This window comes from Herbidospora sakaeratensis (assembly GCF_001570525.1).
Taxonomy (GTDB): domain Bacteria; phylum Actinomycetota; class Actinomycetes; order Streptosporangiales; family Streptosporangiaceae; genus Herbidospora; species Herbidospora sakaeratensis.
Map to the genome: position 1 here is coordinate 112,463 of NZ_BBXC01000010.1, position 226,812 is coordinate 339,274.

Here is a 226,812-nt window from a genome sequence, read left to right on the forward strand (position 1 = left end):
CGCCCAGCCCGCGAACGCCGTCAGGGAGGCGGCCCGGTGGCCGCGACAGGCCAGCGCGGCGGCGGCCAGGCCGAGCGCCGTCGTCAGCGCGTGGTCGCCCAACCGGCCGGGCCCGCCGACGCGGGCCCGCCAGCCGGGGCCGTGGATCCGGCGCATCAGCGCGTCGTCGGCGTTGCCGCGCTGCCGTCGCAGGCTCGCCCAGAACCCCTCGTCCCTGACGGGGTGGACGGTGGTCCGCCGGCCGGTCACCAGCCGGTGGCCGGCCGAGGTCAGCCGCAGGGCCAGGTCGGCGTCCTCGCGGTAGGCGCGGGGGAAACGTTCGTCGAAGCCGCCCACGGCGGCCAGCGCGCTGCGCCGGAACGCCATGTCGGCGGTGATCCACCGGGCCGTGGTCAGGCCCAGGGTGTTACGTTCGGCGTCGGTCGGCGGCCGGCCCTTGTCGAGCGGCACCACGATCCGGGCCTGCGAGCCCGCCACCTCCGGCGGCAGGCCGCGCAGGTCGTCGCCGATCTTGTCGGCCCAGCCGGGCCCCGGCAGCACGTCGTCGTCGAGGAAGACGACCCATTCCGTCGAGGCCGCACGCCACCCCTGGTTCCGGGCCGCCGCCGGGCCGCGTCCGCCCGAGGGCAGGATGACCAGCGTCGCCGACGGCTCCCCGACGGGCAGCCGGTCGGTGCGCCGCCACGGCCGGTCGTCGACCACGACGAGCGGGAACCCCTCCGGCACCGCCTCGGCGACCGCGCGCAGCGTGTCGCGGCCGACGGTCGGGATCACCACGGTGATCTCCGGGTCGCTCATACCGACCTCCGCACCAGGAACGGCCCGATGGCCAGCACGTCGACCGGCGCCGACCCGAAACACTCCAGGGCGTCGCGCGGATCGTCGACCATGGGCCGCCCGGCCGTGTTCAGCGAGGTGTTGACCACCACGGGCAGCCCGGTCAGCGACTCGAAGGCGTTCAGCACGGCCGCCATGAGCGGGTCGCGCCCCGCCGACACCGTCTGGATGCGGGCCGTCCCGTCGACGTGCACCACGGCCGGGATCCGGTCGCGCCACACGGGGGCGACGTCGTGCACGAACAGCATGTACGGGCTGGGCACCGGCCCCCGCGAGAAGATCTCGGCGGCCCGGCCCTCCAGCACCATGGGCGCGACCGGCCGGAACTGCTCCCGGCCCTTCACGTCGTTGAGCCGTTCGGTGTTGCGCGGATTGCCGGGGTGGGCCAGCAGCGAACGGCGGCCCAGCGCGCGGGGGCCGTATTCGCTGCGGCCCTGGAACCAGGCCACGATCCGGTCCTGGGCGAGGGCGTCGGCCACCGCCACCGCGATGTCGGGCGGGCGGGAATAGGGGATCTGGGCGACGTCGAGCCAGGCCGCCAGCTCGGCGTCGGTGAAGCCGCGGCCCAGGTCGGCCCCCGGCATCGGGGCGACCGGGTCGCCGTAGGTCTTGGCCAGGTGGAGGGCGCCGCCCAGGGCGGTGCCCGAGTCGCCGGCCGCCGGCTGGGCCCACACCTCGCGGAACGGGCTCCGCTCGAACAGGCGGGTGTTGGCCACGCAGTTCAGCGCCACCCCGCCGGCCAGGGCGAGCCGGTCGAGGCCGGTGCGGTCGTGCAACCACGCGGCCAGGTCGAGCAGCACCTCCTCCAGCCGGGCCTGGACGCTGGCCGCCAGGTCGGCGTGCTCGCCGTTCCAGGCGCCGCCGCGCGGCACCTGCTTGGCGAAGACGTTCCAGTCGATCGGGCCGACGTGGAAGCCGCCGTCGCCGGTCGCGCCGATCAGGTCGCGGAGCGCGGGCAGGTGCTTCGGCGTGCCGTAGGAGGCCATCGCCATGACCTTGTACTCGTCGCTGGAGCGCAGGAAGCCGAGGTGGTCGGTGACGTCCTCGTACATGAGCCCGAGGGAATGGGGCAACGCCTGGCTCGCCAGCACGGTCAGCTCGCCGTCGCGGTAGGCGCCCGCCAGGTGGGAGACCGCCTCGCCGCGGCCGTCGCAGACCAGCACGGCGCAGTCGCCGAACGGCGCGGCCAGCCCGGCCGAGGCGGCATGGGCGATGTGGTGGGGGACGAACTTCACCTGCGCGGGGTCGAGCCCCGGCAACGCGGTCGCCAAGAAGGCGGGGGCCCGCACGGCGTAGGCGGTGCGCAGCATCTCCCAGGCCCCGTCCTGGCCGGGCCCGCCGTCCACCACCAGGGCCGGATCGTAGGAATAGGCCACCCCGTCGAGGTCCTCCGGCCGCAGCCCGGCCTTCTCCAGGCACCAGGCGGCCGCCGTCTCCGGCAACTCCCAGGCCGAGAACGCCAGTGGACGTTTGCCGTGTTTCCTCCTGCTGAATCGCTCCTCTTCCGCGGCGGCGACGGTACGCCCGTCCACCACCAGCGCGGCCGAAGGGTCATGGAAGATCGCGTTGATTCCCAGAAATCTCATGGGACCCGCTTTCGCGTGGAGAACACCACTCGAGAAGCGCTCCTCCGAGTAGCGCTTCACCGGCGTCGGAAACGACCGCACCTGGTTTGGCGGCGTTGACATCCCCGGCCGGCGTCATGGGTAGCGCGAGATCATGCGCGCGATTCTGTTCGACCGGGATGGGACCCTGATTGTCGACCTCCCCTACAACAACGACGCCAAACGTGTGCTCCCGATGCCCGGCGCGCGGGCCGCCCTCGATCGCCTGCGGGCGGCGGGCGTGCCGATCGGAGTGATCACCAACCAGTCGGGGGTGGCCCGGGGCCTCATCACTCTCCGTGAACTCCGGGAAGTCAACGATCGGGTGGAGGAACTCCTCGGCCCGTTCGACGTGTGGGAGGTCTGCGTCCACGGCGAGGGCGACGGTTGCCCCTGCCGGAAACCGGCGCCGGGCATGGTCCTGTCGGCCGCGCGGCGGCTGGGGGTGCCGCCCGCCGAGTGCGTGGTGATCGGCGACATCGGCCGTGACATGGAGGCGGCGCGGGCCGCCGGGGCGCGGGGCATCCTGGTGCCCACGGCCGTCACGAAGATCGGCGAGATCCGGGCGGCCGAGCGGGTCGCCGCCGATCTCCCGGCGGCGGTCGAGGCGGCGCTCGCTTTTCAACCGCCGTCAGAGGGGCAGCGGGGCCCTGACGGAAGGAGAGGCCATGACCACCGCACGTGAGATCATGACCCCGAACGCGGAGTGTGTGAACTCCGACCAGACCATCGCCGAGGCGGCCGAGAAGATGCTCAGCCTCGACGTGGGCTCGCTGCCGATCTGCGGCGAGGACAACCGGCTCCAGGGCATGCTGACCGACCGCGACATCGTGGTGAAGGTCATCGCCCAGGGCCGCGACCCGAAGTCGTGCCTGGCCGGTGAGCTGGGCGGCGCCGAGGTCGTCACCATCGGCGCCGACGACGACGCCCGCGAGGTCCTGCGGACGATGGGCTCCCACAAGGTCCGCCGGCTGCCCGTGATCGACGGGCACACCCTGGTGGGCATGGTCGCCCTGGCCGACGTCGCCCGGGCCGTGCCCGACGCCACGGTCGGCGACCTGATGGACGCCCTCACCACCGACTGACCCTCTTCGCACTCTGGAGACGAGATGAGCCAGACCGTCATCGACCTGATCTTGGCCGACCACCGCGACGTCGAGCAGCTCTTCGCGAAGCTCAAGGCCGAGCGGGAGAACCGCCCCGCGCTGGTGGCCGAACTGGCCGCCAAGTTCGTCGCGCACGCCCGCGCCGAGGAGGCCCACGTCTACGCCGCGCTGGCCCAGGCCGCGCCGAGCGAACGGGGCGAGGTGCACCACGGCACCGAGGAGCATCACGAGGCCGAGGAACTGCTGGCCGCGCTGATGGCGGCCGATCCCGACAAGGCGGAGTTCGCCTCGGTTCTGGAGCAGATGGAGAAGGCCGTCAAGCACCACGTCGAGGAGGAGGAGAGCGACATCCTCCCCGTCCTCGCCAAGGCCGTGCCGGGCGACAAGCTGGTCCGGCTGGGCCGCGTGTTCAGCGAGGCCAAGGCGGCGGACCTGGCCAGGCCGCCGAAGCCGCGCGGCCGCACCAAGGAGGAACTGCTCGAACAGGCCAAGGAGAAGAACATCGAGGGCTACAGCTCGATGACCAAAGACCAGCTCCTGGCCGCGCTGGGCGAGTGACTCAGCCGGCCGGCTTCTCCCAGGTCAGGAGATAACGCCAGAAGACGAGCCGCCGCACCCGCACACCGGGCAGCACAACGGCGGCTTCGCGGGCGACCTCGCGGGTGGTCAGCGGCGGGTTCAGCACCATGGGCATGGCGTCGTGCGCCGGCTCCTTGGCGAAGAACCCGCCGCCGCCGTTCAACCGCCGTCTCGTCAGGTACGCCGCCCCGAGGGCCCGGTGCCCGGCCGCCGCCGCGAGTTCGACGTGCGACTCCCTGAACAGGTCGAGCCGGGGCAGCGCGATGGCCGCGAGCACCCCGCCGGGCCGCAGGGCCGCCGACAGGATCGGCAGCACCTCGCGCAGCGGCATGTGGTGCAGGGCGCAGATCGAGAAGATCCCGTCGTAGTCGCGGCCCGGCAGCGGGTCGGTCAGCACGTCGCCGAGAACCCAGGAGACGTTGCCGAGGTCGCGTTTGGCGGCCTGCTCGATCATCTCGGGGGAGCGGTCGAGGGCGTCCACGTGGGCGGCGCGGGCGGCCAGTTCGGCGGCGAAGCCCCCGGTGCCGCAGCCGACGTCCAGCACCCTTGAGGGGTCCGGCGGCAGGTGGCCGAGCAGCAGCCGGTGGTAGTAGGCGTTGTGATCCCAGTCGAGCACAACGAGAGGCTAGTTGAGTAAAGGCGTACTCAAGCGGCCGGCAAGGACACCGGCGCACGCTCGGCCCATGAGAAGTCTCGTCCTCCTCGGTGTGCTGGCCGCGCTGGCCGTCCCCGCCTCGCCCGCGCTGGCGAACACCGCCGCCCCCTGCGCCGACGCCGACCTCGTCTACCGCGAGAAGTCCGCCTTCCCCGACACCGCCCGGGGCCGCTACGACCACCTGATGCAGACCAGCAAGATCGAGAAGTCGGTGCTCTGCCTGGTCAACGCCGAGCGCACCGCCCGGGGCCTCCAGCCGGTGAAGCGGTACATCGGCCTGGGCGGCAGGCAGGTGCCGCTGCGCGCCGCCGCCTCCAAGGAGGCCGCCGCCGCCGTGCGCATCCGCTGGTGGGGCACGGTCGCCCAGGTCGGCGACTGCACGCCGCTCAAGTCGGACCCGTCGCGCTGCGACGTCCACATCAACCCGGAGACCGGCACCGACCCGGCGGCCCGCGCGAAGGCGGCCGGCTACTGCCGGAACGGCACCTCGTGGGCGGTGGCCGAGAACGCCTACCTGGGCTGGGGCCGCGCCTCCGTCACCCCCCGCGCCGCCGTGACCTGGTGGATGGGCAGCCCCCCGCACCGCGCGACCATCCTCACACCGGGCTACACCGAGATGTACACCCGGGCCGCCTACGGCAGCGCCGACCCGTCGGTGTCGGCGACCCCGGCGATGACCTACGTGCAGATGTTCGGCCGCTGCTCCTAAGGACGCAGCACGCAGAACTCGTGCCCCTCGGGATCGACCAGGCACGACCACGCGACCTCGCCCTGACCGAGGTCGAGGTCGCCGGCCCCCAGCTCACGCAGTCGCGCCGCCTCCCCGTCGTGATCGGGCAGCAGATCGAGGTGGACCCGGTCGGGCCCGGTCTTCGGCTCGGACGTCCGGGAGAAGTCGAGGAACGGACCCGTGCCCGCGGCCGAGCGGAACACGGCGTGGTCGTCGCTCACCCGGAGGAGGGTCCAGTCGATCGCCTCGCCCCAGAACCGGGCCATGGCCCGCGGATCGGCGCAGTCGACGACGATCGCCGCGATGGGCCCGGTGTCCCGGTAGATTTCCCTCGGCTCCAAGACGCAGAACTCGTTGCCTTCGGGGTCGGCGAGCACCGTCCACGGCACCTCGCCCTGCCCGACGTCCACGGGCGTCGCGCCGAGATCCAGCAGCCGCGCGACGGAGGTGGGGTTGAGATCGAGATGCATCCGGTTCTTCGCCGCCGACTTGCCCTCGGGCACCGGCACGACGTCGACCCCGACGAACACGGGGTCGGGCCAGACCAGGCCACCCGGCGGCCCGGCGTAGGTGGTCACGCCGGGACTGTAGGCACTCCAGCCCAGGGCCTCGGCCCAGAACCGGCCGACCGCCGAGGCGTCGAGCGCCTTGATGTTCACCTGCACGGGTCGCAACGCCATGCCGAAATCATAGGCGCGTCCGTTGATTTATAACTAATGTCGGTTAAATCATATTTTGCGGTCGTATCAAGAAGTCGATTCGGTATCGATTGCAAATCGCGCCACGCTGTCGCGCTATTTCTGCCTAACGTGCCTTGTCCTACTACGAAGGGTGGAAACCGTGAGCGAGCAGGTGGCGTCCATCGATCTCCCGGCGGCGTCGGCGAAAAAGGCTCCGGCGGTGCGGGCGACCCCGAAATGGGAGACGGAAGCACGCGATCGTGTCCGTACGGCCATACGGCGCTTCTCCAAGACACCCGTCTCCTGATCACGGATTTCCTGTGTGAGGGGCTCGGTTACGACAAGTACGAAGACCTGACCACGGAATATCAGGTCAAGGGCGAGTTCGCCGACTACGGCATCCGCATCGACAAGCAGCTCATCGCCTTCATCGAGGTGAAACGCTGCAGCCAGAAGCTCAACATCAAGCACCTGCGCCAAGTGCAGATGTACGCCGTCAACGAAGGCGTCGAATGGATGATCCTGTCGAACGGGCAGGTCTGGCAGGTCTATCACATGACCGCCGGCCTGCCGGTGATCATCGATCTGGCCCTGGAGGTGGATCTCCTGGGAGACGCCGGTCTGGCGGCCAAGACCGATTCGCTTTTCTACCTCACGAAGGAAGCCTTCAAGCGCCGGCTCATCGACGACCTCTGGAAGGCGCGGGCGGCGACTTCTCCACGGGTGCTGGCCCAGGTCATTTCCTCCGACGTGGTCGTCGACGCCGTGCGAAAGGAACTCCGCCGTCAGACGGGCTACAACGCCGATTCATCGGAAATCCAGCGGGTGTTGCGCGAGGAAGTGCTCCGGCCGGAAACCGTGTCCTGATCTGAACGGCGATCAGCCGTTCGCCGGTCCCGCTCCGGTGAACAGGTCGCGGTTGGTCCTTACGTACTGTTCGACCGTTTGGGGTTTCCGGCCGGTGATCTGTTCGATGAGGTCGTCGGTGCCGGCGAAGACGCCGTTCCGGTAGTCGAGGGCCACCTCTGACAGGTGCTGGATCAGGTGTTCCGGGCTGCCGGCCTTGCGCAGCGTCTCGGCGAAGGCGTCGATCTCGATCGGGTCGTAGCGGACCGGGACGCCCAGTTCCTTCGACATCGCCGCGGCGATCTCGTGGTGGTTGAGCTCCACCGGGCCGTAGAGCGGATAGGTGTGGCCGACGTGGTCGTCGGGGGACACGAGGATGGCGGCGATCACGCGGGCCTGGTCGGCGGCGGCGATCGGGGCGTGCCGGCCTTCGCCGAAGGGCAGGGGGAGCACGCCGGAGCCGTCGATGAAGCGCCAGTTCACCGGCAGCCACTCGGCGAAGAACGTCGGGCGCAGGTGGACGGCGCCCGCCGGCGCCCAGTCGAAGACGCGCTCGGAGAGCCAGTGCTGGCGGGCGGCGTCGCTCTTCGCGGTGCGGCGGGCCGAGATCTGGGACATGTTGACGACCAGTTCCAGGCCCGACTCGGCGCCGGCCTGGGCGAAGGTCGTGGTGGCCTCGACGAGGCCGGGGCGGATCGGGTAGACGAAATAGGCCCGGCGGACGTCGGCCAGGGCGTGGGCGACGGCGTCGATGTCGAGCAGGTCGCCGGTGACGATCTCGGCGCCCTGTTTCGCCAGCCAGGCCGAGCGGTCGTCGTCGCGGTGGACCAGGGCGCGGACGCGCCGGCCCCTGTCGAGCAGGTCTCCGACCACCTGGGCGCCCGTCTTTCCGGTCGCGCCGGTGACCAGGATCGGGTTGTCGTTCATCACCGCCTCCAGTTCTCACCCTAAGCGCTATGCGGGACGACCCATGGTCGCCGTTTGGTCACTCAGGGTCGAGACTGGACGGCGTGACCGATGAACAGCGGATGGCCGACCACTGGTGGTGGCGGCCCGGCTGGCGGGTGGGGCGGCGGGGGTACGCCTGGCATCTCACCTTCCGCGACGCCGCCGACGTACATCGCCTCGCCGCCGTCTACCGGCAGGGGCTCGCGGGGCTGACGGAGCTCGACCCGGTGCCCGACGCGTCGCTGCACCTGACCATGCAGCAGGTCGGGTTCGTCGACGAGGTCACCGACGAGCAGGTGAAGCTGATGGTCGAGGCGGCCACCCGGCGGCTGGCGGCGCTGCCCGCCTTCGACCTCGAACTGGACCGGCCGGTGATCACCCGGGAGGCGGTGCGGTGGGACCCGGTCCCGGCCGCGCCGGTCGTCGCGGTGCGGCTGGCGATCCGGCAGGCGATGGCCGAGGTGTGGCCGGAGGCGCCGGGGCGCGAGGGAGGGTTCGTCCCGCACGTCTCGATCGCCTACAGCAACGCGGCCGTGCCCTACTCCGCCGTCGCCACCGCGCTCGCGCTGATCGACGCGCCCCCGGCGCGGGTCCGCGTCGAGAAGGCCGACCTGATCGTCATCCACCGCGACCGGCGCATGTACGAATGGACCGATCACACCGCGGTGTGAGAAGACCTTCTTCCGGGGTAGCGGGCATCCGGTTGCCCCACGAGAAGGATCACGCCCATGGGAATGTCGGCGGCTGAACAGCGCATCCTGACGGAGATCGAACACTCGTTGCGCACGAACGACCGCGCCTTCGCGACGCGGATCGACCGCATGAACGCCGCCTGCGCCCACCGCGCCGAGAGCCGGCCCGGCTGGCCGGGCACGGCGAAGAAGGCGACGCTGCTGGTACTGGCGGGGGTCATGACGGGGATCATCGTGGCGGTGCTCGTGTTGGCCGTGCTGAACACCTAGTCGAGGCCGGTACGGCCCTCGGCCCAGTACGCCTTGCCGAACACCTTGCCCGGGGCGGGCGTCCAGTCGCGGGCGTCGCGCCTGACCGGGCCGACGGTCGCGGCGTCGCCGGTGACGACCAGGTCGTAGGCGTCGGGCCGGGCGGCGGCGAGCAGGTCGCGCCGGTCGGCGGTCTTCGGCACGACCGTCGCGGTCACCCCGAGCGCGGCCAGCACCTCGGTGTACTCGGCCGGGTCGGCGGCCTCCAGCACGAAGGTGACGCCCGGGGTCTGCCCGAGCACGGCGGCCAGACCGACGCTGGTCTCGTCGCCCAGGAAGAGCACCCGTGACCCGACGCCGGTCAGGTCGATGGAGCGGCGTGGGCCGAGCAGTTCGCACGGGTCGCCGGGCTTCACCCGGTCGAACCAGCGGGCGGCCGGGCCGGTGCCGTGCAGGTAGGCGACCAGTGAGACGGCGCCCTCGGCGGGGTCCCACGCGAACGGGGTGTAGGTGCGCATCGTCATCTGGCCGCGGTCGGTGCGCAGCTGGACCTTGCAGCCGGGCGTCCACGACGCCGACCGGAACCGGTCGGACCGGAGGTCGACCCGCACGAAGTGCGCCGACAGCGCCGTCTTCGCGGTGACGACCGCCTGCGTGAGGAAGGCGCCGCTGGCGAGGTCGGCGAGCCGTTCGGTGATCCGTGCCATGGCGCCCGACTCTAGCGTCACCGCGCCACGGGTTGGCGCCCCCGGTTCCACCACATCGACAGGCCCACTCCGGCGAACGTCAGCAGGGTGCCGGCCAGGACGAACCAGACCGTCGTCTCGCGCTCGGCCTCGTGCAGGCCGATCTCGCTGGGCAGGTCGGTCAGGACGTCGGTGAGCTGGCCGGCGTCCTCGGCGCGGAAGTACTTGCCGCCGGTGGTGTCGGCGACCTGGGTGAGGGTCGCCTCGTCGATCTGCATGACGCGGCGGCGCAGGCCGCTGTCGTCGCCCCAGCGGCCGAAGCCCCCGCCGCCGCCCCGCCAGTTGTCGCCGCTCACCTGGTCGGCGGTGCACACCATCGCGGCCGGTTCGGTCGTGCCGAAGCCGATCGTGAAGACCCGCAGGCGGCGGGCGGCGGCCTGTTCGGCGGCGGTGACCGGGTCGACGCCGGTGGTGTTGGAGCCGTCGGTGAGCACCACGATCGTGTCGGGCTCGAAGCCGTTCTGACCGGCCGCCGGGGCGCTCAGGTCGACGCCGGTCTCGGCGACGTCGGCGTTGTACTCGGCGATCGTGTCGATCGAGGTGAGGATCGCCTGGCCGATCGCGGTGCCCCGGGAGGTGCGCAGGCCGTCGATGGCGTCGAGCAGCTGGTCTTTGTCGGTGGTCGGCGGGACGAGCAGGCCGGCGATGCCGGCGAAGGCGACCAGGCCGATCCGGGTGCCGTCGTCGCTCTGCTCGACGAACGCGCGGGCGGCCTCGATGGCCGCCGTCAGGCGGTTGGGCTCGACGTCGGTCGAGCACATCGAGCCCGAGGCGTCCATGGCCAGGATGATCGAGGTGTTGTCGGCCGGCACCGACACCGTGGCCTGCGGCCGGGTGAGGCTGAAGCCGATCAGCAGCAGGCCGACGAGGAACAGCGCGACCGGCGCCCGCCGCCGCCACGCGCTGCGGCCGGGGATCGCCGCGCGGATCAGCCCGACGCTGGAGACGACGATCGCGGAGCGCTTGCGGCGGCGGTTGAAGAACCAGCGCGCCAGCAGCAGTAACGGCACGACCAGCAGCGCGAGCAGGGCCAGCGGCCAGCTGAGCGACATCAGACGATCCTCCCGTGCCAGCGGGTGCCGAGCAGGCCGCCCAGGGTGAGCAGCAGCAGCCCGGCCCCGGCGAACGGTGCGGTCAGCTCCAGGGGCTCTTTCTTCATGGTGAGCCGCAGGTCGATCGCGTTGGTCGAGGCGGCCAGCGCCTGCGCGTCGGCGGCCTCGTGGTACTTCCCGCCGGTGAGCTGCGCGACGGACGACAGCAGCTCCGCGTCGAGGGCGGTGGCCAGCCGGAAGCCGTCGACCTCGACGGTCGAGCCCCGGGCCGTGCCCACGCCGACGGTCTGGACGCGCACTCCCGAGGCCGCCGCGAGTTCGGCCGCCGCCGCGACGTCGGGACCGCCCGTCTCCTGGCCGTCGGAGAAGACGACGATCGTCGCCTCGGGGAAGTAGCCGAGGCTCGGCGGCTGCTGCCCCTCTTCCGGCAGGGCGACCGGCGTGCCGGTGATGGCGCCGAGGCCGACGAGGATGGCCCGGCCGAGCGAGGTGCCGCCGCTCGCGCCCGCCCGGCCGATCGCGGCCAGCACCGCGCCGCGGTCGTCGGTCGGGGGCTGGGTGAGCAGCGCCTGGTCGCCGAAGAGGATGACGCCGACGTCCACCGAGGAGGGCTGCTTGTCCACGAAGCCCTTGGCGGCGGCCTGCGCGGCGGCCAGCCGGGAGGGCCGCACGTCGTCGGCCTTCATGCTGTTGGAGACGTCGAAGGCCAGCAGCACGGTGCCGGAGATGCGCGGCACGCTCACCTCGGCCTGCGGGCGGGCCAGCCCGGTCAGCAATATCGGCAGGGCGGCGAGGAGGAGGGCGGAGGGGAGGTGCCGGCGCAGGCCGCCGCCGGCCAGACCGGCGAAACCGGCCGCCGCGAGGGCGGCGGTGCGCCGTTTCTGGATCGCGACGTACGCCGCCACCGCGCCGATCGTGAGCAGCACGGCGAGCGCCAGCACGAGGGGTTGGTCGAAGGTCACCGGGCCCTCCGTCCGTTGACGAGGCCGAGGAGGGTGGCCACCAGGTCATGGTCCGTCGTGACGCGGTGGGCGTCGACCCCCGCCCTGCGCATGGCGGCGGCCAGCTCGGCCTCCCGGGTCGCGACCTGCTCGGCCAGCCGCCCGCGCAGCAGCGGATCGCTGGAGTCGACGAGCAGTTGCTCGCCGGTCTCGGCGTCCTCGACCACGATGAGGCCGAGGTCGGGCAGTTCGAGCTCCGACGGGTCGACGATGCGGACCACCACGACCTCGTGCCGGTGGGTCAGCATGCCCAGCGGCTTCTCCCAGCCGGGGTCGCCGATGAAGTCGGACATGACGACGACCAGGCTGCGCTGCCGGATCGTCGCGGCGGCCAGCCGCAACATGCCGGCCAGGTCGGTGGACGCCTTCGCGAACGCGGTCTCCCGCATCAGGTCCTTGGCCAGGCGCAACACCTGGTCCCGGCCGCCGCGCGGGGGGATCAGGCGGTGCTCGGTGTTGTCGTACAGGATGGCCCCGACCTTGTTGCCGCCACGGGAGACGACGCGGGCGATGCTGACCGCCAGGTCGGTGGCGGCCTCGGTCTTCCCGGCCCGCATCGAGGCCGACCGGTCGACGACCAGCCAGGCGGTCATCTCGCGGTCTTCGGTGTAGAGGCGCACGAAGGGCTCGTCGAGCCGCGCGGTGACGTTCCAGTCGATGTGCCGCACGTCGTCTTCGGGCAGGTAGCCGCGCAGGTCGGTGAAGTCGATGCCGGCTCCGCGCCACACCGTGCGGTAGGCGCCCTGCAACCGGCCGTCGAGCCGTCTGTTCAGCCGCCACTCCAGGCGGCGCAGCAGCCGGTCGGGCGGGGTGGCCATCGGTCAGCGTCCCCGGCCGGCGGGCCTGGGCACCGGCAGGTTGGCCAGGATCTTCGACAGGACCAGGTCGGCCGTCACGTCGTCGGAGAGGGCCTCGTACGACAACACCAGCCGGTGCCGGAAGACGTCGAGGGCCAGGTCGAGGAGGTCCTCCGGTACGACGTACTCCCGTCCCCGGATGTAGGCCAGCGCGCGGCCCGCGAGCACCAGGTTGATCGACGCGCGGGGGCTCGCGCCGTAGGTGACGTACCGGGCCAGGTCGCCCTGGCCGACGCGGGCGGGGTCGCGGCTGGCGTGGGCGAGCTGGACGGAGTACTCGATCAGCGACGGGTCGACGTAGACCTGGTCGGCTTCTTCCTGGAGGTCCTTCAGGTGCTCGGGCTCGATGATCTTCTGGATGGCGGCCGTGCGGGTGAGGGCCCGCTCGACGACCACGAACTCCTCGGTCGCGCTCGGGTAGCCGACCACGACCTTCATCATGAACCGGTCGACCTGCGCCTCCGGCAGCGGATAGACGCCCTCGTTCTCGATCGGGTTCTGGGTCGCCATGACCAGGAACGGGTTCGGCACCCGGTGGGTCTCGCGGCCGATGGTGACCTGGCGTTCCTGCATGACCTCCAGCAGGGCGCTCTGCACCTTCGCGGGGGCCCGGTTGATCTCGTCGGCGAGCAGCAGGTTGGTGAACACCGGCCCGAGCTGCACCTGGAACTCGCCGCTGGGCTGGTGGTAGACGCGGGTGCCGACGATGTCGGCGGGCACCAGGTCGGGGGTGAACTGCACCCGCCGGAAGTCGCCGCCCATCGCCTCGGCCAGCGACTTCACGGCCAGCGTCTTGGCCAGGCCCGGCACGCCCTCGACGAGGACGTGCCCGCGCGCCAGCAGCGCCACCAGCAAACGCTCCAGGAGGGCGTCCTGGCCGACGATGGTCTTCTTGACCTCGTACAGGAGCTTCTCGATCGGGCCCGACGGGACGGTCTCGGGGTCGTTCCAACTCACGGGGGAGGGTCCTTCCTCACAGGGGCGGGGCCGGGCCGTCGCCGATCGCGGAGCCGATGGGCATGGCGAAGCCGATCCCGATGAACGTGCCGGCGTCGGTGGGGTTCGCGAGGGAGACGACGATGCCGATCACCTGGCCTCGGTCGTTGACGAGCGGGCCGCCGGAGCTGCCCGGGTTGACCGTCGCGTCGAACTGGATGTGGCCTTCGGTGCCCGCGACCTCGCGGTCCAGGCCGGAGACCACGCCGGCGCTGGTGCTGAAGGTGAGCCCGAGCGGGTTGCCGATCGCGACGACGCCGTCGCCGACCTGGGCGCCGCCGCCGAGCGTGGCGGGCACGAGCGTGCCGGGGAGTTTCTCCGGTTGGAGGGTCGCGATGTCCTTCTCCGCATCGCTGGCCGCGACCTTGGCGGCGGTCCGGCTGCCGTCGGTGTAGGCGACCTCGATGGACGAGGCCCCGGCCACCACGTGGGCGGCGGTGAGGATGGTGCCGTCGGCGTTGGCGATGACGCCGGTGCCGATGGCCGAGGTGGTCATGCTGGCGTGGTCGGAGCCGTCACGCTTGGTCTCGATGCGGACGACCGACGGGAGGAGCGTCTGGTAGACCTCGGCGGCGGACAACGGGGTGTCGGAGGGGGACGGCGACGGGCTGGGAGCGGCGGCCTCGGGCACGTCGCCGCCGCGGAGGAGGACCATCGCGGTGATCGCCACGGCCCAGACCACGGCGGCCGCGACGAGCAACCATGACTTCGGCCCTTTGGTCATGGAAACGACGGTACGTCCGAGTCCTGAAAACTTCCTTAACGTGTTTTCACGGCATTCCGGCGCCGTCGGCGATGGCCTTCAGCGCGGCCAGGTGGCGGGTGAACGCGGCGCGGCCCTCGGGGGTCAGCTTGAGCCAGGTGCGCGGACGTTTGCCCAGGTAGCCCTTGACGACCTCGACGTAGCCGGCCTTCTCGAGCGTGGTGACCTGCTTCGACAGGGTGGGGTCGGTGACCTCGACGGCGTCGCGCACGAACGCGAACTCGACCTCGTCGGCCGCCGCCAGCACGGCGACGATGGACATCCGCACCGGCGAGTGGATGACGTCGTCGAGATCGTGGCGGGGATGGTTCACGCGGCTCGGCTCTCCACATACGCACCGATGAGGAACGGGGTCGCCACCGCCGCCGCACCGACGAGCGCGGCCACCGGGTCGCCGCGCCAGCCGGCCTGCGTGAGGACGATCACGAAGACGACGTGCAGCATCATCCCAGCTCCCAGCGAGACGGAGTAGCGGCGGACGTAGCCGCGCGGCTTGACGCTCTGCCGGTGGGCGTACCAGGCCACCCACAACGAGCTTGTCAGCAGGTATGCAGCATGACGCGCAGGGCCGCCTTCTCCCTCGGGGTGACCGACAGGTCGTAGTGGCGCTTCACGGTGATCCAGTCGCGGGCGTACGCGCACCAGTACCCGCGCACCGGCGGACGCCAGTTGGCCGGGCTGCGGCCGCCCTTGTCGAGGTTGACCTCCTCGCTCACCACGACCAGCTCGGGCCGGGTGAGGTCGTGGGCGAAGGCGTGGCGGCGGGCCGGGCTCCACCGCCAGGCCCCGGAGATCCAGGCGTTGGCGAGCGGCACGACGTGGTCGACGTCGATCTCGGCGGAGTTCGTCAGGGTGCGGCCGTCGTAGGGGCTGTGCCACAGGCCAGTCGGGCCGCCGCAGCCGCCCGAGCCGGGCGACCGGTCGTCGCGCATCAAGACGGTCTGGCGGGTGTCGCAACCGCCGGTCCCCGCCCGCCGCCAGCCGGTCATGAACTTCGCACGGTCGTAGCGGGCCAGGATCCGGGCGCTGGCGGGGTGGACGGTGAGCTGTTCCAGCGCCGAGCGGGCGGAGGCTCCGGCGGCCGGGGCGGGCCAGGTCGTCAGCAGGGCCGTCACCAGGGCCGCGCGCGGCCAGAGGGCAGTCATGACCGGAGCGATACCCGGCGACTACTCAGGGTAGTCGGCCTGCCTTTTATGGTGCCCTCACAAGCTATCTTCTACATTGGGTAAAAGTTCAGTGAAGGGAGCGGGCCATGGGGAGTGTCCGTACCAAAGTCGCGGCGATGCGGGAGAAGGACCGGCAGGCCGCGGCCCGGCGCAGGGCGCGGCTGGTCTCCGTGGGAGTCGTGGGTCTGTTCGCCGTGGTCATCGCCGCGTTCCTGGTGTTCGACCGGACCCAGACCGCCTCCGCCGACGGCAGCTACGTCCGGGAGGACAGCCACGTGTTGTCGAAGGCGGCCGACGGGAAGGTCACGCTGGTCGAGTTCCTCGACTTCGAGTGCGAGGCGTGCCGCGCCTACTTCCCGGTGGTGGAGGAGCTGCGGAAGAAGTTCGAGGGCCGGGTGACCTTCGTGGCGCGCTACTTCCCGATCCCCAGCCACTTCAACGCCGAGCGCGCCGCCCGCGCGGTCGAGGCCGCAGCCCAGCAGGGGCGGTTCGAGGACATGTACAAGCGCATGTTCGAGACCCAGCAGCAGTGGGGCGAGCAGCGGGTGCCCGCCGACCCGCTGTTCCGGACCTTCGCCGAGGAGCTCAAGCTCGACCTGGCCGCCTGGGACAAGGCCTACGCCGACCCGGCCACGCTGGAGCGCATCCGCAAGGACCAGGCCGACGGCGAGGCCCTGGGCGTGAGCGGCACGCCGACCTTCTTCCTCAACGAGAAGAAGATCCAGCCGGAGTCGGCCGAGGCGTTCGAGGCGGCGCTCGATGCGGCCCTGGCCGGCTGACCGGGCCACCGCGAGGTGGCTGCTGGGCGGCGGCCTGATCGGGTTGATCGCCGCGTTCGTCCTGACGGTCGAGAAGATCGCGCTGCTCAAGGACCCGTCCTACGTGCCGACGTGCAGCATCAACCCGCTGTTGTCGTGCGGGTCGATCATGAAGACGGCCCAGGCCGAGGTGTTCGGCTTCCCGAACCCGCTGCTCGGCATCGCCGGGTTCGCCGTCGTGGCCTGCGTCGGCATGGTGCTGCTGACCGGCGCGGAGCTGCCGCCGTGGTTCGGCTGGGCGGTGCGCGGCGGCCTGCTGCTCGGGGTGCTGTTCGTGCACTGGCTCATCTACCAGAGCCTGTACGTCATCGGCGCGCTCTGCCCCTACTGCATGGTGGTCTGGGCGGTCATGATCCCGATGTTCGTGTACGGCTGGTCGCGCAGCCCCTACCGGATCCTGATGGTGACCGGGTGGTACCTGCTGATCGTCGCCCTGATCCTGATCAGGTTCTGGAGTCTGGTACGCATGTGAGCAGGTCGGCCGACGGATGGCAGTCCCACACCAGCCACGGCGCGACCAGCACGGCCACCGGCCCGCTCAGCACCAGCACCGCCGACGAGTAGGCCAGCACCGACACCCACCACACCGCCTGCCGGCCCCGGGCCAGCAGGCGGCGGACCCGCTCGACCACCCCGGCGTCGGCGAGGCCCAGCCCCCCGGCGGGGGCCGGGGCCGTCATCGCGACCAGAGCGTGGGCCAGCGGGATCGGGTCGCGGGCGTGGTCGTCGGCGATCATCTCCAGGAGCACCGCCACGGCCTGCCGGGCCGTGCGCGCGAACGGCAACCAGGCGAACGCCTTCGCCAGCGCCACGAACGGCAGCAGCACCAGGTCGTGGCGGCCGTTCGCGTGGGCGCGTTCGTGCTTCAGCACGGCCTGGAGCTCGGCCGCCGACAACACGTCGAGGGCCCCCTGGCTGAGCACCACCCGGCCGCCCGCCCCCGGCACGCAGTAGGCGAGGCGGCGGGCGCTCGGGAGGACGTACACGTCGACGTCGGGCAGGTGCTCGGCCGCCACGTCGACCAGCAGCCGCTGGCGGCGACGTTCGGCCAGCGCGACCACGGCCGCCCTGACCGTGTGGGCCGCCAGCCACAGCAGCACCCCGGCCGACCAGGCCAGCGCGGCGAACTCGGGCCAGCCCAGGCCGTGGAGGCCGTGCCCCCACGCCAGCTGGCGGACGAAGGTGTGCATGCCGTGGGGGAAGACGGCGTCGAGCGGGGCGACCGCCGCGACCAGCCCGGCGGTGATCGCCCCCAACCCGGCCGACAGGGCGACCGCCTGCCAGAGCGCGAGCGCCGCCCGGGGGTGCCGCCAGGTCCAGGCGGCGGTCGCGAGCCGGGAGGCGAAGCTCATCGGCAGCAGGGCGACCAGGGCCGACAGTAACCAGGGCGTCATCGGGAGTCTCTCGCGTCGAGGGCTTCGCGGAGGGCGGCGGCGACCTCGGGGGAGACCGTGCCGACGAACCGCTGCACGGCCCCTTCGAGGTCGCCCGCCTCGTCGAGAGCGGCCCGCATCGCCTCGGCGACGACGGCGTCCTTCTCGACGGCGGCCCGGTAGAGGTGGGCCCGGCCGACCCGCTCGCGGGAGACCAGGCCCTTGTGGGTCAGCCGCACCAGCACGGTCAGGACCGTGGTGGTGGCCGGTCGCGACGGCAACTTCGCCGCCAGGTCGTGGGCGAACACCCCGTCGGGGTGGTCCCACAGGGCGTCCATGATCGAGCGCTCGAGAGTGCCCAGCCGTGCCATGCCCTCCAGGCTAACGCCGGACGCGGTAACGCAGGTGGGTGACGCCGACGCCCTGGACCACTTTGACCGGTCCGTCGAACTGGACCGGCGCGACGCCGAGGTCGGCGAACAGCGGGGTGCCACCGCCGAGCAGCACCGGGACCAGTTCCACGCCGACCTCGTCGATCAGGCCGGCCTCCAGCGCCTGGCGGGCCATCTGGCCGCCGTTGACCACGACGTCCTTGTCGCCCGCGATCTCCCTGGCCTTCGCCACGGCCGCCTCGATGCCCTCGCTGACGAACACGAAGTTCGGCCGCTCCTCGGGCACGCGGTGCGTCAGCACGACCACCGGGACGCCCATCGGGTGGACGCCGCCCCACGCGTTTGTCATGTCGTAGAGGTGGCGGCCGACGACCAGCGCGCCGGCGTTGCCCCAGTCGTCCTTCAGCAGGTCGGCGCTGACCTGCGACAGCCGCAGCGGCGGCACGTCGGGGCTGGCGCCGGGGATCTCGACGTCGCCGTTGCCGTACCACTGGAACAGCAGGTCGAAGCCGCTCTCGCCGGGGCCGGCGATGAAGCCGTCGAGGGACATCGTGCCGCCGGTGATGACCTTGCCCATCTTTGGTGTCTCCTTCGGATTCTTGGTCTTCCGTCAACGCGTCGTCCGGGTTGCCGTGGTTTCGACATCGGGTCGCCAAAAAACTTTTATCCGGGCATATCGAGCCCCCGGCTGTGGGTTGCCACAGAGTGCGAGCGATTGGGGGATCGGGAGCATGTGTGGAATCACCGGCTGGGTGGACTACGAGCGCGACCTGACGGGAGCCAGGGAGGTCGCGCAGGCCATGACCGACACGATGAGCTGCCGGGGGCCCGACGACGAAGGACTCTGGCTCTCTCCGCACGCGGCGATCGGGCATCGCCGCCTCGCCATCATCGACCTCGCCGGAGGACGGCAGCCGATGATCGCCGAGGCCGACGGGCGGGAGCTGGCGGTGCTCACCTACAGCGGTGAGGTCTACAACTTCCAGGAGCTCCGCGACGAACTGGTCTCCCGGGGGCACGCCTTCCGGACGTACAGCGACACCGAAGTCCTGCTGCACGCCTACCTGGAGTGGGGCGAGGACCTCGCCGACCACCTGAACGGCATGTTCGCCTTCGCCGTCTGGGACACCCGCGACGAGCAGCTGATCCTGGTCCGCGACCGGATGGGCATCAAGCCGCTCTACTACTACCCGACCCACGACGGGGTGCTGTTCGGCTCGGAGCCGAAGGCGATCCTGGCCAACCCGATGGCCGAGCGGGTCGTGGACGCCGACGGGCTGCGCGAGATGCTCGCGTTCGTGAAGACGCCCGAGGTGGCGATCTTCAAGGGCATGTACGAGGTCCGCCCCGGCCAGATCGTCAAGATCCGGCGCGAGGGCATCACGAAGCGGCGCTACTGGCAGCTGACCGCCTACGAGCACCCCGACGACGTCGCGGCCACGGTCCTGAACGTGCGGGGGCTGCTCGACGACATCATCGCCCGCCAGCTGATCAGCGACGTGCCGCTGTGCACGCTGCTGTCGGGCGGGCTCGACTCCAGCGCCGTGACCGCGCTGGCCGCGCACGACCTGAAGGCGCAGGGCCTGGGCAAGGTGCGGTCGTTCTCGGTCGACTTCCTCGGCTACACCGAGAACTTCAAGCCCGACGCCGCCCGGGCGACGCCCGACGGCCCCTACGCGCACGACCTGGTCAGGCACGTCGGCTCCGACCACACCGACATCGTGCTCGACTCGGCCGACCTGATCGACCCGGCCGTCAGGGCGGCGGTGCTGCGCGCCCGCGACCTGCCGGTCGGCATGGGCGACATGGACACCTCGCTCTACCTGCTGTTCCGTGCGATCCGCAGCCACTCGACGGTGGCCCTGTCGGGCGAGTCGGCCGACGAGGTGTTCGGCGGCTACCAGTGGTTCCACGACCCGGTGGCCGTGCACGCCGACACCTTCCCGTGGCTGGCCGTCGGCGACATCGTGGGCCACATGAACCTGGACCTGCTCGACCAGGACCTGCTGCGGCTGCTCGACATCCCCGGCTACCAGGCCGACAGCTACCACGACTCGATGGCCGAGGTGCCGCGCCTCCCCGGCGAGAACGGGCTGCAGGCGCGCATGCGCGAGATCAGCTACTTCAACCTGACCCGGTTCGTGCAGATGCTGCTCGACCGCAAGGACCGCATGAGCATGGCCGTCGGGCTGGAGGTCCGCGTGCCCTTCTGCGACCACCGTCTCGTCAACTACGTGTTCAACGCGCCGTGGGCGATGAAGACGTTCGACGGCCGGGAGAAGAGCCTGCTCCGCGCGGCCTGCGCGGACATCCTGCCCGACTCGATCCTGCGCCGGGTCAAGTCGCCCTACCCGTCGACCCAGGACCCGTCGTACGGCGTCGCGCTCCGCGACGCCGCGCGCGAGCTCCTGTCCGGCGACTACCTGCCGAGCCAGGAGGTCATGGACCTCGTCGACGCCCGCAAGATGGTCAGCCGGGCCGACGGCGAGCCGCTGCCGAGGCCGCCGCTGGAGCGGCTGCTCCAGCTCGACGCCTGGCTGAAGGACTACGAGGTCAAGGTGAGCGTCTGAACCGGCGACGGGTCAGCACGATCAGCGCGACGCCCTCCAGCGACGCGACCGCGCCCGCGAGCGCGAGCACGAGGAGGGCGTCGCCGTTCATTCCGGTGAAGGGCAACTCCTCGGGTTTCGCATGAGTGACACCGGAATCGTGCTGGACGCCGGAATCGCGGTCCGCCGCCGAATCTCCGTGAACGCCGGAATCGCGGTTAACTGCTGAATCGCGATTAATGCCCGAGTTGTCTGAGTCGCCCTCGAAGTTCAGTCCGTCGACATTGCCGTGAATGCCGTCGATGCCGCCCTTATGGCCGTCGTCGACGTGATGGGTCACCGGTTTTCCATGGTGGCGGTCCGGCTCCTCGGCTGACGGGTCGACGGGGTCCACGGGGTCGGGGTCGACCGGGTCGACCGGGTCCACCGGGTCGACCGTTCCCTCCGGGGGAAGCACCCGGATCGAGACCCCCATGCCGCCCGGATCCTCCGCCGCCAGCGCGGCTGCCGGTGTCATGGCGGCGAACATCAGTCCCGCCAGCGCGGCGATGCTTTTTCTCATTTCTCCCCCGTATATCCCTGCCCTCCGGCCCATATACCCAATTGGCGGAAGTAAGGCGCATCGGGGGAAGCTTTACGGAATATGACCCGCTGAAAACCATGGGTGGAGACTAGGAATCCACGGACGATCTTGAGCAGTCCTCTTGGCGGTCGATTGACTACCTTCTCGAATTGATCGCTATGGGGGGCATTGCGGATGGTCAATTCGGTTCGGGGTGGCACGGCGGGATTCCTCGTCGTGTTGTGTCTTTTCTTGACCCAAGGCACACCGGTTCGGGCGGCCGAACCGGAGCCCGCCTTCTCGATGCAGGTCACGCCGACCCGGTTGGTCGTGCCGGCCGGGACGTCCGAGCACCGGTTCGAGGTGAGCAACAAGGGCCGGGAGGCGTTCCAGGTCACCGTCGAGAGGTCCGACTTCGTCGCCGGTGAGTCGGGGGCGATGCGCTTCCAGCCCGGCGCGCCCTACGCGGCGGCGGCCTGGGCCTCGGTCGATCCGATCCAGCTGACGGTGCCGCCGGGGGAGACCCGTCCGGTGACGCTGCGCGTGGTCGTGCCGCAGACCCCCGAACCCGGCGACCACCAGTTCGCGGTCATCTTCAAGGTCCCGGCGGCCAAGACCAGCGCGAACATCCGGATCAACCGGGGGATCGCCGCGCCGGTGTTCGTCACCGTGCCCGGCGCGATCGACCGGTCGGCGGAGATCGCCGACCTGCGGGCGCCCGGGTTCGTGCTCGGCGGGCCGGTGCCGATCACCGCGAAGGTCCGCAGCACCGGCACGGTGCACCGGGACTTCCGGGGGCCCGAGCGCCTCAAGGCGCGGGCCGGCGGGTCGGAGCTGCTGTTCCCCGACTTCACCGTCGTGCGCGGGGCCACCCGCGAGGTCGCGGCCACCTGGGACGCCCCGCTCGTCTGCTTCTGCGACGTGACCGTGGCGGTGCCCGGCGGCAACACCCGGACGGTGCAGGTGGTCGTCTTCCCGCTGCACCTGCTCGTCGTCCTGGTCGCCGTCGTGATGGGCGGCGCGCTGGTCTGGGTGCTCGTCCGGCACCGGTACCGGCGCCGGGTCGAGTCGGCCGCGCGTGAGCTGGCGGGGAGTGGCAGCCGTGTTTAAGCGGGTTCTCGCCGTCGTCCTCGCCGCCTCGGCCGTGCACGTGCCCGCGTCGGTCTCGCACGCCGCCGGGTCGACGCTCTTCGTGCAGACGTTCAAGAACAACACCATCGACCCCGCCTATCCGGTGACGATCCCGGCGCTGCCGGTCGGCTCGACCGGCGCCAACGCCGCCTGCCTGTCGGCCGCCGGGAACCTGACCGGGACCGGCCTGAAGAGCTGCCTCACCTCGACCGACGCCAACGGCTCGGGCGTGCTGCGGCTGACCAGCGCGGTCACCAGCCAGCAGGGCGGCATCTTCGGCGCGACGGCGGTGCCGACCTCGCAGGGCCTCGACGTGACGTTCAACATGTACCAGTACGGCGGCGGCGGGGCCGACGGCGTGGCGTTCGTCGCCGCGGCCGTCGATCCGGCCAACCCGGTGCCGCCCGCCAACATCGGGCGGCCCGGCGGTTCGCTGGGCTATTCGCCGTTCTCGTCCGGGGTCGGGCTGGCCAACGCCTACCTGGGGTTCGGCTTCGACGCGTACGGCAACTTCAGCAACTCCTCCTACCAGGGCAGCGGGTGCACGAACCCGGCCTACATCTCCACCAGCGGGATCGTCCCGGGCCAGGTCGTGGTGCGCGGGCCCGGCGCCGGCACCGTCGGCTACTGCGCGATCAACAGCACGGCCACCTCGACGAGCTCGGCGGCGCTGCGGCTGCGCGGCACCACGCGGGCGGCCTCGGTGGTCCCGGTCGCCATCGCGATCAACCCGACGTCGAGCGCGCTGACCACCGCCGCCGGCTTGTCGGTCGCGGCGGGCAGCTACACGGTCCAGTTCACCCCGGTCGGCGGTTCGCCCCGCACGCTGTCGGGCCCGCTGCCGACCGTGTCGTCGAGCCTCTACCCGTCGTCGACGTGGACGACGGCCACCGGCATCCCCCGGCAGCTCGCGTTCGGCTGGGTCGCCTCGACGGGCGGCGTCACCGACTTCCACGAGATCGACAACGTCGTGGTCAACAGCCTCAACCCGGTGCCCGACCTGACCGTGACGCAGACGAGCTACAACGGGACCGCGCCGAAGCCGGGCGACCCGGTGACCTACACGGTCCGGCCGGTGGTGTCGGCCACGGGCGCCAACGAGACGCTGCCGATCTCGGTGACCGAGACGCTGCCGGCCGGCGTGGTGCCCGTGGGCGCGTTCGGCGCCGGCTGGGTCTGCGGCGCGCCGTCCGGGCAGAAGATCACCTGTACGAACTCCAACACCCCCTTCGCCAGCGGCACCACCCTGCCGACGATCACCGTCGTCGGCATCGTCACCGGGAGTTCGGTGACGCCGTCGACCGTGCAGACCGGTTCGACCGTGACGGTCTCCTCCAACGACGGCAACCCGGGCATCGCGACGACCACCACGGCGGGCACCATCCCGGCGGCCCCGTCGGGGATCACGTTGTCGACCACCAGCGGCACCATCGCGGGCGGCGGGAGCGTGACCGTCAGCGGCTCGAACCTGACCGGCGCGACCGCCATCGAGATCGGCACCACGGCCGAACAACAAGCGGGCACGCCGGTCGTGCTGCTGCCGTGCTCCAGCGTGATCACCACGAACTGCTTCGTCGCCAACGCCAACGGCACGCTGACGATCCCGTCGATGCCGTCGCGTTCGACGGCCGCCGCCGTGACCGTGACGGTGGTGACCCAGGGCGTGGCGGGATCGGCCGCCTACACCTACACCTCGGCCCCGGCCACGCCCGCCGCGCCCACCGCGACGGCAGGCGCGACCAGCGCGACCGTGACCTGGACGGCACCGGCCGCGAACGGCAGCCCGATCACGGGCTACGTCGTCACGCCCTACCTGAACGGCGTCGCGCAGACGCCGGTCTCCTACCCCTCGACGGCGACGACCCAGACGCTCACCGGGCTGACTGCCGGGGCCTCCTACACCTTCACCGTCGCGGCGGTGAACGCCATCGGGACCGGCACGGCCGGTCCGCAGTCGAACACGGTGGTGCCCTACACCGTGCCGGGGCGGCCGACGATCACCTCGGCGACCGCCGGAGACCTGTCGGCCACGCTGACCTGGTCGCCACCGGCCTCGAACGGCGGCAGCGCGATCACCGGCTACGTCGTGACGCCCTATCTCAACGGGGTGGCGCAGACGCCGGTCTCCTACTCGTCCACGGCGACGACGCAGACGGTCACCGGGCTGACGGCGGGGGCGGCGTACACCTTCACGGTGACGGCCGTGAACGCGGCCGGTCCCGGCCTGCCCTCGACGCCGTCGGCGACCGTGACGCCGAACGCCAACCCGCAGCTCACCTTCGGGCCGCCGCCGGGCGGGCAGGTGAACGTGGCCTACAACGTGCCGCTGACGATGACGGGCGGCACCGCGCCGATCACCTGGTCGATCAGCGCCGGGTCGTTGCCGCCGGGGGTGACGCTCAACCCGTCGACCGGCCTGCTGTCGGGCACCCCGACGACGGCCGGCACCTACAACTTCACGGTCAGGATCCTCGACGCGAGCGGGCAGAGCGACACCCGCGCGGCGACGGTGACGATCGCGGCGGCCCCCGTGCTGACCGTTCCGCCGCCCCCGGCCGCGCAGGTCGCCGTGGCCTACAACCTGCCGCTGTCGGTCTCGGGCGGCACCGCGCCCTACACCTATTCGCTCGCCTCGGGGGCACTGCCGCCGGGGCTGACGCTGAACAGCACGACCGGCCTCATCTCGGGCACCCCGACCACACAGGGTGCCTACGCCTTCGCGGTCAAGGTCACCGACACGAACGGGCAGAGCGACACCAAGTCGGCGACGATCAACGTCGGGGCGGGGCCGCTCGTCATCACCAAGACGGCCAACCAGTCGGCGGCGACGCCGGGGTCGACGCTCTCGTACACGATCACGGTGGCGAACACCGGCCCGTCGGCCTTCAGCGGGGTCACCCTGAGCGACCCGCTGGCCGACGTGCTCGACGACGCCACCTACAACGGCGACCTGGCCGCCTCGCTGGGCAGCGCCTCGCTGAGCGGGCAGAACGTGACCTGGACCGGCAACCTGGCCGCCGGGGCGACCGCGACGATCACCTATTCGGTGACCGTGCGGACCGGCGGGAACGGCATCCTGACCGACACGGTCGTCTCGCCGACCTCGGGCACCAACTGCCCGGCGTCGAGCGCCGACAGCCGGTGCCGGTCGACGGTCACGCTGCAGGCGCTCTCCATCGGCAAGACCGCCGACACGGCCAACCCCACGCCGGGGGCGACCGTGACCTACACGGTCACGGTCACCAACACCGGGAAGACGGCGTACTCCCCGGCCACGTTCTCCGACGCGCTCGCCGGAGTGCTCGACGACGCGACGTACAACAACGACGCGACGGCGACCTCGGGCACCGTGACCTACGGTGCTCCGACGTTGTCGTGGTCGGGCAACCTGTCCGCGGGCGCGTCGGCCACCATCACCTACTCGGTGACGGTCCGCGACCCCGACCCCGGCGACCGCGCGCTGACCAACACGGTGACCTCGGCCAGCCCCGGGAACAACTGCCCGTGCACGGTCACCGTCACGACGCTGGTGCCGAGGCTGACCGTCACCACCGCCACCGACGTGTCGAGCACGACGCCCACCGGGGTGGTGCGCTACACGGTGACCGCCACCAACACCGGGCAGACGACCTACCCGGCGGCCGACTTCACGCTGGCGCTGGCGGGCGACGCGACCTACGACAACGACGCCACCGCCACCTCCGGCAACCTGACGCTGAACCCGAACGGGACGATCACCTGGACCGGCCCGCTCGCGCCCGGCCAGTCGGTGACCGCGACCGCGTCGGTCACCGTCAACAACCCCGCCTCGGGCACCCTGACCAGCAACGTCACCTCGACGACGGCCGGCCTGAACTGCGTGTCGTGTACGACCTCCGTGCCGATCCGGCAACCCAGGCTCACCCTGACGAAGACGGCCGGTTCGCCGACCACCACGCCCGGCGGCACGGTCACCTACACGATCACCGCCGCCAACACCGGCCAGACCGCCTACCAGGGGGCCACCTTCACCGACTCGCTGGCGGGCGTGCTCCCCGACGCCGTCTACAACGGCGACGCCTCGGCCACCTCCGGCGCGGTCGCCTACAACACGCCGGTGTTGTCGTGGACGGGCGACCTCGCGGTGGGGGCCTCGGTGACGGTGACGTACACGGTGACCGTGAAGAACCCCGACCCGGGCGACCGGCTCATGTACAACACGGTCGTGTCGCCGGCCTTGGGCAGCACCTGCCCGCAGGGGTCGTCGAACCCGAGCTGCACCGCCGTGGTGAACGTGCTGCTCCCGGGCCTGACGATCACCCGGCAGGCCGACCGGGCCAGCGCCGCCCAGGGCGAGGTGATCAACTACACGATCACCGCCCAGAACACCGGCCAGACGCCCTACACCGGCGCGAGCCTGACCGACCAGCTGGCCCAGCTGCTCGACGACGCCGTCTACAACGGCGACGCCGCCGCGAGCTCCGGCACGGTGACCTACACCGCGCCGAACCTGACCTGGACGGGCGACCTCGCCGTCGGCGCGACCGCGACGATCACCTATTCGGCGACCGTCCGCAACCCCGACCCCGGCGACGGGCTGATCACCGGCACGGTCGTGTCGACGGTCCCCGGATCGACCTGCGCGAGCGGGTGCTCGTCGACGGTCCGGTTGTCACGGCTCGCCCTGAGCCAGGCGTTCACCGAGACGAGCACCACCCCGGGTTCGGTCATCCACCTCAGCGCGACGTTCGCCAACACCGGCCAGACGCCCTACACGGGCCTCACCGTGTCGGCGTCCAGCGCCGACGTGATCGACGACGCCACCCCGAACGGCGACCAGGTCGCCACCTCGGGCAACCTGGTCCTGGGCCCGACCGGCATCAACTGGACGGGCGACATCCCCGTCGGCGGCACGGTGACCGTCACCGGCACGCTGACCGTGAAGAACCCCGACACCGGCAACAAGATCATCCGCGGCACGCTCGTCGCCGACGCGCCGGGCAGCTCCTGCCCGACCGGCGGGAGCGACCCGGCCTGCACCGCGCGGATCGACGTGCTGATCCCGGCCCTGACGATCACCACCGTGCCCGACACCACCACGCAGGAGCCGGGAGGCGTCGTCCACTACACGACGACGATCACCAACAGCGGCCAGACGCCCTACACGGGGATCAGCGTGACCGACGACCTGAGCGGTCTGCTCGACGACGCCGTCTACAACGCCGACGCGTCGGCCACCGCGGGCACGGCCGTCTTCGCCACGCCGCAGCTGACCTGGACGGGCGACCTGGCCGTGGGCGCGTCGGCGGTCGTCACCTACAGCGTGACCGTGCGCGACCCCGACCCGGGCGACAAGCAGCTCATCAACGCGGTCACCTCGGCCGCGCCGGGCAGCACGTGCGTCTCGGCCTGCGTGTCGCGGGTGGTCGTGCTGACTCCGGCGCTGACCATGGCGACCTCGGCCGACCGGCAGACCGCTATCCCGGGCGACACCGTCACCTTCACCACGACGATCACCAACACCGGCCAGACGCCCTACACGGGCGCCACGGCGCTCACCAGCCTGTCGGCCCTGCTCGACGACGCCGTGTACGGCGCCGACGCCGTCGCCACGTCGGGGTCGGTGGCCTACACCGCGCCGAACCTGACCTGGACGGGCGACCTCGCCGTCGGCGCCAGTACGACGATCACCTTCACGGCCGTGGTGAACAACCCCGACCTGGGCGACAAACGGCTGACCGCGGTGACCACCTCGGCCGCCAGGGGCGCCAACTGCCCGGCCGGATCGGCCGACACGCCGTGCGCGGTCACGGTGGTGGTCACCGACGTGACCGACCTGACCTTCACCAAGACGGCCGACCCGTCGTCGGTGGTCCGGGGCGGGGTCGTGACGTACACGGTCACCGTGGCCAACTCCGCCGCCACGACCTACGTGGGCGCGGCCTTCACCGATCCGCTGGCGGGGGTGCTGGACGACGCCTCGTACAACGGCGACCTGGCCGCGACGTCGGGCACGGCCGCCTTCACCTCGCCGAACGTGACCTGGTCGGGCAACGTGCCCGCCGGGGGCATGGTGACCGTCACCTACTCGGTGACGGTGAACCCGGCGCGCGGCTCCGGCGACGACCTGCTCACCGGCACGCTCGTCTCGCCCTCGCCCGGCGGCAACTGCCCGGCGGGCGGGACCGACCCACGCTGCTCGGCCACGGTCACCGTGTCGGAGCTGGAGATCGCCGTGTCGTCCAGCGCCACCAGCGTCAAGCCGGGGCAGACGGTCCAGCTGACCGCCGTGTTCACGAACACCGGGCAGACGCCCTACCACGGGATCCGCGTCGCGATCCCGGCCGGCGACCTCGTCGACGACGCCACGCCGACCGGCGACACGACGCTCACCTCGGGCACGTTGTCGGTCGAGGGGCTCGACCTCATCTGGACGGGCGACCTCCCCGTCGGCGGCAGCGTCACGGTGGCGTCGCCGTTCACGGCCAACGCGCCGCCGACCGGCAACCGGCGGATCGCGACCCGGCTGACGTCGGCCGCGCCCGGCTCGAACTGCCCGGCGGGCGGGACCGATCCGGCCTGCGCGCTCGACGTGCCCGTGCTGGTGCCGCAGCTGACCATCGCCAAGACCGCCGACCGCGCGACGGCCGAGCCGGGCGACACGGTGGCGTACACGATCACGATCGCGAACACCGGCGAGACGCCCTACACGGGGATCGGCGTCACCGACCCGCTGGCGGGCGCGCTCGACGACGCCGTCTACAACGCGGACGCCGCCGCCACGACCGGCTCGGTGGTCTTCGCCGACCCGGCGCTGACCTGGACCGGCGACCTGGCGGTCGGGGCCACGGCGACGGTGACCTACACGATGACCGTGCGGTCGCCCGACCCGGGCGACAAGATCATGGCCAACGCGGTGACGTCGGACGCCGAAGGGTTGTCGTGCGGGGCGTGCACCAGCAACGTCCAGGTGCTCACCCCGGCGCTGACCATCGTGAAGTCGGCGAGCCCGGCCTCGACGGTCCCGGGCGGGACGGTGACCTACACGGTCACGGTCACCAACTCCGGCCAGACGAACCACCCGGCGGCCACCTTCACCGACGCGCTGGCCGGCGTGCTCGACGACGCCGTCTACAACGGCGACGGCAGCGCCACCAGGGGGAGCGTCGGCTTCGCGGCCGGCGCGCTCACCTGGACGGGCGCGCTGACCCCCGGCCAGTCGGCGACGGTCACCTACTCGGTCACCGTGCGGAACCCCGACCCGGGCGACCGCATGTTGTCGAGCCGGATCACCTCCCCGACGACCGGCGGCAACTGCGGGACCGACCCGCGGTGCGAGACCGACGTGCCGGTGGCGGTGTTCACCGTCGTCACCGCCACCGACCGCACGGTCGCGATGCCGGGAGACGTCGTGCGCTACACGCTGACGGCGACCAACAACGGGCAGACCACCTTCTCGCCGGCCGACTTCACCCTGTCGCTGGCCGGCGCGCTGGCGAACGCCGAGTACAACAACGACGCCATGGTCAGCAGCGGCACCCTGACCTTCAACCTCGACGGCTCGGTCACCTGGAACGGCCGCCTGGCCCCCGGTGAGTCGGTCACCGCGACCGCCTCGATCACGGTGATCGACCCCGGCGGCGACGGGGGCACGCTGACCAGCGACGTCACTTCCACGACCCCGGGCCTCGACTGCCAGGCGTGCACGACCACAGTCACCGTGCTCATCCCCGAGCTGACCCTGACCACGGTCGCCGACCGGCAGACCGCGACCCCGGGCGACGTCGTGACCTACACGATCACCGCCGCGAACACCGGCGAGGCGCCCTACCAGGGCGCGACCTGGAGCACGTCGCTGGTCGGCCTGCTCGGCGACGCGGTCTACGACGGCGACGCCACGGCGACCTCGGGCACGGTGACCTACACCGAGCCGCAGTTGTCGTGGACGGGCGACCTGGCCGTCGGCGCGGTCGCCGTGGTCACCTTCTCGGTGCGGATCAAGGACCCCGATCCGGGCGACGGCCACCTGGTCCAGCAGGTGGTGTCGCCGACGCGCGGCGCGACCTGCCCGGGCGGCCCGGCGTGCTCGACGACCGTGTGGGTGCTGACGCCCCGGCTCACGATCACCAAGCAGGCCGACGTGGCGAGCATCGTGGCCGGCGGCATCGTGAACTACACGGTGACGGTGGCCAACACGGGCCAGACGCCGTACACGGGCGCGACCTACACCGACCCCGTCGGCACGGCGATCTACGGCGGCGACGCCTGGGCCTCCGCGGGCTTCGTGGCTCCCATCAACAACGAGCTGATCTGGACGGGCGACCTGGCGGAGGGCGCCAGCGCGACCGTGACCTACTCGGTGCGCGTCGACCCGGCCGCCGGGCACGGCACCCTGGCCACCACGATCACCTCACCCACCCGAGGTTCCAACTGCGCCGTGGGATCGGCCGACCAGCGCTGCTCGACGAGCATCGCCGTGATCGCCCAGAGCATCGCCGTGGCCGACCTGACCAGGAGCTTCACCCTGACAGGCCCGCCTGACACCACCCAGCGCGGCGACGGCGTCGTGACGCTGAACGTCATCACCAACAGCCCGACCGGCTACACGGTGACCGTACGCTCGTCGGCGCCCGCGCTGACCTCGCCGGTGACCGGCGCCTCGATCCCGATCTCCGCGCTGAGGGTGCGGTCGCCGGAGACCGCCGGCTTCCAGCCGCTGTCGACGACGACGCCGATCGTGGTGCACCGGCAGCCGGGGCCGTCGGCGCAAATCGGGGATTCGCTCGCGAATGATTATGAGGTCGATATTCCTTTTGTCCCGACCGGCAACTATTCAGTGACCCTCGACTACATTGCCAGCACATCGTGAGTTTAACTACGGGAAATCGCGGTGATCATGGCGTCGAGGTTAATTGAAAGGGATGGCACAAATGCCTGACATCAGAATCGCGTGCGCGGCTCTCGCCTGCCTGGCGGGCGTGCTGCACGCCGCGCCCGCGGCCGCCGACAGCGCCACCGGCAACACCGAGGCGATCGTCGTGGTCACCGACCAGATCACGCTCACCGAGCTGACCCCGTCGTTCACGCTGACCGGCGCGCCGGGCGCGGTCGTGACCACCGCTTCGCCGGTGACCATGCGCGTGACCACGAACAACTTCGCCGGTTACACCGTCACGGTGCAGCCGACGACGCCCAACCTGCTGCCCTCGATCGCCGGCAGCACCGACGTCATCCCGGCGTCGCTGCTCCAGGTCAGCGGCCCGGCCCAGGCGGGCACCTTCACCTCGCTGAGTGCCGGGACGCCGGTCGTGGTCGACACCAAGGCGTCGGCCTCGGCGCCCACGGGAGACATCATCGCGAACAACTACCGCATCACCATTCCGTTCGTCCGCCCCGACACCTACCGGGGCACGCTGAATTACATCGCCACCACGCTGTAAATGCCGGAGAATGGCCGGCGGAATATTCGTCCGCCGGCCTCTGGGGGGACCATGGCGTTTTGGAGAAAAGTCGCGGCGATAATCGCCGTGTCGTTGGCGGTGGCGCCGGCCGCGCACGCGAAACCGAAGACCCAGCTGACCATCGCGGTCGAGGGGGGCGGCGACGCGGTCAGGCAGGGACAGCGGCTGACGTACACGACGACGGTGACCAACACCGGCGCCGCCGACGCCAGGTCCCTCGACATCAGCCAGACCGTCGACCCCGGCCTGACGCTGGTCTCGTCGTCGCCGCCGGGGAAGGCGGCCGACGGCCGGGTGCGCTGGACGCACCCGCTGCGGGCCGGCGAGACCGTGACGTTCAGCGTGACCATGGACGTGAAGCGGCTGGCCCCCGGGCTGAAGCGCCTCGCGGTGGTGTCGTGCGCGGCCCGCGCGGACGAGGCGCGGCCGCTGGTGTGCGCGACCGACTCGGCCCCCGTGACCGCCCCGGCTCCGGTGGCGATGAAGACCCAGGGGTCGTCGGTGCCGGTGGCGTGGGGGGCGGGCGCGGCCCTGCTGCTCGTGCTGCTCGGGCTCGTGTGGCGGCGCCGGACGGACGCGACTAGCCGCTGAGCGAGGTCAGATATCCCCCCAGCACTCTCTTGAGCTCGGCGATCTCGGCCGGGCGCTCCTCTTCGGCCGCCGCCGTCACCAGCGGCGTCATGGCCTGGAAGATCCGCACCAGCACCCGCGCGCTGCGCGCCCGGTCGGCCGGGGCCAGCCCCGGCGTCCGGGCACCGAGGATCGCCTCGACCTGCCCGAGCATCGCCGCCTGGATCGGCTGCGACGACTCGGCCAGCGCCGAGGGCATGTCGGGCCGGGCGAACAGCGCCTTGAACCCCGGGTTGGCGAGGTTGAACGCCACCAGCGGGTCGACCACCCGGTCGAGCAGCTCGCCGAGGTCCATCTCCGCGACGTCGGCCCCGCCGAACGCCGACGCGTGGGCGGTCGTCATGTCGGCCACGAACCGGTCGGCCAGCGCGCGGGCCACCGCCTCCTTGCTCGGGAAGAACTGGTAGAGCGAGCCGGGCGAGATCCCGGCCCGCGCGGCGATGGCGTTCGTCGACGCCTTCTCGTAGCCGAGCTCGGCGAAGGCGTCGGCCGCCGCGTCGAGGATCTCGGCCATCCGCCGCTCACCGCGCGCCTGCCGGCGTCGCTCCATCACGATCTCCCTTGAAAATGCGAGCGACCGCTCGTATTGTTCAAACGCGAGCGATTGCTCGCAAAAATCCTACCAAGGGGATCGATTCGTCGTGCGCGGAGCCAGCTGGGTGCTCGTCGTGGGCCTCCTGATCACGCTCGCCGCCGGGGCCGTGGCCGCCGGAACGCTCAACGCCCTGTCCCTCAACCGCTTCGAGGCCCCCGGTTCGCAGTCGATGCTGGCCAAGGAGGTGCTCGCCGACCGGTTCGGCACCGGCAGCCCCAACCTCGCCCTCCTCGTCACCGCCAAGCAGGGCACCGTCGACGATCCCGCCGTCGCCTCGGCCGGCCGGGAGCTCACCCGGGAACTCGCCGCGCGGACCGGCGACGCCTGGTCGTACTGGACCCGCGGTTCGGCGACCCTGCGCAGCCAGGACGCCCGGCAGGCGCTCGTGCTGGCCTGGATCCCCGGCGACGCCGACGCGGTCAGGCGGACCGTGCTGCCGGCGCTCACGCCCGAGTTCACCCGCGACGGCCCGCTGGTCAGGGTCGAGGTCGGCGGCGGCGACGAGGTGTTCCGGCAGGTCATGGAGCAGGCCAGGGCCGACTTCCTGCGCGCCGAACTGGTCGTGCTGCCGATGGTCCTGCTGCTGCTCTGGCTGGTCTACCGCCGGTTCGCCGCCGCCCTGGTCACCCTCGCCGTCGGCGTCGCCGCCGTGGTGGGCTCGCTGGCGCTGATCCGCGGGGTGACCCTGTTCACCGACGTCTCCACGTTCGCGGCCAACCTCGCGCTCGTCATGGGGGTCGGGCTCGGCGTCGACTACGGCCTGTTCGTCGTCTTCCGGTTCCGCGAGGAGCTCGGCCGGGGCGCGGAGGTCGCCGAGGCGGTCGCCCGGACCGTCCGGACCGCCGGGCGGACCGTCGTGTTCAGCGGCGTCACCGTCGCCGCCGCGCTCGCGGTGCTGCTCGCCTTCCCGTTCCCGTTCCTGCGTTCGTTCGGGTACGCCGGCCTCGCGGTCGTCGCCGCCGCCGTGCCCAGCGCGACGGTGCTGCTGCCCTCGGCCCTGCGGCTGCTGGGCCACCGGGTCGCCCGGCGGCGGCCGGCCCCGGCCCCGGTCTTCTGGGGAGAGGTGGCCACCCGGGTCATGCGCCGCCCGCTGCTGCTGGGCGGGGCCGCGCTGGCGCTCGTGCTGCTGCTCGGCTCGCCGTTCCTCGGCATCAGGTTCGGCCTCCCCGACGACCGCGTGCTGCCCGACTCGGCCCCCGCCCGCGTTCTGTACGACCAGGTGCGGGCCGGTTTCCCGGTCGAGGAGGCGGACGCCGTCCAGGTCGTGGCCCCGGCCGGGAGCCTGCCGGCCGCCTACGCGGCGGAGCTCTCCCGGATCGCGGGCGTCGCGCGGGTCGACTCGGCCGCCGGGTCGTTCACCGGCGGCCGGCCGGTCGAGGCACCGGCGGACATCCGCTTCACCGCCGGAGGCGCGAGCCGGCTCGTGGTCCTGGCCGCCGACGCCCGGCTCGACCTGGTCGCCGACGTCCGGGCGCATCCCGCGCCGGTCGCGGTCGTCGTCGGCGGCTACCCGGCCGAGCTGGCCGACTACCGCGACGGCGTCGTCGGCCGCCTGCCGCTGGTCGCCGGGCTGATCGTGCTGGTCACGTGCGTTGTGTTGTTCGTGATGAGCGGCAGCGTGGTCGCCCCGCTGAAGGCGGCGGTGCTCAACCTGCTCAGCCTGTCGGTCATGTTCGGCGCGCTGGTCTTCCTCTTCCAGGACAGAACGGGCAGCATCGAGCCCAGCATCCCGATCCTGATGTTCTGCGTCGCCTACGCCCTGTCCATGGACTACGAGGTCTTCCTGCTCTCCCGCATCAAGGAGGAGTACGACCGCACCGGTGACGTCGTGAGCTCCGTACCGAACGGAATCGCGCGGAGCGCGCCGCTCGTCACCGCGGCGGCCGCGATCCTGGCGGCCTCCTTCGCCGTGTACGCCACCTCCGGCGTCGTCTTCCTCCAGATGCTCGGCGTGGGCATGGCCCTCGCGGTGGTGGTCGACGCGACGATCATCAGAGGGGTGCTGCTGCCCGCCGCGATGGCGCTGGCCGGGCAGGCGAACTGGTGGGCCCCGCGACCACTGACAAGGAGGCGTCACTGATCCGCATCGGGATCTTCCTGGTCGGCGCGTTGTTCCCCGGCCAGACCTCCGGCGAGGTGCTGCGGAACACCGTCGAGACCGTCGTCGCCGCCGAGCGGGCCGGCTTCGACGACGCCTGGCTGGCCGAACACCACTTCATGTCCTACGGCGTGATCCCCTCGCCCGTCACGCTGGCCGGGGTCGCCCTGGGCCGCACCTCGCGCATCCACGTCGGCACCGCCGTCAGCGTGTTGTCGGCCCGCCACCCGGTCGCCCTCGCCGAGGAGGCCGCGATCCTGCACCACACGTCGGGCGGCCGCTTCGAACTCGGCGTGGGACGCGGCGGACCGTGGGTCGACCTGGAGGTCTTCGGCACCGGCCTGCCCCGGTACGAACGCGGCTTCGCAGAGTCACTAGACCTGCTCTGCTCGGCCCTGACCAGCGAGAACGTCTCGGCCGACGGGGAGTTCTTCCGGTTCCGCGAGGTGCCCATGACGCCCGAGCCGCCGGGCCTGCGCCCGGTCGTCGCCTGCACCTCGGCCGAGACCGCCGACCTGGCCGCCGCGCGCGGGCTGCCGATGTTGCTGGGCCTGCACGTCGGCGACGCGGAGAAGGCCGCGATGCTGGCCCGGTATCAGGACCGGGCGGCGCCCGGGTGTTCGTCGCCGCGCGCGGAGACGGTCCCGGCCGACCACGTCGGGGCCGCCGTCGGTTTTGTCGCTGACACCACCGAGGATGCGGTCGCCGAGCTCAAGAGGGCCATGCCCCGATGGTTGCGCCCCGGCCTGGCCGGATACGTCCCGGTCGACGGCCGCCCGCGCCCCGCCCGCGACGTCGACGCCTACGTCGACCTGCTCTGCCGCATCCACCCGGTCGGCTCGCCGGAGCACTGCGTGCGGGTCCTGCGCGAGACGATCCGGACGACCGGCCTCGACCGCGTGATCCTCCTGGTGGAGGGCGCCGGCGACCACCGGAGGACGCTGGAGAACGTGGCCCGGCTGGGACGTGACGTGCTGCCGCCGCTACGTGAACACGAGATTGCCTATAAAAGAGGTAGGTAAAGTTGCCTATCCTGAGGGCATGACTCCCGTCATCGTGGTCGTGGGCGGTGGGGCCAGTGGCACCCTGGCCGCCGTTCACCTGCTGCACAACGCACGCGCCCGCCGGCTCCCGCTGCACGTCGTGCTGATCGACCGGTACGCCCGCCACGGCCTCGGTCAGGCCTACTCCACCACCGATCCCGCCCATCTCCTCAACGCCGCCGCCGTGAAGATGAGCGCGCTCCAGCACGACCCCCACGACTTCGTCCGCTGGGCCAAGGCCCCCGACTGCGCCTTCCTGCCCCGGCAGACCTACGGCCACTACCTGCGGGACGTCCTGGAGCGTGCCCAGGACGGGCCCGAGCGCACCGTCCAGCGGGTCACCGGCGAGGTGGCGGCGGTCTCGCGGCGGCCCTACCGGGTGGCGCTCGCCGACGGGAGGCGCTACGACGCCGACGCGATCGTGCTGGCCACCGGCAACGCCGCGCCCGGGCTGCGGCTGCCCGGCGAACGATGTACCAACGACCCGTGGGCGGTGGGCGCGCTCGGCGAGGTCGCCGACGGCGACGTCCTCGTCGTCGGGACCGGGCTGACCATGGTCGACATGGCCGTCACGCTCAGCCGTACGCCCGGCCGGACCGTCTACGCGGTGTCGCGGCACGGGCTGCTGCCCCGCGTGCACAAGGAGGGGCCGGTGGTGCCCCGGCCGGTCGTGCTGCCCGACGGGTCGCTGACCCTGCGGGTGCTGTTCCGCGCGGTGCGCGAGGCGGCGTCCCACGGCGACTGGCGAGAGGTGGTCGACGGGCTGCGGCCCCGGGTGCCGGAGTTGTGGTCGCGGCTCCCGCTGCGGGAGCAGCGCCGTTTCCTGGCGCTGGCGGCGCGCCACTGGGAGATCCACCGGCACCGGATCCCGCCCGTCACCGCCGCGAAGATCGAGAGCCTGCGGGCCGTCGGCCGGTTGAGGCTGCTGAGCGGCTGCGTCGACGGGGTCACGGCCCGCGCCGACGGGGTGACGGTGCACCTGAAGGACCGCGACCTGCCCGTCTCCTGGGTGGTCAACGCGACCGGGCCCGGCTCGGTCTGCGCCCGCGACCCGCTGCTGACCCGGCTCATGGGCGAGGGCCTGGTGCGGGCCGACCGGCTCGGGCTGGGCGTCGACGCCGACGCGCGCGGCCGCCTCGTCGACGCCACCGGCCGCCCCGACGACCGGCTGGTCACCCTCGGGCCGGTGCTGCGGGGCAGCCGCTACGAGACCACGGCCGTGCCGGAGATCCGGGAGCAGGCCGCGACGCTCGCCCCCCACGTCATCGACGAGATAGCGCGGTGGCCAAGTGTGATCTAGATCACATAAGCGAATTGTGTGTTCACCGCGTCTTAATAACGGGGAAATCACACATTTCAAAGGGGAAAATGTTGCCCATTTCGGGAGCTTCACGACGGGCGGTCATCCGATTCCTGGAGAAACGCGATCAGCGACGGGCCAGAAAAGCTCCACCACCCGACACGCGCGAGATCCGTATTCTCCTGCTCCACGCCTATGGTTTGGGCGGCACCATCAGAACGGTCTTCAACCTGGCCGCCCACCTGGCCGAACGGCATGACGTCGAGATCGTCAGCGTCGTCCGCGAGCTCCCCGATTTCTTCTTCGAACCGCCGCCCGGAGTGCGGATCACGTATCTCGACGATCGGGTGAACGGCAGAAAAGGACTGCTCAACCGTTTCCGCAGCCGCCTGACCCCGCCCGACGAGGCCGCCGCCCACTGGTACACCCTGAAGACCGACCTCGCCCTGGCCCGCTACATCCGCAGCCGGCGCGGCGGCGTCCTGATCGGCACCCGCCCGGCCCTCAACCTGCTGATCGCCCGGTTCGCCGGACCCGAGGTGATCACGATCGGCCAGGAGCACGCGAACCTCCCGTCGCACGGCGAGGAGACCCGGAAGCAGATCGCCCGCCGCTACGGCCGCCTGACCGCCGTGGCGACGCTCACCGAGACCGACCTGCGGTCGTACCGGAAGGCCCTGAAGAAGCGCCCGGCCCATCTGGTGCGGATCCCGAACGCGGTGCCGAAGCTGACCGGCGCGTCGGCGCACCGCACCGCGCCGGTCGCGGTGGCCATCGGGCGGCTCGCCCACGTCAAGGGCTACGACCTGCTGATCCGCGCCTGGGCCCACGTCCACCGCGCCCACCCCGACTGGGAACTGCGCATCTACGGCTCGGGGGCCCGCCACGACAAGCTCCAGGAGTCGATCGAGAAGAAGGAGCTGACCGGCTGCGTGCGCCTCATGGGCCCGGCCACCGACGTGGGCGCGGTGCTGGCCGAGGCGTCGATCAACGTGCTCAGCAGCCGCCGCGAGGGCATGCCGATGACCATCCTGGAGGCCATGAGCGTCGGCGTCCCGGTCGTCGCCTACGACTGCCCGACGGGCCCGGCCGAGATCATCACCGACGGCCACAACGGCCTGCTCGTGCCGGCCGGCAAGATCCACGCCCTGGCCGACGCCATCGGCCGCCTCATCGTCGACCCGGGCCTGCGCACCCACCTGGCCGAGAACGGCCTGGCCACCGCCAAGGAGTACGACATGACGACGATCGGGCCGCAGTGGGAGGACCTGCTCAGCGTGTGCTCAGCGGCGTCTCCTCGGTCAGGCGGGACAACTTCTCCGGGTTCCTGACGTAGTAGACCTCGGTGATCAGGCCGTCCTCGACGCGCATGGACATCAGGCCGTCGAGGACGCCGTCGAGGTAGGCGAGGAAGGCCGGGCAGCCGTTGGCCTCGGTCGGCTCCAGGGTCATGACCGTGCCGAACGAGCGGAGGATGCCCGCGTAGAAGCGGATCATCTTCTCCGCGCCCACCAGCGGCCGGTGCATGGCCTGGATCTTGCCGCCGCCGTCGGCCAGCAGCACCACGTCGGGGGCCAGCAGGTCGAGCAGCCCCTGCGGGTTCCCGGTCTCGATCGCCTGCCGGAAGGCGGCCATCGCGTCTCTGGTCTCCTGCTGGGAGGGGGCGCCCCGGGGGCGGCGGGCGGCGACGTGCTCCCGGGCGCGGTGGGCGATCTGCCGGACCGCCGCCTGGGACTTGCCGACGGCTTCGGCGACCTCGGCGTACTCGAAGGCGAAGACCTCGCGCAGCACGAAGACGGCCCGCTCGGTCGGGGTCAGCGTCTCCAGGACCAGCAACATCGCCGTCGACAGGCTGTCGGCCAGCTCGACGTCGTCGGCGACGTCAGGGGCGGTCAGCAGGGGCTCGGGCAACCACGGGCCGAAGTAGGTCTCCTTGCGCCGGCCCAGCACCCGCAGCCGCCCGAGCGCCTGCCGGGTGGCGATGGTGACCAGGTAGGCGCGCTGGTCGCGGACCGCCGAGAGGTCCACGCCGGTCCACTTCAGCCACGTCTCCTGGACGACGTCCTCGGCGTCGGCGGCCGAGCCGAGCAGCTCGTAGGCGACGGTGAAGAGCAGGGTGCGGTGGGCGACGAAGGTCTCCGTCGCGGGATCGGTCATGTCCATCAGATGCCGGAACTCGTCTTTTCGTGACATGTCACAGGGAGGTCGTCAGAAGCATCTCCATGTCCGAGGCGACCAGACAAGGAGACGGCGATGCACATCGTGGTGATCGGAGCCGGATACGCGGGCACCTACGCGGCCAACCGGCTCGCCAGGAAGACCGAAGCACAGATCACGGTGGTCAACCCGCGCGGCCACTTCGTGGAGCGGCCCCGGCTGCACCAGACGTTGTCGGGCACCGGCCGCGACGTCACCCCGCTCACGTCGATGATGCGGGCGGGCGTCACGGTCCGGGTCGCGGCCGTCGACAAGATCGGCGACGGGGTGGTCAGGCTCGACGACGGCGACTCGCTCGGCTTCGACCACGCCGTGCTGGCCGTCGGCAGCACGGTCCGGCCGATGCCGGGCACCGTCGCGGTGGGCACCTGGGAGGGGGCCCAGGAGGGCCGGGCCCGCCTCGCCGCGCTCGGCCCGGGGGCCTGGGTCACCGTCGTCGGCGGCGGCCCGACCGGGCTGGAGACGGCCTCGGAGGTCGCGGCGGCCCGGCCCGACCTGCGGGTCAGGCTGGTCGGCGCGCGGATCGGGGAGGCGTTCAACCCCAAGGCGCGGCGGCGGCTGTTCGCCGCGCTGGCCGGGCTGAAGGTGGAGGTCGTCGAGGACACCCTCACGGAGGCGGGCGAGGGCTTCGTCCGGGTCGGCTCGGGCCGGGAACTGGAGTCGGGCCTGACCCTCTGGGCGATCGTGTCGGGCGTCGGCGACCTCGCGGCACGCAGCGGCTTCACCGTGAACGAGGAGGGCCGGATCGCCGTCGACGACTATCTGCGCAGCGTCGACGACCCCCGCGTCTTCGCCGCCGGCGACTGCGCGGCCGTGCCGGGGGCGCGGTTCGCCTGCCAGACCGCCATCCCGCAGGGCGCCCGCGCGGCCGACAACCTCATCCGCCTGATCGAGGGCCGCCCGCTCCGGCCGCACGAGTTCCGCTACCAGGGCATCTGCATCAGCCTCGGCCGCAAGGACGCGCTGCTCCAGGTGTCGCACGCCGACGACAGCCCGGCCCGGGCGTTCTTCGGCAGTGGCCCGGCCGTGCTGGCCAAGGAGACGGTGCTGCGGGGCATCAAGGTCGGCGTACGGATGGGCGTGGGGATGTGAGGCCATCCCAACTACTCGAAATACATCCGACCTGTTGATCGTATTGTTGCGGGGATGAAGGGTTTTGGGGGGTTGTCGGCACGGAAACATCGGATGCCAGCCCTTGTTTCACGGTTATTTCGGTGCTATTTCCTTGACTACCCCCCTCACCCTGACCGGAGGACCCCCCGTGCGCCGAAGATTGTGCATCGCCGGATTGGCGGTGTTCGCCATGGTGGCCGGTATGACCGCGATCACCCAGACGCAGGCGTCCGCGCTGGCCCTGCCGCCCACCGACGACCTGACCCTCTGGTACAACTCCCCGGCCACCAACTGGGAGACCCAGGCCCTCCCGATCGGCAACGGCCCCCTGGGCGCCAAGTTGTTCGGCGGCGTCGCCTCCGAGCAGATCCAGTTCAACGAGAAGACCCTGTGGACCGGCGGGCCCGGCGCGCAGGGCGGCTACAACCACGGCAACTGGACGTCCCCGCGTCCGGGGGCCATCGACAACATCCAGGCGCAGATCGACCAGCAGGGCCGGATCACTCCGCAGACCGTGGCCAACGCTCTCGGCCAGGGCAAGACGAACTTCGGCTCCTACCAGACCTTCGGCGACCTGTTCCTCGACTTCGCCAACCCGCCCACCAGCACCAGCGAATACCGCCGCGAGCTGAGCCTGCGCGAGGCCATCGCCCGGGTGGGCTACACGGCCGGCGGCGTCGAGTACACCCGCGAGTACTTCGCCAGCAACCCGGGCAACGTCATCGTGGCCCGCATCTCGGCCAACCAGACCGGCCGGGTGTCGTTCACGCTGCGGCACACCTCGCCGCGCACCGACAAGACGGTCACCGCTTCGAACGGGCGGCTCACCATCAAGGGCGCGCTGGCCAACAACGGGCTGAAGTTCGAGGCCCAGGTCCAGGTCGTCAACCAGGGCGGCACCCGCACCGACGCCGGCGACCGGGTCACCGTCACCGGCGCGAACAGCGTGCTGCTGGTGCTCTCGGCCGGCACCAGCTACTCCGACGTCTACCCGACCTACCGGGGGACCGACCCGGCCGCCGGGGTCACCTCGCGGGTGACCACCGCCGCCGCCAAGAGCTGGGACGACCTGAAGGCCGCCCACCTGGCCGACTACAAGAACCTGTTCGACCGGGTGAAACTGAACATCGGCCAGAGCAACCCGACCGTGCCGACCAACACGCTGCGCGCCAACTACACCGGCGGCTCCTCGACACAGGACCGGGCGCTGGAGGCGATGTTCTTCGCGTACGGCCGCTACCTGCTCATCTCCTCGTCGAGAGAGAACGACATCCTCCCGGCCAACCTGCAGGGCGTGTGGAACAACGTGGTGAACCCGCCATGGGACGCCGACTACCACGTCAACATCAACCTGCAGATGAACTACTGGCCGGCCGAGCAGACCAACCTCCGCGAGACCACCCGGCCCTACGACCGCTACGTCAACTCGATGGTCGCCCCCGGCCGGGTCACCGCCCAGAACATGTACGGCGCCCGGGGCTGGGTCGTCAACAACGAGACCAACCCCTACGGCTTCACCGGCGTGCACAACTACCCGCAGTCGTTCTGGTTCCCCGAGGCCGCCGCCTGGACGACCCAGCACCTCTACGACAGCTACCGCTTCAACGGCGACGTCAACTACCTCCGGAACACCGCCTACCCGGCGATCAAGGGCGCGGCCGAGTTCTGGCTCGACTTCCTGCACGTCGACCCGCGTGACAACCGTCTGGTGGTCTCGCCGTCGTACTCCCCGGAGAACGGCGACTTCTCGGCGGGCGCGTCGATGTCGCAGCAGATCGTGCGCGAGGTCTTCACCAACGCCCTGGCCGCCGCCCGCACCCTGGGCGTCGACACCTCACTGCAGAACGAGCTGACCACCGCGTTGTCGCGGCTCGACCCGGGCCTGCGCATCGGCCGCTGGGGCCAGCTCCAGGAGTGGAAGACCGACTGGGACTCCCAGACCGACACCCACCGCCACGTGTCCCACCTGTTCGCCCTCCACCCGGGCAACCAGATCCTGCCGGGCACGGCCGAGGCCACCGCCGCCCGTGTCTCGCTGAACGCGCGCGGCGACGGCGGCACCGGCTGGTCGAAGGCGTGGAAGATCAACTTCTGGGCCCGCCTGCTCGACGGCAACCGCGCCCACAAGCTGCTGTCGGAGCAGCTGAAGTCGTCCACCCTCGACAACCTGTGGGACACCCACCCGCCGTTCCAGATCGACGGCAACTTCGGCGCGACCTCCGGCGTCGCCGAGATGCTCGTGCAGAGCCAGCACGACACCGTGCACGTGCTGCCCGCCCTGCCCTCGACCTGGGCCAACGGCTCGGTGACCGGCCTCAAGGCACGCGGCGACGTCACCGTCGACACGACCTGGAAGTCGGGCGCGGCCGAGACGATCACGCTGAAGACCACCCGCACCGCCCCGATCAAGGTCCGCACCGCGGCCGCCACGGGCACCTACTCGGTCAAGGACGAAACCGGCGCGACCGTCGCCGCCACCCGGACCGGCGACACGCTGAGCTGGAACACGACCGCCGGGAAGACGTACACGATCAGCTTCACCACCACCGGCGGCGGCACCAGCCAGACCGTCGAGGGCGAGGCGTTCACGTCGCAGTCGGGCGTGCAGCCCGCCGGGCACGCCACCGCCAGCGGCGGCCAGACCGTCGGCTACATCGACAACGGCGACTGGGCGGCCTACTCCCAGGTCAGCACCGCGGGGCTGCGCACCTTCAGCGCCCGGGTCTCCTCGGGCGGCCCCGGCGGCACGATCACGATCAGGGCCGGGTCGCAGACCGGGACCGTGCTCGGGACGGTGGCGGTCGCCCCGACCGGCAGCTGGGACACCTTCACCACGGTGACCACCACGCTGACCGGCTCGGGCTCCGGCCCGCTCTACCTGACCTTCTCCGGCGGGTCGGGCAGCCTGCTCGACGTCGACACCATCACCGTGTCGACCCAGGGCGGCACCGGGCCGCAGCCGCAGACCGTGCAGGGTGAGGCCTGGACGTCGATGAGCGGCGTGCAGCAGGCCGACCACCCGAGCGCCCAGGGCGGCTACTCGGTCGGTTACATCGACAACGGCGACTGGGCGGCCTACTCGGGGGTCAACACCTCGGGCCTGCGCAACTTCAGCGCCCGGGTCTCGTCGGCCGGCGCGGGCGGCACCATCCAGGTCAGGTCGGGATCGCAGACCGGGACGCTGCTCGGCTCGGTCGCCGTCGCGCCGACCGGGGGCTGGGACACTCACGTGACCGTTTCCACGACGCTGACCGGATCGGCTTCCGGGCCGCTCTACCTGGTCTTCACGGGAGGCGCGGGCTCCCTGTTCGACGTGGACTCGTTCACCGTGTCCGGCTAGGAATCGGCGAGCGAGCGATCCTCACCTGATCGACGCCGAAACGCGAAAGGGCGTCCTTCCTCGCACGGGAAGGACGCCCTCTTCTGTTACTTCCTTCTGTTACTTCCCGGGGCGGACCAGCTCCGGCCGGAAGGCGATGATCAGGCCGAGCGTCGCGTAGCCGACGAGCAGGTGGGTCGCGCCGACGACGTTTCCGACCTCCGGGCCGAGGATGCCCATGGCCGGGATCGTCACCACGGCCCAGCTTTCGGCGACCACTGGCCAGACGCGGGCCAGGCCGCGCCACCGCCCGGCGAAGGTGACCTTGATCCCGATCACGAACATGCCGAGCATCGACAACGGCCAGAAGAGGTCGAGGACCGCCAGCCAATCGGCGTCGCGCTGGGCGGGCAGCAGGGCGTGCAGCAGGCTCCAGACCATGGCCGGCACGAGCAGCACCCGCTCGACCTGGAGCATGGCGCGGGCGACCTTGGAGGTGCCGGTCGCCTGGGTGCGGATCATGAGGGCCAGCAGGCACATCAGGCCGAACTGGAAGACCAGGCCGCCCAGGTCGGTGAGCATCCAGCCCAGGTCGGTAGTCGGTTGGAAGCCGTAGAAGAAGCTGGAGGCGGCCCAGACCAGGGCGCCGGTCGACAGGCCGAGCGCCAGGTTGCGGGTGGTCGTGTCGGTCGCGGTGGGCGTGGCGGTGAGGGTCATCGTCGGGTCCTTCTGTGAAGCGGATCGTGGCGCGAGCCACGGCCTTCCGCGTCTCGCTTTCGGGAACGACGACGATCCTCCGGAGTGGGCGGCCCGGGCCGTCAGGGCGCGGCGTCCCGTCTTGGTGCTCGGAACAATTGGGACACGAGTCCTAGGGACTTCGCTGACCTGCTGAGGCATGCTTCTCGGGTGCGGAAGGTGCTCTTCGCGGTCGCGGTGGCCGCCCTGCCCGCCGCGGCCCTCATCGACGTACGGGTCCCGGCGGCCCATCGGGCCGGGCTGGTCCTCCAGCCGGGCGCGTTCGACGCGCTGGCCGGGATCGCGCTGGCGGCGGCCGGGATGGTCGTGCTGGGCCGGTTCCCGCGGCACGCGCTCGGCCGGCTGATGTCGGTGTTCGGCGCCTGGTGGGCGCTCGACGGGCTGGCGTCGTCGTGGCTGGCCTATTCGACGTTCGAACGACTGCCGGGCGACTCGGCGGCCTTCCTGGTCTACCAGCGCCTCGGCGCGGGCCTCCTGCTGCTGTTGCCGCTGCTCCTGCTGCTGTTCCCCGACGGGAGGCTGCCGACGGGCCGGTGGCGGGTGGTCTCGCTCGTCAGCCTGGGCCTGACGAGCCTGCTGCCGCTGGCGCTGATCGCGGCGCCGTCGGGGATCGCCCAGGCCACCTCCGAACCGGGTCCCCTCCCGGCGGCCCTGCAGAGCGTCAACCTCGACCTGCTCTACCTGCCGCTGCCCGACGAGGTCTGGACCGTCGTGCTGCGGGTGGCCCAGTTGTGCGTGCCGCTGAGCCTGGTCGCGCCGTTCGCCGTGGTCGTCCGGCGTTATCGCGGCTCGGCGGGGCTCGACCGGACGCGGCTGCGCTGGCTGGTCTGGGCGGGCGTCGTCGACCTCATGGTCATGCTGACGTTCCGGCTGCTGCCCGGCTCGTGGACGGCGATCGGCCTCCTGATCGGCGTCGTCCTCACCGCCGCGGCGGTCGCGGTCGGCGTCGTCCGGCCCGAACTGGTCGACGTCGACCGTCTGCTCGGCGGCACCGTCGTGTACGCCCTGCTGCTCGCCCTGACCTTCGTGCTCGACCTGGTCGTGCTGGGCAGCGTCGGGCAGTTCCTCGGCTCCCGCCTGAACGACGGCGAACGCCTGGTCATCGCGGTGTTCGCGGTCGCCATCGCGTACGCGCAACTGCGCCACCGGCTCTGGCGGCTGGTCCGCCGCTGGGTCGTGGGCGACCGCGACGACCCCTACCACGTGGTCTCGGGCCTGGCCGAGCGGCTGGAGGCGACCGACGACACGGAGGCGCAGCTCCTCACGCTGGCCCGCACGGTCAGGCGGGCGTTCCGGTCGTCGTACGTCGGCGTCGAGATCACCGACGCGCTCCTGGTCGAAGACGGCGAACGCCCGGCCGAGACCCGGGCGCTGCCCATCGCCTACCGGGGAGAACGCATCGGCCGGCTGGTGTTGCCCGCCCGGGTCACCCGCCCGTCGTCGGCCGACGAGCGCCTGCTCGCCGACGTGATCAGGCAGGCCGCGGCGGCGGCGAGAGCCGTCCACCTGGCGGAAGAGCTGCAACGCGGCCGCGAGAGGATCGTGTCGGCCGTCGAGGACGAACGCCGCCGTCTGCGCCGCGAACTGCACGACGGCCTCGGCCCCACCCTGGCGGCCGTGGCCGCCCGCATCGACATGGCCAGGATCACCGCCCGCCGCTCGGGCGACGACGCCGACCAGATCCTCGGCCAGGCCCGCCAGGAGCTCACCGGCCTGCTCGCCGAGGTCAGACGCCTGGTCCACGGCCTGCGCCCCCCGGCGCTCGACGACGTCGGCCTGGTCGGCGCCATCCGCCAGCTCGCCCCCGACCTGACCATGACCGTCGAGGAGCACGGCGACCTGACCGGCCTGCCCGCCGCTGTGGAGGTGGCCGCCTACCGCATCGCCGCCGAGGCGATCACGAACGTCCGCCGCCACGCCCACGCGACCACCTGCACCGTGACCCTGACCCGCGCCGACGGCGCGCTGTCCGTCGAGATCACCGACGACGGCGTCGGCCTGCCCCCCGCCGCGGCCACGGGGGTCGGCCTGCTGTCGATGCGCGAACGCGCCGCCGAACTGGGCGGCACCTGCCAGGTCGGCCCACACGAACCCAGGGGAACCCGGGTGTGGACGACCCTCCCCGCCCGCGACGAGGTGACGGTATGACGATCAGCGTCCTGGTCGTGGACGACCACCCGGTCTTCCGCGAGGGCTTCGCCGCCCTGCTCGGCAGCATCGACGAGATCGACGTGCTCGGCACCGCCGCGAACGGCGCCGAAGCGGTGGCTCAGGCCCGCCGGGAGACCCCCGACGTGATCGTCATGGACGTCTCCATGCCGGAGATGGACGGCATCGAGGCCACCCGCCGAATCTTGGCCGACCGCCCGGAGACCGGCGTGGTGGTCCTGACCATGTCGGAGGAGGACGGCACCATCTTCGACGCCCTGCGCGCCGGCGCCCGCGGCTACCTGCTGAAGGGCGCCGAACCCGACGAGGTCGTGCGCGCCATCACGACGGTGGCCGGAGGAGGCGTGGTCTTCGGCGCCGTCCTCGCCGCCCGCATCGCCGACTTCCTCGCCCCGCGCGGCCCTGCGACCTCGGGCGAGACCTTCCCGACCCTGACGGCCCGGGAACGGGAGGTGCTCGACCTGGTCGCGGCGGGCCTGTCGAACGCCCAGATCGCCGCCCGCCTGTTCCTCTCGCAGAAGACCGTCCGCAACCACGTGTACGCGGTCATGGGCAAACTCCAGGCGGCCGACCGGGCCGAGGCCATCATCCGCGCAAGGGACGCCGGCCTCGGCCGCTAGCCGACGGCCAAGGCCCTCCGCCATTCGGCGAACTGCTCCCTGATCCGCCGGATGTCGGTCTCGGGGAGGCCGTAAGCCAGGAACTCGCTGTCAGGGTAGAGATCCAGCGCGGACAACATCTGTCCGAAGACGGCTCGGTCGAAGCCGAGATCACGGGACGCGGCGAGCTCCAGCAGTCGTTCCCTGGTGAATCTGCCGGTTGACAGAAACGCGTCGACGTCGATGAAGTCACGGACCTCGGCCCGGCTGAACAGTGCCTCGACCTTGCCGCCCGCGACGTCGTCGAGGTGGACGACCGGGCCGATTTCCATGGTCACCGGCGGGTGCGCACGCAGGTCGGAGGCCAGTTCGACCTTGCTGGTCTGATCGGTGGCGGGGTCGGCGACCGTGAGCCGGACGAACTGAGGGCTGTCGATCTCGACTGTTACGGCCAGACGGTGATTCGTGTACGCGTCGCGGATCTTGCCGACGCCTTCGGCGAAGTCCCTGCGGGCACTTGACGTGAAGAGGTCGAGATCCTCACTCGGACGCTGGAGTAAACCGTGAGCCTGCACGGCGTAGCCGCCGGCCAGGGCGAACCCGTGGTCGGCGGCCGCCTGCAGCGCCACGCGCGCCAGCCGCTCATGGAAGTCGTCCATCAAGCCGCTCGGCGTTGAAGCTCAGGGAACCGTTCGTGCCACAGCGACCGGACCCGGGGCGGCAGCACCAGTTCGTGCCACACCTTGCGCAGGATCGTGGCGTTCAGGAACTGCCTCAGATCATCGGGCGTGGCGCTCTCTCGGATCACCCGCATGTAGAGCAGTCGTATGTCGGTGATCTGATCGAGCAGGTAGGCCCGCTCCGGCCCCCAGTCGATATGCCTGGGGAGCTTGACGGCGCCGGTCACCGGACCGCTGAGCTCTTCCAACGTCGCGGGAACGACGTATGGCCGGAGTGCTCCGTACCCCTTCGGATCCATGTCTCTCAGTGTGACCGAGTCACCAGCGATCGGCGACCTGGGGGGCGATCAGGTCGTCGTAGATCTCGTTGACCGCGGCCAGCGTCTCGCCGGTCAGCGGCGCGAGGTCGGCGGCGGCGCTGTTCGAGCGGGCCTGGCCCGGGTTGCTGGCGCCCGGGATGATAGCGCTCACACCCGGCTGGTCGATGATCCAGCGCAGCGCGAACTGGGCCATCGTCGCGCCCTCGGGCACGAGCGGCGCGAGGCGGCGGACCGCTTCGAGGCCCGTCTCGAAGTCGACGCCCGAGAAGGTCTCGCCGACGTCGAAGGCCGCGCCGTGGCGGTTGTAGTTGCGGTGGTCGTTCTCCGGGAAGGTCGTGCGGGTGTCGTATCGGCCGGAGAGCAGGCCGCTGGCCAGCGGGACCCGGGCGATGATGCCGACCCCCGCCTTCTGCGCGGCGGGGAGGACCTCCGCGAGCGGGCCGAGGCGGAGCATGTTCAGGATGATCTGCACGCTGGCCACGCCCGGGCGGGCGATCGCCTTGAGCGCCTCCTCGCGGGTCTCCACGCTGACCGCGTAGTTCTTCATGCGGCCCTCGGCGACCATGGTGTCGAGGGCGTCGAAGACCTCGTCGCTCGAGTAGACCGGGGTGGGCGGGCAGTGGAGCTGGACCAGGTCGAGGGTGTCGACGCCCAGGTTCTGCCGCGACCGGTCGTTCCAGGCGCGGAAATTGTCGAGGTTGTAGTTCTCGGGGGTCTGCTCGACCCGGCGGCCCATCTTGGTCGCCACCAGGATGTCGGGGTGGTCCTTGACGAAGCGGCCGATGAACTGCTCGCTGCGGCCGTCGCCGTAGACGTCGGCGGTGTCGAAGAAGTCGACGCCCGTCTCGACGGCGGTCTCCAGGACGGCGAAGGCGGTCTCCTCGCTGACGTCGCCCCAGTCGGCGCCGAGCTGCCAGGTGCCGAGGCCGACCACGGACACGTCGCGGCCGGTCCGGCCAAGTCTGCGGTGTTCCACGTCTTTCCTTCCATAGTGGAATCTGCAGGTCCGAGACTAGTCACCCGAGATCAGGGCTTCTGACTCCAGGACGTCGGCGACGACGTGGTCGGCCCGGGAACCGTGCGGTTCGCGGGTGATCCAGATCGTGCGCAGCCCGGCCGCCCGGCCGCCCTCGATGTCGGCGGCGTGGTTGTCGCCCACCATCCAGCCGCCGCCCGCCAGCGGCAGGCCGCACCGCTTGGCGGCGATCTCGAAGAGGGCCACGTCGGGTTTCCTGATCCCCTCGACCCCGGCCACGGCGAACCCGTCGACCGCGTCGGCCAGCCCGGTGGCGCGGAGCTTGCCGAGCTGGTTGTCGGCCATGCCGTTGGCCACGATCCCGACCTTCCACCCGGCGGCCCGCAGCCGGGCCAGCATGGCCAGCACCTCAGGCCGGCACTCGACCAACTCCGGCATCCGGGCCCGGTAGGCGGCCCACAGTTCGTCTGCGGACGGGGCGAGGTCGAAGTGATACTTGATCCACCGGAACATCAGGTCTCGGTGGGGGATGTCCAGATCGAGGAGCCACCGCACCCCGTCGTCGCCCAGGCCGTGGGCGCCGGCGAACTCGGCGGCCCAGGCGTCGAACGCCCCGTCGAGATCGATGAGCGTGTTGTCCATGTCGAACAGGACCAGCCGTTGCACGCGGCCGACTCTATAGAGGTGACGTGAATGAAGCGGGTGCTGGCGGCCCTGACCCTGCTGGCGACCTCCCAGTGCGCGGCCGATCCTGAGGCGGTCTACCTGGTCGAGAACCACGACCAGTCGGTGACCGTCCACAACATGATCGGGCTCGCGGTCGGCGACGACCTGAGACTGCCCGAGGTCGAGCACGTCCAGCGCATCACCGCCGCCGACGACGGTTTCCACGTGCTCGGCATGACCGGCGACTTCGAGCCGCGCTACTTCCGGCTGCGTGCGCCCTCCTACACGCCCGAGCCCGTCGAGGCCATGAAGGGCGTCGGCACCGCCAAGCTGGCCTGGGCGATGACCCGCGACGGGTCCAAGGTCGCCTTCGAGACGGTCGGCGGGCCGTCTGTCGTGGTCCGGGATGTCGCCACGGGCCGCCAGACGGCCACGAAGGTGACCGGCCTGAGCCGGCTGGCCTGGTCGCCCGACGGGGAACGGCTGCTTCTCACGGTCTCGCTGCCCTGCACGCCGCCGCCCCCGTCGGAGTCGAGCACCGCCATGTGCCTTCCCGAGCAGCAACTCCGGTTCCTGGACGCCGACCGCCCCCTGCGGACGTTCAAGGAGATCACCGCAGATCCGGTGGTCACCGGCGACGGCATCCTCGTCGGCGTGCCCGGCGAGATCCTCCGCCTCGCCCACGACGGCACGATCCTCGACCGGTTCAAGGGCGCCGGCCGGCTCTCCCCGCGGGGCGACCAGCTCATGATCCAGGGTGCTGGACGACTCTCCGTCGGCCCGCTGAGCGGCGGAAACCGGCGCGACTTGCCGTGGGACGACAAGATCATGGAAACCGCGACCTGGTGACGTCATGATCACGTTCGCCGGACCACGGGGGCCCGGCGGAAACGTGAGGAATGACCGATGAGTTGGGTTCTGGCCGCCTTTCTGCTGGCCGAGGTGCCGGGGGTGCCGACCGTCGCCGAGGCGCTCAACCAAGTGGAGACGCTGGAGGTCGCCGAGGAGCGGAACGCGTCCACCTACGACCGGGTGCTGTTCCCGCACTGGTCGACCGTGTCCGGCACCTGCAACACCCGCGAGACCGTGCTCCGGCGCGACGGCTTCGACGTCGTCACCGACGCCGCCTGCCGGCCGGTCTCCGGCACCTGGCACAGCCCTTACGACGGCGGGATCTGGACCAGCCACTCCGACGTGGACATCGACCACATGGTCCCGCTCAAGGAGGCGTGGCGGTCGGGGGCCTGGGCGTGGACGACCGAGAAGCGCCGCCGGTTCGCCAACGACCTCGACGGGCCGCAGTTGTGGGCGGTGACCGACAACGTGAACCAGGCCAAGGGCGACAAGGACCCGGCCGCCTGGAAGCCGCCGCTGCGGGACTTCCAGTGCGTCTACGCGAAGTCGTGGATCGCCGTGAAGCACGCGTACACGCTGACTCTGCAGGCCGCGGAGAAGGAGGCGCTCCTGGACATGCTGCTCACCTGCTGAGGCAAGGTCTCGGGAAAATGCCTTCAAACCGCCACGAATCGGTTGTTAGCTTCGGCGGTAGGGGGTGGTTGCATTGGCCAGCGCGAGGGAGATCAAAACGGTCTGCGTCGAGGCCTACAACCGGCACGACGTCAAGGCGATGGTGTGCCTGTTCGCACCCGCCGGCGTCCTGGTCACACCGGCGGGCATCCAGGAGGGCCGGGAGGAGGTCGCCTGGTACTACACCCACTGGTTCGACGCGTTCTCGGACCTGAAGGTCACCGCGTGGACGATGCCGACGACCGACGACCCCGCCGTCACCGAGTTCACGATCACCGGCACCCAGGACGGGCCGTTCCTGCTCTCCGAGGGAGTGGAACTGCCCGCCACGGGGCGGCGGATCGCGCTGCGCGGGGTGTCGGTCTGCACGATCGAGGACGACCTGGTCGTCACCGACCGCGACTACTACGACCAGCTGGAGCTCTACAGCCAGCTCGGCCTGCCGGTGGGGGTGGGGGTCTAGATCGCGGGGGCGGGTTTGCGCGCCTCGACGACCAGCGGGAACGGCCGGGGATAGGGGGCGCCCACGCCGAACTGGCCCGACAGCGTGTCGGCGAACGCCGCCGCGATGCGGAGTTCGCCCTGGCCGTTGGGGTGGGTGCCGTCCCAGGTGTGGGCCGAGGCGACGAACTCGGCGTGGGTCGCGGCGATGACGATCGGGGAGCGCGCGGTCGTCATGTCGCCCGCCGTGAGGATCAGCCGGCGGTTGAACTCCGACACGCGGGCGTTGAAATCGGGATCGACCGAGGCCCGGTGGGTGTCGAGCACGGTGCCCAGGATGATCTTCACGTCGTGGTTGCCGGTTCTGGCGTTGGAGATGAAGGCCCGCAGATTGGCCTCGTTCTGGTCGGCGGAGTGGCCGTACCAGAAGAGGTCGTTGATCCCGAGCAGGACCAGCAGGTACTGCGGCCGGTGGGCGGCCACCTTCCGGGCGATCTCGGCCATCTCGACGCAGTAGGGGCGGCCCCACTGGGCGTTGTGGTCGGGGTCGAAGTCGGGGTCGGCGTAGCTGTCGTCGCCGTCGCCCTGCTCGGGGGTGGCGATGGCGTCGAGGTCGTTGCGGGGGCCGACGAAGTCGGGGGTGACGTCGTGCTGCCTGAGGTGCTTGAACAGCCGGTAGCGCCAGGTCCAGTCGCCGCTGCTGCCGTGGCTGATGGAGTCGCCGACGATCATCAAGGTGACAACGCTCATAATCACTGAATGTAGCTGTATGAACACGGTTCGTCATTCAGGAGTTGTCATGCTGCCGTTGCACATGCGCCGCCAGGAGTTCGACCCGCACCCCGACCTCGCCGGGCTGCTCGACCAGGAAGGGCTCGTCCGGGTCCCGACCCTCTACGGCGGGCCGGAGGCGTGGCTGGTCACCCGCTACGACGAGGTCCGCGACGTGCTGCGCGACCCGGAGACGTTCAGCAACGCGCTGAGCCTGAACCTGCGCTTCCCCGATCTGCCGCAGCCCACCCCGGAGGAGGAGGTCCAGATGCGCGCGGGCGCGATGCTGATGATGGACCCGCCCGAGCACACCCGGCTGCGGCGCATGCTGACGCCCGAGTTCACCATGCGGCGCATCCGCCGCCTGGAGCCGAGGGTCACCGAGATCGTGCACGACCACCTCGACACCATGGAGGCCAAGGGCTCGCCCGCCGACCTGGTGACCGACTTCGCCATGCCGGTCCCGTCGCTGGTCATCTGCGAGCTGCTGGGCGTGCCCTACCAGGACCGGGCGGCGTTCCAGGAGCGTACCGCCACGATGATGGACCTCGCCTGCCCGCCGGAGAAGCGGCTGAGCGCGCAGCGGGAGGCCCGCGACTACATGGCCGACCTGGTCGCCCGGCACACCGCGACCCCCGGCGACGACCTGCTCGGCATGCTCATCAGGGAGCACGACCTGGAGATCGACGAGCTGATCGGCATCGGCGGGCTGCTGCTGATCGCGGGGCACGAGACGACCGCGAACATGCTCGGCCTGGGCACTCTCGCCCTGCTGCGCAACCCCGCCCAGCTGGCCGGGCTGACCGACGACGTCGACGGCGTGGTCGAGGAGCTGCTGCGCTACCTCACCATCCTGCACGCCGGGGTCTCCAAGGTCGCCACCCGCGATGTCGAGCTCTCGGGCACGAAGATCCGCGAGGGCGACGTCGTGATCGTCTCCCTCCCGGCCGCCAACCGCGACCCGGCGTTCGCCGCCGACCCCGACCGGCTCGACGTCGGCCGGGAGAACCGGGCGCACGTCGCCTTCGGCTACGGCGCGCACCACTGCCTCGGCGCGCCGCTCGCGCGCATGGAGCTGCGCATCGCCTTCCCCGCGCTGTTCGCCCGGTTCCCGGGCCTGCGCGAGACCGAACCGGCCGCGGAGTTCCGGGCCCATCACTTCGTGTACGGGCTCTCGACGCTTCCCGTCGCCTGGTAGGCGGCGCCGAGAGCCCGAAACTTTCAGCCCACCCGGCAGGAGACCGTGGGCCAGGTGCTGTTGCCGTTGCGCATGATCGTCACGCCCCAGTTGTTGCCGCTGCCGTTCGGGCGCGCGGTCAGGGTCTGGGCGTTGGGGTAGCTCGCGCTGATGTTCCACGTCGAGCTGATCTTGGCGGGTGACGGCACGTTCATCGTCACCGTCCAGTTGTTCGAGCCGGTGACCGAGACGTTCAGGTTGTAGCGGTCACTCCACGACTGGCCCGCCGAGAGGCTGGCCGTGCACGAGCCCCCGCCGCCGGTGGGCGTGGGCGTCGGCGTGGGGTTCGGGCTGGGGTTTCCGCCGGTCGGGGCCACCGCGCGGCCCGTGGAGGTGGAGATCATGCCGGCGCAGAGGTTGCGGCTCGCCAGGTTCTGGGCGATCTGCGGGATGGCGTTCACGGTGGTGGCGTAGCCGTCGTGCATGAGGATGACCTGGCCGTTCTGCAGGCGGCCGGCCGCCTGGACGATGGCCGAGGTGCTGGCGCCGTTCCAGTCCTGGGAGTCGACGTCCCACAACACCTCGGTCAGGCCGAGGCCCTGCGCGATCGAGCGCACGGTCCCGTTGGTCTCGCCGTAGGGCGGGCGGAACAGGCGCGGGGCGGTGCCGGTGGCCGACTGGATGGCGGTCTGGGTGCGCGACAGTTCCGACTGGATCGCCGAGCTGCTCATCTGGGTCAGGTGCGGATGAGTGTAGCTGTGGTTGGCGACCCACATCCCGGCGCTGGCCTGGGCGCGGACCAGCGAGGGGTTGGCGGCGGCGTTCTGCCCGGTGTTGAACATGGTGGCCCTCAGGCCGGCGTTGCGCAGGGCGTTCAGGAGGGTGTTGGTGTTCCCTCCCGGGCCGTCGTCGTACGTCAGGCCGACGTAGCCGGCGCTGCAGTCGGCGGCCTGCGCCGGGACGGAGACGAGGGCTCCGGCCAGGGCGACTGCCGCGGTGAGCACGATGGTTCTCAGACGCATCGGGAAACCTCCGGGTGGCGAGCGGTTACCGACGCATTCTGGGAACGTGTTCCGAAAATTGTCAATAAGTAACAGAAAGTTTCGGGGGTTGACGGGAGAGGGCCGTCCGGCGCACGATCATCGTGCCTTCTGGTCAGGAGGAGGCTTCCCGTTCACCGCTCCCGAGCCAGGTGTTTGCGATGCCGAAAATCCTCCTGCGGGCCGCGTCAGTGCTGTTGCTGGCCCCGCTCCTCACTCCGACCGCCGCCCATGCCGACCCGCCCGCCCCCGTTCCGGTGACCGTCAACGCCCGGGCCGGGCTCGCCGTCGTGCCCGACACCGGAATCGGCGCCAACCACGCCATCTGGGACACCACGTTGGGCGCCAACGAGACCGCCGACCTGCTGAAGGACGCCGGAGTGCAGCTCGTGCGCTACCCCGGCGGGTCCTACTCGGACATCTACCACTGGGAGACCCACACCGCCCCCGGCGGCTACGTCGCCCCCAACACCGACTTCGACACGTTCATGGCGGGAGCACGGCGTACCGGCGCGGTGCCGATGATCACCGCCAACTACGGCACCGGCACGGCCGAGGAGGCCGCCGGCTGGGTCGAGTACGCCAACGTCACCAAGGGCTACGGCGTCAAGTACTGGGAGATCGGCAACGAGAACTACGGCAACGGCCGCTACGGCACGCCGTGGGAGGCCGACAACCGCGAGGACAAGAGCCCGGCCGAGTACGCCCGCCAGGTGGTCGCCTACGCCGACGCGATGAAGGCCGTCGACCCGACCATCAAGATCGGCGCCGTGCTGACCACGCCGGGCGAGTGGCCCGACGCCATCACGGCCTCCGGCGACGCCGGGCCGTGGAACCAGGTCGTTCTCACCAACGCCGCCACGAAGATCGACTTCGTCATCCTGCACTGGTACCCGGGCGCGACCAACCGGACCGACCGCATCGCCGACATGGTCCAGCTCGCCAAGGAGCAGGTCGCCAAATACACCGGCCGCTCCGACATCGGCATCGCGATGACCGAGTTCAACACCGGCAGCAGCGCCAACGGCGCGACCACCCAGCCGGGCGCGGTCGCCGCCGCCGACTCCTACGCCCAGCTGCTCGCGGGCGGGGTGTTCTCGGTCGACTGGTGGAACGTCCACAACGGCATCGGCGCGATCAGCCAGGTCGCCGGCCACACCGACTACGGCGACTTCGGCCTGCTGTCGAGCGCCGGCTGCACCAGCGACGGCACGGTCTGCGAACCGGCGTTCAACACCCCCTTCGCGCCCTACTTCGCGCTGCAGATGATGAGCAGGTTCGTGCGCCCCGGCGACCAGTTCGTGAAGGCCACGACCGGCAACCCGTCGGTGGTCGCGCACGCCGCCCGCCGCCCCAACGGCGACCTGGCGGTGCTGCTGCTGAACACCTCGCACGACACCACCCACACGGTCAGCCTCGGCTACCAGGGCTTCACCCCGTCGGCCGCCGCCCCCACCGGCTGGTCGCACACCAACGGCGCGACCGCGTTGTCCACCACGCCCTCGACCACCCTCGCGCCGCTGTCGATGACGACGTTCGTGGTCAAGACCGCGTCGAACCCGGCGGGCCTCCCCGGCCGCCCCGGCCAGCCCGTCGTCTCCGCCGTCACGGGCACCACCGCCACGGTGACGTGGCCCGCCGCCACCGCAGGCGCACGCCCGATCAGCAAGTACGAACTCCACAACCAGGCCGGCGGCCAGCTCGGCGAGACCCCCGGCACCACCCTGACCCTCAACAACCTGATCCCGAACACCCGCTACGTCGTCAACGTGATCACCCGTGACGCCGGCGGCGGCACCTCCCGCCCGTCGGTCCCGCTGGTCTTCACCACGGGGAACCCGGCACCGGGCGGCTGCAAGGTGACCGTCACCGACGCCTCGAACTGGGGCAACGGCTACGTCGGCTCCCTCGACGTCACCAACCTCGGCGACCCGATCGACGGCTGGACCTTGACGTTCACCTGGCCCCGCGCCTGGCAGAGCCTCGGCAGCGGCTGGAACGGGACCTGGACCCAGACGGGCCAGACGGTGACGGTGACCAACGCCGACTTCAACAAGACCGTGGCGACCGACGCGACGTTCAACATCGGGTACGTCGGCAACTACTCCGGCCCCAACGTCTACCCGACCGGCTTCAAGCTGAACGGCCGCGTCTGCGGCTAACCGCTGATGTGCCGGGCCGCCCGGTATCCGAAGACCACGGCCGGGCCGATGGTCGAACCGGGTCCCGGGTAGGTCCGGCCCATCACCGACGCGGTGGTGTTGCCGGCCGCGTACAGGCCCTCGATGACCGACCCGTCGTCGCGCAGCACCCGGGCGTCGGCGTCGGTCAGCAGGCCGCCCTTGGTGCCGAGGTCCCCCGGGACCAGCCGCAACGCCCGGAACGGGCCCTTCTCGACCGGGCCCAGGTTGGGGTTGGGCTTGACCCGGGGGTCGCCGTAGTAGTTGTCGTAGACCGTGCGGCCCCGGCCGAAGTCCTTGTCGACGCCGTCGCGGGCGAAGCCGTTGAAGCGCTCGACGGTCGCGGCCAGCCTCTCCGGCGGTACGCCGATCTTCCAGGCCAGGGCGTCGAGGGTGTCGGCCTCGACGAGTTCGCCGTTCCGCAGGAAGGCCTTCTTGCGGCCCAGGATGGCGGTCGACAGGTAGCGCCGCGCCTGACGGACGTCGGAGACCAGCCAGCAGGGCCCGGGGTTGGCCAGCATGGCGTGCCCGAAGTCGATGTACGACACCGACTCGTTCACGAACCGCTCCCCGTCGCCGTTGACGACCAGCGAGAACGGGAACGACCGCTCCGACAACACGAACCCGTTCCCGCCGCCGGGGTTGACTGTTCCGGCGCCCCACCAGGCGTCGTCCATCAGCTCCAGCCGGGCGCCGAGCCGCGCGCCGAGGTCGATCGCCTGGCCGAGGTCGCCCTCCGGGGCGGCGGAGTAGCCCGGTATGCCGTGGTGCCGCTGCCGCCACTCGGTGTGGTGGGCGAAGCCGCCGGCGGCCAGGACCACCCCTCGGGAGGCTCTGATCTCCTTCTCGCCCACCCGGGCGCCCACGACTCTGCCGTTCTCGACCAGGAGGTCGTCGACCGGGGACGACAACCACACCGGCGTGCCCTGCCTCAGCACGATGTGCATCAGCGAGCAGGCCAGCGCGCCGCCCATGCCGACGAGCCGCTTCCCGGTCGCGATGCCGCCGAGGGTGCGGAACACGAACCGGGCTCCCCGCACGAACCCGCGCGGCGTCGACCAGGCCCGGGTCAGCAACCAGACGTCGTTCGTCATCACGGGGGCGGGCAGGCCGTCGCGGGCGCGGGAGGTGGCGTACCAGGGACCGAGCTTCCTGCTGTCGAACGGCGCGACCTCGATGGCGCGGCCGGTCTTCCCGCCGGGCCGGTCGGGATAGTAGTCGGGGTAGTCGGGCGAGCGCCGCCACCGCACGCCGAGCCGGCCCAGCAGGCGCACCGCGTCGGGCCCGCTGTCGAGGAAGGCGGCCCGCCGCTCGGGCGAGGAGGCGGGCCCGGCGTCGCCGATGGCCTCCTGCAGGTATTCGAGGGCCTCCGCGCGGGAGTCCCGCACGCCGTCGCGCACCATCAGCGGGTTCACCGGCATCCACAGGCCGCCGCCGGAGATGGACGTGGTCCCGCCCCACTTGCCGGTGCTCTCCACGACCAGCACCTTGAGCCCGGCCTCGGCGGCGGTGATCGCGGCGGTCAGCCCCGCCGCGCCCGACCCCGCGACCAGGACGTCCACCTGGATGTCGCCCCTGGTCATGCCGCCGCCCACCCTCCGTCGACCGGCACCAGCGCGCCGTTGACGAACGCGGCCTCGTCGGAGGCCAGGAACACCGCCACGTCGGCCATGTTCTCCGGCTGCGCCATCAGCTCCCCGAGCGCGATGACCGGCCCCAGGCGACCGGCCCCCGTGGCGTCGAAGGCCCCGGCCGACCCGGCGATCCCGGTCATGGTCGGCCCCGGCAGGATCGCGTTGCAGCGGATGCCCTGCTTGGCGTAGGCCCAGGCGACGTTCCTGGTGAGCCCGATGACCCCGTGCTTCGAGGCCGTGTACGCCACTCCCGCCGCCCCACCCCTGATCCCCGCCTCCGAGGCGGTGTTGACGATCGCGCCCTTGCCCTGGCGCAGCATGTGGGGGAGCACGGCGTGGGTGACCAGGAAGGTGCCGGTCAGGTTGACGCCGAGCACCCGGTGCCACATCTCGACCGACATGTCGGCCGGAAGGGCCATGTTGTCCATGATCCCGGCGTTGTTGCAGAGCACGTCGATCCGCTGGTGCGCGCCGACGACGGTCTCGACCAGCGCCGCGACCGAACTCTCGTCGGAGATGTCGGCGGCGACCGCGAGCCCGTCCACGGCCTGCGCGGTCTCCTCGGCGGCGTCCTTGTTGACGTCGCAGGCGACCACGGAGGCCCCGGCCGCCGCGAACCTGTGGGCCATGGCGCGGCCGATGCCTGACCCGGCGCCGGTGATGAGAGCAACCCTGGACATGACGTGCCTTTCGGAGGGGGAACCGGACAACCTTGTCCGGTTGTTAACGTACTCCCATGGCTCACGCGCGTCGAGGGGAGAACCGCGGCCCCGGAGCGGCGGCCGAGAACCGGGCGGCGCTGATCGCGGCGGCCCGCGAGGTGTTCGCCGCCGACGGCTACCGCGCCCCGCTGGCCTCCATCACCAAGGCGGCCCGCGTCGGCCAGGGCAGCCTCTACCGGCACTTCCCCGACCGGGTGTCCCTGGCCCTGGCGGTCTTCGCCGACAACATGACCGAACTGGAGGCCCTCGCCGCCCGTCCGGGGGTGACCCTCGACGAGGTCCTCGCCCTGATCACCCGGCACACCATCGCCTCGACGGCCTTCGTCGACATGGTCGCCGACGCGGACGTCGACGAACGGGCGGTGGCCATCCGCGACCGCGTGACGGAGCTGCTCGAAGCGCCGCTGGCCCGCGCGCAGGCCGACGGCCTGGTCCGGGCCGAGGTCGGGGCGGGCGACCTGATGCTCGCGATCGAGATGCTGGCCGGCGCGTTGCGGCACACCCCCGCGGACGACCGGGTGCGGGCGGCCGACCGGGCCTGGCGGCTGATGCGCGACGGGTTCGCCACCACCTGACGCCGGCCGTATCCGTCATCCGATGGAATGTCCGCCGATGATCCACGACTCGATGAGACGTCTGCTGGTAGTGCTGGCCCTGATGGCGACCGCGGGGAGCTCGGTCGAATGGAGGGCCGTCTTCCTGGTGCAGAACCGGGACCACACGGTCCGGGTCTACGACACCGGCGGCGACGCCGTCACCGGTGTCATCAGGTTGCCGGGGGTCAGCAGGGTGCTGCGCGTCGCCGCCGCCGACGACGGCTTCCACGTGGTGGCCGAGGCGGTGGAGTGGGGGCCGGACACCTACTTCCGATTACGGCCACCCGGGTACGAACCCGAACCGACCGGCATTCTGGCCGCACACGGTCTGGCGATCACCCGTGACGGGACCAGGGCCGCCTACGTGACCGGCACCCCCGAAGACGCGACCCTCGTCGTCCGCGATCTGCGAACGGGGCGCGAGACGACCGCGAAGTCCGAACCCGTCTACCGGATGACCTGGACCCCCGACGGGGCACGGCTGCTCCTGTCGACCCATCCGATCTGCGACGACACGAGCGACTGCCTGTCGCCGGAGACGCTCCGCTTCCACGGCGCCGACCGGCCCGTGAAGACGTTCAGGACCGTCACCGCCGCGCCCGTGGTCGCCGGCGACCGGATCCTCGTGCCCAAGCGGGGCGGCATCATCGAGCACTACTCACCCGGCGGCAGGCTCCTGCGCCGCGTGCGCACACCGGGCGAGATCGTTCAGATCTCCGTCAGGGGCGACCGGCTGCTGGTCGTCGTGAACGACGGCGAGACCCGCCTGGTCACCGGCCCGCTGACCGGTGGCGAGTGGCATGACCTGCCGTGGGACGCCGCGACCATGGAGACCGCCGCCTGGTGATCAGAGCTCCCTCGCCGGGGTCGAGCCGCGGAGGATGATCTCCGTCGACAGGATGACCTTGCGGGGGGCCGGGCCGCCGCTGATCATGGCGAACAACATCTGGGCCGCCGTCCGGCCGATCTCGTCGAGGGGCATGCGGACCGTGGTCAGCGTCGGCGTGGTGCGGGCGGCGAAGGAGCGGTCGTCGAAGCCCGTCACCGCCACGTCGTCGGGAACGCGCAGGCCCAGGCTGTGGGCGGCGTCCATGACCCCGGCGGCGATCGTGTCGGAGCCGCAGACCACACCCGTCGGTCTCGACGGGCCGCTCAGGATCTTGAGCGCTTCCGCGGTGGCGGCGTCGGTGTCGAACGGCACGCGGACCTCCCGCGCCGAGGTCACGGCGTCGCCCGCCGCCTTGACGCACTTCCAGAAGCCCGCCGAACGGAGCTTGCACGCCGACACGTGGGCCGGGCCGTTGAGCAGCACGAGTTCACGGCGGCCCGTGTCGAGCATCAGCCGGGTCAGGTCGTGGGCGGCCGAATCGTGGTCGGAGTCGACCCAGCCGACGCCCTCGCGGTTGGTGCGGTGGCCGATCAGCACGGTCGGGGCGCCGATGCCGGTGAGCTCCTTGATCAGGGGGTCTCTCGGGCCGGCGGCCGGGAGGACCACTCCGTCGACCCGCCGCCGGACGACCGTGTCGACCACGTGGGCGGCCTTCTCGGCCGACTGGGTGAGCAGCAGGATGTCGTAGCCGGCCCGTTCGGCGGCGTCGCCCAGGGCGCCGAGCAACGCCGGATAGATCGGGTGCATGACGACCTCGGAGGCGTGCAGCGGGAAGACCACGGCGAGGGTCTGGCTGCGGCCGGTCGAGAGCATGCGGGCGGTCGGGTCGACCTGGAACCGGTGCTCTTCGATGATCTGCTGGATGCGCAGCCGGGTCTCCTGGCCGACCCCGGCCTGACCGTTCATCGTGCGGGAGACGGTTCCGGCGGAGACGCCCGCCAGAGCCGCTATGTCCCTGATTGTCAGCTTTCCTTCCTTTTTGACGTTGATCATCCCCTTGTCAGAAACGTGGACGTAACCTCTTGTGCTCCCCCTCGGCAAGGTTCACTATACAACGCAACCGGTTGCGTAAACCGGTTGCGTAACCCGAGGAAGGATCCTGCCTTGACTGATCTGGGGATCGGCATCGTCGGACTGCACAACCACTACCACGCGTATCCGTTCGCGGACTATCTGAAGCGAGGCGTCGACGGGCTCCGTCTGGTCGGGGTGGCCGACGAGCGCGCCGACCTGGCGAAGGAGTTCGCCGCCCAGTACTGCGACGGCGACTGGACGACCGACTACGAGCAGCTCATCCGCCGTGACGACGTCGACGCCGTGATCGTCACGTCGTACACGTCGGCGCACGCCGACCACGTGGAACTCGCGGCCGCGGCGGGCAAGCACGTGCTGCTCGACAAGCCCATCGCCACCACCATGGCCGACGCCCGGCGGATCGTCGCCGCGAGCGGACAGGTCAAGGTGATGATGGCCTACCTGCTGCGGTATCTGCCGGCCTACCGGAAGGTGCTCGACCAGGTCCGGCAGGGGGCGGTCGGCGACCTGGTGTCGGGCTTCTACTCGATCCGGTTCCCGGTCGGCGCGATCACCGACAGCCCGAACACCGACACCCAGGGCTGGTACGCCGACCCGGTGCGCGGCGGTGGCGGCGGCTTCCTCGACCACGGCGTGCACTTCACCGACTTCTTCCGCTGGTTCTTCGGCCAGGACGCCGTCTCGGTCACCGCGCACATCGGCTCGCTCACCTACCAGGACCTGGGCGTCGAGGACTACGGCATCGCGACGTACACGATGGACGGCGGCGCGATCGTGACGGTGGAGAGCACCTGGCACGCGCCCGACTACTTCGGCCCCCTGTCGAGCCCCGACCACGCCTCGCTGAGCGGCACCCGGGGCGAGATCGAACTCCACTACCAGAAGAGCCCGCAGGTCGAGGTGCAGGGCGTCGACGACCCGTGGAAGGGCCGGCACTACTTCGACCTGGTCGGCGAGGAACGCTACGAGGCCTGCTACCGCGACCTGCTGATCGCCTTCCGCGACTGGGTGAACGGCGCAGACCTCGACGGCGTGCCCACGGCCGAGGACGGGCTGAAGGCCCTGGAAATGATCATCGGCGCCTACGAGTCCCACGAGACCGGACGCCGCGTCTCCCTGCCGCTCGGAGAGGACGCCAAGTGATGATCACCACGCCCGCGACCACCGCCGGAGGTGCTCGATGACCGTCAACGTCGCCCTCGTCGGTGCGGGGCGGATCGCCCGGGTCCACGCCAACGCCTACCAGGGCGTTTCGGGCGGCCGGCTGGTCGCCTGCACCGATCCCGTCGAGGCCGCCGCGCAGAGCCTCGCGAAGGACTTCGACCTCGACGTCGCCCCGAGCATGGAGGCGATCCTCGGAAACCCCGACATCGACGCCGTGCTGATCGCCTCGCCGAACGCGCTGCACCCCGACCAGACCCTCGCCGCCCTCAGGGCGGGCAAGCACGTCTTCTGCCAGAAGCCCATCGCCCTCACCCTGGAAGAGGCCGATCGGGTGGTCGCCGAGGCCGCCACGATCGACCGGATCCTCCAGTACGGCTTCATGCTGCGCTTCACGCCGCCGATGCCGCAGCTCAGGCAGCGCGTCACCGGCGGCGAGCTGGGCACCGTGATCGCCTCGCGGGCGGCAGTGTTCGGCTGGGAGCCCACCGGCGACTGGTTCTACGACCCGGCCCAGGGCGGCGGGGTCATCCTCGACACCCTCGTCCACTTCGCCGACCTGGTGCTCTGGTTGTTCGGCCCGGCCGAGAAGGTCTACACCGACGGCGGCGCCTACGTGCTCGACGGCGCGAAGCGGTTCGGCAGCCCCGACAACGCCACCGTCCAGGTGCGCCACTCGACCGGCGTGGTCACCTCCATGTACGTCACCTGGACCGCCGGCCACGGCAACTTCACCATCGAGACCTACGGCTCCACGGGCAGCGCCGCGGTCGACCTGGTCAGTTCGCAGATCACCCGCACCTTCGACCGGGACAACGGCTTCGGCTTCCCCGACCTGGTGTGGGACTACGGCTACCGGGGCGAGCAGCAGCACTTCGTCGACCGGATCGCCGGGACGTCGACCGAGGTGATCGGCGGCGGCGTCGTCGAGGCCCGCGACGCGCTGGCCCTCTGCCTGGCCGCCCAGCGTTCCCTCGACGAGGCGAGGGTGGTGACCTTCTGATGACCATTGGAGTCGTGGTGGTCGGCGCGGGGTTCTGGGCCACCCAGATGCACCTGCCGGCCCTGGCCCGGATCCCGGGCGTGCGGATCACCGGCGTGGTGGCGACCAGCCTGGCGTCGGCCGAGAAGGCCGCCGCCCCCTACGGCGCCCGCGCCTACACCGACCTCGACGAGGCGGTCCGGGACGCCGACGTCGTCGACGTCGTGGCCCCGCCGGACGTCCACCTGCCCGCGGTGAAGACCGCCGCCCGCCACGGCAGGCACGCGATCTGCATCAAGCCGCTGGCCCGCTCGCTGGCCGAGGCCGACGAGATGCTCGCGGCGGTCGAAGCGGCCGGGACCCGGCTCTTCTACGCCGAGAACGTGCCCTTCATCCCGGCCGTGCGGGAGGCGAAGAAGGCCGTCGACGCCGGGCGGATCGGCGAGGTCTTCCGGGTGAAGGCGTGCGAGGGCATCGGGAGGCCCCACTCCGACTGGTTCTTCGACCCGGTGCGCAGCGGCGGCGGGGCGATGCTCGACATGGCCGTACACAGCCTGGAATTTTGCCGATTCTTCGCGGACGCCCCGATCGCCAGTGTCTACGCGGACGCGGACACCTATGTATGGGGCGACCGGACCTCCGCAGAGGACACCGCCATCCTCACCGTTCGCTTCGGCAACGGGGTTCTCGGCCAGTGCGAGGACAGCTGGAGCCTGGCGGGCGCGATGGATTCCCGCTTTGAGGTTTTCGGCACCGAGGGTCGTATCCTCATCGACAACCTGCACAGACAGCCGTTGCAGGTCGTCGGCGCGACGGGGTGGTCGTTCCCCCTGCCGATTCCGGGGCTGCTCGCCGACGGGCACCTCGACATGCTGACCCATTTCACCGACTGCATCCGGACCGGCGAACGCTCGGTCTCCGAGGGCCTGGTCGGCCGGGACGTCCTGGCGGTCGTCGACGCGGCGACCCGCTCCCTGGCCAATGGGCGCCGGGAGAACGTACACCACCAATCTGAAGGGCAGTCGTCATGATCCGGGTCGGGATGATCAGTTGGGCCCACGTCCACGCCGAGTTCCGGGCCAAGGCGCTGAGCGAGATCCCCGGCGTCGAGGTGGTCGCGATCTCCGACGACGACCCCGCACGGGGCAGGGCGGCGGCCGAGCGGTGGAACGCCGAGTTCGTCGACGACTGGCGGGAGCTCGTCAGGAGAGACCTCGACATCGTCATGGTCCACTCGGAGAACTCCCGGCACCGCGACCAGGTGATCGCGGCGGCCGAGGCCGGCAAGCACGTCTTCTGCGAGAAGCCGGTCGCCACCAGCGTCGAGGACGCCAGAGCCATGGCCGAGGCCGTGCGGAGAGCGGGAGTGGACGGCACCGCCGCCTTCGTCAGCCGCTTCAGCAAGGAGGCCGACCGGGCCAAGAAGATCGTCGAGTCGGGTGTGCTCGGGAAGGTCCTGCTGACCCGCAGCTTCATCGGCCTGGCCGGGATCGCCGAGATCGGCTGCCCGCCCGACATGGTCGAGTGGATGAACGACCCCGCGCTCGGCGGCGGCGGCGCCTGGATCGACGAGGGATCGCACGGCGTCGACCTGCTGCGCTGGCTCGTCGGCGACCTCACCGAGGTCACCGCGATGACCGCCAACCGGAACAAGCCCGGCCTCGACGGCGAGGACATCGCGGTCGCGCTGGCCCGCTACGCCGACGGCGGCCTCGCCGAGATCGGCACGGTCTGGAGCCTGTCGGCCGACATCGGCATGCGGAACTCCCTGGAGATCTACGGGACCGAGGGCACGCTCGTCATGCGCGCCACCGACCCGTTCCCCCGGGTGGAGGTCTACCGGTCGGGCGACGACCCCCTCTACCGGGGCTGGACCACACCCCACATCGAACCCGACGTCAGCGAGCCGCACGACTACGGCTCGTGGCCGCCGCACGTGCACCACTACAAGCGGGAGGTCGCCTCCTACGTCAACCGCGTCCAGCAGGGCCTGCGGCCCTTCGGTCCCACGCTCGACGACGGCCTGGCGTGCCTGGCCGTCATCGAGGCGGGCTACGCCTCCGCCGCCTCGGGGGGCACGGCGGTGCCAGTGAAACCCCTCTAAGTAAGGAGATGCCCCGATGTCTCGACGATCCCCCCGGTGGCCGATAGCCCTCTTCACCGCACTGACCCTGACCGCCTGTGGTTCCACCGGCGGCTCGTCCGCCACCGGCGACCCGAACGCCGCGCCCGCCCAGCCCGGCGGCCCCATGGGGAAGTTCGCCGGTGCCAAGCTCGTGCTCTCGCGATGGGCGGGCGACCCCTGGACCAGCGGCCAGAAGGAGGCCGCGGCCGAATGGTCGGCCGCCACCGGCGGCACCCTCGACCTCGACGCGGTCCCCTATGAGAACCTGCACGACAAGCAGGCCCTGACCCTGTCGGGCGCCGGCGGCTACGACATCCTCTACGTCCACCCGAGCTGGTTCGGCGAGTTCGCCAAGGCGGGACACCTGGCCCCGATCGACGGCTACCTCTCCGACGCCAAACGCAACCCGAGCGGCTTCTCCGCCGACTCCTACCTGCCCAACGTCCTGGCGCAGGGGAAGTACGACGGCAAGCAGTACTGCGTGCCCGACTTCGTGTCGACGACGCTGCTGGCCTACCGGAAGGACGTCTTCGAGGCGGCCGGCATCCCCGCGCCGAAGACCCTCGACGACGTCGCCGCCGCGGCGGCCCAGCTGAACGGCAAGGACGGCATGGCCGGCATCGCCATCCCCGGCAAACGCGCCGGGGCGGTCGCCGACATCATGGGTTCCCTCCTCACGGCGCAGGACAACTGGTGGTACGGCGCCGACCAGAAGACCACCCTCGACCGCGCGAAGGCGGCCAAGGCGGTCGACTTCTACGTCAAGGCCGCCAAGGCGGCCCCCAGCGGCGTGCTCAACTTCCACGTGGACGAGGCCGCGACGGCCGCCGCCCAGGGCAAGGCCGCGATGATCATCTCGACCACCCCCTCGCTCCAGGCCCTGGAGGACCCGGCGAAGTCGGCCACCTCCGGCAAGTGGGGCTACGCGCCGATGCAGTTCACCGACGGCCACCCCGCCGGCGAGCTCATCTACTGGAACTGGTGCGTCGCGGCGAACTCGCCGCACAAGGACGCGGCCTACTCGTTCCTCCAGTGGTACACCAGTGGCGCGCAGCAGGCGAAGGTGGCGCTGGCCGCCGCCACCGCCGGCGCGACCAAGGACTTCTACACCAACGCCGACGTGCAGGCGAAGCTGCCGTTCCTGACCGCCATGAACGACGCGCTGACCACGTCGAACCCGCAGCCCAGCCTGCCCTCGTGGCCGAAGGCGCAGGACAGGATCGAGCTCGCCGTCCAGGACGCCATCCAGGGCAAACTCACGCCCGACCAGGCGGCCGACGCGATGGTCCAGGCCGTCCAGACGACGCTGGGCGGTTGACCGAGCAGCGGGCCCGGAGGTCGGCCGGGCCCGCTCACCACGGGAGAAGGCATGCGAAACAAGGGACTGGGGCACTGGATGCTGGCCCCGGCGCTGCTCCTGCTGCTCGCGCTGATAATCGGGCCGCTGTTCTATTCGGCCGGGTTGTCGGCGTACAGCTGGAATCTGACCGACATCGACCTGCCCAAGCAGTTCACCGGGCTGGCCAACTACACGAAGCTGTTCGGCGATCCGACCGTGGGGACGGCGGTCCTCAACACGGTGATCTATGTGGTGTTCGCGGTGGGGATCGAGCTCGTGCTCGGCTTCCTCGTCGCGGCGGCGCTGTTCGAGATGACCAAGGGGCGCAGGCTCGCCAACGCGTTCATCCTGCTGCCCATGATCATCGCGCCGGTGATCACGGCGCTGCTCTGGCGGTATCTGCTCGACCCGCAGTTCGGGCTGGTCGCGCAGCTCACCGGCACGTCGATCGGCTGGTTCGGGGACGCGCAGCTCGCGCTGCCCGCACTGATCGCGGTCGACGTCTGGCAGTGGACGCCGTTCGTCATCCTGATCCTGCACGCCGGGATGTTGTCGATCGGGACCGAGCAGTTCGAGGCCGCCTCCATCGACGGCGCGGGGCGGCCGACGATCTACCGGCGGATCGTGATCCCGGCGATCGTGCCGCAGGTCATGATCGTGCTGCTGTTCCGCACGATGGACACCTACCGGATCTTCGACACGGTGTTCGTGCTGACCAAAGGTGGTCCGGGTCTCTCGACCGAGACGATCGGGCTCTACACGTACCGGACCGGCTTCTCTTATTTCGACATGGGCTACGCCATGGCGCTGAGCATCTTCATCCTCGTCACAGTCGTGATCATTTCGAGCGTCTACATCAGGTTGTTGCGCCGCCGGGAGGTGCTCACGTGAAACGACGGGACTGGTGGGTGATCGGGAGCTACGTCGTCGTCGGCGTGTTCCTGCTGTGGGTGCTGGTGCCGATCGTCACGGTGGCGCTCAACTCGCTCAAGTCGCCGCAGGACATCTTCTCCTCGACGCCCCAGCTGGTGTTCACCCCGACCGGCGACAACTACGGGAAGGTGCTCGGGGAGCTCAGCTTCCAGACCTTCCTGGTCAACAGCACGATCGTGGCCCTCGGAAGCACGTTGTTGTCGATCGTCGTCGGGGTGCCGGCCGCCTACGCGCTGGCCCGGCTGCCGGTGCGCGGGCGGGAGTGGTGGGCCTGGCTGATCCTGTTCACCCGCATGGTGCCCGCCGTCGCGCTCGTGGTGCCGATGTTCGTGATCTTCCAGCGGCTCCAGCTGCTCGGCACGTATACGGCGCTCGTCGCCGCGCACACCACGTTCAACCTGCCGATCGTCATCTGGATGATGCGGTCGTTCTTCGAGGAGCTGCCGCGCGACCTCGAGGAGGCGGCGCAGGTCGACGGGACCGGGCGGTTCGGCGCGTTCCTTCGGGTCGCGCTGCCGCTGACCTCTCCCGGGCTGGCCGCAACCGGGGTGCTCTGCCTGCTGTTCTCGTGGAACGAGTTCCTGTTCGCGCTGGTGTTGTCGGGCCGGGAGACGCAGACGGTGCCCATCGGCGTGGCCTCGTTCATCGGGACCGTGTCGGTCGACTGGGGCGGCAGTTCGGCCGCCGCGGTGCTCGCCATGATCCCCGTCTTCGTGCTGGGGCTGGCGGCCCAGCGGTTCCTCGTACGCGGCCTGACCTTCGGAGCAGTGAAAGGGTGACCATGATCATCGGCGCGCAGTACTACCGGCCGCCCAACCCGCCGCGCGCAGACTGGGACCGCGACCTCGGCCGGATGCGCGCGGCCGGGCTCGACACGGTGAAGTTCTGGGCCTGCTGGAGCTGGCTGAACCCCGCGCCGGGGGAGTTCGACTTCGCCGACCTCGACGAGTTGATGGACCTGGCGGCCGGGCACCGGCTGGGCGTGGTGATCAACACGATCCTGGAGAACGCGCCCTACTGGCTGGAGGAACGGTTCCCGCACGCCCGCTACGTCGACCACGAGGGCCGCGCGATCCAGCTCACCGCCGCGATGAACACCCCCGGCGGCGGCTGGCCGGGCCTGTGCTTCGACAACGAGGAGGTGTGGACGGCGGCGTCGGCCTTCCTGGAGGCGCTGGTGAGCCGTTACCGGAACCACCCGGCCCTGCGGTTCTGGGACGTCTGGAACGAGCCCCACCTGGAGCCGGCCTCCTACTTTCCCGACCGGATCTACTGCTACTGCCCGGCCTCCCTCGACCGGTTCGCGGCCCGGCTGCGCGACCGCCACTCGCTGGCGGAGCTGAACACGGCCTGGTCGCGGCGGTATTCGTCGTGGGCGCAAGTGGCCCCGCCCCGGGTGTTCGAGGCGGTGCCCGACATGATCGACTGGCGGGAGCACTGGTTCGCCAACCTGGCGGGCTGGCTCGACCGGCGTTGCGAGATCGTACGCGGGGCCGATCCCGGGACGCCGGTCATGACCCACGTGGCGCTCAGCGGCTTCACCGGCCAGCTCGCCACCCACACGCTCGACGAGTTCGACCTGACGGGTCCGGTCGATCTCTTCGGCACGTCGAGCTTCCCCACCTGGCTGATGGGCGACGACCCGGTCGAGCACCTGTTCAACCTCGACGCGGCCCGGGGCGCCGCCGCCGGGAAGCCCTTCTGGCAGGCCGAACTCCAGGGCGGCCGGGGACGGCGCGACGGCTACCGGAGCACCGGCCACCCGAGCGCCGACACGGTCGGGTTGTGGATGTGGAACTCGATCGCCTCCGGGGCCACGGGCGTCGTCTTCTGGCAGTGGCGGCCCGAACTGCTCGGCCCGGAGAGCCCCGGGTACGGTCTCTGCGCCCCCGACGGGTCGCCGACCGACCGGGTGAGGGCGGTCACCGACTTCGCCTCGGCGGTGCGGGACCTCGGCGAGGTCGTGCCGGAACCCGGCCGGACCGGGCTGCTGGTCTCCCGGCGGTCGGCGCTGCACGCCTTCGCCACCGACCGGGGCATGGACCTCTACCGGGACGCGGTCATGGGGGCCTACCGGCTGCTCTGCGACGCCGACGTGCCGGTCGAGATCCTGCACGACACCCGGGAGATCCCCGGTCACATCGAGGCGATCTACTGGCCGATGCCGTCGGTCGCCTCGCCCGGCCTGGTGCGGGCCCTCGAGGCGTTCGTCGCCCGGGGCGGGGTGCTCGTGGCCGAGGCCGCGCCCGGCGAATACGCCCCGAACGGCGCGCGGTCGCCGCGCATCCCGCTGGAGGGCCTGTTCGGCGTCCGTCATCTGGACGCCGACCTGGCGCAGGGAGAGATCGACTTCGCCGGTGTCGCGCTGCCCACGTGCTGGCAGCGCGACCACCTGGAACCGGCCGGCGCGCAGGTGCTGGCGTCGTTCGCCGACGGCTCCCCGGCGATCACCCGCCACGGGACGGCCGTGCTGGCCGGGACCTACTTCTCACTCGCCTACGGACGCGAGCCCGACCCGGCGCTGCGGTCGGCGGTCACCGGCCTGCTCGGCGCGACCGAGGGCACGCCCGGCCTCTACACCCGTCCGGTGACGATCAAGGGCCGGCCGGCCGTCATCGTGGTCAACTGGACCCACGAGGAGCAGACGACACGTGTGGGGGAGGTGACGGTCGCCGTCCCGCCCCGGCGTGGTCAGATCAGTTTCGTCAGGTGAGCGAGCATGCGCCCCACATCCGGTTCCACCCCCGTGAACAGCCGGAACGACCCGGCCGCCTGGAAGACGACCATCCCGCTCCCGTCGAGGGTGCGGCAGCCGAGCCGCCGCGCGTGCCGCAGCAACTCGGTCTCCAGCGGCCGGTAGACCACGTCGGCCACCCACAGGTCTCGGCGCAGCAGCCCGGGATCGAGGGGGAGGCCGGGGTGGGCGGCCATGCCGACCGGGGTGACGTTGACCAGGCCGTCGGCGTCGGCGAGGAGCGCGGGCAACTCCGCGGGAGGCGCCGCGCGCAGCCGGCCGGGTGTGTTCAGCCGGGTGGTCAGTTCCGTCGCCCGGGTCGAGTCGACGTCCACCACCGTCACGCGCTCGGCCCCGAGCGTCAGCAGGGCGTGGGCGACGGCCGCGCCGGCGCCGCCCGCGCCGAGTTGCACCACGTGCCGGGTGGCCGCCCCCGGGAGGCCGCGCCGGAACGACTCGGCGAAGCCGGTCCAGTCGGTGTTGTGGCCGATCGCGCGGCCGTCGCGGAAGAGCACGGTGTTCACCGCGCCGAGCTTCGCGGCGTCGGGTGACAGGTCGTCGAGGTGGTCGATCACGGTCTGCTTGACCGGGTGGGTGACGTTGAGGCCGTCGTACCGGGCGAGGCGGGTGGCCCGGATCAGGTCGCCGATGGGGTCGGTGAACTCGATGCGGCGGTAGAGGTAGCGGAGGGCGTGGTGGTCGGCTTCGTGCTCGTGGAGGGCGGGGCTGAGGGAGGGGCCGATGCCTGCGCCGATCAGCCCGATCAGGTAGGACGTCATCACGGTCCTCCTATGTACGAACTAGTGAGTTAACTTATACCCCAGCACCCTTCAGGTAGGCCACGACCATCTCGCCGACCATGGTGCGCAGGCGTTCGCGGTGTTCGGGCGCGGTCATGTCGCGTCCGAAGAGGGCGCCGAAGGTGTGCTGGTTGGCGACCCGGAAGAAGCAGAACGAACTGATCATCATGTGGACGTCGATCGCGTCGGCCCCGGTCGTGAAGTCGCCGGTGGCGTGGCCCGCGTCGAGGATGCGCGAGATCAGGTCGAGCACCGGCGCGCCCAGGTTGGCCAGCACCTCGGACTTGCGGATGTGCTCGGCCCGGTGGACGTTCTCGATCGCCACCAGCGCGATGAAGTCGCGGTGGGCGTCGTGGTGGTCGAAGGTGAGCTGGGCGAGGGTGCGGATCGCCTCGACCGGGTCGAGGTGGTCGACGTCGACCGTCTTCTCGACCGCCCTGACCTCGGCGTAGGCCTTCTCCAGCGCGGCGATGTAGAGCTGTTCCTTGCCGCCGAAGTAGTAGTAGATCATGCGCTTGGTGGTGCTGGTCAGGTCGGCGATCTCGTCGACCCGGGCGCCGGCGTAGCCGCTGCGGGCGAACTCGGCCATCGCCACGTCGAGGATCTCGGCGCGGGTGCGGTCGGCGTCGCGCTGGCGGTCCCCGGGGGTGGACATTCGGCTCCATGAGGTGGACGGGATCTACTCGCGCCTCATTTTATGGCCGTGCTGCGCCGCCAGCCTGACGGGCGTATTGGCCGCGCCGTAACCGGAATATCCGCCGATGCGCTGCACCACCTCGAAGAAGACCCGCCCGATCGTGGCCGTGTAGAGGTGCAGGAACTCGCCGTCGCCCGCGCGGTCGTACAGGACGTCGGTGCCGCGCAGGTCGGGGGCGCCGGGGAAGCGGGCGTCGAGGTCGTCGTAGTAGTTGGCGGGGATGCGCAGCGGCGGCTCCCCGGCCGCCGTGAGCCGCCGCGCCATGCCGACGACGTCGTCACAGACGACCGCGACGTGCTGCCACGGGACGTTCGACGCGGTGTCGGCCATGTTGAGCGCCAGCATCACCTTGCCGTTCACGCTGGTCATGGCCCGGCTGCGGACCAGCCCGTAGGGATCGGGCAACTCCAGGCTCTCGTGGGGACGCAACCCCAGCACACACCGGCACCAGAGCGACGCCTCGGCGAAGGGAGCGGTCAGCGCCACGTGGTCGATGGCCGACTCGCCCGGTCGGGGCGCGCAGAAGACGACGCGGGTGCCGTCGGGGGCGTGGTCGGGGGCCGACAGGGCCGCCACGTGGGCGTCGGCCGCCGCCGGATCGGGGGTGCCGATGCCGACCGCGCGCAACTCCGCCGCGTCGCCGCCGTCGACGAGCCGGACCCGGTCGACGCCGAGCACCTCGACCAGCCGGCGCAGCCGCTCGCCGTCGGGCCCGGTGGCGAGCTCGACGTAGCCGAAGTCCGTGAGGTCGGGCGGCGCGCCGCCCCCCGGATCGCGCTCCAGGAAACGCAGGGACAACATCGCGTCGGCGGCCGTCCGCACCGGGTCGGCACGCCGGAAGACGTCGTTGAACACCTCCAGCGACAGTGGCCCCCGGTATCCGGCCGCCAGGACGTGGCGGGTGAAGCCCGCCAGGTCGAAGTCGCCCTGGCCGGGGAAGCAGCGGTAGTGCCGTGACCACTGGAGGGTGTCCATGGTCAGCCGGGGCGCGTCCGCGAGCTGGAGGAAGAAGATCTTCTCGCCGGGGATGGCCTCGATGCCGACCGGGTCGGTGCCCTTCGACAGGATGTGGAAGCTGTCGAGGCACACCCCGAGCGCCGGATGGCCGGCCATCCGGACGATGCGCCACGACCGCAGGTAGTCGTCGACGTGCCGGCCCCAGGCCAGCGCCTCGTAGGCGATCCGCACCCCGTGCGCGGCGGCCCGTTCGGCCAGCGTGTGCAGCTGCTCGGCCGCCAGGGCGTCGTCGTCGATCGCCTGGGGTGACACGTTCGAGCAGACCAGCAGCAGGTCGGCCCCCAGCCGGGTCATCAGCCGGAACTTGTGCTCGGCCCGCCGCAGGGCGTCGGCGAAGCGCTCGGGCGGCAGCGCCTCGGCGTCGCGGAACGGCTGGTAGAGCTCGACGCGTAAGCCCAGGTCGGCGGCCATGAGGCGGACGTCCTCGGGGGAGAGCGGGCAGGCCACCAGGTCGTTCTCGAACAGCTCGAAGCCGTCGAACCCGGCCGCCGCGACGGCGTGCAGTTTCTCCGGCAGCGTCCCGCTCAGGGAGACGGTCGCGATCGACTTCCGCACAGGGCCTCACCACTAATGTACGAACTAGTGAGTTATTTGACTCCATCATCTTGACACGCTGAGGGCGTGAACGCAGCATTGCGGCCACACGTTATGAACTATCCAGTTAGGACAAGCTTCATGACCCAGGCCACCCCCCGCCGCGCCGCCCTCGCCGCCTGGATCGGCAGCGCCCTGGAGTACTACGACTTCTTCATCTACGGCAGCGCCGCCGCGCTGATCTTCTCCAAGGTCTTCTTCGACGACTCCGACCCCGCGACCGCGACCCTCCAGTCGCTCGCGTCCTTCGGCGTCGCCTACGCCGCCCGCCCCGTCGGCGCCCTCATCCTCGGCCACATCGGCGACCGGTTCGGCCGCCGCCGCATCATGGTCTTCACGCTGGTGCTGATGGGGGTGGCGACGTTCCTGATCGGCTGTCTGCCGACCCGGGAGCAGATCGGCGGCCTCGCGCCCGTGCTGCTGGTCCTGCTGCGCGTCCTGCAGGGGCTCTCGGCGGCGGGCGAGCAGGCCAGCGCCAACTCCATGACGCTGGAACACGCCCCCGAGAACCGGCGCGGCTACTTCACCAGCTTCACCCTGAACGGCACCCAGTTCGGCCAGATCCTCGCCACGCTCGTCTTCATCCCGGTCGCGGCGTTGCCCGAGGAGCAGCTGCTGTCGTGGGGCTGGCGGGTGCCGTTCTGGTGCAGCGTCGTCGTGGCGGTCGTCGGCTACCTCATCCGCCGTCACCTCGACGAGACCCCGGCCTTCCAGGCGCAGGTCGACGACGGCTCGGTGCCGCGCATGCCGCTGGCCGAACTGTTCCGCACCCACTGGATCGACGTGCTGCGCGTCGTCGGCGCCGCCCTGATCGCGACGGTCAGCACCATCTTCACCGTGTGGGCGCTCAACTACGCGACGAGCGACGCCGTCGGCCTCGACCGCGCGGTCATGTTGTGGGTGGGGGTGCTCGCCAACGTGGTCGCGCTCGGCGCGATCCCGCTGTGGGCCCGGTTGTCCGACCGCATCGGCCGCCGGCCCGTCTTCCTGGTCGGCGCGATCGGCAGCCCGATCATGATCTTCGCCTACCTGGCCGCGATCAACTCGGGCAATTACGTCCTCATCTTCCTGGCCGGCTGCGTCTGCTTCGGCGTCGTCTACTCGGCGTCCAACGGCATCTGGCCCGCCCTCTACGGCGAGATGTTCACCACCCGCGTCCGCCTGTCGGGCATGGCGATCGGCACCCAGATCGGGTTCGCGGTGGCCGGCTTCGCGGTCGCGTCGGCGGCCGGCATCATGACCGACGACGGCTGGCTCGGCCTGCAGGGATGGGTCGGCGTGGGCATCTTCACCGCAGTCCTCTGCGCGGTCAGCGCGATCTCCGTGCTGACCGCGAGGGAGACGTACCGGGTGCCGACGGCCGAGCTCGGCCGCCGCGAGACCGCCGGCGTCTGAGGGGTCACCCCTGGGGCAACCACACCCGCATCGTCGCGGGGCCGTGGTTGCCCCACTGGTAGTAGGGGCGCAGCCGCAGCCTGACCGCCTCGGTCTCGGTGCGGGCACGCGGGCCGTACGGCCACGGCCGGTCGTCGGCCGAGGTCAGGTGGGCGTCCACCTCGATCTCCTCGTCGACGACCTCGGGGGCGCGCGAGGTGTCGACCGTGATCCGGGTCAGCGGCGGCTGGTCGCCGGGAGACTCGGCGCAGTAGACGAGCGGGCCGCGTTCGACCGCGACGCAGCCGCGCAGCGCGTCGATCCGGGGGTCGGGTTCGACCCAGCGCGGGGTCATCCGCAGGTCGACCGACACCTCCTCGCCCGCCGCCCAGACGCGCGACCACTCGGCCGTGCCGCCGCCCGCCCACATCGGCAGCCGCAGCGACAACACCCGCAGCCGGTCGGGGGCCCGCAGCACGCGCAACGTCGCGGCGCCCTGCCACGGCATCTCGGTGTCCACCTCCACCACGAAACCGTCGTGCTCGATGCGGGCCGGGGTCAGGTGGTGGATCTGCAGGCCGGCGTCGGTGCCGGTCGCGACGTACGCGGGCAGGGCGGCGAAGGTGCGCGCCAGGTTGGTGGGGCAGCAGGACACCGCTCGCCAGGAGGCACGCAGTCCGCCGTCGGCGCGCGGGCTGACTCCCGATGTGACCTCTCCGGCGACTCTGACCTGCAGCGGGTTGGTGTAGAAGAACGACCGGCCGTCGAGCGCGGGCCCGGCGGCGATGACGTTGTAGAAGGTGCGCTCGGCCTGGTCGGCGTAGCGGCGGTTGCCGGTGGCCAGCAGCAGGCGGTGCGACAACATGAACGACGCCACCCCGGCGCACGTCTCGTTGTAGGCGCGGTCGGGCGGCAGCTCCCAGTCCTCGCCGAACGACTCGCCGTTGTGCCGCGAGCCCATGCCGCCGGTGAGGTGGGTGCGGCGGGCGACGGTCCGCTCCCACTGGCGTTCGACCAGGTCGAGCAGGTCGCGGTCGCCGGTCTCGACGGCCAGGTCGACCACCGCGCCGGCCAGATAGAGGGCCCTGACCGCGTGGCCGCGGAAGACCTCGGCCTTCCTGACCGGTACGTCGTCCTGGAAGTAGGCCCGGCCCAGCTCGATGTCGGCCAGCGCCGGAGTGCCCCGGCGGTCGATGAACCGGCGGGCCATCTCGAGATAGCGTTCGGCCCGGGTGACCCGGTAGAGCTCGATCAGGGCCATCTCGATCTCGGGGTGCCCGCAGACGCCCCGGTTGTTCATGAACACGTCGCAGACGTGGTCGGCGGCCCGTTTCACCAGCTCAAAGAGCTCCCCGCCGCCGGACGCCCGCGCCTGCGCCACCCCCGCCTGGATCAGGTGGCCGTAGCAGTAGAGCTCGTGGCCCCACTCCAGGTCGCTGTAGCGGGCGTGGCCCCACTTCGTGTTCAGGTAGCCGTCTGACTGCTGGGCGGCGGCGATCACCGAGGTCAGTTCGTCGAGGCGGGGGTCGTGGACCCAGGCCATGCCCTCCATCAGCTTGTAGACCTCGGAGTCGCTGAACTCCCGGCCCCGGCGCGCGGCGCCGGTGAAGTTGGCCGCCCAGCCGACCCGGCCGATCCATTCGTAACAGTGGTCGATGATCGTCTCGGTGGGCAGCGAACCCCAGAAGCCGGGGTTCAGACGTACCGAAGAGACCCCCAGAGGCGTCAGCACGCCGCCCGACGGAACGACAGGACTATCCACGCAGAGCTCCAGACATGAATCCGCGCACGTAGTGGCGCTGGAGAACGAGGAACAGGACCAGGCACGGAATCGCCATGACCATGACGCCCGCCTGGAGCACGCCGTAGTCGATCGCGCCGAACGTGCGCTGCGTCATGCTCACCACGGCCACCGGCAGCGGGAAGCTGGCCCCGTCGCTGAGCAGGATCAACGGCGCGAAGAAGTCGTTCCACGACGCCAGGAACGCGAACAGCCCGACCGTCACCAGCCCCGGCCGGACGGCGGGCAGCAGCACCGACAGCAGCACCTTCAGCGAGCCCGCGCCGTCGACCAGCGCCGACTCCTCGATCTCGCGCGGGATCGCCTCGAACGAGTTGCGCATCATGTACAGCGCGAACGGCAGCTGGAACATGACGAACACCAGGCTCAGCCCGAGCAGCGAGTTCTGCAGGCCGACGTAGTCGAGCAGCACGTACAGAGGGATGAGGATGGTGGCGTAAGGCACCATGAGGATCGCCAGCGCGGCCAGGAACAGCAGGTTCTTGCCGGGGAACTGGAACCGCGCGAACGCGTAGCCGCCCAGCGTGGCGACGATGAGGGTGCCGGCGACCGTCATGGCCGAGAGCGCGAGGCTGTTGCCGACGTAGGTCGCCAGCCCCTCGCCGAAGCCGATGATGCTCCGGTAGTGGGTGAGGGTGAACCCCTCGGGCCCCTGCACCGACGCCCAGCCGCTCCAGATCAGCGGGAACAGGAAGATGACCGCCAGCGCGAGCCTCGGCGAGTAGTACTTCATCGGGTCGTCGCCCCCCTGAGGATGCGCATCTGGACGGCGTTCAGCGCGACCAGCACGACCAGCAGCACCACCGACAACGCCGCCGCGCCGCCCAGGTCGAAGCGGAAGAACGCGTTGCGGTAGACGACCATCACCATCGACACCGTGCTGTTGTCGGGCCCGCCGTTGGTGAAGATGAAGAACTGGTCGAACGCCAGCAGCGACCCGGTGATCGACAGGATCAGCATCAGCGCCAGCGTCGGCCGCAGCAGCGGCAGGGTGATCCGGGTGAAGATCTGCCAGCGGTTGGCGCCGTCGGCGCGGGCCGCCTCGTACACCTCGACCGGGATCGCCTGCAGGCCGGTCAGCAGGATCAGCATGTTGAACCCGGCGAACCGCCACAACACCAGCAGGATCGTCGAGGTCAGCGCCATGTTCGGGGAGCCGATCCAGTTCACGCCGAGGAAGCCGAAGGGGCCGAAGTCGTTGTTCAGCAGGCCGTAGAACAGCAGCGCCGCCGCGGCGAACCCGACCGCTCCGGGCAGGAAGAACGCGGTACGGAAGAAGCCGACCCCCGGCCGGCGGTCCTGCACCAGCAGCGCCAGGCCCAGCGCCACCGCCGAGAGCAGCACGGTGATGATCACCGTGTACTTCAGCGTGAACAACACCGAGTCGAGGAACAGCGGGTCGTCCGGGATCTTCGTGTAGTTGGCCGGGAAGTTGGGCCTGGCCGGGCCCAGCAGCGGCCACTTGTGCAACGACATGACCACGACGAGCACCAGCGGCGCGATGAACAACACCGCCACGATGACCGCCGTGGGAGCGGCGTACGCCCACCCGGCCAGCGCGCGTGCGCGCCGGAGCCGGGGGGCGGTCGAAAGCGGACTGCTCACTGCGTGAGCGACTGGTTGAGGGTCTCGTTGAGTTCGGGCAACTTGGCGGCGTCCCCGAACAGCGCCTCACGGGCGAACCGGAGCCACGGCCCCTGCGGGTCGTTGTACGTCTCCCCGAACTTCAGCGCGTAGGGCGTCTGGCCCTTGCCGACGAGCGAGTTGATGAGCACGACGCGCGGGTCCTCGGCCGAGTACTTGTTGTCGGCCAGGTCGGTGCGCGCGACCACGTCCTTGTTCTTGGCCATGATCTCGACCTGGGCCTCGTCGGAGACCGTCCACGACAGGAACTCCCAGGCCGCGTCGACGTTCTGCGAGGTCGAGGAGATGCCGACGGAGTCGCCGCCGACGAACGTCGACTCGCCGCCGTCGGGACCGGCGATGGGCGCGACGCCGATCTTCATGTCGGCCGGCATCGAGCCGAGCGTGGTGGACGGCATCGGCATGACGCCGATCTCGCCCTTCGGGAAGAAGCCGGTCCAGGTCGGGCCCTGCTCCTCCTTCGTGGTCGGGCCGGTGACGCCGTTGTCGTACAGGCCCCGGTAGATGGAGAACACGTCGGTCATGGGGGAGGAGGCCACGGTCGACTCGGTGCCCTCGGCGTTCATGACGGTGCCGCCGGCCGCCCAGACCGAGGGCCAGAAGGTGAAGACGTAGCAGCCGCCGCAGTTGCCGCCGAAGAACGTGCCGTGCACCTTGCCGTCGGCGCCGAGCTTCTCCTGGACGGTGGTGGCCTGCTCGGCGAACTCCTTCAGGGTGGTCGGGCCCTTCTCGGGGTCGAGCCCGGCCTTCTCGTACAGGTCCTTGTTCCAGAACCAGACCGACAGGTCGAGGGTGTGCGGAAGGGTGTACTGGCGGCCCTCGTAGGTGCCGAGCTTCATGTGCGAGGGGGCCAGCGCGTCCTTGAACGGCAGCGCCGCGATGCGGTCGGAGATGTCGGCGAACAGGCCCTGCGAGGTGTAGTTCGGCACGAAGATGACGTCGGCCGCGAACACGTCGGGCAGCTGCTTGGCCCCGGCCGCCGCGGCGATGCGCGGCTGATAGTTGTCCGTCGGAATGACGGTCAGTTTGACCTGGTTCGTGTGAGACTTGTTGTACGCCTCCACCAGGCGCTCACTCTGCGCCTGGGTGGCCGCCCGGGTCCACATCGTGATGGTGGTCGGACCCGAAGCAGCCGTGCCACCAGCGGGGGCGTTCTCCTCCGGGGCGGCAGAACCACATGCGGCCATGGATGTCGCGAGGAGCGCCGCCGCGGCGAGCGCGGGGAGTCTTCTGAGCATGGGGGGTTCCTCTCGACCGAAAAACTGAAAAGGTTTTCGGAAATGTAGCCGCAACATACGCCCCGATCGGGGACGTGTGAAGCCCTTGCTCTGTCACAAATGCGCAGCTACCTTCTGCGGGTATACCACCACTACGGAAAAGGCTTTCGATGCAACGTATCGCCACGATCAGCGATGTGGCCCACCTGGCCGGGGTGTCGGTCGCCACTGCGTCGAAGGCGCTCAACGGCAAAGACCAGGTCCGTGCCGAGACGCGGCAGCGGGTCCTGGAGGCGGCGGAGCAACTGTCGTTCAAGCCCAATCCGGCCGCCCGCAGCCTGCTGGGCGGTCCCACCAAGACCGTCGGACTGCTGACCAGCGACAGCGTCGGCCGTTTCGGCATCCCGGTGCTGCTCGGCGCGGAGGACGCCTTCGGCGCAGGCGAGATGGCCGTGCTGCTCTGCGACGCGCGCGGCGACTCGATCCGGGAGCAGCACTACATCCGCACCCTGCTGGCCCGCCGGGTCGACGGCATCATCGTGGTGGGCGAGAGCACCGACGCGCGCCCGTCGATCAGCCGCGAGCTGGGCGTCCCGGTCGTCTACGCCTACGGTCCGTCCGACGATCCCGACGACGTGTCCTTCGTACCGGACGACCTCGAAGGATCCCGCACGGCCATCAAGCACCTGGTCACCCTCGGCCGCCGCCGGATCGCGCACGTCACCGGCCTGGCCACCTACCAGGCGGCGCGGGAACGCGCCGAAGGCGCCGCCGCCGCGCTCGACGACGCCGGCTTGGAACCGGGGCCGGTGTTCTGGGGCCAGTGGTCGCAGCGCTGGGGCCGCCAGGCCGCCGCGATGGTGCTGCACGCCGACCCCGACGTCGACGCGGTGTTCTGCGGCAGCGACCAGATCGCGGCCGGGTTCGTCGAGGCCGCCAGGGAACGCGGGCGGCGCATCCCCGAGGACATCGCCGTCGTCGGCTACGACAACTGGGAGGTGCTGGCCGCCGAGAGCCGGCCCCCGCTGACCACCATCGACCCCAACCTGGAGGTGCTCGGCCGCACGGCGGCGCAGCATCTGTTCGCGGCCATCGACGGCCGTGCCACCCCGGGCGTGCACCGCATGCCGGTACAGCTCGTCATCCGCGACTCCACCTGATCCTCGCACCGCCATCCGGGTGGTGCCCTGGAGATGTTAACGCTAACATCAAGGAAAGGAACCGCTCCCCGTGAAACGCCGATTAGCCGTCCTGACGCCTCTCCTGCTGTTACTCGGCCTCACCCTCCCCGTCCAGGCAGCCGCTCCCATCACCACCCAGATCTACACCGCCGACCCCGCGGCGCTCGTCGTCGGCGACACGCTCTACCTCTACACCGGCCACGACGAGGCCTCCTCCACCGGCCAGAACTTCGTGATGCGCGACTGGCACGTCTACTCCTCCACCGACGCCGCCACCTTCACCGACCAGGGCGCCCGCCTGGCGATCTCCAACTTCTCCTGGGCCGGTCTGGACGCCTGGGCCAGCGAGGTCGAACGCGGCGCCGACGGGCGCTACTACTGGTACGTCTCCATCAACGGCAACGGCCCCGGCTGGATGAACATCGGCGTGGCCGTCGGCAACAGCCCCACCGGCCCGTTCACCGACGCGATCGGCGGCCCGCTGATCAGCGACTCCACCCCGAACTCCTCGCCGCTGAACATCGACCCGACCGTCTTCACCGACGACGACGGCCAGGTCTACATGTACTGGGGTTCCTACTACGGCCTGCGGGCGGCCCGCCTGAACAGCAACATGACCTCTCTTCAGGGCTCGGTCGTCACCCCGTCCGGAGTGTCGAACTTCTGGGAGGCGCCGTGGATGTTCAAGCGCAACGGCGTCTACTACCTGGCCTACGCGGCCAACGACTCCGGTTGTGCCACCCCGGGATACGCGTGCATCAGGTATGCGACGGCCTCGAACCCGCTCGGCCCGTGGACACACCGCGGCGTGGTGCTCGACATGGTCAGCTCGACGACCAACCACCCGGCGATCATCGAGTACAAGGGCCAGTGGTACATGGTCTACCACAACGCCGCCGCGCCGGGCGGAGGTAACTTCCGCAGGTCGGTGACGCTCGACAAGCTCTACTTCAACGCCGACGGGACGATGCAGAAGGTCGTCCAGACCTCCGGCGGCACCTCGTCGAACCTGGCCGCCTCGGCGACGGCCTCCACCTCCTACGTCTCCTCGTGGGAGACGCTGAACGCGATCAAGGACGGGTTCACGCCGACGAGCTCGGCCGACCGGTCCCACGGCGTCTACGGCAACTGGAACCAGCAGGGCACGCAGTGGGTCGAGTACCGCTGGCCCACCGCGCAGAACATCTCGAAGAGCGCCGCCTACTGGTTCGACGACAACCAGGGCATCGACCTGCCGGCGTCGTGCCAGCTCCAGTACTGGAACGGCACGTCCTACGTGAACATCGGCTCGTGCGGCGTCGCCGCCAACCAGTTCAACACGATGACCTTCCCGCAGATCTCGACCACCCGGCTCCGGCTCAACATGACCTCTCGTACCGGTTTCTCGACCGGCATGATCGAATGGACGGTGGGCGTGTGAGACTCCTCCGCGTTTCCGCAGCTCTGGCACTGTTAGCCGGGCTGATCGTCGCAGGACCGGCCGCCTCGGCGGCGCAGACGATCGGCTTCCCCACGTTCGGCGGCGGGACCATCCCGGCCGCACCGGTGGCCTACACGACCGGCAACATGATGCAGGCCATGTACGACGCCGAATCCTCCGGCACCGACTTCTGGATGGACCGCCTCCTCGGCAGAACAGGCAGCGACCCGGCCGGGAACTGGCTGATGACGCGGGGCCGGGCGCTCTACATGAAGACGCACAACCCCGGCACGCTCGGCTTCTCCGGCCAGGTGGCGTACTGGGAGGCGATCGGCGGATCGTCCGCCTTCACGGTCGCGATCACCCCGGGGACCTTCTCCGAGCAGGTCTCCCAGCGGTTCCAGGCGCCGTCGTACTGGCGCAGCGTGCACACGAGCGGGTCACTCGTGGTGACGCAGCAGAAGTTCATCACCAACAACAACGTCGCCGTGGCGAACCTCTCGATCGTCAACAACGGCACGTCGTCGTCGACGCTGCAGCTCAGGGCCACCTCGCCCTATGCCACCAGCGGCTCGGGCAGTGAGCTGACGGGGCAGGTGAACGCGTACAACAACCTGACCACGCTGTTCCCCCGGCTCGGCGGAGACGGCTTCACCGTCAGCAGCGGCGGCCTGAACAGGTCGGTCACCGTGGCCCCGGGCGCGACCGTGACCGCGAAGGTCGTGATGGGCTTCGTCGCGAACGAGATCCCCGACTCGCTGACCGAGTACAACGCCTACCGGGGCTACACCAACGCCACGGCGTTCGCGACGCACGTGCGGGCCTACAACCTGTGGTGGGCGCAGAACCTGCCGTACATCGACCTGGCCGAACCCGCGATCAAGAAGAACGTCTACTACCGCTGGTGGTTGATGCGCTACAACAACCTCGACGCGGACATCCCCGGCCAGACGTTCCAGTTCCCGGTGTCGATGGAGGGCGTGCTCGGCTACAACAACGCCATCGCGCTCACCCAGCCGATGCACATCGACGACCTGAAATACCTGCGCACCCCGCTGTACGCCTACGGCAACTGGTTGTCGACCGGGCAGACGTCCAGGAACGGCCGGTTCATGGACAACCCCGGCGACCCGGAGAACTGGTCGAACAGCTACACCCAGTACATCTCCGAAGCGGCCTGGCGGGCCTACCAGATCCACGGCGGCCAGCCCGCCATCGCGGGCGCGCTGGCCCGCTACGCCGAACGCGACGTGAAGGGCCAGCTCAGCTACTACGACACCGACAACAACAAGCTCATCGAGTACGACTGGGGCGCCCTCACCGGCAACGACGCCGACGCGGTGTCGTTCCACTGGAAGCCGGGCCGGATGGACCGCGCCGAATCGGCCTACCAGTACAGCGGCGCACTGGCCTCGGCCCAGGCGTACGAGGCCGTCGGCAACACCGCCAAGGCCACCGAGATGCGCACGCTGGCGACCGACATCCAGAACGCCATCGTGAACGTCCTGTGGAACCCGTCGCGCCAGCTGTTCGAGCACCGGCTGAAGTCGACGAACGAGTACGTGCCGTGGAAGGAGATCAACAACTACTACCCGTTCTCCGTCGGCGCGATCCCCAACACCGCGACCTACCGCCAGGCGCTGCGCCTCTACGACGACCCCGCGCAGTACCCGATCTTCCCCTTCTACACCGCCAACCAGGTCGACAAGGCCGCCGCGGCCGCCCAGGGCGAACCCGGGTCGAACAACTTCTCCACGATCAACTCGACCGTGCAGTTCCGCCTCTACTCCTCGGTTCTGCGCAACTACCCGAACTCGTGGATGACGGCCAACGACTACAAGAAGCTCCTGTACTGGAACACCTGGGCCCAGTACGTCGGCGGCAACACCGCCTGGCCCGACGCCAACGAGTTCTGGGCCGACTGGAACGGCTCCACGGTCCAGTACCGCTCGTGGATCCACCACAACATCCTCGGCAGCAGCAACTGGACGGTGATCGAGGACGTCGCCGGCCTGCGCCCCCGCAACGACGCGAAGGTGGAACTCTCGCCGATCAACATCGGCTGGACCCACTTCACCGTCAACAACCTGCGCTACCGCAACGCCGACCTGACCATCACCTGGGACGACCCGGCCGACGGGGTGACCCGCTACCCGGGCGTGCCCCAGGGCTACTCGATCTTCATCAACGGCACCCGCGTAGCCACCGTGAACTCGCTGGTGCCCTTCACCTGGGACCCGGCGACGGGAGCCGTGACGACGTCGGGAACCGTCGCCTACAACCAGTCCTACTCGGGCCTGCAGACGCCGTCGCAGGTGTCGTTCACGAGCGGACGCATGACCGACGTGCTGGCCAAGGCCGGCATCAACGTGGCGTCGGGGCTCATCCCCGCCTCCGGTAGCGCCTCGACGACGGCGTCGGGCGCCGGCACGGCCGGCGCGGTCGACGGCCTGCCGGTCAACGAGCCGTTCTGGGGCGGAACCGGGGCGACGAGCGACTGGTACGAACTGAACCTGGGGTCGTCGCAGCCGGTCAACGAGGTGCGGTTGTGGTTCAAGGACTCCCGGCCCGCCTCGGCGACCTATCGGGCGCCTTCCGCCTACACGATCCAGTACCTGAACGGATCGACGTGGACGGCGGTGCCGTCGCAGACGAAGACGCCCGCGACGCCCCGGGCCAACTACAACGTGGTCACCTTCCCGTCGGTGACGGCGGCCCGGATCCGCGTGCAGGTCACCAACGCGGGCAGCGCCAAGACCGGGCTGACGGAGATCGCGGCCTACAACCGCGGCGGCACCCCGCCGCCCGTCACGAACCTGGCGTTGTCGGCGACACCGTCGGCTTCCTACACCTCGTCGTGGGAGTCGGTGGCGGCGCTGAACGACGGCATCCAGCCGCCATCGTCGAACGACACGGTGAACCCACGGTGGGGCACGTGGCCGGAGACCGGGCAGCAGTGGGCGGAGCTGACGTGGCCGTCGGCGCAGACGCTCGGCCGCGCGGAGGTGTACTTCTTCGACGACGAGCAGGGCATCGACATGCCGTCGGCGTGGAAGCTCCAGTACTGGAACGGGTCGTCCTACGTTGACCTGCCGGGCTCCTACGGCCTGGCGAAGAACCAGTTCAACTCCGTCTCCTTCACGCCCGTGAGCAGCACCCGCCTGAGAGTGGTGCTGACCAGCACGGGCACGGCGTCGCTCGGGCTTCTTGAAGTGCGGGCGTTCGCGAGCTAGGTCCATCGGCGGGTGCCGTCACTCTCCTGGACGGCACCCGCTCTCACCTATCCCTCAAGATGGGAGCGCTCCCACAATGCGAACATCAATCTTGGCCGTGGCCTTCTCGGTCATGGCCGCCCTGGGCGTGATCGTCGCCCAGCCCGCGCAGGCGGCCGTCGCCTGCTCCGTGACCTACACGAAGACGTGGGACAACGGCGGCGCCTTCGGGGCCAACGTGACGATCAACAACCTCGGCGACCCGCTCAACCCGTGGACCCTGCGGTTCACGTGGCCGGGCAACCAGCAGGTCGGTCAGGGCTGGAACGGGACGTGGACCCAGTCGGGCCAGAACGTGACCGTGACCGCACCGGCATACGCGCCCGTCCTGTCCACGGGCGCGAGTGTCACGGTGGGGTTCAACGGGACGTACAGCGGGGCCAACAACGCGCCGACGTCGTATTCCATCAACGGCGTGACCTGCGGCGGCCCAGGCACCCCGTCGCCGACCCCCACTCCGACCTCTTCTACGGGGTGGAACCCGCCGGCGAACCTGGTCAATCCGCTCAACCAGGTCTGGTCGCACGTCGAGAGCACCTACGGGAACCTCTACGGGTTCCGCAACTACGGCTGGGACCAGGTCATGGCCAACCGGGGCTACGTGAACTACTGCGTGCGCTGGGACTCCCCGGCCTCGGTCACCGCCGCCCAGCGCGACGCCATCCACGCCGCGTTGCAGCGGCAGTTCAAGAAGTGGATGGACGTCATGGCCGGGCACAACGCCTGGCCCTACACCGACGTGCCGGTGCGGGTCGTCGGCTGGGCCGTCCGGGACCGGGCGCAACTCCAGTGGACCGACAACTCCGTCGACGTCTACGTGGGCGACATCCGCGAGAACGCGCCGCAGTGCGCCCCGCCGTGCGGCCGGTTCTTCAACCAGGGCGGGACCTACCCGAACTGCCCGGGCGGCGTGGCGCGGCACTACGACATGTCACTGTGGCTGACGGCCGGCATGGGCGGCGGCGCGGGCGGAGACTGGGGCCAGCGCATGGGGTCCGAGTACTTCATGAACAACATCAACGCCTCGAACATGCACATCCTGCTGCACGAGATAGGGCACACGTTCGGCCTGGACGACTTCTACGACTGGACTCCGACGGGGGTGGGCGGCTTCCTGATGAAGGCCGGCAGCGCATCACAGATCACGGAGTTCGACGCGTGGATGCTGCGTGACTTCTGGCGCCACGTGAAGAATAGGTACGGGCTCTGATCAGCGGGAGGTGCGTCCTTCGGCAGGGCGCACCTCCACCCGCCGCCTCGGCGGATCCTGCGCCTTCATGGTGTCCTGGCTTACGCCAATGCGGCGGATCTGCGGGGCCGTCCGAGTTTCGATCGGAGGACTCCGAAGGGCTTTCTCCACCCAATCGTTGGTGCGGGTTTTCTCTCGGAACGGCCCTTTCGCGGACTTCGATTCCGTCGATCGTGGCCTAGCGGAAGATGTCCTCCAGCCGCTCTGCCGAAATCGCCCGTTGGGCCCACACCTCGAGTTTTTCGGGGTCGGCGCATTCGGCGATCTGCGCGCGCATCTCGGCGGTGAGAGCGAAACCACGGTGCTCGACGGTGAACAGGAGCATCTTGCGGAAGGTTTCGGCCTGGCCGGCGGCGTAGTTCGTCACCGCGACGATGCTGTGGCGTTCGGGCTCGATCATCGTCATGAGAGTCTCCAGCTCCCTCTTCGCGGCCTCAGACAGACGCTTGGCCACTACTCAACGTACACGACGGTCTTGGACGGCTCGATGGCGTTCAGCGCGTGGACGACGGCTTCGAGCACGTCACGGTTGTGATCTCCGTGAACCGCCCCCGACAGGACCGCCAGTTCGGGCGACTCGCGGGCGACCTGGGGATCGGTGATGACGGGTACGGCGTCGGGGCCGATCACCAGCGGGGTCAGGGCAAGACCGGGGTGGCCGATCTGGATGGGCGCGGTGTAGCGGCGGGCGGTCTTGCGGTCGGGGGCGTAGACCACGAGTGTGGTCGGGCAGCGGCGGCGGGCCCAGAGATTGGCGACGTAGGGGAACCAGTCGTAGATCTTGTCTTTCTCGAAGCGAAGCTGGACTTCGGCGTAAACGATCCAATACCTGAACGGGTCGACGTGGACGGCGGTGAACCCACGGTGGAGAACGTGGCCGTCCGCGCGGACGCTCGGCCGGGCGGACATGCCGTCGGCATGGAAGCTCCATTACTGGAACGGGTCGTCCAACGTCGACCTGCCGGGCGCCTACGGGCTGGCGAAGAACGAGTTCAACTCGGTTTCGTTCACGACTGTGAGTGGCGCTGACCAGCACGGGAACGGCGTCGATGGGGCTGCTTGAGGTCAGGGCGTTCGCGAGTTGGTCAATCGGCGGGTGTGGCCGCACGATCGGGTGGCACCCACGCCGGTTCACAGATCGATGCGCTGAGCCTCCAAGAGGACGACGCCGGTCGACCCGGTCTGTGCGATGGCGTCTTTCAGCAACTTCTCCGCGTCTGGATTCAGGCCGGGATGCGAGGCGTGATACTCGATGCCTTCGATGGAGAGTCCGATGTCCGGCCACCTCGTAGATGTCATCGACTCGATGGTGGGGTGGCGGTCGATGACGTGAGTCCAACCGCGTTCCTGAAGCAGTCTTCTCGCCGTGCCCACCGCTCCCTTGGGGCCGGGTCGTCCGACGTCGATGACCAGGACGTTCGAGATCTCGGTGGTGCTGTCCCACAGGGCCCAATCGGTGGTTTCCCCTACCACCTTCCCGATTTCACGGATGTCCTCGACGGCGTAAGGATCGACCCGGCGTACGACGGGAGCGACCGCTTCGAAGCAGGCCGCCAGAAGGAAAGACGTGCAGAGGAGGACGGCGAACTTCCGGCCGTGCCGGATATTCGGCACCCTCATCGACGACCTCCGAGGGTTTCCATTTGGGAAACGACCCGGTTCTTCTCCGGGCGAGGTCTCGCATAGTAGCGTCGGAGCGCTATTCGCCCATGGCGGAGTTTCATATGGGAGGGGACCGCGGTGGCCGCTGATGAGAGAACGCCCGTGCCCGTATGGACACTCGCGACCGAAACCGTGAGCGTTCTGAACGTGCCCGGCGAGCAGGGCATGACGCCGGCCCGGCTGGCAGAACTGAGAACGGTTCTGGCGACACTCGCCGATTCCCCCATCGCCACTCTGGAAGCGCATCCGATGCCGGCCCAGCGTGACCGCAGCGGCGGAATCGTATTGCACGCGGCCAGCCCGCTCGCCCAGCAGTTGTCGCACCTCGTGGCTCAGACGGCGAAATCGGCGCCATCGACGCCGGGCCTCGTGGGCTCCGGTGACGTGCTCTACCGGATGGTCGTGCCGGCCAGGGTCGCCGCGCAACTCGGGAAAGGACTCATCCGGCCCATGGCCGCGAAGGCGGGAGGCATCCGCGGTCCGCTGGTCGACTCCACGGGCACGATAGCAGCCAACGCCAGGTTCGTGCCCGTCACCGGCAAGACCACGGCCGGTGTGGCCGGTGTGGCCGGTGTGGCCGGCGTGGGGGCGTTCACGGTGGCCGCGCCCCTTGTGCTGATGGCCGTCGCGGTCGGCATCAGCGCCCACGCCGACCGCCAACGCCAGAAGGCGATCGAGCGGATCACCGATCTGCTGGAGCAGTTGGGCGAGGACAACGTCGAGACCGAGCGCAGTGAGCTCGACGGTTGCCGCGACGCGATCGACAAGGCGACCTCGATCCTTCTCGACCAGGGCAGAATCGGCCTGTCATTGGGGCTCGACTCCTCGTCGTACGCGATCAGCACGGCGATCGAACGAGCCAAGCGCCGCCTCACGAAATGGCAGGACGCGCTGGCCGATTTGCCCGAGGGCCCGGTCGAAATCAGCGTGTTGACGAAATCGTTCCCCGGCGTCAACGAGGAAGGCGGCGCATTCCGCGCCCACTTGGAGCTCGCACGACTCGCCATTGCCCTCAAACGCCGGGTGCTCGTGCTCCAGGCCGTCGAACACGCTCAACTGATGGCGGCCGACAATCCGTTCAAGAGATTCATCGCGACCCTGCACGACGACGAACGTCGCGTCGGAGAACTGGAATCCGGCCTCGACGACGTCTTACTCCGGCTGTCGACTCTCGAACTCAAACGCTCCAGCGGTTTCCTGGGCGTCATGTTCACGCCGGGCGACGTCGACGACCTGCTCAAGGCCGTATATCGCCTGCGCGCCCTGGGCGACGGCCTCAACAGGAGAGACGCCCAAGCCGACGTCGCGATCGATATCGAACGAAGCGGCGACGGATCGCTGGTGGTGTTCCCCGCGACCGCCGCGTGACAGGAGCCGTGGCCCGCGCTATGCGGTCTGCCCGCCGTCCAGCGGAATGCGAGCCCCGTTGAGATAACCCGATTCATCGCCCGCGAGAAAGACGGCCATGTCGGCGACATCGGTGACGGTCCCGATCCGCCTCGACGGGATGGCCTCCAGGTCGACGTAAGGCCGCGCGGGGCAGCGACATCGGCGCGTCGACGACCGGCAGCGTCACCGCGTTCGCGGTGAGCCCGAAAGGCCCGTATTCGTGCGCCCACGTCTGCGTCAGGTTCTCCAGCGCCGCCTTGCTGGCGTTGTAGACCGAGGCCCCCGGCCAGGCCCTGCGCACACCCGAGCTGGAGATGTTCACGATCCGCCCGCCGGGCTTCCTGATCAGGTACGGCAGCACGTCCCGCGTCACCAGGAACGCCGCCCGGAAGTTGAGCCCCACGATCCGGTCGAAGTCGTCGTCGGTCACCTGGTCGGTCACCGCGTCCCCGAACGCGGCGGCGTTGTTGACCAGCACGTCCAGCCCGCCCTGTGCCTCGACGGCGGCGACGAGGGCGGCGCGGGTCTCGGCCGAGGTCAGGTCACCCGGCACGAACGTCGCGGCCCCGATCTCGTCGGCGATTCGCTGCCCGAGGTCGGCCCGGCGGCCGGTGAGCACCACGGTCGCCCCTTCGGCGCCGAAACGCCGTGCGATGCCCTCGCCGATCCCCGAGGTGCCGCCGGTGACGAGCGTGATCTTCCCTGAAAGTCTCATGGCTCCGACGCTAGGAGCCCGGCGTACATAAGATCAAAGACCGATTCTCAATGCGTGGATAAGCTGAATGCATGAACTTCGAGCTGCGCCACCTGGAGGGCTTCGTCGTTCTGGCCGAGGAGTTGCACTTCGCCCGCGCCGCCGAACGTCTCCACATCGCCCAGCCGGCCCTGTCGCAGCAGATCCAGAAGCTGGAGTCGGTGCTGGGCGTCGAACTCCTCATCAGGGAGAAACGCCGCACCCGCCTGACCCACGTCGGTGAGCTCTTCCTGGTCGAAGCCCGCCGCACCCTCGATCAGGCCAAGGTCGCCCAGTCGGTGGCAGACCGGGCCAAACGCGGGGAACTGGGGCGGTTGAGGGTGGCGTACATGCCGACGACCTCGTCGGGCCCCTTCCTCGCCATGCTCGCCCACTTCCGCGACCGCCACCCCGGTGTGGAGATCGACCTGCTCGAACTCCCGCTGGGCACCACCGGCCGCCCGCCCGACGTGGACGTCGCCTTCATCTCCCGCATCGGCGACATCGTCTGCCCGGAGGGCGTGATCCTCTCGGTCGAACCGTTCATCGCCGCCCTACCGGTAAAGCACCGCCTGGCGTCGAGTCCGGTCATCGAGATCGCCGACCTGGCCGGCGACCCGTTCGTCTTCCTCGACCTCGCCGACTGCGCCGAGTGGGCCGAGACGGTGCACGACATGTGCACGACCGCCGGCTTCCGTCCCCAGGTCACCCATCGCGTCTGCCAGGTCTCCACCCAGCTCATGAGCGTCGCGGCCGGGCTGGGCGTCGCCCTGGTCCCCGCCTCCACGGAGGGGCTGCGGCGGGAGGGCGTCGCCTTCGTCCCGCTGAAGGGCCCGACGGCCACGATCACCGCCGCGGCCCTGTGGCACGCCTCCGATCCGTCACCGGTCCTGGCGAGGTTCGTCGCGAGCCTGCGTACGGAAGACGTTCGTGGCATGCCAGGCGAAGTAGTGCCTGCTTGAGTCACTCCACGCCGCCACGGCGCGTCCGGCCAGGCGGCTCGCGTGCTCGTGCAGGCGGGGGTGGCCGACGAGCTCCGGACTGAGCTCGACCAGGCCGCCGTCCGAGACCTTGATGTAGCCGTGCTCGTAGAGGCTGTCGCAGCCAAGTGTGCAGGCCAGCATGGCGACGTTGTCGAGATCGCGCCGTTCCCGCTCCTCACAGTCGGTGCGCCTCTTGATGTGTGCGGCCACGAGGAACGTCTCCGGCAGTTCCGCGCCGCACAGGGCGCACCGGGCTCCACCGTTGATCAGCAGCCGCCGGAGCATCGCCTGCTCGCCGCGCCTGGCGACCATGGCGTTGTAGGTCAGCGAGCCGGTGAAGTCGCGCCGGGCCGCCGCCACGTCGGCCAGACCGACCGCTCCAAGCAGCGCGGCTTCGTCGGCGTCGTCGAAGTAGTCGTGCAGCAACTGGTCGACGACGAGGTCGGCGGCGGCTCGCGACCGGGTGAAAAGATCATGGAGGGGGCGGGTGAACCCACCCCTGATGGGCGGGTCCGCGGAGTTCAACCACGTCAAGTGGTGGTCGCGGGGCGGCGGTTCGGACAGCTCCCAGAGCCGGGTGTTGTGCAAGGCGACAAAGGGATACTGCGGGGTCGCGGCGTCGCCCGCCTTGCCGAACTTCCTGATCAGGCCGGCGACCGCTTTCTTGAGCTCAGGCCATTCCGCCATTCGCTCTTCGCCCCGCACGGCTCTGCCGATGGCCCACAGCAGGGTCAGCGGTTGGTGGCGTTTACGGGAGCCGTCCCGCGAAGGCTGGACGTTCAGCTTGATCACCGACGCCAGGACCGCCTCGATGGGGCTGACCGGATCTTCCTCAAGTTCCACTTCTGGTGATCGTTCACGACCGGGGCCGTGTCACACCTCTTGTGCGACACGGCCCCTTCGCGGACTAACGACGAGGTCTGGGCTGGACGTGCGGCGGCCCCGCGAACACCAGATCAGCCTTGATCGAGTTGTAAGCCCGCTTCGGCTGGTAGTTCTCGTCGTACAGCGTCGCCAGTCCCTCCGGCGGGTTGGTGAACCACGTCGGCACCCACGAGTGCTTGTCCGTGAAGCCCCACACCGTGTACGACAGACAGTTCCGGTTCAGCAGACACGCCTGCATCAGCACGCTGAAGTTCGACGCCGACGCCTGCAGACGCGGGTTGATCTCGTTCGAATCCCCGGCCTGCACCCCGGCCGTCATCTGGCTCCGCACGTCGACCTCGGTCAGCGCCGAGACCATGCCCAGGTCGGAGAACGCGTCCAGGACCTCCTTCACCTGGAAGGTGTCGAAGTTCCCGTACTGGGTGCCCAGGTGCCCCTGTGATCCGAAGCCGTCGATCGGCACGCCCTGGGCGCGCAGGTTCTTGATCAGGTTGTAGATGAACCAGACCTTGTCGGAGGGGCCGCGGTCGCCGAAGGCCTCCATGTTGTAGTCGTTGTAGAACAGCAACGCGTGGGGGTCGGCGGCGCGGGCCCAGCGGAAGGCGTCGGCGATGTAGGTCGGGCCGAGGTTCTGGGCCCAGAAGCCCTTCAGGTGGATCTCCGAGGGGGTGTCCCACGGGTCGCTGGCGGCCTCGTTGACGACGTCCCACTGCCAGATCTTGCCCTTGTAGCGCTTCACCACGGTCGTGATGTGCTTCTTCAGCAGGTCGCGCAGTTCGGTCTTGGAGATCGTGCCGTTGGCCACGCCTTCGGTCAGCCACGCCGGCAGCTGGTTGTGCCACACGAGCACGTGCCCGCGGACCTTCTGGTTGTTCTTCTTCGCGAAGTCCATCAACGCGTCGGCGGGGCCCCAGTTGTAGGTGCCGCGCGTGGGTTCGAGGCTCTCCCACTTCATGGCGTTCTCGTGGGTGACGCTGTTGAACTCCCGGGTGGCGATGGCCTTGTACTGCGGCTCCGCGAGGGCGTCGTTGCTGATCGCCGTGCCGATCGCGAGGTTGTGCCGGGCGGCCAGGGCTTTCAGGCTCTGGTCCTGTACGGCCGGGGGCCGCCCGTTAGCCGACACGGGTCCCTGGCTGAGGACAGCCACGAGTCCGAGCGCCGTGGCCGCGATGACCACCAGTCGTCTCATCGAACTCTCTCCTTTGGGGGTCAGGCTCCAAAATGTTTCGGAGATGTTCCGAAATCGGATGCTAACCGTCTCGGGCAAAGTGAGAAAGACCCAGTTTGGGAAGCCGAAAAGTTTCGATTGTCTTGACACGCGAGGCGTTTGTTAAACTAGTCGGCAGGTCGAGAGGCGCTGCAACGGGCTGGTCAACGCCCGCCACGCTCGGCTGGAACCACCCCGACAAGGTCGCCTCTTCCATCGTTCGGAGGAGGCTCAGTGGATCTTCGTCAGCTGCTCGCCGACCGGGTCGCGGTGCTCGACGGCGCCTGGGGAACCATGCTCCAGGGTGCCGGGCTCACCCCTGCCGACTACGGCGACGAGCGCTACGCGGGTGACCCCGACATGCTCAACATCACCCGGCCCGACGTGATCCTCGACGTCCACCGGCAGTATCTCGCCGCCGGTGCCGACATCACCACGACCAACACCTTCACCGCCACGAGCTTCGGGCAGGCCGACTACGGCGCCGAACAGTTCGTGTGGGAGCAGAACCTCCAGGGCGCGCGGCTGGCGCGGCAGGCGGCCGACGAGTTCGGCGGGCGGTTCGTCGCGGGCTCGGTGGGCCCGCTCAACGTCACGCTCTCGCTCTCGCCGAAGGTCGAAGACCCGGCCTACCGGGCGGTCACGTTCGACCAGGTCAAGGCCGCCTACGTTGAGCAGATCGCGGCGCTCGCCGAGGGCGGGGTCGACCTGCTGCTGATCGAGACGATCTTCGACACCCTCAACTGCAAGGCGGCCATCGCCGCGGCCCGCGAGGTCGCGCCCCAGCTGCCGCTGTGGATCTCGGTCACCATCGTCGACCTGAGCGGGCGCACCCTGTCGGGGCAGACCGTCGAGGCGTTCTGGCGGTCGATCGAGGTCGCCGAGCCGCTGGTCGTCGGGGTCAACTGCTCTCTGGGGGCGACCGAGATGCGGCCCCACGTGGCCGAGCTCTCGAAGATCGCGGGCGTGTACGTCGCCAGCCACCCCAACGCCGGCCTGCCCAACGCGTTCGGCGGCTACGACCAGACGCCTGAAGAGACCGGCGCGCTGCTCGGCGACTTCGCCCGGCAGGGCATGGTCAACATCGCCGGCGGGTGCTGCGGCACCACCCCGGCCCACATCGCCAAGATCGCCGAGGCCGTGAAGGGCCTCGCGCCGCGTGAGGTGCCCGCGCCCGCCAAGGCCACCCGGTTCTCCGGCCTCGAACCGTTCGCGATCGGGCCCGACACCGGCTTCGTCATGATCGGCGAGCGCACCAACGTGACCGGCTCGGCCAAGTTCCGGCGGCTCATCGAGGGCAACGACCACCAGGCGGCCGTCGACGTCGCGCTGGAGCAGGTGCGCGGCGGCGCCAACCTGCTCGACGTCAACATGGACGCCGACCTGCTCGACAGCGAGCAGGCCATGACCACCTTCCTCAACCTGATCGCGACCGAGCCCGAGGTGGCCCGGGTCCCGATCATGGTCGACAGCTCGAAGTGGACGGTCCTCGAAGCCGGCCTCAAGTGCGTCCAGGGCAAGGGCGTGGTCAACTCGATCAGCCTCAAGGAGGGCGAGGAGGTCTTCCTCGACCACGCCCGGCAGATCAAGAACTACGGCGCCGGCGTCGTCGTGATGGCCTTCGACGAGCAGGGCCAGGCCGACACGACCGAGCGCAAGGTCGAGATCTGCGCCCGCGCCTACGACCTGCTCACCCAGCGGGCCGGGTTCGCGGCCGAGGACATCATCTTCGACCCCAACGTGCTGGCCGTGGCGACCGGCATCAGCGAGCACAACGCGTACGCGAAGAACTTCATCGACGCCCTCCCGCTGATCAAGGACCGCTGTCCCGGGGTCCGGATCAGCGGCGGTATCTCCAACCTGTCGTTCTCGTTCCGGGGCAACGACGTGGTCCGCGAGGCGATGCACTCGGCGTTCCTGTTCCACGCCGTCAAGGCGGGGCTCGACATGGGCATCGTGAACGCCGGGCAGCTCGCCGTCTACCAGGACATCCCCGCCGAGCTGCTGGAACTCGTCGAAGACGTGATCTTCGACCGACGTGAGGACGCCACCGACCGGCTCGTCTCCTACGCCGAGACGGTCAAGGGCGCCGGCACCGCCCGGGTCGTCGACCTGTCGTGGCGCGAGGCGCCCGTCAAGGACCGGCTGGCGCACGCGCTCGTCCACGGGATCGTCGACTTCATCATCGAGGACACCGAGGAGGCGCGGCAGCAGTCGGCCCGGCCGCTCGACGTCATCGAGGGCCCGCTGATGGACGGCATGAAGATCGTCGGCGACCTGTTCGGCAGCGGCAAGATGTTTCTGCCGCAGGTCGTGAAGAGCGCCCGGGTGATGAAGCGCTCGGTCGCCTACCTCGAACCGTTCATGGAGGACGAGAAGTCCGACTCCGGCCAGGGCACGGTGGTGCTGGCGACGGTGAAGGGCGACGTCCACGACATCGGCAAGAACATCGTCGGGGTCGTGCTGGGCTGCAACAACTACAAGGTCATCGACCTGGGTGTGATGGTCCCGGCGGCCAAGATCCTCCAAGTCGCCGAGTCCGAGGGCGCCGACGTGATCGGCCTGTCCGGCCTGATCACGCCGTCGCTCGACGAGATGGTGTCGGTGGCCGGCGAGATGACCCAGCGCGGCATGTCGACCCCGCTGCTGATCGGCGGCGCGACGACGTCCAAGCAGCACACCGCGGTGCGCATCGCGCCCGCCTACAACCACCTCACCCTCCACGTGCTCGACGCCTCGCGCGTGGTCGGCGTGGTCTCCGACCTGCTCGACCCGGCGCGGGCCAAGGAGCTGGCGATCAGGTCGAAGGCCGACCAGGAGCGGCTGCGTGAGCAGCACGAGACCCGCATCCGGCAGCCGCTGCTCTCGCTGAGCAAGATCCGGGCCAACCGCACCGCCGTCTCCTACGACGACCTGCCGACCCCCGAGTTCACCGGGGTGCGCAAGGTGAGCCCCTCGATCGCCGAGTTGCGCGAGTTCGTCGACTGGCAGTTCCTCGGGCTGGCCTGGGGCCTCAAGGGCAAGTACCCCGCGATCCTGGAGCGGCCCGAGGCGCGCGAGCTCTACGACGACGCGTTCGCGATGCTCGACCAGATCATCGCCGACGGCTCGTTCCGGGCCGAAGGGGTCTACGGCTTCTGGCCGGCCCACTCCGAGGGCGACGACATCGTCGTCGGCGACCGCCGGTTCCCGATGTTGCGGCAGCAGACGCAGAAGCCCGAAGGCCGTCCCAACCGCTGCCTGGCCGACTGGGTGGCGCCCGAGGGCGACCACATGGGCGGTTTCGCCGTGGCCATCCAGGGCGCCGAGGTGCTCTCGGCCCGCTACGAGGCCGACAACGACGACTACAAGTCGATCATGGTGAAGGCGCTGGCCGACCGCCTGGCCGAGGCGTTCGCCGAGTGGATCCACCTGAAGGCCCGCCGCGAGTGGTTCGAGCCCGGCGCCGAGCCCGTGCTCGAAGACCTGCACGCCGAGAAGTTCCGCGGCATCCGCCCGGCGCTCGGCTACCCGGCCACGCCCGACCACAGCGAGAAGCGCGACCTGTTCGAGCTGCTCGGCGCCGAAGAGGTCGGCATCGGCCTGACGGAGTCGTACGCGATGACCCCGGCGGCGGCGGTCAGCGGCCTGATCCTGCAGCACCCCGACTCGCGCTACTTCACGGTCGGCCGCCTCGACAAGGACCAGATCCACGACTACGCGGCCCGGCGGGGCATGCCGGTCGACGAGGTGGAGCGCTGGCTGCGCCCCAACCTCGCCTACGAGCCGTAAAGAGCCCCGAACGCCAGCGCCCGCGGGGCCGGTCCCCGCGGGCGCCGATCACGACGCGTCGGTGTGCTCCATGGGGAACGAGTGGTGCTCGTGGGCGATCTGCCACGCCCCGTCGATCTTCTTGAGGCCGAAGGTGAGGCGCAGCCGGGCCGGGCCGTCGTCGTCGGCGTCGGCGCAGCGGGCCAGGGCGTGGGCGAACGCGACGTCGGCCCCTTCGACGACGTCGAGCGACTCGAGCTCGAAGACCGCCCCCGAGCGCTGCCACTCGAAGAAGCCGGGCCAGGTGGCCCGGTAGGCGTCGAGGCCGCGCACCCCCTCGTAAGGGGGCGGCACGTCGAACATCGTCACGTCGTCGGTGTGGTGGGCGGTGACCTGCTCCAGGTCGCCGTCGTGGACCGCGCGGGCCCAGGTCTCGATCAGCTTGCGGATGTCTTCCATACCCTTACAACCCGAGGAACTTCACGAATTCGTCGCCGATGAACGAGATGACCGCGGAGATCTTCGGCCCGCGGAAGACGAGGACGTCGAGGCTGACGGGCACCTCGACGCCGTCGTCGATCAGGTAGGTGACCCAGACCTTCGGCGAGGCGGTCGGCGCGAAGCGCCAGCCGTACTGGAGCGGGCCCTCCACCAGGAAGCGCCTGATCTCCGCGTGACCGTGGTAACGCTCGTCGAGCGGCGGCATGGTGTACCTGGCGTCGTCGGTCAGCATGCCGACGATCGCGTCGAGGTCGCCTGCGGTCCAGGCGGCGGCGTATCGGGCGGCGGTCTCGCGCTGGCCCTCCTCGCCGAGCGCGTCCTGCTCGGCCAGCGCCGCCCGCGCCCGCCTGACCGCGCTGTGCACCGCGGCGGCCGAGGTGCCGAGCATGTCGGCGGCCTCCCGGGCCGAGTAGCCGAGCACGTCGCGCAGCAGCAGCGCGGCGCGCTGCGGCGGGGTCAGGTGGTGGATGGCGGCCACGAAGGCCAGTTCGACGCTCTCCCGGATGAGCACCTGGCTCTCGGCGCTCGCCACGAAGATCGGCGGCCCGAGCTCGATCGGCTGCCTGCGCTGCCCGATGATGGTCAGCGCCCGGTTGGTGGCGATCTTGTAGAGCCAGGGCCGCAGCGAGCCCTCGAACCCGTCGAGGTTGCGCCAGGCGCGCTGGAGGGTCTCCTGTACGGCGTCCTCGGCGTCGTCCATGGAGCCGAGCAGGCGGTAGCAGTGGGCTCGCAGCTCGTCGCGGTAGCCGGCGACTTCCTCGAAAGACGTCACCCCGCCGATTCTGCCGAACCGGCGGGGCGGGAGTCGGGCGTCAGTCGCCCAGGTTGATCGCGCCGACGATGCTCGGCTGGAAGCTGATGCCGGGGTCATCGAAGTCGGCCACGAACTTCTCGGCCGGAGCGTCGATCCAGACCTTCTTGCCCCAGTTGGTCAGGTAGGTGTCGCTCCCCAGGACGACCTTCGAGGACTTGCCCTTGTTGTCAGTCGACTCGAGCACGTCATGGGTGGCGATGCGGCGGATCAGGCCGTCTTCGGTGCCGATCCACAACTTCCAGTTGAGCGTCCAGAGGAGCGGGAAGCCGGGCACGCTCAGGTCGAGGCGCTGCTTGCCCGTGTAGAGCGTGGTCGCCACCCCGTTGACGACGCCGCCCGCCTTCTTCGACGTGGTCGACTTGAGCAGGGTGCGCAGTTCCTTGGGCGACAACACGTTGATGGCCGATCCGCCCAGCCCCGACGCGTTGCCCTTGCCCTTGAACCTGATCCAGCTCTTGCCCGCGGGCAGTTGGAGGAAGTCGACCAGGCCGCCGGTCATGTAGGTGGCGCCCTTGAGATTGATCGTCTGGGACGCGGTGCCGCTGAACTCGCCGAAGAGTTCGGTGAGCTCCTTGGGGACCGTTCCGTCCGTGGCGCTGCTGGTGACGATGTCGCTCGCCGTCACCCGTGAGCGGCCGAACTGCAGGTTGCCGTACGACCTGCTCTTGAACCCGAGAGTGGGTCGGATCTGGCTGACCGAGTTGAAGTGCACGCCGTGGGCGCTCTTGAGCTGCGCCGCCAGCGCCGCCACCGGATCCGCCGCCTTGGCCTGCGCCGCCCCCGTGGTCAGCGCGGTCACCATGACGAACGCCGCAGCGGTCGCGATTAATCGCCTCATTGTTGTACCGTCACCCCGTTTGTTTGTGATTGCCGATAACCCTGTCCTATCCGGACAGGGTTATCAACGGACGTTACAGAACTGGTTCTATCAAGAAGTGGACGTGACAAAGCGCTGGTCAGGGGCGTAGATCCAGACCGGCTTGCCCCATTCCGTCAGATAGGTGTCACGGACCGTCCGGTCTTTTCCATTCTTTTTCGCCGTGTCACTCGTGACCCGCCGAATCAGACCGTCACTGCCGATCCAGACCTTCCAGTCCGTCACACGGGTCTGCCCGCGTCTCCGGCCTTCGTAGACCGTCGTCGACACTCCGTCGAGGACGCCCCCGGGGGACTTCTTCTTCGCCGATTTCAACAGTGCGCCGATTTCCGCCACCGACAACGCGTGCACGGCGGGGTCGTCGAGCCCCGCGGCCGTCACGTCGTTCTTCAGCTTCCATCCGCCGTTGTCGTCGTCGTGGTAGACGGCGTCGCCGACCCAGATGGTCTCGCTGATGTTCTCGTGCCGCTCTTCCTGCGTGGCGGTGGGCCCGAGGGCCCGCTCCACGATGGCGCGGTTGGCCTTCACCCGGGACCACCCGAACTGCAGGTCGCCGTAGATCTTGAAGGTGGCGTCGTCGGTTCTCTGCACCGTCTCGTAATGCACCCCGTGGGCGCTTTCGAGTTTGGCCGCGAGTGCCTGGAGGGGGTCGGCGGGCGCGGCGGCGGCCGGGGTGGCGAGAACCGTGCCCACCATGGCCGCACTCCCGGCGAATGCGATTAATCGCCTCATGGCGGACAGCGTATTGGTGGGAAGTCTTCAGGTGTTGAACTTTGTGCCCGCAATCACGAAACCTTCACATCAGACGCCGTCGCCGAGGTCGGTGAGGGTGTCGCGCAGCAGGTCGGCCAGGGCGCGCAGGCGTTCGGGCGGGACGGGCGACAACAACTCCCGATGGGCCTTCGTGGTCTCCAGGGAGAGCTGCTCCGACGTGGCCACGCCCTCGGGGGTGAGCCGGACCCAGGAGGACCGGCCGTCGGCCGGGTCGGGCTCGCGGACGACCAGCCCGGCCGCCTGGAGTCGCTGGAGGATGTTGCTGGTGCCGCCCGTGGTGAGCATCAGATGGCTCGACAACCCGCTCGGCTTGAGGCGGTAGGGCGCGCCCTCGCGGCGCAGGGTGGCGAGCACGTCGAAGTCGGCGTAGGTCAGGCCGTGGGCGCCGAGGACGCGGGCGGTGACCTCCTCGATCATCCCCTTGAGTCGACCCGATCGTTTGACGATCTCCAGTTCGGTCGTGGCGGCCTCGGGGAGCTCGGCGCGCCACCTGGTGATCATCTCGTCCACACGATCCATGGCTTGAGTCTAGATGCCTTGCCTGATAGCTTTCCGAAAAGCTTTCGTGAAAGGAATCTGGTCATGTGCACCCTCATCACCAACGCGACCCTGCTCGACACCGACCCGGAGCCCCGCGCCGTCGAGGGCGACCTGCTCATCGAAGACGGCCGCATCGCCGCCGTCGGCCACGGACTGGCCGCCGACCACGTCGTCGACGCCGGGAAGGCGATCGTCATGCCCGGCCTGGTCGACGCCCATCGCCACGTCTGGCAGAGCGTGCTGAGATCGCTCGACCCCGACTCGACCCTCGGCGACTACCTCGACCTCGTGCTGGGCCGGCTCGCGCCGTCGTTCACCGAAGACGACGTGCACGCCGCCAACCACTGGGGCGCGCTCGACGCCCTGAACTCCGGCGTCACCACGCTGTACGACTGGTCGCACGTCCCCCACCCGGAGGCGGCGCTCGACGGGCTGGTGCAGGCGGGCGTGCGGGCCGTGTTCGCCCATCCCGACCGGGAGGCGCTGGCCCGGCTCCGCCCGCCGGCGCACATCGCACTAGCTCTGGCCGCCACGGGTCCCGTCTACGGGCCGGTCGAGGAGGCCGTACGGGACTGGAAGGCGGCGCGGGAGCGGAGGTGGCACCTCAGCCTGCACGCCACCGGGACGGGCGCGGTCGAGAGCCTGCACCGGCACGGGCTGCTCGGGCCCGACGTGATGGTCGTGCACGGCAACGGCTTCACCGACGACGCGATGAAGACGATGGCCGACGCCGGCGCGACCGCCACGGTCACCCCCGCCGTGGAGGCGCAGATGGGCCACGGCGCTCACGAGACCGTGCGGTTCCGCGCCCACGGCATCGCGACCGGGCTCGGGGTCGACACCGTCGTCACCGTGCCCGGCGACCTGTTCTCGGTCATGCGGGCCGCGCTGCCGGGCACCCCGGCGGCCGAGGTGCTGAGGATGGCCACCATCGAAGGCGCCCGCGCGATCGGGCTCGACCGGGAGATCGGCTCCCTCACGCCCGGCAAGCACGCCGACCTCGTCATGATCGCCACCGACGGTCCCGGGATGGCCCCGGTGACCGACCCGGTGAGAGCGGTCGTGGGGTCGGCGGGCCGGGGCGACGTGCGGGCCGTCTTCGTCGCGGGCCGCCGCGTCGAGACGACCTCGGCGCGGGCCCGGGAGCGGGCCGAGCAGGTCAGGGCACGCTTGACGGCTTAGGAGTGGCCGCCGTGCTCGGCCACCTCGACGTGCCCGCCGAGACGGGGGACCAGCCCGTTGAGCTCCTTCTCCGGGCCGACCACGACCCAGCGGGTGCCGACCAGGTAGGTGCCGCCGTAGGCCTGGGCGCCCTTCAGCCAGTCGGTCTGGTTCTTGTCGGCCTGGAAGGTGAGCACCACCGACTGGTAGGTCGGGGCGGTGCACATCGCCTGGCGCATGTCGGGCTGCTGGCCCTGGATCTCCGGCGTGCAGCCGATGACGCCGGTGATCTCCTCCAGGGTGTGCGTCGGCGCGACCGCGTGGTGGCCGGTGGCCTGGGACTCCTCACCCCCGATGGCCCACCAGATCACGGGGATCGCCGCCAGCGCGAGGATCGGAAGCGTCCAGCGTCTGGTCACGACGAGAGGCATGACCGTCCTCCTTCTTCGGTGTGAGCCGCGCCGTCGCGACGGCGACGGCCGCGATCGCGGCGTAGACCAGGGCGCCGAGCCACTGGTCGCCGACGGGCAGCCAGGCGATGTCGTCGAGCTGCGAATACCAGCCCCGGCCCTGGGCCGGGCCGAGCAGCAGATAGAGGGCGACCACCGCCTGGGTCCCGGCCATGACCGGCCAGATCCCACTGCAGATGGTCGTGTACGCCGCCACGGCCAGCCCCAGCAGCACGAGCAGCCGGACCGCCAGCACCGACTGCGACAGCTCGAACAGCGGCGTGGTGAACAGGGCGAGCGAGGGCACCGTGGCGGTCACCAGGCCCAGCCAGGCCGGGGGCCGCCACGGCCGCCAGGCCATCGCCAGCAGCGCCGGGACCAGCGCGCCCACGATCGCCCACTGGACCAGCTGCACCGACACGATCGCGCGGGCGTAGGTGCCCAGGCCGCCCACGGTCGCGTAGGCGAACAGCGCCAGACCGCCCGCCCACATCACCGGCCGCTGCCGGTCGGACCAGCGGAAGTAGGCCGCGCAGGCCAGGGCGACGGCCAGCAGCAGGATCGGGTCGGGCCGCCACTCGGTGACGAGCCGCCCGGGGGCCAGGATCGGCAGGTAGAAGCCGAGCACGCCGTGGGCCGGCGACTCGCCGGGCGGCGGCGGGGTGCGCGAGAGCGCCACGGCCAGGCCCATCGTGGCGGCCATCAGCACGACCTCCCCGGCGGCCAGCCGCAGGAAGGGGACCTTGGTGGAGGTGAGGGCCGCGATGGTGCGGGTCCGGTGGCGCATTCCGAACCACCCCAGCGCGACCATCGCGGCCAGCTTGAGGAGCACGAGGACGCCGTACTCCGACGACCAGAGGAGCTCCAGCCGGCCCAGCCGGACCCAGGCGTTCAGCAGGCCCGACAGGGCGACCGTGACGTAGCACCACAGGGCCAGCGTGCTGAAGCGTTCGACCGCCCTGACCGGCGCCTCGCGCATGAACACGATCAGGCCGAACAGCCCGCCGACCCACAGGACGACCCCGCCGAGGTGGACGAGCAGGCTCGACACCGCGAAGTCGTGGTCGACGGCCGAGGCCGAGTGTCCCGCGTAGGCCGGCGGCAGCACCGCGAGCACGGCCACGGCGAGCAGCAGCCACGGTTTCCCCCGGGCCACGAAGCTCAGCAGGGTGATCGCGAGGGCCAGGACGTACACGATCAGGAAGGAGAGCCCCTGCGGGACGTACAGGATGAAGGTCGAGAGCATGCCCGACCGCAGGGCTTCGAGCACCGGCGCGCCGACGAAGTCCGACAGCGTGAGCAGCACGGTCGCCGCCGCGCTGCCCGCCCAGGCCAGCGCCCACCGGGGGACCGCCCGCGCCAGGATCTCCTTCTCGCCCAGCAGCACCGCCGCGAGCAGCGAGCCGACCGTGCCGACCGCGCACAGATCGTGCACCAGCCGCATGATCGGCAGGCCCCAGGTGGTCAGGGCCCCCGGTGACGGGAGCCCCCGGATGGCGGGCAGGTCACGCGGCCCGCCGAACAGCTGGACGAGCACGAGAGCAGCCAGCCCCGCGGCCAGGGCCAGCGCGCACACGAGCACGGGTCGCCTCACGACCGGAGATACGCCGTCCGGCGCGATCGGGTTCGGTCAACGAAAAGGTAACGATGTGCGCCTCATTGAGCTGCGCATTTCCGCCCCGCACAGTGGAGGCATGGTGACCTCCTATCGCGAAGTCGTCGACCGCATCTACACCCTGGCCCGGTTACATGCGCTGTCGGTCAGATGGCGCGAAACGACGACGGCCAGTCGCCTACTCTTGCTCTACGACGGAACCGAGGTGGTCGTGGGACGGTCGATGGTGCCGATACGGAACATCACCAGAGCGGCCCTTGACGACGTCGAGCACGACCTTGAACACGTCTTCGGAAGGGGCTGGTTGCGGTGACGACCGCCGTCCACCGGCTGACCGTCAGGGTCAGCAGGGAACGCGCACTCGACCGGGACATCGAGGTCTGGTACGCCCGCCCGGTGGACGCCCCGATCCGTTCGGGGGTGTCGGCCGAGACCCTGACCGAGCTCCGCGACGCCGTCGACGGCGTGAAGCACTTCATCCTCGACGTCTCCTCCGACGCCGCGGTCGAGGTCGACTACCAGTACGACCTCCCGGGCGTCTCGCCCGAGGTGTGGCAGGCCCACCGCGAACTGCTCGCCCACCTTGACAAGGCCGGCCTGTCGGCGGCCGACCGGGCGGCCCTGCTCGCGGGCTGAGCAACGTCAAGAATGTTTCACGTGAAGCCGAGTTCTGATCTTCGTGATCTGGGCCGGCGTCGTACGGCAGCAGCCGCCGATGTGGGTCGCGCCCGCCCAGTCGGCCACCGGGAAGTCGTTCCCGACCCCCTCCCACGTCTTCTCCTGGGCGTTCCAGGTCTCGCCCGAGTTGGGGTAGACGACCCTCGCCCCCAGCGTGATCAGGTTGGCGATGTAGGCCGGGTTGGTGCAGTTGGCCCCGACCGGGACGTCGAGGGCGGCGGCCGCCTCGGCGAACGGGGTGCCGTCGCTGATGGTGTGGTCGTCGCGGCACGAGAAGCTGATCCAGCCGTCGGCCCCGGTCTCGTGGAACAGGCGCAGCAGCGCCTTGGCCTCGGGCAGCGAGGGCACGGTCTCGGCCGCCACCAGGTCGGCGCCCGCGCCGGCCAGCAGGTGGAAGCGGTCGCGGTGCCACGCGTAGAGGTCGTCTTCGGTCAGGTCGCCGTAGTCGCCGGTGTACTCCTGCCCGTCGGCCAGGTAGGCGCCGTAGGGCCCGACACTGGCCGCGACCTGGCCCGCGCCGTGCTGGTCGCGGGCCTGCCGGGCCAGCTCGACCGACGACACGATCAGCGCGGCGGCCTCCGAGGGAGACGCGCCGTGGCGGGTGAAGCCCTCGATGGTCGCCTGGTAGCTGGCCGTCGTCGCGACGTCGGCTCCGGCGGCGAAGAAGTCGAGGTGGGCGCGGCGGATCACGCCGGGGTCGTCGGACAACAACCGGGCCGACCAGAGGTCGTCGCCCAGATCGCAACCGAGGGTCTCCAGGTGGGTCGCGAGCCCGCCGTCGAGGATCACGCGATCGCCTGCATGACCGGGGTGTAGACACGCGAGATGTCGGTGGTCATCGGCTTGCCGTACTCCATGAGGGTGGTGCTGAACGCGGGTTTGAGCCCCTGGTCGCGGGCCCACCGCGCGGCGGCGGGCAGCAGCGACTCGACCCGGATCGGGCCGGTCACGTCGGCCGCCAGATCGGCGAGCAGGTCTTCGGCGTCGGCGGCCGACTTCGCCACGACGGGACCGATCACGTTGATGTGGCCGTTGTGCCACACCCCGCCGAACCCGCCGTCGGTCACCCGGAAGCTCTCGCAGAAGCCCGGCAGCCGGGCGAACAACTCGGTTCGGGGAGCGCCGTAGACCTCCTCGTCGAGCGCGGTGACCGCCGCGAGGTCGGTCAGTTCGCCGGTACGTCCCGACGCCGACCCCGAGAAGGTCCCGGTGTAGACGTCGCAGACGCCGGTCGAGCGGAAGCCGAGGCGTTCGTAGAGCGGGCGGCCGTAGGCGGTGGCGGTGAGGGTCGCGGTGTCGGTGCCGGCCACGTCGAGGGCGTGGCGCATCAGCCGGCCGCCGAGGCCCTGCCGTTCGTAGCGGCGGGCCACCAGCATCATGCTGATCGCGGTCACCTGAGTGCCGAAGCGCACCAGCGCCACCGTGGCCGCCAGGCCGTCGCCGTCGGGGGCCTCGATGCCGTGGACCTCGCCGACCTCGTAGAGCAGGCGGCACTTCTCCCGTTCGGGCGACCACTCGCGGTCGACCGCGAGGGCGAGGAAGTCGTCGAGCCGGTCGACGCCGAGCCGGTGGATCGAAAAAGTCATTCGTCAATCAATCGGTCGAAATAGACACGGTCCGCACCCGGGCCATCGTAGTCGGCGATCGGTTCGCTCACGCGGAAGCCCATCGCGGTGTGGAAGGCGATCGACCGCGTGTTGCGCGGCGAGGTGACGGCGGCGACCCGGGTCCGGCCGACCGAGTGGACCAGCGAGAAGAACCGCCGGTAGAGCTCGCGTCCCACGCCGCTGCGCCGGAACGTCGGGGCGACCCCGACGAAGTGGATGTACGCCAGGTCGCGCTGCCCCTGGGAGAGGAAGCCGACGAGGAAGGCCACGAGGTGGCCGTGGGCGTACACGACGAAGCTGGTGTTGTGGAAGTGGTCGAGGAACAGGCGCGTCAGCCCACCCTGGACCGGCACGCCCCACCAGTCGTCGACGACCGCCTTGATGGCGTCGTAGTCGGAGGGCTTCGCCGGGCGAACCTCTATCTCGGACACGAGCCTATTGTGGGCCGCATGCGACAGATCAGGGCCAACGACCACGGGGTCGCGGCGATCAGCTTCGTCGAAGGGGTCCGCGACGGCCGTCCGTGGGCCGACTACCTCGAAGTGATCGGCCCCGGCGCGATCGAGGTGATCATGGCGCAGCTGAAGGGCTGGGCCGTCTCCGCCGACGTCGACCTCGGCCGCGAACTGGTCGCGCGCGGCGCCCGCAGGCTCCGCCACGCCCACTCCATGTACGCCGACCTCACGGCCCTCCCCTCCGCCCCCGGCGCCCCGCCCGAAGGGGTGCGCTTCACCCCGGTCGACCGCTCGCCCGAGGACATCTATCCGGCCATGAGCGCGGCCTACCCGCCCGGCCACGTCGACCACCACGCGCGCGACCGCGACGAGGCCATCGCGACCGAGTTGGTCCCGCTCCTCGACGGCAGCATGGTCGGCCCGCTGCTGCCGTGCAGCTCGCTGGCCGTGAACGACGCGGGCGCGGTCGTCGCGGGGGTGTTCGTGAACGACTTCAAGACCGTCCCGTGGGTGACCGAGGTGTTCCGCCACCCGGCGCTGTCGGTCCCGGGCACCGGCGGGCGGCTGCTGCGCCACGTGCAGCTCAGGGCCGCCGCCGACGGGCTCGACCGGCTGGGGCTGGCCGTCAGCGACGGCAACCCGGCGCAGCGGGTCTACAGCCGGCTCGGGTTCGCCGTCACCCACACCGCGTTCACCGTGGCGATCGAAGAAAGTCCCTGACCGCCCGCTCGTAGGCGTCTGGGTCGACGTTCCACGACCCGGTGTGGCCGCCGCCCTTGGTCTCCACCAGCGTGGTGAGGTCGGGCCGGGCCCGGGCGAACGCCTGCGCCCGGTCGACCGGCACGGTCGCGTCGTCGTGGTCGACGAAGATCAGGATCGGCAGGTCGAACTCGGCGGCGTGCTCGACGTGGTCGAGGTCGCCGAAGCTCAGCCCGGTCCGCGCTGTGATCACCCACTGGCCGACCGTGGTGAGGAAGCCGGGCACACCCATCTGCCGCGCCCCCAGCGCGATCGGCGAGCGCCAGTCGAGCACCGGGCTGTCGAGGATCAGCGCGGTGATCCCCGCGCCGGGCAGCCGCCTGGCCGTCACGGCGGAGATGCCGCCGCCCATCGACCAGCCGTAGAGGACGAACTTCCTGGCGCCCCGGGTGCGGGCGTAGTCCATCGCGGCCTGGACGTCCTCCCACTCGGTGTCGCCCAGGTGGAACCGGCCGTCGGGGCTCGCGGGGGCGCCCTCGTCGTTGCGGTAGGAGATCGCGAGCACCGGATGGCCCAGCTCGTGGAGCGTGGGGATGATGCGCAGCGCCTCGCCGCGACCGCCGTTGCGGCCGTGGACGGCGATCACCCACGTGTCGGAGGCGCCCTCGGTCAGCCACGCGGGGAACACGCCCAGCGGTGACTTCACGCCGACCTCCTCGAAGGGCACCCCGACCGACTCGGGGGTGCCCGCGCCCCACATCCAGCGGTCGAGGTAGGCGAACACGCCCGGCCGCAGGTCGCCGCTGCTGACCTTCTCGAGCCTGCGGGTGACCGTGCCGGCTCCCACCGAGATCGTCTCGCCGAGCAGGGCGTTGCCGCCGGCCCAGGTCAGGCCGTAGGAACCCGGCGCGCCGGTGTCGCCGCCGCCCTTCAGCGTGACCCGGCCGTCGCCGACGGCGGTGACCTCGATCGGGTAGTTGGAGGTGTGGACGGGGTCGATGACGAGACCGGAGTAGTAGTAGCCGGCCGCGCCCAGGGCCAGCGCCACGACGACGACCGTGCCGGTCGCGCCCAGCAGCACGCGGCGCCGCCACTTTGTCCGCATGGGAGCCACCATCTCGCGGCCGGCGACCCCGTGGCGACGGTTCCTGCGGGATTTGGCAGATATGCACGCCTAGAGTCGCGGTCATGGACAAGCACGAGACCAGAGCCTTCTTCGCCGCCCGCGCCGCGACCTGGGACGACACGTTCCCCGACGACGGCCCGGCGTTCGCGGCGGCCATCGCCCGCCTGGAGCTGCGGCCCGGTCTGGTCGCCCTTGACGCCGGGTGCGGCACCGGCCGGGCGATGCCGCTGCTGCGCGAGCACACCGACCGGGTGGTCGGCGTCGACCTGACCCCGGAGATGGCCGCCGTGGCGAGCGAACGCGGCCCGGCCCTGATCGGCGACGCCTTTCGGTTGCCCTTCGCCGACGCGACCATCGGGGGCATCCTGGCCGCCGGGCTCATCGGCCACCTCGGCGACGCCGAGGGCACCCTGCTGGAGTTCGCGCGGGTGGCCCGGCCGGGTGCCCGGCTGGCCCTCTTCCACCCGGTGGGCCGGGCCGTGCTGGCCGCCCGCCGGGGCCGTGAGCTCTCTCCGGACGACATCCGGTCCGAACACCGCATCACGCCGCTGCTCCGGGCCACCGGCTGGGAGCCCGTGCACTTCCACGACGACGACGATCACTATCTGGCCCTCGCCCGTAGAGACGGGCAGCGGGCGGCGGTGCCGGGGTGGGCGGAGCCGTAACGGAAGGAAAGGAAGTTACCTCGCAGAAGCGAGGGTATTGCTCGATTAGTGCGGCGATTGCGATGCAGTCGCTATCGGATGGTTAGCGGGTGCCACGTAATCTTGGGAGCATTCCTACGGTAAGGAGTGCTCGGTGTTGAAGCGCCTGTCCCTCGTCGCGGCCATCGCGTCCGTGTTCGCGCTGGCGGCCTGCGGGTCGTCGTCGACCGACGGTGCGGCCCCGTCGTCGGCCGCCCCCGCCACGTCCGCCGCCGCCCCGGCCGAGCTGACGGTCTTCGCCGCGGCGTCGCTCACCGGGACCTTCACCGAACTCGGCGAGCAGTTCGAGGCCGCCAACCCCGGCACCAAGGTGACCTTCAACTTCGGCTCCAGCGCCACGTTGGCCCAGCAGATCACCCAGGGTGCGCCCGCCGCCGTGTTCGCCGCCGCTTCTCCTGCGACGATGAAGACCGTGGCCGACGCCGGCCTCGCGGGCACGCAGACCGTGTTCGTGAAGAACAAGCTGGAGATCGCGGTGCCGCCGGACAACCCCGCCAAGGTCGAGAACCTCAAGGACCTGACCGATCCGAAGGTCAAGGTCGCGTTGTGCGCCGAGCAGGTGCCGTGCGGGGCCGCCGCCGTCAAGGCGCTCGACGCCGCCGGGCTGAAGGTCACCCCGGTCACGCTGGAGCAGGACGTCAAGGCCACCCTCACCAAGGTCGAGCTCGGCGAGGTCGACGCGGCGCTGGTCTACAAGACCGACGTCATCGCCTCGGCCGGGAAGGTCACCGGCATCCCGTTCCCCGAGGCCGACCAGGCGATCAACGACTACCCGATCGCCACCCTGAAGGACGCGCCGGCCCTGGCACAGAAGTTCGTCGACCTGGTGCTGTCGCAGCAGGGCAAGGACGTGCTGACGAAGGCCGGTTTCGAAGCCCCGTGAGAAGCCGCGTCCCCTGGCTCCTGGTCGTCCCGGCCGTGCTGGGGATGGCGTTCCTCGTCCTGCCGCTGGCGGGGCTGCTCGTCCGGGCGCCGTGGTCGACGTTGCCGCGGCGGCTCTCCGAACCCCAGGTTCTGGAGGCGCTGCGGTTGTCGCTGGTCACGGCGTCCCTGGCGACGGTGATCTGCCTGGTGCTCGGGGTGCCGCTGGCGTGGCTGCTGGCCCGCACCGACTTCCCCGGCCGCCGCCTGCTGCGCGCCCTGGTGACCGTGCCGCTGGTGCTGCCGCCGGTGGTCGGCGGCGTGGCGCTGCTGCTGGTGCTCGGCCGGCGCGGGCTGGTCGGGCAGTGGCTGGAGTCGGCGTTCGGGTTCTCGTTGCCGTTCACGACGGCCGGGGTGGTCGTCGCGGAGGCGTTCGTGGCGATGCCGTTCCTGGTCATCGCCGTCGAGGGCGCGCTGCGGGCCGCCGACGTGCGGTACGAGGAGGCCGCCGCGACCCTGGGGGCCTCGCGCTTCACCGTGTTCCGCCGGGTGACGCTGCCGCTGGTCGCGCCGGGCGTGCTGGCCGGAGGGGTGCTGTGCTGGGCGCGGGCCCTGGGGGAGTTCGGCGCGACGATCACCTTCGCGGGCAACTTCCCCGGCCGCACCCAGACGATGCCGCTGGCCGTCTACCTGGCCCTGGAGACCGAACCCGAGGCGGCGATCGTGCTCAGCCTGGTGCTGCTGGCGGTGTCGGTGCTCATCCTGGTCGCGCTGCGCGACCGCTGGGTGGGGGCGGCGGCATGACGTTGCGCGCCCGCATCGTGGTCGAGCGGCCGGCCTTCCGGCTCGACCTCGACCTCACGGTCGGCCGGGGCGAGGTGGTCACGCTGCTCGGCCCCAACGGCGCGGGCAAGACGACCGCCCTGCGCGCCCTCGCCGGGCTGACCCCGCTGACCGAGGGCTCGATCGAGCTCGACGGCGTCCGCATCGAGCACGAACCGGCCGAGCGACGCCCCGTCGGCGTCGTCTTCCAGGACTACCTGCTCTTCCCGCACCTGTCGGCGCTCGACAACGTCGCCTTCGGCCCCCGCTGCCAGGGAAGGTCGAAGGCCGAGGCCCGGCGGCGGGCCGAGGAACTGCTCGACCGCATGGGCCTCGCGGAGTTCTCCTCGGTACGCCCCCGCCGCCTCTCCGGCGGACAGGCCCAGCGGGTGGCGCTGGCCCGGGCCCTGGCGGTCGAACCGCGCCTGCTGCTCCTCGACGAGCCGCTGGCCGCCCTCGACGCCCACACCCGCCTGGAGATCCGCTCCGAGCTGCGCCGCCGGCTGACCGGCTTCGACGGCGCGACCGTCCTGGTCACCCACGATCCGCTCGACGCCATGGTGCTGGCCGACCGGCTCGTGGTCGTCGAGAACGGCGCGGTCGTGCAGGAGGGCGCCCCGACGGAGATCGCCCGCCGCCCCCGGACCGACTACGTGGCCCGGCTCGTCGGCCTCAACCTCTATCGCGGCGAGGGCGACGGCGACCGGGTGACGGTCGGCGGCCTGTCCTTCGCCGCCGAGGAGCACGTGACCGGCCCGGCGTTCGTGGCGTTCGCGCCGCGTGCGGTGGCCCTCTACCGGGCCCGTCCCGACGGCAGCCCCCGCAACCTGTGGGAGGGCCGGATCGACGGCATCGAACGGCACGGCGACAACGTGCGCGTCCACGTCGACGGCCCGGTGGCGGTCGCCGCCGACGTCACCCCGGCGGCCGTGGCCGAACTCGACCTCACGCCCGGCCGCCCGATCTGGGTCTCGGTGAAGGCCACCGAGACGCACGCCTACCCCGCCTGAAGGACCTCGTCGGCGAGCCGTTCGGCCGCGTCGGGGCGGCCGTGGCGGCGCGCCTCGGCCGCGAGCGCCGCCCGCCGCGCCGGGTCGGCCAGCAGCGGCCCGACCGCGGCCTGCAGCCTCTCGGGCGTCACCTCGCCGAGCAGTGCGACCGCGGCCCCGGCCTTCTCCAGATAGGAGGCGTTGTGGGCCTGCTCGTTCCCGGCCGAGGTGGCCAGCGGGATCAGCACGGCCGCCTTGCCGAGCGCCGTGACCTCGGCGACGGTGCCCGCGCCGCTGCGCGAGACCACCACGTCGGCGAGCGCGAGCACGTCGGGCAGTTCGGCCCCCACGAACCCCTTGACCTGGTAGCGGGCCGCCAGCGCCGGCGGCAGGGCCCGCGCGGCGGCGACGACCTGCTCCTCCTCGGCCGGGCCGCACTGGTGCACGACGTTCGCCCGCTCCAGCAACCACGGCAGGATGGCCGTGACGAGCCCGTTGATCTGCCGGGCGCCCTGGGCGCCGCCGGTGACGTACACGGTCGGCAGGGCGCGGTCGAAGCCGTCGACCGGCGCGCGGTCGGCCCGCCCGGTGAGCACCTCGGCCCTGACGGGGTTGCCGGTCACCACGGCCCGCTCGCGCGCCGCGCCCGACAGCAGTTCCAGCGACGCCTCGGCCGTCAGCGCGACGCGGGCCGCGCCCCGGGCGAGCACCCGGTTGGCCAGCCCGAGCCGGACCGTCTGCTCGTGGACGACCAGCGGCACCCGGCACACCCGCGCCGCGATGCCGACCGGCACCGCGACGTAGCCGCCGGTGCCCAGCACGACGTCGGGACGGAACCGGCGCACGATCGAGACGGCCTGGAACACCCCCAGCGGCACCCGGAACATGTCGCGCACGTTCTCGGCCGACACCATCCCCAGCAGGCTCCGCGCCCGGCGCACCTTGCCGGTCGCCACCGAGGCGAACGGGATGCCCTCGGCGGTGGCCACCCGCTCCTCCAGGCTCCCGGCCGCGCCGACCCAGAGCACCTCCAGCCGCCCGCCGGTCCGGGCCCGCAGCGCGCGGACCGTGGTCAGCGCCGGGAAGGTGTGCCCGCCGGTGCCGCCCCCGGAGACGATCAGGCGGAACGGTTCTGCCTCGAAGATCACGGTCCGGGACGATAGCAGTCAGGTCCGCCACAGTTGGTCGTCGGACCAGATCCCGATCTGCGTGATGCCGCTGATCTGGCGTCCACCGCAGAGGTCTCCCGGCACGACCAGATGGGGGTCGGCCAGCGGGTTCCCGTCCATCGTGGTGCCGAGCACGGCCGCGACCCCGGCGAACTCGGGATCGATCTCGCCCCACGACAACACGGCGTGGTGCCCGTCGCCGCCCAGGATCGAGATCAGGAAGCGGAGCCGGTCCTTGCGCTCGGCCGGGTCGAAGGCCGGCTGCGCGGCCCGGACGACGTCGAGGAGCAGCGGCCCGGAGAAACGATGCCGGCGCAGCCCGGACGTGCGGCAGCTGAAGGAGATCTCGACATCGTGCTGGGGGAGCGTCCGGAGGTCGTGGACGCTGAGCGACGCCTTGTTGCGGATGTCGCCATCGAGTCGCACCATGTCCAGGTTTTACCCCGCATCTGCGAGGGCAATGACGTTCTTTGGCTCGCAGATAGGAAGAACAGCGGCCCGCCTGGCAGGCGGGCCGCTGTTGCTCACTCCTCTTCGAAGACGTCCTCGAAGACCTCTTCCACGACCTCGCCGAGGATCATGCCGCCGACGACGCCGGCCGCGGCTCCGGCGACCACGCCGCCCATGCCGATGCCGCCGCCGTGGTGGTGATCGTCGTCGTGGTGGCCGTAGTGGCCGCCGTGGTGGCCACTGTGGTGGCCCCCGTGGTGGCCGTAGGAGCGCTGGGCCAGCCAGTTGCCGAAGACCGACGTCCAGTCGGTGCTCAGCGCCTCCTGGTGGGTGGTCGGGAAACGGCCGATCGCGTCGTGGCCGCCCTCGATGACGATCTCCAGGTGGTGGGGGTCGGAGATGAAGGTCACCTCGATCTCGCCGTACTGGTGAGAGGTGAACTCGATCTCCTGGTAGAACGGCAGCGTCTGGCGGGAGCCGCCGATGTGCCCGGCCTCCAGGTCGGCCGACCGGAAGTGGAAGCCCAGCCGCGACAGCGACTCGAGCACGTGGACCTGCGAGGGGAGCGGCGCGACCTCGATCATGTCGAGGTCGCCCTTGTCGACCGCCTTGGCGATGGCCAGCTCGGTGCGCACGCCGATCGCCATGCCGCGCAGGCCCTCGCTGATGGGGGTCTCCCAGGGGACCGGGAGCTGGAACGGGATCGTCCGCTCCTCGCCGGTCCGGAGGGTGAAGGGCCCGGAGACCGGGAAGCCGAAGAACTCGCGCAGCCCGCTGCTCTCGCCTTCGCTGTGCTCGATCTCGACCCGGGCGACGAGGCTGAGGGTGATGTGCTCGATCTCCGCGTCGACCTCGCCGCCCTTGATCCGCACCTCACCGGAAAGGGCGCCGCCGGGCTGGGTGCGCGGGTTGTGCAGAACGGTGTCCACCGAGGGGGCGCCGACGCCGAATGCGCTCAGCATCCGTTTGAAGACCACGTTTTCTCCTGTCGAGTTGGACGTCTCGGCCGCACGCCAGAACGTTCAGCGCCGGCGTACGGTTCCGCGTTCGAGAAGAAGATCGATTTTGGCGTGGAGCGCGGCGACCTCCTCGCGGAGTTCGACCAGCTCGGCCTGGGCCAGCTCCTCCGACGGCGAGGGTTCGGCGTCGTTCATGGCGTTGACCACAACCGCAATGAACAGGTTCAAGGCGACGAACGTCGAAATGAGGATGTAAGAGATGAAGAACAACCACGCCCAGGGCTTGTGCGCCATGACCTCCTTGGCCACCGTGCCCCAGTCGTCGCCGGTCATGATCTGGAACAGGGTGAAGAGGGAGTCGGGCAGCTCGTCGAACCGCTCGGGCGCGACCTCGCCGAACAACTTGGTCGATATCACCGCCGCGACGTAGATCATCAGCAGCAGCAGTCCGATGATCGACGCCATCCCGGGCACGGCCGTGAGCAGCGCGCTCACCACCCGCCGCATGCTCGGCACGGCCGACACCAGACGGAGCGCGCGCAGGATGCGCAGCGCCCGGAGCACCGATGTCGGCCCCGACGCCGGGACGAGCGCGACCACCACGATGATCAGGTCGAACCAGTTCCACGCGTCGGTGAAGAAGTCGCGGCGGTAGGCGTAGAGGCGGGCCAGGATCTCGACGGCGAAGATCGTCAGCGCGATGTGGTCGATGGCGACGAGCAGTCCGCCGACCTGGGCCATGAGGGTGGCGCTGGTCTCGCAGCCGATGGTGATCGCGTTGACGACGATGAGGATGACGACGGCGCGCTGAACGGCGGGACGTTCCAGAAACCGGCGAACACGTTCATGTCGGGCTAATTCCACGCGGAAGATCATCCCACTGGGCAGTCGATTGCCCGTCAGCGCCACATGTCAACGGAATCAGGGGGATTCACGTCATCATGGGCCCCATGGACGTCCACCTGCTCGCGGCCTTCGCGGTCGCGACCTTCCTCCTGAACATCGCCCCCGGGCCCGATCTGCTCTTCGTCATCACCAACGGCGTGGCGGGCGGGCGGCGGGCCGGCGTCCTGGCCGCGCTCGGGGTCTCCACGGGGCTCGTGGTGCACTCGGTCGCGGCCGCGTTCGGCCTGGGCTTCCTGATCGCCAGGGCTCCCGAGGCGCTGACGGCAGTCCGGATCGCGGGGGCGGTCGTGCTGCTCTGGTTGGCGTACACGACCTGGAAGGGCAGCCGAGAGGCCCTGCACGTGACCGAGGCGCCGCAGCGGTCGCTGCGGCGCACCTATGTCATGGCCGCGCTCACCAACCTGGCCAACCCGAAGGTCATCCTGTTCTACCTGGCGTTCGTGCCGCAGTTCGTCACCAAGGGCGACCAGGCGTGGCCGGTCACCGTGCAGATGCTGGTGCTCGGGCTGATGTTCATCGTCTCCGGCCTCATGGTCGACGGCTCGGCCGGCCTGCTGTCGGGCCACCTGTCGGAGCGCATCGCCCGCCGCCCCGGCTTCCGCACGTGGATGGAGCGCATCTCGGCCGGCGTCTTCGCCGCCCTGGCCGCGCGGCTGGTCCAGGAGTCGACCACGGCGCGGTAGCCGCCGCCTAGAGCGCCGAGCCGCCGCCGTCGACGGGGATGACCGCCCCGGTCATGTACGACGCCTTGTCGGAGGCCAGGAACGCCACGACGTCGGCGATCTCCTTGGGATCGGCGGCCCGGTGCAGCATGGTGCCCTCGTCGAACTCCTTGGCCCGTTCGCCCATGCTGTGGTACATCCCGGTCACCACCGGGCCGGGCGCCACCGCGTTGACCCGGATGCCCCGATCGGCGAACTCGGCCGCCCACGTGCGGGTGAGTTCGTTGATGGCGGCCTTGGTGGCGCCGTAGACCGACAGGAACGGCACGGCCACCACGGCGGCGATGGTCGAGATGTTGACGATCGCGCCGCGCCCGCGCTCCATCATCCCCGGCACCAGCGCCTGGGTGAGGAAGTAGGGCGCCCTGAGGTTGAGCGCGAGGGTCTTCTCGAAGACCTCGGGGTCCTGGCCGACGGTCGCGGAGACCGGGGCCATGCCGGCGTTGTTGACGAGCACGTCGACGTCGCCGGCCTCGCCGGCCAGGTCGTGGAGCGCGTCGAAGTCGGTCAGGTCGGCGGGCACGAACCGGGCGGAGCCGCCGTTCTGCACGATGTCGTCGACGACCATCGCGCCCTTGGCGGCGTCGCGGCCCGAGACGATGACGTCGTCGCCCTGGGCGCCGAACACGCGGGCGCTCTCGGCGCCGATCCCCTCGGTGGACCCGGTGATGAGCACAGATCTCATAACAGACATAACCGGCAAATCGGTCAGCTCAGTTCCGTCCCGATAACTGTTGGCACCCGATCTCCCGTCTCAATACCCTCGACCCCATGGCCCACGTCGAGATCGCCCATATCACCCATGTGCTCCCAGACGGGCGGCCACTGCTCAACGACGTCTCCTTCCGCATCGGCGAGGGCGTCAAGGCCGCCCTCGTGGGCCCCAACGGCGCGGGCAAGACGACGCTCATGCGGCTGATCGCGGGCGATCTCCAGGCGGTCGAGGGCACGGTGGCCAGCTCCGGCGGCCTCGGCGTGATGCGCCAGTTCATCGGCAGCATCCGCGACGGCCGGACCGTCCACGACCTGCTCCTGTCGGTGGCCCCGACCCGGGTCAGAGCGGCCGCCGAACACCTCGCCAAGATCGAGCTCCTGATGATGGAGCGCGACGACGAGAAGACCCAGATGCGCTACGCCCAGGCGATCACCGACTACACCGACGCCGGCGGCTACGACATCGAGGTCCTGTGGGACACCTGCACGATGGCGGCCTTGGGCATCCCGTACGACGCCTGCAAGTACCGCGAGGTCAACACCCTCAGCGGTGGAGAGCAGAAGCGGCTGGTCCTGGAGGCCCTGCTGCGGGGCCCCGACCAGGTCCTCCTCCTCGACGAGCCCGACAACTACCTCGACGTGCCGGGCAAGCAGTGGCTGGAGCAGGTCCTGCGCGAGACCCAGAAGACCGTCCTGCTGGTCTCGCACGACCGCCAGCTGCTCGCCAACGCCGCCGACCGCATCGTGACCGTCGAGTCGGGCAACATCTGGGTGCACGGCGGCGGCTTCACCACCTACGCGCAGGCCCGCAGAGAGCGCAACGAACGCCTCGACGAGCTCCGCAGGCGCTGGGACGAGGAGCACGCCAAGCTCAAGCGCCTGGTCAACATGCTGAAGCAGAAGGCCACCTACAACGACGGCATGTCGGCCGCCTACCACGCGGCCCAGACCCGGCTCCGCAAGTTCGAGGAGGCGGGCCCGCCCGAGATGGCGGCCAAAGACCAGAACATCAACATGCGCCTGCGCGGCGGCCGCACCGGCAAACGGGCGGTCATCTGCGAAGGCCTGGAGCTCACCGGCCTGATGAAGCCGTTCGACCTGGAGATCTGGTACGGCGAACGGGTCGCCGTGCTCGGCTCCAACGGCTCCGGGAAGTCCCACTTCCTGCGGCTCCTCAGCGGCGACGACGTGAATCACACCGGCGTCGCCCGGCTCGGCGCACGGGTCATCCCCGGGCACTTCGCCCAGACCCACTCCCACCCCGAGCTGATGAAGCGCACCCCGTGCGAGATCGTGATGACCGAGCACGCCCGGCTCAAGAACGAGGCCATGAAGATCCTGGCCCGCTACGAGCTGGCCGGCACCATCGCCGAGCAGCGATTCGAGACCCTGTCGGGCGGCCAGCAGGCCCGTTTGCAGATCCTCCTGCTGGAGTTGTCGGGCGCGACGCTGCTGCTGCTCGACGAGCCGACCGACAACCTCGACCTCGCCAGCGCCGAGGCGCTCCAGGAGGGCCTCGACGCCTTCGAGGGCACCGTCATGGCGGTCACCCACGACCGCTGGTTCGCCGCCGACTTCGACCGCTACCTGGTCTTCGGCGCCGATGGGAAGGTCTACGAATCGTCAGAGCCCGTCTGGGACGAGGGGCGGGTCGTCCGCGCGCGTTAAAGATTGGGTCCGCTGTTGGCGGGTCGAGGTGAACGGGGCCGCGCGCACGCGTTATCACGGCCTGGTGACGCACCGTATGACAGCCCTGGCCCTGTCGTTCCTCTCCGTGACGCTCCTGGTTTCCGGGTGCTCGGGTGACGAGGAGACCAAGAAGACCGAACTCGCGCCGCTCGCGTTGAAGGAGCAGACCTCCTCGGTCGTGCAGGCCAGCGGCGGTTACCTGGTCAACTGGGCCGCCGTGCTCAACAACGGCAACAAGTGGCACTTCGGCGAGAACGCGGTCGCCACCATCACCGGCAAGGACGCCGCCGGCAAGGAGGTCGTCCGCATGGAGCAGCCGCTCGACGCGGTCGCCCCGGGCGGGTCGATGGCGTTCACGGGGGAGGCGCTGGCGGTCGAGAAGCCGGTCAGCGTCAAGATCGACTACAAGCCGGCCTCGTGGCACCAGGCGGCCCGGGTGCCGTCGGCGTACAAGTCGTTCCCGGTGACCCGGGTGTCGACCGAGAAGCTGGGCGCCTCGTCCTACCTGATCACCGGCTACGTCGAGTCGCCCTACACGCGTCCGGCCGGGAGCCTGGTGGTGACCGGGCTGCTGCGCGACGCCGCGGGCAAGCTGATCGGCGGGGGCACCGCCTTCGTCGACGACGTCCGGCCGGGCGCGAGCCGCCGCTTCATCATCACGGTCGAGAGCGTCAGCGCCGGGGTCGCCGCCGCCACCGCCGTGACCGCCCGCACCTGGGGCGCCACCGCCAAGCCCTACGAGGACCTGGCCGCCGGCGGGGCCGCGCCGATCTTCACCCAGGCCCCGAAGACCGCGCCGTTCGCCAAGGACCGGGGCTACACCGTCATCACCGAACAGAAGCCGTGAACCCGTGAGGTTACGGTAATGGCATGACCACCCCCCGTATCGTCCTGTTCGGCGCCACCGGCTACACCGGGCGGCTCACGGCCAAGGCGCTGGTCGCGCTGGGCGCCGAGCCGCTTCTGGCCGGGCGGGACCCCGCCCGGCTGGCCGACCTGGCGGCCACGTTGCCGGGCGCGCTGCCCACGGCGGTGGCCGACGCGACCCGGCCGCGCTCGGTGGCCCACCTGCTCGAACCCGGCGACGTCCTGGTCTCCACGGTGGGACCGTTCCTGCGGTGGGGCGACGCGGCGGTCACGGCGGCGATCGAGGCGGGCGCGGTCTATCTCGACTCGACCGGCGAGCCGCCCTTCGTCAAGCGCGTCTTCCAGCGCCACGGCCCCGAGGCGGCCGCGGCGGGCGCGACCCTGATCCCCGCCTTCGGGTACGACTACGTCCCCGGCAACCTGGCCGCCGCCCTGGCCCTGCGCAAGGCCGGCAACGACGCGATCAGGGTCGACGTGGGCTACTTCCTGCGCGGCAACATGGCCAAGAGGGCCAGCGCCGGCACCCGCGCCTCCGCGCTGAGCATGATCCTCGAACCCATGTACGGCTTCCGCGACGGCCGCATCGTCCGGGAGACGGGCCGCACCCGGGCCTTCGCCTTCGGCGCTCGACGGCGCCACGGCATCGCCATGGGGGCCAGCGAGCACTTCGCCCTGCCGCGCACCCACCCCCGGCTGCGCGAGGTCAACGTCTACCTCGGCTGGCTCGGCGGCCTGACCCGCGCGGCGGGCGTCTTCGCCAGGGCCACCCCGCTGCTGCGGGCGCTGCCCGGCTCCAAGCGCCTCATGGCGGCCATGGCCGAGCGGGCGGCCCGGTCGACGAACCAGGAGACCCACCCGATCGCCTCCCAGACCATCGCCGAGGCGTACGCCGACGACGGCACCCTGCTCGCCACCGTCCGCCTGAACGGCGGCGATCCCTACGACCTGACCGCCAGAATGCTCGCCTGGGGCGCGACCAGCGCCCTGGTCGGCGGGGTGGGCGGGATCGGGGCGCTCGGCCCGGCCGAGGCGTTCGGGCTCGACGCCCTGGCCGAGGGATGCGCGTCGGCCGGGCTGGCCCCGTGAATCACCAAGAAACAGCGCGTCGCGGTGGGATCACTCCGCGTTCGTGATATTCCCCCGAATAAGGCTCGATCTTTCTTCCGGGGGGCGATTTCCATGAAGAACCTCAAAGTACGGCCTACACCACGATTCGGGCGTGGCACCGCCTCCACGAAAGACCTCATGACCTCCTGGGCCCTCGTCGAGGCGGCGGTGGCGCGGCGCGACGCCCCGTACACCTCGGTCGTCTGGACCGCCCGGCTCGGCTACCTCTCGCTCCCGCTGCTCTTCCTGGGCGGCGTGGGCGTCTTCCTCGCACTGGCCGCGCTGGTCATGGGCGTGCGGGCGCTGCGGGAGATCGCCGACGACCATCCCCGGTCGATCAACCGGGGCGTTGTCGAGACCGCCATGGTCTGCTCCGGGGTGACGCTGGCGCTGGGCGCCTCGGCCGCCGCCGCGGCGGGCCTCGCGATCGTGGCCGGCGGCCTGGCGTGAGACCTCACCCATGGGCGGGGGCGGTGTCTTCGAAGCGGATTCGCGTCTCGCTGGCCCTCGCCATCGTGGTGGCGCTCGGTTGCGGGCCGGTCAGCCACGTCGAACCGCCCCCACCGAAGCCGGTGCCGAAGGTGCTGGTGATCGGGGTCGACGGGGTGCGCACCGACCGGGTGCTCACCACCAAGGCGACCTATCTGCGCGCGCTGATGAGCGAGGGCCTCTACGCCACCGGCCACCTCGATCTGGCCCCGGGCGTGAAATCGCTGAGCGGTCCGGCGTGGTCGACCATTCTCACCGGCGTCAATCCGGAAAAGCATGGCGTACACGACAACACCTTTGATGGACGCCAATACACGAGATATCCCGATTTCCTGACCCGGCTGGAAAGGCTGCGCCCCGACCTCGACACGCTGGCCGTCACCCTGTGGCGCACCTTCTTCGAGACCGGCCTGCTCCACCAGGTCGACTGGCACGCCACCCTGCGCCCCGGCGTCGACTACGCCGAGCACCTCAAGGACGAGATGATCATCCGCCGGATGACCGACCTGATCTCCCGTCACCAGGTCGACGTCGTCTTCCTGCACCTGGTCAACCCCGACAAGGTGGCCCACAAACACGGGCCGCTGGGCCCCGAGTACACCACCGCGCTCGACACCATGGACCTCGGCGTCGGCCGCCTCGTCGACGCCGTCAGGCGGCGGCCGACGTTCCCGAACGAGAAGTGGTCGGTCATCGTGGTGACCGACCACGGGCACCGCGACGAGGGCGGCCACGGCGGCCTGTCGCCGGAGGAGCTGCAGATCTTCCTGCTCGCCGCCGGCCCCGGAATCCGGCACGAACGCCGCCACGAGGCGAAACTCGTCGACGTCGCGCCGACCGTTTTCGCCCAGTTGGGGATACGAATTCCGGCCGACTTCGAAGGCGTTCCACTCGGGGGAGAAAAGTGAGCCGCGGGCGGCCGAAGGCCGACCGTGGCTCGCGCTCGTGAATCCGCCCCAATAACCGGGAAAATAGCGGCGGAGAATGCGGCAGAAATCCTGAACTCCAAGTTACGGATCCATTACCTTCTGTGACATGACCGATCGCGATCTGGTTCAGGCCCTGCGCGCCCGCGATCCGGGTGCTCTCGCAGCCCTCTACGACGCCCACGCCGAAGGCGTCTACCGCTTCTGCTGGTTCCTGCTCGGCGCCGAGGGCGCCCAGGTGGCGTTACGCGACACCATGATCGCCGCCGAGGCCCACGTCGACGCCCTGCGCGACCCCGACCGCCTCTACGTCTGGCTGCTCGCGCTGGCCCGCGCCGAGTGCCGCCGCCGGTGGCAGGCCGGCCAGCCGGCCGAACCCGAGGAGGCCCCCGACGCCGCCGCCTGGCATGCCGTCCACGGCCTGCCGCCCGAAGACCGCGAGATCCTCGAACTGTCGCTGCGCCACGGCCTGGCCGCCGCCGACCTGGGCGTGGTGCTCGGCCTGAGCGCCCGCCACGCCGAGGCCCTGCGCGAGTCGGCCTCGCTCCGGCTGCAAGACGCGATCACCGCCGAGGTGCTGGCCCGCCGCGACCCCGGCGACTGCCCGGCCCGGTCGGTCCTGGTCGCCGACGCCGAGGGCGGCGACCCCGACGAACGGCGCGCCCGCGTGGTGAACCACATCTTCACCTGCGAGACCTGCCGCCCCCACCGGGCCCGCCAGGTCTCGGCCGGCAAGGTCTTCGCCCTGCTGCCGCTCCCGGTCATGCCCGACACGGTCCGCGTACGGGTGATGAGCTGCTTCATCGACCCCGAACTGCTGGCCTACCGCCGCTACGTCGCCCGCCGGGCCGGGCCGCTCGACCCCGACGGTTTCCCCGGCACCCCGAACCGGCGCGGCCGCCACGTGGCCGTGGGCGCGGTGGCGGCCGTGGTCGCGGCGGCCGTGGTGGTCGTGCTGGTCATGCAGGTCACCGGCGACCCGATGGAGAACAGAAGCGGCGTGGCCGCGCCGACCGCCCGGCTCTACACCCCCGCCGCGACCGTCAGCGACTACCCGCCGAAGGTGCCGCCCAAGGTGCCGCCGCCCATCCGCACGCTCGACCCGGTCAAGGAGTCGTCGGAGAGCGCGGTGGCGCGGCCCCGTCCGACCGTGCTCGGCGTGCACTACCCGCCGCCCCCGCGTGTCGTCCCCCCGCGTCCCCGTCCCACCAAGACCGCCCAGGGCGAGCCTCCCCACAGCCGCCCGCCGGGCCCCCGCCCGTCGCCGACCCCGGTCGCCACGGTCACCCCGGCGGCCGAGCCGGTCGAGGTCGACCTGGCGTCCACCCCCGCGGAAACGCACGAGCACGAGCACGTGAAGGGCGAACACCATGGCCGCCGACGGCTTTGCCGTTCGTGATCGCCGGGTCTACCCCGACCTGCCGCCCGCCCCGCTGGCCGACCTCGTCACCAAGGCCCACGAGGCGGCCTGGCCGGTCTGGCTCGACCCGGGGCCCCGCATGCTCCGCGACGTCCTCGACCTCAGCCGCCTCCAGGCCGCCCGGGCCCTGGCCGTCCTGACCTGGCTGGCCGAGGCCCACACCCCCGACGACGTCACGTGGTTGTTGTCCCCCCGCCGCCTGACCGGCCCCCGGCAAGACCGCATGTACGGCGAGGCCGCCCGCCTCCCCGCCCCCGTCCTCAACCTGGTCGTCGCCAACTGGACGTGGGTGCAGAGCACCCCCCACGGGGGCCGGGTCACCGCCCCCTACCTGGCCGGCACCGCCTACCCCGACGACGGCTACGCCGCCGCCCACGCCGCGATCACCCTGGCGCAGATCCACGAACGCCACCCCGAGGCGCGACCGGCCCTGTCGGTCGCGTGGGCGGCCTGCCGGACCGCCGCCGACTGGTGCAAGGCGGCCGAACTGAGGGCCACCCACGGCGGCGACGCCCCGGTGTTCGCCTACCCGCGCGGCCCCGACCCGGTCACCACGGGCATGCGCCCCTGGATCGCCCGGCTGTTGAAACTTGTGTGAACACCTTTGCCATTGGGGCCGGTGTTCCTTGAGTGACCTGCGGGAATGGGCCTGCGCATGTGCAATCGCAGGTCGAGGGCGCTGCCCGCGACGCTCATCGTCGCCGGGCTGCTGGCCGGGGCGCCGGGTGAGGCCGCCGCGACCCCGGGCCCCCGCGACACGATCTCCGCGCAGGTCCGGGAGCTCGCCCGCAACCAGGTGAAGCTGGCGCGGGCCAAGGAGCGCCGCCGCGAGCTCGTCAGAGACGCCGAGCGCCTCGTCGAGGCGTACAACGGCGAGCTGGTCAGGGTGCGGCGGGCGCGGGCCGAGCACGCCGAGGTCACCGCCGACCTGCTGGCGGCGGAGAAGACCGTCGAGGAGGCCAGGAGCCGGGCCGCCGCCCTGGCCGCCGACGCCTACGGGGTCGACCTGGCCAACCCGATGATGGCCCTGCCGGGCGCCCCCGACGCGCTGATGCGCCGGGCCAGCCTGGTCACCCAGATCGGCGACGAGCGCGCGGCCGTCATCGACCGCCTCGACGACAGCCGCGAGGTGCTCCGGATCCTGCAGAACCAGGCCGCCGACATGCTCGACGAGGCCCACCGGGCCGCGGCCGAAGCGGGGCGTCTCAAGACGGCCGCGGAGGAGGCCGTGAAGACGCAGCTGGCCGAGACCAGGGACCTGCGCAGGGAGCAGCGGGAGATCGAGGAGCGCCTCGACCTGGCCAGGTTCCGGATGGGGGCCGGTCCGGCGGCGCCCGGCTGGGCGCTCACCGCCGGGGGCGCGGGGGGCGAGGCGGCCCGCTGGGCGCTGGCCCAGCTCGGCAAACCCTACGTGTGGGCGGCCGACGGCCCCGAGAGCTTCGACTGCTCGGGGCTGACCATGCGGGCCTGGGAACGGGCCGGCGTGCCGCTCGACCACTGGACCGGCACGCAGTGGACCGCCGGGCCGCACGTCGAATCAGCCGACCTGCGCCCCGGCGACCTCGTCTTCTTCGGCGACCCGATTCACCACGTGGGCATGTTCATCGGACGCGGCCTGATGGTCCACGCCCCCCAGACGGGAGACGTGGTCCGCATCGCGTCGATGTGGCGGCCCGACTACGTCGGCGCCACGAGACCGGGCTGAGTCAGTGCTTGGCGCGCTTGTAGGAGCGCTCGATCTCGGCCTCGGCCTCGGTCCGGCCGACCCAGTTGGCGCCCTCGACCGACTTGCCGGGCTCGAGGTCCTTGTAGACCTCGAAGAAGTGCTGGATCTCCAGCCGGTCGAACTCCGGGACGTGGTGGATGTCGCGGATGTGCTCCTGGCGGGGGTCGCGTGAGGGCACGCAGAGGACCTTGTCGTCGCCGCCCTTCTCGTCGGTCATGCGGAACATCCCGACGGCGCGGCAGCGGATGAGACACCCGGGGAAGGTCGGTTCCTGGAGGAGGACGAGGGCGTCGAGGGGGTCGCCGTCCTCGCCGAGGGTGTTCTCGATGAAGCCGTAGTCGGCAGGGTACTGAGTGGACGTGAACAGCATCCGGTCGAGCCGGATCCGGCCGGTCTCATGATCCACTTCATATTTGTTGCGTTGCCCTTTGGGTATCTCAACGACAACGTCGAACTCCACTGCCATTTCCTCCGCTCAAGCCATCCGAGTGGTCCCGGAGTGGCGTTAGTGTCTCGTAGGCGTTACTTAGGGGAGAGGTCACGTGGTGCGACGCGAACGTTGGATGGTGATCGCCACCCTCGCGCTGCTACAGGTCTTCGTCATCGCCGCGGGCGTCTACCTCGTGGTCAACGGCACCGAGCGAGTTCCGATACAGGCCGCGGCCCCCAAACCGGCCCCCACACCGATCGTCACGGCACCGCCTGTTCTGGTCGCCGCGCTCGACGGCCCTCTCCCGGCTAAGAGTACTTTGACCACCCTGCTTCGTGACGCCATGGGTGACCCGGGAATCGGTGGCAAGGTCGCAGGTACCGTCATCGACGCAGAAACCGGGCAAACGCTGTTCGATGAGGGCTCGACCACCGCGCTGACCCCGGCGTCCACCACCAAAGTGGTCACCGGCGCCGCGGCGCTGGCGTCGATCGGCGCCGATGTGACGTTCGCCACGACGGTCGTCCAGACCGCCCCCGGCAAGATCGTTCTGGTCGGCGGCGGCGATCCGACCCTGGCCGGGCCCAAGGCCGACCCCCGCGACCACTATCCGCGCGCGGCCAGCCTCCAGACGCTCGCCTCCCGCACCGCCAAGGCGCTGAAGGCGGCCGGAATGAAGTCGGTCACGCTCTCGTACGACGCCTCGCTCTTCCAGGGCCCGGTGACCGCCCCCGGCTGGAAGCCGACGTACGTGCCCGAGGGCAGCGCCTCCCCGGTGACCGCGCTGGCCATCGACGAGGGCCGCGTCGTGCCCCGCCAGGACGCCCCCCGTTCGGCCAACCCGCCGGCCGACGCCGCCAAGGCGTTCGGCGACCTGCTGGCCAAGTACGGCGTCAAGGTCGGCAAGACGATCAAGTCGGTCAAGGCCGCGCAGCCCGGCCAGGAACTGGCCCGGGTCGAGTCGGCCCCGGTCTACGCCCTGGTCGAGCGCATGCTCACCGAGAGCGACAACGACCTGGCCGAGGCGCTGGGCCGCCACGTGGCCATCGCCGAGAAGCAGCCCCACACCTACGCCGGCCAGGCCAAGGCCTACCAGGCCGTGCTGACCCGCCTCGGCGTCACCCAGGGCGTCGAGGTCCACGACGGCAGCGGCCTGTCGACCGCCAACAAGATCACCCCGGCGGCGCTGGCCAGACTCGTCGCGCTGGGCGCCTCCCCGCAATACCCGAACCTCCACTCGCTGATCAGCGGAATGCCGGTCGCGGGCTTCACCGGCACCCTCCACGGGCGCTACGGCGAGGCCGACTCGAAGGCCGGCGCCGGATTGGTCCGGGCCAAGACGGGCACGCTCGACGGAGTGAACACACTGACGGGCCTCGTCCACACCGCCGACGGACGGCTGCTGAGCTTCGCGTTCATGGCCAACGGCGTCACCGACCCCGGCAAGACCGTCAAGGCGCTCGACCGGCTCGCGACCCTGGTCTCGCGCGCAGCCTGAACCGACGACATACGGTGGTGAACATGCAGGTGATCGACTGGGATCTCGCCGTCGCTACCGGAGTCCGGCTCGTCCGCCCGGGGCCACAGGTGAGCCGTGAAGAGGCCAGGCAGGCCGTCAGCGAGCTTCGGCGCCTGTCGCGCGAGGCCGAGGTCCACGTCAAGGAGTTCACCGGGATCGACTCGGCGCCTCCCGAAGAGGCCACCGTCGTCGACCGTCCCGGCTGGATCCGGGCCAACGTCGAAGGGTTCAAGGTCGTCCTCGAACCGCTGTCGGAGAAGGTCGGCAACGTGCCGGCCATCGTCAGCGCCGTGGGCTCGCGCATCACCGGCGTCGAGGTGGGCGCGGTCCTGGCCTTCCTGGCCAGCCGGGTCCTCGGGCAGTACGAACTGTTCCTGCCGCCCGACCCCGACGGCAACGCCCCGACCGGCCGCCTCACCCTGGTGGCCCCCAACATCGTCAACACCGAGCGCGAGCTGCGCGTCGACCCGCGCGACTTCCGCCTCTGGGTCTGCCTCCACGAGGAGACCCACCGGGTGCAGTTCACCGGCGTCCCGTGGTTGCGCGAATACCTCCAGGCCCAGATGAAGGAGTTCCTCACGATCTCCGACATGGACCTGTCGACCCTCCTCGACCGCATGCGCGACGTCACCGACGCGGTCGCCGACGCCTTCCGCGGCGGCGAGGGCAACCTGATCGAGGCCATCCAGACCCCCGAGCAGAAGGCCGTGCTCGACCGGGTGACCGCCGTGATGACCCTGGTCGAGGGCCACGGCGACTACGTGATGGACGCCGTGGGCCCCAGCGTGGTGCCCTCGGTGGCCGAGATCCGGGCCAAGTTCCAGCAGCGCCGCGCCGGCGGCTCCCGCGTCGACCAGGTGATCCGCCGCCTGCTCGGCGTCGACCTCAAGATGAAGCAGTACGCCGAGGGCTCCTCCTTCGTGACCACCGTGGTCGAGGAGGCCGGGATGGACGGCTTCAACCGGGTCTGGACCTCCCCGGAGACCCTGCCCACCCGCCAGGAGATCTCCGATCCCCACGCGTGGATGCGCCGGGTCCTCGTCACCAACGCGCTGGAGCCCGATCACAAGTCCGCCTGATGGGCCCGCATCCGGCGGTCGCCGACGTCCGCCGCGCGATCCGCGAATCGCTCTCCGACCTCGACAAGGGAAGCCTGGCGCTCGCCGCCTGCAGCGGCGGCGCCGACTCCCTGGCGCTGGCCGCCTGCCTCGGCTTCGTCGCGCCGCGCCTGGGCCTGCGCGCCGGGCTGGTCACTGTCGACCACGGCCTGCAGCCCGGTTCCCGCTCAAGAGCCGATGATCTTGTACGTCTCGCGCCCGACCTCGGGCTTTCCTTCGGTGAGGCCGTCACGGTGGAGGTCGGAACCGTGGGCGGGCCGGAGGCGGCGGCGCGGATCGCCCGGTACGCGGCTCTCGACGACCTCGCCTCGCGGCACCAAGCCGTGATCCTGCTCGGCCACACCCGCGACGACCAGGCCGAGACCGTGCTGCTGCGGCTGGCCCGGGGCAGCGGCTCGCGCACCCTGTCGGGCATGGCCGAGGTCGCGGGCGTCTACCGGCGGCCGCTGCTGGGCGTGAGCCGTACCCGGACGGAAGAGGTCTGCGCGGCACTCGGCCTGAGCCCCTGGCACGACCCCCACAATGACGACCCGCGTTTCACCCGGGTCAAGGTACGGCAAACCTTGTTGCCCCTCCTGGAGTCGGAACTCGGCCCCGGCATCGCCGACGCGCTCGCCCGCACCGCCCGGCTCTGCCGCGACGACGCCGACGCCCTCGACGACTGGGCCGACCGCGTCTACGCCGAGGCCAGAGACCTCGGCACCGGGCTGTCGACCGCCCTGCTGGCCGAACTGCCCGCGGCGGTGCGCCGCCGGGTGATCCACCGGGCCGCCGTCGCCGCCGGGTCGCCGCCCTCGGCCCTCGCGGCCGTGCACATCGAGGAGGCCGAGCGGCTGATCACCCGCTGGACGGGGCAGAAGGGGGTGGACCTACCCGGAGGGGTGGGTGTGGTGCGGCGATATGGCAGGCTGATGTTCACCAGCTCCCTCTCGTAAGGAATTCGCAGGTGGACGCAGCCGACATGGGCAGAGACCTGTCCAGGGTCCTCATCTCCGAGGAAGAGCTCCAGACCAAGATCAGGGAACTCGCCGGGAAGATCGACGCCGACTACGCGGGCCACGAACTGCTCATCGTCGGAGTGCTGAAGGGCGCCGTCATGGTGATGGCCGACCTCGCCCGCGCGCTCCACGTGCCCGTCCAGATGGACTGGATGGCGGTGTCGTCCTACGGCGCCGGCACCAAGTCGTCGGGCGTGGTGCGGGTGCTGAAAGACCTCGACACCGACATCGCCGGCCGTCACGTGCTGGTCGTCGAGGACATCATCGACTCGGGCCTGACCCTGTCGTGGCTGCTCAACAACCTCCAGTCGCGCAACCCGGCCTCCGTCGAGATCTGCACGCTGCTCCGCAAGCCCGACGCGGTGAAGGTGCCCCTCGACGTCAAATACGTGGGTTTCGACATCCCCAACGAGTTCGTCATCGGCTACGGGCTCGACTACGCCGAGCGCTATCGAAACCTCCCATTCATCGGCACTCTCGCGCCACATGTCTATGGCGGCGAATAAGCCCTGAGCGAAGTGGCCCCTCCGGAGGCTTGATATTTGCTCTCCGCGAAGGGAACACGCCTGTCCCTGACGTACGTTGGAGGAGCAATGCCCGAGCCTGCCGGGCGGTGACCCTCACCGGCGGCTCGGTGTACCTTCTGATAACCCGGGGGCGGCCCCGGGGTAGTCAGAAGGAGCGGCAAAGGGTGCCGCGACCCCCTTTACCCAAAGGGGGCCAGGCCTTGGTCAGGAAGGGACGGGCCCGCCGGGGTTCCGCATCGGATGGATCTCAAGCGATTTACACGTGGGCCACTGCTGTGGATCCTGGGCATCGTCGTGCTTCTGCTGCTCGTCACGACGTTGATGAACACCGGCGGCAATTACACCACCGCCGACACCTCCACTGTTCTCCAGCAGATCAACAGCGGCAATGTGGTCAGCGCCAAGGTGACCGACAGAGACCAGGTCGCCGCGGTGACCCTGGCCAAGCCCATTCAGGTCGGCGGCAAGTCGACCGACCGCATCCAGGCTTCCTGGGTGACCGGTCAGGGCGTCCAGATCACCGAGGCGCTCGCGAAGGCGAACCCGAAGAACGGGTGGACGGTCGAGGTTCCCAAGGAGAACTTCTTCGTCACCCTGCTGTTGAGTTTCCTGCCGATCATCCTGATCGTGCTCTTCTTCTTGTTCTTCCTGAACCAGATGCAGGGCGGCGGCTCCCGGGTGATGAACTTCGGCAAGTCGAAGGCCAAGCTCATCACCAAGGACACGCCGAAGACCACGTTCGCCGACGTGGCCGGGGCCGACGAGGCCATCGAGGAACTCCACGAGATCAAGGAGTTCCTGCAGGCGCCCGCCAAGTTCCAGGCCATCGGCGCCAAGATCCCCAAGGGCGTCCTCCTCTACGGCCCGCCCGGAACCGGTAAGACCCTGCTCGCCAGGGCAGTCGCCGGCGAGGCCGGGGTGCCGTTCTACTCGATCTCCGGCTCCGACTTCGTCGAGATGTTCGTGGGTGTCGGCGCGAGCCGCGTCCGCGACCTGTTCGAGCAGGCCAAGGCCAACGCCCCCGCCATCATCTTCATCGACGAGATCGACGCCGTCGGCCGGCACCGGGGCGCGGGCCTCGGCGGTGGTCACGACGAGCGCGAGCAGACCCTGAACCAGCTGCTCGTCGAGATGGACGGCTTCGACGTCAAGGGCGGCGTGATCCTCATCGCCGCGACCAACCGGCCCGACATCCTCGACCCCGCGCTGCTGCGTCCCGGCCGGTTCGACCGGCAGGTCACCGTCGACCGTCCCGACCTCGAGGGCCGCAAGGGCATCCTCAAGGTCCACGGCCGCGGCAAGCCCTTCGACGACAGCGTCGACCTCGACGTCATCGCCCGCCGGACGCCGGGCTTCACCGGCGCCGACCTGGCCAACGTGATCAACGAGGCGGCGCTGCTGACCGCCCGCCAGGACAAGAAGCTCATCACGATGGAGATCCTCGAAGAGTCGATCGACCGCGTGATGGCCGGCCCCGAGCGCAAGTCGCGGGTCATGTCCGACCAGGAGAAGAAGATCATCGCGTACCACGAGGGCGGCCACGCCCTGGTGGCCCACGCGCTGCCCAACTCCGACCCGGTTCACAAGATCACGATCCTGTCGCGCGGCCGCGCCCTCGGTTACACGATGACGCTGCCGATGGAAGACAAGTTCCTGGCCACCCGCTCCGAGATGAACGACCAGCTCGCGATGCTGCTGGGCGGCCGCACGGCCGAGGAGCTCGTCTTCCACGAGCCCACGACCGGCGCCTCCAACGACATCGAGAAGGCGACCTCCATCGCCCGCCGCATGGTCACCGAATACGGCATGAGCGAGAAGCTCGGCGCCCGCAAGTTCGGTTCCGGCAACGGCGAGGTCTTCCTCGGCCGCGAGATGGGCCACGAGCGCGACTACTCCGAGCAGATCGCGTCGTCGATCGACGACGAGGTCCGCCGTCTGATCGAGTCGGCACACGACGCGGCCTGGGAGATCCTGGTCGAATACCGTGACGTGCTCGACAACCTGGTGCTGGAGCTGATGGAGAAGGAGACCCTGTCCCGCGAGCAGGTGCTGGAGATCTTCAGCCCGATCGTGGTCAGGGAGAAGCGGCCGTCCTACGCCGGTTACGGCAAGCGGCTGCCCTCCGACCGTCCTCCGGTCATCACGCCCAAGGAGGTCGCCGCGGCCAACGGTCACGGCGCCCCCGCCATCGCCTCCGGCAACGGCTCGCCCGTCGCGCAGCCCGCACCCCAAAAGGACGAGGCGTAAGAACAGTGGTTGGCAAGCCTCTCCAGGTCGACAACGCCCGGATCGAAGCGGCCGTACGCGAGATTCTGATCGCGATCGGCGAAGATCCGGGCCGTGAGGGCCTGGTCGAGACTCCGGCGCGCGTCGCCCGAGCCTACGCGGAGCAGTTCGCGGGGCTCGGGCAGAAGCCGGAAGACGTGCTCACGACGGTGTTCGACGCCGACCACGACGAGATGGTCCTGGTGCGCGACATCGAGATCTACTCCACGTGCGAACACCACCTGGTGCCCTTCCACGGGGTGGCCCACATCGGCTACATCCCCAACGACAAGGGCCAGGTGACGGGCCTGTCGAAGCTGGCCCGGCTGGCCGACCTCTACGCCCGCAGGCCCCAGGTCCAGGAGCGGCTGACCTCCCAGGTCGCCGACGCCCTCATGGAGGTCCTGAAGCCCCGCGGCGCGATCGTGGTCATCGAGGCCGAGCACATGTGCATGACCATGCGGGGCGTCCGCAAACCGGGCGCCAAGACGATCACTTCGGCGGTCCGCGGCATCTTCCGCGAAGACGACAAGACCCGCGCCGAGGCGATGTCCCTGATCATCGGCCGCTAGTTTTCGATCGTTATCCACAGGTGCCCCCCGGGCGGCGGATCGTGCTGCCGGAACGCCTAGGCTTGATCCCGATCGACCACATGAGGAGCCGTTGATGAGCGCGTTCACCGTGCCGGGGCTGCCCGACGCCGGGCGCTGCCTCGTCATGGGCGTGGTCAACGTCACCCCCGACTCCTTCTCCGACGGGGGCCGCTGGTTCGACCCCGAGATCGCCATCGCCCACGGCCTCGCCCTGGTCGAGCAGGGCGCCGACATCGTCGACGTGGGCGGCGAGTCGACCCGCCCCGGGGCCGCCCGGGTGTCCCTCGACGAGGAGCTGCGCCGGGTCGAGCCGGTGATCCGCGCCCTGTCCGCCGAGGGCGTCGCCGTCAGCGTCGACACCATGCGCGCCGAGGTCGCCGAGGTGGCCGTGGCCGCCGGGGCCCGGCTGGTCAACGACGTGAGCGGCGGCCTGGCCGACCCCGTGATGCCCCGGGTGGTGGCCGCCTCCGGGGTCGCCTACGTGGTCATGCACTGGCGCGGCCACAGCAGAGACATGGAGAGCCGGGCGATCTACAGCGATGTGGTCACCGAGGTGAGTGAGGAACTGCGCAAGCGCGTCGACTCGGTGCTCGCCGAGGGCGTGCGTGAGGAGCAGCTGATCCTCGACCCCGGCCTGGGGTTCTCCAAGCAGGCCGACCACAACTGGACGCTCCTGGCCGGCCTCGACCGGCTCCGGGAGCTGGGCCGTCCCCTGATCATCGGGGCGTCCCGCAAGCGCTTCCTGGGCCGGCTGCTCGCCGGTCCCGACGGCGAGCCTCGCCCGTTCGCCGAGAACGACGACGCGACCCTGGCGGTCACCGCGCTCGCCGCCCGAGACGGCGCCTGGTGCGTACGCGTCCACGACGTCCGACCCAACGCCGACGCCGTACGGGTTGCCGCGGCGTGGAGGGCAGCCGATGAAAGAGGTTGAAGACCTCAACCAGGCCTTTTACGCCGCGATCGAAAGCGCCGACCTGGATCGCATGTCGGAGATCTGGGTGGAGGACGTGCCTGACCACCTGGTGGCGATGTGCGTGCATCCCGGGTGGCCGATGTTGTCGGGCCGTGGCGAGGTGTTGCGGTCGTGGGCGCTGATCATGGCCAATACGCCGTATATCCAGTTTGTGCTTACTGACGTACAGACGACGGTTTTAGGGAATGTCGCGGTGCTGACCTGCGCCGAGAACATCCTCACGGCGGCCGACGCCGAAGACGTGGGAGACACGGGGTTCGCCGCCGGGCGAGTGGTGGCGACCAACACGTTCGTGAAGACGGCCGGCGGCTGGCGCCTGTGGCACCACCACGGGTCACCGGTTCTGCAGACGGGCGACGACGAGGAAGAGGAAGAAACCTCCTGATTTGCGCGCTCGCCGACGTGGTTGGCGAGTCGCTCCTTTCGCCGAGTTCGCCGAGTTCGCCGAGTTCGCCGAGTTCGCCGCACGCCGCCCCATGGACATCGGTTCGATGTGGTGGTCGAGGGCGGCTCGGCGTGGCACTCAAGCAAACGATGCCCTATGTCCCGGTCGACCCAGGGGTTCAATGCAGGGCTGCATGCAAGGGTGCGTTGCAGGCCCTCCGCTACCAGCCGCGCATCGCTGAACCGCCAGGCATGGGTCCCGCATCGCTTCGATCACCCGCCAAGCTCGGCGGTCGCGCACCATGCGGGACTCGAGGACGCGGTGTCTCAACGAAAGGGGCCATAGTTCGGCGGGGCACAAGCCGAAGCGTCCTACAAAGGCGGCGGCGTCAAAGGCGGGCCCGACGTCTCACGGAGGTTGCCAACTCCTACAGAAGCTTCATGTTCCGCCGAGGTTGCATGTCCCACGGAGTTTGCAGACCTCCCACGGGGCTTTCATATTCCACCGAGGCTGCCTGTACCGCGGAGGCCGCGTGTACCGCGGAGGCCGCGTGTACCACGGAGGCCGCGTGTACCACGGAGGCCGCGTGTACCACGGAGGCCGCGTGTACCACGGAGGCCGCGTGTACCACGGAGGCCGCGTGTACCACGGAGGCTGCATGTGCCGCGGAGGCTGCTGTACCACGGAGGGCGCGCGTCCCGGAGAGGCCGGTGACCACAGCGGCGAAGGCGGCCGATCTGCTGTCCGACGGCAGCATCGCGCTCCACGGCCCGCTGACCTATCCCGGTGAGGATGGGGGTACCTGGCCAGGTGAGGGGAAGCAGAGTTTCACAGGGGTGCGACTCCCATGGAGGCTCTGGGGCGCCACATGGGCGGCGGCTTTAGTCGATGTTGGGCTTTGGGGCGTTTCGTGGAATTTGCGTTCGGGCGGGGGGCGTTGTCGTCGTCGGAATGGGTGGGCGGTAGAAAGTGATCTCGGGCAGGTCGCCCGGGTGAGATCGGTGCGGAGGTGTCGTGGGCCTCGATACGGTGAGCCTGAAAGGGCTTCGGGCGAGGGGGCGGCATGGATGCCTGCCCGCTGAGCGTGAGCTGGGGCAGGAGTTCGTCGTCGACGCGACGTTGTTCCTCGACGTGCGGCCGGCGGCCGCGGGTGACGATCTGACCAAGACCGTCGACTACGGGGCGCTGGCGGTCGAGCTGGTCGCCGTGGTCGAGGGGGAGCCGGTCGATCTCATCGAGACGCTGGCCGAGCGGCTGGCGGCGGTCTGTCTGCGGTATGAGCTGGTGGAGAACGTCGAGCTCAGCGTGCACAAGCCGGCGGCGCCGATTCCGTTGCCGTTCGACGACGTGGTGGTGACGGTCAGGAGGTCGCGGTGAGGGTCGTCTTCTCGCTCGGCTCCAACCTCGGGCAGCGCATGGACTATCTGCAGAGTGGGCTCGACGCGCTGTTCGACGCGCCCGGCATGGCGTTCGTGGCGCTGTCGCCGGTCTACGAGACCGATCCCGTCGGCGGGCCCTCGCAGGGGGCCTATCTGAACGCCGTGGTGATCGCGGAGAGCTCGCTCGACCCCCGTACCCTGCTCGACCGGGCCCTCGGGGTGGAGGACGCGTTCGGGCGGGTTCGGAAGGAGCGCTGGGGGCCGCGTACCCTCGACGTCGACATCGTCATGATCGGTAGCCTGATGTCCGACGAGGCCGAGCTGACGCTGCCCCATCCGCGGGCCCACGAGAGGGCGTTCGTGCTGGTGCCGTGGGCGCAGGCCGACGCTTCGGCGGTGCTGCCGGGGCGGGGGTCGGTGGCGGCGCTGCTGGCCGGTGTCGACCAGAGCGGCGTGCGCCTCCGGGCTGACCTGTCGCTGGAACCGCCGCTTTAGGAGTCGTGTCGTGAAGCCCAGCAATCCCGGTGTGCTCGTCGGCGTCGTGGTCGTGTTCGCCGTCGTGACCTGGGCGTTCCTGCAGGGGGCCTATGCGAGTCTGCCGCAGGTGCCGTGGACGGCCATCCCGACGTTCCTGCTGCTGGCGATCGGCGAGGCGTACACGGGGTGGCTGACGCGGGGGCGGATCATGCGGAAAGAGGACACCACGCCGCCCGAGCCCCTGGTGGTGGCACGGCTCGCGGCGCTGGCCAAGGCGACGGCTCTCGCCGGGGCCGCGTTCGCGGGGGTGTTCGCCGGGTTCTTCATCCACACCCTGCAGATGTTCGACATCCCCGGCCCGCGGCAGGACGCGCTCGTGTCGGCGGGGTCGCTGATCTCGGCGGTGCTGCTGGTCTGCGCGGCGCTGTTCCTGGAGTTCTGCTGCCGCATTCCGGACGACAAGAACAACCAGAACCAGCGGCCCGCCTGATCATTTGTCGATGTCGCCCACGACGAAGAACATCGACCCCAGGATCGCGACCATGTCGGCCACCAGGTGGCCGGGCAACATCTCACGCAGCACCTGGATGTTGTTGAAGCTGGCGCTGCGCAGCTTCAGCCGCCACGGCGTCTTCTCGCCCCGGCTGACCAGGTAGTAGCCGTTGACGCCGAGCGGGCTCTCCGTCCAGGCGTAGGTGTGGCCTTCGGGCACCTTCAGGATCTTGGGAAGTCGCTGGTTGATCGGGCCCGGCGGGAGGTCGGCGAGCCGGTCGAGGCAGGCGTCGGCGAGGTCGAGCGAGACCTTGACCTGGTCGAGCAGCACTTCGAAGCGGGCGTGGCAGTCGCCCGCCTCGCGGGTCACCACCTTGACGGGGAGCTCGCGGTAGGCCAGGTAGGGGTCGTCGCGCCGCAGGTCCCAGTCGACGCCGGAGGCGCGGGCGATGGGGCCGCTGACGCCGTACTGGCGGATCGTCTCGGGGGTCAGCACGCCGACGCCCCGGGTGCGGGCCAGGAAGATCTCGTTGCCGGAGATCAGGTTCTCGATGTCGGGGAGGCGGCGACGCACGTCGGCGACGGCCTGGCGGGTGCGGGACATCCAGCCTTCGGGGAGTTCCTCCTTCAGGCCCCCGACGCGGTTGAACATGTAGTGCATGCGGCCGCCGGAGATCTCCTCCATGACCGCCTGGAGGGTCTCGCGCTCGCGGAAGGCGTAGAAGAGCGGGGTGATGGCGCCCAGTTCGAGGGGGTAGCTGCCGAGGAACATCAGGTGGTTCAGCACGCGGTTGAGCTCGGCCAGCAGGGTGCGGGCCCAGACGGCGCGGACCGGGACCTCCATGCCGAGCATGCGCTCCACGGCGATGACCACGCCGAGTTCGTTGCCGAAGGCCGAGAGCCAGTCGTGGCGGTTGGCCAGCACGATGATCTGGCGGTAGTCGCGGACCTCGAAGAGTTTCTCGGCGCCGCGGTGCATGTAGCCGATGATCGGTTCGGCGGTGCCGATGCGTTCGCCGTCGAGGGTGAGGCGGAGCCGCAGCACCCCGTGGGTCGACGGGTGCTGGGGGCCGATGTTGAGGATCATGTCCTCGGTCGCGAGTTCTTTGGCGCCCGCGCCCATGCCGACCACGATCTCGCTCATGGTGTCATCGTGTCACGACCCGTCTAGCATGTGAAATGTGCGGTTTGACCCTTGGAACCCGGATTTCGTGGCCCATCCTTACGACGTCTACGCCGATCTTCGCGCCGACGGGCCGGTTCACTATTTCGACAAGACCGACCAATATCTGATCCCGCGCTACGAGGACGTCAACGCCCTGCTGCGCGATCGGCGGCTCGGGCGGTCCTACCTCCACCTCGACGACCACGCGGTCTTCGGGCACGAGCCGGAGCCGGAGTTCCAGGAGCCGTTCTGGCGGGTGGTCCGGGCGGGCATGCTCGACGTGGAGCCGCCCATCCACACGCGGCTGCGGCGGCTGGTGTCCAAGGCGTTCACGCCGCGTATGGTCGAGGCGCTGCGGCCCCGGATCAAGGTGATGGCCGCCGAGCTGGCCGACGCGCTGGCCGCCAAGGGCGGCGGCGACCTGATCGCCGAGGTCGCCGAGCCGCTGCCGGTGACGGTGATCGCCGAGATGCTGGGCGTGCCCGAGCAGGACCGTCCCCACCTGCGGCCGTGGTCGGCCGACATCTGCGGCATGTACGAGCTCAACCCCTCCCTTGAGGCCCAGCACACCGCCGCGCGGGCGGCCCAGGAGTTCGCCGACTACCTGCGCGACCTCTCCCGCGTCCGGGCCGAGAACCCGGGCGACGACCTGATCAGCGCGCTGACCCAGGTCGGGCTCACCGAGGACGAGCTGATCGGCACCTGCGTGCTGCTGCTCAACGCCGGCCACGAGGCGACGGTCAACGTGACCGGCAACGGCTGGTGGTCGTTGTTCCGCAACCCCGGCGAGCTGGCGCGGCTGCGCGAGGACCGGTCGCTGCTGCCCACGGCGGTCGAGGAGATGATGCGCTGGGACACGCCGCTGCAGATGTTCGAGCGGTGGGTGCTGGAGGACATCGAGGTCGGCGGCACCGCGATCCCGCGCGGCAGCGAGGTGGCCCTGCTGTTCGGCTCGGCCAACCGCGACCCGTCGGTGTTCGCCGAACCCGACCGCTTCGACGCCGGGCGTACCGACAATCCACACATCTCGTTCGGGGCGGGCATCCACTTCTGCCTGGGCGCGCCGCTGGCCCGCATCGAGCTGATCGAGTCGTTCGGCGCGTTGCTCGACCGGGGCGTCGACCTGGTCGAGGAGCCGACCTGGAAGCCCGGCTACGTGATCCGCGGCCTCACCGAACTGCGGGTCTCCACCAGCTGATTCGCCGCATGCGGCGCTCCGCCCCGTTGTCCACAGCCTGTGGACAACGGGGAGCGGATGATCAGTGCGCGGCGGGGGTGGACTTGGTGAGGGCCGCCACCAGCGGGGCCGTCAACCGCGCCGCCAGCGGGCCGAAGGCCGCCAGGATCAGCACATAAGCCGCGGCCAGCGGCCCGAGGTCCGGATGGGCGCCGGCCGCCACGGCCAGCCCGGCGATGACGATGTTGAACTCGCCCCGGGGGATGAGCGCGATGCCGGCCCGGACCCGTCCGGCCTTGCCGATGCCGGCGCGGCGAGCCGCGAAGGCGCCCGTGGCCAGCTTGGTGACCATGCTGACGAACGCCAGGATCGCGGCCAGCCACAACACCGGCACGATCTTCGCCGGGTCGGTCTGCAACCCGAAGAACACGAAGAACACGGCCGCGAACAGGTCTCTGATGGGCATCAGCAGCGCCCGCGCGTCATGGGCCAGCTCGCCCGACAGGGCGATGCCGACCAGGAACGCGCCGACCGCCGCCGAGACCTGGAGCTGCTGGGCGAGGCCGGCGACCAGCATGGCCAGGCCGATGACCTTCAGCAGCAGCACCTCGGAGTTGGGGCTGGCGACGAACTTCTCGATCCAGTCGCCGAACTTCAGCGCCACGACCAGAACCACCGTCACGGTCGCCAGGGCGATCGCGACCGTGATCGCGCCGCTCAGCAGCGACACCCCGGCGAGCAGGGCGGTCAGGATCGGCAGGTAGAGCGCCATCGTCAGGTCTTCGAACACCAGCAGCGAGAGCACGACCGGCGTCTCGCGGTTGCCGATCCAGCCCAGGTCGGAGAGCACCTTCGCGGTGATGCCCGACGACGTGGCGTAGGTGACGCCGCCCATCGCGACCGCCGCGACCGGGCCCCAGCCGAGCAGCAGCGCGGCGATCACGCCGGGGGCCGCGTTGAGGACCAGATCGACCAGGCCGCTGGGCGCGTTGCTCTTGAGGCTGGTCATGAGCTCGTCGGCGTTGTACTCCAGGCCCAGGGTGAGCAGCAGGAGGATCACGCCGAGTTCTGCGCCGGTGGCGATGAACTCCTCGCTGGTCGCGAGGGGCAGGATGCCGCCCGTGCCGAAGGCGAGGCCCGCGACGAGGTAGAGGGGGATCGGCGAGATGCCGACGCGGAGGGCCAGGGCCCCGAGGATGCCGAGCGCGAGAATGACCCCGCCGAGCTCGAGGAAAAGTATCGCGGTGTGGTGCACGCGTTCCTACCCGTCGGCCAGGATGTCGGCGACCGCCCCGGTGTTCTCGGCGTCGCCGACCACCACGACCACGTCTCCGGCCCGGAACCCGAAGTCGGGCGTCGGGCTGGCGTGCACCTGGTCACCGCGCACCACGGCCACCACCGAGGCGCCGGTGCGGGTGCGGATGCGGGCGTCGCCGAGCGTGCGGCCGTCGTAGGGCGAGCTCGGGGTCACCGGGATCTGCACGCTGACCAGACCTTCGACCTCACGGTGGAGGGCGTTGAGGCGCTGGACGATGCGGGGGGCGCCGAGGAGCTCGACGAGGGCGTCGGCCTCCTCGTCGGTGAGTTGCACGCTCTCACAGGCCCGATCAGGATCGTCGCGGTCGTAGATGATCAGATCGCGTCTGCCGGACCGGTGGGACACGATGCCGATGCGACGGCCCGTGTGGGTCGTGAACTCGTGTTTGAGGCCGATTCCTGGCAAGGCGGTCTGCTCGATCTCCACACCCTTTACCGTACCTGTTCTAACCAGCCGAAACCTCCCAGCCCTCGGGGGTCGAGAAGTTCGGCTTCGGCCGAGGCGCGGGCCAGCGCCCGCAGGTAGCCGCGCGGATCCTCCGAGGCCAGCTCCAGGGGCGGACGGGCGCCCGTCAGGCCCAGGTCGCGCAGGGCCTCGCGCTGGGTGGTGAGCCGGCCCTCCCCTCGCGCGCAGGCGTCGAGGGCGACGTGGGCGGTGATGTCGCAGGTCCCGTCAGGTACGGGCGGCACCGCGTGGCCGTCTCGGTAGCCCGTCAGGGTGCCCAGGTCGGGGCGGTCGGCCAGGCTGTGGGCGTAGTCGACGGCGACGCACGCGCCGTGCGAAAGCCGTCCAAGAAGGGACTGCCACGCCTCGTCGCGCGGGCGGCCGATCTCGGCGCGCGACCCGACGCGGGGGAGCGGCCACCAGGCGGCGAGCCAGTCGAGGTCGGCGGGATCGCTGAGCGGCGGCCCCAGGCGCTCGGCGCCGGTCTCGGGGTCGACCAGGACGACCCGGGGGCCGTCGCCGGTCTGCTCGACCACGTCGAGCGGCACGTTGTCGAGCCACTCGTTGGCCACCACCAGACCGGTGATCTCCCCGGGCGCCTCCCCGGCCCACTCGATCGCCTCGGGCAGGCCGGCCGGCCGCGACGCCACCTCGACCGCCGTCACCCGGAGCCGGTCGTCGCCGAACGCCGCCAGCACCCCCGCCGCCAGCCGCCCGTCACCGGCCCCCATGTCCACGAAGTCGAGCCGCGCCGGCCGCCCGAGCCGCGCGTCGACCCGGTCGAGCAGCCGCGCCACGGCCTCGGCAAAGATCGGTGAGGCGTGCACGGACGTGCGGAAATGCGCCGAAGGGCGCTCCTTCAGGTAGAACCCGCCGTCTCCGTAGAGCGCCCGATGGGTCGCCTCCCGCCACGAAACCCACATCCGCACGACCCTACCCAGGAAGCGGTGTCCGAATGTGGACAGTCGTGATCGCCGCGACCCCCCGGACCCTTACGGCTTCCAGTGACGCGCCGCCGTTACTCTGGCGGTCGGGAGGACGGCATGGACACAAGCGATCGCCCCGCGCGGCTCAGCGTGGGGGTGCTCGGAGCCGGACGGGTGGGTTCCGTTCTCGGTGCCGCTTTGGCCCAGGCGGGACACCGGGTGGTGGCCGCCAGCGGGGTCTCCGACGCGTCGCAGCGACGGGCGAACGACCTGCTGGGCGTCGACCTGAGCAGGCCCGACGAGGTCATGCGCAGAGCCGAACTGATCCTGCTGACGGTGCCCGACGACGTGCTGCCCGGCCTGGTCTCCGGGCTCGCGGCCACCGGCGCCGACCTGCGGGGCAAGCTGCTGATGCACGCCAGCGGGGCCTACGGCCTGGGCGTCCTGCAGCCCGCGACCGACGTGGGGGCGCTGCCGCTGGCGCTCCACCCCGTGATGACCTTCACCGGGCGCGGCGACGACTTCGGCCGGCTCAACGGCTGCACCTTCGGGGTGACCGCGCCCGAGCAGCTGCGGCCGGTGGCCGAGGCGCTGGTGATCGAGATGGGCGGCGAGCCGGTCTGGATCAACGACCGCGACCGCCCGCTCTACCACGCGGCCGTCGCGGGGGCGGCCAACCACATGGTCACCCTGATCGCCGAGTCGCAGGACCTGCTGTCGCACATCGGGGTGGAGCACCCCGGCCGGATGCTGGGGCCGCTGCTCGGGGCCGCGCTCGACAACGTGCTGCGGCTGGGGATCAACGGGCTGACCGGGCCGGTCGTCCGGGGCGACGCAGAGACCGTGCGCAAACACGTCGACGCCCTGATCCTGGCGGCGCCCGAGGCGGCCGACGCGTACATCGCGCTGGCCCGGCTGACGGCCGACCGCGCCCTGGCCGCGGGCCTGTTGAAGCCCGAGGCGGCCGAACGGCTCCTCGACGCGCTGGGAGGCAACATATGGACCTGACGGTCGCCGGGAACCGCGCGGAGCTCGCCGACGCGCGCCGGCCCGGCTCCTACGCGCTGGTGCCCACGATGGGCGCGCTGCACGAGGGCCACCGGTCACTGATCCGGCTGGCCCACGAGCAGGCCGACCACGTGATCGTCAGCGTCTTCGTCAACCCGCTCCAGTTCGGGCCGGGCGAGGACTTCGGGCGTTATCCGCGTACCTTCGAGCACGATCTCGAAGTGTGCGGCGAAGAGGGCGTGAGCGTGGTGTTCGCGCCCGCCGTCGACGACATGTACCTGCCCGACCGGCAGGTCTCGGTGTCGGCCGGGGCGATGGGCACGGTCGCCGAGGGCGCGTTCCGGCCGGGGCACTTCGACGGCGTGCTTACGGTGGTGCTGAAGCTGTTCAACCTGACCCGGCCCGACGTGGCCGTCTTCGGCCAGAAGGACGCCCAGCAGCTCGCCCTGATCCGCCGGATGGTCGCCGACCTCGACGTGCCCGTGACGATCGTGGCCGGTCAGACCGTACGAGAACCCGACGGCCTGGCCCTGTCGAGCCGCAACCGCTACCTGTCGGCCGACGACCGGGCCACCGCGCTCTACCTGTCCAAGGCCCTGCGGGCCGGGGCGGCCAGTCCCCACCGGGCCAAGGAGGCCGCCAAGGCGGTGCTCGAAGAGGCCGCCCGGCTCAAGCCCCCGCTGCTGCTCGACTACCTGACGCTGGCCGACCCCGCCACGTTCGACGAGGTCCCCGCGGGCCACCGGGGGGAGGCGATCCTCGCGGTGGCGGCCAAGGTCGGGACGACCCGCCTGATCGACAACGTCGTAGTGAATCTGTGAAGGGATTCCGATGCTCAGGACCATGCTCACGGCCAAGATCCACCGGGCCACGGTGACCCAGGCCGACCTCCACTACGTGGGGTCGCTGACGGTCGACGAAGACCTGCTGGACGCGGCCGGCCTGCTGGCCGGTGAGCAGGTCCACGTGGTCGACATCGACAACGGGGCGCGGCTTGTGACGTACACCATCCCGGGCCCCCGGGGCTCGGGGATCATCGGCATCAACGGGGCCGCCGCCCGCCTGGTCGCGCCGGGCGATCTGGTGATCGTCATCGCGTACGGGCAGCTCACCGACGCCGAGGCGCGGGTGTTCCGGCCGAAGGTCGTGCATGTCGACCGCGACAACCGCATCGTCGAGCTGGGCACTGATTTGGCCGATTCTTCGCTTCCCGGCCTTGAAAGGGGCGACCAAGTGGCCACCCGGGGATGAGCCCCTCCGTCGCGGGCGTTATCGTCATATTGACGAAAGGGGCTCGCGATGACCGACACCTCCCTCCCCCGCAGACTGACCGCGCCGCCGCCCGGCTGGACGACGTCCGCCGACGTGGTCGTGGTCGGCTCCGGGATCGCGGGCCTGACCGTGGCGCTGCGCTACACCGAGCTCACCCCGGCCGGTCGCGTGCTCGTCGTCACCAAAGACGTCCTGTCGGCCGGATCGACCCAGTGGGCCCAGGGCGGCATCGCCGCCGTGCTGGCCCCCGGCGACACCCCTGACGAGCACCTGAGCGACACCCTGCTGGCCGGGGCCGGGCTCTGCGACGAGGAGGCGGTCCGGGTCCTGGTCACCGAGGGCCCCGACGCGCTCAAGCGCCTGATGGAGCACGGCGCCCGCTTCGACCGCGACGACCGCGGCGAGCTCCAGCTGACCCGCGAGGGCGGCCACCGGCGCAACCGCATCGTGCACGCGGGCGGCGACGCCACCGGCGCGGAGGTCCAGCGGGCCCTCATCGAGGCGGCCACCCACGAGCCGCGCATCGAGATCATCGAACACGCGCTGGTGCTCGACCTGCTCACCGACGCGCAGGGCCGGGCCTGCGGCATCACCCTCCACGTGATGGGCGAGGGCGCCCGCGACGGCGTGGGCGCGGTCAGGGCGGGCGCGGTGGTCCTGGCGAGCGGCGGCATGGGCCAGGTGTACGCCTCCACGACCAACCCCCTGGTCTCCACCGGCGACGGGGTGGCGCTGGCGCTGCGCGCGGGGGCGGTGGTGCGCGACCTGGAGTTCGTCCAGTTCCACCCGACGGTCCTGTGGCTCGGCCACGAGTCGACCGGGCAGCAGCCGCTGGTCAGCGAGGCGGTCAGGGGCGAGGGCGCGGTGCTGATCGACTCCACCGGCGAGCGCTTCATGGCCGGCGTCCACGAGCTCAAGGACCTGGCCCCCCGCGACGTCGTGGCCAAGGCGATCATGCGGCGGATGGCCGAGACCGGCGACGACCACGTCTACCTCGACGCGCGGAGCTTCGGCGAGGAGAAGTGGCGGGCCCGGTTCCCGACGATCCTCGCGGTCTGCCGCGAGCACGGCATCGACCCGGTCACCGAGCCGATCCCGGTCGCCCCGGCGGCCCACTACGCCAGCGGCGGCGTGCGCACCGACCTGTTCGGGCGCACCAGCGTCCCGGGCCTCTACGCCTGCGGCGAGACCGCGTGCACCGGCGTGCACGGCGCGAACCGGCTGGCGTCGAACTCCCTGCTCGAAGGGCTCGTGTACGCCGAACGCATCGCCTCCGACCTGATCACCCCCCGCGCGGTGCCGGGACCCGACGTCGCCGAAGGAGACAGTGGTCTCGTCGACCCGCGCACACGCGGCCGGGTCCAGGCGTTCATGAGCCGCGGCGCCGGGGTACTGCGCAGCGTGGAGAGCCTCTCGGGGGTCGCCAGAGCCCTGCGCGACGCGCAGTGGACCCCGATCGCCGTCGAGCCCTGTCTGGAGGCGTGGGAGGCGACCAACCTGCACACCGTGGCCACCGCCCTGACATGGGCCGCCGCGGCCCGGCAGGAGACGCGGGGCTCCCACTGGCGGGAGGACTTCCCCGACCGCCGTGACGACGCGTGGCTCGGCCACCTCGACATCACGCTCACCGAGAAGGGCGAACTGGTCATGGAGCACGTTCCGCACGTCAGCGCCGACGCCGACCTGCTGGCCGCCGGGCTCGACCCGGCCGAGATCCACACCCTCATCGAGACGGCCTTCCGCGAAGACCTGTCGACCGGCGAGGACGTCACCTCGGCGGCCACCATCCCGGCCGGTCAGAAGGCCGTCGGCGACATCGTGGCCCGCCGCTCCGGCGTGGTCGCGGGCCTGCCGGTCGCCGCCGCCGCGTTCCGCCACGCCGGCCTGGAGGTCGAACTCCGCGTCAAGGACGGCGACCAGGTGTCGTACGGCGACGTGCTGATGACCGTCAAGGGCGAGACCCGGGAGCTGCTCACGGTCGAGCGCACCGCGCTGAACCTGCTCACCCACCTGTCGGGCGTCGCCACGGCGACCGCCCAGTGGGTCAGGGCGATCGACGGCACCGGCGCCCGGGTGCGAGACACCCGCAAGACCCACCCGGGCCTGCGCTCCCTGGAGAAGTACGCCGTCCGCTGCGGCGGCGGCGTCAACCACCGCATCGGCCTCTACGACGCCGCCCTGATCAAGGACAACCACGTGGTGGCCGCCGGCGGGGTCGCCGAGGCCTTCCGCGCGGTGCGCAAGGCCTACCCCGACATCCTGATCGAGGTCGAGGTCGACCGCATCGACCAGATCGAGCCGGTGCTGGCCGAGGGCGCCGAGGAGATCCTGCTCGACAACTTCACCGTGCCGCAGCTCAAGGAGGCCGTGGAGCTGGTCGCGGGCCGTGCCCGGCTGGAGTCGAGCGGCGGTCTCACCCTCGACACCGCGCGGGCGGTGGCCGAGACCGGGGTCGACTTCCTGGCCGTCGGAGCGCTGACCCATTCGTCCCCCGCGCTCGATATTGCACTAGATCTTCGTGGTGCATAATCGGGGCATGCTCCTCACCATCGACGTCAGCAACACCCACACGGTGCTTGGCCTGTTCGAGGGTGAAGAGGTCATCGAGCACTGGCGCATCGCCACCGACGCCCGGCGGACCGCCGACGAGCTCGCGGTGATCCTCCAGGGGTTGCTGGCCCAGTCGGCCATCCTTAAGAACACCGACATCTCGGGCATCTCGATCTGCTCGACCGTGCCCTCGGTCCTCAACGAGATGCGCGAGATGTCCCGCCGCTACTACGGCGACGTGACCTCGGTGGTCGTGGAGCCCGGCGTCCGCACGGGGGTGCCCGTGCGGATGGACAACCCGAAAGAGGTCGGCAGCGACCGCATCGTCAACGCGCTGGCCGCCATCAGCCTGTTCGGCGGCCCCTGCGTGGTCGTCGACTTCGGCACCGCGACCTCGTTCGACGCCGTCTCCGCCCGGGGCGAGTACGTCGGCGCGGTGACCGCCCCCGGCCTGGAGATCAGCGTCGACGCGCTGGCCGAGGCGGGCGCCCAGCTCCACAAGGTCGAGCTCATCCGGCCCCGCTCGGTGATCGCCAAGAACACCGTCGAGGCCCTCCAGTCGGGCATCATCTACGGCTTCGCCGGCCTGGTCGACGGCATCGTCGACCGCATGACCGCCGAGCTCGCCGCCGACCCCGACGAGGTGACCGTGGTCGCGACCGGCCCCGGCGCGCCGCTGGTCGTCAGCGAGGCGCGGACGATCGACGTACACGAACCCTGGCTCACCCTCATCGGCCTGCGGCTGGTCTACGCCCGAAACACCGCCTAAACGCCGCTAATCTGTAGTGCCGTGAGCGAAGAGCTGAACGAGCTTCCGGAGCAGATGCGCGTCCGCCGCGAAAAGCTGGACCGCCTGGTCTCCGAAGGCGTCGATCCCTATCCGGTGAACTACCCGCGGACCGCGACCAACGCGGAGGTCCGCGAGAAATACACCGACCTCGAGCCGGGTGCCGCGACGGGCGACACCGTCGGCGTGGCCGGCCGCGTGATGCTCTCCCGGATCGGCGGCAAACTCTGCTTCGCGACCATCCGCGACGGCTCCGGCGACCTCCAGATCATGTTGTCGCTCGACAAGCTCGGCGAAGACGCGCTGGCGGCCTGGAAGCGCGACGTCGACCTGGGCGACCACGTCGGCATCACCGGCGAGGTCATCACCTCCAAGCGCGGCGAGTTGTCGATCATGGCCGACTCGTGGGCCATCACCGCCAAGTGCCTGCGCCCGCTGCCCGAGAAGCACGCCGGGCTCAGCGACCCCGAGGCCCGCGTCCGGCTGCGCTACGTCGACCTCATCGTCAACGACGAGGCCCGCAAGATGGCCCACATCCGCAGCGCCACCGTGCGCGCGGTGCGCGACTTCTGGCACGAAGAGGGCTACCTCGAGGTCGAGACGCCGATGCTCCAGCCGATCCACGGCGGCGCGGCGGCCCGGCCGTTCAAGACCCACATCAACGCCTACGACATGGAGCTCTACCTTCGCATCGCGATCGAGCTCTACCTCAAGCGGCTGGTCGTCGGCGGCATCGAGAAGGTCTTCGAGATCAACCGCAACTTCCGCAACGAGGGCGCCGACTCGACCCACAACCCCGAGTTCACCATGCTCGAGGCCTACGGCACCTACCTCGACTACAACGACATGGCCGACCTGACCCAGCGCATGTACCAGAAGGCCGTCGTGGCCGCGCTCGGCACCAGCGTCGTCCGCCACGGCGACCACGAGGTCGACCTCGGCCTGGCCGAGTGGCCGCGCATCACCCTCTACGGCTCGGTCTCCGAGGCCCTCGGTGAGGAGATCACCACCGCGACGCCGCTGGAGACCCTGCGGAAGCTGGCCGACGGCCGCGAGATCCACTGGGACCCGAAATGGGGCCAGGGCAAGCTCGTGCAGGAGGTCTTCGAGGCGCTCGTCGAGCACACCCTCGTCCAGCCCACGTTCGTGATGGACTATCCGCTGGAGACCTCGCCGCTGACCCGTCAGCACCGGGAGAATCCGCTGCTGACCGAGAAGTGGGATCTGATCGGCTTCGGCACCGAACTCGGCACCGCCTACTCGGAGCTGGTCGACCCGATCGAGCAGCGCCGCCGCCTCACCGAGCAGTCGATCCTGGCGGCCGGCGGCGACGCCGAGGCGATGCAGCTCGACGAGGACTTCCTGCAGGCCCTGGAGTACGCGATGCCCCCCACAGGCGGTATGGGAGCGGGCATCGACCGCATGATCATGGCGTTCACCGGAAAAAACATTCGCGAAACAATTCTGTTCCCGCTGGTGCGCCCCAGCCATTGAGTTCCCGTTTAGCAGCAGGTGAGGCCCCCACAGAACGTGGGGGCCTTGTGTTACTAGGCGTTCACATACGGCTGAGCGTGTCAATACCGCTGCTTGACGTCCTTTCTCCCCGACGTTTACCTTCCCTGAGGGGTGGCGAGAATCATCCGTCGTGGGAGAGGGGCTCACGATGTCAGTTTCCGAGACCGAGCGCGTCGGCCTGACCGACGACGAGTTGCTGCTGCTGGCCGAACTGGCCAAGGGCGTGACCGTCGACCGTGTCGGGCGGAGCCTTGATGTCAGCGGCCGGACGGTGCGTCGTCGGCTGCGCGGCATCTGCGACCGCATCGGCGTCGCCACCGCCATCGAGGCCGTCGCATGGGCGGCCCGACGGCGTTTGATTTAGTCGGCGATCCGAACGGCTCCCGCGAACGGCCTGTTGCCGATCGCCGCGACCCGCACGACGTCACCCGTGCGGGGAGCGTGGATCATGTAGCCCCCGCCGATGTAGAGGCCCACATGGTGCAGGTCGTTGTAGAAGAACACCAGGTCGCCCGGGCGCATGTCCTCGCGTGAGACGTGCGTGCCCGACGTCCACTGGCTGCCGGTGTAGTGGGGGATGCTGATGCCGACCGTGGCGTAGGCCGCCATGATCAGGCCCGAGCAGTCGTAGGAGTTGGGTCCTTCGGCGCCCCACACGTACGGCTTGAGCTGCTGGGTGAGCGCCCACCTGACCGCCTGGGCGGCCTTGCCGTCGCCGACGACCGGCAGGCTGAGCCGCTTCGCCACCGACACCTGGCCGGCGACCTGGGAGTAGAGTTCGCTCTCGGTCTTCTTGATCAGGCCGCGGATCGAGGTCTCGCGCTTGTCGAGGCTCTTGATGAGCTTGCTCACCTCGTCCTGCCGGGCCTTGGCGCTGACGCGGGCCCGCTGCGCGGCCTGGCGCGCCTTGGTGAGCTGGACGACCTCCTCGCCGCTCTGCAACTGCAGCGCGTAGGTGGTCGAGGCGACGTCCATGTAGGCGTCGGGGTTGGGGGCGTTCATCAACGCGATCCCGCTGGCGCCGCCCGTCATGTAGGCGTTGGTGGCGAACACCATCGCGCGCTTGCGACGGGCCTCCAGATCGGTCTCGCTCGTGTCGAGCGTCTTCTTGGCCGTCGCGGCCGAGCGCTTGGCCTCGTCGAGCCTGATGCGCTCACCGTTGTACTGCTCGGTGAGCGACTCGATCTCCTCGTGCAGCTTCTCGACCTCGGCGGTGAGCTCTTTCAGCGTGGGCTCGGGGTCGGCGGTGGCGGAGACCACCGGGGCGCAGATGGTGATGAGGGCCAGCGCCGAGCCCACGAACACGACCCTGCGGACGGTTCGACGAAACAACCATGCTCCTTCCAGAGGGCCTGCCGGGTTAGCTGACGGGTTCGGACGGAAGCAGCCCTACCTTGCGGATTCACCCCATCGGGCCGCGCGGAGGCGGCCCGGGTGGGTCCCCGGCTCCCCGCCTCAGGCGGAGGACTCGGCCGCCTGGACATTAGTGCACGTCATGTTCGTGCTCAACCGGAACTGCGATTTCTGTCTAGGTTCGACAACCGAACAATCACGGACAGATCACGCAAGAGACCACTGTAACGCAGGTGACCACGGGGGTTTCGGTCGCCACGTGGGACCGGAGGCTTCGTCGTTTTGTGCTGGGCCGTTAAGGTCCTTGCATGGTCAAGGTCCGCCGTGCGCGTACCCCCGACGTCCGGGCGATCCGCCGGTTCGTCGACTCCTACTCCGGGTCGGGTCCCCGCCTGCTCATGAAGAGCACCGTCACGCTCTATGAGGACGTCCAGGAATTCTGGGTGGCCGAGCTCGACGGCGCGGTCGTGGGCTGCGGCGCGCTGCACGTGTTGTGGGAGGACCTGGCCGAGATCCGCACCGTCGCGGTCGACCCCGCCTGCCGCGGCATGGGCATCGGCCACGAGATCGTCGGGGCCCTCATCGCGACCGCCCGCGAACTCGGCGTGCGCCGCGTCTTCTGCCTCACCTTCGAGGTCCCGTTCTTCGAACGCCACGGCTTCCGCGAGATCAACGGCACCCCCGTCTCTCCCGAGGTGTACGCCGAACTGCTCGCCTCCTACGACGAAGGTGTGGCGGAATTCCTCGATCTTGAACATGTGAAACCCAACACTTTGGGCAATACACGCATGATCCTGCACTTGGAACCGCGTGCTTGACGGTGGTCATAACGGGCCGGGAAGGTGACTGTAGATCCGGCTATCGATACTTTTGGCTATGTCAAGCGTGCGTGTCTCACGTGTACCGCATGCGTACTCGAAGTGAGGTGACACGGTGAGCGCTCAGCCGCCATACCGCCCGGACGACCGTGACGGGCAGCAAGGCCAGGACAAGCCCGCGCAGGACTATGACCCGGACATGACGATCGTGAGCCGTAACCCCACCGGGGGGACCGGCCAGCAGCCCGTCTACGGCCAGCAGCAGCAGGGCTACGACCCCTACGCCCAGCAGGGGCAGCAGCAGGGCCAGCAGGGCTACGGACAGCAGCCCGGTTACGGGCAGCAGCAGGGCTACGGCCAGCCGCAGCAGGGATATGGGCAGGAAGCCGGTTACGGGCAGCAGGCCGGTTACGGGCAGGAGCCCGGCTACGGGCAGCAGCAGCCGCAGCAGGGATATGGCCAGCAGCCTGGCTACGGCCAGCAGCCCGGTTATGGGCAGCAGCCTGGCTACGGCCAGCAGCCTCAGCAGGGCGGCTACGGACAGCAGCCCGGCTACGGCCAGCAGCCCGGCTACGGACAGCAGCCCGCTTATGGGCAGCAGCCGGGTTACGGGCAGCAGCAGTCCCAGCAGCCCGGCTACGGACAGCAGCCTCAGCAGGGATACGGCCAGCAGCCCGGTTACGGCCAGCAGCCCCAGCAGGGCGGCTACGGCCAGCAGCAGTCGCAGCAGGGATACGGCCAGCAGCAGGCCCCGTCCTACCAGCAGCAGCCCGGCTACCCTGGCCAGCCCCAGGGCAGCTACGGCCAGCAGCAGTACGCCGCCCCCGCCTACAACCCCGGCTACCCGGCCCAGGCCCTTCCCCCGGGCGTGCCGGCTCCGCTGGCCGACTGGTGGCAGCGGCTCGTGGCCCGCATCGTCGACGGCCTCATCATCGGCGTGGTCTTCTTCGTTCTCTCATTCGCGATCACCGCTCTGGTGGTCACGCAGGGGTCGATCAACCCCGACGACCTGACGTCGATCGAACCCAGCGGCTTCACTCTCGCGACGATCCTCATCACGCTCGTGAGCGCCACGGCCTGGTTCGCGTACGAGTTCTTCATGCTGAAGTCGCGCGGCCAGACCCTCGGAAAGATCGTGATGGGAATCCGCGTCATTCCGGTGGGCGGCGACCTCTCGGCTCCCGGACTTTCCGTCGAGACCGCCGGCAAGCGCGCCGCCGTCATGTACGGCCCGCAGTTCATCCGCGCGTTGGCGATTGTTCCGGTGGTGGGCCCCATCATCAACCTTGTGGCGGGCCTGTTCTCGCTCCTGAACGTTCTGTGGCTGCTCTGGGACAAGCCCTTGCAGCAGGCGCTTCACGACAAGGTGGCGAATACGATCGTCGTCAAGGTCAAGTAGTGACATAGCGCACCGGACAAACGGTGCCCGGGGTCGATGGATCGCGCCATCGGCCCCGTTTCATGTACACAGCGTGTTCGGTCCGTTCTATCCGAAATAAGTTCCTAAAGCGGTATGCGGTTGGTGCTAGCGTGCCTTGGGACCATGAACACTCATGTCCCCACTTAGAAGTGACGAGAGGTAACCAATGCACCCGGAACCGCCCCCCGGTCAGAACCCATATGGTTCCGTCCCGCCGCCCCAGCAAGGCGGTTACCCCCCGCCCCAGGGTTACCCGCCGCAGGGCGGTTACCCGCCGCCGCAGCAGGGTGGCGGATACCCCCCTCAGGGCGGTTACCCGCCCCAGGGTGGATATGGTGCGCCCCAGGGTTATGGCGCCGCCCCCGCTTATGGCACGCCGCAGGGCGCGCCTCTTCCTCCGGGAGTTCCGGCGCCTCTCGCCGAGTGGTGGCAGCGTTTGGTCGCCCGTCTCATCGACGGGGTAATCCTGGGCGTCGTCGTCTACCTCCTTATCGGCAACCTGATCTCCGGCGCGTTCACCACGACGACGACCTCGGACATCGGCGGCATTGCCTTCGAGATCCCCACGGTTTCGTTCGTCGGGCTTCTGATCCAGGCGGTCGTCTCCTTCCTGCTGTACGGCGCGTACGAGTTCTTCCAGATCTCGCGCGACGGTCAGACAATCGGCAAGAAGGTTATGAAGATCCGGATCGTTAAGCTCGGCCACCCCGCTCAGGGCGGCGTCGACACCGAAAGCGCCATCAAGCGCATCGGCGTCCTGTGGGGCCCGCAGCTGCTGTCGTTCAACCTGGTCCTCAACTTCATCGCCGGGCTCTTCAGCCTGGTCAACGTGCTGTTCCCGCTGTGGGACAAGCCCCTGCAGCAGGCGATTCACGACAAGGTCGCCGGCACCGTGGTGGTCAAGCTCTGAGGCCTCCGGAAGCGTTCCAAACAGAGGGGCGGTCGCCTGGCGACCGCCCCTCTCGCTTTTCATCGGTACGATTCATAAGCATCGGGTAAGCGGCCTGACCACCCCGCGCGACCCACCGGTCACGGACTCCGCTATCGTCGGGGACGTCTCCGTGCACCATCTGACACGAAAGCCCCGATTTCATAGGGGTTCCCGGCGTTTTCCCAGGGAAGGAGTGAGGTCGAATGTCAGAGGTATTGTCCGCCCTCATACCGCCTCTCGTAGTCGGCGCCGCGGTCGTCTACGGCGTCGTAAAGTTGCTGCGTTCTGATGCGGCGGGGCTCCGTGGAAGGCGCGAACCGGACGAGAAGACTTCCGACAACGCCTGAACCTGAACGCCTCCTGGGAATCCTGAATTGTCAGCGGCGGAAACCGGGTATATGTTTGGCTGACGAATCAAACTTTGCTCTGCGAAAGGATTGCCGGATGGCCAAGCACACGCAGGTGATTCTCATCGACGATCTCGATGGCGGCGAGGCCAATGAGACTGTCACCTTCGCGCTTGACGGCACGTCATATGAGATTGACCTCAGCGACTCGAACGCCAAGAAGCTCCGCGAAGCGGTCCTGCCTTTCGTCAACGGTGCCCGCCGTGCGGAATCGGCTCCTTCACGTGGACGTCGTCGTGGCGGCGGTAGCTCGCAGCGCGCGATGACTCGCGAGAAGAGCGCCGAGATCCGCGCGTGGGCGAAGGCGAACAACCACCCCGTGAGCGAGCGCGGACGCATTGCCGCCTCGATCGTGGAGGCCTACGAAGCGGCTCACTAAGTGGGGCCAAGCGAGACGCGGACGGCCGAAGGCCGACCGTGGCTCGCGCGAGGGAATCTGCCCAATAGACAGGAGACGCGGACGGCCGTCGGCCTGCCGTGGCTCGCGCCAGGGAATCTGTCGAAAAGACACGAGACGCGGACGGCCGTCGGCCTGCCGGGTCTGCCCAATACACACGGGACGCGGACGGGCTCAGGCCGGCCGGGGCTCGTGCTGGGAATCTGCCTCAAAGAAGCGATCGTGCGGTTATACCGGTCGCCGGGTGTCCTGAAGTCGAGGGGATGTCGCGGCCATCGGGATGATCGCACGATCGTTTTGTGTGTCCACATAAACGTCGTTCGCTTGCGGCGTATCGGGAACACCGCACCCTCCGGCAGTAGTTGGATGGAGGGTGAACGCCCTGCGCCCGGGGAACGCCTACTCCAATAGACTTGACTGTTCTCCGTGCCGGGGCTGGCATGCGGAACGACGGAGCCGGAACTCCCGGTCCGCCCGACCGCTCGTGAGGAGCGACGAATGTTCGAGAGGTTCACCGACCGTGCGCGGCGGGTGGTCGTCCTGGCCCAAGAAGAGGCCCGGATGCTCAACCACAACTACATCGGTACGGAGCACATTCTTCTTGGTCTGATCCATGAGGGTGAAGGTGTGGCGGCCAAGGCTCTCGAGAGCCTGGGGATCAGCCTTGAGGGGGTGCGCCAGCAGGTCGAGGAGATCATCGGCCAGGGCCAGTCTGCCCCGTCCGGGCACATTCCCTTCACGCCGCGTGCCAAGAAGGTCCTTGAGCTGTCGTTGCGTGAGGCGTTGCAGCTCGGTCACAACTACATCGGGACCGAGCACATCCTGCTGGGCCTGATCCGTGAGGGCGAGGGTGTCGCCGCTCAGGTTCTGGTGAAGCTGGGCGCCGACCTCAACCGGGTCCGCCAGCAGGTGATCCAGTTGCTGCACGGCTATCAGGGCAAGGAGCCGGCGGCCGCGGGCGGCCCCCAGGAAGCCGCGCCGTCCACCTCCCTTGTGCTCGACCAGTTCGGCCGCAACCTCACGCAGGCCGCTCGCGAGGGCAAGCTCGACCCGGTGATCGGGCGCGAGAAGGAGATCGAGCGGGTCATGCAGGTGCTGTCCCGCCGCACCAAGAACAACCCCGTCCTGGTGGGTGAGCCCGGCGTCGGCAAGACCGCCGTCGTCGAGGGCCTGTCCCAGAAGATCGTCAAGGGCGAGGTGCCCGAGACGCTGAAGGACAAGCAGCTCTACACCCTCGACCTGGGCGCCCTGGTGGCGGGTTCGCGTTACCGCGGTGACTTCGAGGAGCGCCTGAAGAAGGTGCTCAAGGAGATCCGCACCCGCGGCGACATCATCCTGTTCATCGACGAGCTGCACACCCTGGTGGGTGCGGGCGCGGCCGAGGGCGCGATCGACGCCGCCAGCATCCTCAAGCCCATGCTGGCCCGTGGCGAGCTGCAGACCATCGGTGCGACCACGCTCGACGAGTACCGCAAGCACCTGGAGAAGGACGCCGCTCTGGAGCGTCGTTTCCAGCCGATCCAGGTCGCCGAGCCCAGCCTCAGCCACACGATCGAGATCCTCAAGGGTCTGCGCGACCGCTACGAGGCCCACCACCGCGTGTCGATCACCGACGGCGCTCTCGTCGCGGCGGCCACGCTGGCCGACCGGTACATCTCCGACCGGTTCCTGCCCGACAAGGCGATCGACCTGATCGACGAGGCCGGCTCACGCATGCGCATCCGCCGCATGACCGCGCCCCCGGACCTCCGTGAGTACGACGAGAAGATCGCCGTCGTGCGCCGTGACAAGGAATCGGCGATCGACGCGCAGGACTTCGAGAAGGCCGCCGCCCTCCGCGACTCCGAGAAGCAGCTCATGCTCAAGCGCGAGCGCCGCGAGAAGGAGTGGAAGGCCGGCGACATGGACGTCGTGGCCGAGGTCACCGAGGAGCTCATCGCCGAGGTGCTCGCGACCGCCACCGGCATCCCGGTCTTCAAGCTGACCGAGGAGGAGTCCCAGCGCCTGCTGCGCATGGAGGACGAGCTCCACAAGCGCATCATCGGCCAGGACGACGCCATCAAGGGTCTGTCGCGGGCGATCCGGCGTACCCGCGCCGGCCTGAAGGACCCGCGCCGTCCTGGCGGCTCGTTCATCTTCGCCGGCCCTTCGGGTGTCGGTAAGACCGAGCTTTCGAAGGCGCTCGCCGAGTTCCTGTTCGGGGACGAGGACGCGCTGATCATGCTGGACATGTCGGAGTTCATGGAGAAGCACACCGTCTCCCGGCTGTTCGGCTCGCCTCCCGGTTACGTCGGTTACGAAGAGGGCGGTCAGCTGACCGAGAAGGTGCGGCGCAAGCCGTTCTCGGTGGTGCTGTTCGACGAGATCGAGAAGGCCCACCCCGACATCTTCAACAGCCTGCTGCAGATCCTGGAGGACGGTCGCCTGACCGACGCCCAGGGCCGGGTGGTCGACTTCAAGAACACGGTCATCATCATGACCACCAACCTGGGCACCCGTGACATCAGCAAGGGCATCGGGGTCGGGTTCGCCAAGAACAACGACGTCGAGGGCAACTACGACCGGATGAAGGCGAAGGTCCAGGAGGAGCTCAAGCAGCACTTCCGGCCCGAGTTCCTCAACCGTGTCGACGACACCGTCGTCTTCCACCAGCTCACGATGACGGAGATCATCCGCATCGTCGACCTGATGCTGGCGCAGGTCGACGCCCGCCTGAAGGACCGGGACATGGGCCTCGAGCTCACCCCGGCCGCCAAGCAGGTGCTGGCCGACCGAGGCTACGACCCGGTGCTCGGCGCCCGTCCGCTCCGTCGCACGATCCAGCGTGAGCTGGAGGACTCGTTGTCGGAGAAGATCCTCTACGGGGAGCTGCGTCCCGGCCAGGTCGTCAAGGTCGACGTCGAGGGTGAGGGCGAGGCCGCCAAGTTCACCTTCGTCGGCGAGGCGAAGGCCGAAGGTGTTCCCGACAGCGCCGCCGCGATCGTCGACGCGATCACCAAGGGCGCGTAGGGCCTGACGTTTCAAGCAGCGGGTCGTCCCTCCGGGGGCGGCCCGCTGTTTTACGTTCACGTCACAACTGGGTGAAGGGACGTGGCCGCACCACCAAAGGTAGTACTACACTGCGTAGAGCGAAGGGACGTCCTCCTGCAGGCGTACCTCCGAATCAACTGCGGGGTGGACGCACCGGAGTGCCGTACGACGGCATGCTCGGGAATCCCGGCGTCCCGGGACTCAAAGCCCATGCGATCAGGACAACTGACATGGGTGGATTTGGGTCGGACCTTTGGAGGCATCGATGCGGCTGCGCCATGACGACGGAACCGTCGTCCACCTGGCCTACAACGCGGGCGTTCACCCGGCGGAAGATCTGGAGAACCTGATCGCCCACCTGACCCGCTACGCCGTGCCGGTCCGGAAGAAGCTCGGCGTCGACCGCCTGGGCATCGGCCTCTGGCTGGCTCCCACGGTCGCCGACCACCTCGTCTCCGACCGCATCGAACTGGTCCGCCTCCGGCGGTCGCTGGAGGAGCGCGGTCTCGAGGTGGTGAGCCTCAACGGCACCGGCGGCCGTCACCAGGAGGTGCCCGGCCCCGACTGGGCCAAGCCGGAGCGCTACCGCTACACGATGTCGCTGGCCAAGATCCTCGCCTTCCTGCTGCCGGAAGACGTCCGGTTCGGCTCGATCTCCACGATCCCGATCGGCTGGCGCCGCGACTGGCCCGCCGACCTGCACGCCATCGCCTCCCGCCGCCTGGAGCGCCTGTCACGCGAGCTGCGCGGCATCTACAGCGTGACCGGCAAGCACATCAGGGTCGGCTTCGAGCCGTGGCCCGGCTGCGTCCTGGAGACGACCGAGCAGGCGCTGGAGCGGGTGTGCGGCATCGACTCCGAACACCTTGGGGTGTGCCTGGACGCCTGCCATTTGACCTGTGGCGGCGCGGAGGAACCCGGGAAGGCCCTGAGGGGCCTGGCGCAGGCGGGAGCGCCTGTGGTCAAACTGGGGCACGTCCACAACAACATGGACGAAATCCCCAACACGCTCAACGCGCTCCTGTCGGGCGCGGTCCACGGCAGCGCCCACATCGAGGTCGAGGCCCACGAGTGGGTCGCCCCGAAGACCAAGGGCCCGGCGGCCCTGGTGGCCCGCTTGGCCGACGACCTCGACTGGACCCGCAGCAACCTGACGGCCCTGGGCCTCAAACTCGCGGCCTGATCCGGGGGCGGCAGGTAGCCTGAACGCATGTCCGCCGAGCCTCTGCATCACCACGATGACGACCCGGCCGAGATCATGCGGATGCTGCCGGAACGCTGGCGTGAGCAGTTCATGACCGAATATCACGCGGCCTTGGACGCGGCCCACGAGGTGTGGCGCTACCAGCAGCTCCGGGAACTGCTGCGGGTGTGGCGGCTCCACGCCATCGCGGTCTCCGACCCCATGTTCGACCAGGCCGAACAGGCCGTGCGCGAAGGCCGCGACGAAGAGTTCGTCTCCATGGACGAGGTCTTCCCCGGGTGGGCCGACCGCCGATGACCTATCGCGTGACCCTTCACGTGTCGGCCTTATCCCAGATGCAGGGCCTACCAGAGGTGGCACTCGACGCCCTGATCTCGCGCACGGCGGATCTGCTGAAGGAACCCTGGGATGCCCGGGCCCTCTATCCAGACGATTCCGATTACCGGATGACGACCTTCGGCGATTTCGGCGTCATGTACTTCAAGGTCGACGAGGGCCGTGCGCTGATCACCGTCTTCAACGTCACCTGGGCCGGATAGGTCAGCCGGGCAGGGCGTAGAGGTCGTCGTCGACCAGTTCGGCCAGGCCGTCGGCCAGCAGGCCGTCGAGGGCGCGCTCTCGCTGGACCGCATCCGCCCACACCGCGTCCAACAGCGCCTTCTCCACCGGGCCCGGTGCGTCGCGGAGGACGGCCAGCAACCGGCCGCGGCACTGGCGGTCGGTGCCGGCGTAGGTCTGGCCCTTGCGCTCCGGGCCGTCGTGGGCCGGTTTTCCGGCCAGCAGCCAGGCGCAGCGCGAGGCGACCGGGCAGTCGGCGCAGCGGGGGGAGCGCGCCGTGCAGACCAGGGCGCCCAGTTCCATGACCGCCACGGCCCAGCGGGGGGCGCCGACGGGCGGGATCAGCGTCTCGGCCAGGCGCTTCTCCGCGGTGGTCGTGGCCTTGGGGGGATACTCCTCGCCGCGGATCGTGCGGGCCAGGACGCGGCGGACGTTCGTGTCGAGGACCGCGTGGCTCTTCCCGTAGGCGAAGCTGGCGACGGCGGCCGCTGTGTAGTCGCCGATGCCGGGGAGGGTGCGGAGTTCGTCGTAGGTGGCGGGGACCGTACCGTCGAAGTCCGCGGTGATCGCCTTGGCGCAGGCGTGCAGGTTCAGCGCCCGCCGGGGGTAGCCGAGGCGGCCCCAGTGCCGCACCGCCTCGCCCGGCACCTCTTTGGCCAGGGCCTCGGGGGTGGGCCAGCGGGCCATCCACTCCTCCCAGATCGGCAGGACGCGCACCACGGGCGTCTGCTGGAGCATGATCTCGCTGACCAGGATGCCCCACGGGGTCGCCTCGGGGCGGCGCCAGGGGAGGTCGCGGTTGTGCTCGGCATACCAGTCGAGGATCGGGGAGTGAAGCGGATGAGCCACGTTTCGGCACTGTAGTTGACCTCGCTCCCCGGCGAGGCGCGTCCGCCGAGACCACTGGGTCTATTAATACTGTGAGTATGGATCCGGACACCTTCCGTGGTGAGGTAGTCGAGGGCCCGGACGTCTACTGGCGGCGCCGAGTGCTGGTGCTGACCGGCGTGCTCGTCGTGGGGGCCGTCATCGCCTGGGCCTTCACGAGCGGCCCCGACACTCCGCTGGCCGGCGCCGCCCCCGCCAAGGGCGCGTCCGACGCGTTGATCGTCTCGCTGCCCTCACCACCCGCCCCGAGCACTGCTCCTTCCGGTACGCCCTCGCCTTCGGCCTCCCCGTCGCCATCGGGCGCGCCGGAGAAACGCGAGAGCGGCACCTGCCGCCCGAAGGACCTGGTCGTCAACCTGACCGCCGGTCGCGAGGTCTACACGGGCGCCGACCGCCCCGGCTTCATGCTGACGGTGGTCAACACGGCCAAGAACCCGTGCAAGGTGGACGTCGGCCCCCGGGCCCTGGAGATGCGCATCACCTCGGGCCCGGCCCGCATCTGGTCGACCGCCGACTGCGTCAGCGGCTCGGGCGTCGACCGCCAGGTGCTCAAGCGCGGCATCCCGTACGTCCGCTCGATCGAGTGGGACCGCAACCGCTCGGGCGACTCCTGCACCGCCAAGTCAGGCGTGGCGGGCAAGGGCACCTACATCGCGACAGCCAGGGCAGGCACCCTGCGCAGCAAGAAGAACATCTTCCACCTTAGATAATCGCCCCGCCTCCGGCAGGGCGGCTCGGGTGCCTTCAGCCCGGGCCTTCCCTCGTCGCTCCGGTTCGCTTCGCTCTCCTGCGCTCCTCAGTCCAGGCCCGGGCGCACCCTCGCGATCTCCGGTGGCGGTCACACATAACGTTCCAGGATCGACGACTCGGCCAGGCGGGACAGGCCCTCGCGGACGCTGCGGGCTCTCGTCTCGCCTACCCCGCCGACCATCTGCAGGTCGACGATGCTGGCGGCCAGGAGTTTCTGCAGGCCGCCGAAGTGGCCGACCAGGCGGTCGACGATCGAGGCCGGGAGGCGGGGCACCCGGGCCAGCAGGCGGAAGCCCCGGGGGCTCACCGGTGAGTCGAGGGCCTCGGGGCCGGTGGCGCCGAGGATGCCGGCGACCTTCGACAGGTCGAGCAGGTCGGTCGAGCTCAGGTCGTCGAGCTCTCGAAGCGCTTCGCTGAAGCCGCGCTGCTTGGGGCCGAGGGCGTCGGGCAGGTAGTCGCGGACGATGAAGGCGCGGTCGTCTTCGACCCCGGCCACCAGTTCGTCGAGCTGCAGGGAGATCAGCCGGCCGTCGGTGCCGAGTTCGACCACGTAGCCCTCGATCTCGCGGGCGATGCGGCGGACCATCTCCATCCGCTGCACGGCCGCGACCATGTCACGCACGGTCACGAGATCTTCGATCTCCAGGGCCGACAGGGTGCCGGAGACCTCGTCGAGGCGCAGCTTGTAACGCTCGAGGGTGGCCAGCGCCTGGTTGGCCTTCGACAGGATCGCGGCCGACTCTTCGAGCACGTGTCTGACACCGTCGAGGTAGACGGCGATGATGCGCATGGATTTGCTGATCGCGACGACCGGGTAGCCGGTCTGGCGGGCGACCCGCTGGGCGGTGCGGTGGCGGGTGCCCGACTCGTCGGTCGGCACCCCGGGGTCGGGGACCAGGTGGACGGCCGCCCGGACGATACGGTGATCACCTTCGCCGAGCACGATCGCGCCGTCCATCTTGGCGAGTTCGCGCAGGCCGGTGGCGGTGAACTCGACGTTGAGCTGGAACCCGCCGGTGCACAGCTCTTCGACGGTCGGGTCGTAGCCCAGCACGATCAGACCGCCGGTGTGGCCCCGGAGGATACGTTCGAGCCCGTCGCGCAACATGGTTCCCGGGGCGAGCGTCGCCAGGACGGCGCGCCTGCGCTCGTCGGCTTGTTTGTCGTTTTGCACGTAAGTGACCCCCGCTGGTTCACACGGCTACTACGCAGTTTACCGACGTAACGGGCTCCTCACCGGATGTGTGTCAGAGCGTCCCAGACGTTCTCGGCCTCGGTGACGGTGAAGCCGGGGGCGAATGTGGAGGTTCGCAGCGGTTCGCGGACGGCGACGACCTCGCCGCGCCGGCTTCTCTGCGGCGGATCGAGACGGGGCGGGGTGACGGCCTCCATCGAGCCGGCCGGGACCAAGGCGCGGGTGAAGCCCAGGCGGGCGGCCTCGGCCAGGCGGCGGCGGACGTCGCGGACCGGGCGCAACTCGCCGGCCAGGCCGACCTCGCCCATCGCGATGAGCCCCTGCGGGAGCGGGTTGTCTCCGGCGGCGCTGACGACCGAGAGCATCAGGGCCAGGTCGACGGCCGGGTCGGTGAGGCGGATGCCGCCGACGGTGGCTGTGAAGACGTCGCAGCGGCCGATCTTGGCGTTGAGGCGGCGTTCCATGACGGCCAGCACCATGGCGACGCGGTAGGAGTCGAGGCCGGAGGAGGTGCGCCGGGGCTGGGGGGCCTCGGTGGGGCCGACGAGCGCCTGGAGTTCGGCGGGGATGGGGCGGGTGCCCTCGATCGTCACGGTCACGCAGGTGCCCGGGACCGGCTCGGGGTGGCGGGAGACGAACAGGCCGCTCGGGTCGGTGATGCCGGTGATGCCCTTTTCGTGGAGGTCGAAGCAGCCGACCTCCTCGATCGGGCCGAACCTGTTCTTGATCGCCCGGACCATGCGCAGCCGCGAGTTGCGGTCGCCCTCGAAGTGGAGCACGACGTCGACGAGGTGTTCGAGCACGCGCGGCCCGGCGATCGAGCCGTCTTTGGTGACGTGGCCGACCAGGACGGTCGCCATGCCGCGCTCCTTGGCCAGCCGGACCAGGTTCCCGGCCACCTCGCGGACCTGGGTGACCCCGCCCGGCACCCCGGTCGCCTCGGCCGACCCGATGGTCTGGACCGAGTCGACGATCAGCAACCGTGGGTTGACCCGTTCGACGTGGGTGACCAGGGCGCCCAGGTCGGTCTCGGCGGCCAGGTAGAGGTTGTCGACGACGGCGCCGATGCGGTCGGCCCGCATACGGACCTGGGAAGCGGACTCCTCACCGGTCACGTAGAGCACGGTCTCGCGCCGCCCCGCGTGGGCGGCGGCCTCCAGCAGCAGGGTCGACTTCCCGATGCCCGGCTCTCCGGCCAGCAGCACCACCGCGCCCGGCACCAGCCCGCCCCCGAGCACCCGGTCGAGCTCGCCCACCCCGGTCGGCCTGGCATGGGCGACCTCGGCCTTGACCTGCCCGATCGGAATGGCCGGAGAGGTGATCGCCCCGGCCTTGACCTCGGTCACCCCGGCCCGGACCCCGGCCTCCTCGACCGTGCCCCACGCCTGGCACTCCCCGCACCGGCCGACCCACTTGACGGTCACCCAGCCGCACTCGCCGCACCGATAGGACACCTTGGTCGCTTTAGCCACGAGCCGCAGGCTACCGGCGGCCCCCGACAGATTCAGAAAAGACGCCACCGCAGGACGTTCGGGTAGGGGATCTCCAACCCCTCCGTCTCGCGGATGGCCGCCTTCGCGACCGTGTGGGCGAACTCGATCTTCAGGACGGCTTCCAGGTCGGCCCGGCGTTCGAAGACCATGCGCAGGTCGAGCTCCTGCCGAGACCACCCCTGCCGGGCCCAGAACGCCTCCACGGCCTCCGGGGAGTAGGTCGGGACCGTCGCCTGGAACCAGCGTCCGAAAGAGCCTCGGGTCGCGTCGAGGTCCACGACGAAGGCCGCGCCGCCCTTGCGCAGCACCCTCGACAGCTCCGCCAGGCCCGGTTCGCAGCCGGGGCCGAAGAAGTAGGCCCAGCGGGCCATCGCCACGTCGACCGAGTGGTCGGGCAGGGGGATCTCCTGGGCGGTCGCCGTGTGGACGGTCACGTTGGGCACCCGGGCGCAGCGGCGGCGGGCCAGGGCGGCCAGGTCGCCGTGGGGTTCGACGCCGATCACCGACGACGCCTCCGAAGCCAGGGCGGGCAGGTGGTAGCCGGTGCCGCAGCCGATGTCGAGGACCGTCGCGCCGGTCCACGGGCGGAGCGCGCGCATCGCCGACTCGACCCGCCGGTCGGGGTCGACCGCGTGGTTCTCCAGCTCGTAGACCTGCGGGGTGTTCCAGATGTTGGGGCTGGGCACGGCGCCCTTGACGATGCTGGCCATGACGCAACCCTAGGTTCGCCTCGACCGGACACACGCCCGCTTAGGCTGGCATGGTGAGCAAGAGCCGTGGCGAGCGTACATATATCGGAAGGAGCGAGGTCGTCCGGGTGCCGAATGCGAAGATCGCGTTGTCGACCGCATCGGTCTATCCCGAGCGAACCCCCGACGCCTTCGAGCTCGCGGCACGTCTGGGTTACGACGGCGTCGAGATCATGGTCGGGCAGGATCCGGTCAGTCAGGACGTCGACGTGCTCCAGCGTCTCCGCGACCACTACGAGCTGCCCATCCTCGCGATCCACGCGCCCTGTCTGCTGGTCACCCAGCGCGTGTGGGGCAAGGACCCGTGGCTCAAGCTGCGCAAGGCGCAGGCCGCGGCCGAGCGGCTGGGCGCCGGCACCGTCGTGGTGCATCCCCCTTTCCGCTGGCAGCGTGACTACGCCCGAGACTTCGAGATCGGGCTGGCCCGCATGCGCGACGAGACCGACGTGGTCTTCGCGGTCGAGAACATGTTCCCCCTCCGGGCCCGGGGCAACGAGGTCGTGCCCTATTCGCCCGACTGGAACCCCCTCGACTACGACTTCCCCCATGTCACCCTCGACCTGTCCCACACGGCGGTGTCCGGATCCGACGCCATGGAGATGGCCACCAAGCTGGGCGACCGGCTGGCCCACCTCCACCTGGCCGACGGCGTCGGCACCACGAACAAGGACGAACACCTCGTTCCGGGACGGGGCAACCAGCCCTGCGCTCCGATGCTGGAGCGCCTCGCCAACGCGGGCTATGGTGGGCTGATCGTGCTGGAGATCAACACGCGGAGAGCGGCGACCCGCACCGAGCGGATCGACGACCTGGCCGAGGCGCTGGCCTTCGCCCGGCTCAACTTCGCCGCCTCGTCCGCGAGGAAATGAGCGCTACAACCCCATGAGTCACCTGGTCTTCGACGCGCCCAGGGTGGCCGAGGCGTACGACGCGGCCCGACCGGAATACCCCGCCGCGCTCTACGACGCCCTGTCCGAACTGTCCGAGACGACGCTCGACGGCGCCACCGTGGTCGACGTCGGCGCCGGGACCGGCATCTCCTCCCGGGGCATGCAGCGGCGGGGCGCCCGGGTGGTCGCCGCCGATCTGGCCGGGCACATGCTGGCCTACCACGACGGCGCGTCCGTCCTGGCCGACGGCAACGTGCTGCCCTTCCGCGACGGCTCGGCCGATCTGGTGACCTACGCCCAGGCGTGGCACTGGCTCGACCCGGCGCGGTCGATCGAGGAGGCCAAGCGGGTCAGCCGCAGGGCCGTCGCCGGATGGTGGAACTCCGTCGACACCGGCAAGGCCGGCTGGCTGGCCGAGTGTCAGATCAGGTTGTCCGACGTGCCGGGCTACACCGGCCCCGAGGGCCGGGACCTGCCGGCCATCGCGCGGGCGATGACCGACGGCGGGCTCGACGTCCGCGACCGGTGGATCCACTGGACGCGGCACGTGCGGCTCGACCTGTTCCTGACCAACCTGCGCTCCCACTCCTACATGGCCCGGCTCGACCCGGCCCGGGCCGACGAGCTGATCGAGCGCGAGCGGGCGGAACTCCTGCGTGTCTGCCCTGGTGGTGATCTTGTCGTGCCGATGCGCGTTTACCTCGCGGTCGGCCGGAAAGAGCCCGCCGGATGACGGAACAGCGGCGGCGCAGGCCCGGCAGACGGCCCGGATCCCTCGACACCCGCGGTGAGATCATCACCGCGGCCCGGGGGGTCTTCGCGGAGAAGGGGTTCGACAAGGCGACGGTCCGGGGCATCGCCCGGGAGGCGAACGTCGACCCGGCCCTGGTCCACCACTACTTCGACACGAAGGAGGGCCTGTTCGTCGCGGCGATGCAGTTCCCGGTGGAGCCGAGCGTGGCGGTGCCGATGATCCTGGCCGGGCCCCGCGAGGAGATGGGGGAGCGGCTGATCAGGTTCATCCTGACGGTGGCCTCCGACGAAGACCGGCGGGCGCCGATCATCGCGATGATCAGGTCGGCGATGTCGAACGAGCAGGCGGCCACGATGGTGCGCGAGTTCCTCGGCGAGGCGGTGCTCCAGCGGCTCGCCCAGGGGCTGGGCGTCGATCCGATCAGGATCGAGGCGGCCTTCGGGCAGATGATCGGCGTGGTGATGCTGCGGTATATCGTCAAGATCGAGCCGATCGCGTCGGCGACGCCCGATGAGCTGGTCGCCCTGCTCGCGCCCACGTTGCAGCGGTATGTCGACCCCTGACGGAGCGCCTTCTAGAGGTTTGTTCTAGGGTCTGATTATGGTGACCACGATGGCGATGAGGAGGCCCCAATGTTGCTGGTCTGCATAATCGGGCTGCTGATGACGGCGCTGACGATCGCGGTGGTGGCCAGGCGGGTGGGCTTCCTCTACCGGCTCGCCACGGTGGGCCAGCCGGCGCCCGAACGTATTGAATACGCCCGCGCGAACATCGGGGCCGAGATAAAGGCCCAGCTGGTCGAGGTGTTCGGGCAGAAGAAGCTGCTCAAGTGGACGCCCTCGGGCATCGCCCACTTCTTCGTCATGTGGGCGTTCTTCATTCTGCTGACCGTTTATGTCGAGGCGTACGGCGCGATGATCCAGGGCGCCGTCACCGGGCGGCCCGACTTCCACATCCCGCTGATCGGCCGGTGGCCGGCCCTGGGCTTCCTGCAGGACTTCATCGCCCTGGCGGCTTTGCTCGGCCTGGTCGCCTTCGCCGTGATCCGGATCAGGAACGCGCCCTCGAAGCTCGGCCGCGACTCCCGGTTCTCCGGGTCTCACCTGGGCGGCGCGTGGCTGATCCTGTTCATGATCTTCAACATCATCTGGTCGTTGTTCCTGTTCCGGGCCGCCGCGATCAACACCGGCAACTTCCCCTACGAGTCGGGGGCGTTCGTCTCCGAGCTCCTGGCGCGGATCCTGCCGACCTCGTCACTGCTCGAAGAGATCGCGCTGCTGCTGCACATCGGCCTGATGCTGGTCTTCGCGGTGATCGTGGTCAACTCCAAGCACCTGCACATCTTCACGGCCCCGCTGAACGTGTTGTTCTCCCGCCGTCCCGACGGCATGGGCGCGGCCCAGGAGATGCGCAGCGGCGGCAAGGTGCTCGACTTCGAGGAGGCCGACCCGGAGACCGACGTCTTCGGCCGAGGCAAGATCGAGGAGACCACCTGGAAGGGCTTCCTCGACTTCTACACGTGCACGGAATGCGGCCGCTGCCAGTCGCAGTGCCCGGCGTGGAACACCGACAAGCCGCTGTCGCCCAAGATGCTCATCCTCGACCAGCGCGACCACGCCTTCGCGGTCGCGCCCTACCTGCTGATGAGCGAGGAGCAGCGCGCCCACGCCGGTCAGGACGTGCTGGCCCTGCTGGAGAAGCCCCTCGTCGGCGAGCAGGGCGTCATCCACCCCGACGTGCTCTGGTCGTGCACCAACTGCGGCGCGTGCGTCGAGCAGTGCCCGGTCGACATCGAGCACATCGACCACATCCTCGACATGCGGCGTTACCAGGTCATGATCGAGTCGGCCTTCCCGTCCGAGGCCGGCGTGATGCTGAAGAACCTCGAGAACAAGGGCAACCCGTGGGGCATGCCCGAGATGAAGCGGGCCGAGTGGATCGAGGAGCTCGACTTCGAGGTCGAGATCGTCGACGAGAAGATGCCCGAAGACACCGAGTACCTGTTCTGGGTCGGCTGCGCGGGCGCGCTCGAAGACCGGGCGAAGAAGACCACCAAGGCGGTCGCCGAACTGCTGCACATCGCGGGCGTCAAGTTCGCGGTGCTCGGGCCGATGGAGGCGTGCACGGGCGACCCGGCCCGCCGTCTGGGCATGGAGTTCCTGTTCAACATGCTGGCCCAGCAGAACATCGAGACGCTCAACGAGGCCGGGGTCAAGAAGATCGTGGCCACCTGTCCTCACTGCTTCAACACCCTGGCCAACGAGTATCCGCAGCTGGGCGGGCACTTCGAGGTCGTACACCACACGCAGTTGTTGTCTCATCTGGTCGACACCGGGAAGCTGACCCCGATCACGCCGATCGAGGAGAAGATCACCTACCACGACCCGTGTTTCCTGGGGCGGCACAACAAGGTCTACTCCCAGCCGCGCGACATCATGGCCAAGGTGCCCGGCGTCACGACTCAGGAGATGCACCGCCACAAGGACCGAGGGTTCTGCTGCGGCGCCGGCGGCGCGCGGATGTGGATGGAGGAGCGGATCGGCAAGCGCATCAACACCGAGCGGGTCGACGAGGCGCTCACCACCGATCCCGACACGGTGTCGACCGCCTGCCCGTTCTGCCTCGTGATGCTCGGCGACGCCATCAACGAGAAGAAGAACACCGGCAAGGCGAAGGAGACGCTGGAGGTCGTCGACGTGGCCCAGCTCCTGATCAAATCCATCAAGGGCTGACTGGTTCGTTGATCGGTTGTTGAATCCGCTGGTCAGGGCCACATGCGCGCCACCCTGTTCTCCACATAACGGGAGAATCACGGTAACCTCAACGTTGGCTCAATCAACGGGGAGGGGGCTGAACGGTGGGTGTGGTCGTAACAGACGCCGAAGTAACTCTTGCCGACGTGCTCTCCCTGCGGATGGCGATCGACCATCCGCTGGAGGCGGGCACGCATCTGGTGCTCCGGCACCGCGGCACCGGCTCGGAACGGAAGGTGCGGCTCGGGACCCCGGGCCGCCCCGCCAAGGACGCCACCGTCGCCGTCTCGCTGGCCGGGCTGAAGCTGACGCCCGGCCGCTGGGACGCCTACCTCCAGCAGAGCGGCCCGCGCACCCGCATGCAGAGCGTCGACCCGGGCTTCTCGCTCCACCGCCTCGACGCCTACGCGCTCGGCCGCCGGACCATGTCCTACCGCGCCTACCGCACCCGCAACGGCTTCCTGGCCATCAAGATCGCCGACGCCGAGCCGGTGGCCGACGTGCGGGCGGTCTGGTTCCGCGAGGGCCGGTTCGAGGTGACGGGGCTGCTGGCGTACACGGGGCTGGGAGACGACGACCAGCACCACCGCGCCCGGCTCTCCTTGAAGCACAGTGACGCCACCGTGACCGCGATTGCCACGGTCCAAGGTGTACGGTTTCACGCCGCCCTCTCCCTGTGCGACGTCCTTGCCGCCACCCCCGACTCCGAAGGGGTGTGGGAGCCCTCCCTCGAAGTCGACGGGGTCGACGGCCCCATGGCCTTGGGAGCGCTCCTCGACGACGTGGAGGGCAAGCGCCGCCGCGTCCACTATCCGGCGACGAAGATCGACGGAGTGCCGATCAAGCCGAGCTTCTCGCCCGCCGACCATCTCCGGCTCGAGGTGGGCGCGGCGTGAAGATCACGTTCCTGGTGCCGTCCGCGTACGGGATGCGCGGTGACATACGGGCGATGCTGAACCTCGCGGCCGCCCTCACCAGTGGGCACCAGGTCGAGGTGGTCAGCGTCAAGCGCACCAGGGACGCCCCGTTCTTCCCCGTCGACCCCGCGATCAGGCTGCGCTGGCTGGTCGACGCCCGGCCCGGCCGTCATCTGCTGCCGCGCGGCCAGGTGCGCACCGAGGTCGCCCTGTGGCGGGCGCTGCGCGCCATCCGGTCTGACGTGCTGGTCACCGCCCGGCCCAGCCTGAGCGTGCAGTCGGCCCGCTACGCGCCCCGCGAGGTGGTCAGGATCGCCCGCGAATGGACGCGGCCGGCCGTGCCGACCCCCGTCCAGCGCTACTACCCCCGCCTCGACGCCGTGGTGACCAGCACCGACGCCGGGCGCGGCGAGTGGACCCGGCTGCTCGACGACGAGCTCAGCGTGCACACCATCCCCGACCCGCTGCCCGCGGCGCCGTGGCCGAGGTCGCGCATGGACAACCGGATCATCAGCGCCGGCGGCCGGTGGGTGGCCGACAAGGCGTTCGACCGGCTGATCAGGGCCTTCGCGATGGTCGCCGACAAACGGCCCGACTGGCGGTTGCGCCTCTACGGCGCCGGCTCGGAGGAGAAGCGGCTGCGCGCCCTGGTCGCCGAGCTCAGCCTGCACAACCACGTCTACTTCATGGGCACCACCCCCGACCTGCCCGGCGAGTTCGCCAAGGCGTCGATCGTGGCGGTCCCGTCGCGCCACGAGGTGCTCGGCATGACCGTGAACGAGGCGCTCAGCACGGGGGTGCCCATCGTGGGCTTCGACGGCCCGAAGGGGCTGGCCCAGTTCGTGCGGCCCGGGATCGACAGCGTGCTGGTCAGCGAGGGGGCCGGGGAGATCGAGGCGTACGCGGGGGCGCTGCTGTCGCTGGTCGACGACGAGCGCAAACGTATGACGCTGGCCGCCGGGGCGCTCGAATCGGCCTCGCTGCGCGCCGCCACCGCCATCGCCGCCCGCTGGCAGGATCTGATGTATGGTTTGCGCTCCCGGGCCTGATCCTCGTGGAATAACAGATCCCGAGCCCCCGAATTCGGAAGCCCGGGACCGTGATCTTCAGCTTCAGCGACTCGCCGAAGTCCGCAACCCGAGCGCGTTGTCGAGCTCCTCCAAGGTCAGTCGGTCATCCGTGAAGTTGACGGCCTCCAGAACCTCGGCGTAGAGCGCGATTTCGTCCAACGCGACACGGTCATGGACCCGGGAGTCCAAGTCGTCGTGCCCCACCGCGTCGTCCTTCCTTCCGCAGCCCACACCCTCTTCGAGGTTACGTCCGCGTCGGTTTCGGCGACATGGCCCATCGGGACCATTCCCGCCGCCGGACCCCCCTCGACTAACCATTTCCCGCTAAGCGCGATCACAATTCGGTCAATTTCCCAAGGTGGGTGAGACCTGATTGCTAAAGGATGATTTATCGGTCTTTGCGGGGTAAGGGGGATCTGGCGGTCAGGAGTGGTACAACCACTCCGAGGTGATCTCCGAGACGGGCCTTCCGGGCATCCGCAACGGCGAAGGAACCGTGTCGTCCCGCTCGTGAATCAACTTCCCAGAGACGGCCGAAGCCGACGGGAATCCTCTTTCCGGCACCGCCCTGCCGATCATGGCAGACCATGCCAGACCTGTGGCGTAGGCCGCGCCGAGCAGTGTCGAGGCGGCTTCGCGGCCCGGCGGCGACAGGACGTCGGGAAGCGCGCCGTCGACGGGCCACAGGGCCCTCAGCGGGTGGGCCGAATCGTCAAGGGCCTGCCGGACGGCCCGGCGCACCTCGTCGTCGAGCAGGGGGAAGACATCTGTCACCTCGGCGTCAGCCACCGTTGACAGGTCACAGGCGAGGAGGCCGGCGGCCGCCATGCGGGGGTCGACGCCCCGGCCGGCCAGGTAGCCCAGCGCCTCGGTCAGGTCGTAGAAGGTGTGCTGGAAGTGGTCCTTCGGGGCGGTCTCGTGGATGGTCGTACTGGTCAGATGGGGTGGCAACCGGTGCAGCCAGTGTCTGGCCAGATCTGACCCCCGATCGACGTGGCCGTGGTCGAGCCAGGGTTGCCGCAGCAGGGGCTCGATCATCACCGTGAGGGCCTGGGCGCGCGGCCGGAAACGCGGGTCGTCGCTCAGCACGGTCGCGACCTCCGCCGCCAGCCCGGCCAGGCGCAGCGCCGTCTCGGGCGCTCCGGCGGCCAGCCTCTCCCGGTACGGCTCCAGCCACGACTCCAGCCGCACCCCCGGCAACCACCTGACCCAGTCGTCGCCCGGCAGCGGCCTGCCCAGGAACTCGCCGAACATGGTCAGCAGCTGCTCGTTGCCGTCGAAGGCCGGCGCGTAGGCGCACCACATGATCACGCCCCACACCGTCGCGACGGGCGAGGTCACCTCGGGGGCGAACAGCTCCTTCAGCGGGCCCGGGACGAGCGGGAAGTCGTCCTGGCTCAGCCCCCGGTGGGCGGCCAGGATCGCCCGGATCCGCTCGGCGACCTCGGGCAGCACGTCGGGCCCGACGAATCCCTGTGTCGACCCCCGGTCGGCCGCGAAGTCGGGGCCCTGCGGCACCAGCCACCACGGGATGGCGGGATTGACGCGTACACACGTGTTGCGCACCCCGGGTTCGGCGGGGGGCGGAGCCAGCATCCACTGGCCGTCGGCGTCGCGCCGGTACCAGCGCGCGCCCAGCCCGAAGATCCAGCACGAGCCGTCGCGGGCCGACAGGCCCCGGCGGGCGAGCGCCTCGGCGCGTGACTCCATCCGGCGGAGCGACCACTGGGGGTCGGCCACCATCGCCCGGACGTCCTGCTCCACGGCCGCGAAACCGTCAAACTGCACGAGCCACATGCTAGAACATGTGAAACTTTCACCCACCTGAGCTGGATAAACGGCTATAAGCCGGGGGACTCGCGGCGTGACCTCTTGGCATGTCCGCTGTTGTTCCACTTCGATGGTCTTCGTGACGGAGACCCAGCAGGCCAAGACCGACGCGGACCAGCCGGAAAACGCTCCCACCGCGAGGCGGAGATGGCTCGGCCAGCCCGGCGACCTGACGGCGCTGGGCATCTGGTTCTTCTGGCACGTCGCGACGTACGTCTACATGGTCCTGGCCGCCCCCGGCCGGACCGAGGCGCCGCTCCTGGACCGGCTGACGCCGTGGGACGCCGAGAACTTCATCACGATCGCCCAGTACGGGTACGACGGCTCTCCCGGCATGACCGACGCGCCCAAGCTGGTGGCGTTCTTCCCCGGGCTGCCGCTGCTGCTGCGCGACCTCAACTGGCTGGTGCCCAACTACGACCTGCTGATCGTGCTGGTGTCGGTCGTGGGCAGCGCGGTGGTCGCCGTGTTCCTGTCGCGGCTGAGCGAGTCGTACAAGGAGGGGACCGGCACCTGGACGGTGCTGGCGTTCTTCCTGTCGCCGTGGGCGGTGTTCATGTGGGCGGGCTACTCCGAGGCCCCGTTCCTGGCGCTGGCGATCCCGGCCTGGTTGTTCGCCCGTCAGGGCCGCTGGGAGTGGGCGGCCGTCTGCGCGGCGTTCGCGTCGTCGATCAGGATCACCGGGTTGTTCCTCGCGCTGGGCCTGGCGGTGATGTTCCTGGTCTCTGAGAAGGGGCTGCGCGCCGACTGGCGGAAGATCTTCTGGCTCGTGGTGCCGGGGTTGCCGGTGCTGGCGTACATGATCTTCCTGAAGGTCAGGGTCGGCGACTGGATGGCCTGGAACGCGGCCCAGGCGCAGTACTGGGGGCGCTATCCCGTCGAACCGATCGAGGTGCTGACGAACACCTGGAATCGGTCGCTGGAGGAGCCGGTGCTCGCCACGTCGTATCGTGAGGAGATCCTCGCTGCGCTGGTGCTGGTCGTCCTGATCGTCTGGCAGCTGGTGCGGCGCAGATGGGCCGAGTTCGCCTACCTGGCGCCCCAGGCGGTCGCGTTGCTGGCGATGTCCTCGTTCTACATGTCGGTCGGGCGGGCATCGTTGTTGTGGTGGCCGCTCTACATCGGGATCGGCATCGCCGCGGCGCGCAACAAATGGGCGTTCATGGCGTATGTCGCGGTGGCGGCGCCGGTCATGGCGATCAACGTAGGAAACTTCACCACGGGGGCCTGGGTTGGCTGAGGTGTTCGCTCTGGACGACGACCTGCCGTCGATCGACCCGACGGCGTGGATCGCGCCGGGCGCGGTCGTGGCCGGCCGCGTCCGCGTCGGCACGCACGCGAACGTCTGGTACGGCAGCGTGCTCCGGGGAGACGACGAGTCGATCGAGGTCGGCGCGCAGTGCAACGTCCAGGATCTGTGCTGCCTGCACGCCGACCCGGGCTTCCCGGCGGTCCTCGAACCGAGGGTCAGCGTCGGCCACAAGGCGGTCGTCCACGGCGCTTACGTGGAGACGGGCGCCCTGATCGGCATCGGCGCGATCCTGCTGAACGGCGCCTACATCGGCGCGGGCACGCTGGTGGCGGCGGGCGCGCTGGTCACGCCGGGCAAGAAGTTCCCCGGCGGGGTGCTGCTGGCGGGCAGCCCGGCGAAGATCATCAGAGATCTCGACGAAGACGACGTCGCGACCTTCGCCGAGACCCCCGATCGCTACATGGACAAGGCCCGCCGGCACGCCCGGGCCCGCCGCTGGTGAGCTGACTACCGGGTGGCGCGGTCGGCCGCGGTGACCAGGTCGGCGGTGGCCTCCGCGTGGGAGACCAGGATCAGGTGCGAGGCGCTCTTGACCTCGACGGTGTGCGACCCGGCGCGCTTGGCCATGAACTTCTGGGCCGCGGTCGGGATCGCCTGGTCGGCGCCCGAGACGAGGTACCACGACGGGATCTTCTTCCACGCCGCCGTCGTGGCCTTGGCGTCGAGCGCCGCGTAGGAGACCGGACGCTGGGTCGCGGCGATCAGGGCAACGTCGCGGGCGGGCAGGTCGGCGGCCACGGCGGCGCGGAACTTGGCCGGGTCGACGTAGACGTCGGTGCCGCCCGGGTAGTCGCGGGTGAGCAGGCTGGTGGGCAGCTGGCTGCCGGGGAACTTGCCGGTGAGGTCGAGGGCCGACTCGCCGACCTCGGGGGCGTAGCCGGCGACGTACACCAGCGCCTTGACGTTGGTGTGGCCGCTCGCGGCCTGGCTGATGACCGAGCCGCCGTAGGAGTGGCCGACCAGGATCACCGGCCCCGGCACGGTGGAGATCACGCTCGACACGTAGTCGGAGTCGTCCTTGAGGCTCCGCAGGGGGTTGGCGGGCGCGATCACCGGGTAGCCGGCCGTCTGGAGCTTGGCGACGACCTTGGTCCAGCTCGACGCGTCGGCGAACGCGCCGTGGACCAGGATGACGGTGGGCTTGGCCTGGTGCTCGTGGTGGCCGGTCGAGGCGAACGCGGGCGTGGTCATGGCGGGGACCAGCGCGGCGAGCGCGACGGCCAGCAGAAGCTTTTTGGGCATGGCGTTCTCCAAGAAATGGACGGGTTTCTGCGGCCCTAAGCTAGAAACGGCCGGATCTGCGGCGCATGCGTCACGTGACTGCGTCACCGACTGAGGCCGGTTGGACAGGACTCCGATCCGAGGCGAAACTAGTCACATATGCCACCAAAACTGCCTAACGAGGCACTTTTCGGGCGTGAGCTTGAGCGGGGACGTCTCACTGATCTCGTGGACGGGGTCCGCGACGGCGGTGCGGCGATCCTGATCCGGGGCGACGCCGGGATCGGGAAGTCGGCCCTGCTGCTCGACGCGGCCGCGACCGCCGCCGCGCGGGGCATGCGGATCCTGCGGACGGCCGGGGCGCAGGCGGAGACCCGGATGCCGTTCGCCGGTCTGCACCGGCTGCTGCTGCCGTTCCAGGCCGAGATCGCGGAGTTGCCCGCGCCGCAGCGCGACGCCCTGGGGGCCGCGTTCGGCTTGATCGAGGCCGGGACACCGGAGCTCTTCCTCGTGGCCCTCGGCACGCTGAACCTGCTGAGCGAGGCGGCCAATCGCACGCCCGTGCTCCTGCTGGCCGACGACGTGCACTGGCTCGACCGGCCGACCGCCGAGGTGCTCGCCTTCGTCGCGCGGCGGCTGGAAGCCGCGCCGATCCTGCTGGCGGCCGCGCTCCGCGACGGGTCGCAGAGCCCACTGGAGGTCGCGGGGCTCCCCGAGCTGGTCCTCGACCGGCTCGACGACGACGCCGCCACCGCCCTGCTGGAGGCCCGCAGCCCCGCCCTGACGCCGGAGGCGCGTGCCCGGGTGCTCCGGGAGGCGGCGGGCCACCCGCTGGCCCTGGTCGAACTGCCGATCGCCGTGGAGACGCTGCGGCCGGAGCCCGGACGGCTCCCGCTGACCTCCCGGCTGGAGCAGACCTTCACCGCCCGCCTGTCGGGCCTGCCGTCGGTCACCCGCACCCTGCTGCTGGTGGTCGCGGTCAACGACTCGACCGCGTTGTGCGAGGCGATGGACGCCGCCACGCTGATCCTCGGCACGGAGGTGACCGCCGACGACCTCGCGCCCGCGGTGGCCGTCCGGCTGGTCGACCTCCACGAGACCGTGGTCTGGTTCCGCCACCCGCTCATGCGCTCGGCCATCCAGCAGGAGGCGAGCCGGTCCCGGCGGCACGCCGCGCACGCCGCCCTGGCCGAGGTCCTGGCCGGCCACCCCGACCGCAGCCGCTGGCACCGGGCGGCCTCGACCAACCGTCCCGACGAGGAGATGGCGGCCGAGCTGGAGACGGCGGCCCGGCGGGCCCGGCGGCGGGGAGATCTGCTGTCGGCGGTCGAGGGCCTCGAACGGGCCGCCCGGCTCAGCGTCGACCCCGGCCACCGGCGCGAACGGCTGGTCCACGCGGCCGAATGGGGGGCCGAGGCCGGCCGCCGCGACCTCGCCACCCGGCTGGTGACCGAGGCCGAGCCCTGGACGTTGTCGCTCCGCCAGCGCGCCCGCGTCGTGTGGATCCGCGAAAGCTTCGAAGAGGACGTCCGCGACGACGCCGCCGCAGTTCGCTCCCTGGTCGACCTCGCCGGGACCGTGGCGAAGGAGGGCGAGCTCGAACTGGCGATGAAGCTGCTGTCGAGCGCGTCCCTGCGGTGCTTCTGGGCCCACACCGACGCAGAATCGCGGGAACTCGTCGTGACCGCCGCCGAGAGCCTGCCCGTCGACGAGCACGACGGCTGGTTGCTCTCGATCCTGGCGTACGCGGCCCCGATCGAGCGCGGCCGGGTGGTGATCGAGCGGCTCCGCCGGCTGGCCGCCGACCGGCCCGACGGCTGGCGGGCGGCCCGGCTGCTCGGCAGCTCGGCGCTGACGGTGGGGGCCTTCGACCTGTCGGAGGAGTTCTGCGCCCTGTCCCTGCCGCGCCTGCGCGTGCAGGGCCGGCTCAGCCACATGTGCCGTGATCTGGGGGCCCAGGCGTTCAGCGCGGCCCGGCTGGCCGATCTCGGCGTGGCGATGTCGGCCGCCGAGGAGGCCGCCCGGCTGGCCCAGGAGACGTCCCTGCCGCTGATGCACGCCATGGCCCACGCCTCGGGCGCCGTGGTCGCCGCGTTGCGCGGCAACCCCGACCGGATGGAGAACCTCGCGGCGGTGGCCGAGCAGGCGGCCCTGCCGATGGGGGCGCGTCCGGTGCTGGCGACCGTGCAGCACGCGCGCGGCCTCGCCGCCCTCGGCGAGAGGCGCTACGGCGACGCGTACGACCACCTGCGCCGGATCTACGACCCCGCCGACCCCGTCTACCACGAGGCCCTGCGCTGCTACAGCGTGGCCGAACTCGCCGACGCCGCGTCGCACTGCGGCCAGGGCGAGGCGATCACCGGGATCATGGCTGAGCTGGAGGAGGTGGCGCTGCTCACCCCGTCACCCGCCCTGCACGCCGACCTGCGCTACGCCAGGGCCGTGCTGGCCGACGACGACGCCGCCGAGGCCCTCTACACCGCCGCCCTCGACGCCGACCTGCGCCGCCTGCCCTTCGCCCGGGCGCGGGTGCAGCTGGCCTACGGCGAATGGCTGCGCCGCCGGCGGCGCACGGCCGAGTCGCGGACGCCGCTGCGCACGGCCAGGGAGACGTTCGACGCGCTCGGCGTCATCCCGTGGAGCGAGCGGGCCTGGCAGGAGCTGCGCGCCTCAGGCGAGGGCGGCCGCCGCCGCACCGGTGACGCCCGCGACGTCCTCACCGCCCAGGAGCTCCAGATCGCCCAGATGGCGGCCGACGGCCTGACCAACCGGGAGATCGGCGAGAAGCTCTACATGTCCCACCGGACCGTCGGCTCCCACCTCTACCGGATCTTCCCCAAGCTGGAGATCACCTCGCGGTCGGCGCTGGCGGCGGCCCTGCGCGGGTCAGACTGAGGCGCGGGCAATAACCAGGTTCGGGTTGCAGGTTGACGCTGATAGCAGGAAAGTCGTGTCTTGATACGTCTTCCCGCCATCTCCCCCAAGGCTCTTCATGACGAACCAGACTGACAGTTTCCCCGACCTCATGAGCGACGACTCGTTCGAAGTCGTCATGCGTGGATACAGCCGCCGTCAGGTGCACGACTACATGATCCGCACCCGGAACCAGATCCGTGATCTCGAGGAGCGTCTGGCACGTACCATCGACCAGGCCGAGCAGAGCCGGCTGGAGCTCGCCGAGGCCCGCCGGAAGCTGACCGAGGCTCCGCAGAGCCCCGATGAGCTGGGCGAGCGGCTGAGCCAGATTCTCAAGCTGGCCCACGAAGAGGCGCGTGCCAACAAGGAGGCGTCGGAGAGCGCGGCGTCGCAGATGCGCGACCAGGCGGCGACCGAGGCCGACCGCGTGGTGTCGACGGCGCGGGAGCAGGCCGACTCCATCCGGGCGGCGGCGCAGGACGAGGCCGAGCGGCGCATCCACGACGCGACCGCGTCGGCCGAGCGGCTGCTGGCGCAGGCCGGCGCCGAGGCGGAGGAGAAGGTGGCGACGGCCAACGCCGAGGCCGAGGAGACGTTGCGGGACGCGCGGGCCGAGGCCGACCGGCGGGTGACCGCCGCGACGCTGGAGTCCGAGAAGCTGGTCGCCGACGCCAACGCGGTGTCGGAGCAGACCTTGACTTCGGCCAAGCAGCGTGCGGGATACCTTGACGAGCACACCGGGCGGCGTGTGGTCTATCTGACCGACACCCACACCGAGGTGATGCGCCGCCTGAACGAGATCGGCGCCGTGCTGGGTGACCTGCTGCACCGCGAGCAGGCCGCCGGTGCGCTGATCGACGAGGCGTCGGTGCTGCCGCCGGCTCCGTCGATCGACGAGGAGCTCCCCGTCGAGCGGGCCGAGCAGGTCGACGAGGACGAGGTTCCGGCGCCGGCCGCGCAGCCGGCAGCCGCGCCTTCCCCGGCCGCCGCCGGTCCCGCTGTGCTGGCCGATCAGGCCGCCGAGGAGGATGACTCCGATGACGAGCACGTGATCGTCGATCACGACCCGGCCGTCGTGGCCGCGCCGGTGGACCTGCGACGCGGGCTGCCTCCGATGGATGCCCGCGGCGCGTGATGCAGTGGAGATGGGCCCGCCAATGGGGTGGCGGCGGGCCCATCGCCGTTCATGAGCGGGGGCGGCTGCCGGTCGTACCCGCTGATCGACTCCGGCCGGCTTCGTCGGCGGCCGGTGTGGTGCCCCGTGAGAGCGCCTCGTCGTTGGCTGGCACCAGTGGAAAGCGCCCCCACGGGGGTCTGTGGTTATTCATGGAAAGCGGAAGCCTCCGCCCCCGATAGGGTCGGAGGCTTCCGCGCTTCTGGTGGGGACATGTCATGGATCCGCCGTGTTGGCACGTTCCTCCTGGTCGCGTAACAACTGGCGTAATCCCTCCGGCTCGTCCGCGTCGATGGTCATCGCGCAGCCGGCCTCCCGCTGTGCGGAACTCAGGGGATGGTGGCGGGTTGCCCACCACCGTCCCGCATCGCTCCGCCAGATAGTCCATTCCGGATACTCGCGGGCAATTTCGGCAAGATGCCGGTCAAAGGACATCTGCCCACCTTTCCCTCGCCGAGCCGCCCCGGGTGTACCCCGATCTCCTTGACGTCTCTCTATCAAGGTGCGGGACATCTCTAGAGAAGACAAGATCCTGGGAGGACAGGTCCACCTATCGTCCGATTTTTCAAGTTGAACTACGCATCGAAGTCGTACTGGAGTACATACGACGCGGCGTCGAGTGTCATCTCGTTCAGCTCAACTGGTATGCCTCCCGAGGTGTACGCCGTGCGCACGACGACGATGATCGGGTTGCCCGGCGGCAGATGGAGGAGCTCGGCCTCCTGGGGCTGGGGCATGCGGGCGCGTAACTCCTCGGTGAAGTGGGCCGGGAGGTAGCCGAGGTCGCCCAGGCGGGCGTACACGCCGCCGGGGCCGGTGTCGGGCAGGGTGATGGCGGTTCCCTCCACCAGGTCGGCGGGGAAGTGGGAGACGGCCAGCTGGACGGGCCTGCCGTCGACGTTGTAGCGCCTTCGGCGGATCCACACCTCGTCGACGTCGAGGACGCGCCCGATGTCCTCGCTCGCCGGCAACCGTTCGATGTGGACCTCGTCCACGGTGTAGGCACGCCCCCGGGTGTCGGAATCCCAGATCGCCCGCCCCTGCCCCCACTGTTCACGGGACAGACGTCGTGACCCATGCCGTCTGATGGGTCGAAAGAGTCTCACGTATACCCCCGAACCTCGCCGCGGAACAGCCAGGCCCTCATTGATGAGTACGGCCAGCGCCTGCCGTGCGGTGGCGCGGGCGATGCCGTACTCGGTCATGAGGGCGTTTTCGCCCGGTAGCCGCTCCCCATCACGGAGTTCGCCGGACAGGATCTGCGTGCGCAGCCGGTCGGCGATACGCCGGTAAATGGGGGGCTCGTGATGCACCGGGGACTCGGTCACGTTTGATCACCCTCTGTCACCAACGGGGGGTTAGCGTCTCCAGAGAACTTGCCCCGTCTTGTCCACGATCGCACAGAGAGAATGGTTGGTCCCGAGCCTAATTTGAGCGGATCGTGCCCCTGTGGCGATCTTCAGCGGTTAGTGCAGCCCGTTACCCTGGAACGGTCCTAGCCGCTATTCACCGTGCCCACCAACGCTGAGTCATGACCGCAGCCAGGACCGCCCCTATTGTGTTCAGCAGAATGTCATCGACCGACGACACACGGTGGAGCTCCAGGCCGTATTGAAGTAACTCGACGGTAAGAGATCCGGCCGCCGCGACGGCCGCGACGATCTTCAAACGAGCCAACTTTTGAGACCTGAGGGGCAAAAGCGCGCCCAGTGCGGCGAACACCAGAAGATTGCCTCCGACCTGCACGAACGCCGTCGCGGCCGGCCCGGTCACTACCTGTGCAAGATCGTGAAACGGGACCAGACCGACCGCCCGGTCAGGAGCCGAGGGGTCACCGGGAGTGAGGATCATCCAGAGCCAGGGCGCCGTGCCGATCACGATGAAGACGTCCGCGTACGCCGTCCGCGCAGGTTCCGGGTGGTTGGAACGCTCCCGGAACCGAGTGAGCAGGTGGGCGACACCCCATCCGGCCGGAATGGTCAAGAGGGTGGCGATGACGACATGTCCCCATAGAGCCCACGCCAGCAACATGACTGTGTCCTTTTTGGCATCCATCAGGCCCGTCGTTCCGGACGCCCCATGGCACTTTCGGTCAGGGAGAAAAACAACAAAGAACTTAGCCGGAAACGGTCACCAGAAGGTGGCCCCTTGGGAAGCCGACCCTTGGTGACGCATTGGGCTGCCGAGTCAGGATATTTCTGGAGATGATGTCTGGCATGAGCATCACCCGCGCCGGCTGTGCCGCGCTCGACTCCGCCGACCCCCTTCGCGGTTTCCGTGCGGAGTTCGTCCTGCCGGACGACGTGGTCTACATGCTCGGCAACTCGCTCGGCGCGCTGCCGCGGCGCACGATCGAGGCCGTCTCCCACACCGTCACCGCCGAATGGGGGCGTGACCTGGGGCAGAGCTGGAACACCGCCGGATGGTGGGACCTGCCCGAGGTGATCGGCGACCGGATCGCCAATCTGATCGGCGCCGGGCCCGGCACGGTGCTCACCGGGGAGTCGACCTCGGTCTCGATCTTCAAATTGATGTCGGCCGCCGTCCGGCTGCGTCCGGGCCGCCGGACCGTTGTGGTGGAGTCGGAGGGCTTTCCGACCGATCGGTACGCCGTCCAGGGTCTCGCGGCGGGCTTCGACCTGAACGTGCGAGATTTCGGTCCGGAAGGTTCCCTGGCCGACTGCCTCGACGACGACGTCGCCGTGGTGCTGCTGTCGCACGTCGACTACCGGACCGGCGCGCTGCGCGACATGGCGGCCGACACCGCGACGGCGCAGGCCGCCGGGGCGCTGGTCATCTGGGATCTCTGCCACAGCACCGGGGCGCTGCCCGTCGAGGTGGGCGCGGCCGATTTCGCGGTCGGGTGCACGTACAAATATCTGAACGGCGGGCCCGGAGCGCCGGCCTACCTCTACTGCGCGCCCGCGCACCTGGCGGAGGCCGAGTCGGTGTTGCGCGGCTGGCACGGGCACGCCGCGCCGTTCGCCTTCGAGGCCGACTACCGGCCCGCCGACGGCGTGCGCCGCTTCGGCGCCGGCACCCCGCCGATCCTGTCGATGAGCGCGCTCGCCGCGTCGCTGGACCTGTGGAGCAAGGTCGACATCAGGTCGGTGCGGGCCAAGAGCGTGGCGCTGACCGAGCTCTTCATCGCGCTGACCGAGCCCCTCGGGCTCGACCTGGCCACCCCGCGCGACCCTGCGGGGCGCGGCAGCCAGATCAGTTTCCGGCACGACCACGGCTACCCGATCATGCGGGCGCTGCTCGACCACGGGGTGCACGGCGACTTCCGGGCCCCCGACATCATGCGGTTCGGGTTCACCCCGCTCTATCTGCGCTACGTCGACGTGTACGACGCCGCCGACACCCTCGCCGAGATCATCGGCAAGGGCATCTGGCGGGACGAGCGCTACCAGCGCCGGGTGACGGTCACCTAACGCGTCTTCGCTTTGTCGGCGACGATCTCGGCGGCCAGGGCGACGCACTCGGCGCAGATCCGGCCGCCCTCGCCGTAGACCATGTGCAAATGCGGGTTCGGCGGCTTGCGGCAGAACGAGCAGGCCGCCGCGCGCCGCGTCTTGCGGGCCGAGAACGGGTGGGTGAAGTTGCGGGTGAAGCGCTTACGGGCGGCCTGCTTCGACACGCCGAGGCGGTCGCCGATGGCCGTCCAGGAGGTGCCCGCGGCGCGGGCGTCGCGGACCGCCAGATCGATCAGGGCGTCGGCGTCGCGGGTCATCTCCTGGCTCAGCTCGTTGGCTGCGGCCAGGGTGTCCAGCGGGTCAGAGGGGTTGGCCGCGCGTTTGCGTGCGCGGGCGAGTAACTCTGATGGCTCCATATCGACAACATTAGGTTGTCATCTGGGTCAGAGCAACTTGCCGAGACGTTTCGGCGCGACGAGCCGGTAGCTCTCCTCGACCCAGTCCCGCAGCACGTCGAACTCGGGCAGATCGGCGTCGTAGGGGACGGTCACCCAGCCCGACCGGCCCAGGCCGTAGCGGCTCGGGATGGCGCCCGGCACGCTGAGCGCGTGTCCGTGGGCGACGACGAGCTTCACGCCGAAGCCCGTGGCCCGCTCTTCGGAACCGAGGAACAGGAAGATCTTCTTGTTCACCTTGACGACGGCGTCGTCCTCCCAGGGGAAGTCCTCGAACGCCTCGGGGAGGGTGAGGGCGTAGGCGCGGAGATCGGTGCGGATACTCATGTGCTACTCACCGGTAACTTGGGATGGGGGGCTCAGGCCCGGCCCCGGGCTGGGCCTCCAGCATTGCCCCATGAACAAGCCCGTGCCAAACAAGACCACATCCGCCTATTTCGCGCAGTCCGTCATCTCGTTCGGGCTGGCGCTCGGCGCCCTCACGCTGGGGGTCGCCTACCTGCCCGTCGACGCCTGGATCAGGTCGTTCTTCGCCGTCGGGGTCTTCTACCTGGTGACCGCGTCGTTCACGCTGGCCAAGGTGGTGCGCGACCGGCAGGAGGAGTCGGCCGTGGTGGCCCGGGTCGACCAGGCGAGACTCGACCGGCTCCTCGCCGAGCACGATCCCTATCAGAACTGACCGCCTTAGGTGTACTTGCTCTGCGCGCCACGGACGTAGACCGGTTCGCCCGACGTGACCATGGCGTAGACGATTTTCGAGGTGTGGATCGGAATCCGGATGCATCCGTGTGAGGCCGGATATTTCGGTACCTCCGAGGATCCGTGCATGGCGATGCCGCCGTTGAAGTAGATCGAGTTGAACATCGTGCCCAGCGGACTCGTCGTCCATCCCGGCGCCCGCGTCCCCGCCCGGAAGTCGCCGACGGGGGTGCGGGCGAAGCCGCAGTGACCGTTGTCGCAGTACGACCGGTTCGCGCCCGTGGAGATGTGCGTGGTGAGGTCGGGCTTGCCGTCGCGCCAGATGGTCATCAACTGCCGCCGGACGTCGATCTCGACCCGGTTCGTGGCCTTGGGGCGGACCAGCGGCTTGACACGACGCGGGTGGCGCAGCGCCCACATGGTGTTCCGGTCGATGCGGTTGGTCATGGGCAGGCCGTTGACCTTCTGGAAGGCCCAGACGGCGTAGCGGGTCGTCTCGCCGTAGCGGCCGTCGTCGACGCCGGAGTCGAAGCCGAGCTCCCGCAGGCGCTGTTTCATGGCGCGGATCTGGTGACTCTTGTCGCCGAACTTCATGACCTCGGGGCGACGGGGGGCCTGGCGGTGGTGGCGGTGGTGGGCGGCCGGGTGGGCGTGGTTGCCTCCGTGGTGGACGGCGTGATGGGCCTGGTGACCCGGGTGCCCGTGGACGTGGTCGTGATGAGCGACCGGATGCTCGTGGTGGCGGCCGTGGGCGTCGTGGCGGCCTCCGTGCATGTCGCGGTGCCTGCCGTGTGTGTCGCGGTGACGGCCGTGCATGTCGCGTTGTCTGTCGTGCGGTTCGTGGTGATGGTTGCGCAGGTCGTGATGCCTGTCCTGCATGTCGCGGTGGCGGCCGTGCGCGTCGTGGTGGCGGTTGCGCGAGTCGCGGTGGCGGTCGTGCAGGTCGCGGTGCTCGCCGAGCGCGTGGTGGTGCCTGTCCTGTACGTCGTGGTGGCGGTTGCGCGAGTCGCGGTGGCGGTCGTGCATGTCGCGGTGCTCGCCGAGCGCGTGGTGGTGCCTGCCCTGCGCGTCGTGGTGTCTGCCGTGCATGTCGTGGTGGCGGGTGCGGTCGCCGTGGCCGTCGTGATGTCGCGCGTGGGCGTCCTGCCGGTCGCCGGGCGCCTCGAAGTGGCGGGCGTGCGCCTCCGGGCGGTCGGTGTAGCGGAAGCGCATCTGCCGGCGGCCGTCTCGGCCGTCGGGGTACCTGCGGGCCGCCGTCGAGCGCCGGTGGTTCGCCTCGGCGTGGCGGTGGCCGAGGGCCGCGCGCCCGTTCACGGTGGCGTGGGTCGCGCGCTGAATGGCCGCGCCGGTGACGGCTCGCCCGGTCGTCGCACCGGGGGCCGCGCGCCGCTGCGTCGTGGCGTTCGTCGCGCGCTGGTTCGCCGTGCGGGTGAAGGCACGCCCGTGCGCCGCATTCAGGGCGGCGCGCTGCTGCATGGCGGCGTAGGCCGCCTGCTGGTTCGCGGTGACCGAGGCCGCGCGGCCGGTCGTCGTGCCGTACTGCGCGCGGTGCTGGGCGGCGGCGAGGGCCGCTTGCCAGTTCGCGGCGGCGGCGGTCGTGCGGCGGGCGGCGGTGCCGAGGGCCGCTTGCCGGTTGGCGGCGCCGGAGGTCGCGCGGCGTTCGGCGATGCCGTGGGCGCGGGCGGCAGCCGGGCGCCGGTCCCGTGTGTGGTCACGGTGCACGGTCGGGCGCCCGTGCTGCTTGTTCTCCTGTACGTGCTTGTGGTGCCTGTCCTTCACGGCTTGGTGGCCGTGCTTTCTATCCGCCGAGTCGGCGAAGGCCGCCGACCCGGTGATCAGCGCCAGCCCGAATCCGAGGCCGACGACCATATATGTCCGCATGGGGGCGAAATTCCCACTACGATCCCCGGACAGACCGGACTTAGGCGATCTTGATGGAAAGATGATCTTTTAATAGGCGAGTGCCTTTGTCTTGGCGCTCGGCGCGAGCATCGTCTCCTGGAACTTCGGGAACGCGACCGTGCGCGCGTCGCCGTCACTGGTGTAGCGCTCGCCCGGGTTCGACTGCAGCCAGTCGAGCCACCCCGTGGAGCAGAACTTCGCGCAGTCGCCCTTCTTGTCCATCGACCGGATGCGCGGGATGCCCAGCGGGTCGAACGCCCCGCTGAACGGCGACTGGGCCGGCATGTAGCCCGCCAGGAACACGCCGGAGTAGTTGTACTTCACCCCCTTGTCGGAGCCCTTGAGCGCCCACTCCTTGGTCTTCGGCTGGTTGCCGTAGGGAAGGGCGAAGGTGACGACCTCGCCGCCGTTGAGGTCGGTGATCAGCTTGTGCCCGGCGGTGACCTCGTCGAGCACGACCTGCTTGGGCTTGCCCATCAGGTTGGTGTGGTCTTTCGTGTGGTTGCCCAGCTCCATGCCGTGCTGCTTCAGCCAGGCGACGATCTGCGCCTGCTCGGCGGGGCTGCTCTTGCCGAACATGTCGCGCGTCACGTAGAAGGTGGCCACCGGGCGGAAGCCCGGGTGCTTCGCGCCGGCTTCGAGCAGGATCGCCACCGCCGTGTCCTTGGCCGGGGTGCCGGTCCCGTCGAGGGTGACCTGCGACGGCGACGAGTCGTCGAAGGTCAGCACGACCGGGTGTTTCCCGGCCGGAATGTCGATCTTCCCGGTCACGTACTCGGCGGCGGTGATCGGCACGTAGCCTTCCTTGGCCAGCCGGTCGAGTTCGGTGCGGAACTGCTTGGGCGTGCGGTCGTCCTGGGTGGTCGGGTTCTCGATGATGCGGTGGTACATCAGGACCGGGATCTGACCCAGTTCGTTGGCCTTGACCGCCTTCGCGTTGGCCGCGCTCACCGGCTTGATGGCCGCCGGTTTGACCTCGACCGCCGAAGCGGGCTTCTGACCTTGGTCGGCGCCACATGCCACACACCCGGCCAGCACGATCAATCCGACAGTCGCCGCGGCTCTCATCTCTGGTGCCCCTCCGATAAGTCATGTCATTGACACGGAGAGTGATCCCCTTAGGTGAGGACGAAGACGGCTAAGAGATTTTAAAGTTCACGTACAGGGCGAAATGTGGCATTCGGGATGCCGGTGGTGAGGGGGGCGAAGCGTCACCGACCGGCATCCCGTCCGCCATCGTGAAGACGCCACCGGCCATGCCCCTGACCTCGGGCGGCGATCTCACGATGACGCGCTGATCCGCTCCTCTCCGGAGTAGACGTTCATGGACCGGCCACGCACGAACCCGAGCAGGGTCAACCCGGACTCGGCGGCCAGTTCCACCGCCAAGCTTGACGGCGCCGACACCGCGGCCAGCACCGGAACGCCCGCCATGACGGCCTTCTGGACGAGTTCGAACGAGGCCCTGCCCGACACCATGAGCGCCGTTTGCCGAAGCGGCAGCCGGCCGTCGCGCAGTGCCCATCCGACGAGCTTGTCGACCGCGTTGTGCCGCCCGACGTCCTCTCTGACGGCCAGCGCCCGGCCGGCCGGCGTGAACAGCCCGGCGGCGTGCAGGCCGCCGGTCCGGTCGAACACCTTCTGGGCGGTACGCAGCCTCTCGGGCAACTCGGCGATGACCTCTTCGGAGAAGGTGACGTCATCGGGGGCGACGTCCCAGCGGGCGACGGTCCGGACCGCGTCGAGCGACGCCTTCCCGCAGACCCCGCACGACGAGGTCGTGTAGAAGTTGCGCTCCAGCGAGGTGGCCGGCGGCGTCACGCCCGTCGTGAGCCGCACGTCGAGCACGTTGTAGGTGTTCTGGCCGTTCTCCAGGGCCCCCGCGCAGTAGCGGATGGCCTCGATGTCGCCCGCTTTCCCGATGACGCCCTCGCTGACGAGGAACCCGGCGGCCAGGTCGAAGTCGTCGCCGGGGGTGCGCATCGTGATGGTGAGCGGCTTGCCGTTAAGCCGGATCTCCAGCGGCTCCTCGGCGGCCAGCACGTCGACCCGGTGACTCTGCCCGGTCTCCCGGACCCGCAGGATGCGCCGCTGGACGGTGACCCTACCCATCGGAGGCCACGTTCTGGACGTGCTGGAAGCCGAACCGCCCCTTGATGCACAGATTGCCGTGGGTGACCGGGTTGTCGTGGGGCGAGGTGACCTTCACGATCGTGTTGTCCTGCACGTGGAGGGTCAGGTTGCAGCCCACGCCGCAGTAGCTGCAGATGGTGGTGGTCTGGGTCTGGCGTTCTTCGTCCCAGGTGCCGGCCTCGCGCATGTCGAACTCGTTCTTGAACGACAGGGCCCCCGTCGGGCAGACCTCGACGCAGTTGCCGCAGAACACGCAGGCCGAGTCGGTCAGCGGGGCGTCGAACTCGGTGGAGATGGTGGCGTCGAAGCCGCGCCCGGCGACCGAGATGGCGAAGGAGTTCTGCCACTGCTCGCCGCACGCGTCGACGCACTTGTAGCACAGGATGCACTTGGCGTAGTCGCGCACGTAGAGGTCGTTGTCGACCTTCGGGGGCTCGGCGACGGTGGCGGCGTCCTCCCCGAAACGGGCCGGGTCGGCGCCGTATTCGGCCATCCACTCCTTGGCGTTCGGCGTGGTCGACAGGTCGACCGAGGAGCCGAGCAGCTCCAGCACCACCTTGCGGCTGTGGCGGGCACGCTCGGAGTCGGTCTTCACCACCATGCCGGGCTCGGCCTTGCGGGAGCACGCCGGGGCGAGGGTGCGGGCGCCCTCGACCTCGACGACACAGACCCGGCAGGCGTTCTTCGGGTTGAGGGTGTCGCCGTAGCAGAGGGTCGGGATGTCCTTCCCGGCCGTCTGGCAGGCGTCGAGCAGGGTGTCGCCTTCGGGGACGCGCATCGCCTCGCCGTCGACGGTGATCTCGATGAGCCGCCGTGGCGGACGCAGGGGGACGCTCATGAGCTCTCCTTTGCCGTGAACACACCAAGCCGGTCGATGGCCGATTCGACGGCGTTCCAGGCGGTCTGGCCTAGGCCGCAGATCGAGGCGTCGCGCATGGCCTGGCCCACCTCCCGCAGCAGCACCAGGTCGCCCTCGCTGCGCCGTTTGGAGAGCCGGTGGAGGGCCTCCTCCTGGCGGACCGTGCCGACCCGGCAGGGCACGCACTGGCCGCACGACTCGTCGCGGAAGAACTCGGCGATGCGCAGCAGCACGCCGGGCAGCTCGACCGTGTCGTTGAGCACCAGCACCACCCCGGAGCCCAGCGTGGCCCCGGCGGCGCGGGTGCCCTCGAACGTCAGCGGGATGTCGAGCTCGTCGGCCCGTACGAACGCCCCGGCCGCGCCGCCGAGCAGCACCGCCCGCAGCTCGCCGGTCGCGCCTCCGGCCAGGTCGAGCAGGTCGCGCAGGGTGGCGCCGAACGGGACTTCGTAGATGCCCGGCCGCTCGACCGTGCCCGAGACGCAGAACAACTTGGTGCCGGTGGACGACGACGTGCCGACGGCCGCGTAGGCGGCGGCCCCCATCTCGAGGATGTGGGGCACGTTGACCAGGGTCTCGACGTTGTTGACGACCGTGGGCTTGCCGAACAGGCCCTTCTCCACCGGGAACGGTGGCTTGGTGCGCGGCTCGCCCCGGAACCCCTCGATCGAGTTGAAGATCGCGGTCTCCTCGCCGCAGATGTAGGCCCCGGCGCCGCGCCGGATCTCGATGTCGAACGAGAACCCCTGGCCGAGGATGTCGTCGCCGAGCAGCCCCCGCGACTTCGCGACGACGATCGCGTTCTCCAACCGCTGGAGCGCACGCGGGTATTCGCCCCGGATGTAGAGGTAGCCGAGAGCGCAGCCGTTGGCGTAGCCCGCGATGGTCATGGCCTCGATCAGGGCGAACGGGTCGCCCTCCATCAGGACCCGGTCCTTGAAGGTGCCCGGCTCGCTCTCGTCGGCGTTGCAGACGAGGTAGTGGGGCCGGTCGAGCTGGCGTGCGGTCGCCTCCCACTTGCGGCCGGTGGGGAAGGCCGCGCCGCCCCGCCCGACCAGCCCCGACTCCAGGACCTCGCGGATGACCCCGGTGGGCCCGAGCTCGAAGGCGCGGCGCAATCCGGTGTAGCCGCCGGTCGCCCGGTAGTCGTCGAGACTCAGGGGGTCGACGACGCCGATGCGCCGGAGCAGGACCAGCTCGGATGGACCGGCCGACCGGCCGTCGTCACTCGACACTTCTTGGGCCGCTTCGCCAGGGGGAGCCTGGCCCTCGTGCGCGAGCCGCTCCGCGGTCGGTGCCGGCCGCGCGGGTGCCTGCCGGCACGCCCGGGTCTGCGGCACCGCGGCCTCGACGGGAGGTTCTTCTGTCGTGGCCGACCACTCCTGGCCGACCGAGCACGGCCCGTAGACCGCGTTCACCGGGGGATCGCCCGCTTCGATCGCCAGGGCGGCGGGGGCGCGTTCGCACAGGCCCAGGCACGGGCTCGGCTGCCACGACACCCCGGGAGGGCCGAAGCGCTCCTCGACGTCGCGGCGGACCGCCTCGGCGCCCTTGGCGGCGCACGCGAGGTCGGTGCAGACGTGGAGCATCCGGGCCTGGCGGGGCTTGACGGAGAACAACGAGTAGAAGGTCGCCACCGAATAGGCCTCGGCGGGTGGGATCGTCAGGCGGCGGCAGATGTAGTCGAGCGCGCCCTCGCTGATCCAGCCCACCCGGTCGTTGACCGCGTGGAGGGCGGGCAGCAGCAGGTCGCGGCGGTCGCGTGCCACCCGGGGGGCCTGCGTGGCGAAGCGCAGGTCGAACTCGGTGCGCTCGCCGCCGTCCCAGGCGGAAGACGGCGCTCCGAGGAGCGCGTCGACGACGGCGCGCTCCTCGGCGGTCGGTTCGGCGTCGCGGAACCGAAGATCCATGCGTCGGTCACCCGACCTTCGCGGGAACGAGACGGTCGATGCGCACCGCCGCGGCCTTGAACTCCGCGGTCCCGGCGATCGGGCAGGTCGCCTCGATCGTCAGGGCGTTGGTGTCGACCTCGTCGGGGAAGTGCATCGTCATGAAGACCAGGCCCGGACGCAGGGCCGGGTCGATGTAGACGGGAGCCACGACGGTGCCCCGCCGTGAGGAGACGCGGACCTCCTCGCCCGCGGTGACGCCCAGGCTCGCGGCGTCTTCGGGGGACAACTCGATGTTCTCGCCGCGCCGCAGCGGGGAGGCGAAGCCGGAGCTCTGCACCCCCGTGTTGTAGGAGTCGAGGCGGCGGCCGGTGGTGAGCCGGAACGGGTATTCGTCGTCGAGCAGGTCGACCGGTGGCGAGTGGCGCAGGATCGCGAACGGCGCGAGGCGGCCCCGTTTCTCCGGGTCGGTCTCCCACAACCGGCCGTGGAGGAACGGCGGTTCGAGCTCCTCGGTCGAGGGGCACGGCCACTGGATGCCCTGGTGTTCGGCCAGCCGCTCGTAGGTCATGCCGTAGTGGGCCGGCGAGACCGAACGCAGTTCGTCCCAGACCTCTTCGGCGCCGGAGTAGGCCCACTCGTGGCCGAGCCGGCGGGCCAGCTCGCACAGGATCCAGATGTCGTCGCGGGCCTCGCCCGGCGGCACCAGCGCGGCGCGCACCCGCTGGACGCGGCGCTCGCTGTTGGTGAAGGTGCCGTCGGACTCGCACCAGGCCGCCCCGGCGGGCAGCACCACGTCGGCCATCTGGGCCGTCTTGGTCAGGAAGATGTCCTGGACGACGAGGTGGTCGAGCATGCTGAGCCGCTTGATGCAGCTCAGCGAGTCGGCCTCGGACTGAACGGGGTTCTCGCCGATCAGGTAGCAGGTGGTGACCTCGCCCTCGGCCATGGCCTCGAGCATCTCGGTCAGGTTGAGGCCGTAACGCGGTTGGATCGGCGCCTGCCACGCCGCCTCGAAGCGGGCCCGGATCGCCGGGTCGAGGATGTCCTGGAAACCGGGGAGCCGGTTGGGGATGGCGCCCATGTCGCCGCCGCCCTGCACGTTGTTCTGGCCGCGCAGCGGCGACAGGCCCGAGCCGTAGCGGCCGACGTGGCCGGTCAGCAGGGACAGGTTGATGAGGGCGCGCACGTTGTCGGTGGCGTTGTGGTGTTCGGTGATGCCGAGGGTCCAGACCAGCTGCGCGCGGTCGGCGCGGGCGTAGGCGTGGGCCATCTCGCGGATCGCGTCGGCGGGCACGCCGGTGACCTGCTCGGCGGCCGACAACGTCCATGGTTCGACGCTGGCGGCGTATTCGGCGAAGCCCTCGGTGGCGCGCTCGATGAAGGTCGTGTTGTGGAGGCCCGCGTGGATGATCTCGCGCGCCACGGCGTGGGCGAGCGGGATGTCGGTGCCGACGTTGAGGCCCAGCCAGCGGTCGGCCCACTGGGCGGTGCCGGTCCGGCGGGGGTCGACGGCGAACATCCTGGCGCCCTTGCGGATGCCCTTGAGGACGTGCTGGAAGAAGATGGGGTGGGCGTTGCGGGCCGCCGAGCCCCACATAAGGATCACGTCGGCCTCTTCGACCTCCTGGTAGGAGGAGGTGCCGCCGCCGCTGCCGAAGACCGCCGACAGGCCCGCCACGCTCGGGGCGTGGCAGGTGCGGTTGCACGAGTCGACGTTGTTGGTGCCGATGACCACGCGGGTGAACTTCTGCCCGATGTAGTTCATCTCGTTGGTCGACCGGGCGCACGACAACATGGCGAAGGCGTTGGGCCCGTGGGCCGCCACGTTGCGCCGGAACCCCTCGGCCGCGCGGTCGAGCGCCTCATCCCATGTGGCCCGCCGCAGCACACCGTCTTCACGTACCAGGGGATGGGTCAGCCGGTCGTAGTGCTCGGCCTTCTTCCTCTTCATCGACCTCATCCTTTCGTATTCTGTATACAGACTACGGTATGTGCGGTCATGCTGCGCCGACAAGCCGGGTCTGGGTGTCGAGCAGGTCGGTGACGGCGTGGATGGCACGCAGCGTGGGCACCGGGGTGGTGGTCAGGTCGGCCAGTTCGACCACCGCCGAGAGCAGCACGTCGAGTTCGAGCGGCTTGCCCTTCTCCAGGTCCTGGAGCGTGGAGGTCTTGTGCTCGCCGGCCTTCTCGGCCCCGGCGAGCCGCCGCTCGATCGAGATGTGGGGGTTGCAGCCGACCGCCTGGGCGACCGCGACCGTCTCTTCCATCATGGTTCTGACCAGCTCGCGGGCGCCGGTGTGGCGGCAGATGCCGGCCATCGTCGCGCGGGCGAGCGCGCTGATCGGGTTGAACGCGACGTTGCCCATCAGCTTGACCCAGATGTCCTGGCGCAGATCGGCCTCGACCGGGCATTTGAGGTCGCCGGCGACCATGGCGTCGCTGAACTCGGCGCACCTGGGCGACAACTCGCCGCTGGGCTCGCCGATGGAGAAGCGGGTTCCTTCGAGGTGGCGGATCACGCCGGGGGCCTCGATCTCGGTGGCGGCGTAGACGACGCAGCCGATGGCGCGCTCCAGCGGGAGCGCTTCGGTCACCGAGCCGCCGGGGTCGACGCTCTCGATGCGGTAGCCGTCATAAGGGCCGCCGAGGCGGTGGAAATACCACCACGGGATGCCGTTCTGGGCGGCGATGAGGGTCGTGGACCCGTGGAGCATCGGCGCGATCATCCGACCGGCCGCCGCGTAGGAGTTGGCCTTCAGGCCGAGGAAGACGTGGTCGACCGGGCCGACCTCGCCGGGATCGTCGGTGGTGTGCGGGTGGGCGGTGAAGTCGCCGCGCGGGCTGAGCACGCGCACGCCTGACTTCCGCATGGCCGCGAGATGCTCCCCGCGGGCTATCAGATGCACCTCGACGCCGGCGCGATGCAGGGCGGCCCCCACATACGCGCCGATGGCGCCGGCGCCAAGAACAGCGACCTTCACACTAGCTCCGTTCTCGCGTCGACAGTGCATTCGGTATACGGTATGGCAACGGTGTCGTCAAGGAGGTCGCCCGATGACCGTGCTGTCGCATACCCGGCCCGAACACGCCGCCGGGGCCGCCGACCTGCCCTGGGATCGAGCCCGCCGGCTGGCCGCCGCGGCGACGTTGCCGCTGGTCGCGGCCGAGGTCCCGCTTCGGGCCGCCCACGGCTGCCGGCTCGCTGACGCGCTGCGTGCGCTCGTCGCCCTGCCGGGCGCCGACGTCTCGGCGATGGACGGCTACGCGGTCGGCGGCCCCGGCCCGTGGCACGTGGTCGGCGAGGTGCTGGCCGGGGGCGTCCCGTTCCCCCGGGAACTCGGGCCGGGCGAGGCCGTGGAGATCGCCACGGGGGCGCCCGTGCCCGGGGGGACCGTGTGCGTGGTGCCGTACGAGCAGACGGAGCAGGCCGGGCTGTCGATCAGCGGTCACTGTGAGCCGGGCCGCCACATCAGGCGGCGGGGGGAGAACGTCTCCGAGGGCGCGGTCGTGCTGACCTCGGGGGCGCTGGTGACGCCGGCCGTGCTCGGGCTGGCCGCCGGGCTCGGCCACGACACCCTGTGGGTGCGGCCGAGGCCGGTCGTGTCGGTGCTGGTCACCGGTGACGAGGTGGTGGGTTCGGGCATTCCGGCGGCCGGGCTGGTGCGCGACGCGGTGGGGCCGATGTTGCCGCCGCTGATCGCCTGGGCCGACGGCGAGGCGCTGCCGCCGCGTCACCTGCCCGACGGCGCCGAGGTGCTGGAGGCCGCGCTGAGGGAACCGGGGGCCGACGTCGTCGTGGTCTGCGGCGCGTCGTCGAAGGGGCCGGCCGATCACCTGCGCGGGGTGCTCGGCCGGCTCGGCGCGGCGGTCCTGGTCGACGGCGTCGCGGTGCGGCCCGGCCATCCGCAGGCCCTCGCCCGGCTGCCGGGCGGGCGGCTGGTGGTCGGGCTGCCCGGCAATCCGTTCGCCGCCCTGGCGGCGGCGCTGACGCTGCTGGCGCCGGTGCTGCGCGCGCTCAACGGGCGGCCCGAGCCGGAAGGCGAGCTCAGTGCCGTCAGCGGGCCGGTGCGCGCCCATCCGCGCGACACCCGCCTGGTGCCCGTCTGGAGATCGGCGCGGGGCGCGATCGCGGTCGGCCATGACCAGCCCGGGTCGCTGCGCGGGGCGGCGATGGCCGACGCCCTCGCCGTGATACCGCCCGGCTACGACAGCGGCCCGGTGGAGCTCCTCGCCCTGCCCGCGCGGTAACCGGTTCGAAATCTTGTAACCCGCCGGAAAGGTATGGACATCCTCGGAAGCCGGGGGTAACCATGTTCCTCATACGGTATGCAGTATGGCGTAGACGCAAAGCAGAAACGTCTTTGAGAGGACGGCCCTGATGACGGAAGAAGCCCCGGAACAGATCTCCGGTGGTCACCTGGTCGCTAAGGCGCTCAAGGCGGAGGGGATCGACGTGATCTTCACCCTCTGCGGCGGCCACATCATCGACATCTACGACGGCTGTGTCGACGAGGGCATCGACGTGATCGACGTGCGCCACGAGCAGGTCGCCGCCCACGCGGCCGACGGCTACGCGCGCATCACCGGCAAGCCCGGTTGCGCCGTGGTCACCGCGGGTCCCGGCACCACCGACGCCGTGACCGGAGTGGCCAACGCCTTCCGCGCCGAGAGCCCGATGTTGCTCATCGGCGGCCAGGGCGCCCTGAGCCAGCACAAGATGGGCTCACTGCAAGACCTGCCCCACGTCGACATGATGACCCCGATCACCAAGTTCGCCGCGACGGTGCCCTCCACCGAGCGGGTGGCCGACATCGTGTCGATGGCGTTCCGCGAGTGCTACAACGGCGCGCCCGGCCCGTCGTTTCTCGAGATCCCGCGCGACGTGCTCGACGCCAGCGTGCCGGTGGCCAAGGCCCGCATCCCCCAGGCCGGCCGCTACCGCGCCTCCACCCGCCAGGTGGGCGACCCCGAGGCGATCGAGCGCCTGGCCGACCTGCTCGTCCACTCCGAGAAGCCCTGCGTGCTCCTCGGCAGCCAGGTCTGGACGACCCGCGGCACCGACGCCGCGATCGACTTCGTCCGCGCCCTCAACGTGCCCGCCTACATGAACGGCAGCGGCCGGGGCACCCTCCCGCCCGGCGACCCCCACCACTTCCAGCTGTCGCGGCGCTACGCCTTCAACGAGGCCGACCTCATCATCATCGTCGGCACCCCGTTCGACTTCCGCATGGGCTACGGCAAGCGGCTGTCCAGCACCGCCAACGTCGTGCAGATCGACCTCGACTACCGCACCGTCGGCAAGAACCGCGACATCGACCTCGGCATCGTGGGCGACGCGGGGCTCATCCTGGCCGCCGCCGCGCAGGCCGCGTCGGGCCGGGTCGACAACGGCGCCGCCAAGCGCAAGGAGTGGATCGAGGAGCTGCGTGCGGTCGAGACGCAGGCGTTCGAGAAGCGGCTTCCGCGCCAGCTCTCGGCGGCCGCGCCGATCGACCCCTACCGGCTGGTCCACGAGATCAACGAGTTCATCACCGAAGACACCATCTACATCGGCGACGGCGGCGACATCGTCACCTTCTCCGGCCAGGTCGTGCAGCCCAAGTCGCCCGGCCACTGGATGGACCCGGGCCCCCTCGGCACCCTCGGCGTCGGCGTCGCCTTCGCGATGGCCGCCAAGTACGCCGAGCCCGACAAGGAGGTGCTGTGCCTGTTCGGCGACGGCGCCTTCTCCCTCACCGGGTGGGACTTCGAGACGATGGTCCGCTTCGACCTGCCGTTCATCGGCGTCATCGGCAACAACTCGTCGATGAACCAGATCCGCTACGGCCAGGCCGCCAAGTACGGCAACGACCGCGGCCGCGTCGGCAACACCCTCGGCGACGTCCGCTACGACGAGTTCGCCCGCATGCTCGGCGGCTACGGCGAAGAGGTCCGCGACCCCGCCGACATCCGGCCGGCGCTCGAGCGCGCCCGTGAGTCGGGCAAGCCCGCGCTGATCAACGTGTGGGTCGATCCCGACGTCTACGCCCCCGGGACCATGAACCAGACGATGTACAAGTAGGGAGCGGCATGCCCAAGGCCTTGGAGGGCGTCCGCGTCCTCGACATGACCCATGTGCAGTCGGGCCCGTCCGCGACGCAGCTGCTCGCGTGGCTCGGCGCCGACGTCGTCAAGCTGGAGGCCCCGACCGGCGACATCACCCGGAGCCAGCTGCGTGACCTGCCCGGCGTCGACAGCCTCTACTTCACGATGCTCAACTGCAACAAGCGCTCCATCACGCTGAACATGAAGAGCGAGCGCGGCAAGGAGCTGTTCGTCAAGCTCGTTCAGGAGTCCGACGTCCTGGTCGAGAACTTCGGCCCCGGCGCGGTCGACCGCATGGGCTTCTCCTGGGAGCGGCTCCAGGAGCTCAACCCCCGCCTCATCTACGCGTCCATCAAGGGCTTCGGCGGCGGGAAGTACGCCAAGTTCAAGGCCTACGAGGTGATCGCCCAGGCGATGGGCGGCTCGATGGCCACCACCGGGTTCGAAGACGGCCCGCCGCTGGCCACCGGCGCGCAGATCGGCGACTCCGGCACCGGCGTCCACGCCGTCGCCGGCATCCTGGCCGCGCTCTACCAGCGCGAGTCCACCGGCCAGGGGCAGCGGGTGCAGGTCGCCATGCAGCACGCCGTGCTGAACCTGTGCCGGGTCAAGCTGCGCGACCAGCAGCGGCTGGCCCACGGCGCCCTGAAGGAATACCCGAACCGCACCTTCGGCACCGAGGTGCCCCGGTCGGGCAACGCCTCCGGAGGCGGCCAGCCCGGCTGGGCGGTGAGGTGTGCGCCCGGCGGGCCCAACGACTACATCTACGTCATCGTCCAGCCGGTCGGCTGGAAACCCGTCTCCGAGATCATCGGCCGCCCCGAGCTGGCCGACGACCCCGAGTGGGCCACCCCCGAGGCGCGGCTCAACAAGCTCGACAAGATGTTCCAGCTGATCGAAGAGTGGTCGAGCCAGCACGACAAATGGACCGTCCTCGACCGGCTCAACGCGGCCAACGTGCCCTGCGGGCCCATCCTGTCCACCGCCGAGCTCATCGACGACGAGTCGCTGCGCGCCGAGGGCGCGGTCGTCACCGTCCCCCACCCGGAGCGCGGGGAGTTCACGACGGTCGGCAGCCCCCTCCAGCTCTCCGGCTCCCCGGTCGACATCACGACGCCGCCGCTGCTCGGAGAGCACAACGACGAGATCTACACGCGGCTCGGGGTCACGGCCGAGGAGCTGGCCGAGCTGAAGACGAACGGAGTGATCTGAGATGTCGGCAGAAGTCCGGGAGATCCTGGACAAGGCACGGGCCGAGGGGCGCACCGCGCTCACCGCTCCCGAGGGCAAGCTCGTCTGCGACGCCTACGGCATCGCCACCCCCGGTGAGGGCCTGGCCACGTCGGCCGACCACGCCGTCGAGCTGGCCACCTCAATCGGGTTCCCGGTCGTGCTGAAGATCGTCTCCCCGGACATCCTGCACAAGACCGAGGCCGGCGGCGTCCTGGTGGGCGTGGCCTCGGCCGAGGCCGTCCGCGCCGGCTACGCCCAGATCATCGCCAACGCCGAGGCCTACGACGCCGGTGCCGTCATCGACGGCGTCCAGGTGCAGCAGATGGTCGGCGGCGGCCACGAGGTGATCATCGGTGCGGTGACCGACCAGACGTTCGGCAAGGTGGTCGCATTCGGCCTCGGCGGAACGTTGGTCGAAGTGTTAAAGGATGTGACCTTCCGGCTCGCCCCCCTAACAGTGCATGATTCCCTGGCGATGCTGGACGACATCAAGGCGGCCGAAGTGCTGCGTGGGGCCCGCGGAGCCGCACCGGCCGACCGGGCGGCTCTGTCGACCATGATCGAGCGCGTCGGCGCGCTGGTCGCCGACTTCCCCGAGATCGCCGAGGTCGACCTCAACCCCGTCTTCGCGTCCGCGAACGGCGCCGTGGCCGCCGACGTGCGCATCATCCTGTCGGCCGAACCGCCGGTGGAGACCCCGCGCATCCCGCGCGAGGAGATCCTCGCCAAGATGAACCGCATCTTCCGCCCGCGCGCCGTCGCCGTCATCGGCGCCTCCGGCGAGACCGGGAAGATCGGCAACTCGGTCATGCGCAACCTGATCAACGGCGGCTTCCGGGGCAACATCTACCCGATCAACCCGAAGTCCTCCGAGATCCTCGGGTTACCCGCCTATCCGAGCATCGCCGACGTGCCCGGCGAGATCGACGTCGCGGTCTTCGCCATCCCGGCCGCGTTCGTGCCGGCCGCCCTGGAGGCCGCGGGGGAGAAGGGCGTCGCCGGCGCCATCATGATCCCCTCGGGCTTCGCCGAGACCGGCAACGTCGAGGGCCAGCGGGAGGTCGTCGAGATCGCCCGCAAGCACGGCGTACGCATGCTGGGCCCGAACATCTACGGCTATTACTACACCCCCGAGAATCTCTGCGCGACCTTCTGCACCCCCTACGACGTGCAAGGACACGTTGCGCTGACCTCCCAGAGCGGCGGCATCGGGATGGCGATCCTGGGCTTCAGCCGCACCACCCGGATGGGCGTCTCCGCGATCGTCGGAGTCGGCAACAAGGCCGACGTCGACGAAGACGACCTCCTCACCTTCTTCGAGCAGGACGACAACACCAAGTGCGTCGCCATGCACCTCGAAGACCTCAAAGACGGCCGCGGCTTCGTCGAGGCCGTGCAGCGGGTCGTCAAGGAGAAGCCGGTCATCGTGCTCAAGGCGGGCCGGACCGCCATGGGCGCGAAGGCCGCCGGCTCCCACACCGGCGCACTGGCCGGTGACGACAAGGTCTACGACGACATCCTCCGGCACGCCGGTGTGGTCCGTGCCCCCGGGCTCAACGACATGCTGGAATACGCCCGATCCCTGCCGATCATGCCCACTCCGCAGGGGGAGAACGTCGTGATCATCACCGGAGCGGGCGGCTCCGGTGTCCTCCTCTCCGACGCCTGCGTCGACAACGGGCTGACTCTCATGGAGATCCCGCCCGACCTCGACGAGGCGTTCCGCGCCTACATCCCGCCGTTCGGAGCGGCGGGCAACCCGATCGACATCACGGGCGGCGAGCCGCCGTCCACCTACGAGAACACCCTCAGGCTCGGCCTCACCGACCCCCGGATCCACGCGCTCGTGCTCGGTTACTGGCACACCATCGTCACCCCCCCGATGGTCTTCGCCGAACTGGTCGCGCGCGTCGTGGCCGAGGAAAGGGCCAAGGGCAACCACAAGCCGGTCGTCGCGTCACTGGCCGGTGACACCGAGGTCGAAGAGGCCTGCGAATACCTCTTCGACCACGGCGTGGTCGCCTACCCCTACACCACGGAGAAGCCCGTGGCCGTGCTCGGCGCGAAATACCGCTGGGCCAGGGCGGCAGGGCTCATGCCCGGCTGACGCACCACCCGCACACACACACCGCGGCGGCCCGCCGCACCTGAGCACGGCGGGCCGGCGCACGACGCTCCGGTGACCACGACCGGAGACCCAAGAGGGGGGCGAATCGGGGACAGGCGGGACCAATCAACTCCCGAGGAGGTCCATACGTGGACACGTCAAGTACACCGGCGACCGAACCCACGGCTGCCACCGCAGGACAAGAAGAGAAAGTGTGGCGGGCGGGCAAGCTGGAGCCGATGCCCATCCGCACCCTGCCCGACGCGCCCCCGTCGGTGCACATCCTCGGGCCCACCGTGTTCCTCGTCGCGCTCGGCGTGGGCATGGGCGAGTCGTACATGTGGCCCCGGTTGGTGCTGCTGTTCGGGCCGGAGATCCGCTGGTTGTTCCTCGTCGGCGTGACCCTGCAGGCCGTCGTCATGCTGGAGATGGCCCGCTACGCCATGGCGACCGGCGAGAGCATCTTCTTCGGCGCAGCGCGCGTCTTCAAGCCGCTGATGTGGTTCTTCTTCGTCGTCGCGATAGCGGTCTACATCTGGCCGGGCCACCTGTCGGCGGGCGCGGCGGCGTTCGAGGAGATAACCGGCATCCCATGGACAGTGACCGCGGTATGCGGCCTGCTCCTGGTCGGGGTGGTGTTCAGCCTCGCCAAGGTCATCTACAGCCTGCTCGAGAGCCTGCTGTCGATCCTGATCGGGGCGCTGGTGATCGGCACCGCGATCGTCGCCGCCATGGTCGGCACCTGGGGCGACGTCGTCAGCACCGTCACGGGCATGTTCGCCATCGGCTACATCCCCGACGGGGCGCTGACGGCCACGTGGTTCCCGGTGATCGTGGGATCGATCGCCTTCGCCGGTCCGTCCGGAATGCAGCAGATGTGGTACACCCTGCACCTGCGTGACTCCGGCGCCGGCATGGGCGCGCACATCCCGCAGATCCGCGGCCTGCGGCACGCGGGCGAGGAAGAGCAGATGCCCGCGCGGGGCTTCATGTTCGACACGAACAACCCCGAGGAGATGAAGAAGTGGCGCGGCTGGCGCCGCTGGGTCACCTTCGACGCGTTATTGCTCTTCTGGGGCGTCACCATGCTGGTCACCATCTCCTTCACGGTGATCGCGCAGGCGGCGACGCGGCAGACGCCGGGCGTCAAGGAGATCATCGCCAACGGCGAGCGCGAGGCCGCCCTGTCGGCCATGGCCGACTCGTTCGCCTCGGCGGGCAGCTCGGTCCTCGGCGTCATCTTCCTCGGCTTCATCTCGCTCATCGGTCTCAACGCGACCCTCGGCCTGTTCGACTCGTTCTCGCGCGGCCAGGCCGACATGACCTACCACTTCGTCAAGGGCGCCAAGAAGATGCGCATGTCGCACCTCTACGCGGCCTTCCTGTGGGGCGTCATCGCCTTCGGCATCCTGATCCTGCTGTTCGGCCCGGCCGACGGACCGAGCGGCATCCTCGACACGCTGGCGTTCCTGTCGACGTTCGCCATGGGCGCCTACTGCGTGACACTGCTCCTGGTCAACAACCGCATGTTGCCGAAACCGATCCGCCCCAAGTGGTGGTCGAACCTGATCATCGGCTTCGGCGCCGTGTTCTACCTCGGCATGCTCCTCTACAGCCTCTTCGCCTACGGCGTCGTGGTCGGCTGACATGGCGCCCGACCGACCCTCCATCCGGCAGGCCGCGGAGCTCGCCCTCCCCGGCCTCGCGATCGGAGCCGTCGGCGGCGCCATGGCCGGCGGGCTGACCCTCATCGCAGGGCAGCCCGCCGGTTGGGCCGCCGTCTCGGCGCTCACGCTCGCCCTCCCGCTGGGCCTGTTCGGCGGCCTCTTCAGCACGCTGTGCGGGCTCGGCGGCCCGTTCCGCCCGGGGCTGTTCGCCCCGGCCGGGCTGTTCTGGCTGCTGGCCTTCCCGCTCTCCCGGCTGACCCAGGAGGTCAGCACCGGACTCATCCTCGACGGCCAGGTCGTCCTCGCGGGCGGCGTGGCGGGCTTCCTCGCCTATCAGGCGCTGGTCAGCCTGGGTTTCGCGATCGGTTTCGTCTGGCTCCACGAACGGCTCATGCCCCATTGGCTGATCCGGTTGGCAGGACGCAACCCTGTGGCGCGTACCCTGCTTCAGCGCTATATCGAGCACGCCGAGGCCCTCGACCACCAACGCCGTAACCGGAAGGCACGTGGAAAGGGCCAGACGAAAGGAGTCCGATGAACCTTCCCGCCTGGGTCTGGGTGGCCACGGTCGCGGGATTCGCCCTCGTGCTCGCGTTCGACTTCTGGCTGGTCGCACGCAACCCGCATGAGCCGTCGTTCCGCGAGTGCGTCAGCTGGGTCCTGTTCTACGTGGGCCTGGCCGTCGTGTTCGGCATCGGCCTCTGGGTCCTGTGGGGCAGCGACCACGGCGGAGAGTTCTTCGCCGGATGGATCACCGAATACTCGCTGAGCGTCGACAACCTGTTCGTCTTCCTCATAATCATGAGCCGGTTCCAGGTGCCGAGGCAGTATCGCCAGAAGGTCCTGCTGATCGGCATCATCATCGCCCTGGTCATGCGGGGAGGCTTCATCGCCGCCGGCGCCGGGGCGATCTCGCGGTTCGACTGGCTGTTCTACATCTTCGGCGCCTTCCTGATCTACACGGCGTGGAAGCTGATCGGCCACGAGGAGGAAGAGGCGGAGTTCTCCGAGAACATCGCCCTGCGCACCGTCCGCAGGGTGCTGCCCTCGACCGACAAGTACCAGGGCGCCGCGATGACGGCCCGCATCAACGGGCGCCGCGTGGTGACCCCGATGCTGATCGTCATGGTGGCCATCGGCACCACCGACCTGCTGTTCGCCCTCGACTCGATCCCGGCCATCTTCGGGCTCACCCGAGAGCCCTACATCGTGTTCACCGCCAACGCGTTCGCGCTGATGGGCCTGCGCCAGCTGTTCTTCCTGATCGGCGGCCTGCTCGACCGGCTCGTCTATCTGAGCAAGGGTCTGTCGGTCGTGCTCGCCTTCATCGGCGTGAAGCTCATCATGGAAGCCCTGCACCACGACGGCGTCTCGTGGGCGCCCGAGGTGCCGATCGCGGTCAGCCTCGGCGTGATCATCGGAACACTGATCGTGACGACCATCGCCAGCCTGATCAAGACCCGCATGGACGACCGCCGCGCCGCGGCCGAGCCCCCGGCTCCCAAAGACGACGCGGGCGAGGAGGACCGCCAGAAGGCCGACATCGACAGCTGACCCTGCTTCACCCGGCCTCCGTGGGTTCCGCTCCCACGGGGGCCGTTCGGGCCATCGGTGTTGGGTTAGCCGGCCCCCGGATGACGTCGGACCTCGGCGTGGATCACACGCGTCAGTCCGACGCCGGAGGCAGGGGGCGGGTCAGCGCTGTTCGGCCTTGACGGGCTCGGTGGCCCACTGGCGGACGTGGCTCTCGACGCCATCGGCGGAACGCGCCTTCCGCAGCGCGGTGGCGAGGCCCAGCCCGATCGGGCGGCCGTCGGCCGAGGCGCCCAGCGGGCCCTCGAAGGCGCGCAGCTTCTCGAAGAACGACTTCATGCGAATACACCTCCTTCGGGACTGTTCTCCACTACCCGGGAAAGCCCCGGGTATCGGGTGCGCCGGCTGCCCGGTGCGGGCGGGCCGGCGGGTCTTTGGGTGTGTTGCCCGTTCGCTCTCCCGGATCGATCGTCGGGGATGTCGTGGGCGGTGACACCGTGCGGTGGTGCGGAACAGCTGGGCGGGTTTCCGTATCCGGAAGCCCTTACGAGTTTCCCAGCGGGGCATTAGGGCCGGGTTTCACGCGTGGAAACACGGGTGTTTTCCGTTGTGGGATGGGGGTGACCAAAGAGATCAGCCGACTCCGTGTGCGATGAATTCACTTCGCCTGAAATTCACGCGACGATTCTCCGCGTCACCTTCATCTGGAAAGCCGGCAGACGCTTCGGCTGCTGAGCGGTAGGGCGTGGGTGGATCGTGAGCGAGTCAGGGCACGGGCAGCCAGCCTCGGATTTGTCGGTGGTCACTCTTCGAATCAGGTGCTCGGACCCTTGCCCGTTGGCCGAGGGATCCGCTTGCGTGGCCGCCCCTGTTTTCGGCTTCCTTCGGCAGGGTCCTTCAGTCCGGGTCCGCTCGGCAGGTCCGCTCGGCAGTTCCTTAGCCGGGATTCACCCGGCAGGTCCGCTCGGTAGGGTCCTTCAGCCGAGGTTCACCCGGCAGGTCCGCTCGGCAGGTTCCTTAGCCGAGGTTCACACCCGGCAGGTTCCTTAGCCGAGGTTCACTTGGCAAGGTCCGCTCCGGAGGTTTCTTGAGCCGAGGTTCACTCGGCAGGTTCCTACAGCCGACTGCCTTCGCGGGTTCCTGCGGCACGCGGGAACCAGACGTGACCTGCCGCTTTACGGGCCGGTCGTTCGTTTCTCCCCTGAGCCGGTTCGCGCCTCCCCCTGAGCCGGTTCGCGCCTCCCCCTGAGCCGGTTCGCGCCTCCCCCTGAGCCGGTTCGCGCTGGGCCGGTTCAGCCGGATACCGCGCGCGGCCGGCGGCGGCGGATGGGAGCCGGGGGCTCCTCCACCGGGTGGGCGGCGCGGGACTCCAGGTAGGACTGGCGCGTGTGCTCGGTGTGGCGGCGCATGATGTCGGCGGCGACGTCCTCGTCGCCCGCCTCGATCGCGTCGATCAGGGCGGCGTGCTCCTCCCACGAGGCCCGGCCACGGTGGCGGGCCACGGGGGTGTGATACCAGCGCACCCGGCGGGCCACCTGGGAGGTCAGGTCGGCCAGGACGCGGTTGCCCGACATGTTCACCACGGCGGTGTGGAGCTCGCTGTTGGCGGCGACCGCGGCGTCGACGTCGTCGGCCACACAGGCGGCCAGACCTCGGTTGCAGATGTCGCGCAGGTCGGAGATGTCGGTCTTGTCGGGGTTACGGGCGGCCAAGCGGGCCGACTCCGCCTCCAGCAGCGTGCGGACGGCGAGGAGCTGGTCGGCTTCCTCGACCGTGGGGGAGTGGACATAGGCGCCGTGGCCGGGCCGCAGATCGACCCAGCCCTCGCCGCTCAGCAACTGAAGGGCCTCTCTGACCGGCTGGCGGGAGACGCCGAGGTTGTCGGCAAGTTCGTTTTCGACCAGGTGCTGACCCGGCTTCAAGCTGCCGATGATGATGAGCTCGAGGATCCTCTCCAAAACGCTCTCCCGCAGGGTTGTGGGACGAACGATCTTCGCGGTGGAGCCCTGGTTGGCGAGCATCGGGTTTCTCAACTCCTGGAAACGACCACTCAAAATGTTTGTCGTCGACTGCCTACAGCATACATTCCTGACATTATCGCTGGCCGTGACATCGCTCACATCGGCCGGCCGGAATTCGTAATCCTCTTTACAGAGACGGCGCGGGAAGAGTGGCCGGCACTCCCGGCCGTCGCAGGGTGGCGCAGAGCAGGGCCGTCGCAGTGGCGACGAGGGTGGCCGCCACGAAGACGGGCGCCCCCGCGCCGGTCCCGAGGCCGGGCAGGGCGACGATCGCGAGCCCCACCCCGGCCGGACCCGCGACGGCCTTGGCCGTGTAGACCAGACCGTGGATGCCGTGGACGCGGTCTTCGCCGAAGTACTCCCGTACGAGCGCCGCGATGAGCGGGTAGATCGCGCCGCCACCCAGACCCGCCGGGATCGCAGCCGCCACCGCGATCATGGGCGCGGCGGACGCCGAAGCGGCGATGGCCAGCATCCCCTGCGCCAGCGCCAGCAGCGCCAGCGCCGACGCCAGCACCCGCACGCGGCCGAAACGCTCGGCCAGGGGGACCGCCGCCGCCCGGCCCGCGCCGGTGAGGGCCAGCAGGACGGCCAGGGCGAGCCAGGGCGGCGTGGGGCCGAGGAACGCGAGGGCGATCACATCGAAGATCGCGACCGCGCCGGCCCCGACGAGGATCGCGGTCAGCACGACCAGCGTGGGGGTGCGAACCGCCTCGCCCAGCGAGAACTGCCGGGCGGCGCGCGGCTGGCGGTGGAGGACCCGCCGGTCGAGGGCCCACGCGCGCGGGTCGATCTCCGGAGGCCACCAGTTGGCGGGCGGAGTGCGCAGGACGGCCGCCGCCCAGGCGATCGCGGCCAGGCCGAAGCCCGCCACGACGGGCCATAAGCGCAGGTCGAGCGCGAGCGGAAGCGCGCTGCACGAGTAGGCGCCGGTCACGAAGGCGACGCGCACGCCCGGGCGTTCGGGATACCAGCGGGCGATGGTCTCGGTGCAGGCGGCGTACACGAGCCCTGCCCCGGTGCCGCCGAGCAGGCCGTAACCCACCAGCAGCGGGACGCCCGGAGCGGTCAGCGACGGGATCGCGAGGGCGCACAGGAGCGCGCCGAGCCAGAGGGCGACGCGGACGCCGACGACCCCGCGCGAGAGCAGGCGGGTCGCGGGCAGCGCGACGGCGGCCTGGCAGGTGAGCCAGACCGCCAGTGGAAGCAGGACCTCGGCGGGGGTGACGCCGTGGGCGCGGGCGACCGAGGGGGCGAGGGCGGCGTAGCCGTATTGCATCGGGCCGACCGCCGCCATGGCCGCCATGGCGGGCCACACCATCGCTGATCTGGGACGGCCGGTGATCTCTGGGGCTGTTGGGCCCACCTGGTAGAGCCGTCCGCGCCAGTCTCTGACTTCCAATGTATCCTGCATACCGTATGGAATATCCCAAGCAACGCCTCTTGTCGAGAGGGGTTTACGACCTCACTTCCATACGGTATACCGTCTACAAGATGCGTTGAGGGAGGCCCCATGGACCTGTTCGAGCACCAGGCGAAGGAGCTGTTCGCGCGCTACGGCGTTCCCGTCCCCGAGGGGGCGGTGGCGGCGACGCCTGAGGAGGCGCGCGCCATAGCCGCCGAGCTGGCCGGGCCGGTCGTGGTCAAGGCCCAGGTGAAGACGGGCGGTCGCGGCAAGGCCGGCGGCATCAAGCCCGCTCCCGGCCCGGCCGCGGCGGAAGACGCCGCGCGAACGATCCTCGGAATGGACATCAAGGGTCATCTGACCCGGCGGGTCCTGGTCGAGGTGGCGAACGTGCCGGCAGAGGAGTACTACGCGGCCTTCCTGGTCGATCGCGCGGCCGGGTCGTTCCTGGCGATGTGCTCGGCCTCGGGCGGCATGGAGATCGAAGAACTGGCGGCCACCGATCCGGGCGCGCTGGTCAAGGTGCCGATCGATCCGCTGCGCGGGGTCGACCACGAGACGGCGGCCTTCATCGTCACCGAGGCGGGGTTGCCCGCCGACGTCGCCGGCGAGGCGGCCGACATCCTCGTCGGGTTATGGAAGGTCATGGCGGGCGAGGACGCCGTGCTCGTCGAGGTCAACCCGCTGGCCCGCACCGCCGACGGCCGCGTGCTCGCCCTCGACGGCAAGGTCACGCTCGACGAGAACGCCGACTACCGCCACGAGCGTCCCGCCGACGACACCGTGGGCGGCGACGACCTCGAGAGCCGGGCCAAGGCCAAGGGGCTCAACTACGTCAAGCTCGACGGTTCCGTCGGCGTGATCGGCAACGGCGCGGGGCTCGTCATGAGCACCCTCGACGTCGTCGCCCAGGCCGGGGCCAAGCCGGCCAACTTCCTCGACATCGGCGGCGGCGCCTCCGCCCAGGTCATGGCCGACGGCCTCGGCGTCATCCTGTCCGACCCCGACGTGAAATCGGTGCTGGTCAACGTGTTCGGCGGCATCACCGCCTGCGACGCGGTGGCCGACGGCATCGTGGCCGCCCTCGCCACGCTCGGCGAGCAGGGTGCGACCCACCCGATCGTGGTGCGGCTCGACGGCAACAACGCCGAGGCGGGCCGCCGGATCCTCGATCAGGCCGCACACCCCGCCGTCCGGCAGGTCCCGACCATGGACGGCGCCGCCGAAGAGGCGGCCAGGCTGGCCAACGCGGCCGCGTGAGGAGACCCCCAGAATGTCGATCTTCCTGAGCAAGGACAGCCGCGTCGTCGTGCAGGGCATGACCGGCGCCGAAGGCGGCAGGCACACCGCCCGCATGGTCACGGCGGGCACCAACGTCGTGGCCGGGGTGACGCCGGGCAAGGGCGGGCAGGTCCACCAGGGCATCCCGGTGTTCTCGTCGGTCGCCGAGGCGATGGATTCGACCGGTGCCGACGTGTCGGTGGTGTTCGTGCCGCCGCGGTTCACCAAGGGCGCGGTCCTGGAGGCGGTCGACGCCGGGATCGGGTTGTGCGTGGTGATCACCGAAGGGGTGCCCGTCCACGACAGTCTCGAGTTCCTGACCCTGGCGAAGCAGAGCACGACCCGGATCATCGGGCCCAACTGCCCCGGCCTGATCTCGCCCGGCGCCTCCAACGCCGGCATCATCCCCGCCGACATCACCGCGCCCGGGCGCATCGGCCTGGTGTCCAAGTCGGGCACCCTCACCTACCAGCTGATGTACGAGCTGCGCGACATCGGGTTTTCCACAGCTGTGGGAATCGGCGGCGACCCGGTCATCGGCACCACCCACATCGACTGCTTGAAGGCGTTCCAGGACGATCCCGACACCGACGCCATCGTCATGATCGGCGAGATCGGCGGCGACGCCGAAGAACGGGCCGCCGCCTACATCGAGCAACACGTCACCAAGCCGGTCGTCGCCTACGTCGCCGGGTTCACCGCGCCCGAGGGCAAGACGATGGGCCACGCGGGCGCGATCATCTCCGGCTCGGCCGGCACCGCCCAGGCCAAGAAAGAGGCCCTGGAGAAGGTCGGCGTCAGCGTCGGCCGCACCCCCAGCGAGACCGCCCGGCTCATGCGCACGCTGTTGGAGGCCGCATGAGCGCGCTCCGCTACAGCGTCAACCTGTCGATCCTGTTCACCGAGCTGCCGCTGCTCGAACGCTTTGAGGCCGCGGCCAAGGCCGGGTTCGACGCCGTCGAGTTGTGGTGGCCGTTCGACGGTCCGCAGCCGTCCGAGCTCGAACTCGACCGGTTGCGGACTGCCGTCCACGACGCGGGGGTGCGGCTCGTCGGGCTCAACTTCGACGCAGGCGACATGGCCGGGGGCGACCGCGGGCTGGTGTCCTCCCCGGGCGCGTCGGCCCGGTTCCGGGCCAACGTCGAGGTCGCCGTCGGGCTGGCCGAGTCGCTCGGCTGCCGGCGGCTCAACGCGCTATACGGCAACGCCGAACCAGAGGTGTCCGTCGAGGTCCACCGGGCGATCGCGGTCGAGAACCTGCTCTACGCCGCCGAGGTGGCCGACCAGGCGGGCGCGATGGTGCTGGTCGAGGCGCTCAACTCCTACGAGAGCCCCCACTACCCGATCGTCTCCTCCGAAGAGGCGTTCCGGCTGCTCGACCAGGTCGGCGTGGCCAACGTCGGGTTCCTGGCCGACCTCTACCACCTCCACCGCATGGGCGAAGACGTGCTCGACCTGATCGGCCGCCAGTGGGAGCGGTTCGGGCACGTGCAGATCGCCGACGACCCGGGGCGCGGGCAGCCCGGCACCGGCGCCATGCCCTACGACCGCATCTTCGCGCGGCTCGCCGCCACCGACTACGACGGCCACGTGGGCCTCGAATACCGTCCGGTCGGCCCGAGCGCCGACAGCTTCGCCTGGAGGAACGGATGAACGTCGGCTTCATCGGCCTCGGCATCATGGGCACGCCCATGGCCGCCAACCTCGTCCGGGCCGGGCACACCGTGATCGGCTACGACGTCAGCACCACCCGGCTCGACGAACTGGCCGAGCTCGGCGGCAAGGCCGCGGCGAGCATCGGCGAGGCGGTCGCGCAGGCCCATGTGGTGATCACGATGCTGCCCGACTCCCCGCAGGTCGAGGAGGTCGTCTTCGGTGAGGGCGGCGTGCTCGACCACGCCCCCGCCGGGCTGCTCCTGATCGACATGAGCACCATCCGGCCCGAGACCTCGCGCCGGGTCGCGCAGGCGGCGGCGGTGAAGGGCGTGCACGCGATCGACGCGCCCGTCAGCGGCGGCGAGAAGGGCGCGGTCGACGGCACCCTGTCGATCATGATCGGGGGCCGGGCCGAAGACGTCGAGTCGGCCCGGGAGATCCTGCGGGTGCTCGGCACCACGATCGTCCACGTCGGGCCCGCCGGGGCCGGGCAGACCGTCAAGGCCGCCAACCAGCTCGTCGTCGGCGGCACCTACGCCCTGGTCGCCGAGGCGATCGTGCTGCTGGAGGCCTCGGGGGTCGACCCGAAGGCGGGCATGGACGTGCTCGCGGGCGGCCTGGCGGGCTCGCGCATCCTGGAGCTCAAGCGCCACTCCATGATCGAGCGCAGCTTCCATCCGGGTTTCCGCATCGACCTCCACCACAAAGACATGGGCATCGCCACCGCCGCCGCCCGCGAGGCCGGGATCGCGCTGCCGATGACCGCGCTGGTCGCCCAGCTCATCGCGGCGGCCAGGGCCCAGGGCCACGGCGCGCTCGACCACTCCGCCCTGCTGAAAGTGATCGAAAGGATCAACTCGTGAAGCGGATCCCCTGCATGGAGGCGGCCGTCGCGGTGATGGAGAGCGAAGGCGTCGACACCGTCTTCGGCATCCCGGGCGCGGCCATCCTGCCGCTCTACGCGGCCCTGCAGCACAGCTCGATCAAGCACATCACGGTCCGCCACGAAGAGGGCGGCACCCACGCCGCCGACGGCTGGGCGCGGGTCACCGGCAACGTCGGCGTCTGTATCGGCACCTCCGGCCCGGCCGGCACCAACATGATCACCGGGCTCTACACGGCGATGGCCGACTCGATCCCGATGATCTGCATCACCGGTCAGGCGCAGAAGGCCAAGCTCCACCAGGAGTCGTTCCAGGCCGTCGACATCGTCGAGATCGCCAAGCCGGTGACCAAGTGGGCGGTGCAGCTCAAGGAGCCGGCGCAAGCGGCGTGGGTGTTCCGCGAGGCGTTCCGCATCGCCCGGTCGGGGCGGCCGGGGCCGGTCCTGATCGACCTGCCGATCGACGTCCAGCGCGGCACCTGCCTCTACGACCCCGAGCTCGACGCGCCGCTGCCGGTCGACGTGCCGCAGCCGTTACCCAAGGCCGTCGGGGCGGCGGTCGACCTGCTGTCGGCCGCCGAGCGCCCGCTGATCCTCGCGGGCGGCGGCGTCGTCATCGCCGACGCCTCCACCGAGTTGCGCGAGCTGGCCGAGCACCTCCAGATCCCGGTGCAGGTCACCCTGATGGGCAAGGGCGCCTTCCCCGAAGACCACCCGCTGTTCGCCGGCATGGCCGGCATCCAGACCCAGACCCGGTGGGGCAACGCGGCGTTCCTCGAGAGCGACCTGGTGCTGGCGGTCGGCGCCCGCTTCGGCGACCGGCACACCGGCGACCTCGACGTCTACCGCAAGGGCCGCCAGTTCATCCACGTCGACATCGAGCCGACCCAGATCGGCCGGGTCTTCGAGCCCGACCTCGGGGTCGTCGGGCACGCCCGGCCGACGCTGGCGGCGATGGCCACCGTGGCGCGCGCCCGCGGCAAGGCCCGGCGCCCGTCGGCGTGGGCCAACCGGGTCGGCGAACTGCGCCGCACCCTCCCGCGCCGCGACGACTTCGACGAGACCCCGATCAAGCCGCCGCGGGTGTTCCGCGAGCTCAACGAGTTCTACGGCCCCGACACCACCTTCGTGACCGCGATCGGGCTCTACCAGATCTGGTCGGGCCAGTTCCAGAAGACCTACCTGCCACGCCGCTACCTCGTCTGCGGCCAGGCCGGGCCGCTGGGCTGGGAGGTGCCGGCGGCGATGGGTGTGAAGTGCGCCCATCCCGACCGCGAGGTCGTCGTGGTCGTCGGCGACTACTCCTTCCAGTTCCTGATGGAGGAGGTCGCGGTCGCCGCGCAGTACCAGATCCCGTTCGTCATCGTCATGATCAACAACGAGTATCTGGGGCTGATCCGGCAGGCCGAGATCCCCTACGACATGAACTTCGCCGTCGACCTCCACTACGGCGAGGGCGGCATCGACCACGTGAAGGCGATGGAGGCGTTCGGCTGCCCGGCCCGCCGGGTCGAGGAGCCCGGCGACATCCGGCCCGCCCTCGAATGGGCCACCGCCGAAGCCCACCGGTCACGGCTCCCGGTGCTGGTCGAGGTCATGGTCGAACGTGAGGCCAACGCCGCGATGGGCCCGTCGCTCGACGCCATCAAGGAGTTCGAGCCGCTGCCCGTGCTGGCCGAAGACATCGACTGGTCCGACTGAGAGGGACGACAGCCATGCCGCCCACGCCCAAGCCCGGCACCTGCCGGTCCGACTGAGAGGACGACAGCCATGCCGCTCATGCTCAAGCCGGGCACGGCCTGGACCGACGCCTACGGCCGCTGCGTCGACCTGGCCCCCGAGGCGTTCAACGACGACCGGGTGCTCAACCACTGGGGAGGCATCTGGCACCGCGACGGCCGCACCACCCCCGCCGTCACCCCCGTCGACGGCACCTCCATCGCCGGCCCGCCCCGCCTCGACCGGTCGGCGGCGGCGCGGGCCGTGCACGCGGCCGTCGACGAACACCGCCGCTGGCGGCACACCCCCGTCGCCGAACGCGCCGCCCGGGTGTCGGCCGCGCTCGACGCGATGGAGGCCCACCGCGACCTGCTGTCGTTGCTGCTGGTCTGGGAGATCGGCAAACCCTGGAAGCTCGCGACCGCAGACGTCGACCGGTGCATCGAGGGCGTCCGCTGGTATGTCGGCGAGATCGCCCGCATGACCGACGGCCGCGTCCCCCTGGCCGGTCCGGTCTCCAACATCGCCAGCTGGAACTATCCGATGAGCGTGCTGATGCACGCCATGCTGGTGCAGGTCCTGGCCGGCAACGCCGCCATCGCCAAGACCCCCACCGACGGCGGCCTGTCGTGCCTGACCCTGGCGACCGCGCTCGCGGTCCGCGAGGGCCTGCCGCTGACCCTCGTGTCGGGCAGCGGCTCGGAGTTGTCGCGGGTGCTGGTGCGCGGTCAGGAGATCGGCTGCGTGTCGTTCGTCGGCGGCCGCGACACCGGCGGCCAAGTCGCCACGTCGCTGGCTGACCTCGGGCGGCGGCACATCCTCGAACAGGAGGGCCTCAACTGCTGGGGGGTCTGGGAATACAGCGACTGGGCCACCCTGACGGGCCAGATCCGCAAGACCTACGACTACGCCAAGCAGCGCTGCACCGCCTACCCGCGGTTCATCGTGCAGCGGTCGGCGTTCGACCACTTCCTGGCCGCCTACCTGCCGGCCGTGCAGGGAGTGCGCTTCGGCCACCCCCTCGCCGTCGAGTCGGCCGACGACCCGCTGCCCGAACTCGACTTCGGCCCGCTGATCAACAACGCCAAGGTGAAAGACCTGGCCGACCAGGTCGACGAGGCGATATCCAAGGGCGGCGTGCCACTGTTCCGGGGAGCGCTGGATGACGGGCGGTTCCTGCCCGGGCAGGACATCTCGGCCTACATGGCCCCGGTGGCGATCCTCACGCCGCCCCGCTCGTCCCCGCTGTTCCACGCCGAACCGTTCGGCCCGGTCGACACGGTGGTGCTCGTCGACACCGAAGCCGAACTGCTCGCCGCGATGAACGCCAGCAACGGCGCCCTGGTGGCGACCATCTCCTGCGACGACACCCGCACCGCCGCGCGCCTCGCCTCCGAGGTGCGGGCCTTCAAGGTCGGCCACAACACGCCCCGGTCGCGTGGAGACCGGGAGGAACTGTTCGGCGGGTTCGGCGGGTCGTGGCGGGGGGCGTTCGTGGGGGGCGAACTGCTGGTCCGCGCGGTGACCCAGGGGCCCGCCGACGAACGGCTGCCAGGCAACTTCGGCAACCAGACGCTGTTACCGGCGTAGCAGACGTGACCTGGCGGCGGCGTTCAGCTCGGGGCCGACCCGCCGCCAGGCCACTCGCTGAAGGTCCCGCGACATCGATGCCGAGCCACGTCGAATCCCCACAACCCTCGACGAGACGCACTCCCTGGCGGGTATCGCCGGCGAATGGATTCCACTGGGCGTTCGCCGGTTTGGATCACCATCAGGTCCGCCTTCGCAGCTCGCCGACCGGTGCGCAGTCATCGCGGATCTGGCAGCACTCAATGCTTTTCCGTTACGGCTCCGCCTGGTCGGCACCGCCCGCCGCTCGGGGTGCCGGCCGGTGGGCGGCGGCAACCGGCCGTTGCGGGTCGCGCCGTTTCGGGCAAGGAACGTGCGTCTTGCGTTTGTGCGGTCTCAGGTGTGTCGTGTCGGGGTGTGCTATTTGAGTCGCGACCTTTGGGTCGCCTTCAGGTACGCAGCTACGGGGTGGTGCGCACATGCCTCTCCCTTGTTTCGCTAACGGGTACAACTTTCCGCAAGACGGACACGTTTCCGCGAGACGGGCACAGCTTCCACGGCACGGGCACAGCTTCCACAGGGCTGCCCGAGCTTCCACGGGACGGGCACAGCTTCCACAGGGCTGCCCGAGCTTCCATGAGACGGGCACAGCTTCCACGGGACGGGCACAGCTTCCACAGGACGGGCACAGCCTCCATAGGGCTACCCGAGCTTCCACAGGACGGGGACGGCTGTGCTCACGAGACGAGGGCGGCTGGGCCCACGAGTCGGGCACAGCGCCGCGGGGGTGGGCGCTGGTCGTTCTGCCGGAGCAGCCGCATTTACCCCTGATCAATAGGCCAGATCGGCCGGATGCCCTCGGCACCTTCCAGGCAACGTGTTGCGGGAGGTTGAGGTCGCCTGTTCCCCTCGGGTTCTCGTAAACGGCCGTAGGTCCACTCGCGCTACTCGGTACTGGGACCGTGGGAAGAGCTGAGCGGGGCTGCCTGTAGGTTTTCCGTGCGGGCCAGGCAAGCCATATTGGTTGTGTTCAAGGCCCCGACCTAATTGGTTCTGCGGCGTGAATTCGTGGCGGAATGTCTCGCCGACCTGATTGTCGATGTCGTATCCGATGTCGACCGGGCCGACGAGGCGGCAGTCGGTGAACCGCGCGGGGATGCGGCGGTTCTGGGCGGCGTGCACCAGGCCACAGCGCACGTCCGACCGCCCAACTGGGCCCGGGACAGGCAGGATCGGGCTCGTCACGCGGGCGAGGAGGGCTTCCAAGCTCATCCCCTAGACCGGGGCTGTCACGGCCGCTTTCGTCGCGGCGCCGTCAACGTCGAGGAGACAAACGAGGGCGTGATGCCGAATCGGTGCATGAGGCATTCGTCCAGTGGGGCAGGGACCGAGGTCCACTGACGCGAGGGCGACGGCCGCGAGCGCCGGGAGGCCCGCACGTGGGCATCGTCGGCGCGAATCTTCCGCAGACCCAGGATCGCGACCGGGAACAGTGATGGCAGCGCGCGTGTGAGGTAGTCGCCGATTCTCGGGCGAACCACGCAATGTGGTCGGTCAACGTCGAGTCTCTGGACTCGTCCGAGGGCTGACACTGCCGGCAATGCGCTCGCCCACATCGTCCAGTCATGAGCCGACTCGGGGTCCGGGCGTTCCCCCAAAGGAGGTGTGCGGCCTTGCCGTTCAGGCGTCCACTGCAGGAGCTTGGACATCAGGGCGTGGAGGGCGGCTGGATCGCGGTGACGACGGCGATCCACCGCCAGGCCCTCAATGAACCACTTCCGTGAGCCGATCGACGTTTTCTTGGGTCAGCCGAACATCGGGTTCTCCGGGATGTCGGCCTTGGCGTAGATCTGGTGGGTCACGCCGTTCTTGAAGACCGTCAGGTCGACCAGTTCCAGCCCGAGCCGCTCGCCGTCGTCGAAGAGCCGCTTCTTGCCCTCGCCCACGATGATCGGGTGGACCAGCAGCCGCAGCTCGTCGAGCAGCCCCTGCCGCAGCAGCCACATCACCAGCGTCCCGCTGCCGGTGATCGAGATGTCCTTGCCCTCGGCGGCCTTGAGCTCGCGGATCTGCGTGGCCACGTCGCCGGAGATGATCGAGGAGTCGGCCCAGGTCGTCTCGGTGAGGGTGTCGGACACGACGTACTTGCGGACGTTGTTGATGAAGCTGGAGAACGGCACCTCGGGGCCCTGGGCGGGCCAGTAGCTCTGGAACTCGGTGAAGGTGCGGCGGCCGAACAGGACCGTGTCGGCGTTGGCGATGGTGCCGCTGACCGCTTCGCCCATCTCGTCGTTGAAGTAGGGGAAGTGCCACTGGTCGGGGGCCTCGACGACGCCGTCGAGGGAGACGAAGAGGCCCGAGATGATCTTCCGCATGTCTGCTCCTTGGGTTTGTCGCCCCCCTTCGGGGCGGTATCCGTAGCCTCTCACCGACAACTTTTCTTGTCAAGAAAAACTGAGTGTTCGGCTTGGGCTCCGTGTTACGTTCCGGCGCGGACCACCCCCACGACAGGTCACCCCATGCGCCTCTACCTGTTCATCCGCGCGGTCGCCGGGTTCGCCATGGCCTGCGCGTTCACCCTCCAGCTCGTCTACCAGGCCCAGGTCGCGGGGCTGGGGCCGCTCGAGCTCGTGCTCGCGGGCACGGTGCTCGAGGTCGTGATCTTCACTGCCCAGGTGCCGACCGGGGTGCTGGCCGACCTGCACAGCCGCAAGTGGTCGGTGGTCGTCGGGTACGCCCTCATCGGGTCGGGCACCCTGCTCGAAGGGGTCGTGCCGGCGTTTGCGGTGATCCTGGCCGCGTCCGCCCTGATGGGGGTCGGCTACACGTGCGTCGAAGGGGCCGAGGAGGCGTGGGTGGCGGGCGAGCTGGGCGACGGCGCCGCGCGGGCGTTCACCCGGGGAGCACAGGTGAGTCAGGCGGCCACGATCGCCGGGATCGTCGCGTCGGTCGGGTTGGCGTCGCTGGAGTTGCCGATCCCGCTGCTCGTCGGGGGAGGGCTGCTTCTCCTGCTGGCGGCGGTGCTGGCGGTCGTCATGCGGGAGTCGCCGTTCGAGAAGGTCGGCGCGCCACGGGAGCACCTCTCGGAGTCGATCAGGGAGGTGCGGCGGCGACCCGCCCTCTGGTTCCTCATGGTGGCCGTGGCGTGCACCGCCTTCGCCGCCGAGGGCGTCGACCGGCTGACCCAGCTGCACTTCACCCAGGCGTTCGGTACGCCCCTGCTCTGGTTCGGCGTCATCTCCATCGGCGCGATGGCCGCGGCCATCGTCCTCACGCAGCTGGCCGACGGCAGCGGGATGCGGGGGCTGATCATCCTGCAGACGGGCGCGGCCGCCTCGGCGCTCGTGCTGGCCACCTCGGGGTGGTTCTGGCTCGCGGCGGCGGCGTCCGTGCTGCTGAGCGCGACCCGCGACGCCGCCCGGCCCACGATGATCACCTGGGTGACCGATCAGACCGAGCCGGGCAGCCGGGCGACCGTGCTCTCGTTCCTCGGGCAGACCGACGCCGCCGGCGAACTCGCGGGCGGCCCGCCGCTCGGGCTGACGGCCGAACGGTTCGGCATCCGGGTGGCCCTCGTCGGCGCGGCCGGGGCGCTGGCGGTCGCGGTGCCGTTCCTGCGGCTGGCCCTGGGGCGGCGTCGCGCGACCAGGTAAGGACATCAAGTAAGGACATGACGCCGTCGTCTCCCCGTGTTCACCCGTGCGTCCGCCGGGCAGGAATCGGATCATGGCCATGGTTGAGCCCCACGACATCCGGTCCCTGCTCGCCTCCGAGATCCCCGACGCCGCGCTCGTCGTCGACGACGGGAGGGTGCGCGTCGTCAGTGAGGAGCACGCTCACCACGCCGCCGTCGTGGTCACCAAGCAGACTCTCGTCGACAAGCTCGACGCCGGGGGCATGTCCCCTGACGAGCTCACCGACGACCACGTCAAGCACATGGCGAAGGCGCTCGATCAGATCGCCCAGAAACCCGGCGTTTAGCCTCGCTGCGGTCATTCGCCCTTTTCGGGTGATTTACTCGCGGTTGCCAGACTCCAGCCGTGAAGATCGTGCGGCTCGCCAACTTCGTCACCGCGACCTCTGGTGGGCTGCGCACCGCACTGGCCGAGCTCGGGGCGGGGTATGCCGCCGCGGGGCATGAGCCGTTCCTCATCGTTCCGGGATCGATCGCGTCGGTCCGGGAGTCGGAGTCGGGGCTGGTCATCACGCTTCCCGGTCGGATCGTGCCGGGGACCGGCGGTTATCAGGTCATCACCGCGCGCGGGGCGGTCCGGCGCGTGCTCGAACAGATCAAGCCCGACCGGATCGAGGTCTCCGACCGGGCGACGTTGCGGTGGACCGGGCGCTGGGCGCGGGAGCGCGGTGTCGGGTCGGTCATGGTCTCGCACGAGAGCCTGGCCGCGCTGCTGCCGCCGCTCGCCGATCCGCTGAACCGGGCCACCGCGCGGTCGTACGACACCGTCGTCTGCACGACCACCTGGGCGGCGGCCGAGTTCCGCAGGATCGGCGCGCCGAACGTCACCCATGTCCCCCTTGGCGTGGACCTCGACCGGTTCACCCCCGACAACTTCGATCAGGCCACCCGCGACCGGCTGGCCCGCCCCGACGAGGTGCTGCTGGTCGTCTGCTCCCGGTTGTCGATCGAGAAGAAACCCCACCGGGCCGTCGACGCCCTCGCGGAGCTGCGGCGCCGCGGGGTGAACGCGGTGCTCGCGGTGGCGGGCGAGGGACCGCTGCGGGCCCGGCTGGAACGCCGGGCCGAAGGGCTGCCGGTCAGGTTCCTCGGACATCTCACCGACCGGGCCGGTCTTGCCGCTCTGCTGGCGACCGCCGACGTCGCCCTCGCCCCGGGCCCCGCCGAGACGTTCGGCCTGGCCGCACTGGAGGCGCTGGCCTCCGGGACCCCGGTGGTGGCCGATCGGCGCAGCGCCCTCGGGGAGGTCATCGGCCTTGCGGGGAGATGCGTCTTCGGTCATCCCGGAGCCTACGCCGACGCGGTGGAAGACCTGCTGAAGCAACGGGACCGCCGGGATCTGGCGCGGCGACGCGCCGAACGCTTCAGCTGGGCCGCTTCGGTGGCCGGATTCCTGAAGGTGCACTCGACATGAGGGTCGCCGTCATCTCCGAATCGTTCCTGCCCCAGGTCAACGGGGTAACGAACTCCGTCTGCCGCCTGCTCGACCACCTCGCCGCCAACGGCCACGAGGCGCTCGTCATGGCTCCCGACCCTGGACCGGCCAGCTACGCGGGCTTCCCCGTCGTGGCCACGCCGGCCCTCGCCCTGCCCTTCTACCGTGACTTCCGCGCCGGGCTGCCGAGCCGCCTGGTGCTGCGCACGTTGCAGCGGTTCCGGCCGGACATCATCCATCTCGCCTCACCGGCGGTGCTCGGCGCGTCCGGGATCCGGGCCGCGAGCCGCCTCGGCATCCCCGTCGTCGCGGTGTTCCAGACCGACCTGGTGGGCTTCGCCCGCCAGTACGGCCTGCGCGTCGCCGGTCCGTTCATCTGGCGCCGCCTGCGCGCCATCCACGGCGCGGCCGCCCGCACGCTGGCGCCGTCGAGCGCGACGCTGAACGAGTTGCGCGCCAACGGCATCCCGCGGCTGGCCCGCTGGGGCCGCGGCGTCGACCTGACCGGGTTCCATCCCGATCGCCGCTCCGAGGCCCTGCGCACGGAACTGGCGGCCGGCGGCGAGGTCGTCGTCGGGTACGTCGGCCGGGTCGCCGCCGACAAGCGGGTGCACCTGCTGGCCGGGGTCGCCGACATCCCGGGCGTGCAGCTCGTGGTCGTCGGCGACGGGCCGGCCAAGGAGGCGCTCGGGAAGCTCATCCCGCGTGCCGTCTTCACCGGGCTCAAGACCGGCCCGGCGCTGCACGAACTGGTCGCCTCGTTCGACGTGTTCGTGCACCCGGGCGGCAACGAGACCTTCTCGCAGGCGGTCCAGGAAGCCCTCGCCTCCGGGGTTCCGGTGGTGGCGGCGGCCGCGGGCGGACCGCTCGACCTGGTGCGCGACGGCCGTACCGGACTGCTCTACAAGGCCGACGAGCCCGCCGCGATGCGCGGCGCGGTCGATCGGCTGGTCGCCGACGCCGCGCTGCGGCGGCGGATGGGCGAGGCGGCGCGGGCGTCGGTCGAGGACCGGACCTGGAACGCCGTCTGCGCGGAACTTCTCACCCACTACCGGGAGGTGCTGCTCGAAACGGGCGTCCGCAAAGACCTAGTGTTGACGGATGGCCAAGGGTGAAGCCAAGGGTGAAGAACGTGACGGCGTCGAGCTGACCAACCTCGACGTCCAGCTCTTCGACGGCGCGAACGCGACGAAGCGCGACCTGATCGACTACCTCGACGCCGTCTCGGCGCGGATGTTGCCGGGCCTGCGTGACCGGCCGTTGTCGGTCATGCGGGTCAGGCCCGGCCAGCCGCCCTTCATGCAGAAGAACCTGCCCAAGTACGCCCCCGGCTGGATCCGCACCGAGGAGATCTGGGCCGAGGCGTCCAAGCGGGAGGTGCACTATCCGGTCTGCGACGACCGGCGCACCCTGTTCTGGTTCGGCAACCAGCGCGCGGTCGAGTACCACGCGCAGCTCTACCGGTCGTCGGGCGAGCCGCACCAGACCCACCTGGTGCTCGACCTCGACCCGCCCGAGGGCGCCGGCTTCGACGTGGTGGTGAAGGCCGCCGCGCTGGTGCGCCGGGCGCTCGCCGACACCGGCCTTGAGGCGGCCGTGAAGACGAGCGGCTCGAAGGGCGTGCACATCCTGGTGCCGCTGGCCGGCGCGCCCTCGTTCGAGGACGTCGCCGCCGCCACCCGCGCCCTGGCGGTCCGGGCGGAGAAGCTGGGGCCCGAGATCGCGACGACCGCGTTCATCCGCGAAGACCGCGAGGGCAAGGTCTTCCTCGACTCGACCCGCGCCGGGGGCGCGACGATCGTCGCGGCCTACTCACCCCGCATCAGACCGGAGGTGCCGGTCTCCCACCCCGTGGCCTGGGACGATCTGGGGTCGGTCACCCCGCAGGACTTCACCATCAAGACCCCGCTCCCCCGCGAGGACCTGTGGGCGGCCCTGATGCCCGAGCCGCAGACCCTGCCCGCCGACCTGATCGAACACGGGCACACCATTCCGGTCGCCCGGGTGCAGGCCATGCACGAGGGCAAACGCCGCGCCAAGGCCCGCCGGGAGGGATAGCCGCCCGCGCCCGCTTCCCGCCCAAGCCCTCGGCCGTCCACGGAGCCCTAGTCGGCCAGCCAGTGGCCGTGGAAGCCGCGCGGCACCCGCCGGGGCAGGTGCACCGAGGCGACGTGGGAGAGGTCCTGCGCGTCGAGGACGAGCAGGTCGGAGCCCTGGTCGGTGAAGACGAGGGAGACCAGCCAGCCGTCGTCCTCGGCGTCGCCCCGGGGCACGAAGACGGCCTCTCCCGGTCCGTCGGCCTCGTGGCTCTGAACGGCGCCGGAGGCCAGGTCGTACTTGACGATCTCGGCGCCGCCCGCCGCGTAGACGTAGCGGCCGGGGAGCCCGGTGCGGGCGTCGTTGATGGTCGGGAACTCGACGGTGCGGTCGTCGAGCTGCTCCTCCCTGGCGGTGGCGCCGGAGATGGTCCAGCGGTGGAGGCGTGAGCCGATCACCTCATGGGCCGGGTTGGGGCTGCCGCTGATGTGGCCCCACATGCCGGTGAAGGTGCCGGGGGAGTAGCGGACCGCGTCGAGGACGATGTTCCCGGCGGCGTCCTCGCGGGCGTTGCCGACGTGGAAGACGTAGCAGGGGTCGACGTCGACCCAGGTCACCGGGCCGCCCGTCTTGCGCATGTAGCCGATGCGGGCGCCGTAGTGGTCGTCCCAGCGGTAGGGCATGCCCTCGCCCTTGAACGCCAGGTCGAGGTCGAACACGACCGGCAGGTCGAGCCAGACGACGTGGTTCTCGGTGATCGCGAAGTCGTGCATCATGGTCGGCCCGGGGACCGGGATCTCGCGGCTCTCGACCAGGACGCCGTCCTTCGACAACCGGTGGTAGGTCAGGTAGGGCGCGAAGAAGCCGTAGCCGAAGAAGTGGAGCTCGCCGGTGACCGGGTCTTCCTTCGGGTGGGCGGTCATGGCCGTGGTCAGCCGGCCGCCGAAGTCGACCGGGCCGATGGTGTCGAGCTCGGGGCTCATCTCGTAGGGCAGCCCGGCCTCGACCAGGGCGTAGATGCGGTCGTCGTGCCGGATGACATTGGTGTTGGCCGGGACGACCGCCAGGTCGAAGTTGCCCTGGTCGTCGACGTAGACGCCCTTTTTGGTCGTGACCCACCGGTTGCGGTACCACTCCGCCCGGCCGTCGCGGAGGCGGACGCCGTGGATCATGCCGGGCCCGGTGAACCAGTGGCCCGGGTCCTGGCCCGGCAGCGGGTTGGGGCCGTTGCGGAAGTAGCGGCCGGTCAGCTCGGGCGGCAGGGCGCCGGTGATCGGCAGGTCGAACGCCTCGATCTCGTCGGGGACCGGGGCGAGTTGCCCTTCCAGGTAGGTCTTCGCCATGGCGCACTCCTCTGACATTCCTATAGTGACATGTCGAAGGTAGACGTTCCATTAGAGACATGTCAACGAGGGAAGGTAAGGTTCGGGGCATGAGCCTGCGCCACGCCCTGCTCGGGCTCCTGTCAGAGGGCCCGGCGAGCGGCTACGACCTGCTGAAGCTCTTCGACAACTCGCTCGCCAACGTGTGGCCGGCGACGCAGAGCCAGCTCTACGGGGAGCTCGGCCGCCTCGCCGACGCCGGGCTGATCACGGTGCGGTCAGAAGGGGCCCGAGGGCGCAAGGAGTACGCCGTCACCGACGACGGGCGCGCCGAACTGCGCCACTGGCTGCTCAACGTGCCGCCGACGCCGATCCGGCGCTACGACATGCTGCTGCGGGTCTTCTTCTTCGGCCAGATCTCCCCCGACGACGCCATCGCCTACCTGCGCGAACAGCAGCAGGCGGCGGCGGCCGAGGGCGAGCGCCTGGCCGAGGTGGGCAAGATGATCGAGCCCCACCAGGACAACTTCACGGTCTACGGACGGCTGGCCCTGGAATGGGGGCTGCGCTCCAACCGCCTGCACCAGGAATGGGCCGAGTGGGCCATCGGCGAGGTCAAGGCCCACGACCCGGCGGCCGACCCCGGCCCCTGCTGATCAGCCGAGGATTCTCCGCAGGCGTTCCCTGGCCGGGCCGTGCAGCCGCGACAACCAGCGGGTCAGCACCTTCTCGCCGAACCCCTCGATCAGCACCTTCTCCTCGTGGGGGGCGAGGTCGCCCTCCAGGCGCTCCTCCACGGCCGGGAGCAGGTCGTCGGCGAACGGGGCCGCCGTGCGGAGCACCAGGTCGCGGCTGACGTTCTGCTCGACCCAGTCGGGGGGCGCGTTCACGAAGCCGCCGAGCGGCCCGGCGATCATCCGCTGGAGCGCGGGCACGCAGCGCGGGTCGCCCTGCTTCACCAGCACGCACATCGCGATCTCGCCCAGGTCGGGGTCGTCGGCGAGCTCGGCCACCCGGTCGAGGTAACCCGGTTCGTCGATCCAGGCCACGATGTTGCGCAGCGCCGCCTGCCGCACGCTGAAGTCGGGGTGGTCGGTCAGCGCCAGCACCAGCGGGCCCAGGGGGCGGCCGTGGTCGCTCTGCGCGGCCAGCCCGGCCGCCTCCCAGCAGCAGGCCGCGGGCGGGCGCTTGCGGCTGAGCAGGATGGTCAGCAGGCGGCCCAGCGCCTCGGGGCGGCAGCGCAGCCGTTCGCACACCACGCCGGTCACCGTGTCCCATTCGGGGTCCATCCACGGCAGCCGCTCGGCGCAGTTGGCCACGCCGTTCTCGGCGCACAGGGCGAGCGCGGCGACCGACGCGTCGTCGGTCTCGCCGGCCCGGACCAGCAGGCCGAACGCCGCGCCGAAGCGCAACTCCGGATGGCCGGAGCGCAGGTGGCCCCGGACGAACGGGACCTGGGCGGGGTGCCGCGCCAGCGCGACCAGCGTCGCCATCCCGGCGGCGATGTCGGGCTCGACCTCCATGTGGCCGCGCAGCACCGGGCCGAGGGCGGGGTCGGGGACGTACGAGAGCACGAAGGCCACCACCCGGCGCAGCCCGGGTGACGGGTGGTCGAGCAGGTCGAGCAGCCGGGGCACGTCGTACGTCACCGCGGCCAGCCGCTCCGGCCACGGCCCGGAGGGGGACGCGCCGACCTCGTCGGCGAGCCAGCGCAGACCGGCGGCGCTCGCGGTGCCCGGTTCGTCGCCCGAGGTGCCGAAGTCCCGGACGGCGTCGTCGGCGGCGAACACGCTACGTCGCGGCGAAGTAGGCGGCCATGACCTGCGAGTGCAGGGGGAACGCCAGCTCTTGTGGCTCCTTCACGACCAGCCACTCGGAGGTCTCCGGAGTGGGGGCGAACACGGGGAGGTCGGGGCTCGACAGGGCGGGCCCCCGGCCGAAGACGAGGACGGTGCCGTCGGGGGCGCTGAGCACGTCGAACAGCGTCACGTCGGCGGCGGAGACGGTGATGCCGGTCTCCTCGAACAGTTCGCGGGCCGCGGCCTGCTGCCACGACTCGCCGAGGTCGATGAATCCGCCGGGGAGGGCGAGCTGCCCGAGCCGGGGCTCGATCGCCCGCCGGATGACGAGCAGGCCCTCGTCGACCGGGAGGACCATGACGGCCACCGGCAGCGGGTTCTGGTAGGCGGTGTTGCCGCAGCCGGCGCAGAGGCGGGGCCAGGGCTGGTCGAGCGCGTAGGAGGCGCCGCAGAAGGAGCAGTGTGAATTCCGGATCGCCACGTGCTGAGCGTATCCGGAAAAGGTGCAGGATAGCCGGGTGAACGCGGGCACCGTCGGCCAGGCCATCGGCCTGTTCGTCATTACGAATGTGGACGATCTCGTCCTGATCGCTCTCTTCTTTACCCAGACCACCGCTTTACGTATTTTCCTGGGCCAATACCTCGGATTCGCGGCAATCCTCGCCGTCTCGGTGGTGGTCTCGATCGGTGCGGCGCAGCTGCCGGGCGACCTCGTCAGGTGGCTCGGGCTGATCCCGCTCGCGCTGGGTCTCAAGGCCCTGTGGGAGCTCAGGAACAACGACGAATCCCCTGAGAAGGCGCCTACGGGCATCCTCGCCATCGCCGGCATCACCCTCGCCAACGGCGGCGACAACATCGGCGTGTACGTCCCGGTCTTCGCCACCCAGGGCGCCCTCGTCTACGTGGTCGTCTTCCTGGTTCTGGTCGGCGTGTTGTGCGTGATCGGCCGGTTCCTGGCCACCCGGCCCGTCGTCGCCAGGGCCCTGGCCCGGTGGGGGCACCTCGCCTTCCCGGTCGTGCTGATCGGGATCGGCGTCCTCATCCTCGTGGCGCATACATGATGACGAGCACCCCGAGCAGGCAGATCGCGGCGCCGATCAGGTCCCACCGGTCGGGGCGGAAACCGTCGAAGACGATGCCCCAGACCAGCGACCCGGCCACGAACACCCCGCCGTAGGCGGCCAGGATCCGGCCGAACTCGGCCGAGGGCTGGAGTGTCGCGACGAACCCGTAGACGCCCAGCGCGATCACTCCGGCCCCGGCCCAGACGAGCCCGCGGTCTTCGCGGACCCCCTGCCAGACCAGCCACGCCCCGCCGATCTCGGCCACGGCGGCGACGGCGAACAACACCAGGGAACGAACGATCGTCACCCCGGTGACTGTAGTTACCTCTTGGTCGAGTAGGAGTGGGCCCCCGCCCCCGCCAGGTGGCCGCCTTCGACGATCAGGTACTCCTCGCGGATCGGCCGGCCCTCGAAGAAGCACTCCAGGATCTCGCGGGTGCCCGCGGAGTAGCGGGCCTGGGCCGACAGGGAGGAGCCCGACATGTGCGGCGTCATGCCGTGGTGGGGCATGGTGCGCCACGGGTGGTCGGGCGGGGCCGGCTGCGGGAACCACACGTCGCCCGCGTAGCCGGCCAGCTGCCCGCTCTGGAGGGCGCGCACGATCGCGTCGCGGTCGGTGATGCGGGCGCGGGCGGTGTCGATGAGGTAGGCGCCGCGCTTCATGGTCGACAGCAGCTCGTCGCCGAACAGGCCCTCCGTCTCGGGGTGGAGCGGGGCGTTGATCGTGACGACGTCGCACACCGGCACCATGTCGGCGGTGCTCTCGTGCCACGTCAGGTTCAGGCTCTCCTCGACCTCGCGGGGCAGCCGGTGGCGGTCGGTGTAGTGGAGGTGGACGTCGAACGGCGCCAGCCGCTTCAGCACGGCCAGCCCGATGCGGCCCGCCGCGACCGTGCCGACGTGCATGCCCTCGAGGTCGTACGACCGCTTGACGACGTCGGCGATGTTCCAGCCGCCCTCCTTGACGACCTCCCAGGCGGGCAGGTAGTCGCGGACCAGCGACAGGATCATCATCACGACGTGCTCGGCGACGCTGATGCTGTTGGAGTAGGTGACCTCGGCGACCGTGACGCCCTTCTCCACGGCGGCGTCGAGGTCGGTGTGGTCGGAGCCGATGCCGGCCGTGACGACCAGCTTCAGGTTGCGGGCCTTCTCGAACCGCTCCGGGGTCATGTACGCCGGCCAGAACGGCTGCGAGATCACCACGTCGGCGTCGGGCAGCTCGCGGTCGAACGTCGAGTCGGCGCCGTCCTTGTCGGAGGTGACGACCAGCGTGTGGCCGTTGTCCTCCAGGTATTTGCGCAGGCCGAGCTCGCCCGAGACGCTGCCGAGCAGCACGCCGGGGGCGAAGTCGACCGCCGAGGGGGTG

The 226,812-nt window shown here is 70.3% G+C and carries 216 protein-coding genes and 1 riboswitch (2 of these 217 only partly in view); of the genes, 122 read left to right on the forward strand and 94 right to left on the reverse strand.

Going from position 1 to position 226,812, the window contains the following annotated elements:
* Both AW271_RS13735 and AW271_RS13740 read right to left on the reverse strand, forming a co-directional pair.
* On the reverse strand, positions 1–798 hold the 5' portion of the coding sequence (locus tag AW271_RS13735) for a glycosyltransferase family 2 protein (RefSeq protein WP_062336651.1). Its footprint begins 174 nt before the window's first position; only the first 798 of its 972 coding nucleotides appear in the window; its start codon is at positions 796–798; its stop codon lies off the left edge, out of view.
* Complete coding sequence (locus tag AW271_RS13740; protein ID WP_062336653.1) at positions 795–2,423, reverse strand: carbamoyltransferase family protein; 1,629 nt, start codon at positions 2,421–2,423, stop codon at positions 795–797. Before AW271_RS13740 ends, AW271_RS13735 begins: the two co-directional genes overlap by 4 nt.
* 133 nt (positions 2,424–2,556) lie before the next feature.
* On the opposite strand from AW271_RS13740, the gene AW271_RS13745 reads away from it, so the two are divergent.
* From AW271_RS13745 to AW271_RS13755, 3 genes are read left to right on the forward strand one after another with little or no spacing between them, the layout of a single operon-like run.
* On the forward strand, positions 2,557–3,126 hold the full coding sequence (locus AW271_RS13745) for a D-glycero-alpha-D-manno-heptose-1,7-bisphosphate 7-phosphatase (RefSeq protein WP_062336655.1): 570 nt from the start codon (positions 2,557–2,559) through the stop codon (positions 3,124–3,126).
* Positions 3,110–3,526: a CBS domain-containing protein gene (locus AW271_RS13750; protein ID WP_062336657.1), complete on the forward strand. Its 417-nt coding sequence runs from the start codon at positions 3,110–3,112 to the stop codon at positions 3,524–3,526. Before AW271_RS13745 ends, AW271_RS13750 begins: the two co-directional genes overlap by 17 nt.
* A gap of 24 nt (positions 3,527–3,550) precedes the next feature.
* The gene (locus tag AW271_RS13755) at positions 3,551–4,105 is read left to right on the forward strand and encodes a hemerythrin domain-containing protein (RefSeq protein ID WP_062336658.1); all 555 of its coding nucleotides are present in this window, start codon (positions 3,551–3,553) and stop codon (positions 4,103–4,105) included.
* A gap of 1 nt (position 4,106) precedes the next feature.
* Here AW271_RS13755 and AW271_RS13760 read toward each other — a convergent pair whose 3' ends face one another.
* Positions 4,107–4,742 carry a class I SAM-dependent methyltransferase gene (locus AW271_RS13760; RefSeq protein WP_062336661.1) on the reverse strand — a complete coding sequence of 212 codons (636 nt, stop codon included), beginning with the start codon at positions 4,740–4,742 and terminating at the stop codon, positions 4,107–4,109.
* Between the two features lie 67 nt (positions 4,743–4,809).
* On the opposite strand from AW271_RS13760, the gene AW271_RS13765 reads away from it, so the two are divergent.
* Positions 4,810–5,490, forward strand: a complete 681-nt coding sequence (locus tag AW271_RS13765; RefSeq protein ID WP_157554096.1) for a CAP domain-containing protein — start codon at positions 4,810–4,812, stop codon at positions 5,488–5,490.
* On the opposite strand, the gene AW271_RS13770 is transcribed toward AW271_RS13765, so the two are convergent.
* On the reverse strand, positions 5,487–6,191 hold the full coding sequence (locus AW271_RS13770; RefSeq protein ID WP_062336675.1) for a VOC family protein: 705 nt from the start codon (positions 6,189–6,191) through the stop codon (positions 5,487–5,489). The two genes, AW271_RS13765 and AW271_RS13770, sit on opposite strands and share 4 nt — an antisense overlap.
* Positions 6,192–6,428: 237 nt before the next feature.
* Here AW271_RS13770 and AW271_RS13775 point away from each other — a divergent pair, with 237 nt between their 5' ends.
* The gene (locus tag AW271_RS13775; RefSeq protein ID WP_062336677.1) at positions 6,429–7,058 is read left to right on the forward strand and encodes a type I restriction enzyme HsdR N-terminal domain-containing protein; all 630 of its coding nucleotides are present in this window, start codon (positions 6,429–6,431) and stop codon (positions 7,056–7,058) included.
* 12 nt (positions 7,059–7,070) lie between these two features.
* On the opposite strand, the gene AW271_RS13780 is transcribed toward AW271_RS13775, so the two are convergent.
* The gene (locus tag AW271_RS13780) at positions 7,071–7,964 is read right to left on the reverse strand and encodes an NmrA family NAD(P)-binding protein (RefSeq protein ID WP_062336679.1); all 894 of its coding nucleotides are present in this window, start codon (positions 7,962–7,964) and stop codon (positions 7,071–7,073) included.
* 83 nt (positions 7,965–8,047) lie between these two features.
* Between AW271_RS13780 and AW271_RS13785 the strand changes: the two genes are divergently transcribed.
* Together AW271_RS13785 and AW271_RS13790 are read left to right on the forward strand one after the other, a co-directional pair.
* Positions 8,048–8,656 carry a 2'-5' RNA ligase family protein gene (locus AW271_RS13785; RefSeq protein ID WP_218008044.1) on the forward strand — a complete coding sequence of 203 codons (609 nt, stop codon included), beginning with the start codon at positions 8,048–8,050 and terminating at the stop codon, positions 8,654–8,656.
* A gap of 57 nt (positions 8,657–8,713) precedes the next feature.
* On the forward strand, positions 8,714–8,947 hold the full coding sequence (locus AW271_RS13790; protein WP_083976589.1) for a DUF3040 domain-containing protein: 234 nt from the start codon (positions 8,714–8,716) through the stop codon (positions 8,945–8,947).
* Here the strand turns inward: AW271_RS13790 and AW271_RS13795 are convergent.
* The 9 genes from AW271_RS13795 to AW271_RS13835 are packed head-to-tail and all read right to left on the reverse strand — an operon-like array spanning position 8,944 to position 15,486.
* Positions 8,944–9,633: a siderophore-interacting protein gene (locus AW271_RS13795; protein ID WP_062336685.1), complete on the reverse strand. Its 690-nt coding sequence runs from the start codon at positions 9,631–9,633 to the stop codon at positions 8,944–8,946. The genes AW271_RS13790 and AW271_RS13795 overlap by 4 nt on opposite strands.
* 17 nt (positions 9,634–9,650) lie before the next feature.
* Positions 9,651–10,724, reverse strand: a complete 1,074-nt coding sequence (locus AW271_RS13800; protein WP_062336687.1) for a VWA domain-containing protein — start codon at positions 10,722–10,724, stop codon at positions 9,651–9,653.
* Entirely contained in the window at positions 10,724–11,686 is a 963-nt protein-coding gene (locus AW271_RS13805) for a VWA domain-containing protein (RefSeq protein WP_062336689.1), read from the reverse strand. The genes AW271_RS13800 and AW271_RS13805 overlap by 1 nt, the downstream gene beginning before the upstream one ends.
* Positions 11,683–12,543 (reverse strand): DUF58 domain-containing protein, encoded by an 861-nt coding sequence (locus tag AW271_RS13810; protein ID WP_062336691.1) that lies wholly within the window; start codon positions 12,541–12,543, stop codon positions 11,683–11,685. The genes AW271_RS13805 and AW271_RS13810 overlap by 4 nt, the downstream gene beginning before the upstream one ends.
* Before the next feature lie 3 nt (positions 12,544–12,546).
* Entirely contained in the window at positions 12,547–13,539 is a 993-nt protein-coding gene (locus tag AW271_RS13815; protein ID WP_062336693.1) for an AAA family ATPase, read from the reverse strand.
* Positions 13,540–13,555: 16 nt separating this feature from the next.
* Positions 13,556–14,302 carry a S1C family serine protease gene (locus AW271_RS13820; RefSeq protein ID WP_062336695.1) on the reverse strand — a complete coding sequence of 249 codons (747 nt, stop codon included), beginning with the start codon at positions 14,300–14,302 and terminating at the stop codon, positions 13,556–13,558.
* Positions 14,303–14,348: 46 nt separating this feature from the next.
* The gene (locus AW271_RS13825) at positions 14,349–14,654 is read right to left on the reverse strand and encodes a winged helix-turn-helix domain-containing protein (protein ID WP_062336698.1); all 306 of its coding nucleotides are present in this window, start codon (positions 14,652–14,654) and stop codon (positions 14,349–14,351) included.
* Positions 14,651–14,866 (reverse strand): hypothetical protein, encoded by a 216-nt coding sequence (locus tag AW271_RS13830; RefSeq protein WP_157554102.1) that lies wholly within the window; start codon positions 14,864–14,866, stop codon positions 14,651–14,653. Before AW271_RS13830 ends, AW271_RS13825 begins: the two co-directional genes overlap by 4 nt.
* A 14-nt stretch (positions 14,867–14,880) precedes the next feature.
* Positions 14,881–15,486, reverse strand: a complete 606-nt coding sequence (locus AW271_RS13835; RefSeq protein ID WP_062336703.1) for an HNH endonuclease family protein — start codon at positions 15,484–15,486, stop codon at positions 14,881–14,883.
* A 107-nt stretch (positions 15,487–15,593) separates the two neighbouring features.
* On the opposite strand from AW271_RS13835, the gene AW271_RS13840 reads away from it, so the two are divergent.
* Both AW271_RS13840 and AW271_RS13845 read left to right on the forward strand, forming a co-directional pair.
* Entirely contained in the window at positions 15,594–16,286 is a 693-nt protein-coding gene (locus AW271_RS13840; RefSeq protein ID WP_083976591.1) for a DsbA family protein, read from the forward strand.
* A complete protein-coding gene (locus AW271_RS13845; protein WP_062336707.1) occupies positions 16,267–16,797 on the forward strand; it encodes a vitamin K epoxide reductase family protein in 531 nt (176 codons plus the stop codon). The genes AW271_RS13840 and AW271_RS13845 overlap by 20 nt, the downstream gene beginning before the upstream one ends.
* Here AW271_RS13845 and AW271_RS13850 read toward each other — a convergent pair.
* The 3 genes from AW271_RS13850 to AW271_RS13860 are packed head-to-tail and all read right to left on the reverse strand — an operon-like array spanning position 16,769 to position 18,667.
* A complete protein-coding gene (locus AW271_RS13850) occupies positions 16,769–17,719 on the reverse strand; it encodes a M56 family metallopeptidase (RefSeq protein WP_062336709.1) in 951 nt (316 codons plus the stop codon). The two genes, AW271_RS13845 and AW271_RS13850, sit on opposite strands and share 29 nt — an antisense overlap.
* The gene (locus AW271_RS13855; RefSeq protein WP_062336711.1) at positions 17,716–18,069 is read right to left on the reverse strand and encodes a BlaI/MecI/CopY family transcriptional regulator; all 354 of its coding nucleotides are present in this window, start codon (positions 18,067–18,069) and stop codon (positions 17,716–17,718) included. The genes AW271_RS13850 and AW271_RS13855 overlap by 4 nt, the downstream gene beginning before the upstream one ends.
* Positions 18,070–18,079: 10 nt before the next feature.
* Positions 18,080–18,667: a dihydrofolate reductase family protein gene (locus AW271_RS13860; protein WP_062336713.1), complete on the reverse strand. Its 588-nt coding sequence runs from the start codon at positions 18,665–18,667 to the stop codon at positions 18,080–18,082.
* Between the two features lie 154 nt (positions 18,668–18,821).
* On the opposite strand from AW271_RS13860, the gene asnB reads away from it, so the two are divergent.
* Entirely contained in the window at positions 18,822–20,660 is a 1,839-nt protein-coding gene (gene asnB / locus AW271_RS13865) for an asparagine synthase (glutamine-hydrolyzing) (RefSeq protein ID WP_062336715.1), read from the forward strand.
* On the opposite strand, the gene AW271_RS13870 is transcribed toward asnB, so the two are convergent.
* A complete protein-coding gene (locus tag AW271_RS13870; protein ID WP_062336717.1) occupies positions 20,644–21,201 on the reverse strand; it encodes a hypothetical protein in 558 nt (185 codons plus the stop codon). The two genes, asnB and AW271_RS13870, sit on opposite strands and share 17 nt — an antisense overlap.
* 252 nt (positions 21,202–21,453) lie before the next feature.
* Between AW271_RS13870 and AW271_RS13875 the strand changes: the two genes are divergently transcribed.
* The 4 genes from AW271_RS13875 to AW271_RS13890 all read left to right on the forward strand — a co-directional run bounded on the left by AW271_RS13875 (position 21,454) and on the right by AW271_RS13890 (position 32,363).
* Positions 21,454–22,311 carry a COG1361 family protein gene (locus AW271_RS13875; RefSeq protein ID WP_157554105.1) on the forward strand — a complete coding sequence of 286 codons (858 nt, stop codon included), beginning with the start codon at positions 21,454–21,456 and terminating at the stop codon, positions 22,309–22,311.
* Positions 22,304–31,180, forward strand: coding sequence for a DUF7927 domain-containing protein (locus tag AW271_RS13880; protein ID WP_157554108.1), 8,877 nt, complete (start codon positions 22,304–22,306; stop codon positions 31,178–31,180). Before AW271_RS13875 ends, AW271_RS13880 begins: the two co-directional genes overlap by 8 nt.
* 61 nt (positions 31,181–31,241) lie before the next feature.
* Positions 31,242–31,751: a hypothetical protein gene (locus tag AW271_RS13885; RefSeq protein ID WP_218008045.1), complete on the forward strand. Its 510-nt coding sequence runs from the start codon at positions 31,242–31,244 to the stop codon at positions 31,749–31,751.
* Between the two features lie 87 nt (positions 31,752–31,838).
* On the forward strand, positions 31,839–32,363 hold the full coding sequence (locus tag AW271_RS13890; protein WP_062336724.1) for a CARDB domain-containing protein: 525 nt from the start codon (positions 31,839–31,841) through the stop codon (positions 32,361–32,363).
* Here the strand turns inward: AW271_RS13890 and AW271_RS13895 are convergent.
* On the reverse strand, positions 32,353–32,952 hold the full coding sequence (locus tag AW271_RS13895) for a TetR/AcrR family transcriptional regulator (RefSeq protein ID WP_062336726.1): 600 nt from the start codon (positions 32,950–32,952) through the stop codon (positions 32,353–32,355). The two genes, AW271_RS13890 and AW271_RS13895, sit on opposite strands and share 11 nt — an antisense overlap.
* Positions 32,953–33,043: 91 nt before the next feature.
* Between AW271_RS13895 and AW271_RS13900 the strand changes: the two genes are divergently transcribed.
* The 4 genes from AW271_RS13900 to AW271_RS13915 all read left to right on the forward strand — a co-directional run bounded on the left by AW271_RS13900 (position 33,044) and on the right by AW271_RS13915 (position 38,769).
* Positions 33,044–35,077: an MMPL family transporter gene (locus AW271_RS13900; protein WP_062336728.1), complete on the forward strand. Its 2,034-nt coding sequence runs from the start codon at positions 33,044–33,046 to the stop codon at positions 35,075–35,077.
* Positions 35,077–36,117 carry an LLM class flavin-dependent oxidoreductase gene (locus AW271_RS13905; protein WP_062337511.1) on the forward strand — a complete coding sequence of 347 codons (1,041 nt, stop codon included), beginning with the start codon at positions 35,077–35,079 and terminating at the stop codon, positions 36,115–36,117. Before AW271_RS13900 ends, AW271_RS13905 begins: the two co-directional genes overlap by 1 nt.
* A gap of 19 nt (positions 36,118–36,136) precedes the next feature.
* Entirely contained in the window at positions 36,137–37,438 is a 1,302-nt protein-coding gene (locus tag AW271_RS13910) for an FAD/NAD(P)-binding protein (protein WP_062336730.1), read from the forward strand.
* Positions 37,439–37,638: 200 nt separating this feature from the next.
* Complete coding sequence (locus tag AW271_RS13915; protein WP_245653051.1) at positions 37,639–38,769, forward strand: glycosyltransferase family 4 protein; 1,131 nt, start codon at positions 37,639–37,641, stop codon at positions 38,767–38,769.
* Here AW271_RS13915 and AW271_RS13920 read toward each other — a convergent pair.
* Complete coding sequence (locus AW271_RS13920; protein ID WP_083976597.1) at positions 38,711–39,631, reverse strand: RNA polymerase sigma-70 factor; 921 nt, start codon at positions 39,629–39,631, stop codon at positions 38,711–38,713. The genes AW271_RS13915 and AW271_RS13920 overlap by 59 nt on opposite strands.
* A 60-nt stretch (positions 39,632–39,691) precedes the next feature.
* Here AW271_RS13920 and AW271_RS13925 point away from each other — a divergent pair, with 60 nt between their 5' ends.
* A complete protein-coding gene (locus tag AW271_RS13925; RefSeq protein ID WP_062336732.1) occupies positions 39,692–40,747 on the forward strand; it encodes an NAD(P)/FAD-dependent oxidoreductase in 1,056 nt (351 codons plus the stop codon).
* 169 nt (positions 40,748–40,916) lie between these two features.
* Positions 40,917–44,108 carry a glycosyl hydrolase family 95 catalytic domain-containing protein gene (locus tag AW271_RS13930; protein WP_157554111.1) on the forward strand — a complete coding sequence of 1,064 codons (3,192 nt, stop codon included), beginning with the start codon at positions 40,917–40,919 and terminating at the stop codon, positions 44,106–44,108.
* 99 nt (positions 44,109–44,207) lie between these two features.
* Here AW271_RS13930 and AW271_RS13935 read toward each other — a convergent pair whose 3' ends face one another.
* Positions 44,208–44,804 carry a hypothetical protein gene (locus tag AW271_RS13935; RefSeq protein WP_062336734.1) on the reverse strand — a complete coding sequence of 199 codons (597 nt, stop codon included), beginning with the start codon at positions 44,802–44,804 and terminating at the stop codon, positions 44,208–44,210.
* Positions 44,805–44,993: 189 nt separating this feature from the next.
* Here AW271_RS13935 and AW271_RS13940 point away from each other — a divergent pair, with 189 nt between their 5' ends.
* Together AW271_RS13940 and AW271_RS13945 are read left to right on the forward strand one after the other, a co-directional pair.
* Positions 44,994–46,991: a sensor histidine kinase gene (locus AW271_RS13940; protein WP_062336741.1), complete on the forward strand. Its 1,998-nt coding sequence runs from the start codon at positions 44,994–44,996 to the stop codon at positions 46,989–46,991.
* Complete coding sequence (locus tag AW271_RS13945) at positions 46,988–47,632, forward strand: response regulator (RefSeq protein ID WP_062336743.1); 645 nt, start codon at positions 46,988–46,990, stop codon at positions 47,630–47,632. Before AW271_RS13940 ends, AW271_RS13945 begins: the two co-directional genes overlap by 4 nt.
* Here AW271_RS13945 and AW271_RS13950 read toward each other — a convergent pair.
* The 4 genes from AW271_RS13950 to AW271_RS13965 are packed head-to-tail and all read right to left on the reverse strand — an operon-like array spanning position 47,629 to position 50,253.
* Entirely contained in the window at positions 47,629–48,270 is a 642-nt protein-coding gene (locus AW271_RS13950; RefSeq protein WP_062336745.1) for a nucleotidyl transferase AbiEii/AbiGii toxin family protein, read from the reverse strand. The genes AW271_RS13945 and AW271_RS13950 overlap by 4 nt on opposite strands.
* Positions 48,270–48,590 (reverse strand): hypothetical protein, encoded by a 321-nt coding sequence (locus AW271_RS13955; RefSeq protein WP_062336747.1) that lies wholly within the window; start codon positions 48,588–48,590, stop codon positions 48,270–48,272. The genes AW271_RS13950 and AW271_RS13955 overlap by 1 nt, the downstream gene beginning before the upstream one ends.
* Positions 48,591–48,609: 19 nt before the next feature.
* On the reverse strand, positions 48,610–49,587 hold the full coding sequence (locus AW271_RS13960) for an aldo/keto reductase (RefSeq protein ID WP_062336749.1): 978 nt from the start codon (positions 49,585–49,587) through the stop codon (positions 48,610–48,612).
* A gap of 36 nt (positions 49,588–49,623) precedes the next feature.
* The gene (locus AW271_RS13965) at positions 49,624–50,253 is read right to left on the reverse strand and encodes an HAD family hydrolase (RefSeq protein ID WP_062336751.1); all 630 of its coding nucleotides are present in this window, start codon (positions 50,251–50,253) and stop codon (positions 49,624–49,626) included.
* A gap of 27 nt (positions 50,254–50,280) precedes the next feature.
* Between AW271_RS13965 and AW271_RS13970 the strand changes: the two genes are divergently transcribed.
* The 3 genes from AW271_RS13970 (at position 50,281) to AW271_RS13980 (ending at position 52,243) form a co-directional block, all read left to right on the forward strand.
* Positions 50,281–51,102, forward strand: coding sequence for a hypothetical protein (locus AW271_RS13970; protein ID WP_062336753.1), 822 nt, complete (start codon positions 50,281–50,283; stop codon positions 51,100–51,102).
* Between the two features lie 57 nt (positions 51,103–51,159).
* Positions 51,160–51,741 carry an HNH endonuclease family protein gene (locus AW271_RS13975; RefSeq protein WP_062336755.1) on the forward strand — a complete coding sequence of 194 codons (582 nt, stop codon included), beginning with the start codon at positions 51,160–51,162 and terminating at the stop codon, positions 51,739–51,741.
* A 73-nt stretch (positions 51,742–51,814) separates the two neighbouring features.
* The gene (locus tag AW271_RS13980; RefSeq protein WP_062336757.1) at positions 51,815–52,243 is read left to right on the forward strand and encodes an ester cyclase; all 429 of its coding nucleotides are present in this window, start codon (positions 51,815–51,817) and stop codon (positions 52,241–52,243) included.
* Here the strand turns inward: AW271_RS13980 and AW271_RS13985 are convergent.
* Positions 52,240–52,971, reverse strand: a complete 732-nt coding sequence (locus tag AW271_RS13985) for a GDSL-type esterase/lipase family protein (protein WP_083976601.1) — start codon at positions 52,969–52,971, stop codon at positions 52,240–52,242. The genes AW271_RS13980 and AW271_RS13985 overlap by 4 nt on opposite strands.
* Before the next feature lie 49 nt (positions 52,972–53,020).
* Between AW271_RS13985 and AW271_RS13990 the strand changes: the two genes are divergently transcribed.
* Positions 53,021–54,190 carry a cytochrome P450 gene (locus AW271_RS13990; protein WP_062336760.1) on the forward strand — a complete coding sequence of 390 codons (1,170 nt, stop codon included), beginning with the start codon at positions 53,021–53,023 and terminating at the stop codon, positions 54,188–54,190.
* Positions 54,191–54,213: 23 nt separating this feature from the next.
* On the opposite strand, the gene AW271_RS13995 is transcribed toward AW271_RS13990, so the two are convergent.
* Positions 54,214–55,191 carry a polysaccharide deacetylase family protein gene (locus AW271_RS13995; protein WP_062336763.1) on the reverse strand — a complete coding sequence of 326 codons (978 nt, stop codon included), beginning with the start codon at positions 55,189–55,191 and terminating at the stop codon, positions 54,214–54,216.
* A 179-nt stretch (positions 55,192–55,370) separates the two neighbouring features.
* On the opposite strand from AW271_RS13995, the gene AW271_RS14000 reads away from it, so the two are divergent.
* Positions 55,371–57,371, forward strand: coding sequence for a cellulose binding domain-containing protein (locus tag AW271_RS14000; protein ID WP_062336765.1), 2,001 nt, complete (start codon positions 55,371–55,373; stop codon positions 57,369–57,371).
* Here the strand turns inward: AW271_RS14000 and AW271_RS14005 are convergent.
* Both AW271_RS14005 and AW271_RS14010 read right to left on the reverse strand, forming a co-directional pair.
* On the reverse strand, positions 57,368–58,972 hold the full coding sequence (locus AW271_RS14005) for an FAD-dependent oxidoreductase (RefSeq protein ID WP_062337516.1): 1,605 nt from the start codon (positions 58,970–58,972) through the stop codon (positions 57,368–57,370). The two genes, AW271_RS14000 and AW271_RS14005, sit on opposite strands and share 4 nt — an antisense overlap.
* A complete protein-coding gene (locus AW271_RS14010) occupies positions 58,969–59,703 on the reverse strand; it encodes an SDR family NAD(P)-dependent oxidoreductase (RefSeq protein WP_062336766.1) in 735 nt (244 codons plus the stop codon). The genes AW271_RS14005 and AW271_RS14010 overlap by 4 nt, the downstream gene beginning before the upstream one ends.
* A 56-nt stretch (positions 59,704–59,759) precedes the next feature.
* Between AW271_RS14010 and AW271_RS14015 the strand changes: the two genes are divergently transcribed.
* The gene (locus AW271_RS14015; protein WP_062336768.1) at positions 59,760–60,320 is read left to right on the forward strand and encodes a TetR family transcriptional regulator; all 561 of its coding nucleotides are present in this window, start codon (positions 59,760–59,762) and stop codon (positions 60,318–60,320) included.
* Between the two features lie 52 nt (positions 60,321–60,372).
* On the forward strand, positions 60,373–61,188 hold the full coding sequence (locus AW271_RS14020; RefSeq protein ID WP_157554114.1) for a YncE family protein: 816 nt from the start codon (positions 60,373–60,375) through the stop codon (positions 61,186–61,188).
* On the opposite strand, the gene AW271_RS14025 is transcribed toward AW271_RS14020, so the two are convergent.
* A complete protein-coding gene (locus AW271_RS14025) occupies positions 61,189–62,223 on the reverse strand; it encodes a LacI family DNA-binding transcriptional regulator (RefSeq protein WP_062336772.1) in 1,035 nt (344 codons plus the stop codon).
* 111 nt (positions 62,224–62,334) lie between these two features.
* Here AW271_RS14025 and AW271_RS14030 point away from each other — a divergent pair, with 111 nt between their 5' ends.
* From AW271_RS14030 to AW271_RS14065, 8 genes are read left to right on the forward strand one after another with little or no spacing between them, the layout of a single operon-like run.
* A complete protein-coding gene (locus AW271_RS14030; RefSeq protein WP_062336773.1) occupies positions 62,335–63,408 on the forward strand; it encodes a Gfo/Idh/MocA family protein in 1,074 nt (357 codons plus the stop codon).
* A 37-nt stretch (positions 63,409–63,445) separates the two neighbouring features.
* Entirely contained in the window at positions 63,446–64,429 is a 984-nt protein-coding gene (locus AW271_RS14035; RefSeq protein WP_062336776.1) for a Gfo/Idh/MocA family protein, read from the forward strand.
* Positions 64,429–65,439 carry a Gfo/Idh/MocA family protein gene (locus tag AW271_RS14040; RefSeq protein ID WP_083976605.1) on the forward strand — a complete coding sequence of 337 codons (1,011 nt, stop codon included), beginning with the start codon at positions 64,429–64,431 and terminating at the stop codon, positions 65,437–65,439. Before AW271_RS14035 ends, AW271_RS14040 begins: the two co-directional genes overlap by 1 nt.
* A gap of 11 nt (positions 65,440–65,450) precedes the next feature.
* The gene (locus AW271_RS14045) at positions 65,451–66,512 is read left to right on the forward strand and encodes a Gfo/Idh/MocA family protein (RefSeq protein ID WP_169806329.1); all 1,062 of its coding nucleotides are present in this window, start codon (positions 65,451–65,453) and stop codon (positions 66,510–66,512) included.
* Between the two features lie 16 nt (positions 66,513–66,528).
* Complete coding sequence (locus tag AW271_RS14050; protein WP_062336782.1) at positions 66,529–67,851, forward strand: extracellular solute-binding protein; 1,323 nt, start codon at positions 66,529–66,531, stop codon at positions 67,849–67,851.
* A 51-nt stretch (positions 67,852–67,902) separates the two neighbouring features.
* Positions 67,903–68,763 (forward strand): carbohydrate ABC transporter permease, encoded by an 861-nt coding sequence (locus tag AW271_RS14055; protein ID WP_083976607.1) that lies wholly within the window; start codon positions 67,903–67,905, stop codon positions 68,761–68,763.
* The gene (locus AW271_RS14060; RefSeq protein ID WP_062336786.1) at positions 68,760–69,584 is read left to right on the forward strand and encodes a carbohydrate ABC transporter permease; all 825 of its coding nucleotides are present in this window, start codon (positions 68,760–68,762) and stop codon (positions 69,582–69,584) included. Before AW271_RS14055 ends, AW271_RS14060 begins: the two co-directional genes overlap by 4 nt.
* A gap of 2 nt (positions 69,585–69,586) precedes the next feature.
* Positions 69,587–71,518 (forward strand): beta-galactosidase, encoded by a 1,932-nt coding sequence (locus AW271_RS14065; RefSeq protein ID WP_062336788.1) that lies wholly within the window; start codon positions 69,587–69,589, stop codon positions 71,516–71,518.
* Here AW271_RS14065 and AW271_RS14070 read toward each other — a convergent pair.
* From AW271_RS14070 to AW271_RS14080, 3 genes are read right to left on the reverse strand one after another with little or no spacing between them, the layout of a single operon-like run.
* On the reverse strand, positions 71,497–72,318 hold the full coding sequence (locus AW271_RS14070; RefSeq protein WP_062336790.1) for a shikimate dehydrogenase: 822 nt from the start codon (positions 72,316–72,318) through the stop codon (positions 71,497–71,499). The genes AW271_RS14065 and AW271_RS14070 overlap by 22 nt on opposite strands.
* A gap of 34 nt (positions 72,319–72,352) precedes the next feature.
* Positions 72,353–72,994 carry a TetR/AcrR family transcriptional regulator gene (locus tag AW271_RS14075; RefSeq protein WP_062336792.1) on the reverse strand — a complete coding sequence of 214 codons (642 nt, stop codon included), beginning with the start codon at positions 72,992–72,994 and terminating at the stop codon, positions 72,353–72,355.
* A gap of 24 nt (positions 72,995–73,018) precedes the next feature.
* On the reverse strand, positions 73,019–74,608 hold the full coding sequence (locus tag AW271_RS14080; protein ID WP_062336794.1) for a sugar phosphate isomerase/epimerase and 4-hydroxyphenylpyruvate domain-containing protein: 1,590 nt from the start codon (positions 74,606–74,608) through the stop codon (positions 73,019–73,021).
* A 120-nt stretch (positions 74,609–74,728) separates the two neighbouring features.
* Here AW271_RS14080 and AW271_RS14085 point away from each other — a divergent pair, with 120 nt between their 5' ends.
* Entirely contained in the window at positions 74,729–76,042 is a 1,314-nt protein-coding gene (locus tag AW271_RS14085; RefSeq protein ID WP_157554122.1) for an MFS transporter, read from the forward strand.
* A 4-nt stretch (positions 76,043–76,046) separates the two neighbouring features.
* Here AW271_RS14085 and AW271_RS14090 read toward each other — a convergent pair whose 3' ends face one another.
* From AW271_RS14090 to AW271_RS14105, 4 genes are read right to left on the reverse strand one after another with little or no spacing between them, the layout of a single operon-like run.
* A complete protein-coding gene (locus tag AW271_RS14090; protein WP_062336799.1) occupies positions 76,047–77,783 on the reverse strand; it encodes a glycoside hydrolase family 127 protein in 1,737 nt (578 codons plus the stop codon).
* The gene (locus tag AW271_RS14095; RefSeq protein ID WP_062336801.1) at positions 77,776–78,555 is read right to left on the reverse strand and encodes a carbohydrate ABC transporter permease; all 780 of its coding nucleotides are present in this window, start codon (positions 78,553–78,555) and stop codon (positions 77,776–77,778) included. Before AW271_RS14095 ends, AW271_RS14090 begins: the two co-directional genes overlap by 8 nt.
* Positions 78,552–79,427 (reverse strand): carbohydrate ABC transporter permease, encoded by an 876-nt coding sequence (locus AW271_RS14100; protein ID WP_062336802.1) that lies wholly within the window; start codon positions 79,425–79,427, stop codon positions 78,552–78,554. The genes AW271_RS14095 and AW271_RS14100 overlap by 4 nt, the downstream gene beginning before the upstream one ends.
* Positions 79,424–80,704, reverse strand: a complete 1,281-nt coding sequence (locus AW271_RS14105) for an ABC transporter substrate-binding protein (RefSeq protein ID WP_062336805.1) — start codon at positions 80,702–80,704, stop codon at positions 79,424–79,426. The genes AW271_RS14100 and AW271_RS14105 overlap by 4 nt, the downstream gene beginning before the upstream one ends.
* A gap of 149 nt (positions 80,705–80,853) precedes the next feature.
* Here AW271_RS14105 and AW271_RS14110 point away from each other — a divergent pair, with 149 nt between their 5' ends.
* The 4 genes from AW271_RS14110 to AW271_RS14125 all read left to right on the forward strand — a co-directional run bounded on the left by AW271_RS14110 (position 80,854) and on the right by AW271_RS14125 (position 87,766).
* Complete coding sequence (locus tag AW271_RS14110; RefSeq protein WP_062336807.1) at positions 80,854–81,843, forward strand: LacI family DNA-binding transcriptional regulator; 990 nt, start codon at positions 80,854–80,856, stop codon at positions 81,841–81,843.
* Between the two features lie 70 nt (positions 81,844–81,913).
* The gene (locus tag AW271_RS14115; protein ID WP_062336809.1) at positions 81,914–83,284 is read left to right on the forward strand and encodes a glycoside hydrolase family 43 protein; all 1,371 of its coding nucleotides are present in this window, start codon (positions 81,914–81,916) and stop codon (positions 83,282–83,284) included.
* Positions 83,281–86,517 (forward strand): discoidin domain-containing protein, encoded by a 3,237-nt coding sequence (locus AW271_RS14120; protein ID WP_245653052.1) that lies wholly within the window; start codon positions 83,281–83,283, stop codon positions 86,515–86,517. The genes AW271_RS14115 and AW271_RS14120 overlap by 4 nt, the downstream gene beginning before the upstream one ends.
* Positions 86,518–86,614: 97 nt before the next feature.
* The gene (locus tag AW271_RS14125) at positions 86,615–87,766 is read left to right on the forward strand and encodes a cellulose-binding domain-containing protein (RefSeq protein WP_218008046.1); all 1,152 of its coding nucleotides are present in this window, start codon (positions 86,615–86,617) and stop codon (positions 87,764–87,766) included.
* Between the two features lie 217 nt (positions 87,767–87,983).
* Here the strand turns inward: AW271_RS14125 and AW271_RS14130 are convergent, their stop codons facing one another.
* From AW271_RS14130 to AW271_RS14140, 3 genes are all read right to left on the reverse strand, one after another.
* Positions 87,984–88,211 carry a hypothetical protein gene (locus AW271_RS14130; protein ID WP_157554125.1) on the reverse strand — a complete coding sequence of 76 codons (228 nt, stop codon included), beginning with the start codon at positions 88,209–88,211 and terminating at the stop codon, positions 87,984–87,986.
* Between the two features lie 47 nt (positions 88,212–88,258).
* Positions 88,259–88,714 carry a hypothetical protein gene (locus AW271_RS14135; protein WP_062336818.1) on the reverse strand — a complete coding sequence of 152 codons (456 nt, stop codon included), beginning with the start codon at positions 88,712–88,714 and terminating at the stop codon, positions 88,259–88,261.
* Positions 88,715–88,936: 222 nt separating this feature from the next.
* Positions 88,937–89,425, reverse strand: a complete 489-nt coding sequence (locus AW271_RS14140; RefSeq protein WP_062336820.1) for a hypothetical protein — start codon at positions 89,423–89,425, stop codon at positions 88,937–88,939.
* Positions 89,426–89,599: 174 nt separating this feature from the next.
* Between AW271_RS14140 and AW271_RS14145 the strand changes: the two genes are divergently transcribed.
* Positions 89,600–90,835 (forward strand): hypothetical protein, encoded by a 1,236-nt coding sequence (locus AW271_RS14145; RefSeq protein ID WP_218008047.1) that lies wholly within the window; start codon positions 89,600–89,602, stop codon positions 90,833–90,835.
* A gap of 18 nt (positions 90,836–90,853) precedes the next feature.
* On the opposite strand, the gene AW271_RS43110 is transcribed toward AW271_RS14145, so the two are convergent.
* Positions 90,854–90,934: a hypothetical protein gene (locus tag AW271_RS43110; protein ID WP_369408405.1), complete on the reverse strand. Its 81-nt coding sequence runs from the start codon at positions 90,932–90,934 to the stop codon at positions 90,854–90,856.
* Positions 90,909–91,571 carry an SDR family NAD(P)-dependent oxidoreductase gene (locus AW271_RS41465; protein WP_062336823.1) on the reverse strand — a complete coding sequence of 221 codons (663 nt, stop codon included), beginning with the start codon at positions 91,569–91,571 and terminating at the stop codon, positions 90,909–90,911. The genes AW271_RS43110 and AW271_RS41465 overlap by 26 nt, the downstream gene beginning before the upstream one ends.
* A 71-nt stretch (positions 91,572–91,642) precedes the next feature.
* Here AW271_RS41465 and AW271_RS14155 point away from each other — a divergent pair, with 71 nt between their 5' ends.
* The gene (locus AW271_RS14155; RefSeq protein WP_062336825.1) at positions 91,643–92,551 is read left to right on the forward strand and encodes a LysR substrate-binding domain-containing protein; all 909 of its coding nucleotides are present in this window, start codon (positions 91,643–91,645) and stop codon (positions 92,549–92,551) included.
* Here AW271_RS14155 and AW271_RS14160 read toward each other — a convergent pair.
* Positions 92,471–93,415, reverse strand: coding sequence for a phosphorothioated DNA-binding restriction endonuclease family protein (locus AW271_RS14160; protein ID WP_062336827.1), 945 nt, complete (start codon positions 93,413–93,415; stop codon positions 92,471–92,473). The genes AW271_RS14155 and AW271_RS14160 overlap by 81 nt on opposite strands.
* A 64-nt stretch (positions 93,416–93,479) precedes the next feature.
* Positions 93,480–94,646, reverse strand: a complete 1,167-nt coding sequence (locus AW271_RS14165) for an endo-1,4-beta-xylanase (protein WP_062336830.1) — start codon at positions 94,644–94,646, stop codon at positions 93,480–93,482.
* Positions 94,647–94,898: 252 nt separating this feature from the next.
* On the opposite strand from AW271_RS14165, the gene metH reads away from it, so the two are divergent.
* Complete coding sequence (gene metH, locus AW271_RS14170) at positions 94,899–98,435, forward strand: methionine synthase (RefSeq protein ID WP_062336831.1); 3,537 nt, start codon at positions 94,899–94,901, stop codon at positions 98,433–98,435.
* A 48-nt stretch (positions 98,436–98,483) separates the two neighbouring features.
* Here the strand turns inward: metH and AW271_RS14175 are convergent, their stop codons facing one another.
* The 5 genes from AW271_RS14175 to AW271_RS14195 all read right to left on the reverse strand — a co-directional run bounded on the left by AW271_RS14175 (position 98,484) and on the right by AW271_RS14195 (position 101,899).
* A complete protein-coding gene (locus tag AW271_RS14175; RefSeq protein WP_062336833.1) occupies positions 98,484–98,873 on the reverse strand; it encodes a YybH family protein in 390 nt (129 codons plus the stop codon).
* A gap of 4 nt (positions 98,874–98,877) precedes the next feature.
* On the reverse strand, positions 98,878–99,687 hold the full coding sequence (locus AW271_RS14180; RefSeq protein WP_218008048.1) for a sigma-70 family RNA polymerase sigma factor: 810 nt from the start codon (positions 99,685–99,687) through the stop codon (positions 98,878–98,880).
* A gap of 40 nt (positions 99,688–99,727) precedes the next feature.
* Positions 99,728–100,567 carry a hypothetical protein gene (locus AW271_RS14185; protein WP_157554128.1) on the reverse strand — a complete coding sequence of 280 codons (840 nt, stop codon included), beginning with the start codon at positions 100,565–100,567 and terminating at the stop codon, positions 99,728–99,730.
* 90 nt (positions 100,568–100,657) lie between these two features.
* Positions 100,658–101,299: a hypothetical protein gene (locus AW271_RS14190; RefSeq protein WP_157554131.1), complete on the reverse strand. Its 642-nt coding sequence runs from the start codon at positions 101,297–101,299 to the stop codon at positions 100,658–100,660.
* 108 nt (positions 101,300–101,407) lie between these two features.
* Positions 101,408–101,899: a MarR family winged helix-turn-helix transcriptional regulator gene (locus tag AW271_RS14195; RefSeq protein ID WP_063817982.1), complete on the reverse strand. Its 492-nt coding sequence runs from the start codon at positions 101,897–101,899 to the stop codon at positions 101,408–101,410.
* 63 nt (positions 101,900–101,962) lie between these two features.
* On the opposite strand from AW271_RS14195, the gene AW271_RS14200 reads away from it, so the two are divergent.
* On the forward strand, positions 101,963–103,102 hold the full coding sequence (locus tag AW271_RS14200) for an amidohydrolase family protein (protein WP_062336841.1): 1,140 nt from the start codon (positions 101,963–101,965) through the stop codon (positions 103,100–103,102).
* Here AW271_RS14200 and AW271_RS14205 read toward each other — a convergent pair.
* Together AW271_RS14205 and AW271_RS14210 are read right to left on the reverse strand one after the other, a co-directional pair.
* The gene (locus tag AW271_RS14205) at positions 103,099–103,512 is read right to left on the reverse strand and encodes a hypothetical protein (RefSeq protein WP_062336843.1); all 414 of its coding nucleotides are present in this window, start codon (positions 103,510–103,512) and stop codon (positions 103,099–103,101) included. The genes AW271_RS14200 and AW271_RS14205 overlap by 4 nt on opposite strands.
* Positions 103,427–105,124, reverse strand: coding sequence for a CopD family protein (locus AW271_RS14210; protein ID WP_157554134.1), 1,698 nt, complete (start codon positions 105,122–105,124; stop codon positions 103,427–103,429). Before AW271_RS14210 ends, AW271_RS14205 begins: the two co-directional genes overlap by 86 nt.
* A 100-nt stretch (positions 105,125–105,224) precedes the next feature.
* Here AW271_RS14210 and AW271_RS14215 point away from each other — a divergent pair, with 100 nt between their 5' ends.
* Both AW271_RS14215 and AW271_RS14220 read left to right on the forward strand, forming a co-directional pair.
* Positions 105,225–105,458, forward strand: coding sequence for a hypothetical protein (locus AW271_RS14215; RefSeq protein WP_157554137.1), 234 nt, complete (start codon positions 105,225–105,227; stop codon positions 105,456–105,458).
* The gene (locus AW271_RS14220; protein WP_062336849.1) at positions 105,455–105,781 is read left to right on the forward strand and encodes a hypothetical protein; all 327 of its coding nucleotides are present in this window, start codon (positions 105,455–105,457) and stop codon (positions 105,779–105,781) included. The genes AW271_RS14215 and AW271_RS14220 overlap by 4 nt, the downstream gene beginning before the upstream one ends.
* 6 nt (positions 105,782–105,787) lie before the next feature.
* On the opposite strand, the gene mmuM is transcribed toward AW271_RS14220, so the two are convergent.
* The 3 genes from mmuM to AW271_RS14235 are packed head-to-tail and all read right to left on the reverse strand — an operon-like array spanning position 105,788 to position 107,861.
* On the reverse strand, positions 105,788–106,612 hold the full coding sequence (mmuM, locus tag AW271_RS14225) for a homocysteine S-methyltransferase (RefSeq protein WP_062336851.1): 825 nt from the start codon (positions 106,610–106,612) through the stop codon (positions 105,788–105,790).
* Positions 106,609–107,409, reverse strand: coding sequence for a GNAT family N-acetyltransferase (locus tag AW271_RS14230; protein ID WP_062336853.1), 801 nt, complete (start codon positions 107,407–107,409; stop codon positions 106,609–106,611). Before AW271_RS14230 ends, mmuM begins: the two co-directional genes overlap by 4 nt.
* Entirely contained in the window at positions 107,406–107,861 is a 456-nt protein-coding gene (locus tag AW271_RS14235; protein WP_062336855.1) for a GNAT family N-acetyltransferase, read from the reverse strand. Before AW271_RS14235 ends, AW271_RS14230 begins: the two co-directional genes overlap by 4 nt.
* An 18-nt stretch (positions 107,862–107,879) precedes the next feature.
* Here AW271_RS14235 and AW271_RS14240 point away from each other — a divergent pair, with 18 nt between their 5' ends.
* Positions 107,880–108,605 carry a GNAT family N-acetyltransferase gene (locus AW271_RS14240; RefSeq protein WP_062336857.1) on the forward strand — a complete coding sequence of 242 codons (726 nt, stop codon included), beginning with the start codon at positions 107,880–107,882 and terminating at the stop codon, positions 108,603–108,605.
* Here AW271_RS14240 and AW271_RS14245 read toward each other — a convergent pair.
* The gene (locus AW271_RS14245; protein ID WP_157554141.1) at positions 108,577–109,689 is read right to left on the reverse strand and encodes an alpha/beta hydrolase; all 1,113 of its coding nucleotides are present in this window, start codon (positions 109,687–109,689) and stop codon (positions 108,577–108,579) included. The two genes, AW271_RS14240 and AW271_RS14245, sit on opposite strands and share 29 nt — an antisense overlap.
* An 83-nt stretch (positions 109,690–109,772) precedes the next feature.
* On the opposite strand from AW271_RS14245, the gene AW271_RS14250 reads away from it, so the two are divergent.
* The 4 genes from AW271_RS14250 to AW271_RS14265 all read left to right on the forward strand — a co-directional run bounded on the left by AW271_RS14250 (position 109,773) and on the right by AW271_RS14265 (position 113,107).
* A complete protein-coding gene (locus tag AW271_RS14250) occupies positions 109,773–110,375 on the forward strand; it encodes a class I SAM-dependent methyltransferase (protein ID WP_062336862.1) in 603 nt (200 codons plus the stop codon).
* A gap of 136 nt (positions 110,376–110,511) precedes the next feature.
* On the forward strand, positions 110,512–111,297 hold the full coding sequence (gene modA, locus AW271_RS14255; protein ID WP_062337520.1) for a molybdate ABC transporter substrate-binding protein: 786 nt from the start codon (positions 110,512–110,514) through the stop codon (positions 111,295–111,297).
* Positions 111,298–111,341: 44 nt separating this feature from the next.
* Positions 111,342–112,079 carry an ABC transporter permease gene (locus tag AW271_RS14260; RefSeq protein ID WP_083976691.1) on the forward strand — a complete coding sequence of 246 codons (738 nt, stop codon included), beginning with the start codon at positions 111,342–111,344 and terminating at the stop codon, positions 112,077–112,079.
* The gene (locus AW271_RS14265) at positions 112,076–113,107 is read left to right on the forward strand and encodes an ABC transporter ATP-binding protein (RefSeq protein ID WP_062336866.1); all 1,032 of its coding nucleotides are present in this window, start codon (positions 112,076–112,078) and stop codon (positions 113,105–113,107) included. The genes AW271_RS14260 and AW271_RS14265 overlap by 4 nt, the downstream gene beginning before the upstream one ends.
* Here the strand turns inward: AW271_RS14265 and murG are convergent.
* From murG to AW271_RS14285, 4 genes are all read right to left on the reverse strand, one after another.
* Positions 113,095–114,234 (reverse strand): undecaprenyldiphospho-muramoylpentapeptide beta-N-acetylglucosaminyltransferase, encoded by a 1,140-nt coding sequence (murG, locus tag AW271_RS14270; RefSeq protein WP_062336868.1) that lies wholly within the window; start codon positions 114,232–114,234, stop codon positions 113,095–113,097. The two genes, AW271_RS14265 and murG, sit on opposite strands and share 13 nt — an antisense overlap.
* Positions 114,235–114,252: 18 nt before the next feature.
* Positions 114,253–114,684, reverse strand: coding sequence for a molybdopterin-binding protein (locus AW271_RS14275; RefSeq protein ID WP_062336871.1), 432 nt, complete (start codon positions 114,682–114,684; stop codon positions 114,253–114,255).
* 95 nt (positions 114,685–114,779) lie between these two features.
* Positions 114,780–115,682 (reverse strand): sporulation protein, encoded by a 903-nt coding sequence (locus tag AW271_RS14280; RefSeq protein WP_062336873.1) that lies wholly within the window; start codon positions 115,680–115,682, stop codon positions 114,780–114,782.
* Between the two features lie 45 nt (positions 115,683–115,727).
* Positions 115,728–116,528: an ion transporter gene (locus AW271_RS14285; RefSeq protein ID WP_245653053.1), complete on the reverse strand. Its 801-nt coding sequence runs from the start codon at positions 116,526–116,528 to the stop codon at positions 115,728–115,730.
* An 86-nt stretch (positions 116,529–116,614) separates the two neighbouring features.
* Between AW271_RS14285 and AW271_RS14290 the strand changes: the two genes are divergently transcribed.
* Entirely contained in the window at positions 116,615–117,253 is a 639-nt protein-coding gene (locus tag AW271_RS14290; RefSeq protein WP_062336878.1) for a LysE family translocator, read from the forward strand.
* A gap of 7 nt (positions 117,254–117,260) precedes the next feature.
* Here AW271_RS14290 and AW271_RS14295 read toward each other — a convergent pair whose 3' ends face one another.
* Entirely contained in the window at positions 117,261–117,977 is a 717-nt protein-coding gene (locus AW271_RS14295) for an SDR family NAD(P)-dependent oxidoreductase (protein WP_218008049.1), read from the reverse strand.
* A gap of 86 nt (positions 117,978–118,063) precedes the next feature.
* Between AW271_RS14295 and AW271_RS14300 the strand changes: the two genes are divergently transcribed.
* From AW271_RS14300 to AW271_RS38450, 8 genes are all read left to right on the forward strand, one after another.
* Positions 118,064–119,674 carry an ABC-F family ATP-binding cassette domain-containing protein gene (locus AW271_RS14300; RefSeq protein WP_062336883.1) on the forward strand — a complete coding sequence of 537 codons (1,611 nt, stop codon included), beginning with the start codon at positions 118,064–118,066 and terminating at the stop codon, positions 119,672–119,674.
* Between the two features lie 64 nt (positions 119,675–119,738).
* Positions 119,739–120,542, forward strand: coding sequence for a hypothetical protein (locus tag AW271_RS14305; protein WP_157554143.1), 804 nt, complete (start codon positions 119,739–119,741; stop codon positions 120,540–120,542).
* A 23-nt stretch (positions 120,543–120,565) separates the two neighbouring features.
* Positions 120,566–121,648 carry a saccharopine dehydrogenase family protein gene (locus AW271_RS14310; RefSeq protein ID WP_062336887.1) on the forward strand — a complete coding sequence of 361 codons (1,083 nt, stop codon included), beginning with the start codon at positions 120,566–120,568 and terminating at the stop codon, positions 121,646–121,648.
* Between the two features lie 159 nt (positions 121,649–121,807).
* Positions 121,808–122,119, forward strand: a complete 312-nt coding sequence (locus AW271_RS14315) for a hypothetical protein (RefSeq protein ID WP_062336889.1) — start codon at positions 121,808–121,810, stop codon at positions 122,117–122,119.
* 23 nt (positions 122,120–122,142) lie between these two features.
* Positions 122,143–123,066, forward strand: a complete 924-nt coding sequence (locus AW271_RS14320; protein ID WP_062336891.1) for an alkaline phosphatase family protein — start codon at positions 122,143–122,145, stop codon at positions 123,064–123,066.
* 127 nt (positions 123,067–123,193) lie between these two features.
* Complete coding sequence (locus AW271_RS14325) at positions 123,194–124,483, forward strand: RNA polymerase sigma factor (RefSeq protein WP_062336893.1); 1,290 nt, start codon at positions 123,194–123,196, stop codon at positions 124,481–124,483.
* Positions 124,455–125,102: a hypothetical protein gene (locus tag AW271_RS14330; RefSeq protein ID WP_062336896.1), complete on the forward strand. Its 648-nt coding sequence runs from the start codon at positions 124,455–124,457 to the stop codon at positions 125,100–125,102. The genes AW271_RS14325 and AW271_RS14330 overlap by 29 nt, the downstream gene beginning before the upstream one ends.
* Before the next feature lie 57 nt (positions 125,103–125,159).
* Positions 125,160–126,209 (forward strand): C40 family peptidase, encoded by a 1,050-nt coding sequence (locus AW271_RS38450; protein ID WP_245653054.1) that lies wholly within the window; start codon positions 125,160–125,162, stop codon positions 126,207–126,209.
* A 1-nt stretch (position 126,210) separates the two neighbouring features.
* On the opposite strand, the gene AW271_RS14340 is transcribed toward AW271_RS38450, so the two are convergent.
* The gene (locus tag AW271_RS14340; RefSeq protein ID WP_030452941.1) at positions 126,211–126,690 is read right to left on the reverse strand and encodes an inorganic diphosphatase; all 480 of its coding nucleotides are present in this window, start codon (positions 126,688–126,690) and stop codon (positions 126,211–126,213) included.
* 85 nt (positions 126,691–126,775) lie between these two features.
* Between AW271_RS14340 and dacB the strand changes: the two genes are divergently transcribed.
* The 11 genes from dacB to AW271_RS14395 all read left to right on the forward strand — a co-directional run bounded on the left by dacB (position 126,776) and on the right by AW271_RS14395 (position 137,384).
* Positions 126,776–128,158, forward strand: a complete 1,383-nt coding sequence (dacB, locus tag AW271_RS14345) for a D-alanyl-D-alanine carboxypeptidase/D-alanyl-D-alanine endopeptidase (RefSeq protein WP_063817997.1) — start codon at positions 126,776–126,778, stop codon at positions 128,156–128,158.
* A 23-nt stretch (positions 128,159–128,181) separates the two neighbouring features.
* Positions 128,182–129,258, forward strand: coding sequence for a zinc-dependent metalloprotease (locus AW271_RS14350; RefSeq protein WP_174553090.1), 1,077 nt, complete (start codon positions 128,182–128,184; stop codon positions 129,256–129,258).
* Positions 129,255–130,232: a tRNA lysidine(34) synthetase TilS gene (gene tilS / locus AW271_RS14355; RefSeq protein WP_062337522.1), complete on the forward strand. Its 978-nt coding sequence runs from the start codon at positions 129,255–129,257 to the stop codon at positions 130,230–130,232. Before AW271_RS14350 ends, tilS begins: the two co-directional genes overlap by 4 nt.
* A gap of 11 nt (positions 130,233–130,243) precedes the next feature.
* On the forward strand, positions 130,244–130,801 hold the full coding sequence (gene hpt / locus AW271_RS14360; protein ID WP_062336902.1) for a hypoxanthine phosphoribosyltransferase: 558 nt from the start codon (positions 130,244–130,246) through the stop codon (positions 130,799–130,801).
* 261 nt (positions 130,802–131,062) lie between these two features.
* Positions 131,063–133,069: an ATP-dependent zinc metalloprotease FtsH gene (ftsH, locus tag AW271_RS14365; RefSeq protein ID WP_062336904.1), complete on the forward strand. Its 2,007-nt coding sequence runs from the start codon at positions 131,063–131,065 to the stop codon at positions 133,067–133,069.
* Positions 133,070–133,074: 5 nt separating this feature from the next.
* On the forward strand, positions 133,075–133,659 hold the full coding sequence (gene folE / locus AW271_RS14370; protein ID WP_062336906.1) for a GTP cyclohydrolase I FolE: 585 nt from the start codon (positions 133,075–133,077) through the stop codon (positions 133,657–133,659).
* A 94-nt stretch (positions 133,660–133,753) separates the two neighbouring features.
* Positions 133,754–134,611, forward strand: coding sequence for a dihydropteroate synthase (folP, locus tag AW271_RS14375; protein ID WP_062336908.1), 858 nt, complete (start codon positions 133,754–133,756; stop codon positions 134,609–134,611).
* Positions 134,598–135,038: a nuclear transport factor 2 family protein gene (locus tag AW271_RS14380; protein ID WP_062336910.1), complete on the forward strand. Its 441-nt coding sequence runs from the start codon at positions 134,598–134,600 to the stop codon at positions 135,036–135,038. Before folP ends, AW271_RS14380 begins: the two co-directional genes overlap by 14 nt.
* A 1,014-nt stretch (positions 135,039–136,052) precedes the next feature.
* On the forward strand, positions 136,053–136,415 hold the full coding sequence (gene folB, locus AW271_RS14385; protein WP_062336911.1) for a dihydroneopterin aldolase: 363 nt from the start codon (positions 136,053–136,055) through the stop codon (positions 136,413–136,415).
* Positions 136,412–136,912 (forward strand): 2-amino-4-hydroxy-6-hydroxymethyldihydropteridine diphosphokinase, encoded by a 501-nt coding sequence (gene folK / locus AW271_RS14390; protein ID WP_062336914.1) that lies wholly within the window; start codon positions 136,412–136,414, stop codon positions 136,910–136,912. Before folB ends, folK begins: the two co-directional genes overlap by 4 nt.
* A gap of 10 nt (positions 136,913–136,922) precedes the next feature.
* Positions 136,923–137,384 carry a DUF3180 domain-containing protein gene (locus tag AW271_RS14395; RefSeq protein ID WP_062336916.1) on the forward strand — a complete coding sequence of 154 codons (462 nt, stop codon included), beginning with the start codon at positions 136,923–136,925 and terminating at the stop codon, positions 137,382–137,384.
* Here AW271_RS14395 and AW271_RS14400 read toward each other — a convergent pair whose 3' ends face one another.
* A complete protein-coding gene (locus tag AW271_RS14400; RefSeq protein ID WP_062336918.1) occupies positions 137,385–138,530 on the reverse strand; it encodes an NADH-quinone oxidoreductase subunit D in 1,146 nt (381 codons plus the stop codon).
* A gap of 37 nt (positions 138,531–138,567) precedes the next feature.
* On the opposite strand from AW271_RS14400, the gene AW271_RS14405 reads away from it, so the two are divergent.
* Entirely contained in the window at positions 138,568–139,749 is a 1,182-nt protein-coding gene (locus tag AW271_RS14405) for a cytochrome P450 (protein WP_062336921.1), read from the forward strand.
* A 61-nt stretch (positions 139,750–139,810) separates the two neighbouring features.
* Here the strand turns inward: AW271_RS14405 and AW271_RS14410 are convergent, their stop codons facing one another.
* The 3 genes from AW271_RS14410 to AW271_RS14420 are packed head-to-tail and all read right to left on the reverse strand — an operon-like array spanning position 139,811 to position 142,413.
* A complete protein-coding gene (locus AW271_RS14410) occupies positions 139,811–140,983 on the reverse strand; it encodes a cation:proton antiporter (protein ID WP_062336923.1) in 1,173 nt (390 codons plus the stop codon).
* 6 nt (positions 140,984–140,989) lie between these two features.
* A complete protein-coding gene (locus AW271_RS14415; RefSeq protein WP_062336925.1) occupies positions 140,990–141,472 on the reverse strand; it encodes a cation:proton antiporter regulatory subunit in 483 nt (160 codons plus the stop codon).
* A gap of 5 nt (positions 141,473–141,477) precedes the next feature.
* Positions 141,478–142,413, reverse strand: coding sequence for an SAM-dependent methyltransferase (locus AW271_RS14420; protein ID WP_062336927.1), 936 nt, complete (start codon positions 142,411–142,413; stop codon positions 141,478–141,480).
* A gap of 120 nt (positions 142,414–142,533) precedes the next feature.
* On the opposite strand from AW271_RS14420, the gene AW271_RS14425 reads away from it, so the two are divergent.
* From AW271_RS14425 to AW271_RS14455, 7 genes are all read left to right on the forward strand, one after another.
* Positions 142,534–143,424: a Rossmann-like and DUF2520 domain-containing protein gene (locus tag AW271_RS14425; protein WP_062336929.1), complete on the forward strand. Its 891-nt coding sequence runs from the start codon at positions 142,534–142,536 to the stop codon at positions 143,422–143,424.
* Positions 143,415–144,245 carry a pantoate--beta-alanine ligase gene (gene panC / locus AW271_RS14430; protein ID WP_062336932.1) on the forward strand — a complete coding sequence of 277 codons (831 nt, stop codon included), beginning with the start codon at positions 143,415–143,417 and terminating at the stop codon, positions 144,243–144,245. The genes AW271_RS14425 and panC overlap by 10 nt, the downstream gene beginning before the upstream one ends.
* Before the next feature lie 10 nt (positions 144,246–144,255).
* Positions 144,256–144,675: an aspartate 1-decarboxylase gene (gene panD / locus AW271_RS14435; protein ID WP_062336936.1), complete on the forward strand. Its 420-nt coding sequence runs from the start codon at positions 144,256–144,258 to the stop codon at positions 144,673–144,675.
* A 48-nt stretch (positions 144,676–144,723) separates the two neighbouring features.
* Positions 144,724–147,225 (forward strand): L-aspartate oxidase, encoded by a 2,502-nt coding sequence (locus AW271_RS14440; protein ID WP_062336938.1) that lies wholly within the window; start codon positions 144,724–144,726, stop codon positions 147,223–147,225.
* Between the two features lie 7 nt (positions 147,226–147,232).
* A complete protein-coding gene (locus tag AW271_RS14445; protein WP_062336940.1) occupies positions 147,233–148,015 on the forward strand; it encodes a type III pantothenate kinase in 783 nt (260 codons plus the stop codon).
* 54 nt (positions 148,016–148,069) lie between these two features.
* Positions 148,070–149,527, forward strand: a complete 1,458-nt coding sequence (gene lysX / locus AW271_RS14450; RefSeq protein ID WP_062337526.1) for a bifunctional lysylphosphatidylglycerol synthetase/lysine--tRNA ligase LysX — start codon at positions 148,070–148,072, stop codon at positions 149,525–149,527.
* Positions 149,528–149,696: 169 nt separating this feature from the next.
* The gene (locus AW271_RS14455) at positions 149,697–149,912 is read left to right on the forward strand and encodes a LuxR C-terminal-related transcriptional regulator (protein ID WP_030452964.1); all 216 of its coding nucleotides are present in this window, start codon (positions 149,697–149,699) and stop codon (positions 149,910–149,912) included.
* Here the strand turns inward: AW271_RS14455 and AW271_RS14460 are convergent.
* Positions 149,909–150,880 (reverse strand): C40 family peptidase, encoded by a 972-nt coding sequence (locus AW271_RS14460; RefSeq protein ID WP_245653055.1) that lies wholly within the window; start codon positions 150,878–150,880, stop codon positions 149,909–149,911. The two genes, AW271_RS14455 and AW271_RS14460, sit on opposite strands and share 4 nt — an antisense overlap.
* Before the next feature lie 2 nt (positions 150,881–150,882).
* Positions 150,883–151,032, reverse strand: a riboswitch (cyclic di-AMP (ydaO/yuaA leader).
* A gap of 177 nt (positions 151,033–151,209) precedes the next feature.
* Here AW271_RS14460 and AW271_RS14465 point away from each other — a divergent pair.
* The 8 genes from AW271_RS14465 (at position 151,210) to AW271_RS14500 (ending at position 159,647) form a co-directional block, all read left to right on the forward strand.
* The gene (locus AW271_RS14465; protein WP_062336944.1) at positions 151,210–151,719 is read left to right on the forward strand and encodes an amino-acid N-acetyltransferase; all 510 of its coding nucleotides are present in this window, start codon (positions 151,210–151,212) and stop codon (positions 151,717–151,719) included.
* Between the two features lie 115 nt (positions 151,720–151,834).
* Positions 151,835–153,118 carry an RDD family protein gene (locus AW271_RS41245; protein ID WP_062336946.1) on the forward strand — a complete coding sequence of 428 codons (1,284 nt, stop codon included), beginning with the start codon at positions 151,835–151,837 and terminating at the stop codon, positions 153,116–153,118.
* 187 nt (positions 153,119–153,305) lie between these two features.
* Positions 153,306–154,049, forward strand: coding sequence for an RDD family protein (locus tag AW271_RS42845; RefSeq protein ID WP_083976622.1), 744 nt, complete (start codon positions 153,306–153,308; stop codon positions 154,047–154,049).
* A 465-nt stretch (positions 154,050–154,514) separates the two neighbouring features.
* A complete protein-coding gene (locus AW271_RS14480) occupies positions 154,515–154,856 on the forward strand; it encodes a histone-like nucleoid-structuring protein Lsr2 (RefSeq protein WP_062336950.1) in 342 nt (113 codons plus the stop codon).
* 516 nt (positions 154,857–155,372) lie between these two features.
* Positions 155,373–157,883: an ATP-dependent Clp protease ATP-binding subunit gene (locus tag AW271_RS14485; protein WP_062336952.1), complete on the forward strand. Its 2,511-nt coding sequence runs from the start codon at positions 155,373–155,375 to the stop codon at positions 157,881–157,883.
* A gap of 286 nt (positions 157,884–158,169) precedes the next feature.
* Entirely contained in the window at positions 158,170–159,087 is a 918-nt protein-coding gene (locus tag AW271_RS14490; RefSeq protein ID WP_062336954.1) for a TIM barrel protein, read from the forward strand.
* Positions 159,088–159,114: 27 nt separating this feature from the next.
* Positions 159,115–159,405 carry a DUF6247 family protein gene (locus tag AW271_RS14495; RefSeq protein ID WP_062336957.1) on the forward strand — a complete coding sequence of 97 codons (291 nt, stop codon included), beginning with the start codon at positions 159,115–159,117 and terminating at the stop codon, positions 159,403–159,405.
* Positions 159,402–159,647 carry a hypothetical protein gene (locus AW271_RS14500; RefSeq protein WP_062336959.1) on the forward strand — a complete coding sequence of 82 codons (246 nt, stop codon included), beginning with the start codon at positions 159,402–159,404 and terminating at the stop codon, positions 159,645–159,647. The genes AW271_RS14495 and AW271_RS14500 overlap by 4 nt, the downstream gene beginning before the upstream one ends.
* A gap of 1 nt (position 159,648) precedes the next feature.
* On the opposite strand, the gene AW271_RS14505 is transcribed toward AW271_RS14500, so the two are convergent.
* Positions 159,649–160,515 (reverse strand): iron-sulfur binding domain-containing protein, encoded by an 867-nt coding sequence (locus AW271_RS14505; protein ID WP_062336963.1) that lies wholly within the window; start codon positions 160,513–160,515, stop codon positions 159,649–159,651.
* 77 nt (positions 160,516–160,592) lie between these two features.
* On the opposite strand from AW271_RS14505, the gene AW271_RS14510 reads away from it, so the two are divergent.
* Positions 160,593–161,264 carry a hypothetical protein gene (locus tag AW271_RS14510; protein WP_062336966.1) on the forward strand — a complete coding sequence of 224 codons (672 nt, stop codon included), beginning with the start codon at positions 160,593–160,595 and terminating at the stop codon, positions 161,262–161,264.
* 128 nt (positions 161,265–161,392) lie between these two features.
* Here AW271_RS14510 and disA read toward each other — a convergent pair whose 3' ends face one another.
* The 3 genes from disA to AW271_RS14525 are packed head-to-tail and all read right to left on the reverse strand — an operon-like array spanning position 161,393 to position 164,702.
* Complete coding sequence (disA, locus tag AW271_RS14515; protein ID WP_062336969.1) at positions 161,393–162,478, reverse strand: DNA integrity scanning diadenylate cyclase DisA; 1,086 nt, start codon at positions 162,476–162,478, stop codon at positions 161,393–161,395.
* A 59-nt stretch (positions 162,479–162,537) separates the two neighbouring features.
* A complete protein-coding gene (radA, locus tag AW271_RS14520; protein ID WP_062337527.1) occupies positions 162,538–163,971 on the reverse strand; it encodes a DNA repair protein RadA in 1,434 nt (477 codons plus the stop codon).
* Between the two features lie 32 nt (positions 163,972–164,003).
* Positions 164,004–164,702 (reverse strand): class I SAM-dependent methyltransferase, encoded by a 699-nt coding sequence (locus AW271_RS14525; protein ID WP_062336971.1) that lies wholly within the window; start codon positions 164,700–164,702, stop codon positions 164,004–164,006.
* Positions 164,703–164,755: 53 nt separating this feature from the next.
* Here AW271_RS14525 and AW271_RS14530 point away from each other — a divergent pair, with 53 nt between their 5' ends.
* From AW271_RS14530 to AW271_RS14555, 6 genes are all read left to right on the forward strand, one after another.
* Entirely contained in the window at positions 164,756–165,610 is an 855-nt protein-coding gene (locus AW271_RS14530; RefSeq protein ID WP_245653056.1) for a sugar phosphate isomerase/epimerase family protein, read from the forward strand.
* A gap of 13 nt (positions 165,611–165,623) precedes the next feature.
* Positions 165,624–166,364 (forward strand): class I SAM-dependent methyltransferase, encoded by a 741-nt coding sequence (locus AW271_RS14535; RefSeq protein WP_062336976.1) that lies wholly within the window; start codon positions 165,624–165,626, stop codon positions 166,362–166,364.
* Positions 166,361–166,948, forward strand: coding sequence for a TetR/AcrR family transcriptional regulator (locus tag AW271_RS14540; RefSeq protein WP_062336978.1), 588 nt, complete (start codon positions 166,361–166,363; stop codon positions 166,946–166,948). Before AW271_RS14535 ends, AW271_RS14540 begins: the two co-directional genes overlap by 4 nt.
* 69 nt (positions 166,949–167,017) lie before the next feature.
* Positions 167,018–169,117, forward strand: a complete 2,100-nt coding sequence (locus tag AW271_RS14545; protein ID WP_062336980.1) for a (Fe-S)-binding protein — start codon at positions 167,018–167,020, stop codon at positions 169,115–169,117.
* A 167-nt stretch (positions 169,118–169,284) separates the two neighbouring features.
* Entirely contained in the window at positions 169,285–170,034 is a 750-nt protein-coding gene (locus tag AW271_RS14550; protein ID WP_245653057.1) for a hypothetical protein, read from the forward strand.
* Positions 170,031–171,104 (forward strand): glycosyltransferase, encoded by a 1,074-nt coding sequence (locus AW271_RS14555; protein ID WP_062336987.1) that lies wholly within the window; start codon positions 170,031–170,033, stop codon positions 171,102–171,104. Before AW271_RS14550 ends, AW271_RS14555 begins: the two co-directional genes overlap by 4 nt.
* Before the next feature lie 63 nt (positions 171,105–171,167).
* Here AW271_RS14555 and AW271_RS40690 read toward each other — a convergent pair whose 3' ends face one another.
* Both AW271_RS40690 and AW271_RS14560 read right to left on the reverse strand, forming a co-directional pair.
* A complete protein-coding gene (locus AW271_RS40690) occupies positions 171,168–171,329 on the reverse strand; it encodes a hypothetical protein (RefSeq protein WP_169806330.1) in 162 nt (53 codons plus the stop codon).
* Positions 171,330–171,548: 219 nt separating this feature from the next.
* Entirely contained in the window at positions 171,549–172,913 is a 1,365-nt protein-coding gene (locus AW271_RS14560) for a hypothetical protein (protein WP_174553092.1), read from the reverse strand.
* A gap of 121 nt (positions 172,914–173,034) precedes the next feature.
* On the opposite strand from AW271_RS14560, the gene AW271_RS14565 reads away from it, so the two are divergent.
* Complete coding sequence (locus tag AW271_RS14565) at positions 173,035–174,195, forward strand: mannosyltransferase family protein (protein ID WP_169806331.1); 1,161 nt, start codon at positions 173,035–173,037, stop codon at positions 174,193–174,195.
* Between the two features lies 1 nt (position 174,196).
* On the forward strand, positions 174,197–174,709 hold the full coding sequence (locus AW271_RS14570) for a gamma carbonic anhydrase family protein (protein WP_245653058.1): 513 nt from the start codon (positions 174,197–174,199) through the stop codon (positions 174,707–174,709).
* A gap of 5 nt (positions 174,710–174,714) precedes the next feature.
* Here the strand turns inward: AW271_RS14570 and AW271_RS14575 are convergent, their stop codons facing one another.
* Positions 174,715–175,509: an alpha/beta fold hydrolase gene (locus AW271_RS14575; RefSeq protein ID WP_062336993.1), complete on the reverse strand. Its 795-nt coding sequence runs from the start codon at positions 175,507–175,509 to the stop codon at positions 174,715–174,717.
* A 138-nt stretch (positions 175,510–175,647) separates the two neighbouring features.
* Here AW271_RS14575 and AW271_RS14580 point away from each other — a divergent pair, with 138 nt between their 5' ends.
* Together AW271_RS14580 and AW271_RS14585 are read left to right on the forward strand one after the other, a co-directional pair.
* Positions 175,648–178,383, forward strand: coding sequence for a helix-turn-helix transcriptional regulator (locus tag AW271_RS14580; RefSeq protein WP_062336995.1), 2,736 nt, complete (start codon positions 175,648–175,650; stop codon positions 178,381–178,383).
* Between the two features lie 97 nt (positions 178,384–178,480).
* The gene (locus AW271_RS14585) at positions 178,481–179,539 is read left to right on the forward strand and encodes a coiled-coil domain-containing protein (protein WP_174553093.1); all 1,059 of its coding nucleotides are present in this window, start codon (positions 178,481–178,483) and stop codon (positions 179,537–179,539) included.
* 255 nt (positions 179,540–179,794) lie between these two features.
* Here AW271_RS14585 and AW271_RS38465 read toward each other — a convergent pair whose 3' ends face one another.
* From AW271_RS38465 to AW271_RS14595, 3 genes are all read right to left on the reverse strand, one after another.
* Positions 179,795–180,013 carry a hypothetical protein gene (locus AW271_RS38465; protein WP_083949814.1) on the reverse strand — a complete coding sequence of 73 codons (219 nt, stop codon included), beginning with the start codon at positions 180,011–180,013 and terminating at the stop codon, positions 179,795–179,797.
* Between the two features lie 140 nt (positions 180,014–180,153).
* A complete protein-coding gene (locus tag AW271_RS14590) occupies positions 180,154–180,906 on the reverse strand; it encodes a GntR family transcriptional regulator (protein WP_030454864.1) in 753 nt (250 codons plus the stop codon).
* A 178-nt stretch (positions 180,907–181,084) separates the two neighbouring features.
* Positions 181,085–181,609 (reverse strand): VanZ family protein, encoded by a 525-nt coding sequence (locus tag AW271_RS14595; RefSeq protein WP_062337528.1) that lies wholly within the window; start codon positions 181,607–181,609, stop codon positions 181,085–181,087.
* 185 nt (positions 181,610–181,794) lie between these two features.
* On the opposite strand from AW271_RS14595, the gene kynU reads away from it, so the two are divergent.
* Entirely contained in the window at positions 181,795–183,012 is a 1,218-nt protein-coding gene (gene kynU / locus AW271_RS14600) for a kynureninase (protein ID WP_062336999.1), read from the forward strand.
* Here kynU and AW271_RS14605 read toward each other — a convergent pair.
* The gene (locus tag AW271_RS14605) at positions 183,009–183,410 is read right to left on the reverse strand and encodes a ClpX C4-type zinc finger protein (RefSeq protein ID WP_030454867.1); all 402 of its coding nucleotides are present in this window, start codon (positions 183,408–183,410) and stop codon (positions 183,009–183,011) included. The two genes, kynU and AW271_RS14605, sit on opposite strands and share 4 nt — an antisense overlap.
* A 27-nt stretch (positions 183,411–183,437) precedes the next feature.
* A complete protein-coding gene (locus tag AW271_RS14610) occupies positions 183,438–183,776 on the reverse strand; it encodes an MmcQ/YjbR family DNA-binding protein (protein ID WP_062337001.1) in 339 nt (112 codons plus the stop codon).
* Positions 183,777–183,846: 70 nt separating this feature from the next.
* On the opposite strand from AW271_RS14610, the gene AW271_RS14615 reads away from it, so the two are divergent.
* Complete coding sequence (locus AW271_RS14615; RefSeq protein WP_062337009.1) at positions 183,847–184,128, forward strand: YiaA/YiaB family inner membrane protein; 282 nt, start codon at positions 183,847–183,849, stop codon at positions 184,126–184,128.
* A gap of 5 nt (positions 184,129–184,133) precedes the next feature.
* Here the strand turns inward: AW271_RS14615 and AW271_RS38470 are convergent, their stop codons facing one another.
* The 7 genes from AW271_RS38470 to AW271_RS14650 form a co-directional block, all read right to left on the reverse strand.
* The gene (locus AW271_RS38470) at positions 184,134–186,029 is read right to left on the reverse strand and encodes a L,D-transpeptidase family protein (protein ID WP_157554151.1); all 1,896 of its coding nucleotides are present in this window, start codon (positions 186,027–186,029) and stop codon (positions 184,134–184,136) included.
* A 69-nt stretch (positions 186,030–186,098) separates the two neighbouring features.
* On the reverse strand, positions 186,099–187,118 hold the full coding sequence (locus tag AW271_RS14625) for a polysaccharide deacetylase family protein (RefSeq protein ID WP_062337013.1): 1,020 nt from the start codon (positions 187,116–187,118) through the stop codon (positions 186,099–186,101).
* A 213-nt stretch (positions 187,119–187,331) separates the two neighbouring features.
* A complete protein-coding gene (gene fdhD, locus AW271_RS14630) occupies positions 187,332–188,162 on the reverse strand; it encodes a formate dehydrogenase accessory sulfurtransferase FdhD (RefSeq protein ID WP_062337015.1) in 831 nt (276 codons plus the stop codon).
* Complete coding sequence (locus AW271_RS14635) at positions 188,155–189,021, reverse strand: 2Fe-2S iron-sulfur cluster-binding protein (protein WP_062337017.1); 867 nt, start codon at positions 189,019–189,021, stop codon at positions 188,155–188,157. The genes fdhD and AW271_RS14635 overlap by 8 nt, the downstream gene beginning before the upstream one ends.
* On the reverse strand, positions 189,018–190,952 hold the full coding sequence (locus AW271_RS14640) for an NAD(P)H-dependent oxidoreductase subunit E (RefSeq protein WP_062337019.1): 1,935 nt from the start codon (positions 190,950–190,952) through the stop codon (positions 189,018–189,020). The genes AW271_RS14635 and AW271_RS14640 overlap by 4 nt, the downstream gene beginning before the upstream one ends.
* A gap of 7 nt (positions 190,953–190,959) precedes the next feature.
* Entirely contained in the window at positions 190,960–192,894 is a 1,935-nt protein-coding gene (locus tag AW271_RS14645) for a molybdopterin oxidoreductase family protein (RefSeq protein ID WP_218008050.1), read from the reverse strand.
* A gap of 37 nt (positions 192,895–192,931) precedes the next feature.
* Positions 192,932–193,915 (reverse strand): 2-dehydropantoate 2-reductase, encoded by a 984-nt coding sequence (locus AW271_RS14650; protein WP_062337023.1) that lies wholly within the window; start codon positions 193,913–193,915, stop codon positions 192,932–192,934.
* Positions 193,916–193,988: 73 nt separating this feature from the next.
* On the opposite strand from AW271_RS14650, the gene AW271_RS14655 reads away from it, so the two are divergent.
* The 7 genes from AW271_RS14655 (at position 193,989) to AW271_RS14685 (ending at position 203,579) form a co-directional block, all read left to right on the forward strand.
* On the forward strand, positions 193,989–195,182 hold the full coding sequence (locus AW271_RS14655; RefSeq protein ID WP_062337024.1) for a molybdopterin molybdotransferase MoeA: 1,194 nt from the start codon (positions 193,989–193,991) through the stop codon (positions 195,180–195,182).
* A gap of 130 nt (positions 195,183–195,312) precedes the next feature.
* Complete coding sequence (locus tag AW271_RS14660) at positions 195,313–196,995, forward strand: thiamine pyrophosphate-binding protein (protein WP_062337026.1); 1,683 nt, start codon at positions 195,313–195,315, stop codon at positions 196,993–196,995.
* A gap of 8 nt (positions 196,996–197,003) precedes the next feature.
* Complete coding sequence (gene frc, locus AW271_RS14665) at positions 197,004–198,230, forward strand: formyl-CoA transferase (RefSeq protein ID WP_062337029.1); 1,227 nt, start codon at positions 197,004–197,006, stop codon at positions 198,228–198,230.
* Position 198,231: 1 nt separating this feature from the next.
* A complete protein-coding gene (locus AW271_RS14670) occupies positions 198,232–200,358 on the forward strand; it encodes an acetate--CoA ligase family protein (RefSeq protein ID WP_062337031.1) in 2,127 nt (708 codons plus the stop codon).
* 239 nt (positions 200,359–200,597) lie between these two features.
* On the forward strand, positions 200,598–202,004 hold the full coding sequence (locus AW271_RS14675; RefSeq protein WP_062337529.1) for an Nramp family divalent metal transporter: 1,407 nt from the start codon (positions 200,598–200,600) through the stop codon (positions 202,002–202,004).
* Position 202,005: 1 nt separating this feature from the next.
* On the forward strand, positions 202,006–202,563 hold the full coding sequence (locus tag AW271_RS14680) for a hypothetical protein (protein ID WP_062337033.1): 558 nt from the start codon (positions 202,006–202,008) through the stop codon (positions 202,561–202,563).
* Positions 202,560–203,579, forward strand: a complete 1,020-nt coding sequence (locus tag AW271_RS14685) for a TerC family protein (protein ID WP_062337035.1) — start codon at positions 202,560–202,562, stop codon at positions 203,577–203,579. The genes AW271_RS14680 and AW271_RS14685 overlap by 4 nt, the downstream gene beginning before the upstream one ends.
* Before the next feature lie 141 nt (positions 203,580–203,720).
* Here AW271_RS14685 and AW271_RS39665 read toward each other — a convergent pair whose 3' ends face one another.
* The 3 genes from AW271_RS39665 to AW271_RS14695 all read right to left on the reverse strand — a co-directional run bounded on the left by AW271_RS39665 (position 203,721) and on the right by AW271_RS14695 (position 206,885).
* Positions 203,721–203,897, reverse strand: coding sequence for a hypothetical protein (locus tag AW271_RS39665; RefSeq protein WP_157554154.1), 177 nt, complete (start codon positions 203,895–203,897; stop codon positions 203,721–203,723).
* 953 nt (positions 203,898–204,850) lie between these two features.
* The gene (locus tag AW271_RS14690) at positions 204,851–205,579 is read right to left on the reverse strand and encodes a GntR family transcriptional regulator (protein WP_062337037.1); all 729 of its coding nucleotides are present in this window, start codon (positions 205,577–205,579) and stop codon (positions 204,851–204,853) included.
* A 127-nt stretch (positions 205,580–205,706) separates the two neighbouring features.
* Positions 205,707–206,885 (reverse strand): MFS transporter, encoded by a 1,179-nt coding sequence (locus AW271_RS14695; RefSeq protein ID WP_169806332.1) that lies wholly within the window; start codon positions 206,883–206,885, stop codon positions 205,707–205,709.
* 207 nt (positions 206,886–207,092) lie between these two features.
* Between AW271_RS14695 and sucC the strand changes: the two genes are divergently transcribed.
* The 6 genes from sucC (at position 207,093) to AW271_RS14725 (ending at position 214,113) form a co-directional block, all read left to right on the forward strand.
* On the forward strand, positions 207,093–208,244 hold the full coding sequence (gene sucC, locus AW271_RS14700; protein WP_062337040.1) for an ADP-forming succinate--CoA ligase subunit beta: 1,152 nt from the start codon (positions 207,093–207,095) through the stop codon (positions 208,242–208,244).
* 13 nt (positions 208,245–208,257) lie between these two features.
* Positions 208,258–209,127 carry a succinate--CoA ligase subunit alpha gene (gene sucD / locus AW271_RS14705; protein WP_062337041.1) on the forward strand — a complete coding sequence of 290 codons (870 nt, stop codon included), beginning with the start codon at positions 208,258–208,260 and terminating at the stop codon, positions 209,125–209,127.
* On the forward strand, positions 209,124–209,918 hold the full coding sequence (locus AW271_RS14710) for a hydroxypyruvate isomerase family protein (RefSeq protein WP_062337042.1): 795 nt from the start codon (positions 209,124–209,126) through the stop codon (positions 209,916–209,918). Before sucD ends, AW271_RS14710 begins: the two co-directional genes overlap by 4 nt.
* Entirely contained in the window at positions 209,915–210,784 is an 870-nt protein-coding gene (locus tag AW271_RS14715; RefSeq protein ID WP_062337043.1) for a 2-hydroxy-3-oxopropionate reductase, read from the forward strand. Before AW271_RS14710 ends, AW271_RS14715 begins: the two co-directional genes overlap by 4 nt.
* Positions 210,785–210,798: 14 nt before the next feature.
* A complete protein-coding gene (gene gcl / locus AW271_RS14720; RefSeq protein WP_062337530.1) occupies positions 210,799–212,505 on the forward strand; it encodes a glyoxylate carboligase in 1,707 nt (568 codons plus the stop codon).
* Positions 212,506–212,574: 69 nt separating this feature from the next.
* Positions 212,575–214,113, forward strand: a complete 1,539-nt coding sequence (locus AW271_RS14725) for an aldehyde dehydrogenase family protein (RefSeq protein WP_062337044.1) — start codon at positions 212,575–212,577, stop codon at positions 214,111–214,113.
* Between the two features lie 1,784 nt (positions 214,114–215,897).
* Here the strand turns inward: AW271_RS14725 and AW271_RS14730 are convergent.
* A complete protein-coding gene (locus tag AW271_RS14730; protein WP_062337046.1) occupies positions 215,898–216,467 on the reverse strand; it encodes a dihydrofolate reductase family protein in 570 nt (189 codons plus the stop codon).
* Between the two features lie 144 nt (positions 216,468–216,611).
* Here AW271_RS14730 and AW271_RS14735 point away from each other — a divergent pair, with 144 nt between their 5' ends.
* From AW271_RS14735 to AW271_RS14755, 5 genes are all read left to right on the forward strand, one after another.
* Positions 216,612–217,745, forward strand: coding sequence for an MFS transporter (locus tag AW271_RS14735; RefSeq protein ID WP_062337048.1), 1,134 nt, complete (start codon positions 216,612–216,614; stop codon positions 217,743–217,745).
* A 73-nt stretch (positions 217,746–217,818) separates the two neighbouring features.
* Positions 217,819–218,073: a hypothetical protein gene (locus tag AW271_RS14740; RefSeq protein ID WP_157554157.1), complete on the forward strand. Its 255-nt coding sequence runs from the start codon at positions 217,819–217,821 to the stop codon at positions 218,071–218,073.
* A gap of 59 nt (positions 218,074–218,132) precedes the next feature.
* On the forward strand, positions 218,133–219,200 hold the full coding sequence (locus AW271_RS14745; protein WP_062337052.1) for a glycosyltransferase: 1,068 nt from the start codon (positions 218,133–218,135) through the stop codon (positions 219,198–219,200).
* The gene (locus AW271_RS14750; RefSeq protein WP_062337054.1) at positions 219,197–220,336 is read left to right on the forward strand and encodes a glycosyltransferase family 4 protein; all 1,140 of its coding nucleotides are present in this window, start codon (positions 219,197–219,199) and stop codon (positions 220,334–220,336) included. Before AW271_RS14745 ends, AW271_RS14750 begins: the two co-directional genes overlap by 4 nt.
* On the forward strand, positions 220,323–221,279 hold the full coding sequence (locus tag AW271_RS14755; protein WP_062337056.1) for a DNA polymerase domain-containing protein: 957 nt from the start codon (positions 220,323–220,325) through the stop codon (positions 221,277–221,279). The genes AW271_RS14750 and AW271_RS14755 overlap by 14 nt, the downstream gene beginning before the upstream one ends.
* A 47-nt stretch (positions 221,280–221,326) precedes the next feature.
* Here the strand turns inward: AW271_RS14755 and AW271_RS14760 are convergent, their stop codons facing one another.
* On the reverse strand, positions 221,327–222,601 hold the full coding sequence (locus tag AW271_RS14760) for a carotenoid oxygenase family protein (RefSeq protein ID WP_218008052.1): 1,275 nt from the start codon (positions 222,599–222,601) through the stop codon (positions 221,327–221,329).
* An 89-nt stretch (positions 222,602–222,690) separates the two neighbouring features.
* Here AW271_RS14760 and AW271_RS14765 point away from each other — a divergent pair, with 89 nt between their 5' ends.
* Positions 222,691–223,236 carry a PadR family transcriptional regulator gene (locus AW271_RS14765; protein WP_062337060.1) on the forward strand — a complete coding sequence of 182 codons (546 nt, stop codon included), beginning with the start codon at positions 222,691–222,693 and terminating at the stop codon, positions 223,234–223,236.
* Here AW271_RS14765 and AW271_RS14770 read toward each other — a convergent pair whose 3' ends face one another.
* The gene (locus tag AW271_RS14770; protein WP_062337062.1) at positions 223,237–224,370 is read right to left on the reverse strand and encodes a hypothetical protein; all 1,134 of its coding nucleotides are present in this window, start codon (positions 224,368–224,370) and stop codon (positions 223,237–223,239) included.
* 1 nt (position 224,371) lies between these two features.
* Positions 224,372–224,860 (reverse strand): NUDIX domain-containing protein, encoded by a 489-nt coding sequence (locus tag AW271_RS14775; RefSeq protein ID WP_245653060.1) that lies wholly within the window; start codon positions 224,858–224,860, stop codon positions 224,372–224,374.
* A gap of 37 nt (positions 224,861–224,897) precedes the next feature.
* Here AW271_RS14775 and AW271_RS14780 point away from each other — a divergent pair, with 37 nt between their 5' ends.
* Positions 224,898–225,440: a cadmium resistance transporter gene (locus AW271_RS14780; RefSeq protein WP_062337064.1), complete on the forward strand. Its 543-nt coding sequence runs from the start codon at positions 224,898–224,900 to the stop codon at positions 225,438–225,440.
* Here the strand turns inward: AW271_RS14780 and AW271_RS14785 are convergent.
* Positions 225,418–225,750: a YnfA family protein gene (locus tag AW271_RS14785; protein ID WP_062337066.1), complete on the reverse strand. Its 333-nt coding sequence runs from the start codon at positions 225,748–225,750 to the stop codon at positions 225,418–225,420. The two genes, AW271_RS14780 and AW271_RS14785, sit on opposite strands and share 23 nt — an antisense overlap.
* A gap of 14 nt (positions 225,751–225,764) precedes the next feature.
* Positions 225,765–226,812 carry the 3' portion of an NAD-dependent formate dehydrogenase gene (locus AW271_RS14790; RefSeq protein WP_062337068.1) on the reverse strand. It continues 113 nt past the right edge of the window, so 1,048 of the gene's 1,161 nt are visible here — the last part of the coding sequence; its start codon lies beyond the right edge, outside the window; it ends in the stop codon at positions 225,765–225,767.

Bases quoted from the DNA above. Each gene is read 5' to 3' on its own strand.
- AW271_RS14400 (WP_062336918.1), bottom strand. From the start codon at position 138,530: ATGAGCGAGATCGTGGTCGGCATGGGCGCGGGCGCCAAAGAACTCGCG.
- AW271_RS14615 (WP_062337009.1), top strand. From the start codon at position 183,847: ATGAACAAGCCCGTGCCAAACAAGACCACATCCGCCTATTTCGCGCAG.
- AW271_RS14735 (WP_062337048.1), top strand. From the start codon at position 216,612: ATGCGCCTCTACCTGTTCATCCGCGCGGTCGCCGGGTTCGCCATGGCC.
- AW271_RS14500 (WP_062336959.1), top strand. From the start codon at position 159,402: ATGACCTATCGCGTGACCCTTCACGTGTCGGCCTTATCCCAGATGCAG.
- ftsH (WP_062336904.1), top strand. From the start codon at position 131,063: ATGGATCTCAAGCGATTTACACGTGGGCCACTGCTGTGGATCCTGGGC.
- folP (WP_062336908.1), top strand. From the start codon at position 133,754: ATGAGCGCGTTCACCGTGCCGGGGCTGCCCGACGCCGGGCGCTGCCTC.
- sucD (WP_062337041.1), top strand. From the start codon at position 208,258: ATGTCGATCTTCCTGAGCAAGGACAGCCGCGTCGTCGTGCAGGGCATG.
- AW271_RS13790 (WP_083976589.1), top strand. From the start codon at position 8,714: ATGGGAATGTCGGCGGCTGAACAGCGCATCCTGACGGAGATCGAACAC.
- AW271_RS13840 (WP_083976591.1), top strand. From the start codon at position 15,594: ATGGGGAGTGTCCGTACCAAAGTCGCGGCGATGCGGGAGAAGGACCGG.
- AW271_RS14165 (WP_062336830.1), bottom strand. From the start codon at position 94,646: ATGAGACGACTGGTGGTCATCGCGGCCACGGCGCTCGGACTCGTGGCT.
- AW271_RS13850 (WP_062336709.1), bottom strand. From the start codon at position 17,719: ATGACGCCCTGGTTACTGTCGGCCCTGGTCGCCCTGCTGCCGATGAGC.
- AW271_RS14625 (WP_062337013.1), bottom strand. From the start codon at position 187,118: ATGAGAGCCGCGGCGACTGTCGGATTGATCGTGCTGGCCGGGTGTGTG.
- AW271_RS14575 (WP_062336993.1), bottom strand. From the start codon at position 175,509: ATGCCCAAAAAGCTTCTGCTGGCCGTCGCGCTCGCCGCGCTGGTCCCC.
- AW271_RS13855 (WP_062336711.1), bottom strand. From the start codon at position 18,069: ATGGCACGGCTGGGCACTCTCGAGCGCTCGATCATGGACGCCCTGTGG.
- AW271_RS14455 (WP_030452964.1), top strand. From the start codon at position 149,697: ATGTCAGTTTCCGAGACCGAGCGCGTCGGCCTGACCGACGACGAGTTG.
- AW271_RS13745 (WP_062336655.1), top strand. From the start codon at position 2,557: ATGCGCGCGATTCTGTTCGACCGGGATGGGACCCTGATTGTCGACCTC.
- AW271_RS13795 (WP_062336685.1), bottom strand. From the start codon at position 9,633: ATGGCACGGATCACCGAACGGCTCGCCGACCTCGCCAGCGGCGCCTTC.
- AW271_RS14445 (WP_062336940.1), top strand. From the start codon at position 147,233: ATGCTCCTCACCATCGACGTCAGCAACACCCACACGGTGCTTGGCCTG.
- AW271_RS14710 (WP_062337042.1), top strand. From the start codon at position 209,124: ATGAGCGCGCTCCGCTACAGCGTCAACCTGTCGATCCTGTTCACCGAG.
- AW271_RS14380 (WP_062336910.1), top strand. From the start codon at position 134,598: ATGAAAGAGGTTGAAGACCTCAACCAGGCCTTTTACGCCGCGATCGAA.
- AW271_RS14495 (WP_062336957.1), top strand. From the start codon at position 159,115: ATGTCCGCCGAGCCTCTGCATCACCACGATGACGACCCGGCCGAGATC.
- AW271_RS42845 (WP_083976622.1), top strand. From the start codon at position 153,306: ATGCACCCGGAACCGCCCCCCGGTCAGAACCCATATGGTTCCGTCCCG.
- AW271_RS14485 (WP_062336952.1), top strand. From the start codon at position 155,373: ATGTTCGAGAGGTTCACCGACCGTGCGCGGCGGGTGGTCGTCCTGGCC.
- AW271_RS14325 (WP_062336893.1), top strand. From the start codon at position 123,194: ATGACCGATCGCGATCTGGTTCAGGCCCTGCGCGCCCGCGATCCGGGT.
- AW271_RS14260 (WP_083976691.1), top strand. From the start codon at position 111,342: ATGGCGTTCCTCGTCCTGCCGCTGGCGGGGCTGCTCGTCCGGGCGCCG.
- AW271_RS14250 (WP_062336862.1), top strand. From the start codon at position 109,773: ATGGACAAGCACGAGACCAGAGCCTTCTTCGCCGCCCGCGCCGCGACC.
- AW271_RS13740 (WP_062336653.1), bottom strand. From the start codon at position 2,423: ATGAGATTTCTGGGAATCAACGCGATCTTCCATGACCCTTCGGCCGCG.
- AW271_RS14295 (WP_218008049.1), bottom strand. From the start codon at position 117,977: ATGAGATCTGTGCTCATCACCGGGTCCACCGAGGGGATCGGCGCCGAG.
- AW271_RS14035 (WP_062336776.1), top strand. From the start codon at position 63,446: ATGACCGTCAACGTCGCCCTCGTCGGTGCGGGGCGGATCGCCCGGGTC.
- AW271_RS14315 (WP_062336889.1), top strand. From the start codon at position 121,808: ATGACCTCCTGGGCCCTCGTCGAGGCGGCGGTGGCGCGGCGCGACGCC.
- AW271_RS41465 (WP_062336823.1), bottom strand. From the start codon at position 91,571: ATGAGACTTTCAGGGAAGATCACGCTCGTCACCGGCGGCACCTCGGGG.
- AW271_RS14215 (WP_157554137.1), top strand. From the start codon at position 105,225: ATGGTGACCTCCTATCGCGAAGTCGTCGACCGCATCTACACCCTGGCC.
- AW271_RS13995 (WP_062336763.1), bottom strand. From the start codon at position 55,191: ATGCGTCTGAGAACCATCGTGCTCACCGCGGCAGTCGCCCTGGCCGGA.
- AW271_RS14420 (WP_062336927.1), bottom strand. From the start codon at position 142,413: ATGTGGGTTTCGTGGCGGGAGGCGACCCATCGGGCGCTCTACGGAGAC.
- AW271_RS14135 (WP_062336818.1), bottom strand. From the start codon at position 88,714: ATGTCCGCCCGGCCGAGCGTCCGCGCGGACGGCCACGTTCTCCACCGT.
- AW271_RS14740 (WP_157554157.1), top strand. From the start codon at position 217,819: ATGGCCATGGTTGAGCCCCACGACATCCGGTCCCTGCTCGCCTCCGAG.
- AW271_RS13775 (WP_062336677.1), top strand. From the start codon at position 6,429: ATGGGAGACGGAAGCACGCGATCGTGTCCGTACGGCCATACGGCGCTT.
- AW271_RS14640 (WP_062337019.1), bottom strand. From the start codon at position 190,952: ATGGATCTTCGGTTCCGCGACGCCGAACCGACCGCCGAGGAGCGCGCC.
- AW271_RS13935 (WP_062336734.1), bottom strand. From the start codon at position 44,804: ATGACCCTCACCGCCACGCCCACCGCGACCGACACGACCACCCGCAAC.
- AW271_RS14130 (WP_157554125.1), bottom strand. From the start codon at position 88,211: ATGACGATGATCGAGCCCGAACGCCACAGCATCGTCGCGGTGACGAAC.
- AW271_RS14095 (WP_062336801.1), bottom strand. From the start codon at position 78,555: ATGAAGTACTACTCGCCGAGGCTCGCGCTGGCGGTCATCTTCCTGTTC.
- AW271_RS14610 (WP_062337001.1), bottom strand. From the start codon at position 183,776: ATGAGTATCCGCACCGATCTCCGCGCCTACGCCCTCACCCTCCCCGAG.
- AW271_RS13780 (WP_062336679.1), bottom strand. From the start codon at position 7,964: ATGAACGACAACCCGATCCTGGTCACCGGCGCGACCGGAAAGACGGGC.
- AW271_RS14465 (WP_062336944.1), top strand. From the start codon at position 151,210: ATGGTCAAGGTCCGCCGTGCGCGTACCCCCGACGTCCGGGCGATCCGC.
- AW271_RS38465 (WP_083949814.1), bottom strand. From the start codon at position 180,013: ATGTCCTTTGACCGGCATCTTGCCGAAATTGCCCGCGAGTATCCGGAA.
- AW271_RS14750 (WP_062337054.1), top strand. From the start codon at position 219,197: ATGAGGGTCGCCGTCATCTCCGAATCGTTCCTGCCCCAGGTCAACGGG.
- AW271_RS13920 (WP_083976597.1), bottom strand. From the start codon at position 39,631: ATGTCACGAAAAGACGAGTTCCGGCATCTGATGGACATGACCGATCCC.
- AW271_RS14595 (WP_062337528.1), bottom strand. From the start codon at position 181,609: ATGTTGCTGGCGTGGGCTCTATGGGGACATGTCGTCATCGCCACCCTC.
- frc (WP_062337029.1), top strand. From the start codon at position 197,004: ATGCCCAAGGCCTTGGAGGGCGTCCGCGTCCTCGACATGACCCATGTG.
- panC (WP_062336932.1), top strand. From the start codon at position 143,415: ATGGACCTGACGGTCGCCGGGAACCGCGCGGAGCTCGCCGACGCGCGC.
- gcl (WP_062337530.1), top strand. From the start codon at position 210,799: ATGGAGGCGGCCGTCGCGGTGATGGAGAGCGAAGGCGTCGACACCGTC.
- AW271_RS14440 (WP_062336938.1), top strand. From the start codon at position 144,724: ATGACCGACACCTCCCTCCCCCGCAGACTGACCGCGCCGCCGCCCGGC.
- AW271_RS14245 (WP_157554141.1), bottom strand. From the start codon at position 109,689: ATGCGGACAAAGTGGCGGCGCCGCGTGCTGCTGGGCGCGACCGGCACG.
- AW271_RS14275 (WP_062336871.1), bottom strand. From the start codon at position 114,684: ATGGTGCGACTCGATGGCGACATCCGCAACAAGGCGTCGCTCAGCGTC.
- AW271_RS14730 (WP_062337046.1), bottom strand. From the start codon at position 216,467: ATGCGGAAGATCATCTCGGGCCTCTTCGTCTCCCTCGACGGCGTCGTC.
- AW271_RS13845 (WP_062336707.1), top strand. From the start codon at position 16,267: ATGCGGCCCTGGCCGGCTGACCGGGCCACCGCGAGGTGGCTGCTGGGC.
- AW271_RS14670 (WP_062337031.1), top strand. From the start codon at position 198,232: ATGTCGGCAGAAGTCCGGGAGATCCTGGACAAGGCACGGGCCGAGGGG.
- AW271_RS14535 (WP_062336976.1), top strand. From the start codon at position 165,624: ATGAGTCACCTGGTCTTCGACGCGCCCAGGGTGGCCGAGGCGTACGAC.
- AW271_RS14055 (WP_083976607.1), top strand. From the start codon at position 67,903: ATGCGAAACAAGGGACTGGGGCACTGGATGCTGGCCCCGGCGCTGCTC.
- AW271_RS14230 (WP_062336853.1), bottom strand. From the start codon at position 107,409: ATGACTTTTTCGATCCACCGGCTCGGCGTCGACCGGCTCGACGACTTC.
- AW271_RS14680 (WP_062337033.1), top strand. From the start codon at position 202,006: ATGGCGCCCGACCGACCCTCCATCCGGCAGGCCGCGGAGCTCGCCCTC.
- AW271_RS14205 (WP_062336843.1), bottom strand. From the start codon at position 103,512: ATGCCTCTCGTCGTGACCAGACGCTGGACGCTTCCGATCCTCGCGCTG.
- AW271_RS13765 (WP_157554096.1), top strand. From the start codon at position 4,810: ATGAGAAGTCTCGTCCTCCTCGGTGTGCTGGCCGCGCTGGCCGTCCCC.
- AW271_RS14045 (WP_169806329.1), top strand. From the start codon at position 65,451: ATGATCAGTTGGGCCCACGTCCACGCCGAGTTCCGGGCCAAGGCGCTG.
- AW271_RS14690 (WP_062337037.1), bottom strand. From the start codon at position 205,579: ATGCTCGCCAACCAGGGCTCCACCGCGAAGATCGTTCGTCCCACAACC.
- AW271_RS43110 (WP_369408405.1), bottom strand. From the start codon at position 90,934: ATGGCCGTCTTTCTCGCGGGCGATGAATCGGGTTATCTCAACGGGGCT.
- AW271_RS13750 (WP_062336657.1), top strand. From the start codon at position 3,110: ATGACCACCGCACGTGAGATCATGACCCCGAACGCGGAGTGTGTGAAC.
- AW271_RS14510 (WP_062336966.1), top strand. From the start codon at position 160,593: ATGGATCCGGACACCTTCCGTGGTGAGGTAGTCGAGGGCCCGGACGTC.
- AW271_RS13955 (WP_062336747.1), bottom strand. From the start codon at position 48,590: ATGGATCCGAAGGGGTACGGAGCACTCCGGCCATACGTCGTTCCCGCG.
- AW271_RS14715 (WP_062337043.1), top strand. From the start codon at position 209,915: ATGAACGTCGGCTTCATCGGCCTCGGCATCATGGGCACGCCCATGGCC.
- AW271_RS13910 (WP_062336730.1), top strand. From the start codon at position 36,137: ATGACTCCCGTCATCGTGGTCGTGGGCGGTGGGGCCAGTGGCACCCTG.
- AW271_RS14300 (WP_062336883.1), top strand. From the start codon at position 118,064: ATGGCCCACGTCGAGATCGCCCATATCACCCATGTGCTCCCAGACGGG.
- AW271_RS14155 (WP_062336825.1), top strand. From the start codon at position 91,643: ATGAACTTCGAGCTGCGCCACCTGGAGGGCTTCGTCGTTCTGGCCGAG.
- AW271_RS14580 (WP_062336995.1), top strand. From the start codon at position 175,648: ATGCCACCAAAACTGCCTAACGAGGCACTTTTCGGGCGTGAGCTTGAG.
- AW271_RS14675 (WP_062337529.1), top strand. From the start codon at position 200,598: ATGCCCATCCGCACCCTGCCCGACGCGCCCCCGTCGGTGCACATCCTC.
- AW271_RS14760 (WP_218008052.1), bottom strand. From the start codon at position 222,601: ATGGCGAAGACCTACCTGGAAGGGCAACTCGCCCCGGTCCCCGACGAG.
- AW271_RS14010 (WP_062336766.1), bottom strand. From the start codon at position 59,703: ATGTCCAGGGTTGCTCTCATCACCGGCGCCGGGTCAGGCATCGGCCGC.
- lysX (WP_062337526.1), top strand. From the start codon at position 148,070: ATGCGCGTCCGCCGCGAAAAGCTGGACCGCCTGGTCTCCGAAGGCGTC.
- AW271_RS38470 (WP_157554151.1), bottom strand. From the start codon at position 186,029: ATGCGGACATATATGGTCGTCGGCCTCGGATTCGGGCTGGCGCTGATC.
- AW271_RS14490 (WP_062336954.1), top strand. From the start codon at position 158,170: ATGCGGCTGCGCCATGACGACGGAACCGTCGTCCACCTGGCCTACAAC.
- AW271_RS14425 (WP_062336929.1), top strand. From the start codon at position 142,534: ATGGACACAAGCGATCGCCCCGCGCGGCTCAGCGTGGGGGTGCTCGGA.
- AW271_RS14040 (WP_083976605.1), top strand. From the start codon at position 64,429: ATGACCATTGGAGTCGTGGTGGTCGGCGCGGGGTTCTGGGCCACCCAG.
- AW271_RS13925 (WP_062336732.1), top strand. From the start codon at position 39,692: ATGCACATCGTGGTGATCGGAGCCGGATACGCGGGCACCTACGCGGCC.
- AW271_RS14140 (WP_062336820.1), bottom strand. From the start codon at position 89,425: ATGAGGGTGCCGAATATCCGGCACGGCCGGAAGTTCGCCGTCCTCCTC.
- AW271_RS14175 (WP_062336833.1), bottom strand. From the start codon at position 98,873: ATGGAAGACATCCGCAAGCTGATCGAGACCTGGGCCCGCGCGGTCCAC.
- asnB (WP_062336715.1), top strand. From the start codon at position 18,822: ATGTGTGGAATCACCGGCTGGGTGGACTACGAGCGCGACCTGACGGGA.
- AW271_RS14585 (WP_174553093.1), top strand. From the start codon at position 178,481: ATGACGAACCAGACTGACAGTTTCCCCGACCTCATGAGCGACGACTCG.
- AW271_RS38450 (WP_245653054.1), top strand. From the start codon at position 125,160: ATGTGCAATCGCAGGTCGAGGGCGCTGCCCGCGACGCTCATCGTCGCC.
- AW271_RS13870 (WP_062336717.1), bottom strand. From the start codon at position 21,201: ATGAGAAAAAGCATCGCCGCGCTGGCGGGACTGATGTTCGCCGCCATG.
- AW271_RS14000 (WP_062336765.1), top strand. From the start codon at position 55,371: ATGCCGAAAATCCTCCTGCGGGCCGCGTCAGTGCTGTTGCTGGCCCCG.
- AW271_RS14350 (WP_174553090.1), top strand. From the start codon at position 128,182: ATGCAGGTGATCGACTGGGATCTCGCCGTCGCTACCGGAGTCCGGCTC.
- AW271_RS14005 (WP_062337516.1), bottom strand. From the start codon at position 58,972: ATGACCAGGGGCGACATCCAGGTGGACGTCCTGGTCGCGGGGTCGGGC.
- AW271_RS14695 (WP_169806332.1), bottom strand. From the start codon at position 206,885: ATGGCGGCCATGGCGGCGGTCGGCCCGATGCAATACGGCTACGCCGCC.
- AW271_RS14290 (WP_062336878.1), top strand. From the start codon at position 116,615: ATGGACGTCCACCTGCTCGCGGCCTTCGCGGTCGCGACCTTCCTCCTG.
- AW271_RS39665 (WP_157554154.1), bottom strand. From the start codon at position 203,897: ATGAAGTCGTTCTTCGAGAAGCTGCGCGCCTTCGAGGGCCCGCTGGGC.
- AW271_RS13800 (WP_062336687.1), bottom strand. From the start codon at position 10,724: ATGTCGCTCAGCTGGCCGCTGGCCCTGCTCGCGCTGCTGGTCGTGCCG.
- AW271_RS14605 (WP_030454867.1), bottom strand. From the start codon at position 183,410: ATGGAGCCATCAGAGTTACTCGCCCGCGCACGCAAACGCGCGGCCAAC.
- AW271_RS14525 (WP_062336971.1), bottom strand. From the start codon at position 164,702: ATGGCCAGCATCGTCAAGGGCGCCGTGCCCAGCCCCAACATCTGGAAC.
- AW271_RS14065 (WP_062336788.1), top strand. From the start codon at position 69,587: ATGATCATCGGCGCGCAGTACTACCGGCCGCCCAACCCGCCGCGCGCA.
- AW271_RS13885 (WP_218008045.1), top strand. From the start codon at position 31,242: ATGCCTGACATCAGAATCGCGTGCGCGGCTCTCGCCTGCCTGGCGGGC.
- AW271_RS14075 (WP_062336792.1), bottom strand. From the start codon at position 72,994: ATGTCCACCCCCGGGGACCGCCAGCGCGACGCCGACCGCACCCGCGCC.
- AW271_RS13820 (WP_062336695.1), bottom strand. From the start codon at position 14,302: ATGACCAAAGGGCCGAAGTCATGGTTGCTCGTCGCGGCCGCCGTGGTC.
- AW271_RS14645 (WP_218008050.1), bottom strand. From the start codon at position 192,894: ATGAGGTCGATGAAGAGGAAGAAGGCCGAGCACTACGACCGGCTGACC.
- AW271_RS13945 (WP_062336743.1), top strand. From the start codon at position 46,988: ATGACGATCAGCGTCCTGGTCGTGGACGACCACCCGGTCTTCCGCGAG.
- AW271_RS14185 (WP_157554128.1), bottom strand. From the start codon at position 100,567: ATGAGGCGATTAATCGCGACCGCTGCGGCGTTCGTCATGGTGACCGCG.
- AW271_RS14755 (WP_062337056.1), top strand. From the start codon at position 220,323: ATGGCCAAGGGTGAAGCCAAGGGTGAAGAACGTGACGGCGTCGAGCTG.
- AW271_RS14015 (WP_062336768.1), top strand. From the start codon at position 59,760: ATGGCTCACGCGCGTCGAGGGGAGAACCGCGGCCCCGGAGCGGCGGCC.
- AW271_RS14240 (WP_062336857.1), top strand. From the start codon at position 107,880: ATGCGACAGATCAGGGCCAACGACCACGGGGTCGCGGCGATCAGCTTC.
- AW271_RS13860 (WP_062336713.1), bottom strand. From the start codon at position 18,667: ATGGGCAAGGTCATCACCGGCGGCACGATGTCCCTCGACGGCTTCATC.
- sucC (WP_062337040.1), top strand. From the start codon at position 207,093: ATGGACCTGTTCGAGCACCAGGCGAAGGAGCTGTTCGCGCGCTACGGC.
- AW271_RS14725 (WP_062337044.1), top strand. From the start codon at position 212,575: ATGCCGCTCATGCTCAAGCCGGGCACGGCCTGGACCGACGCCTACGGC.
- AW271_RS14540 (WP_062336978.1), top strand. From the start codon at position 166,361: ATGACGGAACAGCGGCGGCGCAGGCCCGGCAGACGGCCCGGATCCCTC.
- AW271_RS14480 (WP_062336950.1), top strand. From the start codon at position 154,515: ATGGCCAAGCACACGCAGGTGATTCTCATCGACGATCTCGATGGCGGC.
- AW271_RS13770 (WP_062336675.1), bottom strand. From the start codon at position 6,191: ATGGCGTTGCGACCCGTGCAGGTGAACATCAAGGCGCTCGACGCCTCG.
- AW271_RS14765 (WP_062337060.1), top strand. From the start codon at position 222,691: ATGAGCCTGCGCCACGCCCTGCTCGGGCTCCTGTCAGAGGGCCCGGCG.
- AW271_RS14660 (WP_062337026.1), top strand. From the start codon at position 195,313: ATGACGGAAGAAGCCCCGGAACAGATCTCCGGTGGTCACCTGGTCGCT.
- AW271_RS13975 (WP_062336755.1), top strand. From the start codon at position 51,160: ATGAGTTGGGTTCTGGCCGCCTTTCTGCTGGCCGAGGTGCCGGGGGTG.
- kynU (WP_062336999.1), top strand. From the start codon at position 181,795: ATGAGCATCACCCGCGCCGGCTGTGCCGCGCTCGACTCCGCCGACCCC.
- AW271_RS14310 (WP_062336887.1), top strand. From the start codon at position 120,566: ATGACCACCCCCCGTATCGTCCTGTTCGGCGCCACCGGCTACACCGGG.
- AW271_RS14020 (WP_157554114.1), top strand. From the start codon at position 60,373: ATGAGACGTCTGCTGGTAGTGCTGGCCCTGATGGCGACCGCGGGGAGC.
- AW271_RS14655 (WP_062337024.1), top strand. From the start codon at position 193,989: ATGACCGTGCTGTCGCATACCCGGCCCGAACACGCCGCCGGGGCCGCC.
- AW271_RS14200 (WP_062336841.1), top strand. From the start codon at position 101,963: ATGTGCACCCTCATCACCAACGCGACCCTGCTCGACACCGACCCGGAG.
- AW271_RS14085 (WP_157554122.1), top strand. From the start codon at position 74,729: ATGACCCAGGCCACCCCCCGCCGCGCCGCCCTCGCCGCCTGGATCGGC.
- panD (WP_062336936.1), top strand. From the start codon at position 144,256: ATGCTCAGGACCATGCTCACGGCCAAGATCCACCGGGCCACGGTGACC.
- AW271_RS13755 (WP_062336658.1), top strand. From the start codon at position 3,551: ATGAGCCAGACCGTCATCGACCTGATCTTGGCCGACCACCGCGACGTC.
- AW271_RS14025 (WP_062336772.1), bottom strand. From the start codon at position 62,223: ATGATCAACGTCAAAAAGGAAGGAAAGCTGACAATCAGGGACATAGCG.
- AW271_RS14070 (WP_062336790.1), bottom strand. From the start codon at position 72,318: ATGACGTCCTACCTGATCGGGCTGATCGGCGCAGGCATCGGCCCCTCC.
- AW271_RS14110 (WP_062336807.1), top strand. From the start codon at position 80,854: ATGCAACGTATCGCCACGATCAGCGATGTGGCCCACCTGGCCGGGGTG.
- AW271_RS13970 (WP_062336753.1), top strand. From the start codon at position 50,281: ATGAAGCGGGTGCTGGCGGCCCTGACCCTGCTGGCGACCTCCCAGTGC.
- AW271_RS14265 (WP_062336866.1), top strand. From the start codon at position 112,076: ATGACGTTGCGCGCCCGCATCGTGGTCGAGCGGCCGGCCTTCCGGCTC.
- AW271_RS14545 (WP_062336980.1), top strand. From the start codon at position 167,018: ATGTTGCTGGTCTGCATAATCGGGCTGCTGATGACGGCGCTGACGATC.
- AW271_RS13835 (WP_062336703.1), bottom strand. From the start codon at position 15,486: ATGACTGCCCTCTGGCCGCGCGCGGCCCTGGTGACGGCCCTGCTGACG.
- AW271_RS13990 (WP_062336760.1), top strand. From the start codon at position 53,021: ATGCTGCCGTTGCACATGCGCCGCCAGGAGTTCGACCCGCACCCCGAC.
- fdhD (WP_062337015.1), bottom strand. From the start codon at position 188,162: ATGGGTAGGGTCACCGTCCAGCGGCGCATCCTGCGGGTCCGGGAGACC.
- AW271_RS13985 (WP_083976601.1), bottom strand. From the start codon at position 52,971: ATGAGCGTTGTCACCTTGATGATCGTCGGCGACTCCATCAGCCACGGC.
- AW271_RS14635 (WP_062337017.1), bottom strand. From the start codon at position 189,021: ATGAGCGTCCCCCTGCGTCCGCCACGGCGGCTCATCGAGATCACCGTC.
- AW271_RS13810 (WP_062336691.1), bottom strand. From the start codon at position 12,543: ATGGCCACCCCGCCCGACCGGCTGCTGCGCCGCCTGGAGTGGCGGCTG.
- AW271_RS14050 (WP_062336782.1), top strand. From the start codon at position 66,529: ATGTCTCGACGATCCCCCCGGTGGCCGATAGCCCTCTTCACCGCACTG.
- AW271_RS13895 (WP_062336726.1), bottom strand. From the start codon at position 32,952: ATGGAGCGACGCCGGCAGGCGCGCGGTGAGCGGCGGATGGCCGAGATC.
- AW271_RS13950 (WP_062336745.1), bottom strand. From the start codon at position 48,270: ATGGACGACTTCCATGAGCGGCTGGCGCGCGTGGCGCTGCAGGCGGCC.
- AW271_RS14685 (WP_062337035.1), top strand. From the start codon at position 202,560: ATGAACCTTCCCGCCTGGGTCTGGGTGGCCACGGTCGCGGGATTCGCC.
- AW271_RS14105 (WP_062336805.1), bottom strand. From the start codon at position 80,704: ATGCTCAGAAGACTCCCCGCGCTCGCCGCGGCGGCGCTCCTCGCGACA.
- AW271_RS14195 (WP_063817982.1), bottom strand. From the start codon at position 101,899: ATGGATCGTGTGGACGAGATGATCACCAGGTGGCGCGCCGAGCTCCCC.
- AW271_RS14330 (WP_062336896.1), top strand. From the start codon at position 124,455: ATGGCCGCCGACGGCTTTGCCGTTCGTGATCGCCGGGTCTACCCCGAC.